This is a genomic window from Nesterenkonia sedimenti, from assembly GCF_012641515.1.
In the GTDB taxonomy this organism is placed as follows: Bacteria; Actinomycetota; Actinomycetes; order Actinomycetales; family Micrococcaceae; genus Nesterenkonia; species Nesterenkonia sedimenti.
The window spans coordinates 56,910-222,806 of the sequence record NZ_JABAHY010000004.1 but is presented as its reverse complement, the minus strand read 5'-3'; the positions used below and the strand labels follow the sequence as shown (position 1 = coordinate 222,806).

Here is a 165,897-nt window from a genome sequence, read left to right as displayed (position 1 = left end):
ACGCGGGGACTTTTACATGAGGCACGAGGGATCATTTCCCGGGGACTTGACAGTGAGGCACCACGCTTCACCGGATCCAGGTGACCCTCACCACTTCACAGCTCAGAAAAGGACTTCCGGCTCCACGGGATCCAGGAGCTCCGGGGAGTCATTCGCGACCGTGTTGACGGCATTGCTGACCTCCTGAACCTCCCAACCTCTAGCCACCTCATATGCCCCCGCATAGACCCGCTTCAGCAACTCCTGTGCGGCATCCTCGCTGAGTTTGACGGGGTTCATCCATTCACTGGCCATCTCCGACGACATCGCCAGAGGCATCCGGTGATGAATCCGCCCCAACTCACCAAGGACTCCCCCAGCGTTTTCATCGGGTGCGGCTCCAGTGAGAATCGTGAAAGTCACGATCAGCTGCTCATCTTCCGGCTGTTTCCAGGTCTCCCATAAACCCGCGAAGAGAATCATCGATCCATCCGCAGGCCGAATGGCATAAGGACGCTTGTCCTTCTCCGTGATCTTCTCCCACTCGTAATAGGCCTCCGCCGGCACTGCACAGCGACGCGAGGTCAGGGGACCTTTCCACGTACGCTTCTGCCCTGCTGTTTCAGCCTGTGCATTATGTGTGCGCCACTGAAAGGCCTCACGCTGTTCCTTATTCCAGGGCTTCAGCAGACCCCACCTGGCGGCGATGATCTGACGCTCGAGGGCGCCGTCGTCGTCGGCCTGTTCCAACAGAATGGGAACCCGAGCACCGGGCGGGATGTTCCACGAGGCACGCAGCGGGGTTTCATCGACTAACCGAGCCTCCAACTCGTCTTCGAGGAGACTGCCGATCTTCGACTGCACGAATCTGCCGCACATCGTTCATTCACTTCCCGCGTCTTGGCCTCAAGGCGGACCAGATCTGGCCCGCTCGCGTTGCTACCCTATGGCTGGGTTTTGAGCCTACAGGGGCCTGCTGGCCGCATCCAGGGCGCGCAGCATCTGAAGCATCCATATCTGACCGGCAGCGGCCACCGTGCCGGTTCCCACGACCTTCCCATAGGCGCTCCAGCTCAGAGCAGCGACCGCGCCGCTGGAGATCCCCAATCTGACCTTAGTTTTCATAAGTACCCCTCTTGTACCGGGCGGTGCTGTAGGCACCGCTGGGTGACTGGACACCTATGAGTCGCAGGTTTTCAGGTCAAAAGGTTGCGCTCGGTGATGAACTGGCTCAACCCGGCGTCGCGCCCGTCCAGTTCCGCCCATGGCTTGGCCACATCGAATACCGCCAGCCCCGCCGTCGGCCATTGGGAGGCCATATTCAGCACGGCCGTCTCGTCGGACTCGGGACTCGCCAGTTCCATACTGAGGTTCTGGACACCGGGCATATGGGCGATGACCAGCAGAGTCTGCACGGTTTCAGGGGTTTCGTTGATGACTGAGCACATAGCCCGCGACGCCGCCAGATACAGTCGCTCATCGAGGTACGGGGTGACTGCCTTCTCGCCGAGCTCGTGACTGATCCAGATGCAGGTCTGGCGGGTGCGCATGGCATCTGAGACCAGAGCCATCTCCGGCCACGGGCCGAACTCCAAGAGATACCTGCCTATCTGTCGCGCCTGGTCCTGACCGTGCTGGGTCAGGGTCCTGGAGTGGTCATCCCCGGTGAAGCTGTGCCCGGCTTCGGCATGCCGGAGTATGAGCAGTTTCTTCACCTGAGCTCCCGAACAAAATCAGATGGAGTATTCGGGTGCGGCCCAGACGGTGACCTCTGGGTGCTCGTAGAAGCGGTAGCCCTGACCGCGAACGGTCCGGACCGTGTTGGCCAAGCGGCCCAGCTTCGAGCGCAGTCGCCGCACGTGGACGTCAATAGTGCGCTCATTGGGCATCTGGCCCTGGTCCATGTTCCGCCACAGAGTCTTGAGCAGCTCCTCGCGCCCCACTGTTCGGGAGGAGTTGTCCACGAGGTAGTTCAGCAGTTCGAACTCCTTATAGGTGAGGTTCAGCCCCTCACCGTCGAGCTGAACTTCGCGCCGGGCGAGGTCGATGAGCACACCGTTGCTGGAGGGAGCAGCAGGTGCCGGCTGCTGGGCCACGGGCTCGGTGGAGAGCCGGTTGGTGACCGTGGGGTCGCCCAGTGCCTGGCGGACGACTTCGAGGTCGCTGCCCTCCGCGGCGGCGGAGGCCATGGCCATGGCGATATGCACCTGGGATTCGGGGGCGATGTGCTCCACGTAGTCGCGCAGTTCGGTGGCAATCCGGTGCAGTGAGGTTCCGGCCGCGGTGGCAGTGTCCTCGTCCAGACCCACGTAGACCACAAAGCCGCGGGCGACGATATCGGGGTGGATAACCTGGGAGCCGCCACCGTTGGGGGCGATCACCGGCACTGGAGCCGTCCGCGGCTCCCCTGCTGGAGCTGCACCTTTGCTGCTCTTGGCCGAGGAGTTTCCATTGCGCATCTTGCGGGCGATCTCAGCACGGCGGGCAGCGTTACGCACGGAAACGTGAACATAACCTGGATTTTGGGCCTGACTGAGCGGTGCGGACATAAAAATCGTGACTCTTCCTGGCAGGTGGCCGGGTCTATGGCCTTCTCAGCATCCCCGTAATATTTCCCGAATGCAAGTAACAAAACCCCGAAACTTCCACATTGTGAGATTCAGGGGCCCGGGTGTGATTTTTCCCACGTACTATTCGGCCAGCCCGTACAGGCGATCGCCAGCATCGCCGAGCCCTGGAACGATATATGCCTTCTCATTGAGCTTCTCGTCGATGGCTGCGGTGTAGAGCTCTACGTCGAGGTCACCGAGCTCCTCCTCCAGCCGCTTGATCCCCTCAGGCGCGGCCAACAGAGTGATGCAGGTGATCCGCGCAGCACCGGCCCGCTCCAGGAAACGAATGGCCTCCACCAGGGTCCCACCGGTGGCCAGCATGGGGTCCAGCACAAAGACCTGACGGCCAGTGAGGTCCTCGGGCAGCCGCTCAGCATAGGTGACGATGTTCAACGTTTCCTCATCCCGGGCCATCCCCAGGAATCCCACCTCTGCTGTGGGGATCATCGCCGTCATCCCATCGAGCATGCCCAGGCCCGCACGCAGGATCGGCACCACAAGAGGCTTAGGGCCGGCGAGCTGGGAGCCGGTCATCTCGGTGACCGGTGTCTGGATCTCTACCGGTTCCACGGGCATTGAGCTGGATGCCTCGTAGGCCAACAGGGAGACCAGTTCTCCGGTAAGGTCACGGAAAACATTCGACGGCGTCTCAACCCGGCGCAGCTGGGTGAGCTTGTGAATAATCAGGGGATGGTCAACGACATGAGTGCGCATGACATCAAACTATCAGCGCCGGCTGAAAGCCCCTAGGCTTCCCAGGCCCCATATCCTGGTGAGGTGAGCCGTTTCCCCGCCCCGTTCTCCCCGCGGGAGAAGTCCATCCAGCACCGGCTGATCGGACGGTGCTTGGAATTGGCCGCCCAGGCTCCGGCCAGTGGTGATGTGCCTGTGGGGGCTGTGGTGCTCAGTGCTGACGGTGAGACTCTCGGGGAAGGCTTCAACACCAGGGAGCGCGATGGGAGCCCCACGGGACACGCTGAGCTCAATGCCCTGGCTGCTGCGGCGGCCACGATGGGTACTTGGCGCTTGGATGGCTGCACCCTGGCGGTGACGCTGGAGCCCTGCACGATGTGCGCTGGGGCCATCAGTCAGACCAGAATCTCGACCGTGATCTTCGGCACGTGGGATGCCAAGGCTGGCGCGGCCGGCAGTGTCTTCGATGTACTGCGTGAACCCCGCCTGAATCACTGGGTGGAGGTCCAACCGGGAGTGCGCAGCACTGAATGCGCAGACCTTCTGCAGGCGTTCTTCGGCGAGGTTCGCCGTGGTTCGGACAGCTAGGATTATCGACTGTGTCTGCACCTGCCCCAGAGGCCCTGAACCGCGCGAAGTCGCTTTTCGCCGTCATCCCTGACTACCCCGAACCTGGTGTCACTTTCCAGGACATCACTCCTGTTCTTGCCGATCCGGAGGGACTCACCACCTTGGCTGAGGCCCTGCTGGCCCCTTTCGCCGGGCAGTTCGATCTCATCGCGGGCATTGAGGCCCGCGGCTTCCTGCTGGCCGGAGCGATGGCGGGGCTGACCAATGCCCGGGGCGGAAGTGCTGGAGTGCTGACTATCCGTAAGGCCGGGAAGCTGCCGTCCCCGGCCGCGAAGGTCAGCTATGAGCTGGAATACGGCTCGGCAGCCATTGAGGCTCCTGATGTTCTGCGCCCCGGTCACCGGGTATTGATCGTCGACGACGTCCTGGCCACTGGTGGGACGATCGCCGCCTGCCGAGAGCTGGTCACCGAGCTCGGCGCAGAAGTCGTGGGGGCAACGGCAGTGATGAAAGTCGAAGCCCTGGACGGCGAGAAGATCGCCGGTGAGGTGCACAGCCTCTTCTCCTGCTGAGTTCTGCCTCTGAACTGGCAGCTGGTAACATGGGCGGGCGTGTTTTGCGCAAGGTAGCGTGTCCGAGCGGCCGAAGGTGCGACACTCGAAATGTCGTGTTGGGTAACCCCCAACCGTGGGTTCAAATCCCACCGCTACCGCCGAAATGAAAAGACGAAGGGGACTCCGCGTCTTCAGCGGAGTCCCCTTCGTCGTCTGTGCCGAGATCGGCGTGCAGTCGTTTACTCGGCGGGGCGGATGTGGTGGAAGATCTCTCCGACGCCGGTGACGTATTCGTAGCCCTCCAGATCAGTGCTGAGCCCACCAGCGGTGCGACGATCACCGTATTTGATGATCGGCAGGTACTGCAGATATGCCTCCTGGAGATCCGCCATGGCCTCCAATGCCTCATCCTCATCCGCAGCGGCGATGAGGCCAGCATTAGCTCCGAGAATCTCCTCGCTGTCAGTCCAGCCCTGGGTGCCCTCATTGAGGAAGTACATCGTCGAGGGCACAACCGGCCAGTTGCTGATGGCGCTGAAGGCGATATCGAAGGCCTCGGGGTCATCCATGGAGTCCAGCACGGTCGCCCAATCCGAGGTCACCAGATTGGCGTTCATACCGGCATCCTCCAACTGCTGCTGAACCACCACGGAGGCGTTGTAGTGATCGGCGTACTCCGGAGCGGAGATAATGGTGATCTCCTCGCCGTCGTAGTCTGCCGCCTCAAGGTAGTCCGCCGCAGCATCGAGGTCCTGATTCTGGTAGAACTCATCGTCCTCACCTTCAACAGGAATATGCCACTGGGACTCCTCCTCCATCATCGCGGTGTTGAGGCTGAACCAGTCATCGGAGCCATAGGCCGAGAGCATCACTGCCTCGGGGTCGATAGCGGCCAGGGCAGCCCGGCGCATATCCTCATCGGCCATCGGCCCCTCGGCCTTGTTGAACAGTGAGAACAGCAGGCCGGATTCACCCGGGATGATCTCAATGGAGTCATCCTCTTCCATCTGGTCGATATTGTCCCAGGGAATGGGGCTGGCCATATCGTATTCACCGGTCTGAAGGCCCGCCTGCAGGGTCGAACCGTCACTGACGAAGTGGACGTACATCTCCTCGTAGTGGGCGGTCTTCTCCCCCGCCATACCGCTGGACTCACCCTCCGGAGATTGGTAGTCCTCAAACCGGTCAAAGCGCAGGTACTGATCAGCCTCCCAGACCCCGTAGGTGTAGGGACCGGTGCCGATATGCTCGGTGATCCCCTCAGCACCTGCCTCCTCAATGACCTCAGCCGGCATGATGTGCGGCATCTGCCCGGGATCAGCCAGCAGCTGAGGTGCCACATACATCGGCTCAGGCAGCTCGATGGTCACCACACCGTCTTCCGGAGAGGCGACCTCCGCCTCCGGGAAGTAGGTGGAGCCGATGATGCTCATCTCAATCCAGCGCTCAAGGGATGCGATGACATCCTCAGTCTCCACATCCGAACCATCGTGGAAGGTCAGGCCCTCTCGCAGCTCAAAGGTCAGGGTGTGCCCGTCCTCGGAGACATCGAAGGACTCAGCCAGCACCGGCTGAACCTCACCCTCGGCATCGAGGTCGATCAGCGGCTCGAAGACCAACCGAGCGAAGATACGGGTGGCATGGGCTGTGGTGTTCAGCGGATCCATAGTGGGCGGCTGAGCGTTATAGGCGATGTTCAGCTCCGGAGCGACCTCGCCATCAGCCCCGCCGTCATCTCCACCGCAGGCGGACAGCACCAGGGCGGCAGCCATCCCAGTGGCGATCATCGACTGTTTTTTCATTCGGTAATCCCTTCTCTACTCCGCCGGGCGGATGTGGTGGAAGACCTCGCCCTGCCCGGTCACATACTCGAAGCCTTCGAGCTCGGCATTGAGCCCATTAGCGGTGCGCCGGTCACCGAATTTGATGATCGGCAGATAGTCCAGATACGCCTCCTGGAGCTCCTCCATGGCAGCAGTTGCGCCCTCTTCGTCCTCAGCGGAGGTCAGGGCCTCATTGGCAGCGAAAATCTCCTCGCTCTGGGTGGTCCCCTGGGTTCCCTCGTTGAGGAAGTACATCGTTGAGGGCACCACCGGCCAGTTGTTCAGACCGCTGATGGCGATCTCGAAACCGCTGGGGTCCTCCATAGTGTCCAGCACGGTGGACCAGTCAGCGGTGATCAGCTCGGCGTTCATACCGGCCTCTTCAAGCTGCTGCTGCAGCACCACGGCGGTGTCGTAGCGGTCGGCGTGCTCGGGGCTGGAGACGATGCGGATCTCCTCGCCGTCGTATCCTGCGGCCTCGAGGTAGTCCGCTGCGGCGTCGAGATCCTGATTCTGATAGAAGTCGTCATCCTCGCCCTCGACCGGCACATACCAGTCGGAGTCCTCCGGCATCATCGCGGTATTCTGGCTGAACCACTCATCTGTTCCATAGGCGGAGAGCAGGATGGCCTCGGTGTCCAAGGCGGCGATGATCGCTCGCCGGATGTCCTCATCGGCGGTGGGACCCTCAGCCTTATTCAGCAGACCGAAGGGCAGCCCGGATTCACCGGGGATGACGTCGACATTGCCATCGCCTTCCATCTGCTCGATATTATCCCAGGGGATCGGTGTGGCCATATCGTATTCACCGGTCTGCAGGCCGGTCATGCGGGTGGTGTCATCGCCGACGAAGTGGAAGTTGATCTCCTCGTAGTAGGCGGTCTTCTCCCCTGCCATACCGCTGGGTTCGCCCTCTGGCGACTGGTACTCCTCAAACCGGTCAACGCGGAGGTACTGATCAGCCTGCCAATCCCCGTAGGTGTAGGGACCAGTGCCGATATGCTCTTCGACCTCGCCCTCGCCGGCGGCCTCGACAATCTCGGCAGGCATGATGTGCGGCATCTGCCCGGGGTCTGCCAGCAGCTGGGGTGCCACATACATCGGCTCAGGCAGCCCGATAGTCACCACACCCTCCTCTGGGGAGGCGATCTCTGCCTCGGCGAAGTAGGTGGAACCGATGACGCTGAGTTCCACCCAGCGTTCCAGGGAGGCCAGTACGTCCTCTGCGGTGACATCGGAGCCGTCGTGGAAGGTGAGTCCTTCGCGCAGTTGGAAGGTCAGGGTGTGACCGTCCTCAGAGACATCAAATGACTCTGCCAACACCGGCTGAACCTCGCCTTCAGCGTCGAGGTCGATCAGCGGCTCGAAGATGACACGGGCGAAAATTCGGGTGGCATGCGCTGTCGTGGTCAGGGGATCCATAGTGGGAGGCTGGGCATTGAAGGCCACATTCAGCTCGGGTGAAACTCCGACGTCGCCGGCCTCACCTCCACCGGTTTCCTCACCAGAACCACCGCAGGCAGCCAAGACCAGGCTGGCAGCCATTCCCGTGGCAATCATCGACCGTTTTTTCATTATGAATCCCCTAGCTTATTTTATGCACTCTCATCAAGGTTCATTCTGAACGGAATGTAACACTAATCACATTTGCGAATGAATGTGCCATGTACATTAGCTGTATACAACCCGGAGGTCAATATTTCGACCGTTCTCGGGTGTGGCGTGAAACGCACCCAGACGCCCGCCCACAAGAGGCGATAAGCTCGGCGGATATGAGCATCACCGTGCTGGCCATCGGCAAAAAACACGAACCCTGGGTGACCGAGGGGATCGACCGCTACCAGAAACGGCTGCGCAAGCCCTTCGATATCGACTTCAAACTGCTCCCCCATTCCTCCCGCGAGCAGGATGCGGCCCGCAATGAGGAATCGGCAAAAATCCTCAGCGCGCTCAAACCCTCCGATCACGTCATTCTCTGCGATGAGCGCGGCAGCAATATCTCCTCCACCCAATTGGCCAAGAAGCTGCAGAATCAGTTCACCGCCGGGCGTCAGGTCACCGTGGTCATCGGCGGAGCCTATGGTGTCAACCAGGAACTGACCTCCCGGGCCGATTTCGTCTGGTCCCTGTCCAAACTTGTCTTCCCCCACCAATTGGTGCGGCTGATCCTGACCGAACAGATCTACCGCGCCCAGGAGATCAATGCAGGAAGGCCCTATCACCATGAGTGAGCGCAGCCGAGATGAGCCAGCCCCCACTATCGGCATCCTCGGGGCCGGCCGGGCCGGAACTGCCTTTGCCCGGGCATTACTGCGGGCCGAGGTCGCCGTCGATATCTGCTCCACCCGCCCACCGAAGGCCCTGCGCCATCACCTGAAGATCTACGCCCCCGGGGCGAATCCGGTCTGGCCCGAGGAGGTTGCTGAGGGTACCCGCCGCAACGGCCCCGGCATCGTCATCCTGGCTGTTCCGCAGGAGGAGCTCGATGAGATCGAGCCTGAGTGGGTGGCCGGCACCATCCTGGTGGATGCCACCAATACCTGGGATGACGAGCTCCTGCCCGGCTGGCTGCAGGGGGCGGTGGATGAGCAGCTGCCAACCTCGATGGCGATCGCCGGTCGCTTCGGCCGGGCCCGGGTGGTCAAAGCGCTGAACCATATCGGCCACCACGATTTCGATGAGTCCGCCGATCCCCAGATGCCGGTGGGGCAACGCCGCGCGGTGGCCTTGGCAGCAGATGACGACGACGCCCGCGCACGGGTGATGGCCCTGCTGGTGCGGATCGGTTTCGACCCCGTCTCCGTGGGCGCCCTGCCGGCGGGCAAGATCATGGAACCCGATGGTCCCCTGTTCAACCGGCCGCTGCGGCGGGAGGACATTCTGAAGTACGCCCGGTGACACCCAGCCGACAGATCTGGTCGTTTCAGGCGGGTGCCGAGGCTGACCAGCAACACAATCTGACGGCTCGGCGTGGGGAATCCAGGGGCTCCCGGCACCGGGATGTCCGGTGGTGGTTCTAGAGTGGAACGGTGAGCTCACTCGACCGGTTCTCCGAGGCCACGCGAACCTGGTTCGCGGCCTCCTTCGGCGCGCCCACCCCCGCCCAGGATGGCGCCTGGGAGGCGGTATCGGCGGGGAAGAACGCCCTGGTGGTGGCACCGACCGGTTCGGGCAAGACCCTCTCGGCCTTCCTGTGGTCCATCGACCGGCTGATGAGTCAGCCCGCTGAGGCCAGCTCATCCACGCGCGTGCTCTATATCTCCCCGCTGAAAGCCCTCGGGGTGGATATCGAGCGGAACCTGCGCAGCCCCCTGGTAGGCATCGGGCATACCGCCCGGCGCCAGGGTCTGGACCCTCAGGAGGTCAGTGTGGGGGTCCGCACCGGAGACTCCACAGCCAAAGAACGGCGAGACCTGCTGCGGAACCCACCAGAAATTCTGATCACCACCCCGGAATCCCTCTACCTCATGCTGACCTCGCAGGCCCGGGAGACCCTGACCGGTGTCTCCACGGTCATCATCGATGAGATCCACGCCCTGGCCGGCACTAAGCGTGGGGCTCACCTCGCGGTCTCCCTGGAGAGATTGGACTCCCTGCTCACCGAGCCTGCCCAGCGGATCGGGCTCTCCGCCACCGTGGAACCTAAGGATGAGGTGGCCCGGTTCCTCGGCGGCAGCCAGCCGGTGGAGGTCATTGCGCCCGCTGCCCAGAAGTCCTGGGAGATCACCGTCTCAGTCCCGGTGCCGGATATGGCTCAGCCCACTGCCGAGCCCGGGCTCCTGGGCGAGGGTGAGTCCCTTGCTGACCAGCCGCTGGAGCCCTCCATCTGGCCGCATGTGGAGCATAAGGTGGTGGATCTCATCACCGCCAACCGCTCCACTATCGTCTTCGTGAACTCCCGGCGCCTGGCGGAGAAACTCACCGGCCGGGTCAACGAAATCCACGCCGAGCGTCACCACTCAGATGAGGAGCAGCCTGCGCCCCTGGCCAAGGCTCACCACGGCTCGGTCTCCAAGGAGCACCGCAAACAAATCGAGGAAGATCTCAAATCCGGTCGGCTGCGCTGCGTGGTGGCCACCAGCTCCCTGGAACTGGGGATCGATATGGGCGCAGTCGACCTCGTGGTCCAGGTGGAGGCCCCGCATGCGGTCTCCGCCGGTCTGCAGCGGGTCGGCCGCGCCGGACACCAGGTCGGAGAGGTCTCGGTGGGCTGGTTCTTCCCCAAGCACCGCGGTGACCTGGTCAGCTCCGCCGTCGTCGTCGAACGGATGCTCTCCGGTGCGATCGAGGCACTCTCCATCCCCCGCAACCCCCTGGATGTCCTGGCCCAGCAGACCATTGCCGCCGCGGCAGTGGACACCCTGGATGTCGAGACCTGGTTCGAGACCCTGCGCCGCAGCGCGCCCTTTGCGACCCTTCCCCGTTCGGCCTATGAGGCCGTACTGGACCTGCTGGCCGGAAAGTACCCCTCGGACCGGTTCGCCGATCTGCGCCCGCGGATCATCTGGGACCGCGACGCCGGGACCCTGACCGGGCGCCCCGGTGCCCAGCGTTTGGCGGTCACCTCAGGCGGAACCATCCCCGACCGCGGCCTCTTCGGGGTCTATCTGGTGGGTGCCGAGGATTCCCGCACCGGCGGACGTCGGGTCGGTGAGCTCGATGAGGAGATGGTATACGAGTCCCGGCCCGGGGATGTCTTCGCCCTGGGGGCCACCAGCTGGCGGATCGAGGAAATCACCTTTGACCGGGTGCTGGTCTCCCCCGCCTTCGGACAGCCGGCCTCACTTCCCTTCTGGCACGGTGACGGGCTGGGCCGGCCCGCCGAGCTGGGTGCCGCCCAGGGCAGGTTCATCCGGGAGATCTCAACAGCCGACGACGCCGCGGCTCGACTCACTGCGGCCGGACTGGACACCTGGGCTCAGGAGAATCTGCTGCGGTATCTCACCGAGCAGCAGGAGGCCACCGGGGCGCTGCCCACCGACCGGAACCTCGTGGTGGAGCAGACCCGGGATGAGCTCGGTGATTGGCGGATCATCCTGCACTCCCCCTACGGCCTGCAGGTTCATGCCCCCTGGGCCCTGGCCGTCGGCGAGCGCCTGCATGAGCGCTATGGCCTCGACGGTGCCGCCTATGCCAGCGATGACGGGATCGTGCTGCGGGTGCCGATGATGGATGAGAATCCGCCCGGGGCCGAGCTGTTCACCTTTGAGCCTGAGGAATTGGAAGAGCTGGTTATCCAGCGGGTCTCCTCCTCAGCGCTGTTCGCAGGCCGGTTCCGGGAGGCCGCAGCCAGGTCCCTGCTATTGCCGCGTCAGCATCCTGGGCAGCGCACTCCGCTGTGGCAGCAGCGGCAACGTTCCTCCCAATTATTGGAGATCGCCCAGGGGTATCCCGATTTCCCGGTGATTATGGAGACGATGCGGGAAGTCCTCCAGGATGTCTACGATCTGCCTGCCCTGGACGAGTTGACCCGCATTATTGCCCAGCGGAAGGTGCGGCTGATCGAGTCCCAGACTCAGCGTCCCTCCCCCTTCGCCCAGTCGGTGCTCTTCGGCTATATCGCCCAGTATCTCTACGAGGGCGACTCCCCGCTGGCTGAGCGGCGGGCGGCGGCGCTGAGCCTGGATCCGCAGCTGCTCAACGAGCTGTTGGGACGAGTTGAGCTCCGGGAGTTCCTGGACCCGGTGGTCATTGCCGAGACGGAGGCCTCCGCCCAGCGGCTCTCCCCGGCATCCCGACTGCCCGGGGGTAACCAGCGGGGCGCTGAATCGGTGGCCGAACTGCTGCGGCTGCTGGGGCCGCTGAGCGCCGAAGATATCGCCCAGCGGCTGAGCCTCCCTGAGTCTCCAAACCCCCAGGCATCACTGCCCGAAGGCGAAGAGACCGTGGCCGATCAGCATGCCAGTGTGGCCGATGCTGAGCGATGGGCCGGGGAGCTGGTCTCCGCCCAGCGGGCCTTCCGGCTGCACTGGCAGGGCCGTGAACACTTTGCGGCAGTCGAGGATGCTGCCCGGTTGCGCGATGGGCTGGGGAGCAATATTCCTCCGGGTATCCCGCAGACCTTCCTGGACCCGGTGGCCGATCCCCTCGGCGATCTCATCGGCCGCTATGCCCGCACTCACGCCCCCTTCACCCCGGAGCAGGCCGCAGCAGCGCTGGGACTGCCCAGCGGCGTCGTCGTCGATGTTCTGCACCGGCTGGTGGAGGAGAACCGGGTGGTCGAGGGGCTGTTCACCCCCGAGGGTGAGGCCCGGGCCGAATACGTCGACACTGAAATGCTGCGCCGGATCCGACGCCGCTCCCTGGCTGCACTGCGGGCTGCGGTGGAGCCGGTGCCGCCCCGGGCCTATGCCCACCTGCTGGGCGAATGGCAGCACATCACCGCCGCGGCTCAGCTCAGCGGCTCCACCGGTGTGGCCGAAGTGCTGACGCAGCTGTCGGGATATCCGGCACCGGCCAGCGCCTGGGAGGCCTTCATTCTGCCGGCTAGGGTTTCCGACTACTCCCCGGGAATGTTGGATGCGCTGCTGAACTCCGGGCAGTTCCTGGCCACCGGTCACGGCGCCCTGAGCGGTCATGACGGGTGGGTGGCCTTCTACCCGGCTGAGGATGCCGAGCTGATCGGCCCCCGCGGTGGAAGTCCTGATGCCGAAAATCCAACTGCCCAGCAGATCATCGAGGTGCTCTCCCGGGGCGGGGCCTGGTTCCCGGAGGCTGTGGCAGCTGCCACCGAGGATCTGCCCGCCACCGCAATACGGCAGCAACTCTGGGAGCTCTTCTGGTCGGGTGTGGTCTACCCAGACAGTTTCGCTGCCCTGCGTGAGTTCATGAACTCCGGGTCCACCGCGCATAAGAGCTCCAAACAGGGCCAGGCCCGCAGCCGCCGCACCAGCCGACGGATGGCTCTGCGCCAGGCCGCGGCAGCAGCGCGTGGGACCACCAGTGCATCCAATGACGGCCGCTGGCAGTTGGTTCCCACCGGCACTCAGCCCCCGGCAGAGGCCACGGAGGCCGCCTATGCCCGGGCGGAGATCCTGTTGGACCGCTACGGGGTGCTGACCAGGGGCTCGGTCACTGCGGAGCAGACCCCCGGTGGTTTCGCCGGGGTGTACAAAGTGCTCTCGGCGGCTGAGGAGGCCGGTCAGATCCGGCGGGGGTACTTCATCGAGAAGCTCGGAGCCGCCCAGTTCACCACCTCGGCGACTATCGACCGGCTGCGTGAGGTCGAGGAGCAGTTGGAACGCGCGGCCGAGACCGCCCAGGCCGATCCGCATCATCAGCAGGTTCCCCGGGAGGCTGTGGCGCTGGCTGCCACTGATCCGGCCAATCCCTATGGGGCGGCACTGGACTGGCCGCAGGTTCCGGTGGCTGAGGGTGAGCAGGCACCTTCGGCACGCCCGGGCAGGAAGGCCGGGGCCGTCGTCGTGCTCTGTGCCGGTGAGCTGCTGCTCTATATGGAACGCGGTGGGCGCACCATGCTGCTCTATACCGAGGATGAACGCCTCATGGAGGCTGCGGCCACGGCGCTGGTGGCCGCTCTTCGCCGGGCACGCACGCCTCGGCTGGCCACTGAGACGATCAACGGCGCCCCGGTTCTGGGACACCGGTTCGGCCAGGCACTTCGCAATGCCGGATTCCACTCCTCGCCCTCGGGACTGCGTTTCGCACCGTGAGAGGATCAGCCACCTTCGCGGCAGCACCGCGGGATACCCGCTAGGCTAGCCCCATGATTCTGTGTCTGCCGTTTCTGATGTTCCAGGGCCGCGCCCAGGAGGCCATCGACCATTACTTGGAGACTTTCCCCGACGCGGAGCTGCTGGAGATCCTGCACCATCCGGAGGGCACCGAGGTCTTCGACCCTGACCAGAACGACGACGGCGGCGCCCCGGCACAGCCGGCCAGCTACCCCACCGGCCCCATCACCGCCCCCGACACTGCCGCCATGGAGGCTGTGGTGGACTGGGAGCAGACCCTGGTGGCCACCGCCCAGCTGCGGATCGGCGGCCAGGTGCTAATGATCCAGGACTCCCTGGTGAAGCAGGATTTCGACTTCACGCCCTCAGTATCGGTGGCAGTTGTGGTCGAGACTGAGAATGAGTTCGACCAGATCGTCCATGGGCTCTTTCAGGGCGGCGGGTATCTCATGGAGCCCGGCGACTATGAGTTCGCCAAGAACTTCGCCTGGGTGCAGGATAAATTCGGCATGACCTGGCAGATCAATCAGCCGCTGAATGCCCCCGGGGCAGCTTCGGAGCCGAAGCCCACCGAGGCCAAAGCACCTGACTGGAGTTAATGGCCGAGCAGACCTCCCCGTTGCCGGTGCGCAACGGTGTCAACGCCACCCGGCTGCGGGTGCCGACCACTGGCCCCTGGGCGACAGTGCATGAATATGTCCAGCAGCGCTTCGGGCATCTGGATCCTGCTGGAATCACTCGCCGGTTCACCGCCGGTGAGGTCGTCGACGGCGCCGGCCGCCCGCTGAGCCCCGAGGATCCCCTCGGCAGCTGCTCGGTCATCTGGTATTACCGGACCCTGCCTGATGAGCCCCAACTGCCGGTCCAGGAGGAGATCCTCTACGAGGATGAGCATCTCGTCGTCGCCGATAAGCCGCATTTTCTGCCCACCACCCCCGCCGGACGGTATGTCCAGCAGACTCTGCTGGTGCGGCTGCGCAACCGGCTGAACAACCCCGATCTAGTGCCCATTCACCGGCTGGACCGCGGAACTGCCGGGCTGGTGCTGCTGGCTAAGAACCCGCAGACCCGGGGTAAATATCAGCTGCTGTTCGAGAACCGACAGGTGGAGAAGAGCTATGAATGCATCAGCCGGCTCAGCCCCGCAGCCTCCGATCTCGATCCCGACGCAGCGGCCCATGCCCGGTTCCCGCTGGTGGTCAGGAACAGACTGGAGAAGACCAAGGGGATTGTGATCACCCAGTCAGTTCCCTATGACGTTGAGGATTCCGGACGCCGCCCACATGAGCGCAGGCGTGCCGCACGGGGCAAGCGGCGTACCCAAGCCGTGCCGGGCGCCAACTCATCCTCCCGGGTGGAGCTGCTGGAGACCGGGAAGAACCACCATGGGCAGCTCACCGGTCTCTTCCGGCTGACCCCACACACCGGCAAGACTCACCAACTGCGGGTGCATATGGCCCTTTTAGGGCTCGGGATAATGCATGACCGTTTCTACCCCGTGCTGGAAAGTGACGGACCCGATGACTTCGGCGAACCCCTGCAACTGCTGGCAAAGTCACTGAGTTTCATCGACCCCCTCACCGGTGAGGAACGCCAGTTCACCTCAGCGCGTAAACTGGTCGAAGCTCCGAATCCGCACTAATCGGGGCCGGCAGAGCTCAAGAGCACGAGGGGATACATGGTTGAGCTGTTGGATGAGTGGGGCGTGTGGTTCCTGCCGCTGCAGGCGATATTCGTTGCGCTGACCGCACTGATTCCGCCATTCCCCTCCGAGGTGATGGTGATCGCCTCAGGTGCCTTCGCCTCCGCCGGTGATCTCTCCCTGACCTGGGTGATGATCGCAACGATCGGCGGCTGCCTCGCCGGTGACCTCCTGCTCTACGCCCTTTTCCGGTACCAGCTGATCCGCGTGCTCTACCGCTGGCGCTGGGGCCGGAGACTGCACCGATCCATGCTGCGCGCCTCCATTCGGGCCGGCGGGAAGACCACCTGGGTGGGCCTTCTGCTGATCCGGTGGATCCCCGGCGGTCGGGCCGCGTCAATGGCCACAGCGGGGCTTATGCGCCTGGCCTGGCCCCAACTGAGCACCCTGGCGATCCTCGGAGCTGTGATCTGGAGCGCCTGGTTGGTCGGATTAGGTTACATTACGGGAACAACTACCGGCTTACCCCCGTGGGCAAGCACCCTGATGGGCATAGGTGTCGGTACGCTAGTGGGGTTGATTATTGCGGTGCTGGTGGCAAGGCGGCGTGGTGCTCGCATTCAGGAACGGGTGCAAACATCATCTGCTGATTAGAGGCTTTGTCCCCACCGCGGGAAAACCTACAGCATAAAGGGAGGCCCAGGTGTCTGAGCAGTCACGCCATGATGCCGACGCGCCTGCCGAATCCCCTGTATTGGCGGAAGAGGACGGCGAACCACCACGTGAACCGGAAACTGAACCGGAGATCGAGGAGACCTCAGGGGATGATGTCTCAGCACTGGATGAGACCACCGAGCTAGAGGACACCGCCCTCCATTCGGAACCGGCGGATCCCGATGCGGAACCCGTCGAGGTTGCAGCCCAGGCCCCCGAAGCTGAGGCTGGCCCCGATGCGGAGCCCGATACCCCGGCAGCTGAGGCGGCCCCGGAGTCCGAATCTGCTGATGCGGATACCCCGGATGGCGACGCCGACGACGAGGCCGAGGGCCAGCTCACCACTGGGGACTCCCCTGCCGAGAACACCGACGACGACGCGCAGGACAGCGAGGCGCAGCCCGTCGAGGAGAACAGCGAGGAGGCCGATCAGGAGACTCCGGTTGTTCTGGCCGAACCTCCTGCCAGCACCGGCGTGGCGCCGATCATCACCACATCCTCCGGACCTGAGCGTGGGCTCAGCGGTTTCTTCGACACTCTGGATGAACGTGCCAAGAAATGGTGGTCGGGACGCAAGGAGCGCAAAACCGGTAAGCTCGCCCAGGCCGCAGCCGAAGCTGAGGGCACTGAGCCTCCAGCACCTGTCGATTCCACAGAACTCCCCGCCCCAGAGGTTCCACCGGCTTCACCGGTGAGTTTCCCGGAGCCTCCACCTGCGGAGCAGCGTCCCTTCGCCCAGTTATTCACCGGCATGGTCCCTGTGGTTCCGCCACCTCCGGGCACGCAGTCCGCGGAGGCTGCCGCTGAACCGCAGCTCACCGAACCACCGCTGCCGGAGGATGGTGAGGCCCAGGCGCCGTCGTCGGCCCTTGGCGCTGATCCTGAGTCCACCACAGTGCTGCCTGCCTATCGGGATCAGGATGAGGCACCGAAGCTGCCCCGGCCCGGTCGCCGCGAGCCCGAGGACGCTGAGCGCAAACGGAACCTCATCGCTCAGAAGGCCGCTGCCATCGAGGCGGCCACCACCGACAATCCCACAGTGAACCACCGGACCCGTGGCTATATTCGGACCCCGGAGGCAGGCTATGAGTTCGCTGACGATGAGGAAGATCTCTACACCTATATCCCGCCCTACAACATGCCCTCCCGGGACCCCGATCCGGAGCCCAATAAATGGGACCTCTACCGTCGGATAGCGGTCACCGTGGGTGCGGTGATGGCGCTGATCTCCACGATGTGGATGCTGGGCTGGTTCGGCTCCAGCGAGGAGAACCCGGCCATCCTCTCCGGCAGCGGGCTGAAGGAGATCCAGTCCGATGGCTGGTTCTCCGGGGATTACGCTCTGCTGACCCCCGACCACAACTGGTACTGGATCTGGCCTGCCATCACCCTGGCCCTGGGCGCCCACTGCGCCTTCCAATGGCGAGCGCCTCAGGAGTCCACTCCGCGTCAGCGGCGCACCGGTTGGTTCGTGGCCGGCTCCAGTGCACTGATGCTGGTGGTCACCGCCTCGCTCTACCTGGGCTACTTCACACTGGGCCTGTTGGCTTCCCTGGCAATCGCCGGTCTGCTGACCGAGGCGATCCGACAGTTCAATCTCTACACCGCCCGCAATACCACCGAACGACGGCTCACCGATGCGATCGTCGGGCTGTTCTACGGCTTTGCCCTGGTGCAGGCGATGAGCTCGATCTCCGCCTGGCTGACCTCCCGCGGCTGGGATATCCCGGGGATCCCGGCCCTGCTCTGGGCGCTTATCGGTCTGTTGGGCTGTGTGTGGACCGCAGCGTTCTACTCGATGACCGAACGCGGCCGGATCACCATCGCCCTGGGTCTGGCCTGGGGTCTGTTCTGGCTGATCTTCCCGCGGATCCTCGGTGAGGCCACCAGCGTATGGGTCGCCATCGGTGCTGCAATGGGTGCCTTCATCGTTATCCTGGCCACTCAGTCCCGACGCCACCGGATCAACCACGCCGAACGTCGTGCCGCCATGGGCCGGCCCCTGGAAGACATCATCTGAGTTGTCCCGGCGGCGCGCACATGTCGCGCCGCGTCTCGTTCCGCTGACGCGGAACATCACGCCTTGAAGTCGCTGCTCGCTTCGCTGGCAGCTCACGGCGAGAACAGAGGGGTGCTGGTCATGAGATGATTGGGATATGTCTGTGCGTACCCCTGACCCCAATCCTGGGTGGCTGAATGAGGACGATCTGTACGAGGCCCGCCGGCGGCTGCCCATGGTGTACGTGGAGGCGATTCCGGTCCGCGTTGACGCCCTGGGATATGTCACCGAAGTAGGCATGCTCTACACCGCCGACGACGACGGCCGCTTCTACCGCACCGTCGTCTCCGGACGGGTTATGTACCGCGAGACCATCCGGGCCGCCCTGATCCGTCATATCGAGAAGGATCTGGGGTCCCTTGCCCTGCCACAGCTGCCGCCGTCACCGGCGCCGTTCACTGTGGCCGAGTACTTCCCCTATCCCTCTGAAACCGGATTGGTCGATGACCGCCAGCATGCGGTCTCCCTGGCCTATATCGTGCCGGTCAACGGGGAATGCTCCCCCCGCCAGGACGCCCTCGAGCTCTCCTGGCTGACTCCCGCTGAGGCCCTGGCCCCCGAGGTGGAGGCCGAGTTCGTCGGCGGCCGCGAACAGCTGATCCGTCAAGCAATGGCCCATGTAGGACATACCCGATGACCACACCCGCACCAGAGAAAACCACCGGACGACGCCGCCGCTCAGCCGCTGCTGCCGCGGCCCCCAAGCCACAGCTGAAACTGGGGCTGGTCGGCTGGACTGTCTCCTGGCTGATCCCCACTGCCGTGATGGGCGCCATCCTCTTGGGCCTGTCCTTTGTCCCCGGGCTGGATGGAGAGGGCTATCTCACCCCGCTGATCCCCCTGCTGGGCGGTGCGGCAGTGGCCATCGGCATCCCCGGCACGCTGCTGGTGAGCTGGCTGCTGCGCCACCACCTCAACCCAGTAACCCATGTTCTGGGCTATGTGCTGGTCGGGCTGCTCTACGGACCGGTGGTCCTGATCGCCGGAGCCGGAGGGCTGATGCCTATGCTGATTCCCATCATCGGCTTCCCCGCCGGAATTCTGCTCGGTGCCGGACGCTGGGTCGCCCAACCCCTGGCAAGCATCTTGGATCCCACCTCTGAGGACGATCAGCCGGCAGAAGGCGATTCCCAGGAGTAGAAGAAGTGGGCTCGGGCGGCGCCGTTCTCACCACCCGAGCCCCCAGGACGGAGGAGCCGTTCTGGAGCCGTTGCACCAGAGCTCCAGATGCTCCAATCCATCCTGTTTTCAGAGTGCACCGTACTGCACTGCACCAATAGATTCTGGGGTCTCAACGCGCCCCTGCATAGTCAACTTTTGTCTAAAGTGTCCACTTTTTGTTCAAGACTTTTTCACTCCGTGGATCTTGACCTGCCAGTGGCCCTCCCGGGTATACCCATAAGTAGCGTTTCCGCCGAATGCCTGGGCCCGGTCCCGGACACCGATGAGACCCGCACCAGAGGATCCGCTCCAGGGCCCAGCACCGCGGCGTCGGGCCCTGCGCACTGTATTGGTGACCTCCACGCTGACCTGGTCGATGCCGATGTCAATGGTGATCCAGCAGGTATCGCCCTCATCGGCATATTTGGCCACATTCGTGGTGCACTCCTGCAGCATGCGGTACAGGGCGGCACTGGTGGACCGGGACAGTGAGCTGAGGTCTCCGGTGATCTGTTTCTCCACGATGATCCCCAGACTCTCGAGTCGGGCGGCGAATGCCTCGCAACCGCGGAAAACCTCCAGTTCGCTGGCCGAGGAGGTATCGGCGTCGTCGTCGACGATGTCCTCATCCTTCAGCAGCGCCAGCATTCGGCGGAGGTCGTTGAGCGCAGCCCGTGAGGAGTCTCCGATGACGCTGACTGCCTCCCGGTAGGAATCCTCTGTGTCACGCATACGGGCAGCACGGGACTGCATGGCGATGATGGTGATGTCATGGGCAACGATGTCATGCAGGTCCCGGGCGATGGATTTGCGCTCTGCCGCCACCGATTTCCGGTGATTGGCCTCCGCCTGTTCGAGGTCCTGTTTGGACTGCAGGCGGGCCGTGGTGGCCTGACGGAAGGATGAGCCGATCCCGTAGGCCGCCAGGAGACTGACCCCGATACTGAGGAACAGCAGAGTCCCGGTGGCCGGATCCGGCATGGTCGCCCCCAGGGCAGCACCCCAGACGACCATCATCGCCAGGGCCCCGCGGCGGAAGCGCTTGGTGGAGCTCAGCGCGGTCAGAGCGGTCAGCAGCAGGGCCAGAATGATGGAATAGGCGATGCCGTCGACGAACAGGGACAATGCCAAAATGGCCAGTCCCGCTGGGACGGCATAGGTGACACAGACCCAGAGCAGGATCACGCAGCCGACTGACAATGCACCGGCGAGCACCAGCCCCCAGGGGAAGGCTGCACTGGTCAGCGACTCATAGATGACATCGGCGCCCAATGCGATTCCCACGGCGAGAGTCACGATGATCAGCAGCCATTTGTTTAGCTGGCGGCAGGACCAGAATCCGCCGGATTCAAAGGTCTCGACGACAGGGCTGACCTGTTGTTGGTCTGCAGAGGACATGCAGACGAGTCTATGCGGGATGCTCAATACTCCCTGGAAGCAGACAGGGTCCATTCAGGAAATGCCGGGTAGGGGGCCTAGGATTACTCCATGACCATTGAGGACCCGCGCGCTGACATTGAGGGCGCAGAGGACGGTACGGTACAGGTGCTCATTGTCGATGACCACCCAGTGATGTCAACCGCCCTGCGCACCTATGTCGACTCATCCCCGGGGTTGAGCTGCGTGGGCGAGGCCCGCAATGGTGAGTCTGCGGTGCAGATGTGCGAACAGCTGCGCCCCAATGTGGTCATTATGGATCTGCATATGCCGGCGATGGACGGGATTGAGGCCACCCGCAGTATTCGCGAGAAGTTCTCCGGTACGGCGGTTCTGGCAGTGACCACCTTCTCCACTGAGGGTTTTGTGATTCCGGCCCTGCGCGCCGGCGCCGGCGGATATATCGTCAAGGATGCCGAGCCCGAGCAGATCATCGATGCCGTCCGCAAAGTCAACGAGGGCCTGGCACCCTTCTCCCCCGCTGTGGCCCACCAGCTGATGGTTTCGGTCAAGAATGACCCGGCCCAGGTGGCATCAGCCCTGAAGCGCTTCCCCGAAGCTCCACATGTTCCGGCCCGGGAGGCGGAGGGACTGCGCCTGCTGGCAAAGGGCTGTTCCAATGCGGAGATCGCCGATCAGATGTCGGTCTCGGAGGCCACAGTGAAGGTCTATATGGGCCGGCTGATGCAGCGACTGGAGGTCCGCGACCGGGTCCAGCTGCTGATCCGTGCCACCGAGCTGGGGATTGTGCATCCTTCACTGAATTCCTGAGTTAGTGACTATCGGGTAACATGTGTCGCATGACACAAGCGCCTGATCCTGTGACTGACCCGCAGTACGACGTCGCCACTCCCCTCGATCTGGATTACTACGGGGTTTTCGCTGACCTCCCCGAGGAGGATCAGAAGTGGTGGAAGCGGGCCCGGGAGTTCGGCTCCGGGCTCGAGGACCGCATGGTCGAGGCCTGGGAGAAGGCGGAGTACCCGGTAGATCTCATCCGTGAGGCCGGGAAACTGGGACTGTTCACTGACGGCGTGGATGTCTCCTCCGCCGGACTGGAGAACCTCTCCCCGATGGCCGCCGGCCTGGTGAATATGGAAACCTCTCGCATCGACGGCTCCCTGGGTACAGCACTGGCCGTCCAGGGTGGGCTGGCGCTGCGGACTCTGGCGCTCTTCGGATCGAATGAGCAGAAGGCCGAGCACCTCAATGATGTCGCCTCCGGAAAAACCCTGGGCTCCTTCGCCCTGACTGAGCCCACACATGGTTCTGATTCCGTGTCTCTGGAGACCACCGCGGAGCTCACCGGTGATGAGCAGACCGGCAGTTATGTGCTCAACGGCGCGAAGAAATGGATCGGCAATGGGGCCTCCGGTGGACTGACCTTCACCTGGGCCCGGGTGGTCGGCGGAGAGTTCGACGGCAAGGTCCGCTGTTTCCTGGTTCCGCAGGAGACCCCGGGCTATAAGGCTGAGGTGATCGAACATAAGGGCTCCCTGCGCGCGATCCACCAGGCGTTGATCCAGTACGACAATGTAGAGCTTCCCGCCGATGCCGTGCTGCCCGGCTCCCGCTCCTTCAAGGACGCATCCACCGTGCTGTTCGCCACCCGCCTGGGTGTGGCCTGGTCCGCAGTGGGCCATGCCGCCGCCTGTGTGGAGGCTGCTCTGAGCTATGCAAAGCAGCGCAAACAGTTCTCCAAGCAGATCGGCGCCCACCAGCTGGTCCAGGAGCGGCTGACCTGGATGGTCTCAGAGCTGACGAGCATGCAGCTGCATGTCCGGCATGTCACCGAGCTCGACGCCGCCGGCAGGCTCTCCGGTCCGCAGGCTTCGATGGCGAAGTATCACAACACCCGGAAGGCTCGGCAGATCGCCCATGTAGCCCGAGACATGCTCGGCGGTAACGGGATCCTGCTGAATAATAAGGTCTCCCGCCATATGGCCGATATCGAGGCCATCCATACCTATGAGGGCACCGAATCGGTGCAGTCGCTGATCATCGGACGCGACCTCACCGGCTTCTCCGCCTTCGCCTGAGCACTCTGCGGCTGGGGGCCAGCTGGCTAACTGCCGACCCGGTCGAGCCGGATCAGGGATTCGGTCAGAGCGGCGATTCCCTTCTGGATATCGCCGAGGTCTGTCCATTCCTCCGGGCAGTGGCTGCGCCCCTTATGTGAGGGCACAAAGAGCATGGCGGTGGGCACGTGGTCGGCGATAACTGCGGCATCGTGCTCGGCCCCGCTGAAAAGCTCGGCGCGGCTGAGCCCCAGCTGGTCCACGGCATCACGGCAGTGGGCGACTACCTGGTCATTCATCGGCCGCGGATCCTGGGTTGGCAGCCAGGCGACTTCGACGTCGACGCCCCTGCGGGCGGCCTCCTGAGCCGCGGCTGAGCTCAGCTGCTCCTCGGCCTCGCGCAGCCAGCTGCCCTGGGGACTGCGGAACTCTCCGCGAATCTCGGCCAGCTCGGTGACCACATTGATCGCCTCAGGCGTGAACCGCACTCCCCCGGAGGTCCCTTTGCTGCCGGGCAGCTCGGAGTTGCCCTGCTCAGCGATGCGTTCGACTGCGAGCACGGTGCCGGCAGCTGCGCAGCCGGCGTCCACCCGTGCCTCCATTCCGGTGGTTCCGGCGTGGTCACGCCGCCCGGTGAACAGTGCCCTGAATCGGGAGACTCCGGTGATACTGGTGACCATTCCGATCTCGGTGCCCATCTCCTCCAAGCGGGGCCCCTGTTCGATGTGCAGCTCCACGAAGGCATCTGTGCGGGAGAAGTCCCACCGGCTGCGGTGCATGGCTTCTGCCTCGATCCCAGCGATCTGCAGGCTCTGGGCAAAGCTGGTCCCGGTCTCGTCGGTGACACCGAAAGCCTGCGGGTTCAGTGTTCCGGTCATCGCCCGGGAGCCTACGCAGCTGAGCCCGAATCGATTGGGCTCCTCATTGAAAAAGTCCACCACAACCAGGTCATGGTCCAGCTGCTGGCCGGTCTCCTTCAGCAGCCGCACTGCCTCCAAAGCACCGACGACGCCGATCATTCCGTCGAAACGCCCACCGGCTTCGACCGTATCGGTATGGGACCCGGTCATCAGCTGACGGCCCCCGCGGCGGCCCTTGAGCACACCAATGACATTGCCTGCCTCATCGATATGGGCATCGAGGCCGACCTCGCGCATTCTCTTCAGCGCCCACTGACGCCCAGCGAGATCGGTCTCGGTCATCGCCTGCCGCGTCCAGCCCGGCTGGTCAGCATCGACCATGTCAGCCAGTTCCTTGAGCTCGGATTCCACGCGGTCCAGGTATGGGGTAACAGTCATGGTGGCCTTTCTTCTGGTCGGGGCTGTTCCGATTATGCCGCAGGACCCGTAACATTCATTTAACGCCCGGCTTGTAGATTGATCTCGTTAACTGCCCAGGGACAAATCGATAACTTTGCCACATCGCGGAAGGTTGACCGTATATGGATGCTCAGTCCACTGATATCTGGGCTTTGGCTCAAAACCCTTTCTTATGGGCTTGCGCCTTGGCTGTTTATCTCATTATCACGATTCAGTCAGTGATCTATATGCGGGCGGCAAAGACTGCCGGTCGCGATATCGGGATGGATAAGAAGACTCTTACCACAGCGTTCCGATCAGGCGCGATTGCCTCCATCGGCCCCTCCCTGGCGGTCCTGCTGGTGGCGGTTGCCCTGCTGACGGTCTTCGCAACCCCTGCCGTTCTGATGCGCATCGGCCTGGTCGGCTCCGCAGCAACTGAGACCACCTCCGCAACTGTTGCGGCTGAAACGATGGATGCCAGCCTGGGCGGTTCGGCATGGACCCAGGAAGTCTTTGTGGTGGCCTTCGCCGCAATGTGTATTTCTGGCGGAATGTGGCTGATTTCCACCCTCATTATGACGCCAATTCTCAAAAGAGGCGGCAGCAAAATGGAACGGGTGAATCCGGAGGTGATGCGGCTGGTACCAGGTGCTGCACTCCTGGGTGTCTTTGCCGTTCTCTCCATCGATCAGCTGCCGGAGTCCTCGATCCACGCCATAACAGTCCTCATCTCGGGGCTGTCCCTCGCGGTGATGCTCTATCTCTCCCGGTTCAAGGGAATGTCCTGGCTCAAGGAGTGGGCCCTGGGACTGGCGATCTTCCTCTCCCTGACCGTTGCCTATTTCCTTCACCACCACTCAGCGTTGGCCTGATCTCGACTCGATTGATAATCCGTTCGGAGAGTTTTCTATGACGACACAGACTGCCGATACCGCAATGAACGGTTTCGAGAAGACCACTGCCCGGTGGGGCCGCATCACCATGGCGGCGACCCTGCTGGTCTCTTGGATCGCCCCACTGGGCCTGATCTGGATGACCGATTTCGATATCAGCTTCACAATGGTGCTCACCGCCTATCTCGCCGTGGCTGCGGTCTATCTCATCCTCGCGGTGGTGGAACCGGTCAGCTTCTTCCCGGTCCTGGGGCAGGCGGCTATGTACCAGGCCTTCATGATCGGCAATATCGCCAATAAGCTGGTTCCCGCCGCAGTGGTGGCGCAGAGCCGGGTGGGGGTCAAGCCAGGCAGCCGCCAGGGTGATCTGGTCTCAGTGATGGCCATCTGCGGTGCCGCCATCGTCCATGTGACCTCACTGCTGCTCTTTGTCGGAATCCTGGGCACTTGGGTGCTGCGGCAGGTTCCCGAGGAGATCACTGAGGTGGCCCAGACCTATATCCTGCCGGCCATTCTGGGGGCCGTCTTCGTTCAGGCCGCGGCCACAGTGAAGCAGATCCGGCCCACGATCTTCGCGATCCTCTCCTCGCTGCTGGTGCTGTTCGTCATCCTGCCGATCTTCCCTGCCTTGGGAGCATTCAACATCGCCCTGGCCGTGCTGGTGACGATCCTGGCCTCCTGGTTCCTCCGCGGAACCAACGGTGAGGCCAGGAAGCCGACTGCCGGGGCATAACCTGGAGCTATACCTGGTGAACTATCCGAATCGAGTCATCGAAAGGTGCCATGACCTTGACCACTGAACTGACAGCCGAACGGCAGCTGACCGAGCAGGAGCGCCAGCATCTGCACACCCTCTACAAGGAGTTCCATCAGAACCCGGAACTCTCCATGCAGGAACACCGCACTGCCGAGCGGATTGAGCGCGAGCTGACCGCCCTGGGGATCTCCAGCTTCCGCTGTGGCGGCACCGGAGTGGTCGGGATTGTCGAAAACGGCGATGGCCCCGTCGTCGCCTTCCGGGCCGATACCGATGCCCTTCCCATCGAGGAAGCCACCGGCTTGGAGTATTCCTCCGAAGCCACCGGGACGCTGCCTGATGGCACCGATGTCCCGGTGATGCACGGCTGCGGTCACGACAGCCATATCACCGGTCTGCTCGGGGCTGCCCAGGTGCTGCTGCGCAATCGTGAGACATGGTCTGGAACCCTGGTGCTGATCTTCCAGCCCGGTGAGGAGACTGCCGCAGGTGCTGCCGCCATGATCGAGGACGGCATCTGGGATAAGGCACCGCGGCCGGAGGTGGTCCTGGGTCAGCATGTCTCCCCCGGCAAGGCCGGCACTGTGGATATCTCGGCCGGCCCAGCTATGGCGATGGCTGATTCCTTCAGGGTCACCGTCACTGGTCGGCAGACCCACGGCTCCCAGCCGCAGAACGGCAAAGACCCCATTGTGGCTGCTGCGGCCATGGTGACCCGGCTGCAGTCTGTGGTCTCCCGGGAGCTCTCCCCCTTGGATTCGGCAGTGGTGACCGTTGGGACTTTCCACGCCGGGCTGAAGGAGAACATCATCCCCGAGACTGCCGAGTTCAGTCTCAACATCCGGTCCCTGGATGAAGACGTCCGCAGCACCGTGCTCAACGCAGTGGAGCGGATCATCAATGCGGAGGCAGCTGCTGCCGGGCTGGAACAGCCCCAGATGGAGCGGCTCTACCATTTCCCGCTCAACTACAACGATGAGACCGCCGTGGACCGGGTGCTTCCCGCACTGCAGAAGGCTGTGGGCGCGCAGAATGTTGCCGAGTCCAAGCCTCGGATGGGCTCAGAAGATTTCGGGCTCCTGGGCTCAGCCATCGGCGTGCCCAGTGTGTTCTGGTTCTTCGGCGGAACCCCCGACGGCGACCCCGAGGGCCCGGTGAACCACTCGCCCTATTTCGCCCCAGTGATCGAACCGACCCTGACCGCCGCCACTGATGCGGCAGTCAGCACCCTTCTGGCCTGGCTCGGGCGCAGTTGAGCTGAGATGTTCAGCCGGCCATCCTCGCTGATGCTGAGAAGTACTCAGCGAGGTGGCCGGCCAGAGCCTCAAGATAAGCCTTGCCAAGTTCTCCAGTCACCGGAAGGGCCCGCCGATGGTGTGCTGTTGCCCGTTATCCGGCATCAGCGTCCTCTCTGTTCTCGGTCGCCTGGTGTGTCTTGGTACCTTTCTGCGCTTCGGTAGACGCTTCGCCGAGGAAGCCGCGCAGCAGGCTTTCAGTGCCTGCAATATGCTCGGCGGCGATCTCCTTTGCCCTCTGGACATCGCCGTCGATGATTGCTGAGACCAGCACCCTGTGCTGATCCTCGCTGTGGTCCAGATTCACCTGCAGCAGTGGAATCATGTCCAGCAGATCATTGATCCGGGTGCGTACATCGGCCACCGCGCGCAGCAGACTGGGCACCCCGGAGAACTCCGCGATGAGCAGATGCAGTCGCGAATCCAGGCGGCGATAGGAATAGTGATCAGCCTCCGCGCTCTGGGCCACAGTCTCCTGCAGAGCGTGGATCTGACGCTGGGTGAGCTCTGCAGCCGCGGCACGTTCGGCTGCAGCAATTTCGACAACGGCCCGGAACTCCAGTGCGTCCTCGAGGTCTTCCGGATCAGGCCGTGGTGCGGGCTCCCGGCTCTGTTCCTGGACTGGATTGGGTTCTGGATTGCGGACGAAGGTGCCGCCATAGCGTCCCCGCCGAACTTCCAGATAGCCGGCACTCTGCAGTTCTGCGATGGCCTGGCGCAGGGTGCTGCGAGAGACCCCGAGCTGCTCGGCCAACTCCCGCTCGCTGGGCAGCCGCTCACCCACCGGTATGGACCCCAGCCGAATCAGCTGCAGCATCCGCGCCATCGTCTCTTCGAATGCATTGCCCGAACGCACCGGGCCCAGGAGGGGGCCTACCGATACCGGGGGGCCTGCTGAGGTTGCCATGCCCTCAACATAGCGCGAAGACCAGATTTCTCCCACCAAAACTCTTGACCCCCGGTGAGGCGCAGATTACATTTGAGCCAGCCATTGGACCAGAAATACACCTTTGAAGTGGCTCCTGTGGTTCGAACCAGGCCCCGCACCTCCTGGCCGCCTGTACAGTGCAGCGACCAGCGCTGGGACCGTGATGCAACGGCGGTAATCTCATGGCTTTGCGGAAAGCCCTCAGTCAGAAACAGGCCACCAGCACGAACATCGAATACACCGATGTCGGCTCCAATTACCTCGCAGCCCGCCAGCTCAAGAAAGGTGCCGCAGGCTGGGTACTGCTCGCCGGACTCGGAGTGGCATATGTGATCTCCGGGGACTTCTCCGGATGGAACCTCGGATTGGCCGAGGGCGGATGGGGCGGACTGCTCATCGCCTTCCTCCTGATGGGCCTGATGTACACCTGCATGGTCCTGGGCCTGGCCGAGCTCTCCTCCACCCTGCCCACGGCCGGTGCAGGATACGGATTCGCCCGCCGAGCGCTGGGACCACTGGGCGGTTTTGCCACCGGTATGGCCATCCTCATCGAGTATGCGGTGGCCCCGGCAGCCATTGTGACCTTCATCGGAGGCTATGTTCGCGCCCTGGGACTGCCAGAGGATATCCCGATCTGGGTGGTCTACCTGGTCTGCTATGCCATCTTCGTCGGCCTGCACTTATGGGGTGTCGGCGAGGCATTGAAGGTGATGTTCGTGATCACTGCAGTAGCCGTCATCGCCCTTTTAGCCTTTGTAGTGGGCACAGTGCCACATTTCGACGCCGCCAACCTCTTCGATATCGCCCCCATTGAGGCCCTGGGCTCCTCGGAGTTCCTCCCTCTGGGCATCTCGGGAGCATTGGCCGCGCTGGTCTTCGGCATCTGGTTCTTCCTGGCCGTCGAAGGCGTGCCGCTGGCCGCTGAGGAATCAGCCAACCCCAAACGGGATATGCCACGGGGAATCATCACCGCCATCGTGATCCTGCTTTTCTTCGGCGCCTGCGTACTCGTCCTGGTCCCAGGCACCGCAGGGGCAGAAGCGATGGGAACCTCGGATAATCCGCTGCCTGAGGCACTGCGGCATATCTATGGTCAGAATTCGGGCCTGGCCACCTTCGTCAACTGGGCGGGCCTCTTCGGTCTGGTGGCCAGCTTCTTCTCCATCGTCTTCGCCTACTCCCGGCAGCTCTTCGCGCTCTCCCGGGCCGGCTATCTCCCCACCGCCCTGTCACTGACCAGTCGGCGCAAGACCCCATATCTGGCCCTGCTGATCCCTGGCACCATCGGCTTCGGACTGGCAGCCTGGCTGAAGGATGGCGGGCTGCTGATCAATATCGCGGTCTTCGGGGCCACGGTCTCCTATGTCCTGCTGAATCTCTCCCACATTATGCTCAGGATTCGGGAACCTGAACTGGAGCGCGGCTACCGTACCCCTGGTGGTCGGGTCACCACCGGCATTGCCCTGGTGCTTGCCACGGTCGCCGTGATCGCGACATTCTTCGTCGACGTCCTGGCCGCCGGTATCACCGCGATCATCTTCCTGCTGGCCATCGCCTATTTCTGGTTCTACTCCCGGCATCGGCTGGTGGCTCAGGCCCCAGAGGAGGAGTTCGATGCCCTGACCAAAGCGGAGTCTGAACTCAACTGAGGCTGGGGCCACCACGAGGTTGCCTTGACCGGGCCCTGAGAGCTGAATTACATTGACAGTGCATTTGGCCTAAAAAAATACCTTTAGCCGAGGATTACACCTATGACCTCTCCCACTGATCCGACCACCCGGGGCATGCTGAGTCTCGACGAGCTGCGCAGACTGACCACAGAGGGAGAGATCGACACTGTCATCGTGGCCATCACCGATGTTCAGGGCCGGCTCCAGGGCAAGCTGCTGGGCGCGGAGTTCTTCGTCAATGAGGCGCTGAGCCACGGCGCTGAAGGCTGCAACTACCTCCTGGCCGTAGATGTGGAGATGAACACCGTGGAGGGCTACTCCATGAGCTCCTGGGAGACCGGCTACGGGGATATGGTCTTCAGCCCCGATATCTCCACCCTGCGCCGGATCCCCTGGCTTCCGGCCACTGCCCTAGTGGTCTGCGATGTGCTCTGGACCGATGGTTCGCCAGTGGTTCAGTCTCCGCGGCAGATCCTCAAGCGACAGATGAACCGGCTCTCCGATCAGGGGCTGGAGGCATTCATCGGCACTGAGCTGGAGTTCATCACCTTCAACACCAGCTATGAGGAGGCCTTCGACCTCGGCTACCAGAACCTGGAGCCCAGCAACCGGTACAACGTGGACTATTCACTGCTGGGCTCGACCCGGGTGGAACCGCTGATGCGCAAGATCCGCAATTCAATGGCCGGGGCGGGCTTCTACGTGGAGGGCATCAAAGGTGAGTGCAACCCCGGCCAGCATGAGCTGACCTTCCGCTACCGGGAGGCTCTGGCAACCTGCGATAACCACTCGATCTTCAAATACGGAGCCAAGGCAATCGCCGCCCAGGAGGACCAGGCGATCACCTTTATGGCCAAGTACAACCAGCTGGAGGGCAACTCCTGCCATATCCACCTCAGCCTCAATGACGCCGAGGGCAAACCCGCTATGGTCGGCGATGGCGAGCACGGCTTCTCCGAGATCATGGAGCAGTTCATCGCCGGGCTCTTGGCCACGATGCCTGATCTGACCTATTTCCTGGCACCGAATATCAACTCCTATAAACGTTTCGCCAAGGGCAGCTTCGCCCCCACCGCCATCGCCTGGGGTTTCGACAACCGTTCCTGTGCCGTCCGCGTGGTCGGGCATGGTTCCAGTCTGCGCACTGAGATCAGGGTCGGGGGCGCTGACCTCAACCCCTATCTGGCCACCGCCGCACTGATCGCCGGAGGCCTGCACGGGATTGAGAACAAACTGGAATGCCCACCACCGGTGTCCGGAAGTGCATACGATGCTGAGGTCCAGCAGCTGCCCACCACCCTCGCTGAGGCCAGCGAACTGCTGGATGGCTCAGAGTTCGCCCGGACAGCCTTCGGTGATGAGGTGGTCGACCACTACGTCAACGCCGCGTGGATCGAGTTGGAGGCCTTCAACCAGACGGTGACCGACTGGGAGAGGAAGCGCGGATTTGAACGGCTCTGATCTCATCGGCATCGGCCCCACTGAGAAAGCGGCCCGCCCCCGGATCGGTATTACCACCTACCTCCAGCCGGCCCAATGGGGAGTCTGGCAGGAATCAGCGGCCCTGCTCTCGGACACCTATATCAACTGCATCATCGCCGCCGGCGGCACTCCGCTGATGCTGCCCCCGGCCGGCACCGATGTCTCGATCGTCGAGGACCTCGATGGGCTGATCATCGCAGGCGGCTCCGATGTCGACGCTCAGCGGTATGGGGCCGAAGCACATCCGCTCACCCAGCCACAGTCACACCGCGATGACCATGATTTCGCCCTGACCCAGGCGGCTCTGCATCACGGTCTGCCACTGTTTGCGATCTGCCGGGGCTTGCAGGTGCTCAATGTGCTGCGCGGAGGAAGCCTCATCCAGCATCTTCCCGAGGTGGTCGACTCCAAGACCTACCAGCCGGCACCCGGTGAGTTCGGCCGGATCCCAGTGACCACCGACCCCGGCAGCCGGGTGGCCTCCCTCTTGGGTCAGCGCCCCGAGGTTTCGGTCTATCACCACCAGGCCGTTGACCGTATCGGTGCGGGCCTCAAGGTCACTGCCCGCAGTGACGACGGTGTCATCCAGGCCCTGGAGCTCACCGATGAGGCTCAGTCCCAGTTCCCGGGCTGGATGCTGGCAGTGCAGTGGCACCCCGAGCGCAGAATCGAAGATCTCAGGCTGTTTCGCGGCTTTACCGAGGCAGCCCATCAGCACCGAGAAAGGAGCGGCCGAGCATGAGCGAGTTTCACGAGGTCATCAATCCCGCAACTGAAGAAGTCATCCAGAGGGTCGAGCTGGCCGATGAGGCTGCAGCTGATGCCGCCATCGCCAAAGCGCAGCAGGCCTTCGAGACCTGGCGTGAGGTAAGCCCCGCTGACCGCGCCCGGCTGCTGCACCGCTTCGCCGATGCAGTGGACGCGGATTTGGAGAATCTGGCCCAGCTGGAGGTCAAGAACGCCGGTCACACTATCGGCAGTGCCCGCGGCGAGGCCGGCAATGTTCGGGATGTGCTGCGCTACTACGCGGCAGCTCCCGAGCGGCTCTTCGGTCGGCAGATCCCGGTCGAGGGCGGGATCAACATCACCTATCAGGAGCCGGTGGGCGTCGTCGGAATCATTGTCCCCTGGAACTTCCCCATGCCGATCACCGGCTGGGGTATGGCCCCGGCCCTGGCCGCTGGGAACACGGTAGTGATCAAACCCGCCGAGGTCACCCCGCTGACCGCAATCCGCCTGGGTGAACTGGCCCTGGAGGCCGGTCTGCCCGAGGGTGTGGTGACCGTGCTGCCCGGTAAGGGTTCGGTGGTGGGCAACCGGTTCGTGACTCACCCGGGGGTACGCAAAGTGGTCTTCACCGGATCCACCGAGGTGGGCAAGCAGATCATGGCCGGCTGCGCTGATCAGGTCAAGCAGGTCACCTTGGAACTGGGCGGGAAGAACTCCAACATCATCTTCGACGACGCCGACCTCGCCGAGGCGGCAGCTGCTGCCCCAGGCGGTGTCTTCGACAACTCCGGTCAGGACTGCTGCTCCCGGTCGCGTCTGCTGGTTCAGCAAAACGTCTACGAGGAGTTCATGGGCCACTTCGAGCAGGCGGTCAAGGCCTTCCGGGTCGGTGACCCCGCCCAGTCGCAGAACGAGATGGGCCCGCTGATCACCGCCGAGCACCGCGATTCGGTGGCCCGGTATGTCGAGGGCGGGCAGCTTGCCTTCCGCGGCACCACCCCTGAGGGCCCCGGCTTCTGGTTCCCGCCGACCGTGCTGACTCCCGGTGCCACCACAACTCCGGATTTCACCGAGGAGATCTTCGGACCGGTGGTCTCGGTGGTGCCCTTCAGCACCGAGGAGGAGGCCATCAGGATTGCCAATGACACCGAATACGGGCTCTCAGGGTCCATCTGGACCGACAATATGGACCGCGCGCTGCGGGTCTCCCGGAAGGTTCAGGCAGGCAATCTCGCGGTGAACTCGCATTCCTCAGTGCGTTACTCCGCTCCCTTCGGCGGGTTCAAACAGTCCGGCCTGGGCCGGGAACTGGGTCCCGATGCCGCCGAGGCATTCACCGAGACCAAGACCGTTTTCTACGCAACCCGGGGCTGATCCGGGTCCCACGAAAGGACACTCATGTCGGAAAAACCGCAGAACATCGCCCCGGCCCGGCTGGAATCCAATCGCCTGGCCGGCAAAGTCGCCGTGATCACCGGTGGCAGCTCAGGCATCGGCAAGGCCACCGCCATCCGAATGGCCTCCGAGGGCGCGAAGATCGTCATCGGAGATCTCAACGCCGAGGCCGGTGAGCAGGTGGCCGAGGAGGTCGGCGGCAGCTTCGTCTCCGTGGATGTTGCCGATGAGCAGCAGGTCAAGAACCTCTTCGATACTGCCGCGCAGACCTACGGCGGGGTGGATATCGCCTTCAACAACGCCGGGGTCTCCCCGGAGGCCGATGCCTCAATCACCGAGACCGATCTCGAGACCTGGCGAAAGGTCCAGGAGATCAACCTCACCTCGGTCTACCTCTGCTCTAAATACGCCCTGGAGCATATGCGTCCGGCGAAGTCCGGCTCCATCATCAACACCGCCTCATTTGTGGCACTGATGGGCGCTGCGACCTCGCAGATCTCCTACTCAGCCTCCAAGGGCGGGGTGCTGTCGATGACCCGGGAACTGGGTGTGGAATTCGCCCGGGAGGGCATCCGGGTCAACGCGCTCTGCCCCGGGCCGGTGAACACTCCCCTGCTGCAGGAACTCTTCGCGAAGGAGCCGGAGAAGGCCCAGCGGCGTCTGGTGCATGTGCCCAAGGGACGCTTCGCCGAACCGGAGGAACTGGCTGCAGCAGTGGCCTTCCTGGCCAGTGACGATTCCTCATTCATGACCGCCAATGCCTTTGTGGTCGACGGCGGTATCACCGGGGCCTACGTCACTCCCCTGTGATCCGGTCCGGGCCGGTTGGCGGCTTCAGCATTCGACGACGTTGACCGCCAGCCCGCCCAGGGCAGTTTCCTTGTATTTGGTGGACATATCTTTGCCGGTCTCCCGCATGGTGGTGATGACCTCATCCAGGGAGACCCGGTGTTCGCCATCGCCCATCAGCGCCATCCGGGCGGCATTGACCGCTTTGGTCGCAGCGATCGCATTGCGTTCGATGCAGGGGACCTGAACCAGGCCGCTGATGGGGTCGCAGGTCAGCCCCAGGTTGTGTTCCATGGCGATCTCGGCAGCGTTCTCCACCTGTGCCGGTGTCCCGCCGAGGACCTCGCAGAGTCCGGCGGCGGCCATTGATGAGGCCGAACCCACCTCACCTTGACAGCCGACCTCAGCCCCGGAGATCGAGGCCTGTTCCTTATAGAGCACGCCCACCGCTGCAGCGGTGAGCAGGAAGGTCGTCACGATCTGGCGGATGTTCTCCTTATCCGCGAAGCTGGCCCCAGGCCCGTAGTGGGTGGCATAGAACCCGACGGCGGGGATGATCCCGGCTGCCCCATTGGTGGGGGCGGTGACCACTCGACCACCGGAGGCGTTCTCCTCATTGACCGCCAAGGCCACGAGGTTGACCCATTCCTGCCAGTAGGCATGGGAGCGTTCGGGGTCATCACGCCACATTTTGGCATGCCAGTCCGGGGCACGACGGCGCACCTTGAGTCCTCCGGGCAGCGGCCCCTCCCGCTTCAAGGCGGAGTCCTTACAGGCTTCCATAACCTCCCAGAGGTGCCAGATGCCGTCCATAACTTCTTCCTCAGGCCGACGGGCGAGTTCATTGGCCAGCATCACCTCGGAGACCGAGAGTCCGGTCTCCCGGCAGTGGCCCATCAGCTCGGCTGAGGTGGTGAAGGGATAGGGAACCTCCACTTCACCGGTGGCGATCGCCTCGGGGTCCTCGGAGTCGGCCAGAACGAAGCCCCCGCCCACGGAGTAGTAGGTCTCCTCGGCCAGCAGCTCATCCTCGGCGCCTACGGCACGCAGGGTCATAGCATTGGAGTGCCGCTCCAGGTGGGTCAGGGGCCGTTGGATGAAGTCCGAGACTCGCAGGGTGATATCCCTGCGCTGACCCAGCTGCGCGGCCACCTGGACCACTCCGGTGGCCTCAAGATCGGCTTTACGCTCGTCGACCTCCTCGGGCAGGATCTCCTCGGCCGCCCAGCCTTCCAGCCCCAGCAGGATCGCATCGAAGGTTCCGTGTCCTGCTCCGGTGGCTGAGAGGGAGCCGAAGAGTTCCACCTGGATTCCGGCGACCTCATCGATGACCGGAACCTTGGCCAGGGCGGCCTCCTCGGCCTTGCCCTGGTGCTCCCGCGGGGCTGGCTCCTCTCCCGGATTCAGGCCCAGCAGGTGTTCGGCGACGAACCGTCGGGCCGCCCGCATTGGTCCTACTGTGTGGGAGGATGACGGGCCCACTCCCACACTGAACAGGTCGAAGACTCCGAGGGCCATGGCCGGGTCCTTTCTCCTACCGCCGGTAGAACGGCAGCTTCACTACCTCAAAAGGTATCGGTTTGCCGCGGACATCCACCTGAAGCTGGGTGCCGGGCTCTGAATGGGCCACCTCCACGTATCCCATGGCGATGGCGTGCCCCAGAGTGGGGCTGGGAGCACCCGAGGTGATCTCACCAACGGGTGTTCCGGCGTCGTCGGTGATGGTGTAGCCGGAACGGGCTGCCCGCTTGCCTGCGGCTTTGAGTCCGACCAGTCGCTGACCGGTGGTCTTGCCCAGACCATCGGCCTTGGCCTCTTCCAGGGCTGCGCGGCCCACGAAGTCCTCCTCCTTGGAGAAGGCCACCACCGGCAGGCCGGCTTCCTGAGGCTTGCGCCCGGTGCTGAGCTCATTGCCGTAGAGGGGCATTCCGGCCTCCAGGCGCAGGGAGTCCCGGGAGGCCAGTCCGCAGGGGGTCAGGCCGAAATCGACACCGGCCTCCAGCAGGGCACGCCAGAGGGCACCGGCCTTCTCATTGGGCAGGTAGAGCTCGAATCCGTCCTCCCCGGTGTAGCCGGTGCGGGCCAACAGGATCTCCTGGCCGCCGATGGTCACCGTGGTGTGGGCGTAATAGCCGACCTCCTCGACCAGTTCCACCTCGGTGGCCCGGACCACTGAGGAGATGATGGCCTGACTGGCCGGACCCTGCACGGCGATGAGGCTGATCCCCTCAGTTTCGTCCCAGATTTCGACGTCGAAACCTTCGGTCCGCTGCTGCAGGGCCTCCACCACAGTGTGCCGGTTGGCGGCATTGGGGATGACCAGGTACTCCTGCTCACCGATTCGGTAGGTGATCAGATCATCCAGGATGCCGCCGGCCTCGTTGACGATCAGCGAGTACTTCGCCTTACCGGGCACGATCTTGGCGAGGTTTCCCACCAGGGCAGTGTTGAGGAAGACGGCGGCATCCTCACCGACCACCCGGACCTCCCCCATATGGGAGAGGTCGAAGATACCGGCCTTGCTGCGCACCGCTTTATGCTCCTCCAGTTCGGAGGTGTACTTCAGGGGCATCTTCCAGCCGCCGAAGTCGGTGAAGGATGCGCCTAGGGCCTCATGTTCGGCCGCCAGTGCTGTCTGCTTCAGTTCAGTCATCGGGGTCTCCGTTCTGCATAGAGCTATTGAGTCTGCAGATGGCTATAGCTCTATGCACTTCGAATAGGTCTATGCAGAATTGATCAGTTGATTTCGAAGGCTTCCGGGGGAGGACAGGAGCAAACGAGGTTGCGGTCGCCGTGAGCGCCGTCGATCCGGCTCACCGGCGGGAAGTACTTATCCTGCTGCAGTCCCGAGACGGGGAAAGCACCCTGCTGGCGGGAGTAGGCCCGGTCCCAGTCATCAGAGGCGACGACGGCGGCCGGATGCGGTGCCTGGCGCAGCGGGGAGGCCTCGGCCTCGAACTCACCGTCGATGACCTGCTGGATCTCGGCACGGATGGCGATCATCGCCTCGATGAACCGCTCAATCTCAGCGATGTCCTCGGATTCGGTGGGTTCGACCATCAGGGTTCCGGCCACCGGGAAGGCCAGGGTCGGGGCGTGGAACCCGTAGTCGATGAGGCGTTTGCAGACATCCTCGGCGGTGATTCCGGAGGTCTTGGTCAGCTCGCGGAGGTCGATGATGCACTCATGGGCCACCAGCCCGGTCTCCCCGGTGTAGAGGGTCGGGAAGTGCTCGGCCAGGCGGCTGGAGATGTAGTTGGCGCTCAGCAGCGCATGGGCGGTGGCACTGGTCAGCCCCTCCGCTCCCATCATGGCCAGATAGGCCCAGCTGATCGGCAGCACACCGGCTGATCCGTACTGGGTGGCGGTCACCGGGGCGTTGCCGGCGGTGGTGGAGATACCGCCGGGGAGATACTCGCGCAGGTGCTCGGCCACTGCCACCGGGCCGACTCCGGGGCCGCCTCCGCCATGGGGGATGCAGAAGGTCTTGTGCAGGTTCAGGTGGGAGACGTCTCCGCCGAATTCACCCGGCTGGGCCAGTCCGACCAGGGCGTTGAGGTTGGCGCCGTCGATGTAGACCTGACCACCGGCGGCGTGGACCTTTCCGCAGACCTCGCGGACATCGGATTCGTAGACACCGTGGGTGGAGGGGTAGGTGATCATAATGGCGGCAATCCGGCCCTGGTACTGCTCGATCTTGGCCTCGAGGTCGGCCATATCGATTGTGCCGTCCTCGGCTGTGGCCACTACCGCCACCTGAAGTCCGGCCAGCACTGCCGAGGAGGCGTTGGTGCCGTGGGCGGAGGCGGGGATCAGGCAGATATCGCGATCGGTGTCGCCATTGGCCAGGTGGTACTGGCGGATGGCCAGCAGTCCGGCGTATTCGCCCTGAGATCCGGCATTGGGCTGGATGGAGACTGCCGAGTAGCCGGTGATGGTGGCCAGCCGGGATTCGAGGTCCTCGACCAGGGCTCGCCAGCCGGCGGTCTGCTCGGCTGGGGCGTAGGGGTGGATCCCGGCGAATTCGGGCCAGGAGATGGCCTCCATCTCCACGGCGGCGTTGAGCTTCATCGTGCAGGAGCCCAGCGGGATCATGGTCCGGTCCAGGGCGAGGTCCCGGTCGGCCAGGCGGCGTAGGTAGCGCATCATCTGGGTCTCGGAGCGGACCTCGTGGAAGATCGGGTGGCTCATGTACTCGCTGCTGCGGATCAGGGAGTCGCTGAAGGCGTAGTCTCCCTCGACCTCCACGGCATCGTAGAGTTCGGCAGCACCGCTGGGCTTCTCCACCAGGCCGAAGGCGTGGGCCAGCAGGTACATCTCGCGGGAGGTGGTGGTCTCATCGGTGCTCACGCCCACGGTGGTGGCGTTGACCCGGCGCAGATTGATCCCGGCGGCCTCTGCGGCGGCGATCACCCGGTCGGCGTCCTCCGCCCACTGGTAGCGGACCTGGACGGTGTCGAAGAAGGAGTCGGTGACCAGCTGGTGGCCTGCCTCGCGCAGCACCTGGGCGAGGCCGCGGGCCTGGTTATGGGCCTTCTCGGCGATCTGCTTCAGTCCCTGGGGGCCGTGGTAGACCCCGTACATGGAGGCGGCCACTGCCAGCAGAGCCTGGGCGGTGCAGATATTGGAGGTGGCCTTCTCACGGCGGATGTGCTGTTCACGGGTCTGCAGGGCCAGGCGGTAGGCGGGCCGGCCCTCGGCGTCCTTGGAGACGCCCACCAGTCGTCCGGGCAGCTGGCGCTGCAGGCCGGAGCGCACGGCCATGAAGGCGGCGTGGGGTCCACCGAAGAACAGCGGAACACCGAAGCGCTGGGAGTTGCCCACCGCGATATCGGCGCCCTGCTCCCCCGGTGGGGTGATCAGGGTCAGGGCCAGCAGATCGGCGGCCACGGCCACCAGGGCGCCGCGGTCCTTGGCCTCGGCGATGACCTCGCTGTGGTCGACCAGGGCCCCGGAGTTGCCCGGCTGCTGGAGCACGATGCCGCAGATCTCGCCCTCGGGAAGCCCCTGGGTGAGGTCGGCGAATTCCAGCTGGATGCCCACTGCCTCGGCCCGGCCGGTGATCACCGCGCGGGTCTGGGGGAAGATGTCGTTGTCGACGACGACTTTGGCATCGGCGAGTTTCTTATTGGCCCGGCGCATCAGCAGGATGGCCTCGGCCACCGCGGAGGCCTCATCCAGCAGGGATGCGTTGGCGATATCCAGTCCGGTGAGGTCGGAGACCATGGTCTGGAAGTTCAGCAGGGCCTCCAGCCGGCCCTGGGAGATCTCCGGCTGGTAGGGGGTGTATGCGGTGTACCAGGCGGGGTTCTCCAGTACGTTGCGCAGGATCACCTGCGGGGTGTGGGTTCCGTAGAAACCCTGACCGATCATCTGGGTCTTCAGCTGGTTCTGACTGGCGTATTTGCGCAGTGCGGCCAGAGTCTCGGCCTCACTGAGCGGGGCGGGCAGTTCCAGGGCCTCGGCCTGCCGGATACCGGTGGGGACTGCGGCATCCACGAGCTCAGCCAGGGTGTCGTAGCCGAGGGTGTCCAGCATGGTGGCTGCCGAATCCTGGGTGGGGCCGATATGCCGGGTGGGGAATCCGGCGGGGATGGAATAGTCAGTGGAACCGGCGTGGGGCGAAGATCCGATGTCAGTCATACAGCCAACCTTACGGGCAGGGGTGATTCACGGTCATATACCCCTTGCTCTGTAATCTGACCTGAGAGATTCACCGGGATTTCCCGGCTTGCACCTTGGGTGAGACCGGCGCACCGGTCTGCTTTCCAGAGTCGCCACCCGGATGCGGTACCTGGGCCTGAGAGATTCGAAGGGGAATCTTGCTCCTTCGGCGCCGGGCTGCGGAGGTCTGCCGCTGCCGGACTCTCCCGCATCTGGGTTCTGGCCTGTATTCGTTTAGTTGTGGTGCATCTTATCAAGCTGGTGCTTGCGGGCCATCCGGGCATCGACCAGAACCAAAAGACCGACGACGACGGCCCCTGCAGCTGCCAGCCCCAGCGCACCGGGCAGCAGCTCATCGGGGGCCTGCAGCCCGCGGTCCTCGTCCTGCCAGGGCCAGAGGGTGCGCAGGGCTCCGAGCATCACTCCGGCCAGGATGATCATCGTGGCGGTGTGGTGGTGATCCAGCAGCCATTGCAGACCCTTGACGATAGTAACCAGACCGATCAGTAGTCCCAGGAAGAAGATCCCGAGGTAGCCGAGGTCGAAGTCGCTGGCGGCCTCGATTGTGGGCTCATAGAGCCCGAAGGTCAGCAGCAGGAAGGAACCAGAGAGCCCAGGCAGCAGCAGGGCGGAGACCGCGATGGCGGCCGCCGGGATCAGGATCCACCAATGCGGTTCCACATGCCCAGGCGGCAGCGAGACCAGCACATAGGTCACCACTGCTGCAGCCAGTCCGCTGATCCAGTGTTTGGTCCGCAACCTGCCACCGGCGGATTCGGTGGCCATCCGTAGCGGCACGGCGATGGACACGGCCACCATGCCAAAGAAGGCTGCGCGGGTCAGCTCGGGATGGTTCTCCACCCAGTCGCCGATGAACTGCACTGCGGTGAACAGTCCGATGGGCATACCGATCATCACTGGGATGACCACAGCCCATTGGACTGCCCGCAGATGCTCACGGAAGCTGGCTGCCCGGTCGGGGCCGGTGACCAGTGCCCGTACCGCTGAGACCAGATGGGAGGCTGAGTCGATCAGCTGCCGGTAGATCCCGGTGACCAGGGCGACGGTGCCTCCGGAGACCCCGGGGACAGTTTCGACTACGCCGATGAGTCCGCCGCGGACCACATTTCCGCCTAGCGAGGTGCTGCGGTATTCGGCGGTGATCTCCGCCTGGTCTGCGGTGCTGTTCTCGCCGGGGCGGTCGGCGTCGTCGTGGGTCTGTCCCTGGTCACTCATAGCGACCTAAGCATACTCGGTGAAGATGTGCACAGTCCCGTCAGTCCCGTGCTGCGAAGGTCCCGTCATCCTCGCCCTTGAAGAAGTGGCGGCCGTAGATGATCAGGGTCAGCAGCACGCCGACGCCGAGGCCCCAGGCCGCACCCATCAGGGCCAGGGTTCCGGCGGTGATACCGGCGATGCCGAGATCGCGCTGGCTGCGGGTCTCCATAATGCCGATGCGGACACTGACGAATGCCTGGATGAGCAGAGTCAGTGCCATGGCCACCCCGAGGATGGGTTCGACAAGAGTCACAATCGGCAGCAGGAGCAGTCCGGTGTTGGTTCCCCAGCGGAAGGAGCCCATCCCGCCGAAGAGGGACTTCATCGCCTTCTTGCCCTCTTTATAACGCTCGACGACGACGGCCTGCATGGCGGCCCAGACCGGTCCTGCCATGGCCACATCAGGTCCGATGACGCCCATGAGGGTGTTACGTCCGCCGAAGATGATGTGGGCCCGGTTGGGGTCGTATTCGATGTGCTCATCGGGGCGGGCCTTATTGCCCTCCTTGATGAGGCTGTCGGCCTGCAGGGAGTCGCCGAAGACCACGATATAGGTGGCCAGCACGGTGGGGATGGCGGCCAGGAACATCTCCAGCGGAGGCAGGCCGAGGCCGAAGATGGTGTACTCCTGCCAGAGGGTGATGAAGTCGGGCTGGATGATGCCCCATTCCACCTCGGACCATTCGGCTTCCCCGGCCAGGGGCGCGACGATGACGGCCAGGAGGATGCAGGGCAGCACGCCGAGTTTGGCGATCTGCATGGCGAAGCGGTTGCGGCTGCGCCATGAGGAGAATGCCCTGGAGTACATCAGGAAGAAGGCTAGGCCCACCGCGATGGTGATGGTGATCGGGAACTCGTGGAATTCCCCGCCCTCGTCGAAGATCCGCTGCACTGCGGCAATACCGGCACCGATGAGCACACCGGCTTTGATGGCTGCCGGGATGGCTTTGACCACGCGTCTGGCTAGTCCGGTGACCCCGAGCATGATGGAGAAGAGTCCCAGCAGGATCTGGAAGGAGATCAGCGCGTGTATTCGTTCCTCTCCTTCGGGGAAGGTCTCACAGTAGGCCATCACTAGGGGGATGGCCGGGGTGATCCAACCGGGGACCACGGGGTCGCCCAGCATGTGGTGGGTCAGATAGAGCAGACCGTTGATCAGGATCACGGCCAGGGCCACCTCGAAGGGCATGCCCAGCAGGCTGACCATCAGGGGGATGGCGGCGAGGTCCACCGCACACATGAATAGGCCCTGGGTGTAGTCGGCCCATTCGAAGCGGTAGTGCACAAAGGGCAGGCGGACCTGGAAGGGGCCGAGTTTCCAATGCGGAGAGGTTTGGGGGCCCTTCGGCTCCTCTTCTCCCCCGGTGCCGGCGCTGTCGGTGGTCTGTGCCATGCTCAGCTCTCCTGGTGGTCGAATTCGATAATCTGGCGCACGGCACGGCCGGCGGCGAGGTCATCCATGGCCTGGTTGATCTCGGAGAGTCCGATCCGCGAGGTGATCAGTTTGTCCACCGGCAGCCGGCCTTCGCGCCAGAGCTGCTCGTAGCGGGGGATATCGCGTTTGGGAACGGATGAGCCCAGGTAGGAGCCGATGATGGAGCGGGCCTCACCGGTGATGATGGCCGGTGGGATCGCGGAGGTGGACTCGGGGTGGGGGAAGCCGATGGTCACCGTGCGTCCGCCCACAGCGGTGGCTTTGAATGCGGTCTCGAAAGCTTTGGGGTGTCCGGCGCATTCGACGACCCGGTGGGCTTTGATGCCCTCGGCCTCGAGCTGTTCGGGGGTGTAGACCTCATCGGCGCCGAATTCACGGGCCATGGTGAGTTTGTCCTCGGCCATATCCACACCGATGACACGGTGGTAGCCCTGGGCGACTGCGGTCAGCAGGGCGGCCATACCGACTCCGCCGAGACCGATGACCATGACGGTGTCCTTAGGGCGGGGTTCGGCGGCATTGAGCAGAGCACCTCCGCCGGTCAGGACGGCGCAGCCCAGAACTGCGGCAACCTCAGGTGGGACATCGGAGCCCACCGGCACCACGCTGGCCTGGTCGACCACCGCGTAGTCGGCGAAACCGGAGACTCCGAGGTGGTGGTGGACTTCCTCACCGTCTCGGGTCAGCCGTCGGCCGCCGGCGAGCATGCGGCCTTCAGTATTGGCCACACTGCCGGCGCTGCAGGGCAGCCGGCCGTCCTCGGCGCAGTGATCGCAGTTCTCGCAGCGGGGCAGGAAGGTCATCACCACGCGCTGTCCGGGTTCGATCCCGGTGACCTCGGGGCCTACAGATTCGACGACGCCGGCGGCCTCATGGCCCAGCAGCATCGGCACTGGGCGTGCGCGGTCTCCGTTGACCACGGAGAGATCGGAGTGGCATACCCCTGCTGCCTCCATCCGGACCAGCAGCTCGGTGCCGCCGGGGGCGGCCAGCTCCAGTTCGCTGATGCTGATTGGTTCGGACTGGGCATAGGGTGCTTCGCGGCCGATTTCCTCCAGCACGGCACCGGTGATCTTCATTCTTGGGTTGCCCTCCATGAGCGTAGGTGGTTCTTCGGTGACAGGTGTCACAGGACAGACCTAGCGATTGAATCAGCCCTGTGCCCGTGGAGGCCAGCGGAGGACATGTTTATGGACACCATAGTTATCTTTATGATGTGTGTATGACTGACAGATCGGACATGACTGATTGGACAGCGCCGAACCGGGAGGCGCTGCTACGGGCGCTTTTAGACTCTGCGACAGAGCTTTCCAGCCTGCATGATGTGGAGGCTGTGCTGCTCTCGATTGTGCGACGGACCCGGCAGCTGTTGCGTTCGGATATGGCCTATATCAGCCTCAATGACCATCAGGAGGGCATCACCTATATCCGTCAGTCCGATGGGGTGCTGACCAATGCCTACCGGACTATTCGGATGCCGATCGGCACCGGGATTCTGGGCCTGGTGGCCTCCGGTGAGGCTGCCTATCAGACCACTGATTATCTGCGGGATGAGTCGGTGACCCATATCCCGAAGATCGACCGGACGGTGGCCCAGGAGGGGGTGCGCACCATTATGGGTGTGCCCCTGGTGATGACCGGGCAGGTGATCGGTGCTCTGATGGTGGCTGAGCGCAGTCACCGGGTCTTCAGCCCGGAGGAGGTTGAGACTGTCGACTCCCTGGGCAAACATGCCGCGGTGGCCCTGGATAATGCGGAGAAGTATGCCCAGGCCCTGCGCGATGCGGAGCAGCTGAGTGTGAAGAATGCCCGCAGTCAGCAGGAACTGCTCTCGGTCACTGAGGTCGCGCAGTTCGATGAGGATCTGATGCAGGCCATTCTGGAGAACCCCTCCCCTGAGGGGGTCCTGGAGGTCACTGCCGGGCGGTTGGGGGCTGCGGTGACCCTGCTCAATGAGCGAGGTGAGGTCATTGCTGCCACTCCGGGGGCGTCGTCGTCGGTTTTCAACGACCAGGCAGTGCAGCAGGCGATGAGCGCCGCCGATGACCTAGGCACCCCTCAGCCTGTGGAGCTGAGCCGAACCCAGGCTGGGGCAGTTGAGACGGGCCTCTTGGCCCCGGTGCGCTCAGGGCGTTCGGCCCTGGGTTATCTGGTGGTCGGCGGTCTGGCGCAGGTGAACGGTCTGCCCCAGGTCATTCCCGCCCAGCAGACGCTGCTGAGTCGTGCGGCTGCCCATTGTGCATTGGCCCTGCTGTTCCTGCAGGCCGATGAGGACGCGCAGTACCGCACCCAGTTGGATGTGCTCGATGAGCTGCTCTCCGGGGAGGTGGTCCCGCGGTCCCGGTTGGACCGGCGACTGCGGCATTGGGGTATGACTTCCAGTGACCGGGCTTGGGTTGCGCTGATCGATCATCCGGCCGGCCATGACCGTGACGTTCAGCGGCAGTTCCGCAGCCTGCCCGGGACCTCTCTGCTGGCTGAGGTGGAGGGCCACCTCTGTGTGATGTTCACCGAGGAGGCGTGGATCGATCAGTTCCAGGCGATGGACTCGGCCAGCGCGGGGGTGCGGGCTGCCTTCTGTGGGCCGATGGAATCAATCACCCAGCTGCCAGGGTTCCACCGGCGAGCGCTGACGGCGCTATCGGCACTGCGGTATTCAGCTCGGACCGGTCTGGTGGATGCTGCTTCGATCGGTGTGGTCGGAACGGTGGTTCACCTTATGGCCGACTCCGATGCCGCGGAGCTGACCCGGGAGATTCAGCCGCTGCTGGATTACGACGCCGAGCGTGGCACCTCACTGACTGCCACGGCCCTGCGGTATTTCGACACTGATCGGCGGATCGACCGCACCGCTGAGGCGCTTTTCGTGCATCGCAATACGGTCAAGCAGCGGCTAGGCAGTATCACTCGTCTGCTCGGTGAGGGCTGGGACTGCGCCCCGCGTGCCTTGGATGTGCATCTGAGCCTGCGGGCCTGGGGGTTATCCGGAGATCGGCTCTAGGGTGTCGGGGTCGACTGCTTGGAAGCGGATGCCGGTTCCTGGGGGCAGTTGGGCGGCGAGGCCGAGGTCTTCGCGCACCACCACACCCAGGACGGGGTAGCCGCCGGTGACCGGGTGGTCGGTCAGAAACAGCAGGGGTCCTGCCTCAGGCTGGATCTGGATGGCTCCGCGCACCAGTGGTTCAGCCTGTTGGGGGATCTCCGCCGGTGGGCTCAGCCGCGGGGAGGACTCGGTTTCGGGGCGGTTGAGTCTCAGTCCCACCCGGTTGGAGTCGGTGTCGACTTCCCAGCAGCCGGTCTGCAGGGTCGCGATACCGGTGGGGGTGTTCTTGGCGGCGAAGAGGTGATCATGGGGTCCGGGTATGAACCGCAGGGTCGTGGGTCCCTGCGCGGCAGGCAGTGAGGTGGGGGCGACGTCGGCGATTCCTACGAAGCCTGAGGGTGCGCCCAGCAGTCCGAACCTGTCCCCTGCCGCAACTGGGGCTGGGCCCATTCCGGAGCGGATATCGGTGGCTGAGCTGCCCAAGGCGGTCGGTGCTGCCAGTCCCCCGGAGATGGCGAGATAGTTGCGGATCCCGGTGGCGGGGGTGCCCAGCCGCAGCCGTTCCCCGGGGAACATCCAGAAGGGGGCGCGCAGGGGGACCTCGCGGGTGTCTTCGGCTGCGGGTATACCGGTCTCTTCTTCGCTGGGTCCGCCGCCGGTGCCGTTGAGGGCCATATTGGAGCGGTGTTCGTTCGGCTGCCGGCTGTGGACGGTCAGCGGTGCCTCGGCCCCGGTGACGGCCAGTACTGAGGTTTGGTGGACGGTGAGTTCGAGTCCGCCGTAGAGGACTTCGAAGCCTGCGGCGGCGTCGTCATTGCCGACCAGTTGGTTGGCCTGCCGCAGTGCGGGGGTGTCTGCGGCTCCGGATCGGCTCAGTCCCTGGTGGCGGCGTCCTGGTCGGCCGAGGTCCTGGATGAGGGTTTGGGCTCCGGTGTTGAGGACTTCGATGACGGCGTCAGTATCGGCCAGCTTAGGGGGTGCGGGGCAGCTGGGTGGGGACACTGTGATGGTCTCGGTCACCGCCCGGTAGCGGATGCGGTCTCCTGGGTACAGGAGTGCCGGTTGGCTGCGGTGGGGGTCCCAGAGCGCGGCGTTGGTGTGGCCGATGATCTGCCAGTCGGCGGTGTGCTCCATGGGGCAGCTGGTGGACAGCTGATCGGCTAAGGCCACCGAACCTGCCGGCAGGGCTGCGGCCTCGGTCTTTCGCGGCACCATCGGGGGGATTTCGGCTTTGCGGAGGCGTTTGCGCCCGATGAGCTGTTCCGGTGTTGCTGCGACCAGGCCGGGGCGGGTTCCGGCGTAGGCGGCGATCCAGGTGGTGCTGCTGTGCCAGTTGATGAGGGCTTCGACGCTCATTCCGACTGCTTCGGCCACCGCGTGGAGGTCCGCACCGGTGTAGTTGACCTCTAGGTCGATGGGTTCGGCCGGGGCGGGGGTGAAGGGTTTAGGTTTGATCCGGCGCAGTCGGCGTGGGGCCGCCGCGGCATCGCGCCGGGAGCGGAAGTCGATCAGCAGGTTGCTGGCTGCGGGGGTGGCTTCGACCTGTCCGGGCAGCGGTTCGCTGTTGAGCTGCTGGTGGTAGGCCAGGACCTCGGCGAGACTCTCGAGATCCAGCATGAGGGCCCGTTGGCCCATCCAGCGAATGCTCTCACTCATTCGGGAAAGCCTACGGTGTCTTTATCGCCTGTGCTGGGCTGGAATCGATGTGTCTGTGATGGGCTCAGCCGCTGCGATTCAGGCACCGCGCTCCCTTCGTTCCCAGGTCGTGAAAGAATCAAGTCTGTGAGTCAGGATACTTCCCCGGAGAGCGACAGCGCAGATCAGTCCGCGCCTGGTCCGGAGAGGTCGGCCGAGGCGCAGGCGGAGACCCCTTCGACCAAGCCTCGGCTGTTTACGCCCAGTTTCCTGCTTGCTGTGGTGGTCAACCTGCTGATCACCACGGTTTTCTTCACGTTGGTCACCGGTATGGCGGTCTATGCCGCTGATGAGTTCGGCGCCGGAGAGACCGCCGCTGGTTTCGCCGCCAGCGCATTCGTGGTCGGGGCGCTTTTCGCCCGCTTCTTCGCCGGGAAGTACGTCAATGTCTTCGGCCGGAAACGGATTCTGGTGATCTGCCTGGGGGCCTATGCCGCAGCGGGGATCGCCTATCCGATGGTGGGCAGTTTTGAGGGCCTGCTGGTGCTGCGTGCCCTCCATGGTGTGGCCCTGGGCTTCGGTCAGACAGCGCTGACTGCTGCTGTTTTCGACATCATTCCCCGCACCCGTCGCGGTGAGGGTTCGGGGTATTACATGCTGGCCAATTCGCTGCCTCCTGCCCTGGGGCCTTTGGCCGCGATTCAGCTCTCGGAGCATTACGGCTATGAGGGCATGTTCCATATGGTCACCATCATTTCGGCCCTGGCCTTTTTGGCGGCCTGTCTGATGCAGACCCCGGAGGTCAAGCCGATTGGGGTGCGGCTTCGGGACAGGTTGATACTGCGGCCGAAGGATGTCATTGAGCCGGGGGCTTTTTCGATCGCGTTTGTCGCGATGCTGTTGGGCATCTCCTTCGCCTCGGTGATGACCTTCCTCAATGGTTATGCCCACTCCAAAGGGATGGTGGAGGCCGCCAGCCTCTATTTCGTGGTGTATTCGGCCACCATGCTTCTGGCTCGCCTGGTGATGGGCAAGATCCAGGACCGCTTCGGCGATAATGCGGTGATCTACCCGGCGCTGACGGCGTTCACCGTGTCGATGACATTGTTGGCATGGGCGCCGAATGCCGCAGTTCTGGTCACCTCCGGGGTCTTGGCCGGTTTCGGGTTTGGGTCCCTGCTGCCGGCGATGCAGGCGATTATCGCCTCGAAGCTGCGCACTCACCGGATCAGCATCGGAATCTCAACGTTCTTCATCATGATGGATATCGGCTTCGGCTTCGCCCCACTGTTCTTGGGGCCATTGGTGGAGGCCTTCGGGTATCAGATCATGTACGCCGGCTGTGTGGGCCTGGTGGTCTTCACCCTGGTCAGTTACTGGTGGATGCACGGTAAGTACAGCGTCCGCCAGGGGGTTGCCCGCAAACGCGCTCATCGCTGGGTCAATGACGCCACCGGGGTGATGCCGATGGTTCCGCCACGGGAGAAGAAGAACGACGACGACGCCCCCAGCGCTAAGACTCCGAGTCTCTGAGAGCCCTGGCTGAGTTGTGGATCATCCTTCGCCGAATGGCTGCGGCTTGAGGCCATGGAGGCCGGCGGCTCCCTGATAGGCAGCCACCGGTGGTGAGGACCAGCCCTCCAGGGCTGTCTCGTCGACCCTGTAGACCTTTACGGACAAGGGATGACAGTGCTTCAGCTGCTCTTCCGTAGACGCCGCCTCCTGCCCCCACATATGCACCGAGAGGTCACCACCGGGGCAGGTGGACAGTGCCGCCAGGAGGTCGATCTCTGCGAAGAACTCCAGGTGGTCTGCTTCCCGGTCGCCCTGTGCCGGGCGTGCTGGGCAGGTGTCCATGAAGTATTCACCGTTGGCATTGAGCCCGGCGAATTGGAAGACGTTGAGAACATCGTGGACATCAAACTCTGTGAGTCCGAACGGTTGGACTGCTCGGGTGAGGTTGGAGTGGCAGTGGTAGTCAAAGTCGTATCCGGCCAGCATGCGATTGACGTAGGGGTCGCACCGGGTACCCAGCAGGTCATGAATCACCATCGCATCCGGGTGGTCAGCCAATGAGTCAGCGATGATGGTCGCCAGTGGTCGCAGGGCCGGCAGTGTTGACCAGAACCGATCGTAGGTAGTCATTGAAGACCTTTGGAGCTGCCTTGTCCGGGCAGCCCAGAACCGTTCCCTGGGGTTGTGCCGGTTCCATAGATTCAGATCCCCCACCTGGGGGCCTTCTACCGATTCGATTCTTGCGATGTGCCCGGCTGGGATTTCCCAGGCTCGGCCAGAGCGGATCGGGATCTCAAACTCTTCAACCAACTCTCGCTCGGCTGCGGCTACACGGTCATAGATGGCACGGTCTGGGTCCAGTGGCCCGCCGGGGAGTGATTGGTATGCAGCTGGCTGGGAGTAGGTCTTCTGTCTCACAGGAAAGTTTGCCTTTCGTCAGACGTTAGATGGGTGCGCGGTGAGGATCTGTTCGAGGTCTTTCAGTGCTGCAGCAGCTGTGGCATCGGGATTGGAGGCCCCACCCAGGAGAGTGAATTCCCCGAGCACATCGGTGGCCGCATAGAGGGCTTTGGTGCTGCCCTGGGTCAGGGAGAATGCGTGGCTGCTGGGGTAGGTCCGCAGCTCCACACCGGCTGCCAGTTTCCCCTCCCGCTGTTCGATATATCCCACCAGTCGTGGGGTCAGTCCCTGATCTGCCCACTGGGCGCGGGCGGTCTCGGTGACTTCGCTCAGGGAGGTTTTGGGCAGGCTGTGCAGGTCCATGTGTTGGCCGAAGACGGCATTGACTATCACCACGACTTTGGCTGCGGTGTCCCAGCCGTCGATATCAAAACTGGGATCGGGTTCGGCGATACCGCGTTCCCGGGCCTGGCCCAGGGCCTCCTGCAGGGACAGCCCTTGGGTGGTCATTGCATCCAGAACGAAGGTGGTGGTTCCGGTGAGGATCGCTTCGATCTTCTGCACCTGGGCACCGGCCAGGTTATGGGTCAGGAAGTCGATAGTGGGCAGGGCTGAGGCTGCCGCGCCGCTCATCTTCAGTTCAACGCCCTCTTCGGCGGCCCGTTTCAGCAGCTCAGGGGCATGGGTGACCAGGGCTCCTTTGGAGACGGCAATCAGATGCATGCCCGCATCCAGTCCGGCGCGGAAATAGCCCAGTGCCGGCCCACCGCTGTCATAGTCGCTGGGGCCGGCGTCGATGAGCACATCTGCCTCAAGCTGCTCCATAAAGGCTGCGCCGGTGAGCCCTGGGGTGAAGTCAGCGCGCTGCTGGGCCCGTTCGGCGGTGATGCCCGCGGGGTCGATCAGACCAGCCTGACTGCCGCAGATCCCGGTGACGCGCACCCCGGTGCCGAAGCGCCTGCGATAGTGGTCCTGGCGCTGGTGCAGCATCCCGATGATGCGTTGGCCGACGTTTCCGGCACCGGTGATGGCCACTCGGGTCATGCGCTCTCCCCCAGTATCAGTAGCTGCAACGAGGTCAGTGGGTTCAGCCTCTCATGATCCTTCAGGGAACCTGCAGCTGGTCATTGGGGAGATCGGTGACCAACATATGGCCGGGGGCATGGCTGATCGCCAGTTCCGGTGCGGACTGCATCACCGCCGCCTGAGGGGTCACCCCACAGGCCCAGAAGACCGGAATCCAGCCCTCCGGTATCTCCACGGGGTCCCCGAAGTCTGGGCTGTTGATATCCCGGATGCCCAGTTCCTCGGGGTTGCCGATATGAATCGGTGCCCCGTGGACTCCGGGATAGCGGGAGGTGATCCGTACGGCATCGGCAATCCGATCCGGCGGCAGTGGCCGCATCGAGACCACCAATGGCCCCGAGATGGATCCTGCCGGTGCACAGTCAGTGCCTGTGACATACATCGGCACATTCACACGCTGGTCGATATGGGCCACCGGCAGCCCGGCCTCCAGCATGGGCGCCTCGAAGGTGAAGCTGCAGCCGATGAGGAAGGCTACGAGGTCCGCACGCCAGTAGTCGGTGACCTCATCGGGTTCGGCCACCAGCTCCCCGTCCCGGTAGACCCGGTAGGCGGGGATATCGGTGCGGATATCTCCGCCGGAGAGCAGCTCAGAGCTGTACTGGCCGGCCTCCAGGACCCCGAGGACAGGGCAGGATTTGGGGTTTCGCTGGGCGAAGAGCAGCATGTCGAAGGCCTGGGCCTGGGGCACAGCGATGAGATTGACCTGGGCATAGCCGGGGCTGTACCCGGAGGTCGGTCGGCGCAGTCCGGCCCGGAACTGCTCCCGGGCCTGGGCCGGAGGTGTCTCAGCCGGAGGTGTGTGCGCCGTCGTCGTCATTTCTTAGCCTTCCTGCCAGAGTTCAGCGATACCGGTCAGCGAGTTGATTCCCATGTAGATGGTTAGCAGCCAGACCAGGGTTCCGGCCACCAGCAGCCATTTGGGGTAGTTGTATCCGCCCAGGAGGCTTCCGCGTTTGAACCAGGCGGCGATCAGGATCACCGCGAAGCCCAGAGGCAGCACTGCTCCGTTGAAGGCACCGGCCATGATCAGCAGGGTCGCCGGCGCCTGGCCGAGGACCAGGAAGACAGTGCAGGTCAGCACCAGGAATCCGACGAAGAGCCAGGCCCTGACCCGTGGGGAGGTCTTCTGGGTGGTGATGAAGGAGACCGAGGTGTAGGTAGCTCCGAGGATGGAGGTGATTGCCGCGACCCAGAAGGCGATGCCGAAGACCCGCAGTCCCCATTCGCCCAGGACCAGCAGGAAGGCTGAGGCTGCCACGTTCTCCTGGCCGGTCTCCTGGATCTGGGTGACCGAGTAGGTGGTGACCACACCGAGGATGGCCAGGAACAGCAGGTAGCGGATGACGCTGGCGACGATGATGCCCATCACCGAGGTCCGGGCGATGGTCTTGGCGTTCTCCGGACCGGTGTGCCCTGAGGCGATGACGCGGTGTGCTCCGGCGTAGGTGATGTAGCCGCCGACAGTGCCGCCGATCAGGGTGGTGGTCACGAAGAAGAAGGTCCCCAGATCCTCGCCCTGGGGCAGGGTGGGCACGAAGGTCTGCACGGCCGCCTCCCCCACTGGCGGGGAGGTGGCAATGGCCATATAGGTCATCAGCAGGATGAGCACTGCACCGCAGCCGACCACAATGCGGTCCAGGGCGACCCCGGCCTTCTTGGACAGGAAGATCGCGATGGCGATGGCCACTGAGATGACCCCACCCCACTGTGGGTCGATATCGAGCATGGCGTTCATGCCCATACCGGCGCCGGCGATATTTCCGACGTTGAAGACGATGCCGCCGAAGAAGATCAGTGCCGCCAGGGCCCAGCCGAGCCCGGGGAGGATCTTATTGCCCAGCTCCTGGGCGTAGAGGCCGGAGACTCCGAGGGTGCGCCAGACATTCATCTGGATGGCGATATCGACGATGACCGAGATCAGGATGGCTGCGGCGAAGGCTGCCCCCAGCTGCATGGTGAACTCGGAGGTCTGGGTGATGAACCCGGGACCGACGGCGGAGACCGCCATGAGGAACATGGCTCCGAGCATCGCGGTCCGGCGGGTGGCGATGAAGGTGGGCCCTGAGGGCTTGGCATCCGCCTGGGTCTCTGTGCTGCCGGCGGTATGTTCTTCTGTCACAGTGCGCTCCTGGTTCTCAGGGTCTCGTAGCGAGTGATGATGTGACGTAGCCTACGGGTTGTTGAACAATCGACTCAAGAGATTGTGCAACAAACGGCGACTGTTACAGAGAATTCACAAACCGCAGGGCTCAGAGAGTCAGATGTCGCAGGAGGTCCTGCTCGGCCTCCAGGAGGTAATTGATGAGGTGATCCTCCGCCTCCTGCCGCTTCTGCTGGGCCAGCAGTTCGGCCAGCTGCACATTGCCGGTGACATAGCCGGAGTGGAAGTCCGGGTAGCTGCGCATACCCGCGAAGACCAAGCGCATCCGGGCCAGGACTTTGGACATCAGCTCATCGAGCATGCTGCTGCGGGCCTGGGCGACAATGCACTGGTGGAACTCCTGGTTGGCCTGAGCCATCGCAGCGATATCCTCAGCAGCCCGGGAGCGCTCGGCCCGGGCGGTGATCCCCCGGAGTTCCTCAATGGCCTCTGAGCTGAAGACCGCGGCCCTGACCGCACCGGTTTCGAGGATGCGCCGGATGCGGTAGATCTCCCGGATATCCTCCTCAGTGGGCTCATGCACGAAGACCCCTCGATTGGGCCGGCGTTCGACCAGCCCATCGGCTGCCAGCAGTTGGAAGGCACTGCGCAGAGTATGCCGGGAGACCCCGAGCCTGTCGGTGATCTTGACCTCGGGGAGTTTTGTTCCGGGCAGGACCTGACCGGCCGAGATGGCATTGCGCAGCACGGTGGCCACCCGGTCGGGCACAGAGGCGTGGTCAGCGGCCTCCAAGGGGGTCAGCAGCTGATCCCAGATATCCGCCGGGGAGGCGGTCTCGTCATGTTGTGGTTCCCGGAGGCGTTGGAGTGGGCGGCTGACCATAGCAACCCAATCTAGTCGATGACCGGGGTGTTGATCTGCCCGTTCAGCTGATCCGGCCCAGTTGCTGGCCGGCTGAGATCCCCTCCCCCGGTTCCAGGGCGGAACGGCTGAAGGTTCCGCCGGCCGGGGCGCTGATAGTGGATTCCATCTTCATCGCCTCGACTACCACCAGGGGGTCGCCCGCTGAGACCTCGGCTCCGTCCTCGGCTTCCCAGCGGACCAGAGTTCCGGCGAACTCGGCGGTCACCGCGCCCTCCTCCTGTGTCCGGGTTTCGGGCAGTCCGGCTTCACCGGGGGATCCTAGGACTGCTGCCAGGGCAGCGGGGATCCCGAGGGCCACGGGTTTACCGTCCACTTCAAGGGTGAGCCTATGCATGGACTGCTCCCGGTGGCGGACTGCAGAGGCGAGGTATTCGGATTCCTCGAGGTCGGCGGCGAAGTCGGTCTCGATCCACCGGGTGTACACAGCGAAGTTTTCTGCCGCCTGTGCCCCGGTCTCGTTCTCGGCCCGGAAATCGGCAGCCTTCAGGACCTCGCGGTGGAAGGGCAGCACAGTCGGAAGCCCTTGGATCCGGGTTTCGGCCAATGCGAGCTCAGCCCGCCTGAGGGCGGTGGCCCGATCCGGGGCGCTGATGATGATCTTGGCGAACATGGAGTCAAAGGCACCGGAGACCTCTCCGCCGCTGTGGACTCCGGTGTCCACCCGCACTCCGGGGCCTGTGGGTGGCGTGAAAATCTCCACCGGGCCGGGGGTGGGGATGAAGCCCAGTGCGGGGTCCTCTGCGTTGATGCGGAATTCGATTGCGTGACCTCGCGGCTGGGGATCTTCGGTGATGCTCAGCGGCTGACCTTCGGCGATGCGCAGCTGTTCTGCCACGAGGTCCACCCCAGTGGTCTCTTCGGTGACGGGGTGTTCGACCTGCAGCCGGGTGTTGACCTCGAGGAAGCTGAGCACACCATCGGGGCTGAGCAGGTATTCCACGGTCCCGGCGCCGATATAGCCGGCCTCAGCACAGATGGCGCGGGCCGAATCGTGGACCCTGCGTCGCTGCTCATCGGTGAGGAAGGGCGCCGGGGCTTCTTCGACCAGCTTCTGGTTGCGCCGCTGCAGGGAGCAGTCTCGAGTACCCACGACGACGACATTGCCGTGGGTGTCTGCGATGACCTGCGCCTCAATATGCCGGGGCCTGTCCAGGAAGCGTTCCACGAAGCATTCACCGGCTCCGAAGGCCGCCTCGGCCTCCCGGACGGCGGCTTGGAATCCTGATTCGATCTGATCGAGTTCGCGGATGACACGCATGCCGCGGCCGCCTCCGCCATGGGCGGCTTTGACCGCAACGGGCAGGCCATGCTCTTCGGCGAAGCTGCGGACCTCCTCGGCGTTGGCCACCGGGGCGTCGGTGCCGGGGACCAGAGGCGCACCGACGGCCACGGCGATCTCACGGGCTGTGACTTTATTGCCGAGGCGGCGGATCGTCTCGGGCTTCGGGCCGATCCAGGTCAGCCCGGCGTCTTTGACCTCCTGGGCGAAACCGGCGTTCTCGGAGAGGAATCCGTAGCCAGGGTGGATCGCATCGGCTTGGGTCTGCTCGGCGGCCTTCAGCAGGGCCTGACTGTTGAGGTAGGTATCCGCGGCGCTGCTGCCGGTCAGGCCCACTGCTTCATCGGCCAGCTGGACATGCAGGGCATCTGCGTCCTGATCGGCATAGGCGGCTACCGTGCTGTATCCGGCCTCACGGGCACTGCGGATCACACGGACGGCGATCTCCCCGCGGTTGGCGATGAGGATCTTCTTCATGGGTCAGTCTCCGAGGGTCAGTGGGGTGAGCGTATCGGGGTCCACCGGGCGCAGCCGGAGGGTCTCACCGGGGCGCAGTTGGGCCGCGGCGGGGAGGTCTTGGGGGATGATGACCCCGATGACGGGGTATCCGCCGGTTACGGGGTGATCGTTGAGGAAGAGGACGGGGTTGCCTTGCGGGGGCATCTGCAGCGAGCCCCGTGCTACTCCTTCGCTGGGCAGTTCCTCGTTGCGGGCCCGCTGCAGGGGGCGTGGCTGGTCCCCTTCTTCTGCGGTGACCGCTGGTTCCAGCCGTATTCCGATGCGATTGGCCTGCTGGGTGACCTTCCAGGCCTGGGTGGCCAGCCTCTGCTGCTCGGCGGCTTCGAACCAGTCCTCGCGGGGGCCATAGGTGAACCGTAGGGTCAGAGCACCGGTCTCATCCGGTGATGCCAGAGTGCTGGGCTCGGGTTCCCCCACCGGGTTTCGGCCGGCAGCGTTACCGGCGGTGATGGTGTTCCCTGGGCTCAGTGCCGCCGGTCCCAGTCCGGACATGGTGTCGCTGCTGAGACTGCCCAGTTCACTCTGGCCGGTGATTCCGCCGCGGATGGCGAGGACAGTGCGCAGCCCACGGTCCGCCTGGCCCAGCTGCAGGAGGTCCCCTGCTGTCAGCACGAAGGGTGTGCGCATCTGCAGGTTTCGGGTGCTGCCCTCCTCGGCTGTGACACTCAGTGGAAGCTCCGCACCCGTTGCCGCCATGACCAGGGTCCCTGTTGCCCGCAGTGCGGCTCCGCCCTGGAGGGCTTCGAGCACGGCGGCATCTTCGGGATTGCCGACCAGTCGGTTGGCCTGCCGAGCCGCAGCCTCATCGGCGACTCCTGCCCGGGAGACTCCGAGGTCGCTGTAGCCGGGGCGTCCTAGGTCCTGGATGAGCAGTTGCATCCCCGGCTGCTCAACACTGAGTCCGGGGCTGCTGCCTGGCTGGGGCTGCTGTGCTTCTGCGGCGTCGTCGGGCTCTGGTCCCCCACTGTGTTCGGTGGCCGAACTGAGGGTCAGTCTCTCGGCGGGGACCGGAACGTATTCCACCGTGTCGCCGGGTGCTACCAGACCGGGGTGTTCGCGGCTGAGGTCCCACATCTGAGCCGAGGTCCGGCCGATCAGCTGCCAGCCTCCCGGGGAGACGCGGGGGTAGACGGCAGAGAACTCACCGGCCACTGCCACGGATTTCTCCGGTACTTGGGTCCGTGGGGAGCTGCGCCGGGGAATCGCCTGTGCGCTCTCCAAGGGGGTGCAGTAGGTGAATCCGGGGGCGAATCCGCCGAAGGCCCCGCGCCATTTCTGACCGGAGTGCCAGGCGATAAGCGCCTCGGTGCTCATCTGCAGGGTCTCTGCCAGGGAGGCGAGGTCCTCGCCGTCGTAGACCACTTCAATGGTCTTCGAGGAGCTGTCGCCGGTGGTGAACTCGAGGTCGGTCAGTGCGGTGACTTCCTGGCGGGCGCTGCGCACATGGTCACGGTGGCTGAAGGTGACCATGATGGTGCGGGCTGCGGCCACTGCATCGATCTGCCCAGCCAATGGGTTGGCCTTGAGGTACTGGTGAAGGGCGAGGACGTCGTCGAGGCTGGCCAGTTCCAGCAGCAGACCGAGGCGCCCGGCGGGCCGGATGCCGGTGATCATGCTGCGAAGCTGCGAATCTCGATACCGGCCTGGGTCAGGGCCTCACGGACTGCCTGGGCCATCTGGAAGGATCCTTGGGTGTCGCCGTGGGTGCAGATGCTCTCGGCTTCGGTCTCGATGCGGGTGCCGTCGCGGGCGATGAGTACACCGTCCTGGGCCAGCCGGAGCATGTTTTCAACGACTTGGTCGGTGTCATGCAGGACTGCGCCCTCCTCCCGGCGGGAGACCAGGGAGCCGTCGGGGTTATAGGCGCGGTCGGCGAATGCCTCGGCCACCCCGCGTAGGCCCTGGCTGCGGGCGTATTCCAGCGCGTAGCCCCCGGGCAGCAGCAGTACCGGCAGTTTGGGGTTGTACTCGGCGATCGTGTCGATAACCGTCTTGGCCTGGTCCTGGTGGGTCACGATGGTGTTGTAGAGGGCGCCATGGGGTTTGACGTAACTGATCTTTGAACCAGCTGCCTGGGCCATGGCTTCGAGTGCCCCGAGCTGGTAGAGGATGTCGGCGGAGAGTTCATTGAGGTCGTAGTCGATGAACCGGCGGCCGAATCCGGCCAGATCCCGGTAGCCGATATGAGCCCCGATGGCCACACCGTTTGCGGCAGCAGTGGCCGCTGTGGAGCGGATGGTGATGGGGTCTCCGGCGTGGAAGCCGCAGGCGATATTGGCACTGGAGACGACCTCGAGCATCTGTGCATCGGGCAGTGTCCAATTGCCGAAAGACTCTCCGACATCGCTGTTGAGATCAATGGCTGCGGCCACGTTGGGGATCCTTCCTGCCGGGATGGATGAACTTTTCTCCAGCATGCCGCAGTTCACAGGATTGTTCAACAAACCTGCCTGACCGGGAGTTCCCTACTCGCTGTGCTGCTGCAGGAACCGGTAGACCTCGGTGGTGTCGACACCGGGGAAAGCGCCATCGGGCATTGCTGCCAGAAGGTGGGTATTGGCTCGGGCTGCCGGCCAGGCGTGCCCTTCCCAAGTCTGGGCCAGTTCCTCCGGTGGTGTCCGGCAGCAGGTGAGGTCATCGGGGCAGCGTGAGACCGAACGTGAGGTGGTGTCCTTGCCGCGGAACCATTTTGCGTGTTCAAAGGGCACTCCGATGGACAGCGAGTACATCCCCGAGGAATGCCCCTCTGTCCGGGCGGTGCACCAATAGGTTCCGGCCGGAGTGTCGGTGTACTGGTTGAAGGATCGGAATTTGTCCTCGACGTCGAAGACCTCCCGGGAGGTCCAGCGTCGGCAGACAGTCTGGCCCTCAATGGCTCCGGAGTGGTCGGCCGGGAAGCTCACGCCGTCGTTCTCATAGGCCTTGTGGATGATCCCGGTTTCGTGGACCTTCTGAAAATGACAGGTGATGCCCAGATGCTCTGTGGCCAGATTTGTGAACCGGTGGGCGGCAGATTCATAGGAGACGGCGAAGGCATCGCGGAGATCCTCAATTGCCAGCTCTTTGGCACCCTTGGCACGGCTGAGAAAATCCACTGCTGCCTGTTCCGGCATCAGCAGTGCGGCGGCAAAATAATTGGTGTCCACCCGCTGTTTGAGGAACTCCGAATAATCGGCCGGTTCCTGGTGTCCCAGCACGTGATGCCCCAGGGCTTGTAACAGCACACTGCGGGCATCCCAGTCCCGGGACCTCCCCTGGGTGAGGTAGATGATCCGGTTGCGCTGATCGGTCACTGACCTCGTGGAATTGGGCAGATTCGGCACGAACCGGATGGCGAAGCCGAGATGCTCGGCCACCTGGGCGGCGATGTGATGCCCCAGCGGACCTCCGGTATAACCGACTGCCTCCAGCAGTGCGGCGGCCTCGGATTCTATCTCCGGGTAGTAGTTATTGCGGGACTTCATCTCCTCGCGCAGCTCAGTATTTGCCCGCCGAGCCTCCTCCGGGGTGGCAGCCTGTTCCTCGAGTCGGCGTTTGAGTTCACGCTGCAAGGCCACCAATGATTCCAGGACATCCATCGGCAGCCGGTTGGAGATTCGCACCGTGGGCAGTCCCAGGGCGGCATAGAGCGGACCCCGCTGAGTCTTCTCCAGCTCGATCTCTAAGGCAGCCCGCTTGGATGGGGGCTCTGCGCCGAAGAGGTCATCAAGGCTCACCCCGAAGATGCTGCCCAACTGCTGGAGCTGGGAGAGTTTGGGCTCACGTTTGCCGTTTTCCAGCAGGGAAAGCTGTGAGGGGGCAGTGCCCAGCTCGGCAGCCAGATCATCGAGGGTCTTCCCCTGTTTCTTCCGCAGATGCCGGACCCGCCGGCCTAGGGCGATGAGATCCAGGGGGTCCTCTGCGGCCTGCTCCATTGCACGCATTGCCCCAGTCTAAAGCCAAAAATGTGGCATAGGTCGCACCTGCTACCACAGGCCCCAAGTGATGTCACTCAAGTTTGATAGTTTTGGAGCTCAATCACGCGCATGAGGAGTTCAGAGGGTTGCCTGACAATTCGAATAATTCACAATCCGCGGTCAGTGTGCGCAATGTCTATAAGGCATTCGGCAAACGGCCCGAGACCGTAGTTCGTAAACTCAAAGCAGGGGCCACCCGAGATGAGGTGAAATCCCTAGGAACTGCGGCTGTTATTGATGCCAGTTTTGAAGTCGCCCGCGGTGAAATCTTCGTGGTCATGGGCCTCTCCGGCTCCGGCAAATCCACGCTGATCCGTACGCTGAACGGAATTCAGCCGCCCACTGAGGGGACAGTGGAGATCTTCGGCCAGGACATCACCACGGTCAACGCCAAACGACTGCGCCAGATCCGGCGGGAGAAGATTTCGATGGTCTTCCAGCATTTCGCCCTGCTGCCGCACCGCACAGTGGGCCAGAACGCCGCCTATGCCCTGGAGACTCGTGGGGTCAATCGCAGTGACCGGGAGAAGAAGGCCAAGGAGTCCCTGGAGCTGGTGGGCCTGAAGGGCTATGAGTACTACTATCCCCATGAGCTCTCCGGCGGTATGCGCCAGCGTGTGGGCTTGGCCCGCGCCCTGGCAGCCGAGACTGAGCTGATGCTCATGGATGAGGCCTTCTCCGCCCTGGATCCGCTGATCCGTAAGGAGATGCAGGACCAGTTGCTGGAGCTGCAGCAGGAGTTGGGCAAGACGATTGTTTTCATCACCCACGACCTCAATGAGGCGATGCGTCTGGGCAACCGGATCGCGGTGATGCGCGATGGCCGCATCGTGCAGAACGGAACCACCGAGCAGATCCTCAATGATCCCGCCAATGACTATGTCGCGCAGTTCATCCAGGATGTGGACCGCACCCGGGTGCTGACTGCCGGGGATGTCAAAGAGCCGCCGGTGGCACTGCTGGGCGCCGAGCAGGGCCCCCGCGCTGCCCACCGACTGATGCGTGAGAACCAGACCACTGCCCTCTGTGTAGTCGATCAGGCAAAGCACCTTCTGGGTGTGGTCTATGAGACCGACGCCGCTGAGGGTGTGGCCTCAGGTCAGGACACTTTGGAGGGGCTCATCCGTCCGATGCCGACCACCAGCTCCACCACCGTGCTGGCAGAGCTGCTCAATGCAGCCGCTGAACATGCCGCCGGTTTGGCCGTGGTCGACGACGACGGCCGGCTGCTGGGGGTTATCCCCCGGGTCACGCTGCTGAGCTCCCTGGCGGACCCCAGCTCCGCCGCCCTCAAGACCATCCCCCAGGAGGCCACCTCATGAACTCCCCCGGTATGTTGCTGGCAGACGAAGAGACCGACGGCGCCTTCATCCCCCGCCTGCCTGTGGGCGAAAAGCTTGAGGAAGGCTTCGACTGGTTCCAGGACCAGTTCAGTGGACTCATCCGAGGCGTGGAGATCGCCTTCGAGACCACGTCCGAGGGACTCGCCGAGATCCTGGCGGCCCCAGATGCACTGGTGCTCACCGCCATCTTCGCCCTGATCGCCTTCCTGATGCGCGATTGGAAACTGGCCCTGCTGACAGTGCCGCTGATGCTCTTCATCGTCTCTGTCGACCTCTGGGAAGAGGCCTTGGAAACTCTGGCCCTGGTCGCCGTGGCCACTGTGGTGGCTTTGGTGATAGCCATTCCACTGGGCGTCCTAGCCGCCAAGAGCCAGTTCGTCTCACGGGCAGTCAGACCAGTACTGGACCTCATGCAGACTATGCCCGCGCTGGTCTGGCTGATCCCCACCCTGGCGATGTTCGGCCTGGGTATGCCCGCCGGCATTCTGGCCACCATCATCTTCGCCCTGCCCCCGGGTGTGCGGTTCACCGAACTGGCCATCCGACAGGTGGATTCCGAGGTGGTGGAAGCCGGCCATGCCTTCGGCTCCACCGGCTGGCAGATCCTCTTCGGGATCCAGCTGCCGCTGGCCACCAAGACCATCATGGCCGGTGTCAACCAGGTGATCATGCTGGCCCTGTCCATGGCCGTCTTCGGCGGTTTCGTCGGCGCAGGCGGTCTGGGCAACGAGGTCAGCGGTGCGATCAACACCATCGACCTCGAACGGGGACTGGAGGCCGGCCTCTGTGTGGTCATGTTCGCCATCTACCTCGACCGAGTCACCGCTGCCCTGGGGGCCACCGAGGAAAGCACCCTGTACAAGCTGCTGCGGCGCCGCAAGCCCCAGCAGCAACAGACCGAACCCGATGAAGCTGAGGCCGCTGAGGCCAGCACTAAGACTGGGTAAAGACCTCCCCGCCCCTGGCGGGCGGGAGTTGTAACTGAATTATTCGCACCTAACTGAAGTGAAAGGAACTGGAACCTCATGAGTACCTCATCGAAATTCCTGAAATCCACCGCCCTACTGTCTGTGCTGGGTCTGACCCTGACCGCCTGCGGCGATGACGAGGGTGGCAATGGCAACGGAAACGGCAATGGTGAAAATGGTGAAGAGGGCGGCACCATCACCCTCGGCTACATCGAGGGCTGGACTGACGGTTCCTCCACCACCTTCCTGTGGCAACACATCCTCGAGGAGCAGGGCTACGACGTAGAGATCGAGGCCCTCGGCGACGCAGCCCCGGTCTACCAGGGCCTGGCCGATGGCGATATCGATGTCTACACCTCCGCCTGGCTGCCGGTGACCCACGAGAGTTACCTCGAACAGTTCGGTGACGACCTCGAGGACCTCGGCTCCTACTACGAGGGCGCAGTGCTGACCTTCGCCGTGCCGGAGTACACCGATATCGATTCCATCCCCGAGTTGCTGGATGACCCCGCGGCCTTCGACAACCGGGTGGTCGGCATTGAGGCTGGCTCCGGCCATATGGATGTCACCTCCAACACCGTCTTCCCTGAGTACGGCCTGGATGAGGAATTCGACCTGGTCGAGTCCTCCACCGCCGCGATGCTCTCCGAACTGGATAATGCCATCGACGCCGAAGAGGACATTGTCGTCACCCTGTGGCGCCCCTTCTGGGCCTACGGAAACTGGGACCTGAAGGACCTCGAGGATCCTGATGGACTGCTCGGCGCTGAGGAGACCCTGAACATCGTCACTCATGACGGTTTCTCCGAGGAGTTCCCGGAGGTAGCTGAGTGGATGGCCGACTTCGATCTCACCGACGAGCAGTACGCCGAACTCGAGGACCTCGTGGTCAACGAGTACGACGACGGCCCCGAGGGTGCTGTCGAGTGGGCTGAGAACAACCAGGACGTCATCGACGACCTGATCGGCTGATACATCAGCACCACATATAACTGAACACAAAACTGTGCCCCCGAGAGGACCTCGAAAACTCCCGGGGGCACAGTTGTCTGTGATTGCCCTACTGACTATTTGCGGCGGATCGCCACCTTCTCCTGCTCTGCGGCGCCCTCGTCGTCGTTCTCAATTTTGCTGACCACATTGAGACTGGATGTCTGAGTGGTCACCGGCTGGCCGTTGATCTCGATGGCGTTGGTCATAGCAAACTCCTCAGTGGGGCAGATGGCCCCTTTTTAGTGGAACTGTCCCTCTTCAGTGGAACCGCGCAGGGCCACTGTGGAGGACTCGGGGTTCAGGGTGGTGGAAACGGCGTCGAAGTAGCCTGTGCCGACTTCGCGCTGGTGCTTAGTGGCGGTGTACCCAGCGGCCTCTGCGGCGAACTCCTTCTCCTGCAGTTCGACATAGGCCTTCATCTGGTTGGTGTTGTAACCCTTGGCCAGCTCGAACATGGAGTAGTTCAGGGCATGGAATCCGGCCAGGGTGATGAACTGGAAGGTGAAGCCCATCTTGCCCAGTTCGCGCTGGAACTTCTCGATGGTGGCGTCATCGAGGTGCTTCCTCCAGTTGAAGGAGGGGCTGCAGTTATAGGCCAGCATCTGGTCGGGGTACTCGGACTTCACGGCCTCGGCGAACTGCTTGGCCACCTCCAGATCCGGGGTTCCGGTCTCCATCCAGATCAGATCGGAGTAGGGAGCGTAGGCCTTGGCCCGGGCGATGCAGGGCTCGATGCCGTTGCGCACCTTGTAGAAGCCCTCGGCGGTGCGCTCGCCGGTGATGAACTCGGCGTCACGCTCATCGACATCGGAGGTGATCAGAGTGGCTGCCTCGGCATCGGTGCGGGCGATGACAACACTGGGGGTGTTGGAGACATCTGCTGCCAGCCGGGCTGACTGCAGGGTCCGGATGTGCTGGCCGGTGGGGATCAGCACCTTGCCGCCGAGGTGGCCGCACTTCTTCTCCGAGGCCAGCTGGTCCTCCCAGTGCACACCCGCTGCACCGGCGGCGATCATCGACTTCATCAGCTCATAGGCATTCAGCGGACCGCCGAATCCGGCCTCGGCATCGGCGACGATCGGCACCAGCCAGTCCTCTACGGTGCGCTTGCCCTCAAGGTACTCGATCTGGTCGGCACGCAGCAAAGCATTATTGATCCGCCGGACCACATTCGGCACGGAGTTGGCCGGGTAGAGGGACTGATCGGGGTAGGTCTGACCGGCCATATTTGCGTCACCGGCAACCTGCCAGCCGGAGAGGTAGATGGCCCGCAGTCCGGCCTTGACCTGCTGGACTGCCATGTTCCCGGTCAGCGCACCCAGAGAGTTGGTGAACTTCCCGGCTGCATGCTCCTCAGTCAGCTGTGCCCAAAGCTTCTCGGAGCCGCGCTTGGCGAGGGTGTTCTCCTCCTGCACCGTGCCCTGGAGCTTGATGACCTCTTCGGCGCTGTAGTCACGGGTGGTCTGAGCCCAGCGGGGGTTGGTGTCCCAGTCCTTCTGCAGTGCCTGGACCTTCTCTTCGAACACGTCCCGGGTCTCCGGCTGGAAGCCCGTAGTGCCGTTCTGGGTCTCCTGGGCGTTGGCGAGTGTCTCGGTCATCTGAATCTCCTTTGATTCCCTTACCGCCCCGGCGGGATCGGTCTGGCGTTTTCTTGGGGACATTCCCAGTTTTGGGCACTCTGCAACCCCTAATCCACCTCAACTCGACAAAAGATTTGCAAATCTTCGCGGATTCGAAGAAATCTCAGAACTGGACCCAGATCACATCCACAGGGGTGGCTCAGCATGTCCTCCCCTGCTGGGAAGATGGAATGGATAACGCAGAGACCGGACCGGGGCGAGAAGAACGCAGATGAGCAGAAATAGGTATGTCCAACGAGCAGTCCGCCGTGGGGCCAGGCGCCATATCCGGCGGGCCACTGGCCGTAGACCCGGATGGAGGGGCTCTGTGCCTCGCCGTGGTCGCCGTCGATCCTTAGCCGGCGGCCTCGGCGGCTGGCTGGGCATGATCGCGGTGGTGATTGTGTTGGCTGCGGTGTTCAGTTGGTGGCAGGACCGTGAACCTTCGGTGCCAGATGGTTTCTCAGAGGATGCCGCTGCCGCTGAACTGGTCCGCATCATCGACGGCGATACGATCGTCGTCGAGCTCTCCGGTCAGGAGGAGCGGGTACGCCTGTTAAATATCGACACCCCGGAGACAGTTCACCCGGAAGAGCCCGTTGAATGCGGCGGACCGGAGGCCTCGGAGGCGATCAGCGAGATGATCAGCCCTGGTGATGAGCTTGTCCTGGAATTCGACCAGGAGCGCCGGGACCAGTATGACCGCCTCTTGGCCGGTGTCTTCGCCGATGAAGTCTTCGTCAATGAGGAGCTGGCCCGTCAGGGCTGGGCAGAGCCGGCATACTATGCGCCTAATGACAGGTTTCTCGACCAAATAGAAGACGCCTGGGCCCAGGCGGAATCCGAGGGCGCAGGCGTCTTTACGCTGTGTTGAACGGGGCGGGGCTTCAGCCCTTCTTCCAGCGGCGGGCAGCCAGGAAGCTGCGCACACCAAGGATGATGTAGACCACCAGCACGATCAGGGAGATCAGCGCGGAGATGATCGCTGCCGGGCGCTCGGCCTCACCTGCGAAGAGTTCACCCAGGTTCATCAGCGGCATGAACATGCCCAAGGCTCCGACCAGGGCGATCAGCAGTGCGATGTGGATACCCGCCATGAGGTTCTTCAGGGCGATCGCGCCGCTGATCAGCAGCAGCACGCCGATGATCGCAGGGATCAGGGCAGTCCAGTGATCGGTGTTATTGGTCAGGGAGAAAACGTACCCTCCGCCCCCGACGACCACGAGGATCGCACCGAAGATGAAAGTCAGCTTAGGCATCGGAGAGGTCGAGTATTCGGCAGTCATGGTGCTCCTTTGAGAGTGAGGTATGGTGCTCGCACTGCCCAGTCTACCGATGAGTTCTACATTGTGTAGAAAATGAGGGAATTAGAAACCCCACGCGCACCTGCCAGAGCCCACCTACCCTTGCTACCTTCCGGTCCTGGGGGAGTTCAGCAGGATGACACCACGCGTGGGGCCAGACTCCAGCATATCGCGGAGCTGCCTCCTCACGCGAACTGAGCACCCCCTCGCAGAGGTGTCGATTCAGGAGCAGCGACCCTCTTCGGCGATGGCCTGGGCGATCTCATCTGTTTCGTCACTGGTGAGGTACTCCGGTGGCGCGTGGAGCTCAAGCAGATCCCGGTCTGCACCGAGGTAGAGCACCGCATAGGAGTTGGTCACCCCTTCGACGAGATCCCCGGCGATACTGGGGGCCACCGCACCGCAGATCTCACCGATCTGATGGTGGGCAATCTCGTGACGGATCGTCTCGATGAAATCGAGGTCCTCAAGGTAGTCGGGGTAGAGAGCAAACTCATTATTGACATAGATGAGCTCTGGGGTGGCGATGCAGTAAGCAGCTATCACCTGAGTGGTGTCTTGATCGGGGTGCATTGTGCACCCCTCATAGATCGACTCGAAGTCATAAGTGACATAGAGACCGAATGCCTCGGCCAGTTCCTGTGCGGAGTCTCGGTAGGTGCCGTCTTCTCCGATCGCCGGCTCAAAAGTCTCGGCGAACTCCTCGGGGTTCTCCTGCTGGGTCGCCTCGCTTTCCTCATATTCGAACACCTCCCCGTCGGACTGCACCACGGTCACAGTGACTCCGAGGTCCTCCCCGTTGAGGAACCGCTCCTCGTAGTCATCGACTGCATCCATCCTCGACTGGATGATCGCGTCGAGCTCCCCGGGGTTGGTGGAGGTTTGGAATGAGCCGAAGAGCAGCGCATTGCGGTGGTCGGTGATGATGTACATGAAGGCCTGGGCGTAGTCCAGGTTCTCTTCGGTCTCCTCCAGCCCGGCTTCCTCCAGAAGAGTGCCGTTCTGCCAGTGGTCCTGCCAGAACTCATATTTTTCGATGATGTGCTCCTCCATCACCGGATAGAGCTCACGCTCTTCGATGTGGTAGGAACCCTCGGGCTGCTCGCCGGGCCAGTGCAACTCCCGGCCCTCATCATCGGTGGGGACTCCGAGGGAGTCGGAGTCAGTATCGGAGAGTTCCTCGTAGTCGAAGTCCTCCAGAAGATCGTCGTCGAAGCCTTCTTCCTCGAGCAGATCCTCCGGCTCGTCCTCCGATTCGGATTCCTCCTGCTCCTCGGTATCCTCGCCTGCTTCGACGGGATCCCCCGCAGTACTGGAGGCATCTCCTGCCCGGCCGCTGAAAATCCAGTAGGTCAGGGCGAAGAAGATGGCAAAGAGCAGGACCAGCACACCGATTCCGCCGATCACGGCACCGGGACCGAATCCCTTCTTCTCCTTCTGCTGCTCCCCTGGTTGATGCGGCACCGGGGCACCGTAGCCCCCAGGTGCCTGCGGGTAGGGCTGGTGGGGTGGCGCAGAGTAGTTCGGATAGTTCGGCGCATTCACCGGTGGACCGTATGGCGGCTGCTGTTGTTGATAGGGGGCTGCCCCAGCTGAGGGATATTCCGGCTGCTGCCCCGGAAGGTTCTGACCAGATTGGTGCTGCCAGAGGTCCTGGGCGCTTGGCAGCGGGCCCTGATCCATCTGACCAGAGTGCTGTTGGTCAGGGTTCGGCTGGGCAGGGTTCGGCTGCGGATTTTGCGTTTCAGCCCTGTATCCGTCTGGTTCGTATCCCTGGGCGTCGGGATCCCCGTGCGATGTCACGGTCAAGAGACTATCTGAACCTGTTTGCCTCTTTGCTGACTGTTTTCCGAGAACTACCTGAATGCCTCAATGTGCATCTTGGCGGGGACTTAGGATGGGTGAGATGACGTCACAGGCCTCCTCTTCGGCAGAAGCCCTAGAGCTTACTGCCAGCCCTCTGCCCGCTCACCCCTTGGTCAATATTCGCGATCTCGGCGACATTGCCGTAGAAGGGGGGCGGGTCAAACCGGAGCTACTGTGGCGCTCCGATGACCCCACCATTTCCCCACGCGAGGAGATCCAGAGCCTATTCGACCGCGGCCTGAGCGCGGTATTGGACCTGCGATCGACGCCCGAGGTGAATGCCTCCCCGCACCACAGCGCTGCCGAGCTGGGAGTGAGGCACCATCACCTGCCGCTGGCCGAGGCAGCGGTCAACCCTCTGGCATTGGTGGAAGCCGCACCCAGCATGCGTTCCCCTGCGGATGTGGGCCGCTGGTACGCGGGCCTGGTGCGCAGCCATGTCCACGAGGTCTCCCAGGGACTGGAGGTCATCGGCACTACCGAGGGCGGGGTGCTGTTCCACTGTGCCGCAGGTAAGGACCGGACTGGGATTCTGGCCGCTGTGGTGCTGAGCCTGCTGGGCGCGGACCGCAATGACATTGTGGCCGATTACGCCCGCACCCAGGAGAACCTTGAACAGATCTTCCTGCGCCTGAGGGCTGCGGCCTATACCCAGTCGAAGAAGAACGACGACGGCGCCCAACGTGCCGCAGCCTTCTTCGCCTCCAACCATCCGCTACTGTCAGCCACTGCGGATTCCATGGATTCGATGCTGACCGAGCTGGGGGGAGCCCCTGGACTGCGGGATATTTTGAAGACTGAGACTGACCCCGGGATCCTCAGTGAGCACCTGCACACCAAGCTAGTTGGCTGACTGCGGATTTTTCAGCTACGATGGATCGGTCCTCCTCCCCGGAGGGGACACCTTCAGGAGACGTGACCGAGCGGCCGAAGGAGCCACCCTGGAATGGTGGTGCAGGGTTAATTCTCTGCCGAGGGTTCAAATCCCTCCGTCTCCGCAATATAATGAATAGCGAATGGCCCCGTTGGGAGATCAGGCCCTAACCTTCATTCCCAACGGGGCCGCCGCTACTCTTATTGTTTTCGCCGCCGATAAACGAACTGGTCCATTCCGGCGACTATGGTCACAAGAGCGGCGGCGATAAATATGATCTCAACCATATTTACCTCCTAACCATGTCGGCCGGGCTATCCGGCCGGCGCTTCTACCCTATGGCGCTGAGCCGACATTCCGTCCGGCCCTGTGGATAACCTCTCTCCCGCCGTTCTGAACTCATCCCTGACTGCAGCCATGGTCTTGTAAAGCGGTGTTTGCACCCCGTTTACCTGGACCTGGCTAAGGTGGTGATCGTGTGCTGTGCCACTTCGGCCAGCATGCTGAGGAATCACTGTACGCAGCTTCAGATGAGGACCGGAACGCCCCATGACTCGTGACGACCACGTCCCTGTGCCCGACCAGCTCAGGGCACCGAAACTCGCCAAAGCCATCACTGCCGGAGGTCTCGCTCTGGCCCTGATCGGCATCTCCCCCGCCGCCTGGGCCGATACCGAGGCTGAGCCCACAGAGGAAGCAGACCCCACCGAAATCGCCGAGGACGAAGCCGGCGACGACGAGGACGAGCTCACCTCAGAGGAGGACGAAACCTCCGAAGAGGAAACCGGTGAGGAGGACACCTCCGAGGACGAAGGCGACACCGACGAAGCTGAAGAGGACGAGGCTCCCACTGAAGAGGACTCGGAGGTCACCGAAGAGACTGAGGCTGACGGCGAGGTCGTCGATCTGCAGATCCTCAACACCAACGACTTCCACGGACGGCTAGAGGAATCCGCCTCCGCCATCGCCTGCACTGTCGATGCCTACCGCGAGCAGAACCCCAACACCCTGTTCACCGGTTCCGGCGACCATATCGGCGCGTCGACCTTCACCAGCTTCATCCAGCAGGACGAGCCCTCCATCGAGGCGCTCAACGCCATGGGCCTGGATGTCACCAGCCTGGGCAACCACGAATTCGATCAGGGCGCCGATGACTTCGACGACCGGGTCATCCCACTCTCAGACTTCACCTGGCTGGGCGCTAACGCCCGCCATGTGGACACCGGCGAGCACCTCTACGAGCCCTATGAGATCCATGAGGTCGACGGCGTCGCAGTCGGTTTCATCGGGCTGAACACAATGGATATGCCGCGGCTGGTCAGCCCTGACGGCATCGACCATATTGAGTGGACCGCCCTATCCGAGGAGGCCAATTACTACGCCGAACACCTTGTGGAAGAGGAGGGCGCCGACGTCGTCGCCGTTCTGGTCCATGAGGGCTACGGGGGAACCGGCTTCGCTGACCTCGTAGAGAACGCGCATCCGGCCATCGATGTAGTCTTCTCCGGGCACACCCACCAGGCCTATGTGGAGCAGGAAGGTGCCCTCTGGGTCGCCCAGGGTGGTGAATACGGGGAGTACCTCTCTCACCTGGAGCTCTCCTTCGACACCGGCTCCGGTGAGCTCGTGGACTCCTCTGCCCGGCTGGTGGATCTCAGCAGCGAGGAGCTGGCCTGCGATTCCCACCCCGAGGTGGACGCCATCGTGGCCGATGCAGTTGAGGTCGCCGAGGAACTCGGTGCCGAGGTAGTCGCCAGCGTGGCGGGTGAAGTCCCCTTCGCCCGGGCCTATGTGGAATCCGGGGAGAGCGATAACCGCGCTGCAGCCTCCACCCTCGGTGAACTGGTTGCCGACGCCCAGCTCTGGGCAGTCCACCGTACCAACCCCGAGGCTGATTTCGCGCTGACCAACTCCGGTGGCCTGCGCGCCGATCTCCCACTGGGTGATATCAGCATCCGCGACCTCGGCGATGCCCAGCCCTTCGCCAACACCCTGATGGTCGGCAGCTTCACCGGCGAGCAGGTCTACACCATCTTCGAGCAGCAGTGGCGCGAGGATGAGGACCGGTTCTCCCGGCACGGGCAGTCCAGCAATGTCTTCTACACCTATGACCCAGAAGCCGGTGCCGGTGAGCGGATCACCGGAATCTGGATCGACGGTGAACCAGTTGACCCCGAGGAGACCTACGAGGTCGCGCTGAACAGCCATATGGCAGGCGGCGGTGGCGGACTGGATATCGCCCCCGAAGCTCTGGAGATGCACGACACCGGCCAGAACGACCTCGAGGCCATCGTCGACTACGCCGAGGAGCAGCAGACCCTGCAGCCGGAGCTGGAGCGCGGCGGAATCGGTGTCCACTGGGTCACCGATGAGGACACCACCTACTCCCCCGGCGATGAACTCGCCATCGATGTCTCCTCCCTGGCCTGGGCCCATGAGGATGTGCCGGTCGGTGACACCCTTGAGGTGGAACTGGGCGAGACGGTCAGCGAAGAGTTCAGCATCGACACCGCCTGGACCGATGAGTCCGATGAGCGTGGCCAGGCCGAGATCCGCCTGGAGATCCCTGAGGAGACCGGCGAGGACGGCGAGCTTCCCCTGGTGCTCAGTGAGCCGGTCACCGGTACCGAGGTCACCCTCTCCGTTCCGATCGAGGATGAGGCGGACGAGGCCGATGAGTATGAGATCAGCGAGCTCAACGCTCTGCTGGAGGACCACGAGGACGAGGGTGAGATCCGTGTGACCACCCGCGGTGTGGTCACCGCGGTCTACCCCACCGAACGCAGCTTCGGCGGTTTCTACATCCAGACCGAAGGCACCGGCGGGGAGCTGGACCTCGATGAGCATGATGTCTCCGATGCGATCTTCGTCTACGCCCCCGAGTTCGTCGGTGAAGAGCCCGGCGAGGCTGAGGTGGAGATCGGCGACTACGTCGAGATCACCGGTGATGCCACCCACTTCGAGGGATCCAAACAGCTGAACCTCTTCGCCGATGAGGAGGGCGAGGACCCCGCAGAGCACCACGAGCTCACCCTGCTCGAGGATGAGGATTTCGCCCCGGTTGAGCCGGCCGAGATCGAGTTCCCGGAGAACCCCGAGGATCGCGACTCCCTGATGGGCATGCTGATCGCCCCCCAGGGCGACTACACCGTCACCGACCACTACGATCTGCTCAGCTACGGCGAGATCGGCATCGTGGCCGGTGAGGACCCGCTGTTCAATCCCACCTCCGTGGTGGACCCCGGTGAGCCCGCCAATGAGCTGGAGGCCGAGAACCGCGAGCGCCTCTTCTACCTCGACGACGGCGCCAGCGATGATCTCGACGGCAGCGACCTCGAACTGCCCTACATCACCGCAGATGACCCCGTGCGCGTCGGCGCTGCTGTGGAGTTCGAACAGCCGGTGATCGTCGACTATGACTTCGGCGAGTACCGTCTGCAGCCCACCAGCCGGCTCGACGGCCCCGAGGACGAGGCCACACCGGCCAGCTTCGAGAACACCCGGATCGGCAACGAAACACCCGCTGATCGCGCCGGGGACCTCCGGATCGCCGGGTTCAACGTTCTGAACTACTTCGTCCACCTCGGTGAGGACGAGGAAGGTTGCGAGTACTACCCCGACCGTGAGGGCAACCCCACAACCGCTGACTGGTGCGATGTGCGCGGGGCATGGAGTGAGGAAGCCTTCGAGCGTCAGCAGGCCAAGATCGTCGAGGCGATCAACAATATGGACGCCGATATGGTGGCCCTGCAGGAGGTGGAGAACTCCGGTCACTTCCACCCTGAGGGCGACCGCGACTACGCTCACGCCCGCCTGGTCGAGGCCCTGAACGAGGACCTCGGCTACGAGGCCTGGGACTATGTCTCCGAACCGGCGGCCGTGCCTGATCTGGAGAATGAGGATGTCATCCGCAACGGTTACATCTACAAGCCTGAGGCCCTCGAAGTGGTCGACAGCTGGATCCTCTTCGATGAGGGTGTCTCTGAGCTGAACCCCGAGCACTTCGAGTCCCTTGACCGCGAGCTGGCGGATATCTACTCCAATGCCCGCGAACCCTTCGCTGTGGAGTTTCAGCCGGTAGACGGTACAGAGGAGGACCGGTTCATCGCCATCGTGAACCACTTCAAGTCCAAGGGCGCCTCCGGTGTTGAGGACGATGACCCCAATGCCGACCAGGGCGATGGCCAGTCACCCTGGAACTATGACCGGGTCTACCAGGCCCAGGGTCTGCAGGCATTCGCCGATGCCCTGGTCGAGGAGACCGGCACCGAGAACGTCCACCTCATGGGCGACTTCAACTCCTATGAGAATGAGGACCCCCTGCAGGTCTTCTTCGATCAGGACTACACCAACCTCTCGGCTGCCACCGGGGACTTCAGCTACATGTTCCAGGCCGAGGTCGGCTCCCTGGACCACCTGATCTCCTCCCCGGCCGCAACTGAAACGGTGGCCCAGACCGAGATCTGGCAGATCAACGCAGTGGAGCCGATTGCCCTGGAGTACTCCCGCCACAACTACACCGCCAGCGATATCTTCCGCCTGGACCAGTGGCGTTCCTCTGACCACGATCCCATCGTGGCCGATATCGTCTTCGCCGACAGTGAGTTCCCTCCCCCGGGCGACGACGATGACGAGGATCCCACCGGCATCTCAGTGAGCGTGGACCCCCAGGAAGTCGAAGCCGGTGAGGATGTCACCGTCACAGCCTCCGGGTTCGGCGCTGAAGAAGACGTCGTCGTCGAGCTCAATCCCACCCTGGGCGAGTTCACCACCGACGACGACGGGGCGCTGACTGCAGAGGTCACCATCCCGGCTGAAACTGAACCCGGCGAGTATGAGCTCACGGTCACCGGCACCTCCGGTGAGGGCTCCGCGGAGCTGACGGTGCTGCCGGCTGATGCCGGTTCACCCGGTGCTGACGATGACGATGAGGATGACACCGATCCCGCAGGAACCTCGGGAACTGACGAGGACGGCCTGGCCGCCACCGGTGCCACCATCGGCTGGATCCTGCTGGCTGCCCTAGTCCTGGTCGGCCTCGGCGCCCTGGTGCTGCGGGCCTCTCGCCAGCGTGCAGAGAACATCGGCTGAGGCACAGGTGATGACCATGCATCGTGACCTGGTGACCCCACGCGGACTGCTCTCCACGGGTCTGGCCGCCGCACTGGGGGTGGCCGGCCCCTCGGCTGCCCTGGCCACCGAGACTGAGGAACCGGATCAGCCGGAGTGTGGTTTCGAGGTCCCGGCCTACGATGTCACCCCGGTGGGCCTGCAGGGACATTCGACCTGCAGGCCCACCGGGGTGGGTTGGCGCTGATCTCGGAGAGCACTCCGGAGGCCTTTGCCAATGCCCTGGAGATGGGCGTGACAACCCTGGAGCTGGACACCCATGTCACAGCCGATGGCGCCGTTCTGGTCTGGCACGACCGGCAGATCTTCGACCACCTCTGCCGTGACACCGAGCCGGCATTCGAAGGGGACCCAGACTTCCCCTATGTCGATCAATACATTGCCGACCTCACCCTGGAACAGGTCCAGACTCTGGAGTGCAATTACCAAGCACACCAGAATTGGCCCGATCAGGAGGTCCACCCGCAGCCCATCATCGAACTGCATGAGGTCTTTGAACTCATCCATGAGCATGAGGCCTACGATGTGACGCTGAATATCGAGACCAAGGTAGAGGCCGGAGCTCCCTAGGAGACCCAGCCCCGGGATGTCTTCGTGCCGGCTGTTGTCTCGGAGATCGAGAAACATGGCATGGTCGAGCAGTCCACGATTCAGAGTTTCGACTGGGGCGCCCTGCAGGTGGTGGCCGAGCTGAATCCGGATCTGCCGTGGGTTGCCCTGACCAATCACGACTTCCTGCAGATCGGCGAGCCCGGGGCATCCCCCTGGCTCGGCGGCCTGGTTCTCTACCGTTCCCACCGCAAGAGGGACGCAGCGAGCGAATAGCTGATACGCACGGAGCGTTCACGCACGCAAAGTTCCCCTGTTCCGCATCATGCCGCCGAACGGGGAAACTTCTGCACTTCAGGGGCTTAATGGGAGCTAGTTGCCAATGGGGAGGAGGGAACTGCCATCGCTATCCTCTGTGAAGACCCCACCTATGGTTACGTCTGTGAGGACCAGGAGCCGGGCTCCACTGTGTCCTAGGGAACTCTCAGCCAGCATCACCAGTGCGCTCACTGTTTGTCCAGATGAGTGTAGATAGTCTCTGAAGAACTGACATTTCAAAGGAGCTGTTTCACCATGACTAGCACCGTGAGGTTACTCCGTACGGTCACGTCCCTGGGCGCAGTGAGTGCACTGGTGCTGGCAACCGGCCCCGCGGCCTATGCCGCACCCCAACAGGATGAACTGTCAGAGGACACCTACGGTGGCCTCTCCCTGGGTGAGGGTGAAGGCATCTTCCCGGTAGATACCGAGTTTGACCTGATGCTGGCCTCGGAGAACTTCGATATCCCCGAGACCGTGGAGATCTGGGCGCTCTCCGCTGAGGGGGACGATATCCTCATCGGCTCCGGAGAGACGGAGTCCGATACTTATCAGAATCCCGGTTCCCCGACCTATCCCGAGCAGGAAGTCGAACTGATCGAGGTCCTGCTCTCCAGCGATGACTTCGAAGGCTCCGACTGGTATGCCTTCACCGCCGTGGACGGCACCAGCGGGGAGATCATCACCTGGACCCCCTACCCCGTGATGGTAGAAGGCGATGACCGTGAATTCGATGGCAGCGAGGCCGAGGAGCTCTGGCCGGTTCCCTCCAATGGGGAGAACTCTGATCCCTCCAGCCAGGCCCCGACCCTGGAGTCCCTAACCGAGGAGACCTACGGCCTGATCAGCATCTTCGAGGATGAGCCCACTATCCCGCTGGACCAGGAGTTCACCGTGGAACTGCAGGCCGAGGCAGCTGAGGCTGATCTCTGGCTGCTGCCTCCCGGAGGCGAGGAGGCAGTCTTCCTGCCGGCCGAGCTGCTGACTGACGGTACGGGCGCCAGTGCTGAGAGCCCACGCTGGAACACTCTGGTGGCCAGCGAAGATGTGGACTACAGCGGCATTTACGGTCTGGTGGCCACCGATGAGGAGGACAATGTCCTCGGTTGGACGCCCTTCGCGCTGAGCCTGAACGGTGAGTCCCTGGAACCTGGAGATCCCGGGGTCCATGAGAGTGAGGCCGGGTATTCGGACCGAAACATCTGGCCCATCCCCGATGATGTCCCGGGTCCCGAGGAAGGCCAGACCTCTGAAGAGGACTCAGAGGAAGACAACGACGACGACGCCACCGAAGAGGCCACCTCAGAGCCTGAGGGTTCCGAGGGTGAAGACCCCGCAGAGACCGATGCCACCGCAGAGGGTGAAGGTGACGGCAATGGGCTCAACGGCTGGGTGGTCGTTCTGGCAATTGTCGGCGGTGCCCTGATCGCTGCCGGTATCGCCTATCTCGTCGGCCTCCGCCGCGCCACCGAGGACTGAGCCCTCGGCGGCAGGCTCAGCTGATCCTCAACGCTCCTCGTTCATAATCGACAGGGGCAGATAGGCGCTGACCACCCAGTTGGGGGCGTCGACGACCTCACTGATCTTCAGATCCACTGCCACACTGGAGAGAACATAGGCATCCAGGGGATCCAGACCGTAGCGCCTGCTCATATGGTCGATCATGTAGCGCACGGCATCTTTCGCCGCGCCCATCAAATCAGGCCCCACACCCATGGTGGCGTAGTAACCCTTATCCTCGATCCCGCTACGCAGCGGACCGGGGGTCTGGAACTGCGGGGCAGGGATAGACCAACCCTTATGCAGGGTCACCTTCATCCGCCCGCCCAGCGGAGCCTCAATGGCAGAGACACAGACTTCACCATCACCCTGGGCCGCATGTGGATCAGAGAGCATCAGCCGAGCACCCGGGGTCTGGACCGGAAGGAAGACTTTGGTTCCGGCGATGAGGTCCCGGCAGTCGATATTGCCGCCGAAATGCCCCGGCGGGATCACACCCTGGGGCTCATCGGTGTCGGGAGTGCTGGCCAGGACCCCGAGGAAGGGACGCACCGGCACTGAAGCCACACCTTTGAAGTCCGCAGCGGAGCTGCCCTTGAAGTCCCAGATATGCAGGTGGGGATCGGCGAACTCCTCAGCCAGAAGTCCCATTCCGGGCAGGGTCGCGGTCCAGCCCCAGCCATGGGATTCATACTCCAGCAGCTCCAGTTCCAGCACATCACCGGGCTCGGCCCCTTCGACCATGATGGGGCCCAGCATGGGGTAGAGCCTCTCGAAGTCCAGCTCCGGAATGGGATCCCCCGCCCGGTAATCATCGAATTGGCCGCCCGCGGCCTCCGGGACCTGGTCAAAGCTGATGGTGTCCCCGCTGCCGATCTCCAAAGTGGGCTTATGGCGGGTGGTCCAGAGGTAGTTGTATTCGGCGGGAACTTCGAAGCTGGCCATCAGTCATCCTCAGGGTCGGGAGTTCTACGGGTCTCTGAGCATTAAACCACCCAGGGTGTTACATCCGTTGTTACCGAATAACCCCAGGTAGAGCCCATCAGCGCTCAGAGGACGCCCACCACTGAAACGTTCCAGTAGGAGTTGTGGAGTAAGCCGGCGTCGTCGTCGGTCTTTCTGAGTAATCTTCAACCCCGCGTCATCTGATGTTCACACAGCCCTGATTACCTTATAAAGGTTCGCGCCAGGCACAGACGCCGATCCAGCAGCGCTCGGGATGGCTTCCCCACATCCCCGCCGCGAGAGGGAGTCCTAAGTTTTTTGGGCCTGCGCGCGGGGCGGATCACTTGCATGACTGACTGAGGACGCTGACTCTTGACTGATGGCGAAGAGGTCAGCATCTCCGAGGTCCGCGGGGAGAACTGGACTGAATCCTTCCAGAGCCCGTTGGAAGGTGAGGATGTCACCGTCTCCGGTTTCGTCACCGCAAAATACGACGACGCCGAGAACGACTCCCGCGCCCATGACGGCTTCTACATCCAGGAGGAGGCCGCCTGCGGCGAGGAGGACTACACCGATCACGAGATCTCCTGCGCAATCTTCGTCCACCAGGGCACCAGCTGGGACGGCGAAGGGGTCGAAACCGGCGACTACGTGGAGATCACCGGAACAGTCGGCACCTGGAATGAGACTGGAGCCGAAGAATCAGCCCAGCTGCAGATCCTCAACGGGGCCGTCATCGACGTCCTCGAGGATCATGAGGCCGCCGAGCCCCTCCCCTATACCTACGAGGGATTCATCAGCCCCGCAGAGCGCGAGGCCTTCATCGGGATGCTGATCGCACCCGAGGGAGACTGGACCGTGGCCGATAACGTCGGCGGGGTCCTCGGAGTCGTCGACGGATCAGAACCACTGTGGACCCCCACCGCAGTCCACGCCCCCGGCCCGGAGGCCGAAGATCTGGCCGCCGAGAATGCCGAACAGTTCATCACCCTCGGCCACGGTGGACGCAACCGGTGGAACAGTTGGGCCTTCGACCGGCATATGCCCCTGCCCTACCTCCGCGAGGACCAGCCTGTCCGCGTCGGTGCGGGCCTGGACTTCGACGACAACGTCATCCTGGAATACCGCTACGATGGCTGGCGGTTCGAGCCCACCAGCTTCCTGCCCGGCAACCCAGATGCCGAACCGGTGAACATCGAGAACACCCGCGAGGACGCCGTTCTGCCCGAACGCGCCGGCGATATCCGACTGGCCGGGTTCAATGTGCTCAACTACTTCCCCCATGTGGGTGAGCAGTTCGAGGACTGCGGCTACCACGAGGACCGCCACGGCAACCCCACCACCGCAAATAACTGCACCCCACGTGGGGCCTATACCGAAGAGCACTTCGCCGTTCAGCAGTCCCGCATCGTCAACACCATCATCGAGATGGACTCCGACGTCGTCGCCCTGCAGGAGATGGAAAACTCCATCCACTTCGGCGAAGACCGCGACTACGCCCACCAGCAGCTGGTGGATGCCCTCAACGCCGTCGAAGGTGAGGACACCTGGGACTTCGTGCCGGTGGACACCGTGCCCGAGAACGAGGACGTCATCCGCAACGGGTACATCTACCGACCCGAAAATGTGGAGCTGGTGGACTCCCTGATCCTCTTCGAGGAGGGGGTCGAGCACCTCGACTCCGGTGCCCTCGACGGCTACGATCTGGCCGATATCTACTCCAACGCCCGTGAGCCCATGGCTGCGATCTTCCAGCCGGTGGACGGCGATGAGGAGGTCGCCATCTACGGCTGGACCGGAGACACCGAGGATGCGCCCGTGGCCTCGGTCAACCCTCTTGAGCTGGACGACTGGACAGGCTCCTATGAGTCACTGCCGCTGGTGCCCAACCTCGAGGACGGCACCACGATCCGGGTGATCCAGGATGTGGGAACTGTGGATCTCTATGAGACCGGTGAGGAAGCCCAGGACCTCATTGCCGAACATATGAAGTTCTTCAGCCATGACTACGTGCTGGACTTCGAGGGCGCATTCGAAGAGGACGCGGACCCCACACCGACGGAGGAGCCAACCCCCACAGAGGAGCCTGGACCTACAGAGGAACCCACTGAGGAGCCGACTGAGACTCCCAGCGAGCGGTCCAAGACCGCCTGAGGGACGCAACAGCAGATACGAGAAGGGCGGGAACTCCAGGCCGAAAGGCCCGAGTTCCCGCCCTTCTCCTACGTTGAGTTGGTTACGGTCCTCAGTGTCAGTGCTTGGCTGAGGGAGCCACTGTGGCATCGACCCGCTGGAAGGACTTCAGGTCCACATAGCCGCAGGCAGCCATCGCATGGCGCAGTCCGCCCATGAGGTTGGAGGAGCCGTCGGTGTGGTGCCCCGGCCCCAGCAGAACCTCTTCCAGGGAGGCAACCGTGCCCACCCGGGTGCGGTGACCACGCGGGAAGTTCGGGTGTACAGCCTCCAGGCCCCAGTGCCAGCCCTGGCCGGGGGCTTCCTCGGCCCGGGCAAGGGTCGCCCCCAGCATGACGGCATCTGCGCCCATGGCCAGTGCCTTCACAATGTCGCCGCTGGTGCCGAGGCCGCCATCGGCGATCACATGCACATACCGGCCACCGGACTCATCGAGGTAATCGCGGCGGGCTGCAGCGATGTCACTGATCGCAGTGGCCATCGGCACCCGGATGCCCAGAGCTCGGTGGGTCGTCGTCGCGCTGCCGCCGCCGAAACCGACCAGCACACCCGCTGCACCGGTGCGCATCAGGTGAAGTGCGGGGGTATAACCGGCGGCACCTCCGACGATCACCGGCACATCGAGCTCATAGATGAACTCTTTGAGGTTCAGCGGGTTCTGCGTCTCGGAGACATGCTCAGCGGAGACGGTGGTGCCGCGGATGACGAACATATCCACCCCGGCATCGACCACGGTGCGGTAGAACTCCTGGGTGTTCTGCGGGGTCAGCGAACCGGAGACCACCACCCCAGCCTGCCGGATCTCGGCCAGGCGCTGAGTGATCAGCTCAGCCTTGATCGGCTCGGCATAGAGCTCCTGCAGCCGACGGGTATTGGCCGGGGAGATCTCCTGGGCCTCCAGGTGAGCGATCTCCTCCAGAACCGGCTCAGGGTTCTCATACCGGGTCCACAGACCCTCGAGGTTCAGCACCCCGAGCCCGCCCAGCTTGCCCAGGGCGATGGCAGTGGCAGGGCTCATCACCGAATCCATCGGCGCGCCAATCACCGGCATCGAGAAGGTATAGGCATCAATCTGCCAGTCCAGGGAGACATCCTGCGGCGAGCGGGTGCGGCGCGAAGGCGTGATGTTGACGTCGTCGAGCGCCCAGGCCCGCCGTCCGGATTTGGCCAGGCCGATCTGGGTTTCATTCACTGTGCGGATACTCCCTACTTGCCCCGGTAGTTGGGGGCTTCAACGGTCATCATCACATCATGCGGGTGGGATTCCTTCAGTCCCGCGGAGGTGATGCGGACGAATTGGCCCTTGGCCTTCAGCTCATCGATGGTGTGCGCGCCGACGTAGAACATGGTCTGGCGCAGGCCACCGGTGAGCTGGTGCAGCACCGCAGAGAGCGGTCCGCGGTAGGGAACCTGGCCCTCAATGCCCTCGGGGATGAGCTTCTCGTCATCGGGCACATCGGCCTGGAAGTAGCGGTCCTTGGAGTAGGAGGTGTTCTTCCCGCGGGTCTGCATAGCACCCAGCGAGCCCATACCGCGGTAGACCTTGAACTGTTTGCCGTTGAAGAAGACCAGGTCACCGGGAGATTCGGCGGCACCGGCCAGTAGGGAGCCGAGCATCACGGAGCTGGCACCGGCCACCAGGGCCTTGCCGATATCCCCGGGATGCTGCAGTCCACCATCGGCGATCACCGGAACATCGGCCGGGACCGCAGCCTTGGCGGATTCATAGATGGCAGTCACCTGGGGCACGCCCACACCTGCCACCACTCGGGTGGTGCAGATGGAACCAGGTCCGACGCCGACCTTGATGGCATCTGCCCCGGCCTCCACAAGTGCCTTGGCACCCTGTTTGGTGGCCGCCTGGCCGCCGATGACGTCCACACCGGCTGCTGCCGGATCTGCCTTGAGTTTGGCGATCATCTCCAGAACACCGCGGGTGTGCCCATTGGCGGTGTCGACCACCAGGACATCGACCCCGGCCTCGATCAGGCGCATGGCCCGCTCAAAGCCGTCTCCGAAGAACCCGACGGCGGCACCGACCCGAAGCCGGCCCTCATCGTCCTTGGTGGCCTGGGGGTATTTATCGGCCTTATCGAAGTCTTTGATAGTGATCAGCCCGGTGAGCCGGCCGTCGTCGTCGACCAGCGGGAGCTTCTCCACCCGGTGCTCGGAGAAGATCTTGAGCACCTCAGCATTGCGGATACCGTCCTTGGCGGTGATCAGCGGCTGCGGGGTCATCTTGTCGGCGACCTTGGTGGTCGCATACTCCGCATCGGGGATGAACCGGATATCCCGGTTGGTGATGATGCCCAGGAGCTTGCCACTCTCATCGACCACCGGCAGACCGGAGATCCGGTAGTGGCCGCAGATTTCGTCCAGTTCGGCGATGGTGGCATCGGGGCGGATGGTCACCGGATCGGTGATCATCCCGGATTCGCTGCGCTTGACCTGATCCACCTGCTTAGCCTGCTCCTCGATGGAGAGGTTGCGGTGGATGATCCCGATTCCGCCCAGGCGGGCCATCCCGATGGCCATCGGAGCCTCGGTGACCGTATCCATGGCCGCAGAGACCACAGGGACGTTGAGCCGGATGTTCTTGGTCAGCCGGGTGGAGGTATCAGCGTCGGAGGGAATGACATCGGTCTCCCCCGGCAGCAGCAGGACGTCGTCGTAGGTCAATCCGACCAAGGCAAAGGGGTCGTGGCCCTCGGCATGGGTGTGGCTCAAAGTGGCGCCTCTCGCACTCGCAGGTGGTTCCTCAGACAAGCATCAACAAGTCTACTTGCCAACTAATTCCAGTGATCCACCAACCACCTCATCAGGCAATGTGACCTTATGTGAACCCTGCTCTGCAGACGCTGTAAGGATTCGCGCATAGTGGGTTGTGCACTGCACCACTTTGTTGAAAGGCACACCATGAGCACTGAAGAGAAGACTGCTGAGGGTTCCAGCACCCCGCAGAAGAGCTCAGGCGGCAAACTCGCGATCGCTGTGATTGCCACTGCTGCCCTGGCCGGAACTGGCGGCTTTGTGGTCGCCAATTCAACTGGTGGGGATGAGGGAACCACCACCGCAGCAAGCTCCGGCGAGGCCGGCGGAGAATCGGCCACCACCATCAACGAGGTGGACATCCCCGGTGAGAACCGCGGCTATGAGGACGTCCACACCGATGAGCCTCTGGTCACCACCGACTGGCTGGCCGAGCGTCTGGATGAGGGCGATCTCTACGAGCAGGGCATCGTCCTGCTGGATGTCTCCGAGGATCTGCCCACCTCCGAACTGACCCCTTACGCTGAGGCGCATATTCCGCAGGCCCAGTACGTGGAGTGGTCCAGCGAGTTCACCCAGCCCAATACCCGCGAGTTCATCGACGCCGATGAGTTCACCGAACTGGCCCAGTCCCTGGGCATCAACGATGACACCACTGTGGTGCTCTACGGCGATAACAACAACTGGTTCGCCGCCTACGCCGCATGGGTGTTCAACCTCTACGGCGTCGAAGACGTCAAGCTGCTCGACGGCGGCCTGCACAAATGGGAGGCCTACGACGAGCGTGAGCTGGTCGAAGAGGTGCCCTCCGTGCCCGAGGGCGACTTCGAGGCGAAGCCGCAGAACCACGATATCCGCGCCTTCCAGCCGGAGGTCCTGGAGATCGCAGAGGAGAACGCAGCAGCCGATGGCGAGAATGTCGGCGAGTTCAACCTGGTCGATATCCGCTCCGCTGAGGAGCACAACGGTGAGGTCGGCGTCGATCCTGAGATCTTCGAGGGTGAAGGTGCCTCCATCTGGGGTCACATCCCCGGTTCGGTCAACGTCACCTGGACTGAGATCGTCGACGAGGAGACCGGTGAGTTCCTGCCCGAGGAAGAGATCCGCGCCATCTATGAAGAGGCTGGTGTCGACTTCGACAAGCCGATCATCGCCTACTGCCGGATCGGCGAGCGCGCTTCCCACACCTGGTACGCGCTGAGCCAGATCCTGGGCGAAGAGGTCAAGGTCTACGACGGCTCCTGGTCCGAATGGGGCAACAGCGTCGGCGTTCCGGTGGCCAACAACTCCGGAGAGCGCGCCGGACTCTGGGGCCAGCAGTAACCCCTGATGACAACATCAACACAGGTCGAAGCTGAGGAGGACCTCGGCTGGACTCGAGGCGACACCGTCCGCACAGCAATTGCGGGCGGTGTCGCCGTGTTGCTGCTGGGACTGGCGTGGTACCTGGCAGCCACCGACGGTGAGGGTCTGGGCGGCTCCAATGCTGCCCTGATGCTGCTGGTCGGCGCGGGGCTGGGCATCCTGTTCGAACGCGGACGGTACTGCTTCTTCTGCATCTTCCGGGATATGTTCGAGTTCAAGAACTCCCGGGGCGTCTACGCCGTTCTGATCTCGATCGTGGTGGGCATGATCGGCTACGCGATGATCTTCTCCACCCGCCTGCCCACCCCCTCTGCGGATAACACTCCCACCGACGCGCATATCGCCCCGGTCTCGATCGCCCTGGTGATCGCTGGACTGGCCTTCGGACTGGGCATGGTGATCTCCGGTGGCTGCATCGCCGGCCACCTCTACCGACTCCCCCAGGGCCATCTGCGCTCCATTCCTGCCCTGGCAGGGGTGGTCATCGGCTTCGGGCTGGGCTTTTTGTCCTGGGACTTCATGTACTCCAGCTTCATCCTCGGGGCTCCGGTGCCCTGGCTGCCCGCCGGCAATGGCTACACCCTGGCCGTGCTGCTGCAGTTGGGTGTTCTGATCGGCATCGGTGTCTGGTTGATGAAGTGGAACCCACCGATGGAGGGCCGTGGGGCTCGGGCTGTCACTCCCACCGAGATTCGCCGGCAGGTGTTCTTCACCCGCTGGCCCACTCTGATGACCGGCACCGGTGTGGGTCTGCTGGCAATCCTTGCCTATTACAAGGATGCGCCTTTGGGTGTGACCCAGCAGATCTCCTCGCTGAGCCGTACCGGGATGACCGAACTGGGCTGGCTGGATTCCTTTATGCCCGGTCTGGACGAGCGTCTGGCCGGCTGTGTGGCGGTGGTGGTGGAGACCATCACCACCAATGGGTGGCTGATCCTCGGGATTGTTCTGGCCTCATTCATCGCCGCCCTCTGCGGTCGGCGGGTCAAGGTTGAGAAGACCACGGCACTGAACTCCTCCACCGCCCTGCTGGGCGGTCTCCTGCTGGGCTGGGGCGCGATGATCGGGCTGGGCTGCACGATTGGTGTGCTGCTCTCGGGCACCCATGCCATGGCGCTGTCAGGATGGGTCTTCGGTGCCGCCGTGTTGGCATCAGCCGGGCTGGGCTTCAAACTCGGCCTGCACCGCAAAGCCGCCCCAGAAGTATATTGAGCCTCAGCGGCGGCCGATGCGGAGGGCTGCGTAGACGGCCAGACCAGCTAACAGGGCCCAGAAGGCGGCTCCGATGTCGAAGACTGTCACGCCGCTGACGGCAACGACGAAGGTCACCACTGCTGCCTCGCGGAGTCCTGGTTCGCTGGCCTTCATACTCGCACTCAGCGATGAGGCCAGCGAGGGCAGCAGCGCCAGTCCTGCCACCGCGGCCAGCACCGCCGGGGCCACCGCAACCAGAGTTGTCAGGGCAGTCGCTGATGCGGCCAGACCAACCTGGACCAACCCTGCGGCACGCACTGCCCGCCACCGTTGCCCAGGATCCGAATGCGCATCGGCGGAGGCACCCATCGCCTGGGTCACTGCCGCAAAATTGATGGCATGACCGCCGAATGGCGCTGCGATCACTGTGCCCAGCCCGGTCACCGACATCGTGTGCCGCCAGGGGGCGGTGTATCCATAGGAGGAGAGAATCGCGACCCCGGGTACGTTCTGTGAGGCCATGGTGACGATATACAGCGGCACGGTGATTCCGATCAGCGCACTCCAGCTGAAGGCAGGCATCACCGGCTCCAGGGTCGGCAACAGTGGTCCGGCCTGTTCCCCACTGCGCAGCACGAGGACAATTAACAGCACGATGCCGACTAAGAACGCTGCCGGGGCTGCCCAGCGCGGGGCCAGGCGCATCAGTAGAAGCCAGATCACAAGGATTGGGACTACCAGTAGCGGCTCTTCGATGACACCGCTCACCGGCGCCAGGCACAGCGGAACCAGCACTCCGGCCAGCATCGCCTGAGCGATCGGTGCTGGAATCGAACTGACCAGCCTGCCCAGTGTGGGCCAGAGGCCTGTGAGAATGATCAGCACCCCGGTGACCAGGAAGGCCCCCACTGCTGCCGGCCATCCGCCATCGGGGACACTTCCGGCGGCCAGCAGGGCCACACCGGGCAGCGACCAGGCCAGGGCCACCGGCATCCGGGTCCGCTGGGCCATCCACCACATGGCCAGTCCGTGGACCAGGCACAGCGCGGCCAATCCGGAGGCCGCCTGGCCCGGGGTTGCACCAGCGCTCTGCAGCCCAGCCAGTACAACTGAGGAAGTGCCGCAGAAGCCGACTAGGGAAATCGTCAGCCCCGTGGCGAATACTCTTCCTCTTTCCATGTCCAATGAGCCTACCGCTGCCAGTCACACTATGACCCGCTTAGCACTCTGCTTGCCTGAGTGCTAAGCGGGTCATATGATTTCTATTAGCACTCGCCGTCAACGAGTGCCAAGCCTTAAACGGGGCGGACCGGCACCCGCGACGACGGTCACTCCGGCAAAGGCGCGCAACAGTCAAGAGAAGTTTTTCGACTCCAAAGCAAAGGAGAGAACTGACGTGTCAGTCTCCATCAAGCCCCTCGAGGATCGTATTGTTGTCCGCCCCCTGGAGGCCGAGCAGACCACCGCTTCTGGCCTGGTCATCCCGGACACCGCCAAGGAGAAGCCCCAGGAGGGCGAGGTCGTGGCTGTAGGCCCCGGCAAGGTCTCCGACTCCGGCGACCGCCTGCCTGTCGACGTGGCAGAGGGCGACGTCGTCATCTACTCCAAGTTCGGCGGCACTGAGGTCAAGGTCGGTGGCGAGGAGTACCTGGTGCTCAACGCCCGCGACGTCCTCGCCAAGGTCGAGAAGTAAACACTCACACGCTCGACTTTCCTAAGGAGTAACAACTATGGCAAAAGAGCTGCTGTATGACGATGCCGCCCGCAAGGCGCTTGAGGACGGCATCAATAAGCTCGCCGACACCGTGAAGGTCACCCTGGGCCCCAAGGGCCGCAATGTGGTCCTGGACAAGTCCTGGGGCGCACCGACCATCACCAACGACGGTGTGACCATCGCCCGCGAGGTCGAGATCGAGGATCCCTACGAGAACCTCGGCGCCCAGCTGGCCAAAGAGGTCGCCACCAAGACCAACGATGTCGCCGGTGACGGCACCACCACTGCCACCGTGCTGGCTCAGGCCCTGGTCAAAGAGGGTCTGCGCAATGTGGCCGCAGGTGCTGCCCCCAGCGAGATCAAGCGCGGTATTGAGGTCGCCGTCGATGCGGTGACCCGTCGGCTGCGTGAGAACGCCCGCGAGATCAGCGACCAGAAAGAGGTCGCCTACGTCGGCGCCATCTCGGCTCAGAATGACGAGGTCGGCGAGCTGCTGGCCCGCGCATTCGACGCTGTGGGCACCGAGGGTGTCATCACCATCGAAGAGGGTTCCACCACCTCCACCGAGCTGGATATCACCGAGGGTATGCAGTTCGACAAGGGTTACCTCTCCCCGCACTTCGTCACTGACGCTGAGCGTCAGGAGGCTGTGCTGGAGGACCCGCTGATCCTGATCCACCAGGGCAAGATCTCCAATATGCAGGAGTTCCTCCCGGTGCTGGAGAAGGTTCTGCAGGCCAAGAAGCCCCTGTTCATCATCGCTGAGGACGTTGAGGGCGAGGCCCTGTCCACTCTGGTGGTGAACAAGCTGCGCGGCACCCTGAACGTGGTGGCTGTGAAGGCTCCCGGCTTCGGTGACCGCCGCAAGGCCATGCTGGAGGACATCGCGATCCTCACCGGTGGCCAGGTCATCACCCAGGACCTCGGCCTGAAGCTGGACCAGGTTGACCTGGATCAGCTGGGCACCGCCCGCCGCGTGACCGTCACCAAGGACGAGACCACTATCGTCGACGGTGCCGGCTCCAAGGAGGATGTTGAAGCCCGGGCTGCACTGATCAAGTCCCAGGCTGATGCATCCGACTCCGAGTGGGACCGCGAGAAGCTGCAGGAGCGACTGGCCAAGCTGGCCGGCGGCATCGGTGTCATCAAGGTCGGCGCTGCCACCGAGGTGGAGCTCAAGGAGCGTAAGCACCGCATTGAGGACGCTGTCTCCTCCACTCGTGCAGCCCTGGAGGAGGGCATTGTGGCCGGTGGTGGCACCGCGCTGATCAACGCCCTCTCCGTGCTGGACGAGGACTCCGAGGTCAAGGCGCTCTCCGGTGACGCAGCTGCCGCTGTGGGCATCGTCAAGCGCGCCCTGGTCCAGCCGCTGCGTTGGATCGCCTCCAACGCCGGCGAGGACGGCTTCGTGGTCGCATCCAAGGTCGCTGAGCTGGAGCCCAACCACGGCTTCAACGCCAAGACCGGCAGCTACGGCGATCTCATCAACGACGGTGTGATCGACCCGGTGAAGGTGACCCGCTCTGCCCTGCAGAACGCGGCCTCCATCGCTGCCCTGGTCCTGACCACTGAGACCCTGGTGGTCGAGAAGAAGGACAACGAGGACGACGACTGAGCAATTTAGTCTCCTCTGACTGACTGTGGCCCCGGCTCCTGCACTGGACCGGGGCCACAGCTGTATCCAGCCCCGGATAACCTGCAACCCATGGGGTTTGCAGGAGCCTATTCACTCCGCAGCAGCGAATTAGCCCCTGCAAACTGAACAAGGTCATGCAGAATAGGCAGGTGAGCACGACGACGCCGGAACTGAAGCCCCAGCAGCCCTCCCGCAGGTTCTACGGCTGGGAGATGGTCATTGTGCTGGCCCTATCCTTAGGCCGCAGCGCAATCTACGCGGTCCTGCAGCTGGCCGAACGGCTCACTGAGGCCCCGCTGGCCGATCAGACCGCCACGGTACAGACCTCCCAGTCCCGGGCTGAGTTCTTCGACTTCACCTATCAGGTGCTGAACTCTCTGTTTGCGCTGGCCCCGGTGGCCCTGGTGATCTATCTGGTCTTCCTGCACGGAGGAAACCCCTTCCGCCGCTGGGGTCTGGATTTCCGGCGGCCGGGTCGGGATTGGCTGATTGGTGCCGGTCTCTTCGCCCTGATTGGGCTGGGCACCATGGGGGTCTACTTCATCGGCCGCAGCCTGGGGGTGACCGCTCAGATTGTGCCGGCAGATGTCACCGAGTATTGGTGGACCTCCCCCGTACTGCTGCTGGCGGCCCTGCGGCACTCCCTGTTGGAGGAGGTCATCATGGTGGCCTATCTCTTCGACCGTGCCCGGCGGATCTGGCCACATGCCTCAATCTGGCTGATCATCATCGCCTCATCGGTGCTGCGCGGGCTCTACCACCTGTACCAGGGCTTCGGCCCGGCAGTGGGTAACTTCCTGATGGGGATTATCTTCGGCTGGCTCTACGCCCGCTATGGCAGGGTGATGCCCTTGGTCATCGCCCATTTCCTGCTCGATGCCGTGGCGTTCCTGGCCTTCCCGCTGGTGCTGGGTGCCTTCGGGCTGGACAGAATCTAAGCTCTGGCCCCCGGTGTTTCAGCCGCGCAGTTCCAGACGCTCGCCCAGGGTCTCGATAGGCTCGCGGATCTGCCGGAAGGACTCATCGAAGACGCTGTCGGGCAGCATATAGGGATCGACGACGTCGTCGTCGCGGGTTGCTTGCCCGGCCCGGTCGCGCTCCTGCTGCAGCAGCGGGATCAGTGCTGTCAGCTGCTCGGTGACCGAGGCGTTCTCCCCTGCAGCCTCCTGCAGGTCCTCGGCACTGATGGATTCCAGCAGCCGGCCGAACTCCGGATGGGTAAACATCCGGTCCTCGGCCTCGGGAACCTCAGCGAGCATATCGGCGACATGCACCCGGGTGGCAGCCAGGATGAGGTCGCTGCGGCGGATCATCGCGGCGGTGACCTGTTCGGCCACGAAGTTCTCCGCATCAGCGCCGTAGTCGGCCACCCGCTTCTTCATCGGGCCCTGCATATCCTCGCCGTCGTGGGCGTAGGTCCCCCCGGAGATCACCTGTACGTCACTCTCATGGCGCAGCAGGTGGGCAAGCAGACGCTCCATGGCTGGGGAGCGGCAGATATTGCCGGTGCAGACGGTCAGGATTGTGAACGGCGAGCTCACTGGGGGATCACACCTCTCGGAGGAAGAACGGGAAACTGGCGGATTTGCCGGGCAGGTTCAGCACGAAATCGCGGTCGGGATGGCGGATGAACCCCTCGGATTCATACAGGGCATGGGCGCTTGTCATACTGCGCAGGCTGCACAGTGCCACCCCGCTGATCTCCGGGCGCGCTGATGCTTCAGCCACGATATGCCGCACCAGGGCTCGGGCGATCCCGAGGCCCTGGAATTCAGGGGCTACGGCGAGCATCCGGAACTCCATCTCACCGGGGCAAGAGACCTCGGCGTAGAGCCCGTCGTGGTCGGTGACGGTCACCGATCCGGCCACCTGATCGTCCACCTCAGCCACCAGAAGCCGGGCGCGCTGGGCACGCTCGGCGACCTCGGTGAGGTGCTGAACATAGGAGTCATCGGGCTGCATATGCCCGCCCTCCACGTAGGCGGAGACGGTCAGCTCACCGATGCGTTGATAGTCCTCAGGGTGCGCCTGACGGATCAGCAGGGCACCCGCCGTCGTCGTACTCATGAAGCTGGCGCCTCAGGAGGACTCGTCCGGCTTGGTGACTTTTTTCCGACGACGGCGCCGGCGCCGCTGGGAGTTGCTCTTCTCCTGGCTCTCGCCCTTCTCTCCTGAGTTCTGGGAGTTCTCGGGCTTATCGCCCTCACTGGAGCCTCCGGAGCGCCGCCGGTTTCGGCTGCGGTTGCGGCCCGAACCATTGCGTCCGGATCCGGAGCGGCCACCATTGCGGTCGCCGCGGCCTTCGGATTTGCGGGAGCCAGGTCCGCCGAGGTCTTCAAGCTCCTCACCCTCGAGCCCGGCCTTGGAGCGCTTATGACGCGGCAGCCGGCCCTTGGTTCCCTTGGGGATGTCGAGGTCCTCGAACAGATGCGGGCTGGAGGAGTAGGTCTCCACCGGCTCGGGCACATCCAGGCCGATGGCCTTATTGATCAACGACCAGCGGGGCACATCCTCCCAGTCCACGAAGGTCACCGCAGTGCCCTTCTGACCGGCGCGGCCGGTACGGCCGATCCGGTGCAGGTAGGTGGACTCGTCCTCGGGGCAGACGAAGTTGATCACATGGGTGACATCGGTGACATCAATTCCGCGGGCTGCCACATCGGTGGCGACCAGGACATCAACCTTGTCATTGCGGAAGGCGCGCAGGGCCTGTTCCCGGGCGCCCTGGCCCAGGTCGCCGTGGATGGCGCCGGCGGCGAATCCGCGGGATTTCAGCTCATCGGCCAGTTTGTCGGCCTGCCGCTTGGTGCGGGTGAAGATGATGGTCCGGCCCCGGCCCTCGGCCTGCAGGATGCGGGCGATCATCTCGTCCTTATCCAGCTGGTGGGCCCGGTAGACCACCTGGCGGATGTCCTTCTTGGTCACACCCTCATCTAAGGGGTCAGCCGCACTGATATGTGTGGGCTTGGACATGAACCGGCGGGCCATGGAGACCACGGGGCCGGGCATAGTCGCCGAGAACAGCATGGTCTGCCGCACTTCGGGGACATAGGAGAGAAGTTTCTCCACATCGGGCAGGAACCCGAGGTCGAGCATCTCATCGGCCTCATCGAGCACCACGATTTTCACGTTCTTGAGGTTCAGGTGCTTCTGCCGGTGCAGGTCGATGAGTCGCCCGGGGGTGCCGACGACGATTTCGACCCCGGCGTTGAGGGTCTTGATCTGGGGTTCGTAGTCGCGGCCGCCGTAGATGGTGGCGATCCGCACGCCCAGTTTGGAGCCGGCGGTAGTGAGGTCACCGGCGACCTGGACGGCCAGTTCGCGGGTGGGGGCCACAATCAGGGCCTGGGGTGCGCCGGGTTCGGCCAGCTGGTCATAACCGTCCTCCCCCGGGGCGGTCACCCGCTGCAGAGCAGGGATGCCGAAGCCGAGGGTTTTACCGGTGCCGGTCTTGGCCTGGCCGATGATGTCATTGCCGCCCAGGGCGATGGGCAGGGTTTCGGCCTGAATGGGGAAAGGTGTGGTGATGCCCTTCTCGCTCAGGGCTTCCACAATCTCGCTGCGGACATCGAAGTCCGCAAACGTGAGGGTCTTTTCTTCAGTATCTGTCTCTGTCATTCGTTCTTTCAGTCGGCGACGGCGGCGAAGCCGACCGTCTGTTTGGTGTCGGATCCGATTTCCACGTATCCGATGGCGCTCACCGGAACGACAACCTGCTTATCGCGGCGGTCGGTGAGGCTCAGCAGCGGCTTGGACTTCTCAACGGCTTCGGCGACGGCTTTCTCCACGTCCTGGGCCGACTCGTCGGTTTCGATGACGATCTCGCGGGCGACGTTCTGGACTCCGATGCGTACTTCCATGCCACTCCTAGGTCTGCGTGTGGTGGCGGCGTCGTCGTTGATTCATTCACGGCGCCGCAAACTACTTCCTGCCCTATCCTAACTGTGCTCAGCTCTCGCCTTCTTTAGGGAAGCCGCTGATTCCTCTCCAGGCCAAACGTGAAGTCAGCTGAGCGGAGGCGTCCAGGTCGGGCCGTTCCGAGAGTCGGGACCAGTGCCTGGCGGCCGAGGTGGCCATTCCGATCAGTCCGTGGCCGAGCATTGTGGCCTCTGCCATGGGCTGGCCGGTGTCATCGGCGATGACTTCGGCAACGGCTGCGGCCATGGAGTCATGGAAGTGGTCCAACCTGGTGGCGACTTCGGGGTCATTGTCCATCCCGGCGGCGAAGATCAGCCGGTATGCCTCGTCTTTGCGGGCGATGAACTCGTAGAAGGCGGTGACCGTGCCGGTGACCCGTTCCTTATTGGTCTCAGCTCGGCTCAGTGCGGCGGTGAGTTCGTCCTGCAGGTGGTTCAGATGGGTTTCGAGGAGGTCGATGAACAGTTCATGCTTACCCGGGAAATGCTGGTAGAGCACGGGTTTGGAGACCTCGGCTGCCCAGGCGATGTCATCCATGGAGGCTGCGTGGTAGCCCTTAGCGACAAAGACTTTCAGCGCGCAGTCCAGCAGCTGGGCGCGCCGTTGGTCCCGCGGCAGGCGTTTGGCCCGGCCGTTGCTGGGGGCTGGGGTGCTCTCACTGCCGCTCATGGGTGGATATTGTACGCATCGGTGCCGCTGGCTGCTTCCAGCAACCGGGCCACATGCTCGGGATCGGTGGTGTTCTCACCCAGTGTGTTCGGCTTTCCGGATACCCCGTGGTAGTCGGAGGATCCGGTGATGATGAGGTCATGCCGACGGGCAAGGTCCAGCAGGATCTGCTTGCCCTCCTCGGTGTTGTCCCGGTGCCAGATCTCCACGCCCAGCATGCCGGCCTCAACGAGTTCCTCGAGTTCGTCCACGTCCAGGGTGTTGCCGCGTTTACCGGCCATAGCGTGGGCGATCACGGGCACTCCCCCGGCCTCCCGGACCCTTCGGACCACTTCAGTGGGGTGGGGGCTGTCCTGGCCGACATAGTATTTGGAGCTGCGGTGGATGTATTTGTCGAAGGCTTCACTGCGTTCGCGGACCACTCCTGCGGCCACCAGAGCATCGGCGATATGCGGCCGGCCGATGGAGGCTCCGTCCTCAACCTGTTCGAGGACCAGTTCCCAGCTGATCGGGAAGTCCTCGGCCAGTCGTTCGGCGATGTGTTTGGCGCGTTCGACCCGGCCGCCGCGGGTGGCGGCGTTGAGTTCCAGCAGCCCGGGGTGTTCGGGGTCGTGGAGGTAGCTGAGCATATGCACGCTGGCCGCGGCAGTTTTGGAGGTGATCTCCATTCCGGGGATCAGCCCGATGCCGTGCTCTTCGGCGGCGGCGAGGGCTTCGGCCCAGCCTGCGGTTGAGTCGTGATCGGTCAGCGCGATGCCCCTGAGACCGGCTCGGGCGGCTTCGGCGACGACATGAGCCGGCGGCTCGGTGCCGTCGGACGCGGTGGAGTGGGTGTGCAGGTCGAAGCTCATCTCAACATGAAAGACTATCCGTTATGAGTCAGAACCACAGTGAGCAGCAGTCCGAACAGGAATTGAAGGACCGGGTGGACAACCGGTCGCAACGCCCCCAGTCGAAAGCTTTCAAGGAATTCATGGCCTCGCATTGGGCTCCTGCGCAGGAGTCCGGTCACCCCCGGGATACGGTGGCTGACTACGCTGTCCAGCGTCGTCGTGCTGTATCTGAACAGTTCCCCGGTGAGCGCGTGGTGGTTCCTGCCGGCCCGTTGAAGGTCCGTTCCAATGACACTGACTACCGGTTCCGTCCGCATTCGGCCTTTGCACACCTAACCGGACTGGGTGTGGATCACGAGCCCAATGCTGTGCTGGTCTTCGAACCTGTTGGGGAGGGAGAAACCGGCGACGACGACTCCGGCCACGAGGTCACCCTGTACTTCAAACCGATGGCGGGGCGGGATACTGAGGAGTTCTACGCCGATGCTCGGTATGGCGAGTTCTGGATCGGCAAGCGTCCGGGTCTGGAGGAGTTCCGGCAGCGGCTGGGGATTCGGACGAAGAACCTCGATGAGCTGGAACCGGCAGTTGCGAAGGATGTCGGCGATCCGCAGACCGGAGGCACCCAGGTTCGGCTGCTGCGGGAGTCGGATCAGAATATCGATGCCCTGGTGGATACTGCCCGGGTGAATGCGGCCATGGATCTGGAGGCCTCCGATGCCCTGGATGCGAAGCTGACCGAGTTCTGCTCGGAGCTGCGCCTGGTCAAGGATGACTGGGAGGTCGACCAGCTGCGGGAGTCGGTGGCTGCGACTATCGCCGGTTTTGAAGATGTCGTACGTGCCCTGCCCCGGGCAGTGGGTCATAACCGGGGTGAGCGTATTGTTGAGGGCGCGTTCTTCGCCCGGGCACGCCTGGAGGGCAATGATCTGGGCTATGACACGATTGCCGCCTCGGGCAATAACGCCACCGTTCTGCACTGGATCCGTAACCACGACCGGATCGAACCCGGGGAGCTGCTGCTCTTGGACGCCGGTGTTGAGGCCGATTCCCTCTACACCGCGGATATCACTCGTACGATTCCGGTCTCAGGGACATACTCCCCTGTTCAGCGGAAAGTGTATGAGGCTGTGCTGGCCTCCGCCGACGCCGCCTTTGATGTGGTGCGCCCGGGTATCAAGTTCCGGGATATCCACACCACCGCGGTGACCGTGCTGGCCGAACATCTGGATGACTGGGGGCTGCTGCCGGTATCCCTGGATGAGGCGCTGTCCACTGAGGGTCAACATCACCGGCGCTGGATGCCTCATGGCACCAGTCATCACCTGGGGCTGGATGTCCATGACTGCGCTCAGGCCAAGCGGGATCTCTACCTGGACGGGGTCCTGGAGCCGGGCATGGTGTTCACCATTGAGCCGGGTCTGTACTTCAAGAATGAGGATCTCGCCGTTCCGGAGGAGTACCGGGGTATCGGTATCCGGATCGAGGACGACATCCTGGTCACCGATGACGGCGCTGAGAATCTTTCGGCGGCCCTGCCGCGCAAACCCGATGACGTCGAGGCCTGGATCGCAAAACTTCAGGCCTGATCTGCGGCCTCATCGATAGGCTTTGATCTCCTCCGAGAGTGACAGGTAGAGGTCGGCAATCACTTCAGGATTATTGAGCTGGTCACCGATGATCGCCTCCACTTTGGAGAGCCGGTACCTCATCGTGTTCGGGTGAATCATGAGGCAGCGAGCTGACGCAGCGATATCCATATTGCTGACGAGATACGTGATGGCGGTGTGCAGCATCTCTGGGTGTGCCCTGAGCTCTGCTGCGTACCCCTTCAGCTGAAGCCGATCGCGTGTGGATGAGATTCGCGCAAGCAGCCACTCATGCGGGCGAAGAGATTCGACCTTCACCGCTTGTCGAGGATCAGATGGCTTAGCTGAATACTCTGCAACGGCGATGCTGTGGGCCAATTCCGTAGCACGTAGGACCTCCGGCATGGAGGACAGCTGCACGAATTCCTCTGAAACCCCCAACAGGAAGTTCTCCTCCAACTCCTGCAGCCAGGACTCGAACCCCCGATCAGCAGCGGTTAATAAGAAGAAGGCCGGATAATCCCGCACGTAGGTATCTGCCTCCTGCACCAAAACTGCCCGGCGGCGCCCGCTGACACTCGCCAATTGCCGGAGGTCGGCCTTCGTCAGGCGTTCTCCGTTATAGGGGGATCCTGCCAAGACCCTGACTTCACTGAATGGGGTGAACCCAAACTCACTCATCCGTCGCCATGAGTGTGGTTCCCGGGATGCGGGGATCCCCAGTTCGAGTTCTTTCAGCAATAGTCCTGAGCGGTGAGCGAGTTGGATTGCTGCGAAACTGTCCACTGCATCCAAGGAACCCAGGAGACGGTGGACGACGTCGAGTGCGAAATCGTGCTCCGGGTTCTGCAGGTCAGTATCGATAGCGGCAAGAACAACGGTATACGTATGCGCCCTTACCGTGACCCGACTTCCTCGTACCGACCATCGTCCCACTTCGGTTGTGTTCTCACCGTTGCCGTGGAGTTGATCCAGCGAGGCTCGGATCAGGTGAAAAGGCGCAGCTCCTGCGCAGGAGAGCATCTCCGCATCCGAGCTGAATATTGCGGTGGATCCTGAACATAATTTTCCCAGCTCAAGCACCAGACCGCGCATTGGGTCTTCTTGGTTCATGGAATCCAAAAGGGACTCCATGATCTGAGCTCGTCGCTCAGCGGTCAAAGATGTAACTTCTGTGTTACGAGAAGCTGTGAATACTCCCGTGAGGTCCATAATGCTCCGCCTCTGACTTGGGCGTTTGTAATATTCACAAAATTCTAGTGGCGATCTCTCATCTCGTCCATTGACCTGCCAACTTGGCGAAGAGAAGGATCGGAATCACCAGTCCCACATGAGGAGGATTAATGCCAGATCTACGAGTAGCCGTGGATGTCGGTGGCACATTTACCGATGTCTGCGTCTTCGATGATTCCGATAAGACGATGCACGTAACTAAGGTGCCATCGACTCCCGAGGATCCGATGCAGGCGGTAATCAGCGGCATCGAAAGGGCGGCCGTCTCCTTGGAGGATGTTCAGCTACTCTCCCATGGAACCACTGTTGCGACCAACGCATTAATCACACGACGGTTTCCCAAGGCTGCCATGGTCACCACAGAGGGGTTCCGCGATGTCATCGAAATCCGTGACGGCACCAAGGATGATCTCTGGGATGCCTATAACGATGTCAGTGGCCCTTATCTGCGTCGTCGTGATCGCTTCGAGGTTCCGGAGCGCATCGACTTCTCCGGGAATATCACTCAACCGTTAGATGAGGATGCAGTCAGGCGCCTGGGCCAGAAACTGAAGCGGCGTGAGGTCACCACTGTGGCCGTCTGCTTCCTGAACTCCTATGCCAATCCGTCTCACGAGGTACGGGCTAAGGAACTGCTCCAGGAAGAACTTCCCGAGGCCGATATTTCGACCTCCGCGGAGATCCTTCCCGAAATCTTCGAATATGACCGGTTCAACACTGCCGTCGCCAACGCGCTGTTGGGACCGCTGGTCTCCGGCTACGTCGAGAGGCTCGACGAGAAGCTCAAAGGGGACGGATATGGCGGTGATCTGCTCTTACTGCACTCCGGCGGCGGGTCCATGACACCGGCTATGGTCAAGAAGTACCCCGTCCGGCTGGCTGCCTCCGGTATTGCAGCAGGGGCTATTGCGGCCCAACATGTGGCGACTCAGGCCGGCTATCCCAATGCGATCGGCCTCGATATGGGCGGTACCTCCACGGATATCTCCCTGGTCCACGATGGGGAGGTCCGAATTACCAAGAATTGGGAGGTCGAATATGGCCATCCCATTGTCTTTCCTAGTATCGAAGTCCTGACCATCGGCGCCGGCGGGGGTTCTCTGGCCCATATCGATATTGCCGGTTCGCTCCGTAATGGCCCGCAGTCTGCCGGTGCGACGCCCGGTCCGGCCTGCTACAACCAGGGTGGCGATCAGCCGACAAATACTGATGCGAACCTCCTGTTGAATCGTCTGGGAACCTCCTTGGCTGGTGGTGCGATGACCCTGAAGCGAGACCTTTCCGAACAGGCGGTCAAACAGGTCATCAGTGAGCCTCTGGAGATGGGTTCGAGTGAACAAGCAGCCCAGGCGATCCTCCAGGTGGCCAATGCCAATATGGCTGATGCCGTACGACTGGTCTCCATCCGTCGCGGCTATGACCCCCGGGATTTCGCCCTAGTCGCTTTCGGCGGTGCAGGGGCTCTGCACGGTGCCGATGTGGCCAAGGAGCTGGGGATACCGACCGTCTTAGTGCCGCCGAACCCTGGTGTCACCTCAGCCCTCGGATGCCTGTTGGTGGATGTCCAGCATGACCTGTCGATGATGTATCCCACACTCGCAAGCGAAGCCGATCGCAGTGACTTGGAGCGCCAGTTCCGAATTATGCAGGGCGATGCCACCGAACGGCTGCGACAGGAAGGTGTGGATGAACCTGACCAGCGGCTGGAACGCGCTATTTCCATGCGCTATGCCGGACAGTGGCGTTCCCTGCAGGTCATCATCAACTCGGCGACTGACCTCGAACAGGCAATTGCCACTTTCCATGAGGAACATGAACGTCAGTTCGCATTCCGCCAGGACAGCCAGCCGGTAGAGATCTACCAACTCCATCTCAAAGCAGTTGGCAAGACCCCCAAGCCCGCTTTCGTTCCCGCTGAACCGGCAGAGGGGAAGCCTGAGGTGATTGCCCGCCGCGATGTGTATTTCGAAGGTTCTTGGATTGATACCGCCGTCTACGACCGAGACGCCCTGGGTGCCGGTATGACGATTCAAGGACCAGCCATCATCGAGCAGCTCGATGCAACCACTGTGGTGCCACCTGAGGCGACCGCTGAGATCGACGAATGGCTCAATATCCGTATCCACCTCCCGAAAGGAAAGGCATGACAGCGAATACAGTAGGCGAGGCCACTGAGACTGCCTCCCCACAACTAGACCCCGTCACGTTTGAGGTATTGAAGAACGCCTTCGCCACCAGTGTTGATCTTATGAGCGAACAGATCCTCCGGACCTGCTACTCCTTCGTCATCTACTCCCGGGACTTCTCCTCTGCTCTATGCGACCGGGATGGCAACACTGTCATGCAGGGCAGTGGCGATATCGCTGTGCATGTGGGCACCCTGCATTTTCAGTGCAAGGCGATCTTGGAGTTCTTCGAAGACGACATCAATCCCGGCGATGTCTTCGCCATCAACGACCCCTATCGGGGTGGAACTCACGTCAATGATGTGAGCTTCATCCGCCCGATCTTCGTTGAGGATGAGATTATCGGCTTCGCCCAGAACAAGGGTCACTGGGCCGATATCGGCGGCAATGTCCCTGGTTCCTTTGACGTCCACGCCAAGGAGCATTTCAGCGAGGGCCTGAGGATCACCCCACTGCGTGTTTGGCATCGGAGGAATTTCAATAAGGATGTTGCAGAGCTGTTGGTATCGAATACACGGGCTCCAGCTGTTTCTCTCGGCGATTTGCACGCACAATCCGAGGCCACCGCTGTCTGTGAGCGCGAAGTGCTCCGACTAGTAGAACGCTATTCAAAGGACACTGTCCTAGAAGCCATGCAGGAGACCCAGGACTATGTTGAGCGCCGCGTTCTCAACAGTCTCAAGGACCTCCCTCAGGGCGAATGGGAAACAGTCGATTACATCGACATGGACCCGGCCAAAGAGGAAGGCCTCGTTCCTATCAAAATCCGGCTGAAACTGGACGGAGAGGGAATCCATTACGACCTCAGAGGCTCGGCCCCTACGGTAGCCAGCTTCCTCAACTCAGGGCTTGGCACAACCCACTCCGCTGTCTATGCAGGGACGAAGACCTTCTTCCCCGATGTTCCGCTTAACTCTGGGTTCTACCGGGCGGTGACAGTCGAAGCTGGCGAAGAGGGAACTGTGGTCAACGCGGGCTGGCCCACTGCTGTCAGTGGGTTCTGTTCGGGGCCCTACGAAAAGTTGATGAATGGGATCTTCGAACTGTGGAGCACAATCCGTCCCGAGCGGGCGATGGGATGTGCCTTCAACCTCGAATACCTGCTGGTGGGTGGTCATGACGGACGAGTGGCCGAGTCGCCGTATTTCATGTGGTACGACTGGATGGCTGGCGGCTGGGGCGGCCGCTCATCCAAGGACGGGTCCTCAGCAACTTCTCCAGTTTTCGGCACGGGCCTGGCTGTTCAGCCGGTGGAGGGTCAGGAGCGGCTAAACCCGGTCATCACCACCCGGCATGAGATCACCGTCGATTCCGGTGGACCTGGTCGATTCCGAGGTGGCTGTGGCGTTGAGAAAGGCGGAATCCTCACCGATGCCACCAATGCAGTGATGAGCTACTGCTGTGACCGTGGTCGATCCGTCACTTGGGGCATCGAGGGCGGCCTGCCCTCCATCCCACATGGCGTATGGCTCAATAAGGGCACCGATAAGGAACGGTACCTCGGCGCGACGTTCTCCAATGTGGATGTGCAGTCAGGAGACCAGTTCACTCGGCCCTCTGCCGGTGGTGGTGGCTATGGCGACCCCCTGGACCGCACTCCCGAAGAAGTGCTAGAGGACGTTATCGACGAGTACGTCTCCGTCGAACGAGCAGCGATCGATTACGGGGTGGTCATCAAGGCGATTGACCCCGAAGTCGACCAGTTCGAGATTGACTACCCCGCCACGAAGTCAGCGCGACAGGATGTCCGTAGCAACCGTGAAGCCTGGTTAAAGGAGGACCCCGAGAAGGTCGCCGAACTCTATCGCCAGGGTGAGCTCAACGAGATGGATGCTATCCGCCGGTATGGGGTCATCCTTGAGTGGGGTACTGGGGAGCTATTGCCAGAGACGACCCGTCAGAATCGCGAGAATATGGCGCGACGCTCCCAGCAATACTGGGCCCTGAACACGGACTCAGCCTGACCTCAGTCCTCGCCAGCGGACTCCGGTGGCGTCACGCTGATGGGGCGGCCTTCGTAGAACGTCTGCAGCACTACGGTGGTGCGGGTGTTGACGAAGGCCGCTTTGCGTATCTCCCGAATCAACGCCTCGATATCCCGAGGCGTCGGCACACGGACGAAGAGCATATAGCTGGAATCCCCGGCCACGGAGTAGCAGGCTTCAATGGCCGGCAGATGTTCCAGCAGCTGTGGGACGTCGTCGGCCTGCTCGGGGTCCAGCGGGGTGATCTCGATGAAGGCCGAAAGCGGTTTACCCAGAGCCTCCGGGGACAGCTCGGCCTTATACCCGCGGATGACTCCTCGGGTCTCCAGGCGGCGCACACGGGTCTGCACCGCAGAGACGGAGAGTCCTGTGCGCTCGGAGAGCTGAGCCAGCGTCATCCGGGCGTCCCGGGAAAGCTCCCTGAGGATCGCCTCGTCAATGGCGTCGTGAGTACCAGCGGCAGCCATTTGCTCAGGGTACCTCACACACCCTGATCAGGAAGAGTGCGGGAAATTCGCGGTCATCTCCGCGCCACGAGGGGCCACTTGGAACAGCCGGTCGCGCAGATACGGATTCTCAGCCCGTGATGCCTCCAGGCTCTGCCGGTCCAGCTCCGCTATGAGCAGCTGTTCCCCACGGCCGGCAAGGGTCTGCTGGCCGCCGGGTGCTGCAAGTTGGCTCAGGCCCCCGTACTCGAAGACTGAGTCGGCACCGCAGTAGTTGGCATAGGCAACATAGAGCTGGTTCTCCACCGCCCGGGCTGGCAGCAGCAGCTCCTGCACGTGGTCGCAGTCGACCATATTGGCAGTGGGCACACAGATGAGATCCGCCCCGCTGACAGCCAGCTGCCGGGCCAGTTCCGGGAACTCGATGTCGTAACAGATTCCTACGCCCAGCTGCCAGCCTCGCCAGGGGATCACTGGGCAGCAGGAAGCCGTGATCTCCCCGGGTATGGGATCGAACTGGTCCCGGTCGAGGTCCCCGAAGTAGTGCAGCTTCCGGTAGTCCAGGAGCCGATCTCCGGTGGAGTCGACGAAACCGGCGGTATTGAAGACCTCGGTGCCGCCTGTTGCGGCCTCCGGGTATCCGTACATGATTGCCACTGAGTGTTTGGCAGCGATGGCGGCGATCTCCTGGGCGGATGGTCCATCGGCCGGTTCAGCCAGTGCCAGGGTCTGCTCACGACCTAAGGCATAACCGGTCAGATACATCTCCGGCAGGATCAGCAGATCAGCGCCGGCCTCAGCGGCCTGTCCGGCCAGGGCTTCAGCTCGTTGCAGGTTTCCGGCCTTATCCCCCACCAGGGGCTCGACCTGGCCCAGGGCCAGCCGCAGACTCGCACTCATGCCGGAAGCTCCACAGGTCCAAGCTCGGGGTAGAGCTCACCGGGTCCGGGGTTCTTCGGATGAGATGTACCCCCGAAGTGGTTCAGGATGCCCCAGACGGAGTTCAAGGCGGTCTGCACTGCTCCCTCCGCCCAGGCGGGTGTGAAGGAGATGCTGTCACCGGCTAGGAAGATGCCGCGTTCCTCCGCTGGCATGTCCTGCTGCATGAAATGCCCGTACATACGGTGATTGTAGCGATAGTGCCCCGGCAGGGCGCCTTTGAAGGCACCTAGGAAATAGGGATCGGACTCCCATGAGACGGTGACCGGTTCGGCGATGATGTGGGATCGGATATCCACTTCGGGGTAGATCTTCTCCAGGGCGTTGATGGCCAGCTCGGCGCGTTTATCCGCGGGGTAGGGCAGCATCTTCAGCGCATCTGACATCCAGGAGTAGGTCAGGCAGATCACCCCGGGCTTATCCGGCCCGTTGTCGAAGAGGTAGGTTCCGCGGGTCAGCCGGTCGGTCAGGGTCATGCTCATCGTCTCCTGACCGGTCTTGGGGTCGCGGTCTTTCCAGAAGGGACGGTCGACCATGACGAATGTTTTGGAGGACTGCATATACCGGGTGCGGTCCAGGGCCATCCACATGTCCTGGGAGAACAGGGATTCTGCGCAGTCGATCTCCGTGGTCAGCAGCCAGGACTGGCAGGTGGCCAGCACTGCGTCATAGGTCCTGACATCACCGGTGGATTCGGTGACTGCGATCCGCCCATCCTCACCGCGGTGCAGGGCAGCCACAGCTCCTCGTGGTGTCCCCCGGCGGGACTGCCCCGGTTCACCGTCGTGGTCCACCGGTGAGAGTGTTCCGGGACTGGGGTCGTGAAGGGAGGCTAGGGAGGTGCCTTTGGGCCAGTAGGCGCTGTCATCGACCTCCCGGTGCCAGAGCCCCTGGGGCAGCTGTTCGACGCCGCCGACCACCAGTTCTTGGTCGGAGTCGCATTCGGTGACCACCACTCGGAGGATCTCAAGCATGGAGTTGGCGAAGTCGGAGTCCCAGCCGCCGGTGCCGAAGCCGACCTGGCCGAAGACCTCGCGGTGACGGTAGGACAGGCCGTTGAACTCGTCTGCCTGGGCGACGAACTCATAGAAGCTCCGCTCATCCCAGTCGGCCACGATCTGGTTCCACAGGGATTTCAGTCGGTGGGCGTCGCGCTCCCGGATGGCATCCTGCAGACCGCTGAGCCCGAATTCCCTCTCCAATGCGGCATCCCATGCCTCGGCGACCTCAGCGAAGAGCGCCGGTAGATCCGCCAGGCTTTCGGCGTACCAGGTCTCTCCCCCGAGATCGATGACTGTGCTTCCAGCAGCCGGAGTCAAGGGGTTGGGGAATGGTTCGGTGCGCAGTCCCAGCAGCCGGAGGTAGTGGTAGAAGCTGGTGGATGAGACGGGAAAACGCATCCCGCCCAGCTCGGCGATTACCTCGCTGTATGCGGCGTCGTCGTTGTCTGTGGTGTCCGTGGTGAGCCGGAACTTCTCTGAGCGCAGCCGACCACCCAGCCGCTCAGCCTCGTAGACCACAGGCCGCAGGCCCAGGCGCATCAGTTCATAGGCGGCCACGAGCCCTGCGATACCACCGCCGATGACGGCCACCTCCTTCCCCAGGGCTTCCTCCGGGAGGGTGCCGATACCTGCGGGGTGGTTGAGCCATTCGTCATAGGAGAACGGAAAATCCGGACCGAAGATCGTCACCGGAGGCCGTTCCCCACTATGAACAGATCCAACACTTGACTCCGCCTCAGAAGAATAAAATGTGGTCATATAGTCAGAGTACAGAAATTTTTCCTGGGTGACCGACTGGGCCAGCCCACCTCTCCCCCACGCCTGCAGTTTCAGCTGGGGCAGAGTGAGAGGATGGCCACATGAGTGACGAAACTACGGCGATTGCCACTGTTCAGCTGGACAACGAGAAGGTTCGAGTCACCGAGTGGCGGTTCCCACCGGGCACACAGACGGGAACCCATACTCACGAGATGGACTACGTCGTCGTCCCCACCACTACCGGGACACTGCAGGTGCACACCCCCGAGGGGGTCAGCGATAACGTGCTGACTGCGGGGCAGAGCTATACCCGATCAGCAGGTACGACCCATAACGTGGTCAACACCTCAGACACCGAGTGCGCCTTCGTGGAAATCGAGCTGAAATAGTCTCTAGCGGGGGGCCGCAACCCCTCTATGTTTCGTGCATGTAAATTCTCCGGCGCGATCTGGAAACATTCACGAAATATGAATCTTTTCGCGCATCAATCTCATGCGCACGGAACGATACTGCAGCTCAGAAACCCCTTCAGTGCTATTGTACTGGGCGAACTAAGGCAGTCCGCAGCTCGCCGACTGCTTTATCACCGCCACTGATAGCACTTTGAGGATGAGACATTGACGAATCGAGCCGGCGAAAGAGTGATGGTCAAGAATGCCAGGATCTTTAGCGGATCCGGCTTCAGCCAACCGACAACTCTCAATGTGTTCAACGGGCTCATCAGCACTGATGAGGCGGCCACTGAGGCCACCGTCGACACAGTCGTAGACCTCGAGGGCCGATACCTCATGCCTGGCTTCGTCGAGTCCCATGCCCACCCTGGCCAGCTGGGGATGTCACTACGGCAGCTGGACCTCAGGCCCAGCAATGTCTCATCCATTGAGGACATCGTTCAGCTCGTCGCCGAGGAGGCTCAGCGTCTGGGCCCCGGTGAATGGATCCGCGGGGTCGGTTGGGACGAGACCTATCTCGCCGAGGGCCGAGGCCCCACCAAGGAGGACCTCGACGCCGCCGCAGCCGGCCGTCCGGTGATGCTCACCCGCACCTGCCACCACATGCGGGTGGTCAACTCCGCAGCACTGGAGCTCTCCGGTATCAGCGCTGAGACTCCCGACCCCGAGGGCGGGCGCTTTGTCCGCGATGCCCAGGACGAGCCGACCGGCCTGGTCCAAGAGGCCGCAATGGATCTCATCGCAGCGCCGGCCTACACCGGGGAGGATTTCGACGAGGCCTTCGCCCTGGCCCAGGAGGCCTTCGTCTCCTGGGGCGTGACCACCACCCATGATCTCTCCACCACCGCTGACCACCTGCGCTGCTACACCCGGGCCAATTCTCGTGGAGATCTGAAGATCCGCATGCGCCCTTGGCTCTGGGCTCTGGACCAGTCCGCGATGAGCGGGGTTCTCACTCATGCGCTGAACACCGGGATCAGCAGTGGCTTCGGCGATGACCGGCTCCGCATCCAGGGTGCGAAGTTCACCCTGGACGGCAGCGTGGGCGGCCGTACCGCTGCAGTCTGCTGCGCCTTCGAGGGCACCGATGACACCGGCCTGCTCTATCTCGAGGATGAGGAGTTCCTCGGTCACCTCAAACGAGCCGTCGAAGGCGGTTTCCGACTGGCGATTCACGGCATCGGCGAGCGCGCCATCGACCAGGCGTTGAAAGCCCTCAGCAAACTCGACCCGGAGTTCGTGGCCAATAACCGCAACCGGATCGAACACTGCGCGCTGCCCACCGAGAAGCATCTGAAACAGATGAAGGAGCAGAACATCATCGCTGCCTCCTCCATCGCCTTCATCTATCACCTGGGCGATTCCTATCTGAAGGCTCTGGGGCCCGAGCGGGTCAAACGCGCCTACCCCCAACGGACCTTCGCCGACTACGGCATCATCGCCCCGGGCAACTCGGACACCCCGGTGACCAACGGCAATCCCTGGGAAGGGATCTACGCGGCCGTCACCCGCACCACCGTCTCCGGGACCGTACTCGACACCGAGCAGAACATCACGCTCGAAGAAGCCATTCGCGCCTACACCACTGACGCGGCCTACACCTCCTATGAGGAGCAGACTCTCGGCACTCTCACTCCCGGTGCCCACGCTGACTTCCAGGTTCTGGAACAGAACCCCTTCGAATGTCAGCCCGAACAATGGCTGAAGCTCCGCCCGACCGCTGTCTACTCAGCCGGTCAGCGGATCGACAGCCAGTCCTGACAGACCTCCAAATCCCCAACCCCTTAATTCAAGGAGCACAACTTGTTCACCAGTGCGCAGGGAGATTTTCTCCTGTATATGACCATTGGGTACTTCCTCTTCCTAGTAGGTGTATCCGTTTGGATCGGTGTGAAGCAGATCCGCACCTATGAGGACTACAATGTCGCCTCCCGCGGGGTCAGCCTTTTCCCGCTGATCCTGACCTATGTGGGCACTGCAATCGGTGGCTCCATCCTGCTGGGCTTCATGACCGATGGGTACAACATGGGTCAGGGCCAGCAGTGGTACAACGTCGCGATCTTCGTCGCCGGCATCATCATGGCGACCCTGCTGATCAAGAAGATCCGCACCCTCGGTGACCGGAATAACTACGTCACCATCGGTGACTTCACCGCCCACCGTTTCGGCAACCAGGCCCGTATCCCCACCACAATCTCGGTGCTGACTGCCTATGCGGCCATTACCGGCATGCAGTTCGTGGCCGTGGGCCTGGTGCTCAACCTCGTCGCCGGTGTGCCGATGAACCTGGCGATCATCATCTCCGCGATCATGCTGACCATCAAGACTGTATTCGGCGGTCTGAAAGCTGTGGTGTGGCAGGACGCCTTCCACGGCACTATCCAGACCCTGGCCGTCTTCGGTCTGTTCGTGCTGATTCTGGTCACCGTCGGTGACTTCGACCAGGTGCGTGCCAATGCTGCTGCCCTGGGCGAGTCCGCTCACCTCAGCGTCTTCCACATCAGCTTCGCTGAAGTTGCCGTCTACGCCCTGACCATCGGTGCCTACCAGCTGGTGCGTCAGGACCTCTGGCAGCGTGCCTGGGCCGGCCGCGATCTCAACACCGTGATCCGCGGTTACTGGGTGGCCATCATCATCGCCGCGATCACCGGTGTGCTGGTCATCTGGATGGGTGTTATGGCCCGCTACGGCCTGGAGATCGACTCCGAGGAACCCAGCCAGATCTACTACGAGATCATCACTGAGCTGCTGCCCTTCGAGCTTGTGGTGGTGCTCATCGTGGCACTGCTGGCAACGATCATCTCCTGCGCTGACTCCTTCTTCATGTGTGGCGCTTCCTCGATCGTCAATGACGTCATCAAGCCTGCGCTGAAGGGCAAGCCCAGCCAGAAGTCCCTGCTGTTCTGGAGCCGCATCGCTGTGGTGATCACCGGCGTCATCGCCCTGGTGCTGGCCCTGCTGGTGCCGCGTCTGGTCGAGCTCTGGGTCACCGGCACAGCGATGCTGGTCTCGGGTCTGCTGTTCCCGGCCCTGGTTGCCCTCTTCGCCAAGAAGGTCTCCGGCCGCGGGGCGATTATCGCCATGTGGGTCGGCCTGGCCGTCTCCGTGGGCTGGACCCTGGCCGGTTCGCCCTTCGGTCACCCGGTCTTCCTGGGTCTGCCCGCCTCGATCATCACCTATGTGATCTTCCACGTGGTGGATCGCGACCGCCTGGCTGAGTACGCCGGTCTGCCCCCGCAGAACACCGAGAACCTCGCTGAGAAGCCCGCTGAGGAGGCACGCGTTTAATGCTGACGATCGACGCCGTCGTCGAGAATGCTCGGATCCGCACGCTGGATCCTGAGCGCCCCACCGCCCAGCGGATGGGAATCTGGCAGGGCCGGATCATCGGTTTCGATGAGGAACTGGATGGGATTGCAGCCCGGCAGTGCTTTGACCTTCAGGGCGCGCCGGTGCTGCCGGGGTTCCATGATGCCCATAACCACCTCTCCAAGACCGGTGAGCGGTTGGCGGCGGTCAATCTCCGCCCCACTGCGGTGAAGACCCTGGATGAGCTGTACCAGGCCATCGCTGAGCATGCCGCGACTTTGGCCCCGGATGCGTGGATCCGGGCTGCAGGCTATGACCAGAACGCCCTGGGGGATCATCCCTCGGCGGAGGAACTGGATAAGGTCTGCGGTGGTCGCCCGGCCATCCTGGAGCATGTCTCTGGGCATATGATCGTGGCCAATACCGCGGCCTTCGAACGCGCCGGCTGGGCTGATCGGCTCAATGTCCCCGACGTCGACGGCGGACGAGTCGTCCGCGACGACCAGCAGCGGGCCCATGGTCTCCTGGAGGAGAAGGCGATGGGACTGATCATGTCCCTGGTCCGCCCCTCCCCCGAGGAGGAAGTGATCCACTGGCTGGATCTGGGCAGCCGGCAGGCACTGAGCTACGGGCTGACCACTATCACCGAGCCTGGAGCCGGTGATCCCCATGCGATCGGCAACTCCCCGCTGGACTTCCACTACTACCAGCGGGCCCTGGAACAGGGGCTGTTGGGCACTCGCATGGTGCTGATGCCCTACTGCGGGACCCTGCATGAGCTTCCCGAGATCAAGGACAGCTTCGGCCTGGATCTGGGTATCCGCACCGGTCTCGGAGATGACCGGCTGCGGGTGGGCCCGGTGAAGATCTGGTCCGATGGCAGTTATATCGGTCGGTCTGCTGCCATGCACCGCTGCTATGTGGGTGAACCGGAGAACACCGGCTACCTGCAGTATGCGGAGTCTGATCTGCGCAGGATGATCATCCAGGGACATCTCACCGGGTGGACTGTGGCGACCCACGCTATCGGTGATGCGGCCATTGACCACGTCCTGGACGCCTTCGCCGAGGCCCAGCGTCTGCTGCCCCGCCCGGAGGTCCGCCACCGGATTGAGCATTTCGCTCTGACCTCACCGGAGCAGGTCGAACGTGCCGCTCAGCTGGGTGTAGTGCCGGTGCCTCAGGGTGTTTTCATCTCTGATTTCGGAGACGGGATGGCAGCCTCCACTGACGAGGAGCTCCACGGTGGGATCTACCGGTTGAAGTCACTGCTGAAGGCTGGGCATGTGCTGCCCGGTTCCACTGATTCACCGGTTTCCGATGCCAATCCGCTGCGCTGTATCCATGACATGGTCAACCGGCGCACTGCCTCCGGGGCCCTGCTGGGTCCCGAGGAGCGGCTGACTGTTCAGGAGGCGGTACAGGCCTATACCTACGGATCGGCCTATGCCGCCGGGGCGGAGAAGGATATGGGCAGCCTCAGCACCGGGAAACTGGCTGACTTCATTGTCCTCTCCGATGATCTCTTCTCAGTTGCCGAGGAGAAGATCTCCCAGGTGGATGTCGGTGCCACCTTTGTTGGTGGTGAACTGGTCTATAACGAGGCCGGCATCAACGCCTGATTCTCGACGACGACGCACTGGGGCCCTCCGCCGATTCTCGGCGGAGGGCCCCAGTGTTATCGCAGTACTTAGTTTCTAGGCTTCAGCCTCAGCCATGGCCGCGGCGAATTCCTCCTCGGCCTGCTGCAGGGTCTCCGGGGAGGAGATGAGGTCCCAGCCGGTCATGGCCAGGCCCTTCGCCCCCTGGATAACAGCCTCCATACCCGCTGGTGACCCAGCGGCTGCGGCGAAATCCGTGGTGTGGGCGATGACGTCCCCGATCTTGATGTAGGGGTGAATCGTCGGCAGCACCCGGCTGATATTGCCGACATCTGAGGAGCCGCCGAGTTCGGTGACATCCTCTGCCACCGGCACATCAATGCTGCGCAGGTTATCGCCGAAGAGATCGGCCATCTTACGGTTGGCCTTCAGTTCAGCGTAGGTCAGCCCGTATTCGATGGTGGTGCTGGCTCCCACCGACTCCGCCGAGCGCTCCACGGCATTCTCCACCCGTTGGCGGATCGATTCCAGGGCCTCGACGGACTCCGCCCGCAGCAGGAAGTTCGCCTCACAGTGATCGGGGATGACGTTATTGGCCTCCCCTCCCTTGGTGATGATCCCGTGCACATTGGCTGAGCGGTGGAGATAGGGCATCAGCTGGCGGATGGTGACAAAACTGTTGATCACCGCATCCAGGGCATTGATCCCCTCATGGGGACGGGATGCGGCATGCGCACCTTTGCCGTGGAACTGGATGAACATATCCACACAGGCCCGATTGCCACGGACGGTCATGGTCTTATCGGCGGGGTGGATCATCAGCGCGGCATCGAACTCATCGAAGGCCCCGGCCTCGGCCAGCAGGATCTTCCCTCCGCCTTCCTCCTCCGCCGGGGTCCCCACCAGGGAGACACTGCCGGGAGTTCCGGTGGTCTCCAGGGCGTGTTTCAGCGCTGCAGCTGCACCTGCACCGGCACCGGCGATGACATTGTGTCCGCAGCCGTGCCCGATCTTCGGCAGCGCATCATATTCGGCCATGAACACGATATGCGGCCCGCCTGTGCCTGAGCTCCAGGTGGCTTTGAAGGCGGTCGGGGTCTCCGGGGTGAGCCCCTGGGTGATCTCGAAACCCTGGGCAGACAGCGTCTCGGTGATCCAGCCTGCGGCTTGGTGCTCCTGGAAGCTCAGCTCGGGGTTGGCGTGGATCTTCAGGGACAGCTCGGTCCATGGGGTGGTTTCGGCGAGGAAATCGACGATGGCGGTCTTAGCGGCCTCGGGCAATTGGGTTCCTTACGTGATCGGTGATCTTCGGTCTCTTATTCGGCGATGTAGAGGCTGTGGTAGATCGGCCCCTGACCGGAGACATGCTCAAAGCCCTGAACGTAGTCGGCGACCCCGTAGAGGGTCGTGCGGTCACCGATCTTATTCACCGGCAGGTAGTCGATGAAGGCCTGCTGGAAGTCCTCCATGGCTTCCATGGCGGCGTCGTCGTCCTCGGCGTAGATCATGGCATCACCGGCGTCGAAGAGCGGATCGTAATCGGCCCAGCCCTCACCCTCAGGCGTCAGGAAGAGCATGGTCGGGGGCAGCATGGGGTAGTTGGCGTAGGCGTCGACGGCGATGTCGAAGGCCTCGGGGTCAGTGTAGGCATCGAGCATGGTCGGCCAGTCCAGGGTCTGCAGGGTCACATTGAACCCGGCTTCCTCCAACTGCTGCTGCAGCATGATCCCGGTGTCGTAGTGATCGTCCTGGTCCGAGCTGGCCAGGATGGTCAGCTCCTCACCGTCGTAGCCTGCCTCCTCGAGCTTCTCATCGACGAGGTCCTGGTCCACCTCCTGGTGGAATTCGCGGAACTCCTCATCGGGTTCGATATGCCATGGGGAGTCCTCATCCATCAGGGAGCTGGTGGCTCCGTAGAACTCCTCATCGGCATAGGCGGTGAGCAGGATCTGCTCGGGCTCGATGGCGGCCACTGCGGCCTCACGCAGGGCCTGGTTGTTGAACAGTGACTCATCGGATTTATTGAACATCGCGGTCAGGATGCCGGCCGGGGCGACCTCGTAGTCGGCATCAGCGAAGCCCTCGACCTGCTCGACGTTATCGAAGCTCAGCCCGTGGATGAGGTCGTACTCCTGGGACTGCAGTCCGTTGACCCGGGTGGAGGAGTCGGTGACGAAGTCGAAGTAGATGTTCTCGAAATTGGCCTGCCGGGCGCCGGCGTGACCACTGGGCTCCTCATCTCGGGAGGCGTAGTCCTCGAAGGCCTCGAACTGGATGTACTGGTCCCGCTGCCATTCGCCGAAGGAATAGGGGCCGGTTCCGATGTACTCCTCAGCACCGGTATCCGGGGCGTCCTGGACGACTTCGGCGGGCATGATGAAGGTGGGCATCTGGGAGTTATCGGCCATCATCATCGGGGCAAGTGCCATGGGCTGTTCGAATTCTATGACCACAGTGTGATCGTCGGTGGCCTCATAGCTGGCATCGGAGAAGAAGGTGGAGCCGGGGTTGCTCAGCCGGGTCCAGTGTTCCAGAGAGGCGACGACGTCCTCGGCATCGAGGATCTCACCGTTGTGGAAGGGGACGTCTTCCCGGATGGTGATGGTCAGCTCGGTGCTGTCCTCGTTGAACTCATAGTCCTCGGCCAGCATGGGCTGGACCTCGAGGTCGGCGTCGAGCACGAACAGCGGCTCGAAGACCAGATGCCCCATATTGCGGGCCACCGCTGCGGTGGTGGCGATGGGGTCCATCGTCTGGGGCTGATCGGAGTGGGCCAGTCGGATCTCTTCCCGGACTTCGATCTGCTCGAGGTCCAGATCCTCGGCCTCCTCGCCGTTCTCGCCACCGCCGCAGGCAGTCAGGGCGAGGGCCAGGGTCAGGCTGGAGGCAAATGCTGTACGTGTTCTCATCAGGTATTTCCTCAGGTGCGCGTAATCAGTGCAAGTAGAGGAAGTGTAACGTGGGCAACATTACCTGGATGTTGCAGGCCCCTGTGGACGTGAGCTCAGCTGCCTGGGAGGATCAGTACCCGCGGCCGGGGTTCATGATCCCGTGGGGGTCGAAGATCTCCTTGATGGAGTGCTGGATGCGCAGGGACTCCTCCCCCAGCATCATCGGCAGCCATTCCTTCTTCAGGACTCCGACACCGTGTTCGCCGGTGACTGAGCCGCCCAGGGACAGTGCGATGCGAACCAGCCGGTCGGCTGTTTGATTGAGCATCTCGGAGGCGGTCTGCTCGGAGCTGACCTCTTCCTTCGGGATGGTCAGTGCCGGGTGGAGGTTGCCGTCGCCGACATGGGCGACCATGGAGATCCGGACCCCGGCCTCGGCGGCGATAGTCTCGGCCTCGCGGAGGAACCGGGCCAGATAGGGTGCCGGAACAGTCATATCCTCCCCCAGCCACCAGAGACGGGAGGTGTCGAGGATCTGAGCGTCACCTTTGCCTTCGGCGGCCTTACCGCGGCGCAGCCGCAGTGCTGCCTCGCGCTCCTGGTCACTGAGCAGCCTGAGATCGCTGAGTCCGGCGGCAGTGAGTTCGCGGCGGTATTCTGCGACGTCCTGCTCGGCATACGGGCTGTCGGATTCGATCAGGGCCACCGCCCGGCCGGTGTCTTCCAGTCCCAGGGGTGCTTTGAGCTCCTCGGACCGGTTCTGGAGACCGCCGTGGTCGATGAGCTCGACCATTGAGGGGGTCTGAGGCATGGCGGAGGCGGTCACGGCCAGGGCCTCGACCTCTTCCCAGGTACGGCAGACAGCCAGCAGCATCCTGCGCTGGGCGGGTCGGGGAACCAGTCGCACCGTGGCCTCGGTGATCACACCGAGGGTTCCCTCAGAGCCGACGAAGAGGCTCATCAGATCCAGTCCGGCGACATCCTTCTTGGTCTTACTGCCCAGGGTCAGCTTCTCGCCGGTGGCCAGCACGACTTTCAGGCTCAGCACGGAGTCCCGGGTGTTGCCGTATTTCACGCACCGCAGTCCGCCGGCATTGGCGGCGATATTGCCGCCGATGGTGGAGAGTTCGGTGCTGGCCGGATCCGGGGCGAACATCAGTCCGTGTTCGGCGGCCTGCCGGTCGAGGTCTGCGGTGATCACCCCGGGTTGGACTGTGGCCCATTTGCCGCGGGGGTCGAGTTCGATCACTGATGCCATCTCGGTGACATCGAGCACGATGGCCTCATTGAGGCCCACAGTCCCGCCGGAGAGCCCGCTTCCGGCTCCGCGCGGGATGACCGGCAGACGATAGTGATGGGCCACCTTCAGAGTGGTGACCACATCACTTTCGTCTGCGGGTTTGACCACCACGGCGGCCAGCTCCGGTTGCACCCATTGGCTGCGGTCCCTGCTCAGGCCGTGACGTACGGCCTCATCGGTGAGGACTTTTGCGGGGTCCAGCTGCCTGCGCAGCTCGGCGACGGCGTCGTCGGTAGTCACTGTGTGGATTTGCTCCTAGAGCATCACTTCGATCAGATGCGGGCCGTCTTCTTCCAGGGCTGCGGTGAACGCGGCCTGCAGCTCCTCGATAGTGGTTGCCCGGCGGGCGGGAACCCCCATGGATTCGGAGAGCTGCACCCAGTCGATGCCTGGGTTGTTCAGATCCAGCAGCGCCTCGGCCTTGGGTCCGAACTTGGGAACGCCCACATTGGTCATCTCATTGCGCAGGATCTGGTACTTGCGGTTGGAGAAGATCAGGGTGGTGATGTTCAGCGCCTCACGGGCCTGGGTCCACAGGGCCTGGGGCATATACATCCCGGAGCCGTCGGCCTCCAGGGTGATCACCGGCTGGTCCGGGCGGGCGATGGCCGCACCCACGGAGGCGGCCATACCGTATCCGATGGAGCCGCCGGTCCCGGTCAACCACTCATGGGGCCTGGCGGCGTCGGTGGCCTCTCCGAAGCTGCGGCCGGTGGTGATGGACTCATCGACCACCACAGCATGTTCGGGCAGGCTGTGGCCCAGGAAGACACCGAGCTTCTCGGGGGTGATCTCACCAGTGGGCAGTCCGGGCAGCTGCAGTTCCAGTGCGGGGGTGTCCACCGTGTTGCCCAGTTCCGAGCGCAGCGATTCCAGGGACTCCACAGTGCGCTGGAAGCCGTCGGTGAGGTCGATGAACCGGGTGCCGGGCTGGTAGAGCCGGCTGGGCTTATCGGGGTAGGCGAAGAAGGCCACCGGGGGCTTGGCCCCGACCAGCAGGATGTTGTCGAATTTGCTCAGCAGCTCCTGGGACTGAGGCACCGGATAGGGAATGCGCTGGGCACCATGGCGGCCAGCGCCCCGGGAGATCACCGACATGAAGGTGTTCAGCAGCACCTGAGAACCGGTGGCCGCGGCAATCGCGTCGGCTGCGGCCAGGGCATCGGGGGTCGCGCTGCGCGGGCCCAGCAGGATGGCGGTCCGGCTGCCCTCTTCACGCAGTACCCGAGCGGCTGCCTCCAGGGCACCGTCTGGGACATGTGGATCCGGGGCGGGCTCCCCTGCCTTCACCGCGATGGGGTTGGCTGCATCCACCTCGGTCCAGGCGGCGTCGGCGGGCAGGATTAGCGAGGCGATCTTGCCCTCCCGGGAGACTCGGACTGCCTCAGCGGTGTCCTGGCCCAGGGAGTCGGCCGTGGGAGTTGTACGCACCCAGTGGCTGAACGGCCGGGCGGCACCTTCGATATCCGAGGTCAGCGGAGCGTCGAGGTCCCGGTGGTAGGTGGCGTGATCGCCAATGACGTTGACGATCGGTGACTGCGAGCGCAGCGCGTTATGCATATTGGACAGGCCATTGGCCAGTCCGGGGCCCAGATGCAGCAGGGTCGCAGCGGGGTTGCCGGTCATCCGGCCGTAGCCGTCGGCAGCTCCGGTGACCACACCTTCGAAGAGGGCCAGGACCCCGCGGATCCGGTCGGCCCGGTCCAGGGCGGAGACGAAGTGCATCTCCGAGGTGCCGGGATTGGCGAAGCAGACATCGACGTCATTGGCCTCGAGAGTGGCCAGCAGGCTTTCTGCACCGGTGGTCATGCCTACACCTCCGCAATAGCGTCGACGACGACGCCGATTCCTTCGCTGAGCAGTTCATCGCTGATGGTCAGTGGGGGCAGGAAGCGGATGACGTTTCCGTAGGTGCCGCAGGTCAGGGTGATCACCCCGGCGCTGCGGGCTGCCTCGGCGGCAGTGTTGGTCAGCTGCGCATCCGGTGCCCCGGTGGCGGGGTCGACCAGTTCGATGGCCAGCATGGCGCCGCGGCCGCGGATCTCACCGATCCGGGGGTTCTTCTCCTGGGCTGTCTTCAGCTGGGCGACCACCTGCTGTTCGATCTGGCGGGCCCGGTCACTGAGGTCCTGGCTCTCCATAGTGGAGATGGCCGCCAGGGCTGCTGCACAGGAGACGGGACTGCCGGCGTAGGTACCGCCAAGGCCGCCGGAGTGGACCGAATCCATGATCTCGGCCCGGCCGGTGACACCGGAGAGCGGCATACCGCCGGCGATTCCCTTCGCCGTGGTGATGATGTCTGGTTCCACGCCCTCGTGTTCGCAGGCGAACCAAGCGCCGGTGCGGGCGAAGCCGGTCTGGATCTCATCGGCGATGAAGACCACTCCGTTTTCCTTACACCAGTCGGCGATCCGCTTGATGTAGCCCTCGGCGGGGACAATGAATCCGCCTTCGCCCTGGATGGGTTCCAGGATCAGGGCTGCGAGGTTTCCGGCCCCGATGCTCTTCTCCAGGGTGGTGATGGAGCGCTCTGCTGCTGCCGCGCCGTCGAGCTGGTCCCGGTAGGGGTAGGAGCCGGGGATCCGGTAGACCTCGGGGGCGAAGGGTCCGAAGCCGTGCTTATAGGGCATCGACTTCGCGGTCAGCGCCATGGTCAGCGTGGTGCGGCCGTGGTAGGCGTGATCCAGGGCGGCCACGGCCTGGCGGCCGGTGTGGGTGCGGGCGATCTTGACCGCGTTCTCCACTGCCTCGGCACCGGAGTTGAACAGTGCGGTGCGCAGCTCGCCGCGGATCGGGGCCAGCTCGGCCAGCTTCTCGGCCACGGCGATGTATCCCTCATAGGGGGTGGCCATAAAGCAGGTGTGGGTCAGCTCTGCCACCTGGGTCTGCACCGCATCGACCACGGCCGGGGCACTGGCGCCCACGCTGGTCACCGCGATACCGGAGCCGAGGTCGATCAGCCGGTTGCCGTCAACATCCTCCACGATTCCGTCCTGGGAGCGCACGGCGTAGGTGCCCATCAGGGAGGAGACGCCGGCGGCCACTGAGGAGGCGCGGCGTTTGGCCAGCTCCTGGGCTTTAGGGCCAGGTATTTCGGTGGCCAGGTGGCGGGATTGCGGCAACTCTGCCATGGAGGACTCCTTAGGTGTCGAAGGCGTGGTGGTCAACGTGGGGCGAGCTTCACCGGAATGCGGGGATTCCGGTGAGCTTATTGCCCAGGATCAGGGTGTGGACCTCATCGGTGCCCTCATAAGTGCGCACCGACTCCAGGTTATTGGCATGCCGCAGCGGCGAGTAGTCCCCGGTGATGCCGTTGCCGCCGAGCACAGCGCGGGCTTCGCGGCAGATTTCGATGGCGGTGCGGCAGTTGTTGAGTTTGCCCACTGAGATCATATGCGGCTCCAGCTCCCCGGCGTCCTTCAGCCGGCCCAGGTGCAAGGCCAGCAGCTGGCCCTTATTGAGCTCCAGTGCCATATCGGCGAGTTTCTTCTGGGTCAGCTGGTAGCCGGCCAGGGGTTTGCCGAACTGCAGGCGCTCCGCGGAGTATTCCAGGATGGTCTCGATGGAGTCCCGAGCAGCACCCATCGCACCCCAGGCGATGCCGTAGCGGGCCTCGGAGAGGCAGGAGAAGGGTCCACGCAGACCGGGGTTCTCCGGCAGGATGGCATCGGCGGGCAGCCGGACCTCTTCCATATCGATATCGCACTGCTGGGAGGCACGCATGGAGAGCTTCGCGTCGATGACTGTGGCTTTGAAGCCGGGAGTGTCAGTGGGGACGATGAAGCCGCGGACCTTCTCGGTGGTGTTGCCGTCTTTGTCCTCGGTGGGGGCTTTGGCCCAGATGATGGCGATATCGGCGATGGCGGCCAGGCCGATCCAGCGCTTCTGACCGTTGAGCACCCACTCATCACCCTCGCGGCGTGCGGTGGTGGTCATCGAGGAGGGGTCAGATCCGGCAGTGGGTTCGGTCAGGCCGAAGCAGCCGATGACTTCACCGGCGGCCATCTTCGGCAGCCATTTCTGCTTCTGCTCCTCGGAGCCGTTCTTATAGATGGCCGACATGGCCAGGGATCCCTGCACAGAGATCACGGTGCGCAGTCCGGAGTCGCCGGCTTCCATCTCCTGCATGGCCAGACCGTATTCGGTGGCGGAGCGGCCGGCGCAGCCGTAGCCCTGCAGGTGCATGCCAAAGAGACCCAGTTCGGCCATCTCGGGCAGCAGCTCGGTGGGCAGGACGGCGTCCTCGTACCATTTGGCGATATTGGGCCGGACCCTACGGTCGACGAAGTCTGCGACCTTATCCCTTACCTGCAGCTCCTCGGCGGTGAGCTGGTCTTCGATGTTCAGCAGATCTGTGGCAGGGCGGTCTGGCACGGCGACTCCTTCGGCGGATACGAGAACTTAGGTCCTTTGAGTTGTATCAAAGTGTCTCTGACGGCTTTGCCGATCAACACGATTGATGCACAACGCTCATCGCATCTGCATCTTATCCGCCATAGACCGCAAAGATTTCTTCAAACAGGCTACCTTGGTTCCTCAGAGGAATGCACCGGATGAAGGTGCTTCGAGACATCAATCACTTCATGCAGAGCGGGGCTTTCATCATCACGGCGCCAAATCAGCTTCACCTTCAGCGGCGGCGGCTGCTCTGCGATCGGCCTGAACTCCACACCTTTGGCGTGAATATGGTCCCGGACCGTCGACTGGGTCAGTGCGACCCCATAGCCGGCGGCCACCAGCACCAGGGAGGTGGCCGAGTCCGGGGCAATCTGGGTGATCTTCGGAACGAAACCGACCTGAGCAGCCAAGGAGTGCAGCCGCTGCGGCAGGGCTGCGGCCGGTCCACTGGGCAGCACTACCCAGCTGTCCCTCTCAAGGTCCTTGATCGAGACTGCCGAACGGCGGGCCAAGGGATGCCCCACCGGCAAAGCGATCATCAGCCGTTCCTGGGCGATCACCGTGGAGGCGACATCGGCCGGCAGCAGATCCCAACGCCCCAGAGCCATATCCAGCTCACCGGCCAGGACCCGGTCCAGTCCGATATGCGAAAGCATCGAGGAGACCAGTTCCAGACGCAGACCGGGCAGCCGGTCGCGGATCTGCCGGGCCATGGGTCCCACCACATGATTGGTCGAGGGGCTGGCGAAACCCAACCGCACCCGGCCGGTGCGTCCCTTAGTGGCCTCTTCGACGATCTCAGCCGAGCGGTCCACCAGAGTGACGATCTCCTGGGCATGGGGCAGCAGCGCCTCCCCCGCCGCAGTCAGCGAGACCCATCGTGTGGTGCGTTCGACCAGCCGGCTGCTCAGCGAACGTTCCAGCTGGGCCACCGAGCGGCTCAGCGCCGATTGGGTCATCCGCAGCCGTTCGGCCGCTCGGCCGAAGTGCCGCTCCTCAGCCACTGCCACAAAACACCGGGCCTGCTGGATCTCCATAGCCACATCGTAAGCGAAGCACACCGCCTTGAGCGTCAACGGATAAGAAGGACAGTGAATCTATGACCACTACACCGCCCACCGGTTCCGAGCAGGGACTCTCCGGCCCCCTGGCCGGCGTCGTCGTTCTGGATCTCTCCCGAGTCCTTGCCGGGCCTTATGCCACGATGCTGCTTTCTGATCTGGGGGCCACGGTGATCAAAGTGGAATCACCTCAGGGTGATGAGACCCGCACCTGGCGGCCGCCGGAGCGCGATGGGGAGTCCACCTATTTCCAGAGCGTGAACCGCAATAAGCAGTCCATCGCCCTGGATCTCGGCGATGAGCAGGACCGTGAGACCCTCGAGGCTCTGCTGGTGCGAGCTGACGTGCTGGTGGAGAACTTCAAACCAGGCGGTCTGGCCCGGTTCGGCCTGGACTACCCCACACTGTCAGAGAAGTACCCGGGGCTGATCTACGCCTCACTGTCCGGCTTCGGCCATGAGGGCCCCGGGGCGAAGCTGCCCGGCTATGACGTCCTGGCCCAGGGCGCCTCCGGGCTGATGCATGTCACCGGCAGCCCGGATGGTGAGCCCACTAAGGCGGGTGTGGCCGTGGTGGATGTCATCTCCGGGCTGCATCTCTACGGTGCGGTGCTTGCTGCCCTCTATGAGCGCGCCAGCTCCGGGAAAGGTCAGCATCTGACCGCCAACCTCATGCTCTCGATGCTCTCGGGACTGGTGAACCAGACCTCCGCGGCTGCCAATACCGGGAACTCCCCGCGCCGGATGGGCAATGAGCATCCCAGCCTCTTCCCCTATGGTCCCTTCCGCACTGCCGATGGTGAGATCATCATCGCCTGCGGGAACAACGGCCAGTTCGCTCGGCTGTGCACGGCACTGGGCTGCCCCGAGGCGGCCGAGGACAGCCGCTGGCAAACCATGGCCGGACGCAATGAGCACCGCGATCCGCTGCGTGATCTCTTGGAGGAAAAGCTGGGCCAGCAGAGCTCGGAGCACTGGTCAGCCGCCCTGCGTGAGGTCGGGGTGCCCTCGGCACCGATCAACGACGTCGTCGGTGGTCTGGACTTCGCCCGGCAGCTGGGTATGGAGCCCACCGTGGAGCTCACCCGCGAGGACGGGACCTCGGCTGCCTCGGTTGCGCATCCGGTGAAGTGGTCACGCTCCGAGGTTTCCTACCGCTCGGCCCCGCCCCGGTTGGATGAGAACCGGGAACAGATCCTGCGCTGGCTGCAGGTCTGAGCGACCCGGGACTTTACTCCTTGCCGGCCAGTGGGCCGCGGCCCATAGTGGCCAGCTTCTTCTGCAGGTCATGCTCGGCATTGGGCCCGGCTGCGATGCCGCCGGGCAGCCGCAGCAGGAAGAAGATGCCCAGCAGCCACCAGGCACCGAACATGATCCAGGGCTCCGGTGCCAGGAAGGCCGGCATACCGGGCATGTAGAGGATGAACATGCCGATACTGCATGCCAGGGCCAGCACACCGATGGCGAAGCCGGGGCCGTTGCCAGCACCACCGACCCGCATGGGCCGGTCCATCTCGGGTTCGCGTTTGCGCAGCACCAGGAAGGTGATGCAGACCATGATGTAGGTCAGCACGATCGAGGGCGAGCCGGAGTCGACCAGCCAGTCCAGCATGGCCGAGCCGAAGAACGGGGCGATGACCGAGAGCCCGCCGACGAACAGCAGGGCGTTGACCGGGGTTTTGTTCTTATGGTGCAGCTTGGCAAACCAGGCCGGCAGCATTCCGGCATTGGCCATGGCCCACATCAGGCGGGAGGAGCCGACCAGGAAGGCGTTCCAGGAGGTGACCAGACCGGCGATAGCACCGGCGACGACGAAATTGCTGCCGAATTCGGAGCCGACCAGGGCACCGAAGGCATCAGCGGTGGCCAGTTCGAAGTCCACCAGTTCGCTGGCCGGCAGGGCCACTGAAGTGGTCAGCACGATGGCGATGTAGAAGGCCGCTGCGGCCAGTACGGAGATGACCACCAGTCGGCCGATCTTCTTCGGCGGGAGTTTGACCTCCTCGGCCGACTGCGGGATCACGTCGAAGCCGACGAAGAAGAAGGGTACGACCACCAGCACGGCGACGATTCCGGCCGAGCCGCCGGTGAACATCGGTTCCATATGGCCGGGCTCGCCGCCGAAGATGGAGGCGACGATCATCACCAGGATCATCACGAACAGGAACAGCACCACCGAGGTCTGCAGGAGGCTGGCGGGTTTGATGCCGCGGATGTTCAGCCAGGTCAGGGCGATGGCGGCGCCGATGCCGATAAGCGCCCAGACGAGGTAGACCTGGGATCCGGCCACCTCCCACAGCGGCACGGAGTAAACCTGGGGGATGATGTAGCCGATGGTGTTGGGGATGGCCACCGCCTCGAAGGCGACCACGGTGACATAGCCGCCGAGGATGCCCCAGGAGCCGATCAGGGCCAGCCGTGGGCCGAGTCCGCGCATGAGGTAGTTATGCTCACCGCCGGCCCAGGGCATTGCCGAGGTCAGCTCAGAGTAGAGCAGACCCACCAGGGCCATGATCACACCGCCGATGGCGAAGGCCAGGGCTGCGCCCATGGCTCCGGCCTCGTTGAGCCAGTTGCTGGTCTGGACGATCCAGCCGAAGCCGATCATCGCGCCGAAGCCGAGGAAGAACACCTCGAACCGGCCCAGCGTCCGTTTGAATCTGGTCTCTGTTCCCTCTGTCATGACCAGGTCACCAATCCTTATTTCTCGTTGTTCTGTGACTCATCGGAGTCGCTGTGTTCCGCGGCCAGCTCATCCTGTGAAGGTGCGAGTTCTTCTTCAGTGGATTCAGGCTCGGCCACAGTTGTTTCTGGGGCTGTTTCTTCAGGGCTGGATTCTACCGTCTGGGACTGATCCAGTTTCACCCCGTACCGGGGACGCCCATCGGGCAGGGTTTCATACCCGGTGGGTGCGGTGGAGGGTTTCTTCGACGTCGTCGTCGACTCTTCTGCCTGCAGCTGGGTGGACTTACCGGTGGGGTCATTGGCCGCGTTGAGGCTGCTCACCCCTGCCCCGGGGACCAGGGCCCGGGCCCTGGCTGCGACTTTGAAATCGCAGACGACGTCGAAGGTGGTGGCCACCAACTGGGATGAGGAGGAGAAGTCCCGCTTGCCGCGGCGCACCGCGTAGCTGATGACCCCAATGATCATCCAGATGGCCATACCCGCGGCCACTGACAGCAGCAGATTGGCCATCGGCGCCTCGGGGGCGAAGAGCCAGATCAGCAGACCGATGAAGAAGCCGAACATCGCGCCCTGGGCGGCGCCGGCCCCGGCGACCTTGGGATAGGAGAGCCGGGAGCGGATGTGTTCGACACTGCGCAGGTCATTGCCGACGATGCTGAGCGCTTTGATGTCGAAGTCCTCGGCGGCCGCGAGGTGATCGACCACTTTCTGAGCATCCTCATAGCTGCGGTATCGCCCCAGAAGTTCGCCCCGGGGTAGTCCTGAAGTGTTCAGCTGCATGGTCATCGTCACCATTCTGCCAGGTAGGACGGCTCAGCGACCCAGTTGGACTTCGGACCTAAACTGGGGAGGTGACTGATACCCCTGACGCCGCTGCCGTACACCGCCAGCTTCAGACTGTCCTGGACCCGGAGCTGCGGGTGCCGGTGACTGACCTCGGAATGGTCGGCGGAGTGAATGTTGACGCCGAGGGCACCGCCTCGGTGACCATCAAGCTGACCACTGAGGCCTGCCCCATGCGCAGCCGGATCGTCGATGAGGTCACTGCCGCCGCGGTCCGCGCCCCCGGGATCCGCACTGCTGAAGTGCAGTTGGATGTGATGAGCCCCGAGGAGCGGGCCGAGCTGAAGGAGCAGCTGCGCGGAGGCCCGGCCGGGGCGAAGATCAACCCCTTCGCCAACCCGGATTCACTCACCAAGGTCTATGCGGTGGCCTCCGGTAAGGGTGGGGTCGGCAAATCCAGTGTGACGGTGAATCTGGCCTGCGCAATGGCCGCTGAGGGCCTGAAGGTCGGGATTATCGACGCTGATGTGCACGGGTTCTCCGTACCGGGGCTGATGGGGATCACCGATAAGCCGACCCGTTTGGACGAGATGATCCTGCCGCCGGTGGCCCATGAGGTCAAGACCATCTCGATCGGGATGTTCGTCGACCCCGGACAGGCGGTGGCCTGGCGTGGGCCGATGCTGCACCGGGCTGTGGAGCAGTTCCTCACCGATGTGCATTTCGGGGATCTCGATGTGCTGCTGCTGGATCTGCCCCCGGGCACCGGTGATATCGCCATCTCGGTGGCCCAGCTGCTGCCCGGCTCCGAGCTGCTGGTGGTCACCACTCCCCAGGCCGCGGCGGCCGATGTCGCCGAGCGGGCCGGGGCACTGAGCACCCAGACCGAGCAGAAGGTCGCCGGGGTGATCGAGAATATGGGCCCGATGACGATGCCCGATGGTTCAGTACTGGACCTCTTCGGCTCAGGCGGTGGTCAGCTGGTGGCAGACCGGCTCTCTGAGTCTCTGCAGACCCAGGTGCCGCTGCTGGGTTCGGTTCCTCTGGATCCGGGATTGCGCCAAGCCGGCGACGACGGCGCCCCGATCGTTCTGAGCGACTCCCCCTCCCCTGCCGGGCAGGCTTTGCGTGGGATCGCTCAGCGGCTGGCTCAGATTCCGCGTGGGATCAGCGGTCGGTCTCTGCCGATTCACCCGGGCTGAGGCTCAGTCTCTGCTGCACCAGTTGCGGTGGTGAAGGAGGTCAGCTCGAAGGAGAGCAGTTTGGCCTCCAACTCCTGGGCACCGGGGAACTGATGTGCAGCTGGGTCCCCACTGCGCTGACGCTCGGCTGCCTCGCGCCGAATCAGCAGCACTGCAGTGTTGTGCACATGCCGGCGCATCGCTGCCGCGGCTGCCTGGGGGTCCCCGGATTGGACGGCCTCGAGAATATCCCGGTGGTCCTCCACCAGTTCCTGGCAGGTTCTTGAGGCCGGCACGGTGGCGATACCGGTGGTCAGCACCAGATTGCGGAGATCCTCAAGGACTTTGACCAGGCGCTGGTTCTCCGCAACGGCCACCAGGGCCGAATGGAAGTCCCTATCGGCCCGCAGCAGAGTTTCGATGTCCTCGGCATCAGCGGCCTCCTGCATGGCCTGGAATTTCGCCTCGACCTCGGCGACCGCGTCTTCGTCAGCATTGGCTGCCGCTCGGGCTGCCGCTGGGGCCTCCAGCACCAGGCGCAGCTGGTAGCAGTTGACAATCTCCTCCAAGGAGCTGGGCACCACGGTGACCCCGCGGTTCTTATCGATCCGGGCCATTCCGCTGCGTTCCAGCTCCAGCAGGGCCTCGCGCACCGGGGTCCGGGAGACCCCGAAGCGTTCGGCCAGGCCGGTGGCACTGTAGCGGCGGCCGGGTTCCAGTTCACCGCTGAGCACCGCGGCCCGCAGCTGGGCCAGCACCTGCTCAGTCAGGGTGGGCGGACGGGTCATCGCGAGAGCGCCTCGGAGACGATGTGTTCGGCGATGGCCAGGGCGCTGGTGGCCGCCGGGGAAGGCGCATTGCGCACATGGACAAGGCGGGAGCTGCCGGTGATGACGAAGTCATCGACCAGGCTGCCATCGGCATACATTGCCTGGGCGCGCACACCGCGGGGCCCGCGGGTGACCTCGGAGGGGTCGATTCCGGGCATGTACTGATTGGCCTCATCGACGAAGACCTTCTTGCTCAGGGCAGTGCGGGTTTCGCGAACTGCTGCTGGCACGTTCTTCGCCGCGAACTTCCAGAACCCGGGGGTGCGCACGACGTCGAAGACGTCCTTGGGGCTCAGCCCGGCACGGCGGTAGAGCTCACGGCCCAGGGAGAGGAAGGCGTTGGGACCGAGCATGACCTCGCCGTCGTAGCGGCGGGTGATGTGGACTCCCAGGAAGGGGAACCGGGGATCGGGCACGGGGTAGATCAGTCCGCGCACCTGGGCGGCTTTCTCTGGGGAGAGCATGAAGTAGTCCCCGTAGAAGGGAACGATCTTGGGGAAGGCACTGTCCCCGGAGGTCCGGGCCAGCCGGTCGGACTGCAGGCCCGCGCAGGTGATGACCTGGTCGAAGATGTCGATCTGCTCAGGTGAACCGCCGGCAGCACTGCGGGAGCGGATGATGACCGCCTCCCGGCCGGCTCCGGTGCGGGCCTCCTCGATGGAGGTCACCTCAGTGCCCAGGCGCAGGTGACCATCACCCGCGGTGACATCCTCTGCCAAGGCCTTGGCAATGCCCTTGAAATCCACGATGGCGGTATGGGGTGAATGCAGGGCAGCCACACCCACTGCATGGGGTTCGATCTCGGTGATCTCATCGGGACCGATCAGGCGCACATCGGGGACTCCATTGGCCACTGCGCGCTCAAAGATGTTCTGCAGGCGTTCGCGCTCGAGCTGATCCTTGGCGACCACAATCTTGCCGCATTCGTCATAGGTGACGCCCTTGTCCTGAGCGAACTCATGCAGCAGTCCCACACCGCGGCGGCAGAGGGTGGCCTTGAGCCCACCGGGCTCGTAGTAGAGGCCGGCGTGGACGACACCACTGTTGCGGCCGGTCTGATGGGCGGCGACCTCGTCCTCTTTCTCGTAGACGACCACTTCAGCACCGGGCCGGCGCTGGAGCAGCTCCCTGGCCACGGAGAGTCCGACGATTCCGCCACCGATTACTGCCACACGCATCTGAGTCATACGCCTCTCCTTTGAAGTCCCCTCAGGCCCATCTCATGTGGCCTGGCGCACAGTGTTTATTCTTCGCCGATCAACCTACTGGGCTTTGCAGGTTGCATGCAACTCTGTACGATGTAGTGCAGATCACGTGACAGGCGACACTTTTGACGCGGAGGAGCGGAGCAAAATCCCTCATCAGGTAACAGGTTCGCAACACTTCGCGCAGGTGGTAGCGTGATTCCGCTCATGTGATCGGGGCCTCATACACTAGAGCCTGACCATGAGCGAGACCACAACTCGCACCCCCATCGAGAATCAAAGCAAAGAAATGAGGAGCACCATGTTTGTTAAGCGTGGACGTTTCACACCCGCCGGGGCGGCCCTGGCAGCAACGGCGCTGAGGGTGCCGAAGAGGTCGGCGATATGGATGCCGAATTCCTGACCATCGCCACCGGCGGCTCCTCCGGCGTGTACTACCAGATCGGTGCCACCATGGCGGACCTGCTCGCTGACGAGCTGGGCTCCGACACCTCCGTTCAGGCCACCGGCGCCTCCGCTGAGAACATCAACCTGCTCACCGATGACAACGCCGAACTGGCCATGACCATGGGTGATGCCACCGTGCAGGCTCTCGAGGGCACCGGCCCCTTCGAGGATGACGAGCGTGAGGGGCTGATGGCGATTATGACCATGTACCCCAATACCGTGCAGCTGATCGCCCGGGCTGATTCCGGCATTGAGTCCGTTGAGGACCTCGAGGGTGCCAATGTCGCCGTCGGTGACCTGGGCTCCGGTGTTGAGCTCAATGCTCAGATGGTACTGGGCGCCTATGACATGAGCTACGACGACATCAATGAGGACTTCCTCTCCTACGCTGAGGCCACCGATCAGATGGCCAATGGTCACATTGATGCTCTCTTCGCCACCTCCGGTCTGCCCAATCCCTCGCTGACCGAGCTGGCAACTAATACTGACTTCCACACTGTTCCGATCGACGGTGAGGGTCGGGACAACCTCCTGTCTGAGTACGAGTTCTTCGCCGAGGCCACTATCCCGGCCGACACCTACGACGACGACGCCGATGTGGAGTCCGTCAGCGTGACCAACCACCTGCTGGTCAGCCAGGAGCTGAGCGAGGAAGCGGTCTACGACATCACCGCTGCTCTCTTCGACAACCTCGACCGGATCCACGCCTCGCACTCCGAGGCCACCAACATCACCCTGGAGTCCGCTACCGAGGGCCTGGTCGTGCCGCTGCACCCCGGTGCTGAGCAGTACTACGAGGAGAACGACATTCCTCTCGACGGCGGTGAGCCGGGCGACTCCGATGACGAGGATGCCGATGCTGATGCCGAGGACGCTGAGGCTGATGAAGACGACGCGGACGAGGACGCATAACCACCGGGTTACCTAGTTGACCCCTGATTCACTGTCACGGCGGCAGCTGCTGACCCTTACGGGTTCGGCGGCTGCCGCTGCGGCGCTGGCCTCCCTGAGCCTGACTGGCTGTTCGGACAGATATAAGCTCCGCTGCCAGCATCAGCGCACCGGGGAGGTCTACAGAGAACTGAATATCGAAATCGGCTCGGTGATCACACATTCTTGGATACACTCCATTGAGCTGTCCCGCTGGACGGACATCTACCGTTTCGACGGAGAGACCCTGATGCTGACCAGCACCGAGTTCGAAGCCTATGGCGCCGGCATGCCCCTGGACGAAGGAGATGTCTCCGTCCAAGACGGCCAGGTCGTCATCGAAAACATTGATCGAGAATTCGAGGCGATTCGGTGGATCCATTCACACCGGGTGGACTACCGAATCGGCGTCGATGGCGACGAGAGTCTCATCGACACTGATGCACTGCCAGACCTTGAACCCCTAGAACTGAGGCCCAAATGACCAGGGATAAGAAGATCTCCGAGGATGTTGAGACCTCGTTGGAGAAACGCGCGGCCGGCACCGCCACAGATGCTGAGACTGAGCAGGCCGATGGCCAGTCCGCACCCTTAGAGATGATCCCGGAGTCCGATGAGGAACGCCGCGCACGGGAGAAGGAAGCCGCCGAGGCGGCATCGAAATTCGATGCCGAATCCCGGGTACGCGAGACCCATTGGAAGCCCCTGGCGATCCTGATCAGCGTTGTGGCCATCTTTACCGCGGTCTACCACATGTACACCGCCTACTTCGGTGCGCCACCGACCCTGATCCACCGGTCTCTGCACGTCAGCCTCATTCTGTTCCTGGTCTTCATGCTCTACCCGCCGGTGCGTAAGGCGAAGTCGAACCTATGGCGAATTCCGGATGGAATTTTGGCCCTGCTGGCCCTGGTCCCGGCCTACTACGTCTGGGCCAACTACGAGCAGCTGGTCATACAGGCCGGCCGGTTCACTGATAACGACGTCATCGTCGCCACCCTGCTGGTGGTCCTGGTCCTGGAGGCAGCCCGCCGTGTCACCGGTTGGGCCCTGCCGATCCTGGCGCTGCTGTTCGTGGTCTTCGGTCTCTACGGCCGGGATATGCCGGGACTTCTGCGCCACCGCGGGTTCGACTGGGAGACTCAGGCCTACCAGTTCTTGGCCACCACAGAGGGCATTTTCGGCACCGCCATCGGCGTCTCAGCCACCTATATTTTCCTGTTCATCCTCTTCGGGGCCTTCCTGGCGAAGTCGGGGATGAGCCAGATGTTCAATGATCTCGCTCTGGCCATCGCCGGCCAGTCCCGCGGTGGCCCCGCCAAGGTGGCCACCCTGGCCTCCGGCTTCATGGGCTCGATCAACGGTTCGGCCATTGCCAATGTAGTCTCTACCGGTGCTTTCACCATCCCGCTGATGAAGAAGATCGGCTACACCCGCAACTTCTCGGGTGCAGTGGAATCCTCTGCATCGGTCGGTGGTCAGATCCTGCCGCCGATTATGGGTGCTGCTGCCTTCATCATGGCTGAGACCATCGGTGTTCCCTATACGACCATCGCCCTGGCGGCGATTGTTCCGGCGCTGCTGTACTACATCAGCCTCATCGCCCAGATTCACCTTCGGGCGACCCGGATGGGACTGAAGGGCATCTCTAAGGACAATCTGCCCGATGTCATGGATGTCCTGAAGGAACGCGGTCATATGATGATCCCGCTGCTGTTCCTGCTCTACATGCTCTTCTTCTCCGGGCGCACGATCCTCTACTCCGCGTTCCTGACCATCCTGGTCACCATCGCTGTGGCAATGCTGCGGAAGTCCTCCCGGATGAGTCTGCGGGAGATCCTCGAGGCTCTGGAGAACGGTACTCGTTCTGCTCTGGGTGTGGCCGTTGCCTGTGCGACAGTCGGCATCATCGTCGGTGTGGTCAGCCTCTCCGGCTTCGGTGTGACCCTGGCTTCTGCCATCGTCACCGTGTCCCAGGGCAACCTCTTCTGGACCCTGTTCCTGACCATGATCGCCTGCCTGGTGTTGGGTATGGGCCTGCCCTCCATCCCGGCCTATATCGTGACGGCGACGATGGCTGCTCCGGCTCTGACTGAGCTGGGTGTTGAGCCGCTGGTTGCCCACCTCTTCGTGTTCTACTTCGGCCTCTTCGCCAACATCACTCCCCCGGTGGCGCTTGCAGCCTTCGCAGCCTCCGGTATCAGTGGCGGTAAGCCCATGGCCACCGGTGGTGCGGCGTTCAAGCTCGCCTCGGCCGGCTTCGTGATTCCCTATATCTTCGTCTACAGCCCGGATCTGCTGCTGCGTGATGTTGGGTTCCTCGACGGTGTCCTGGTGGTCGGTTCGGCTGTTGTGGCGATCCTGCTGCTCTCCACCGCTCTGGAGGGTCACTTCATGGAGCCGATGGCCTGGTACCTGCGCCCGGTCATCGCCGTGGGTGCGATTATGATGCTCTCCCCGGAGCTTCTCTTCGATCTCATCGGTCTTGCCATGGTCGCCCTGGTGCTGGCTGTGCAGATGATCAAGGCCAAGCAGAACAACAATCTGCGCATCAAGGCCATCTGAGCCCGCGCACAGAAAAAGCCCGGCTGGTGGAGTCTTTCGGGACTCCGGCCAGCCGGGCTTTTTCGTATCTGTGGCCTACGGGAGGTTCGCCCGCTCCCCTGCGGTCTTCAGCCACCGGGTGAACCGGTGGGTGATGCTGACCGGGTCAATGAGCAGCTTGGGGATATCGGCTGCATTGCCGGCCTCAATGGGCACATGCAGGAAGGCCGGTTTATCGGTGACCTCCAGCAGTCGCTTGTACTGGCTGGTCAGTGTTTCGGCGTCCTCGGCCCGGCCGGCCTCCCAACCTGCTGCAGCGGCCAGCTTCTCGAGGTTGACCTCGGAGGAGTAGGTCGGCAGTCCGGCGGTGGAGCCGTAGACCTCGTTGTCCAGCACGATCAGCAGGGTATCGGGTTTGATGTATCCGCCGGTGGGCAGCACATTGGGGTTCATCAGCAGGGAGCCGTCACCTTCGATCCCGATGACCTTAGGCGTGCCCTCAGGCAGGTCCAGGGCCAGCCCGGTTGCCACCGATCCCACCAGGCCCATGGAGTCCAGGAGGTAGAGGTGGTTATCGGTGTCTTTGACCGAGGCCAGCTCACGGCTGGTGGCTGCGCAGGTGACCACCACGGGGTGCTCATCGGTCAGCTCGGCGAGGATGCGGAGAGCTTCAAAACGCTTCATTGCTCAGGCCACCTTCCCATCGGTGTTCCAGAAGGATCCCAGTACGACGACGGGGCGGAAGGTCATCTGGGCGTGGTTGGCTGCCTCTTTGACCACATCACCCCAGTCCTCGGCATCGCTGCGCCGGTCCAGTTCCAGGTAGTGGATCCCGGTGGCCTCCAGCAGGCGGGGCACCGGGGTGCTGATGCTGTGGATCATGGAGTTGTACTCCCCCAGGCTGCCTCGGGTGTTGGCGAAGATCAGCAGCGGCAGGTGGTAGGACAGGGTCCAGGTGGTCAGGGCGGTCAGCGCATTGCCGAAGCCGTTGTCCTGCATCACGATCGCGCCCAGTCCCCCGTTGAGGGCTACTGAGCTCATCACCCCGACTGCTTCCTCTTCACGGGAGAGTGGGGTGACGCGGGTGGAGACACCGTCGTCGCCGCCGTCGATCTCTACAAGTTCATTGATCACCGGCGCTACGGTGACCGAGGGGATGTATCCGACGCGGGTGACGTCGGAGGCCCAGATCGCTTCCGCGACTGAGCGGGCATAGGCACTCGCCACAGCGATACCTCACTTTCCTAAACAGAACCCACTATTGGTATAAGGACCATACCATGGTCCATAGGTCTGAAAATAGGGCTAAGGTAAGGGGCATGGTCTCTGAGAGTTCACCCTCGCGCCTATCTGCGGATGTGGCCCAACACCTTCGGTCGATGATCCATGCCGGGGAGATCCTGCCCGGCGATCGGTTCCCTGCCGAGCGTGAGCTTGCCGAGGAGCTGACCGTCTCCCGGATGACCCTGCGGGAGGCGATCCGTGACCTTCAGAACCAGGGGTATGTGGAGGTCCGCAGGGGCCCACGCGGAGGGACGTTTGTGACCGGAATGCAGATCCCGGCTGAGGCCTGGCGGGAGCGGATGCGTCAGGACGACTCGGCCATTGATGAGATGTTCGACTACCGGGTGGCAGTGGAGATGGCGGCGGCACATTTCGCGGCCCTGCGGCACACCCCGGAGGATCTCAAGCAGATGGAAGCCTCGATCCAGCAGTTGCAGACGGCCACCACCCACCCGGAGTTCCGCCAGCATGATTCACGGTTCCATGAGGCGGTGGCCGCCGCTGCCCGTAGTCCCCGTCTGCTGAAGGCGGTGCGCCAGGTCCGCGGTGAGGTCTTCAGCCCCATGGATCTGCTGGGGATCCCGCCCTCACCGCAGGACGATGCCGAGAAGCACCGAGGAATCCTGGCCGCTATTCGCGATGCAGACCCGTCGCTGGCCGCCGAACGGATGGCCGCCCATATCGAGCACACCCGGGACTATCTCAGCAGCATCCTGCAACAGGGCTGAGCACCCTGCCTCCAACGACGATCGGCACCAGGATCAACACAACCCCCAGCCCGGTCAGCCCCACCAGGGTCTTCATAGTGGTCCAGACCTTCAGGGTGTCGGCCACCGACATGCCCAGGTAGCGGTTTGCCATCCAGAAGCCGGAGTCATTGACACGGGACCAGGCTGTTCCGCCGCAGGCCACGGCGATAACCGTCAGGGCCGCCAGCGAGGGGCTGGCATCCATGGTCTCCAGGATGGGGGCGGTCAGAGTCGCACCGGTGACCATGGCGACGGTGCCTGATCCCTGGGAGATTCGGATCACCGAGGAGGCCAGGAACCCGAAGATCACCACGGGCATACCGATGTCTTTCATTCCTTCGGCGAGGCCTGGAATTTGAATTTGATGATGATCAGAAGCAGCACCACTACGGAGAGCACAGCTGCCGTAATGATCCATGTTGTCTCGTCCACTGGTGGGTGCCCTTTCAGAGTCTCATCCGCGCCGTTGCGGAACAGATCCACGTAATGTTTCGGACTGCAGGAAGCTGAAGTCCACGCCCTCTTCTGCCTGAGTGACGTTTTCGATGAAGAGCTTGTGGTAGCCCCGTTTGGGGATCTCCACCTGGTTCTTTCCCGCGCTGGCCTCGGTCCGGGATTGGAGTTCCTCCTCCGGCACGAGCAGTTCGATGCTGCGTTCCTGCACGCTGAGCCAGACTTGGTCTCCGTTCTGCACCAGGCCCAGTGGCCCACCGGCGACTGATTCCGGTGAGACATGCAGAATGATGGTGCCGGAGGCTGTGCCGGACATACGCCCATCGGAGATGCGGACCATGTCTTTGACACCTTGGCGGGCGAGCTTCTTGGGGATGGGGATGTAGCCGGCTTCGGGCATACCGGGGGCGCCCAGGGGGCCGATGTTACGCAGGATGAGCACATCATCTGCGGTGACGTCGAGGTCCTCGTCATCGATCCGGTTCGAGAGATCTTCCAGACCTTCGAAGACCACGGCGCGGCCCTGGTGTTCCATGAGGTCAGGGTGGGCTGCGACCTGTTTGATGATCGCCCCATTGGGGGCGAGGTTGCCCTTGAGCACGGCGATCCCGCCGGCGGGATAGATAGGGGCACTGCGTTCGCGGATCACGTCCTGCTCGAAGGGGGCTGGGGCTTCGGCCATCTCCTCCCCGAGAGTCCGACCGGTGACCGTGAGGACCTCTTTATTCATCAGGGAGTCCAGTTCCTGGAGCAGACGCGGTACTCCCCCGGCCCGGTGGAGGTCTTCCATGTAGTGCTCTCCGACGGGTTTGAGGTTGATCAGCACCGGGGTCTGCCGGCTCATCTCATCGAATTCGGCCAGGTCGAGGCTGTAGCCCAGACGCCCGGCGATGGCGGCCAGGTGCACCAGGCCATTGGTGGATCCGCCCAGGGCCAGCAGGACGCGGAAGGCGTTCTCCAGGGCCTCGGGGGTGACGATCTTGTCGATGGTCAGGCCTTCACGGGCCAGTTCCACCGCACGCTGACCGGTCAGTTCTGCAAACCGCATCCGGTCCGCGGTCACCGCCGGCGGGGTGGCGCTGCCGGGCAGGGACATGCCCATGACTTCGGCGACACAGGCCATAGTGCTGGCGGTTCCGGCCACTGAGCAGGTGCCCACACTGCCCACCAGGCGGGAATTGACCTCGTCGATCTCCTGATCATCGATTTCCTCGCCGCGGTACATACCCCAGAACGCCCGGCAGTCGGTGCAGGCCCCGACGGTTCGGCCGCGATGGGAACCGGTGAGCATGGAGCCGGTCACCAGCTGGATGGCGGGTTTCCGGGCGGAGGCCGCGCCCATCAGCTGGGCCGGAACGGTCTTATCGCAGCCGCCGATGAGCACCACGGCGTCCACCGGCAGTGCCCGGATCATCTCCTCGGTGTCCATCGACATGAGGTTGCGCAGGTACATGCTGGTGGGCCAGGAGAAGGATTCATGCAGGGAGATCGTCGGGAACTCAACCGGCAGTGCCCCCTGGAGCATGACCCCGCGCTTCACGGCTTCGATGAGCTGGGGCATATTGCCGTGGCAGGGGTTGAATCCGCTGCCGGTGTTGACGATGCCGACGATTGTGCGGTCCAGGGCGTCGTCGGTGTATCCGCTGCCCTTAATGAATGCTTTCCGCAGGAACAGGGCGAAACCGGGGTCCCCGTAGTTGGTGAGGTTGCAGCGGAGCCCTTCAGTGTTGCTGGCCTCAGTCATTATCCACCTTATTATTGATAATCCTAGTGGCAAGGATCATAGGCGCTTTTCGTGACCTGGACAACATGGTTCATGCGGCCCTGTCCGCCCTGGCCCGCACCGCTGATCCGATTAGTGTTGAGGGTATGGCTGCGCGCAATCACTCCACCGCCTCAGCAACGAGCCGAACGCTCGATGGCCCGGGGGTTGCAGCTGCGTTGGAGGACGAGATCATCACCGGGGGCAGGTTTCCCGGTGAGCGCCTGGTGGAGGACCAGCTCATCGAGAAGTTCGGCGCTAAGCGCTACGCGGTGCGGCAGGCTCTGACGCTTTTGGAGAAGCAGGGGCTGGTCGATCGCCGCCCCAATGCCGGAGCTTTTGTGCGTAGTTACACCGAGAAGGAGGTCCGGGATCTCTATGATCTGCGGATCCTGCTGGAGGGTGAATGCGCACAGAGTATTGAGCTGCCGGTGAGCACTTCAGCATTGGCCCAACTGCGCAGTGTTCAGCAGAACCACGACGACGCCGTGGCTGCCATGGATCTCCCGCAGGTCTTGGCTGCCAATACGGCGTTTCACCGTACGCTCTTTGACCTGTGCCCGAACCGCGTTTTGGTGGAGGCGGTCAACCGGTATGCGGGGATGTCGCATGCCATGCGCTCAATCGCCTTCACCTCCCCGGAGTCGCTGGAGCGAAGCCGCAGGGAGCATCACCAGATGATTGAGTCCCTGGAGAGTGGCAACACCTATGCACTGACCTCGCTGTGCCGTGACCACCTGCTGCCATCCCGTGATACCTATCTGCGCTCTGCCGCCCGCCGAGCCTGATCTGACCCCGTCCCTGATCGATCCCACTGTTTAGGAGTGATGAATGGCCAACCCCCTCGGAAACCGCATTTACCAGGTGGATATCCCGCGACCCAGCCAGGAGCTCCTCCAGAAGCTTTCGGAGGCTCCTGCGGCGAACCTCGATGATGCGATGAATCGGCTCTTCGCCATGGACACCGGTATCCGCGCGCTGAATTCCCACCCTCTGTGCGGCCCAGCGGTGACCGTGCGGGTTCCCGATGGGGACAATCTGTTCATCCATGTCGCCATGGATATGGTCTCCCCCGGTGACATTCTGGTGGTCAAGGGCGGAGCCGGGGCAGACCGGGCACTGCTGGGTGAACTGATGCTGCGTTACCTGGTGCCGCGCAAGGTCGGCGGTGTGGTCATCGATGGTCTGATCCGGGACCTGGACTACATCCAGGAGGAGTGCCCCTTCCCGGTCTATGCCCGGGGTTCCTCCCCCAATGGGCCCTATAAGAACGGCCCGGGTGAGATCAATGTGCCCGTGGCCGCCGGTGGCATGGTGGTCAATCCCGGCGATGTGTTGGTGGGAGATCCCGACGGCGTCGTCGTCGTGCCACGTGATGATGTCGAAGCTGCGGCCGAGGCCGTGCAGGCGGTTCAGGAGATGGAGCATTCCGTCATTGACCGCATCGGCCAGGACGGTGTCTTCATCCGCCCCTGGATGGATAAGAAGATGCAGGAGTGGGACACCCCCACACTATCGCTGTAGGCCACGGGGCTGATGCAGGAACAGGTGACAACTGATCGGGCTCGGTTACCCCGAGCCTGGAAGGATTGTCATCATGCCTAAGCCCTACCCCAAAGAGTTCCGCGACGATGTGGTCGGCGTTGCCCAGAACCGGGGTTGAGAACACCACCTTGGCCGAGGTCGCCGCTGATTTCGGTCTGCATGAGGGGACCATCCGTAAATGGGTCCGCCAATCCGAACTGGATGCTGGGAACCCTAACGACCGTAAGCCAGGTCTGAGCACCGATGAGAAGGATGAGCTGGGCACGCTGCGCCGACGGAATCGTGCTCTGGAGCAGGAGCTGGAGGTGATGCGGCGGGCTGCTGCCTACTTCGGCCAAGCTCAGATCCGGTCAAAATGACGCTTCTATGCCCTCTGTCAAGCCATGCGAGTCTTCAGCTCTCGATAGAGGGACCGGCAGATGTAGCGTTTCAGGCATCGTCGGATTTCACGTTTGCTCAGCCCTTCGCTTTGTCTTCTGAGCACGTAATCTCGTGTGGTGGGGTCGCAGCTCATCCGGGTGCCGGTGATGACATCAATAGCGCGGTTGAGCTGTCGATCACCGGATCGTGAGAGTCGGTGCCTGGTGGTGTTTGCTGATGAGGCCGGTAGTGGTGCGATGCCTCCAAGTGCTGGGAAGGCAGCTTCTGAACGGATCCGCCCGTGGTGGGAGTAAGCGGTGATGAGAATCGCTGCGGTGATCGATGACCGCGCCGGTGCGAGTCTGGATGAGACAGTAGGTGTGGGTCCGTGCATGGGTGTCGACACCGACGACGTAGTCGAAAGCTTCAACGACGGAAACCATAATCATCCTCCAAGGACATAGAGCGGATAAGGTCAGCCCGGCTGGTGGGGTCGCTCAGAGTCCATATCTGTAATGAGTCACAACCACTGTTTCCTCGGGGGTCGGACAGGCTTCTAATCAAGGCATCTGTGCGCAGAAGCCGAGCCCAGCCCAGTGCGGACACGTCATTTTCAAGACACCCCTTGAACGCCTCATGAGGGTCGGAAATACCCGGGGTCACGCACTGAGACTGAACTCAGCATCTCAGCCGGCCACAGGCTGGCCAATACCCATTACAGACCTACCCGCTCGTAGGTGATCTCGCCGAAGACGGTGTTCCTGTGGCGGTGAGGTGCCGGGTGCTGAAGATCGCCCGCCAGCCCTACTACCGATGGCTGGCCAACCCCGTGAGGGACCAGGAATGGGACCAGGCCCATCGACTCAACGCTCTGAGCGATGCTCACCGCGATGACCCCGAGTTCGGCTACCGCTACCTGACCGATGAGGCCCACGATGCTGGCTATCCGATGGCCGCTAGGACTGCTTGGCGGCTGTGTAACGCCCAGGGGGTGTTCTCGGTGATCAGCCGCCGCAAGAAGGGTAGGGGCACCCGCCCAGGTCCTCCGGTCCATGATGATCTGGTGGGCCGGCAGTTCAGCGGCATCAAGGAGATCAACACCGTGTGGCTGACTGATATTGAGCGCCACGAGGCGCTTTTGAACCTTGCGGTGGTGAAAGGACACCGTTTCTCGTCTGTCGCAGCAGGCGTGTGATAGCTGGAGGACGATCTGCCGTGCTGGCGTGAGCGCGATGGATGGAGCAGTCCTCGACAACGACGAGTCGTATCAGTACTGCCAGATGGTGCGGGCTCGGCTAGCGAGACGGAGAGGCATACGGATAGGAACCAGTGGCTGAAAGCCCCTCAATTGAAGACCACCGACTCCAACCTGGTGGATGTGGGTCGGGTTGCATCGCGCACCCTCACTACTTCGGCGGTGGGGAGAACTCCTGGGCTGGGTGATGTCGCCAGTCGGGAGGCCACGGTGAAAGCCTGCGGCGTAGCCGTGGCGAGGATGCTGGGGCATAACTGGGTGCCGATCCCGTCGAATGGTTCGAAAAGTGAACGTGGGAACCATCCCGGTCCCGCCAGAGGCGTCGCCGCCGCCAGCGACGAAGCCAACGGCTGAGCACACGGTCTGCTGATCGGGTCGGGGTGGGGCGGAGGGCCTGTAGTAGTCCGAGGCCGGGAAAGCCGGTCACACGGCGAAGAGGCCCAGTGAGATCGCAGGATCGAGAAACAGTAAGGGAGATACAGCCGTGAATGCGGATGTTTCGTGGCCAGCCGACTCAACACAGGCGTGGTCGCCAGTACTGAGGATGCAGACGAAACTGCACCAATGGGCGATGACCGATCCTGGTCGTCGTTTCGATGATGTGTTCAACCTGGTCTATGACCCCGGGTTCCTCGTTGCGGCGTGGACCCGGGTGCAGGGCAACAAGGGAGGCCGCACCGCCGGAGTCGATGGGATCGCACCGCGATCCGTGATGCCGCAGAAGGTGCACGGGATGCTCGCTGAGCTACGCGAGAGCGTGAAGGCAGGTGAGTTCGTCCCGGAGCGAGTGCGTCAGAAGTCGATCCCGAAAGCGAATGGCAAAGTCCGGTCGTTGGGGATTCCGACGATGATGGACCGGATCGTTCAAGCTTCCCTGAAGCTGGTGCTGGAACCGATTTTCGAGGCGGACTTCGTGCCGTCCTCGTATGGGTTCCGGCCGCGCAGACGGGCGCAGGACGCGATCGCGGAGGTCCACTACTACGCCTCAGGTGGTTACGTGCAGGTGTTCGAAGCGGACATCACCGCGTGCTTCGACGAGATCGATCACGGCGCGCTCATGCAGCGCGTCCGCGGTCGCATCACCGACAAGCGTGTGCTGCGACTGATCCGCGGGTTCCTGAGAGCGGGGGTCCTCAGCGAGGACGGCGTGAACAGGAACACCTACACCGGCACCCCGCAAGGCGGGATCCTCTCGCCGCTGCTGGCGAACATCGCCCTGTCCGTGGTGGACGAGCATTTCCAACACAAGTGGGACGCGCTCGGGCCGCAATGGTCGCGCACGAAGCATCAACGCGCCGGGGGCGCGACGATGAAACTGGTCCGCTACGCGGACGACTTCGTCGTCCTCGTCCGCGGGACTCGCGCCGATGCCGACACGCTCTGGGACGAAGTCGCTAATGTGCTCGCGCCGATGGGTCTGCGCCTGTCGGTCGAGAAGACGATGATTACCCACATGGACACCGGGTTCGACTTCCTCGGGTGGCGCATCCAGCGCCGCCGGATCAGAGGTCATGGCGGGAAGAGAGCGATCTATACCTATCCGTCACGGAAGTCGATAGCTTCTATCAAGGATAAGGTGCGGACGCTGACCCCTCGGGCATCCCATCGAACACTCGCTGACCTGCTACGCCGGCTCAATCCGGCGCTGCGGGGCTGGTGCACATACTTTCAGCACGGAGTCGTGAAACACCTCTTCAGCTACCTCGACCACTTCGCCTTCTGGCGGATCGTTGGCTGGCTGAAGAAACGACACCCGAAACTGCGAATGCGCACCCTGGTGCGTCGCCATCTGCCGGGTTGGCAGATCCGCGACCAAGGAGTTGAGTTCTTCCGATGCCAGCAGGTCACCGTGGCCCGCTATCGGTATCGCGGAACTCGTATCCTGACACCATGGACGAGTGCCTTGGCATGATCACATGGAGAGCCGGATGCTCAGGAATGGGCACGTCCGGTTCGGAGGGCGCCCAGCAGAAACCCACCAACCCAAAGGCTGACAGGGCGCTGCTGGCCGACCCCTACACCGAGCACCGCACCGCTGAGGGCAAGCTGTATCTGTGCGCGGTCAAGGACGTCTTCTCCAACCGGATCGTGGGCTACTCGATCAGTGACCGGATGAAGGCCCGTCTGGCTGTGGACGCAGTCAACAACGCCGTAACCCGGCGCGGTGATGTGCCCGGGTGCGTGTTCCACACCGATCGCGGATCGCAGTTTCGAGCCCGGAAACTGGTGCGTGCTCTGAACCGGCATGACCTGGTCGGATCGATGGGCAGAGTCGGCGCCGCGGGGGACAATGCGGCGATGGAGAGCTTCTTCTCGCTGCTTCAGAAAAACGTCATGGATCGACGGTCCTGGCAGACCCGGGATCAGCTGCGGATCGCGATCGTAACCTGGATCGAGCGGACCTATCACCGCCGCCGGCGGCAGAAGCGACTGTCGGGATTGACCCCAGTGGAGTACGAAGCAATCATGAAGACTGGCGTCGCTCTCGCGGCGTGACTTTAACTGTCACCTATCGGTGCGGCAGTCCCTTCTTGTCTACGTTGCGATCAGTGCCTTCATCCTGCCGGTGCTCGCGCTCGCCCTGCTCGTCATCCTCAACCGCGGATCCGTGCCGACCGGTCTGCGCAACACGTGGTGGTCGAATCTGCTGCTCACCGTGTGCCTGGCACTCTTCGGATTCTTGGCGATCCTCCAGGTCAAAGAGTCGGTGATGGGGTTCATCGGGTGAAGTGAGGCGCACCCGACAACTGTCGGGCCCACGCGGCGAAACCGCGAAGGCTTGGCGGTAGTGCGCTCGGCGACAGGTTGGCATACTTGGTGACATGACACAACGACGGTCACGATTCGACGCGGAGCTCGCCGCGAATCTGTCCGTCATCGGCGGAGTCTTTCCGCCGACCATCACTCCTTCGCTCATCGACTTCATGCGAGTCTCGTACGCCTCGGAGCCGCTCGCGGAGACTCTTAGCGGCCGTCGGGTCGAACATTCCGAATATCAGGTGCCGGGTCACCTCGGCGAGGACATCACCGTCTCCGTCTTCAGACGATCCGGGGACACCGGACGACGACCGACGATCGTCTACGCCCACTCCGGCGGATTGATGTTCGGCGATCGCTTCAGCGCGCTCGGCCTCAACCTCGACTGGGTCGAGAGAATCGGTGCGATCCTCATCTGCCCCGAATACCGCCTGGCACCCGAGTTCCAAGACCCGTATGCGCGTGAGGACATGTACGCCGCGCTCCTGTGGACGGCAGAGAACGCGGACACCCTCGGCGTCGACCCCGCCCGACTCATCGTCGCCGGAGCCAGCTCCGGAGGGGGACTGGCCGCCGGGATGGCGCTGGCGGCCCGCGACCGGCACGGACCGCAGCTCAAGGGCCAACTGCTCATCTACCCGATGCTCGACGACCGAGGCATCACACCGTCGACCCTTCAGTTCGACGGCATCGGCGTCTGGGATCGGGTGAGCAACGAAACCGGATGGCAGGCGATGCTCGGCGGTGACTACCGCACCGAGGCGGTCTCGCCCTACATCGCACCATCGCGTGCCAACGACCTCACCGATCTGCCGCCCGCCTACATCGACGTGGGCTCGGCAGAGATCTTCCGGGACGAAGCCGTCGCCTACGCCTCGGCCCTCTGGAACGACGGCAGCGAAGCGGAGCTGCACGTGTGGCCCGGAGGCTTCCACGCCTTCGACATCTTCGCCGCCCATACACACCTTGCGCAAGGAATGATCAGCACCCGAATGGCCTGGATCGAGAAGCTCCTGGCCGACTGAAAGGAACATCATGTCTGAGAACACAGCTGTCAATGACGCAGTTGTCCGCGTGGCCACGAAGACGGTCGACAGCGGCGGCGTCCCCGGCGTCGTCGCCGGAGTGACCACCGACAAGGAGACCATCAGTCTCACTGCTGCAGGAGTTCGCTCCCTCGACGATCCACAGCCGATGACCACGGACTCCGTGTTCATGATCTTCTCCACGACGAAGGCCCTGACCGGCACCGTGGCACTGCAGCTGGTGGAGTCGGGAGAGCTCGACCTCGACGCCCCGGCGAAGGACTATGCCCCAGGACTGGCCGACGTGCAGGTCATCGACGGCTTCGACGGCGGTGGAGAACCGATCCTCCGGGCACCCTCCAGCGACCCGACCACCAAACAGCTGCTGCTGCACACCGCCGGCTTCGGCTATGACTTCTTCAACGAGAAGTACGAACGGCTCGCCCGCGAACACGGCCAGCCGAGCATCGTCACCGCCACCAGGAAGGCGTTGGAGACTCCGCTGCTGTTCGATCCCGGCACCCAGTGGGAGTACGGGTCGAACATAGATTGGGTCGGCCAGGTCATCGAAGGCATCACCGGAAAGACTCTGGGTGAGGCGATGCGCACCAGAGTCCTCGAACCGCTGGGCATGGACGACAGCACCTTCCGTCCGACCGCGTCGATGCAGGAGCGGCAGGCCACGATGCACCAGCGCACCGACGGCGAACTCGCGGCGACCGACTTCATGCTGCCCGAACCGGAGGTGGAGATGGGCGGCCACGGACTCTTCTCGACCGTCGATGACTACCTGAAGTTCATCAGGATGTGGCTCAACGACGGAGCAGCCGACGACGGAACCGTCGTCCTCCGCCCCGAAACGGTGGACATGGCCACGCAGAACCACCTCGGCGATCTTCGGGTGAAACTGCTGCCCGGAGTCATCCCGAGCTTGTCCAACGATGCTGAGTTCTTCCCCGGCATGCCGAAGACCTGGGGATACACGTTCATGATCAACGAGGAGGACGCCCCGACCGGACGCCCGGCCGGCGCCGCCGCATGGGCGGGTCTTGCCAACCTCTACTACTGGTTCGACCGACAGAACAAGATCGGCGGGTACTGGGCCACACAGATCTTCCCCTTCGCCGACCCCGAATCCGTCGGTGGGTACCTCGAGATGGAGACGGCAGTCTACGATGCTCTGAAAGGCTGATTCGCGACCGAGGCGAATCGCGACCGTCGGGCGACAGTCGTGGACTGCCAATCGTCGACCGACGGACGAACGAGGAGGTGGTGACGTGCAGGAGCTGCTCGGCAGGATTGCCAAGCTCGATCCCGAGGCGAGCCTGGGTCTGCGCGTCATCGCCTGCTTCGACGAACTCATGGCCGGCGAGGTCAATTCTCATGCCCTCGCCTCCGCGGCCGCGGCTCTGGCCGGTTGCCCGGCCGGCTTTCGCAGTGGGGACGGGAGCAGGCAGCTGAGGGTCGATTCAGGCGGAGTCTCGATTCCAGGAGACCGACCCGCCGAGGTGGCCGCCCTATCCCTGCATCAGCCCCCCGCAAGTGGCCGCACACTATATACCCCAGGGTGTGATGATGTTGGTTGACCAGATGGGTAAGTCCGTTGTCGAGCAAGAGAATGGTGCTGAGCGATAGCCTAGACACTGCTCAGTTCATTGCTGCTCCGACGGTACTGAAGACAACGGCTACCAAGCTAGAGGTGCGTCAGTTAGTGGTCGATGACGGTGTGGGTGCCGGCGCGGCGGGGGTCGTCTGCTCCTGTGATGGTGCCGTTTTCGTAGTCGATGGTCAGTGCTTGGACCGAGCCGAAGCTGGTTGAGGGCCAGTCTTCGATCTGCCAGCCGAGGCTGTTCAGTTCGTCCTGGATGTCGGAGAGTTGGCCTTCTTCGGCGTAGAGCAGGGTCCCGTCGGAGCGGTATCGGGTGGTGTTGACCGCTTCTTGGAGGTCAGCCTCGTGCAGTGTCCATTGTGTGATGACGGTGGCCAGGGCGTTGATCAGCTGGATGCCTCCGGGACTTCCGATAGCCATCACGGGCCGGTCTTGATCATCGAAGACCATGGTCGGGTTGGACCAGGTCACACTGCGTCGTCCTGGTTCTGGCTGGTTCGCGGCCGAGTTCACGGTGTCGAAGCGTGAAAGTGCGTTATTCATGAAATAGCCATCGACGAATTCTCCAGACCCCCAGAAATCGGTGAGCGTATTGGTCATCGAGACTGTGATCCCGTCTTCGTCGACGACGGAGATGTGTGTGGTGTTCGGATCGGCGGAATCTTCTGGCGCGGCGGGGGCGGCCTGGGGCGCTTGGTCTTCTCCGGTGGCTTGTATCTCGGCGTTGACCCCGGAATCAGTAATCTCTTCGACGGGCACATCCACGAAAGCAGGGTCACCGAGTTGGGTTTGGATGGTGTCTTCGGCGATGTTCCAGGCCCGGGAGAGCGCATCGACGTACTCCGGACTCTCGGCTGGCATCTCCGCAATGCCTTCGGCTTCAGCGATCTGCAGTAGCTGAATCAGGGCTGCCCCAGGCAGGGCTGGCGCTGCGGAAACGACTTGGTAGTCACCGAGGTCACCGCGCACTGGGACATCGGTGACGACCTCGTAGTTCTCCAGGCTCTGGGAGTCGACCCCGTCGATCTGATCCGCCAATGACTCGGCGAGGTCTCCGGTGTAGAGCTCTTGCCATCCTTGATCGGCGAGTTGTTGCAGAGTGTGGGCCAGCTCCGGCTGGACTAGGGTTTCTCCGGCGTTTAAGGGTGTTCCCCCGGGGTTAAAGGTCTCGTTGCCGGCCAGATACTCTGGACCGTTGCCGGTGGCGATACGTTCGGCCAGATAGGGGGCGACATCTACCCCATCTTCTCCTAATCCGATGGCTGGGGCGAGCAGTTCAGCCCACTCCAGCTGTCCGTAGTCAGCGTGTAGTTGCCCCATTCCGGCGACAAAACCTGGGACACCGATCTGATTGGAGGGGATGTCGCCTGAGCTGTTGACGACCTCTCGGTAGTCAATGAATACCGGTTCCTGTCCTGGTTCAGCGATGATGACCGAACCGCCACCGCCAACTCCCGAGGACAGCGGTTCAGCCACTGAGACGGCGAACGCTGCCGCAATAGCAGCGTCAACTGCGTTGCCGCCTTGAGCAAAGATTTCTTCAGCGGCGTCGACCGCCTCCTGGTTTCCCGCACTGATGCCCTGCTGGTCCAATACTGCTGCGGCTTCTTCGACCTCTTCTTGGTCCTCGTCTTCAGGGGCCGCTGCGGTCGCGGAGGGCTCTGCTGAGGTGGGTGCGGGTTCTTCCGGGGTCGGTTCCTCGGTGCTGCAGGCGGTTACCACAATTCCGGAGGTGATCAACATCGCAGCGCTTGTCGTGAATGGGTGTCGGTGTGTTTTGCTGTGCATGGCTATCTCCTAGTGAATATCGAGGGGATCCTGAGCAAAGTTTCCAAGGGGCCGCGTAGTTTGAGAGCTCCCCAGGTGAGGCTGAGGAGGATGAGTCCGATAATGATGAGCAGGCTGATCAGGATCGAAGGGTTCGGGTCTGGGCTTTCAGGGCGCACGATCACCGCGATCGCCACCAAATGTAATGCGTAGCAGGTCAGGGCCAACTGGCCGGTGATGACCAGAGGATGTGCAAATGCTCCGAGTCTGGGGGTGATGATCAGCATCAGTCCGATCACCGCTATCGCACTGCCAGTGGATGAGATGAGCCATAGCGGCATCTCAGAGTGTCCTGCCGAAAGCACAAGGTGATCAAATCCGATCTCAGTAATGTTCGGCTCGCCAAGGCCCCACATCAGCGTCCGAGAAGCCAGGATGCCGGCCCCTGCCGCGACCAGGCCCCAGGAGAGCAGCCGCCACGCTGTGCTCGGTAAGTGCAGTTTCAACCGGCCGATCCACATGCCGAACATAAACGGTGCAGCCCACACGATCAGCGGATACGGCCCGGTCAACAGCACCGAGGCAGCAGCCTCCATTGGGCTCTGTCCAAAACTCGCGGACGTAGTCGGCAGATCAGTGTTGCTTCTCAGCAGAATGTAAACCACGGGGCCCAGTAGAAGGAACATGGCCGCCCCAGTCAGCAAACTCCTGCTGGACCATCTCACCACCAATCCGCCGATCAGGAAGAGTCCGGCGTAGAGGGCGAGGATCACATTGACTGCTGTGGGCAGCAGCTGCAAAGACAGCCCCAGGGCAAGTAGCAGGGCGGATCTCCATGTCACGGTTGGCCAGATGCCCCCGCTTGTGACCTTCTTGCTGCGGGCCAGGAACGTGAATCCGATACCGGCCAGCACAATAAACAGGATTGATGCTCGGCCATGGAATAGCCGGACCACCAATTCTTCGATGCCCTGCGGGTGGGCGGTGACATCGACGTTGACGATGATCATCCCGAAGAGTGCCAGAGCTCGGGCGGCGTCTAATCCGGTCAGCCGCACGGCAGAATTCTGCTCTGCGGTGGTCTTTAGTGAAGGTGTCATTGGTTGCATCAGCTATCCGGTGGCATCTGATGAGCCGTAGCGGGAGCTTCGGCGGTCATCGAAGGGTGAGTCCTCAGCCTCGGGAAAGTCACCAGTGGGATAGTTACCGGCGGCTGCGTTCATGTAGTCATTCCACATGGGAGCAGCCAGTGTGGAGCCGAAGAACTCCTCGTAGTACTGCCCGTTGACCGTGGAACCCCAGAGGGACCCGATGTCTTCCCAGCGGCCCACATGGGCGGCAGTGGTCATGCCTTCAGTGGAACCCACAAACCAGGTGTTCGATCCAGTATTGGAGGTCCCGGTCTTGCCCACCATCGGGAAAGCCGGGTTGCCATTGGCTGCACCTTGTTCGGCGATGTTGATCATCGAGTCGTTGACTTCAGCGGCGATATCGGCGTCAATGACCTGCTCGCAGTCGGTTTCAGGGACCGGGTATTCGTTTCCCTGGGCATCGGTGATTTCCAGAAGTGCGCGTTCCTCGCAGCGCACACCCTCGTTGGCGAATGTCGCGTAAGCCGAGGCCAGGGTCATCGGTGAAAGCTCAATTCCGCCCAGTACGAATGCTGGGGTATCAGGGGTCAGCAGGTTTCCGGAACTGGCAGAGCGAATATCCAACCGCTCGGTCAGAGTGGTGATCGCGCACAGGTCCATGTCATTGGCGGTGGCCACTGTGGCAGTGTTCACCGAGTGGAAGAGGCCGTAGTCCAAGGTCATATCTTGGGTCATGCCACCGATGGAATTGGTGGTCGACCAACTGTCGGACTCGTCAGCGTCCCCATCGGGCAGCAGTTCGATCTCTCCGCCGGGCATACAACTTGCCTCCCAGGGCTCCCCGTAGTCGTAGTCGGTGGTGCTGGCATCAACCACATCATCCATCGAACCTCCCTCTTCCAACCAGGCGGCGGCCACAAATGGCTTCAAGGTCGAGCCCACCGGGAAGCCACCGGACTCCCCATAGGTGGCATCGACGTTGAAATTCATCGTGGTCAGCCCGGCAGCCTCATCATCTTCGGGGCTGTATTGGGTGGACTGGGCCATGGCCAGTATGTCGCCGGTCTCCGGGTCTAAGGACGTCAAAGTCGCCACCGCGCCCGAGGAGTCTCCGGGCTCGACGGTGTCGTTGACCTGTTGCTGAGCCTGTGACTGCGCATCAGGATCCAATGTCGTCGTGATCCGTAGGCCGCCACGGAGCAGCAGCTCTTCACGCTCCTCTAGGGTCTCTCCGAAAGTTTCATCGGCCAGGATCAGGCGCTGCACATAGTCACAAAAGTACGGGGCAGTCTCAGCGGCAATACAGCCGGACTGTACCGGTTGAGGGTCTACAGCCAGGTCAGCTTCAACGGCCTCAGCGTGTTCTTCTTCGCTGATATACCCGTTGCGCAGCATCGTCCCCAGCACGGTATTGCGCCGATCAACTGTCACTTCCGGATTACCAATCGGATCATAGTAATTAGGGGCCTGGACCACCCCCGCAAGGGTCGCCGACTGTTGAATGTTCAACTCACTAGCCGGGATTCCCCAGTAGAACTGGGCAGCAGCTTCAACCCCATAGTTCTGCCGACCTAGCAGCACAATATTGAGATACCCCGCAAGGATCTCCTCTTTAGACATCTGCTCTTCCAGATCCACGGCCAACCGCGCCTCGTTCAACCTGTCAGCCACCGTGGTAGTCCCACCCATGACCAGTTCCTCTTCCCCGGCCAGATAGTCAGCATTAAGCAGAATCAGACTCACGTACTGATGAGTAATCGTTGACCCGCCCTCAGTCGGCCCCGATCCGATATTGCTCAGCTGCTGACGGGTGCGCGAGTCCAACAATTCGAAGGGCTGGAGATCCAGCCCTGGACAGGGCTCGTCGCCGAACAGAACAGCCGTCCCTGGTTCGATCTCCATCAGGCTGAAGGCTGGGCCCGCCTCCTCGGGGCCTCGCTGGGCGGTTGATACCTCATCGCCGGACATCATGGGCCCTTCCCCTCGACCTGGTTCATCACATCGTGCCTCATGTTACGTGAATCATGAGCTCCCTCACCGAGGGCGGATTCAACTGGTCGATGCAACACCGGGTTGTTGAAGCGATTGTAGCTGCTCGGTGAATACCTCTGCCGGGGTTCTCCAGCCGAGGACCTTGCGGGGCCGGTTGTTGAGCGCGAGGGCCACCGCCTCGAGATCTTCGGCCGACCACCGCGACAGGTCAGTACCCTTCGGGAAGTACTGCCGCAGCAGACCATTGGTATTCTCGTTCGTCGGTCGCTGCCAAGGCGAGTGCGGGTCCGCGAAGAACACCTTCGTACCGGTATTGAGAGTGAACTGCGCGTGCCCGGAGAGCTCTTTCCCGCGATCCCAGGTCAGCGTTTTACGTAGCTGGATCGGCAGGGCCGTGATCGATGAAGCCAGCGCTGCGTTCATCGCGACAGCGCCATATCCTCCGAGCGCGGCCCCGTTCTTCACTGCTGGGGTCTTGCCCCATCCCTCCAGCCGGGGCAGGTGTACCAGTAGCGTGGAGCGGCTGGAGCGTTCGATGAGCGTGCCGATCGCGGACCGGCCTGTGCCGATGATCAGATCGCCCTCCCAGTGCCCCGGAACTGCGCGATCATCGGCCTCTGCCGGCCGTTCGGAGAGCACGACGTCCTCGGTAACATGACCGAGCTATCCACCAGTACGACTCATCGCTTATTGCGGGCAATGGCTGAAAACGGTCTAGTTCACCAAGATTCCGCCCATCGGTACAGTCTGGGTCCGCTGATTGTGCAACTAGCCAGAAACGGCGCTCTGCCGACGACTCTTCGCGAAGCCGCCCTTCCGGTCATGACACGCGTGAGGGACCAGGTCAATGAGACTGTGGGATTGCATGAGCTGATGCCCAACGGATACCGCGCGGTCATTGATCAAGTCGAAAGCCATCAGGACCTCCGGCGCAGCTATACCGAATTCGGCATTCCGCTTCCGCTCCCCCATGGTGCTCCAGGCCGCACCATCTTGGCTTTCCTCTCCGAGGATCGACAACGGTGGTGGTTAGATCAGGAACTACCCCCGGACACCTCTGCCACGGTGGTTACCTCAGAAGCGGTGCTCCGAGATATCGCGGCAACACGCAGTCGCGGATGGGCTCACCCATTGGGTGAACGGACGCCAGGTATCCGCAGCGTAGCGGCTCCTGTGTTTGATCATTCACATCAGCCCATCGGTGCCTTGAGCATTTCCGTGCCAGCTATTCGAATGAGCACTGAGCGAGCACATGTCCTCGGGCCGCTTATAGCTGAGGCAGCATGGGAAGTCTCGCAGATTCTGGGGGCATCGGAACGGCCTTGGCCAACTTCCGATGCGCAGTGGCAAAAACGAGGTCGGTGAAAGCCTGCCGGAGGATATCCGGGGCCTTCACCGACCTCGAAGGTATTTGGGTCAGTCGAAGATCAGATGAACTCCACGCCCTGGGCCAGGGGCAGTTCACCGGAGTAGTTCACGGTATTGGTAGCCCGGCGCATATAGGCCTTCCAGGCATCAGAGCCGGATTCGCGGCCGCCGCCGGTTTCTTTCTCCCCGCCGAAGGCACCGCCGATCTCTGCTCCGGAGGTGCCGATGTTCACATTGGCAATACCGCAGTCCGAGCCGGCAGCTGAAAGGAACAACTCGGCCTCCCGCTGATCCTCGGTGAAGATCGAGGAGGAGAGCCCCTGGGGCACACTGTTGTGCAGTTCAATGGCCTCATCCAGGGTCTTGTAGGTCAGGACATAGAGGATCGGCGCGAAAGTCTCCTGCGTGACGACCTCAGTCTGACCTGGCATCTTCACAATGGCCGGTTCCACGTAGAAGGCATCGGGGTACTCATCCTCCAATACACGAGACCCGCCGACCAGAACCTCACCGCCCTGGTCCTTAGCAGCTGCCAGTGCTTTCTGCATGCCCTCATAGGCGCCCTCGTGAATCAGCGGACCCACCAGAATGCCCTCCTCACGGGGATCCCCGATGCTCAGGGTCTTATAGGCTGCCACGAGCTTCTCGGTCAGCTGGTCGGCCACAGATTCGTGGACGATCAGCCGGCGAAGAGTCGTGCAGCGCTGACCGGCGGTGCCTGCTGCGGAGAAAGCGGCACCGCGCAGGGTGAGCTCGAGATCAGCCTTATCGCTGACGATGGCGGCGTTGTTACCCCCGAGCTCCAGCAGGCATTTGCCGAACCGCTGAGCCACCCGGGGACCGACCTCACGGCCCATCCGAGTGGAACCGGTGGCAGAGACCAGTTTGACCTTGGGGTTATCCACCAACGCCTCACCGCCTTCCCGGTCAGTGAGCACGATCTGGTGGATCCCTTCAGGAGCCCCGGTCTCCTTGACCGCCCGGGCCAGCAGGGCGTCGGTGGCCAGGGCAGAAAGCGTTGCGATCTCCGAGGGCTTCCACACCACAGTGTCGCCTGCCACCAGGGCATTGGCGGTATTCCAGGAGTAGGGGGCCACGGGGAAGTTGAACGCGGTGATGATCCCGACCACGCCCAGGGGGTGCCAGGTCTCCATCAGTCGGTGGCCGGGCCGCTCGGAGGGCATGGTCTTGCCGTAGAGCATCCGGGACTGGCCCAGGGCGAATTCGCAGATATCGATCATCTCCTGAACCTCCCCCTCAGCCTCGGAGGTGATCTTTCCGGCATCGACCTGGACCAGGAAGGCGAGGTCCTTCTTGTACTCGGCCAGCAGCTCACCCCAGCGCTTGACGGTCTGGCCACGCACCGGCGCGGGAGTATCGCGCCATGCCGGGAAAGCAGCCTCTGCCTTCTCGACGGCCTCGGCCACATCGTGTCCACTGTGCTTGGGAACGTTGAGCAGGTCCTTGCCGTCGATGGGGTTGCGTGCGGTGAGGTCTCCGCTGAGTGAGGCGAGGTCGACGCCACAGGCTTCCAATGCGGCCTTAGTCTGCTCGATGAGGTCTGACATGGTGTTCTGCTCCTTTTCTAGATGATGTTGGCTTCGTGCAGGACCGCTTCGCTGCGGCTGAACCGCTCGGCGGAGAACTGTGCGGGATCCATAAAGGACTCCCTGCCACAGTAGAGGTCTGCGACCAGTTCTCCCACGGCTGGGCCTTGGAGGAAACCGTGTCCGGAGAATCCGGTGGCGTAGAAGAATCCCGCAACCTGCGAATCCTGGCCGATCAGTGCGTTGTGGTCCGGTGTTGTCTCGTAGAACCCGGCCCATCCGGCGGCCAGTTCCGGGGTAGCAAGCCCCGGGGCGCAGATCTCGGCTGCCGCGTTGAACTCTGCCAACCACTCATTGGAGTACTCGCGGTTGGGTCCGGGTTCCTGTTGATGTGAGATCCCTAGCAGGAGGCCATTGCGGTAATTGTGGAAGTAGAAGGTGGTTCCCAGGTCCAAAGTAAACGGCACGGTGGGGTGACCAGTGGGTGTCTGCGGGGTCAACCCGATCATCCGGCGCACCGGGACCACCGGAAGCTCAACACCGGCTAGCTCACCGATTCCTCCGCTCCAGGCTCCAGCACAGCAGATGACTGCTTCGGCACGGATTCGACCACGGTTAGTGGTCACCGAACGGATGACGTTATCGGCTCGGTCAATATCAAGCACTTCGGTCCGCGGCAGGATCGTCACGCCGAGGTCTTCGGCTGCAGCGGCATAGCACTGGACGACGGCGACCGGATGGGCGTGCCCGTCCTCCGGGGAGAAGGAGGCGCCCAGCAGCGCCTCCGGGTTGATATAAGGATTCAGCTGCCCTGCCTCCTCGGGGCTGATCATCCGAGAGCTCACACCCAGGCGGTTCTGCGCGGCGGTGGCTTCTTCCATTCCGGCCAGTTGCTCGGGGGTGCGGGCTAGAAAGAGGTAGCCGACACGGGAGAGTTCGATATCGACGCTGAAGTCTTGGTCGAAACTGGCAAAGCGCTCCAGGGAGCGCTGGCCCAGTTGGATATTCCCTGGGTCGGAGAAATTCGCCCGGACTCCCCCCAGTGGTTTGGCCGAGGATCCGCTGCCGAGTTCGAACTGTTCGACCAGGACGATGTTCTGCACTCCGGCTTTGGCCAGGTGGTAGGCGATGGAGGTTCCCATAATTCCACCACCGATGATCACCACATCGGCGGCCTCGGGCTGCGTGATGGCATCGGTGGGCAGCCTCAAAGGGACGGTGCGGTCATTCACAAGCAGAATCCTCCCTTATTGGTTATCGACAACTCTGGAGGATGGCTATTCTGTTGTCAAGATCACGCAGGGATTTACAAGCCTGAGCTGAGCCCCTCTGACCGAAGGGAGAACAGTCAGGGTTTGGCGTAGTCGAGGTGGCGGATCATCAGTTCCGCAGCTTTCTCCACCTCGCCGGTGATAACCGTCTCAGCGATCTCCACATGTTCATGTGCGGTCTGTTCCAACCCGTTGTTCTCGGTCAGATACAGATAGAAGCCGTTGACCCGGGATTGATCCCGCAGAGTATTGACTACATTCAGCCATCGGGTGTTACCCACCAGCCCCACAAGGTTGGCGTGGAAGGTCTGGTCGAGCTCCAAATACTCCGAGACGTCCTCATGGGTGGAGATTTCAACTGTTTTGGCAGCCAGCTCCCGCAGGTTCTGCTGCTGGTCCACCGCCAGGTCACGCTGGGCGGCCCGGCGGACTGCCTCGACCTCGATGAGCATCCGCAGCTCATAGACCTCCAGTTTGTCCTGCTCCGTCAGCTCCACGACCCTGAAGCCACGGTTGCGCACCAATTCCAGAAGTCCCTTATCGACCAGGGACATCATGGCTTCGCGGGCGGGCGAGTTCGAGATCCCCAACTGGGTGGCCAGCGCATTGGCCGAATAGATCTCACCGGGTTTCATCTGGCCGCTGAGCAGGGCCCGGCGGATCATCGCCTCAGTGGAGTCCTTTAGAGTCTGACGGGTCACCGAACCACTGGCCCATACCTTCTCCGGGCCAGAGTTGATGGTCAACGGCTGCTGCGTCACGTCGGTCCTCTCCACGGTCCTCAGCAGTCTACTACCCGCCATCGGCCCACTGTGCGGCCACTGCCCCAGGCGTAGACTGACCGATAGTGCAATTCCACTGTTCGAAAGGCCTCAGTTGTCCAGCCTGGTTCTGATCCCGCTGATCATCCTGTTATTGGTGTTCGCCACCTCAGTTATTCAGCGGGTCTCCGGCTCCGGATTCGGCCTCGTCCTGGCGCCCTTCCTGGTCCTGCTCATCGGAGCACATGAGGGCGTGATGCTCTCGAATTTCCTTTCCATCTTCGCTCCCCTGTTCGTGATGTGGCGGACCTGGCGGCTGATCGAGTGGCGCCGGCTGATCTGGCTGGCCCTGCCCTGTCTGCTGATCATGCCGCCGGCCGCTTGGCTCTCAGTCCGGGCCCATGAGGGCTATCTCTACCTTGGGGTCGGGCTGATGGTGATCTTCGGACTGGCGGTCTCATTGGTGATCCACCGGATCAATATGCGCATCGACGGGCCGGTCACCCGCCTGGCCACCGGCGGAGCCGTCGGGGCCGGAACAGTCCTGGTGGGAGTAGGGGCTCCCCCAATCGCGATCTACACAGTGCTCTCCGGCTGGCGGATTCAGTCCATGATCGCCACTATCCAGCCGCTGTGGCTGGTGGCTGCCACCACCTCGTTCTGCACCAAACTCGCCCTCGATGACGGCCAGCTGCCGACTCTGCCCTGGTGGGCCTGGGCAGGCACGGTGGTGATGATCATCGTCGGTATGTACTTCGGCGAATGGGTCCAGCGGCATATGGATGAGAACGGGATGCGCAGGGTGGTCACCGTCATCGCGCTCTTGGGTGGTCTTCTGGCGCTGGGAATGGGGATCCGCAGCCTCTTCCTGGGCGGCTGAGTACAGCCGACGACGACGCCGGCCCATCTCTTCTAGAACCTTCGGCTTTAGGTGGCCTCGGTGTCGTAGGGAGTCGGATTGTTCTCCAGCGGATCCACATCCAGTTCAGCTGCCTCGGCCTCGGAGGTCTCAGCATCTCCCTCGGCTGCCCCATCCTCAGATGATGCGGCAGTGGTGGCTGCCGAACCGGCGACCCCAGCGGCCAGGGCCCCTGATTTCTTAGCCCCCGTTCCGGCGAAGAGCTCCCGGGGATCCACTGATTTCTGCACATCCTTGGCCGTGGAGCGCACCTCGTTGTATTCATCGGCGAGCGCCTCGCGGATGATCCGCCGGGGGTCATACTGACGGGGGTCGTATTTCTGCCAGTCGACCTCATCGAAGTCAGTGCCGGTCTCTTCTTTGAACCGGACTTTTGCATCATCTGCCCAGACGCGGGCTTTGCGTACCCAGCGGGCCAGTGCCTGGGCGTACTGCGGCAACCGTTCGGGCCCCAGCAGAACCAGGGCCAGACCAAGGAGTATGAAGAACTCGTAGAAGTTGATGCCAGGCACAGAACGATTCTAATGGTGCAGTCGGCTCAGCTGGGACCGGTTCAGTCCAGGGTGTGCCAGGATGTGCTTGACCATTGGCGGGCCAGATAGGTCTCAGGTTCCCCGGTATTGGCATTGATGACCATCTCCTCCGGGGCCCCGGGCAGTGCCAGCTTGACCTTCCACAGCGGCAGATACACGAGGTTCAGCTCCTCGATACTGTGCCGGGGTTTCTTCATCATGTAGCTGCGGTCCACTTTGTCCAAGACTGCCCGCACATAGGGTTTGGCCTTCTCCTCGGTGGTGATCTTGGGTTTGATCTGGCGAGCCGAGGCGTCGTCGTCGGTGGTCTCCCACAGTGGTGGAACAGTTTCCATCACTCCCCGGTAGCCGGAGACGGCATCTACAAAGGCCACATTTGGCCGCACTTTGGGTGGGAAGGGCGGCCGGTCGGCGAAGGTCAGGATCTTGGCCAGCCACATGGGGTGGTGGATCAGCGTCTTGGAGGTGATGGCCGAGGCCGCCTGGGCGGAGGAGACCCGGAACCGACGGATCGGTCCCAGCCCCCTCCGCACCCCGGCGATCAGGGCCTTATCGCTGAGCGGCTTCTCTTTCTCGCCGATCAGTTGTGTGGCCACAGGTTATGCCTCCACCCGGTCGGGGACATCGGTGTGCATGAGGTCCACCTGATCCTGGATGTGCTGTGGTGGCGGGGCCGTCAGGAGGCTGACAGTGATCATCAGGACCAGTGAGACCGGGGCGGCGATAATCGGTTCGGCTACCAGGGCGAAGTACTCCCCGGAGACCAGAATGACGAAGGTGATGCCACCGCCGAGCATCCCGGCCATGGCACCGGCTGCATTGGCTCGCTTCCACCAGATGCCCAGCACAATCGGGAAGCCGAAGGCCGAAAGCAGTGCGCCGCCGACCCAGCCGACCATCACTGCGATCAACCCGGGTTCGGCCAGGGTGATGACGATGCCGACGCCGACGGCTACGAACATCACCACCAGCCCCAGGCGCACCACGGTCTTCTCCCGGGCCTCGGGGTTGATGAATTCCTTATAGATGTCCTGGGAGACACCTGCGGAGATGGCCAGCAGCATCGCATCGGCTGAGGACATGATCGCTGAGATCAGTGCCGCCAGAAGAATGCCTGCAACCAGTGGGGGCAGATAGGCCTCGATGACGTGCAGGAAGACCATATCGGCGTTGTCCAAGTCCCCAATGATGCCCATCCGGGCTCCGGCTGCAGCCATCATGAATCCGAAGACGAAGACTGAGGCATACAGGATCGCTGCGACGAAGGCCGAGCGGCGTGCGACCTTGGCGGATTTCGAGGCGAAGTTACGCATCACCGCTGATGGGGAGATCACGCCGAACCAGAGGAAGGCCAGGAAGATGCCGAAGTAGGTCATCCAGTGCTGGCTGATATCACCGAGTTCGGGATCTACCGCCAGTGCCTCTTCGATGAGGTTGAAGGCGCCGTCGTGCTGGACCCAGATCACGGTGGCAACAATCGCCAAACCGGTGACCATGACCAGACCCTGGATGAGGTCGGTATAGGTGATCGCCCACATCCCGCCCAGGGCAGCGTAGAGGGTGAAGCCGATGCCGAGTACGATGACGGCGGTGTTGAACTCCCAGCCCAAGACGTATCCACCGATGAGTCCTGAGGCGGTCAGCTGCGGGACCATATAGAAGGTCATCGCGATGACGACGATAACCGCGGCAACCCCGGCCACTGCCTTGTTGTAGCGGATTTTGAAGTACTCCGGCAGTGTCCGGACTCCGGTGCGGCGGATCTGGCCGGAGACCAGGAACACCACGAAAGGCAGGATGGCGGTGGCTGCGAAGCCGTAGGTCATCAGGAAGGGCAGCCCCAGGGAGACGCCACCTCCGACTGCGCCCATCAGGGAGCTGGCAGATGCCAGAGCGGCGAAGAGTGCCACACCTCCGACGAAGCTGTTGATATTCCGTCCCGCGGTCCAGTACTGATCCTCTGAACGTTGGGCTCGTTTGGAGAAGTAGATACCGATGCCGATCATCGCCAGCAGATACACCGCGACGATGAGACTTTCGGTGAGGCGAATGTTCTCAGCCATGGCTTATGCCCTCGCCTTCTCGCGTCGTTCCATCCAGATGACATAAATGCCGGTCAGCGCGATGGAGACTGGCATGGTGGCGAACATCAGCCAGCCGACCAGGGCGATACCTCCGGGGTGGGGCTCCTTGGGCCACCAGGTGAAGATCACTGCTGACATCACCAGGAGCACAGTGAGCAGGATGATGCCGGGTTCGGTCCAGATAGGCCGACGCCGTGCAGTATGTTCTGCCGGTTCTGCTGTGGACGACATTCCTATTTCCCTCTCTTGAGTGCGTAGATCCCCGCCACTACGGATAGGTCTTGCCAGGGCATACCGGTGCCTTTGAAGAACCGGGGAGTATCTGCCGGCAGCTTCACTTTGCCGGTGACGAGGTCTTTGAGTGTGATCGCTGAGGCGAAGTCGAAGTCTCCGGCTGCGGCGGGGATGAGGAGGTCTCCGGCTTCCTTCTGCGCGCTGGTCTGGGACTCGACAATGGTCAGTGCCCGTTTCACCAAGGCGGTATCAGTCTCGCGGTGCTGGCCATCATGGGATCCGATGGCGGCTACCGCGGCATGGTCGGGCAGAAGACTGGAGTCGAAGAGTGGTTCTGGGGAGGCGGTGCAGGTGACCACGACATCGGCCTCGGCAACGGCCTCGGCCTCGGCAACTTCTGCACTGACTCCCCTGGCGCGGGCGGTCTCCACTACGGCCTGGGCTTTATCTGCACTGCGGCCGACCACATCGATATGTTCAAGGTTCATAACCGCTTGGAGGGCTTCGATATGGGCATGTGCCTGGACACCGGTGCCGAAGATGACGGCTCGGTTGGCATCAGGGGCTGCAGTGTGGCGGATGGCCAGGGCTGTGGTGGCCGGTGTGCGAAGGGTCGTCAGTGCCGCGCCGTCCAGGGTTGCTACCGGGGTGTGGTGTTCACCGTCGAAGAGCAGGTAGAGGCCCTGAATGACCGGGATTCCTGCTTTGTCGTTGCCCGGGCGAAGGGTCACCACTTTGGTGCCGACCCATTCGGTGGTGGCCGATGGCATCTGAAGCAGCTGTCCTGCGGGGGTGTCGAGCCGGGAGCGCTGTCCGTCGTCCTCGGGGTCGAATCCTGCCACTAGAGTGGCTTCTAAGGCATCGACGGCTGCGCGCATCGGCATCAGCTCGGCGACCTCCTCGGCACCGATCCACATCGGCGCACCGGATTCTGACGACATATAAACCCCTCAATCTGTCGATTATCGATGACCTGCCGGCCTGTGAAATTGCACTCTAGCAGTCAGCTGGTCTCCAGAAAAGGGTTTATGACAGAAAAAGTACCTCCAGACTTTGAGCTGGAGGTACTTTTTCTCTCGTCTGATCAGGGGTTTAGGTCAGAGCTGCGTTACGGGTTTCCAATGGCGTGATGGTGGCGCCCAATTGTTTTTCCACCAGAGCAATGGATTCATTCTGTTGGACTTCGTAGAGGGCATAGGGGTCCGCGACCTCCCGGCCTACGATTTCGGACATCACAGTGATGTCGTAGTCGGTGCCCTGCTGAGCATCATCGCGGGACCCTTTATCGGTGAGATTGGACTGGAAGATACCGGCGGCGGAGCGGGGCAGGAAGTCTTCATAGACGATCGGATGGGCGGTGACCACCTCCGCCTCGATCAGCTCAGCAAGGGTGAGCCTGCGGCCACTGTAGGTCTCGCCTGCATTGGCCAAGGCCTGCTGGTTGACGGTGTAGGTGAAGAAGCCCAACCCCGCCAGGGCCAGTTCCTTCTCTGTCCGCGGCAAGTTCTCGGCCCAGACCTGCTGGGCCACCTCTGTGCGCACACTGCCCTGTCCTGAAGAGAGCCTGTAGTCAGTTTCGACGACCATCTTGTCGTAGAGGTCCCGTCCCTTCGGCGTCAGCGCAATTCCGCGCTGTTCGACCTCTCCGAAGCGGACGCGCAGCTCACCGGGACCGACGGTGCCGTCTTCAAATCGGAAGACTCGTTTCTCATCCAGGGCCCGGAAGGAGGTCTGGCGCAGCAGCACATCGGGCCCTTCCCAGGCCGGTGGCCCCTGCACCTCATCGATCATGGTGATGCCGCGTTCTTCCATCCGGCGGTAGAGGTCATCGATGTCCAGCACCCGTGGGGTGAGGTGGTTGATATGGGTACTGGTGACCCCACCGATATCGGCAGCGACTGCGGATATCGCCTCAAGCTCCTTGTACCAGGCGTAGTCCACAGGATCATCAGAGAGTTCGAAGGAGGCAGTTGCCATCTCAAGCAGGCGGTCTGCCTCGGCATCCTCGAGCCCCTTATTGGCTGCGGCCTTATCGGCGAGCTCCAGCAGCTCCTGAGGGAAGAGTGTGCGGTTATTGATGAACTCCCGGAGCCGCTTCTGCAGATCCGCGTCGAAGAACCGGGGATCATCGGCGGCGAGCATGGAGGTGAAAACCCGGAAGGGGTTCTTCGCCAGCTCCTCCTTATCGATGGGCCGGAAGGCCGTTGAGACCACCGGGACTGAGGATTTGGCCGCATCGCGCAGGTCGTAGAAGCCCACCGGATACATGCCGAATGCTGCGAAGACTCGGGCGACCTGGGACATCTCCTCAGGTGAGCCGACTCGGATGGCACCGTGGCGTTCGGCGGTGACTCGCTCGATGCTGCCCAAGCGTTCAGCATCGGCGCCTTCGGCCTTGAGGAAATCGCGGTTCACCTCGGTGGAGACATCCACCAGGGTGTTGTAAGCGGGCACTTCGGTGCCATACATCTCGGAAAGGCTCAATGCGAACCGGGCCCTGAGTTGCCAGAGCTGTTGAAAACTCACCACTGCCTCCTTGCAGCTGCCGCCTGGACACCTCGCCCCACGGCGCTATCGGTTATCGATTACCAGATGACAGAACTGACTCTAGCAGGGAATCGGGGGCAGGCGTGGTGGCCGTGGTTCTTGGGTTCAGTCGCTGAACCAGGAGCGCATTTCGTCGAAACCGCGCTCAAGTCGGTCGGCAGGACCAGGCGAGGAGGGCATGAGCTGGACCCGGGAGCGGTCCGTGACCATCACCCATGAGGTCACCTCCGGGGCTGTTTCCACCGGTTGGCTGGAGGTGATGACGTACTGGGCATAACCGGTCTCGACGGCTGTGGTCCATACCCGGGCATCCTCGGCGGAGTATAGGACCGCCTCCTGACCGGTGCTGAGCTCAAGCTCCTCGGCGTGGACATGCTGGAGGTCGACTACGTTATGCAGTGTCTCCTCAATGGGTTCCAGTTCCGCCCCGTCCTCTTCGACCCGGGTTTCGGCGACATTGATGAAGTATTCGCCATCGGCCATATGAACCTGGATGGTGCGAATTCCCTCCAGCGAACCGGTCTCGATGTACCTGTGCTCATAACCGTTGCGGGAGAGGTAGGGTACTGCCCAGCCCAGGGATTTGAGGTCGCTGAGATTCTCCACCGGCAGTTCCTTGATCTCGGCTCCCGGCATGGCTCCAGGCAGCACTGCTGCCACTCCCCTGTCGAGATAGTCCTCTTCTTCAGACTCTGCCGAGGGCTGTACTGCCGAGAGCATGGCCGCATCTTCTGCGGTTTCGGCATCGGTGTGCTGCCTCGGCTCAGGGGGAAGCAGTTCCTGAACGCTGGCGGCATTCGGGGCAGCCCGACCGCCGAGGAACCAGGCGAGGGCCACAACTAAACAGGTGACTGCAGCTACAGATGCCACGAAAACGCCGAAAACCCAGCCGAGATGGACTCGTCCGGGTCTCCTTGCGCGACGGTGGGTACTGCTAGTCGTGCCGGGCATCCCCGCTATTCTGGACCCCTTTTCTGTGAATATCCTTAATTTTTGCTGGGAAGCCCACCGTGTGGTCTGGCATCCCGGGGAGCGGATATAGGATGAGGCGCAACTGTTTGTAGACCATCGTCTCAAGGGATCTCTTCGCCATGCCTGCTCAGAACGCCAAACACGCTAGCTGGGCGTATGCCGAGGAGCATCTTCCCGAGGATGAACTTTTCGCAGAGGCGCGGCAGGCGGCCGTAGATCTCGGAGTGCCCTCCCCTTCTGAGGGAACTTTGGCCCTGTTGACCACCCTGGCTGCTATCGGTCCGGCCCGTGGGATTGTTGAAATCGGCACCGGGGTTGGGCTCTCCGGGACGGCGCTATTGCGAGGGGCGGCCAAAGATGCTGTCCTGACCGGGATCGATGCTGACTCCGATGCGGTCTCGATTGCGCGCAGGCTGTTCCGCAGTGAACCCATTGCTGCTGCTAAGACGCGTCTGATCACCGGCAAGGCAACTGAGGTGCTCCCCCGGCTGACGACTGCCGGTTACGATCTGGTGCATATCGGCGCCGGGGTCGACGAGATGGAGTTCTACGCACAGCAGGGCCTGCGCCTGTTGAAGCCGGCGGGGATCTTGGTGATCAGCGATGCTCTGGCCGGAGATCGCGTGGTCAAGCCGGCAGTTCGGGACCCTGAAGTGCAGGCTCTGCGCGCTGTGGAGCGCAGCCTGCGTGAGGATCAGCGGACTGTCACCTCACTCCTGCCCACCGGTACCGGTGTTCTGGTGGCGGTCAAACAGTCCCGACAGTAGGCCCGGCGGCTACTCGCCGACGGCTTCGATGAGGCAGGTCTTCAGTGCCTCAGCTTCTTCATTATTGATCTCAAGAACCAGGCGTCCCCCACCGTCGATCGGCACGCGCATGATGAGGCTGCGTCCTTCCTGGGTGACTTCCATCGGGCCGTCGCCAGTACGCGGTTTCATAGCAGCCATCGGGGGTCCATCCTCTTCCATTGTCGTGCTGACATTACGGTTCTTACGTATCTATTATCTATCACTCCGCGGAGGTGACGCTACGGGTCCGGCCTGTTGACATCTGTGGAATCAGCTGATGTGCCCTGGTCAGGCTCTCGAAGCTGCTGCGCTAAGGCGTCCAGGAGCTTATCGACCTGGTCCATCCGATACCCGCGTACAGCGGGATCCAGCTCTACATTTTCGAGGTCGTCGGCACTCAGAACGCCATGGGTGCGTTCAAGCAGTTGATCGACGGAAGAGAGGTTCTCGGGCGTGTCCTCGCGCGGGGCCGGCTCGCCGTTCCATTTGCCCAGCAGCAGCACGACGACGACGGCGATGATCAGCAGTGCCAGAATGTTCAGCCACAGCATGTATCGCTCCCGTCGTCTCTCACCGCATCAGGTTATCGTGCCCTGGCGGTGATCCTCAGGACCTCGCGGAGGTTTCTGCGTCCTGATCCTCGTGGGCGGGGGTTTCGTCGACAGGCGGCGGATCACTGAGGTCGGGCTGGAAGATCAGGATGAAGGCCGCGAAGATCACCACGTAGACGGCGAAGATCCGGAATTTTGCGCGGTAGAGCAGGGTGAGGACCAACCAGAGGGCTGCTGCGCCGACCACTGCCGCCACCAGGAAGGCGACCCAGTAGGCCTCGGCGCTGATGCTGAAGCCGCCCTCGTGGCCGATCAGGCTGCGCGACTGCACCGCTGTTGCGGAAACGATTGTGGGTATGGCGACGAAGAAGCTGAACTGGGCGGCGATTTTGCGGTGCATGCCCAGGGCCAGGGCTGCTGCGATGGTGATCCCGGACCGCGAGATCCCCGGCAGCAGGGCCAGGGCTTGGGCCAGACCGATGACGACGGCGACCCAGATGGTCATCTGGGCTGCCCCGCGCCAGGTGTGGCTGACCTTATCGGTCCACCACAGGATCGCGGCAGTGACCAGCAGCAGGATGGCAACGATCCATGGGGTGGCGAAGACTTCGGTGCCGTACTCGCGGATGAACAGACCCAGCACGCCGGTGATGCCGACGACGATCACACCCAGCAGCATCAGTTTGAGGTGGATGAGATGACGCAGGGTCTTGCGCCGGGCGAACCATATCAGTTCCCGCAGCGTCCCGCGCAGCAGCCGCAGCAGTGGCCGCCACATAACCACTGCCACTGAGACCATCGTGCCCAGGTGAACCACCAGGTTGAAGAAGATCATTTCCGGGGTGTCCGGACCGGGGATGGCTGAGCCGGCATCAGCCAACCAGTGCTGGGCGATCACCAGATGGGAGGAGGAGCTGACCGGGATGAACATGAACAGCCCCTGGATTGCGCCCAGGAGAATGGCTTCCCAGATGGTCACTGAAGACCTACTTTCGTCTGCGAGGTGGCACTAACGCGGGCAGCATAACTCCGGAGGGCCCGCGCAGGCAGAAGTCCATGGCCTCACTGATCTCGGTCTCCTCGGGGTTGATCTCGATCAGTGGGGTGCCACGTTCCAATGCCAGCAGGGGCAGGGAGGCTGCCGGCTGCACAATACCGGATGTGCCTGCTACAACCACCACATCAGCTGAACGGATGGCGGCCGTGGCGGCGTCGAAGGCCTCCATGGGCAGCATTTCGCCGAACCACACCACCCCGGGCCGGATGTGCCCGCCGCAGGTTGCACACTGTGGGGGCTCTTCAGGCTCCGGGGGCGCTTCGAATCCGTCGTAGGCCGGATCGGGCAGTTCAACAGGGTCTCCGCAGTCCAGACAGCGGTGGGCGAAGATACTGCCGTGCAGGTGCCCCAGGACCTCGGCTCCGGCACGTTCGTGCAGGTCATCGACATTCTGGGTGGTGATGCTCAGTTCTCCCCCCTCCTGCCGCAGCTGCTGCTGCCATTGAGCAAGAGCGGTATGCCCCGGATTGGGCTCAACCTGTTGGATCAGAGACTGACGCCACCGGTACCAGGTCCACACCAACGCGGGGTTGGCCTCGAAGGCCTCTGGGGTGGCCAGGTCCTGGGCGGAGAATCGCTCCCACAGGCCGGTCTGGACTTCCCGGAAGGTGGGCACATTGCTTTCTGCCGAGATGCCGGCCCCGGTGAGCACTGCCACCCGCTGTGCACCGGCAGCGATCTCCGCGATGTCGTCGTTGATTTCAGTCAGTACCTGCACCGCATCTCCTCTCAGAAACCTGGGGTTCCTGAGCGTAGCAATTGCGTTCCTAGGTCAGGACTTTCGGTTGTAGAGGTACATGGAGATAGGCGCGAAGACTGCTACCAGCACAACACAGTAGATGCCGACCACCAGGAGGTTCCCTTCATTGGTGCCGAGCATGAAATCGCGGATGCTGGCCACCACTACGCTGACGGGGTTGGCATCCACCACCGGCTGCAGCCAGTCGGGCATTGTTTGGGTGGGCACGAAGATATTGGAGGCGAAGGTCAGTGGGAAGATCAGGGTCATCGAGACTCCCATAACCGCTTCCTCGGTGGGCAGCAGCAGGGAGAATGTGGTCCAGATCCAGGACAGGCAGAAGCTGAAGACCAGCAGCAGGGCGAAGGCTGCGACCACGCCCTCCAGACCTCCCTCGGGGCGGAAGCCCACGGCGAAGCCGACGCCCAGGATGATGACACCGGCCAGGGTGTAGCGGACCTGGTCGCCCAGCAGGGCACCAACCAGCTGTGCCGGACGCCAGGTGGGCAGGGACCGGAACCGGTCGAAGATCCCCTTGGAGATGTCCTTATTCAAGGTCATCCCGGTGTACATGGTGATCATAATCAGGGTCTGGACGAAGATTCCGGGGATGAAGAACTGGACGTATTCGCTAATCGCGACTCCCCCGGTCTCACCGGTGCCGGAGACCACCGCGCCCATGGCCCCACCGAAGATGAAGGTGAACATCACCGTCATCATCAACGGGAAGACCGTGACGTCGAACAGCTGGGTGGGGATGTGTTTGATCTTCAGCATCGCCCGCCAGCCGTAGGTCAGGGAGCCAGAGATCGGTCCGGCGGGGGTCGGGCGCTGTTCGGTAGGCAGCAGCACATTGCGGATGGCGTCTGCGTTTTCCGCTTCGGCTCCTGCAGTGGCAGTCGGGGCGTTATTGCGCCCGTTGTTCACGAGCCCAGTGTTGATCTCGTTGCTCATGATGCTCCTCCTGCAGCGGCTCCTCCGGCGGCGGCTGCAGATGCCCCGGCGTCGTGGTCTTCTTCTGTGGTTTCAGTATCTTCGGCTTCGACTGGCTTACCGGTCAGGGCTAGGAAGACTTCGTCCAGGCTGGGCTGGCCCATGGCGAAGGTTTCGATGGCGATGCCTGATTCCTCCAGTGCCTGCAGGGCTGGGGTTGCGCTTGCTCCTTGGCCCAGTCGGGCGGTCAGGGCTGCGGCGTCCTTCTCCCGGACGACATTGCTGCCGACAGTGGTCTCCAGGATATGGGCGGCGGTTTCCCGGTCGGCGGGGTTTTCGACCCGGACCTTCAGCGCACCGGCACCGACCTGGGCCTTCAGCTGACCAGGGGTGCCCTCGGCGATGACTTTGCCGTGGTCGATCACTGCGATGCGGTCGGCTAGCTGGTCGGCCTCTTCCAGGTACTGGGTGGTCAGCAGGATCGTTGTGCCGCCTGCGACCAGGGTTCGGATGATGTCCCAGACCTGGTTGCGGCTGCGGGGGTCGATACCTGTGGTGGGCTCATCCAGGAACATCAGTTCTGGGGTGACCATCAGGGAGCCTGCGATATCCAGGCGGCGGCGCATACCGCCGGAGTATTTCTTCACCTGGCGGTCGGCGGCATCGGCGAGGTTGAAGGCCTCCAGGAGGTCCCAGCCGCGCTCGCGTGCTGCGTTCTTGCCGAAGCCCAGCAGCCTGCCGAGCAGGATGAGGTTCTCCAGGCCGGTGAGGTCCTCGTCCAGTGAGGCGAACTGACCGGTCAGGGCGATCTTCTCGCGGATGGTCTTCGGTTCTGCGAAGACATCATGACCCAGCACCTGGGCCTCGCCGCCATCGGGGCGAAGCAGGGTGGCCAGCATCCGGATGGTTGTGGTCTTACCGGCGCCGTTGGGGCCGAGGACACCGTAGATGCCGCCGCGGGGGATGGTGAGGTCGACACCATCGACTGCGGTGTTATCGCCGAAGCGCTTGACCAGACCACGGCATTCAATGGCCAGGTCAGAAGAATAGGAACTCATGCACGAGTCTCTTCCTGGAATCAGGGGGATAAAAAGAAAGGGCCAAAGGCAAGGTCTATCCTACCCTCTCGGGAGGATTTTCGTACCCGTCAGGCTAAACCTGAGCGAGGACTTTTTCGATTTCTTCAGCACTTCGCTCAGGCCCGTCGATGGAGGCTGCAGCCTGGGCCAGTCGGAGAGCTCGTTCCTTCAGCGTGGGGTCCTCCAGAAGCCGCAGCACAATGCTGCCAAGACGTCTGCGCCCAATATCCCGACCACGAATTCTCAGGGAATTGCCATATCTGACGCAGTCTTCGATATTCCAGGTCTGCTCCAACTGCAGGCCAATACCCGCGAAGGGAACTCCATACTGGCAGGCGGTCTGAACGGTTCCTTCACCGCCGTGAATAATTGAGGCGTCGATAAGTCCGGCGAGGCGATGTGCTGGCAGTAACCTATGAAATGAACCTCGTGACCCCGGTGGCGCATCGCCCGGGCAATCTCCACCCCGCGCGATGTCTCGCCCAGGTTGAAAGTCTCGGGAGCGAAGAGGATCCGCGCCATCCCAGGTCCCGCCTCTCAGTTATCGCCCTCGGCTGACCGTTCAGATCCCGAGCTGTTGGCCTAACCACCGGTAGATCAGGGCGTTCATTGTGGCCTGCTGTTCAGGGTTGGCCGCCCCGCCGTGGCCGCCCTGGGTGTTCTCCCAGTAGGTGACATCGGCACCAATTTCCTCCAGGGCTGCTGTCATCTTTCGGGCGTGGCCGGGGTGGACCCGATCATCCTTGGTGCTGGTCGTCAGCAGAACCGGCGGATACTGCTGCTGCCGGTCCAGGAGGTGGTAGGCGGAGAAGTTCTGGATGAATTCCCAGTCGGAGGTCTCCGGATCCCCGTATTCGGCCCGCCAGGAGGCCCCGGCCAGCAGCTGCGCATAACGCTTCATATCCAGCAGCGGCACTTGGATGACTACCGCTCCGAAGAGCTCCGGGTAGCGGGTGAGCATATTGCCGGTCAGCAGCCCACCATTGGAACCGCCCTGGCAGGCCAGCTGCTCGACTGTGGTCACCCCGGTGCTGACCAGGTCGCGGGCCACAGCGGCGAAGTCCTCATAGGTCCGGGGTCGGTTCTCCTTCAGCGCTGCCTGATGCCATCGGGGCCCGTACTCCCCTCCCCCGCGAATATTGGCCATGGCGAAGACTCCGCCGGTCTCCAGCCAGGCTTTGCCCACCAGCGGCAGATAGCGCGGCTTCAGGGAGATCTCGAAGCCTCCGTACCCGTAGAGCAGGGTCGGTTTGGTCTCGGTGCCGGCAATTGATTCCCGTGGCGCGCCCTCGGTAGCAGCCTCAACCGCTTCTGCCGGTCCGATCAGGAAATACGGGACCTCAGTGCCGTCCTCGCTGGTTGCGAACCGCTGGACGGCAGCCAGCCCCTCGGAGTCGAAGCGTTCAGGGGCCTGTTTGATGACCTCATAGGTCTCGGTCCTGCCCTCCAGCACCGGGGCCAGTGTTCCCAAGTATTTGGTGGTCGGGGTCAGGAAGTCATTGGCGGTGATCCAGATATCGTCGGTCTCCCGGGAGTCATAGGCCCCCACGGATAGGGAGCCGGTGATTCCGGAGAGGACCCGCTGGGAGGTCCACTGGCCCTGTTCATCCCGCCAGTGGGCTTCGACGTGCTCGACGACGTCCTCCATGATGGTCAGGGCGAAGATGTTCCTCGTCGCGGTGATGCCCTGCAGGGAGGTGGACTCCGTGGGAATAAACAGCGGGGTGAGCTCCACCGGACGCGGTTCGCCGTCGTCGTCGTTTGTTTCGTCTGCCGCTGCCCCGCGGATGAACTCTTCGGCGTCGGCCACATAGAGGCTGCCGCCGGGGAGATCGACCCCAGCCACTCGGGCATCGGTGCGGGGTGCGAAGAAGATG

At 62.9% G+C, this 165,897-nt stretch carries 145 protein-coding genes, 2 tRNA genes, 1 other RNA gene, 2 pseudogenes and 2 riboswitches (1 of these 152 cut by a window edge); of the genes and pseudogenes, 67 read left to right on the top strand and 83 right to left on the bottom strand.

The window, feature by feature from the left end; translation table 11 throughout:
- Positions 1-102: 102 nt before the first annotated feature.
- The 5 genes from HGQ17_RS06580 to upp form a co-directional block, all read right to left on the bottom strand.
- Positions 103-858 carry an SOS response-associated peptidase gene (locus tag HGQ17_RS06580; protein ID WP_229503353.1) on the bottom strand — a complete coding sequence of 252 codons (756 nt, stop codon included), beginning with the start codon at positions 856-858 and terminating at the stop codon, positions 103-105.
- Between the two features lie 84 nt (positions 859-942).
- Positions 943-1,104 (bottom strand): hypothetical protein, encoded by a 162-nt coding sequence (locus HGQ17_RS06575; protein WP_168887158.1) that lies wholly within the window; start codon positions 1,102-1,104, stop codon positions 943-945.
- A 71-nt stretch (positions 1,105-1,175) separates the two neighbouring features.
- Entirely contained in the window at positions 1,176-1,694 is a 519-nt protein-coding gene (locus tag HGQ17_RS06570; protein WP_168887157.1) for a SixA phosphatase family protein, read from the bottom strand.
- A gap of 18 nt (positions 1,695-1,712) precedes the next feature.
- On the bottom strand, positions 1,713-2,528 hold the full coding sequence (locus HGQ17_RS06565) for a winged helix-turn-helix domain-containing protein (protein ID WP_168887156.1): 816 nt from the start codon (positions 2,526-2,528) through the stop codon (positions 1,713-1,715).
- Between the two features lie 141 nt (positions 2,529-2,669).
- Positions 2,670-3,305 (bottom strand): uracil phosphoribosyltransferase, encoded by a 636-nt coding sequence (gene upp / locus HGQ17_RS06560; protein WP_168887155.1) that lies wholly within the window; start codon positions 3,303-3,305, stop codon positions 2,670-2,672.
- 120 nt (positions 3,306-3,425) lie between these two features.
- On the opposite strand from upp, the gene HGQ17_RS06555 reads away from it, so the two are divergent.
- From HGQ17_RS06555 to HGQ17_RS06545, 3 genes are all read left to right on the top strand, one after another.
- On the top strand, positions 3,426-3,872 hold the full coding sequence (locus HGQ17_RS06555; RefSeq protein ID WP_168887182.1) for a nucleoside deaminase: 447 nt from the start codon (positions 3,426-3,428) through the stop codon (positions 3,870-3,872).
- Between the two features lie 11 nt (positions 3,873-3,883).
- The gene (locus HGQ17_RS06550) at positions 3,884-4,426 is read left to right on the top strand and encodes an adenine phosphoribosyltransferase (RefSeq protein ID WP_324615207.1); all 543 of its coding nucleotides are present in this window, start codon (positions 3,884-3,886) and stop codon (positions 4,424-4,426) included.
- Between the two features lie 52 nt (positions 4,427-4,478).
- Positions 4,479-4,566, top strand: a tRNA-Ser gene (locus tag HGQ17_RS06545).
- 81 nt (positions 4,567-4,647) lie between these two features.
- Here the strand turns inward: HGQ17_RS06545 and HGQ17_RS06540 are convergent.
- Positions 4,648-6,210, bottom strand: a complete 1,563-nt coding sequence (locus HGQ17_RS06540; protein ID WP_168887153.1) for an ABC transporter substrate-binding protein — start codon at positions 6,208-6,210, stop codon at positions 4,648-4,650.
- A gap of 15 nt (positions 6,211-6,225) precedes the next feature.
- On the bottom strand, positions 6,226-7,806 hold the full coding sequence (locus HGQ17_RS06535; protein WP_168887152.1) for an ABC transporter substrate-binding protein: 1,581 nt from the start codon (positions 7,804-7,806) through the stop codon (positions 6,226-6,228).
- 197 nt (positions 7,807-8,003) lie between these two features.
- On the opposite strand from HGQ17_RS06535, the gene rlmH reads away from it, so the two are divergent.
- The 9 genes from rlmH (at position 8,004) to HGQ17_RS06490 (ending at position 19,480) form a co-directional block, all read left to right on the top strand.
- Positions 8,004-8,462 (top strand): 23S rRNA (pseudouridine(1915)-N(3))-methyltransferase RlmH, encoded by a 459-nt coding sequence (gene rlmH, locus HGQ17_RS06530; protein ID WP_211090483.1) that lies wholly within the window; start codon positions 8,004-8,006, stop codon positions 8,460-8,462.
- Positions 8,455-9,129 carry an NADPH-dependent F420 reductase gene (locus HGQ17_RS06525; protein ID WP_168887151.1) on the top strand — a complete coding sequence of 225 codons (675 nt, stop codon included), beginning with the start codon at positions 8,455-8,457 and terminating at the stop codon, positions 9,127-9,129. Before rlmH ends, HGQ17_RS06525 begins: the two co-directional genes overlap by 8 nt.
- A gap of 131 nt (positions 9,130-9,260) precedes the next feature.
- On the top strand, positions 9,261-13,904 hold the full coding sequence (locus HGQ17_RS06520; protein WP_168887150.1) for an ATP-dependent helicase: 4,644 nt from the start codon (positions 9,261-9,263) through the stop codon (positions 13,902-13,904).
- 53 nt (positions 13,905-13,957) lie between these two features.
- Complete coding sequence (locus HGQ17_RS06515; RefSeq protein ID WP_168887149.1) at positions 13,958-14,524, top strand: VOC family protein; 567 nt, start codon at positions 13,958-13,960, stop codon at positions 14,522-14,524.
- Positions 14,524-15,567, top strand: coding sequence for a pseudouridine synthase (locus tag HGQ17_RS06510; protein WP_168887148.1), 1,044 nt, complete (start codon positions 14,524-14,526; stop codon positions 15,565-15,567). The genes HGQ17_RS06515 and HGQ17_RS06510 overlap by 1 nt, the downstream gene beginning before the upstream one ends.
- Positions 15,568-15,603: 36 nt before the next feature.
- Positions 15,604-16,221 (top strand): DedA family protein, encoded by a 618-nt coding sequence (locus HGQ17_RS06505; RefSeq protein WP_168887147.1) that lies wholly within the window; start codon positions 15,604-15,606, stop codon positions 16,219-16,221.
- Positions 16,222-16,270: 49 nt separating this feature from the next.
- Entirely contained in the window at positions 16,271-18,301 is a 2,031-nt protein-coding gene (locus tag HGQ17_RS06500; RefSeq protein WP_168887146.1) for a hypothetical protein, read from the top strand.
- 136 nt (positions 18,302-18,437) lie between these two features.
- A complete protein-coding gene (locus HGQ17_RS06495; protein ID WP_168887145.1) occupies positions 18,438-18,977 on the top strand; it encodes an NUDIX hydrolase family protein in 540 nt (179 codons plus the stop codon).
- Positions 18,974-19,480, top strand: a complete 507-nt coding sequence (locus HGQ17_RS06490; protein WP_168887144.1) for a hypothetical protein — start codon at positions 18,974-18,976, stop codon at positions 19,478-19,480. The genes HGQ17_RS06495 and HGQ17_RS06490 overlap by 4 nt, the downstream gene beginning before the upstream one ends.
- Positions 19,481-19,681: 201 nt before the next feature.
- Here HGQ17_RS06490 and HGQ17_RS06485 read toward each other — a convergent pair whose 3' ends face one another.
- Entirely contained in the window at positions 19,682-20,899 is a 1,218-nt protein-coding gene (locus HGQ17_RS06485; protein WP_168887143.1) for a sensor histidine kinase, read from the bottom strand.
- 90 nt (positions 20,900-20,989) lie between these two features.
- Between HGQ17_RS06485 and HGQ17_RS06480 the strand changes: the two genes are divergently transcribed.
- Entirely contained in the window at positions 20,990-21,709 is a 720-nt protein-coding gene (locus HGQ17_RS06480) for a response regulator (RefSeq protein WP_168887142.1), read from the top strand.
- A 29-nt stretch (positions 21,710-21,738) separates the two neighbouring features.
- Positions 21,739-22,977, top strand: a complete 1,239-nt coding sequence (locus tag HGQ17_RS06475) for an acyl-CoA dehydrogenase family protein (RefSeq protein ID WP_168887141.1) — start codon at positions 21,739-21,741, stop codon at positions 22,975-22,977.
- Positions 22,978-23,003: 26 nt separating this feature from the next.
- Here HGQ17_RS06475 and HGQ17_RS06470 read toward each other — a convergent pair whose 3' ends face one another.
- The gene (locus tag HGQ17_RS06470; protein WP_168887140.1) at positions 23,004-24,254 is read right to left on the bottom strand and encodes a M20 family metallo-hydrolase; all 1,251 of its coding nucleotides are present in this window, start codon (positions 24,252-24,254) and stop codon (positions 23,004-23,006) included.
- 143 nt (positions 24,255-24,397) lie between these two features.
- Between HGQ17_RS06470 and HGQ17_RS06465 the strand changes: the two genes are divergently transcribed.
- The 3 genes from HGQ17_RS06465 to HGQ17_RS06455 are packed head-to-tail and all read left to right on the top strand — an operon-like array spanning position 24,398 to position 27,163.
- Positions 24,398-25,129 carry a DUF5058 family protein gene (locus HGQ17_RS06465; RefSeq protein WP_168887139.1) on the top strand — a complete coding sequence of 244 codons (732 nt, stop codon included), beginning with the start codon at positions 24,398-24,400 and terminating at the stop codon, positions 25,127-25,129.
- 37 nt (positions 25,130-25,166) lie between these two features.
- Positions 25,167-25,883 (top strand): hypothetical protein, encoded by a 717-nt coding sequence (locus tag HGQ17_RS06460; protein ID WP_168887138.1) that lies wholly within the window; start codon positions 25,167-25,169, stop codon positions 25,881-25,883.
- Positions 25,884-25,939: 56 nt separating this feature from the next.
- The gene (locus HGQ17_RS06455) at positions 25,940-27,163 is read left to right on the top strand and encodes an amidohydrolase (RefSeq protein ID WP_168887180.1); all 1,224 of its coding nucleotides are present in this window, start codon (positions 25,940-25,942) and stop codon (positions 27,161-27,163) included.
- Between the two features lie 133 nt (positions 27,164-27,296).
- Here the strand turns inward: HGQ17_RS06455 and HGQ17_RS06450 are convergent, their stop codons facing one another.
- A complete protein-coding gene (locus tag HGQ17_RS06450) occupies positions 27,297-28,109 on the bottom strand; it encodes a FadR/GntR family transcriptional regulator (RefSeq protein WP_168887137.1) in 813 nt (270 codons plus the stop codon).
- Positions 28,110-28,318: 209 nt separating this feature from the next.
- Between HGQ17_RS06450 and eat the strand changes: the two genes are divergently transcribed.
- The 5 genes from eat (at position 28,319) to HGQ17_RS06425 (ending at position 34,216) form a co-directional block, all read left to right on the top strand.
- Complete coding sequence (gene eat / locus HGQ17_RS06445) at positions 28,319-29,779, top strand: ethanolamine permease (protein ID WP_229503352.1); 1,461 nt, start codon at positions 28,319-28,321, stop codon at positions 29,777-29,779.
- A gap of 102 nt (positions 29,780-29,881) precedes the next feature.
- Positions 29,882-31,261: a glutamine synthetase family protein gene (locus tag HGQ17_RS06440; RefSeq protein ID WP_324615206.1), complete on the top strand. Its 1,380-nt coding sequence runs from the start codon at positions 29,882-29,884 to the stop codon at positions 31,259-31,261.
- Complete coding sequence (locus tag HGQ17_RS06435; RefSeq protein ID WP_211090481.1) at positions 31,248-32,024, top strand: gamma-glutamyl-gamma-aminobutyrate hydrolase family protein; 777 nt, start codon at positions 31,248-31,250, stop codon at positions 32,022-32,024. The genes HGQ17_RS06440 and HGQ17_RS06435 overlap by 14 nt, the downstream gene beginning before the upstream one ends.
- A complete protein-coding gene (locus HGQ17_RS06430; RefSeq protein WP_168887135.1) occupies positions 32,021-33,385 on the top strand; it encodes an aldehyde dehydrogenase family protein in 1,365 nt (454 codons plus the stop codon). Before HGQ17_RS06435 ends, HGQ17_RS06430 begins: the two co-directional genes overlap by 4 nt.
- A gap of 24 nt (positions 33,386-33,409) precedes the next feature.
- Positions 33,410-34,216, top strand: coding sequence for a 3-oxoacyl-ACP reductase (locus HGQ17_RS06425; RefSeq protein ID WP_168887134.1), 807 nt, complete (start codon positions 33,410-33,412; stop codon positions 34,214-34,216).
- A gap of 24 nt (positions 34,217-34,240) precedes the next feature.
- Here the strand turns inward: HGQ17_RS06425 and HGQ17_RS06420 are convergent, their stop codons facing one another.
- The 6 genes from HGQ17_RS06420 to HGQ17_RS06395 all read right to left on the bottom strand — a co-directional run bounded on the left by HGQ17_RS06420 (position 34,241) and on the right by HGQ17_RS06395 (position 43,651).
- On the bottom strand, positions 34,241-35,713 hold the full coding sequence (locus HGQ17_RS06420; RefSeq protein ID WP_168887133.1) for an L-serine ammonia-lyase: 1,473 nt from the start codon (positions 35,711-35,713) through the stop codon (positions 34,241-34,243).
- Positions 35,714-35,729: 16 nt separating this feature from the next.
- Positions 35,730-36,848, bottom strand: a complete 1,119-nt coding sequence (gene gcvT / locus HGQ17_RS06415) for a glycine cleavage system aminomethyltransferase GcvT (protein WP_168887132.1) — start codon at positions 36,846-36,848, stop codon at positions 35,730-35,732.
- An 83-nt stretch (positions 36,849-36,931) separates the two neighbouring features.
- On the bottom strand, positions 36,932-39,838 hold the full coding sequence (gcvP, locus tag HGQ17_RS06410) for an aminomethyl-transferring glycine dehydrogenase (RefSeq protein WP_168887131.1): 2,907 nt from the start codon (positions 39,836-39,838) through the stop codon (positions 36,932-36,934).
- A gap of 47 nt (positions 39,839-39,885) precedes the next feature.
- Positions 39,886-39,969, bottom strand: a riboswitch (glycine riboswitch).
- 4 nt (positions 39,970-39,973) lie between these two features.
- A riboswitch (glycine riboswitch) is annotated at positions 39,974-40,078 on the bottom strand.
- A 15-nt stretch (positions 40,079-40,093) separates the two neighbouring features.
- Entirely contained in the window at positions 40,094-41,095 is a 1,002-nt protein-coding gene (locus HGQ17_RS06405) for a DUF368 domain-containing protein (protein ID WP_168887130.1), read from the bottom strand.
- A 40-nt stretch (positions 41,096-41,135) separates the two neighbouring features.
- Positions 41,136-42,530 carry a solute carrier family 23 protein gene (locus HGQ17_RS06400; protein ID WP_168887129.1) on the bottom strand — a complete coding sequence of 465 codons (1,395 nt, stop codon included), beginning with the start codon at positions 42,528-42,530 and terminating at the stop codon, positions 41,136-41,138.
- Positions 42,531-42,532: 2 nt separating this feature from the next.
- A complete protein-coding gene (locus HGQ17_RS06395; RefSeq protein ID WP_168887128.1) occupies positions 42,533-43,651 on the bottom strand; it encodes an alcohol dehydrogenase catalytic domain-containing protein in 1,119 nt (372 codons plus the stop codon).
- Between the two features lie 143 nt (positions 43,652-43,794).
- On the opposite strand from HGQ17_RS06395, the gene HGQ17_RS06390 reads away from it, so the two are divergent.
- A complete protein-coding gene (locus tag HGQ17_RS06390) occupies positions 43,795-45,573 on the top strand; it encodes a helix-turn-helix domain-containing protein (protein WP_211090480.1) in 1,779 nt (592 codons plus the stop codon).
- Here HGQ17_RS06390 and HGQ17_RS06385 read toward each other — a convergent pair.
- Complete coding sequence (locus HGQ17_RS06385) at positions 45,553-47,271, bottom strand: carboxyltransferase domain-containing protein (RefSeq protein WP_168887126.1); 1,719 nt, start codon at positions 47,269-47,271, stop codon at positions 45,553-45,555. The two genes, HGQ17_RS06390 and HGQ17_RS06385, sit on opposite strands and share 21 nt — an antisense overlap.
- Before the next feature lie 126 nt (positions 47,272-47,397).
- Here HGQ17_RS06385 and HGQ17_RS06380 point away from each other — a divergent pair, with 126 nt between their 5' ends.
- Complete coding sequence (locus HGQ17_RS06380; protein WP_168887125.1) at positions 47,398-48,783, top strand: MFS transporter; 1,386 nt, start codon at positions 47,398-47,400, stop codon at positions 48,781-48,783.
- 21 nt (positions 48,784-48,804) lie between these two features.
- On the opposite strand, the gene HGQ17_RS06375 is transcribed toward HGQ17_RS06380, so the two are convergent.
- From HGQ17_RS06375 to HGQ17_RS06335, 9 genes are all read right to left on the bottom strand, one after another.
- A complete protein-coding gene (locus HGQ17_RS06375; RefSeq protein WP_168887124.1) occupies positions 48,805-49,683 on the bottom strand; it encodes an urea carboxylase-associated family protein in 879 nt (292 codons plus the stop codon).
- An 18-nt stretch (positions 49,684-49,701) separates the two neighbouring features.
- A complete protein-coding gene (locus tag HGQ17_RS06370) occupies positions 49,702-50,709 on the bottom strand; it encodes a homoserine dehydrogenase (protein ID WP_168887123.1) in 1,008 nt (335 codons plus the stop codon).
- Positions 50,710-50,770: 61 nt separating this feature from the next.
- The gene (locus HGQ17_RS06365) at positions 50,771-51,571 is read right to left on the bottom strand and encodes a putative hydro-lyase (protein WP_168887122.1); all 801 of its coding nucleotides are present in this window, start codon (positions 51,569-51,571) and stop codon (positions 50,771-50,773) included.
- Positions 51,572-51,574: 3 nt separating this feature from the next.
- Complete coding sequence (locus HGQ17_RS06360) at positions 51,575-52,783, bottom strand: NRAMP family divalent metal transporter (protein WP_168887177.1); 1,209 nt, start codon at positions 52,781-52,783, stop codon at positions 51,575-51,577.
- 220 nt (positions 52,784-53,003) lie between these two features.
- Entirely contained in the window at positions 53,004-53,738 is a 735-nt protein-coding gene (locus HGQ17_RS06355) for a GntR family transcriptional regulator (RefSeq protein WP_168887121.1), read from the bottom strand.
- 43 nt (positions 53,739-53,781) lie between these two features.
- Entirely contained in the window at positions 53,782-55,536 is a 1,755-nt protein-coding gene (locus HGQ17_RS06350) for an acetyl/propionyl/methylcrotonyl-CoA carboxylase subunit alpha (protein WP_168887120.1), read from the bottom strand.
- Between the two features lie 3 nt (positions 55,537-55,539).
- Positions 55,540-57,192 carry a 5-oxoprolinase subunit B/C family protein gene (locus HGQ17_RS06345; protein ID WP_168887119.1) on the bottom strand — a complete coding sequence of 551 codons (1,653 nt, stop codon included), beginning with the start codon at positions 57,190-57,192 and terminating at the stop codon, positions 55,540-55,542.
- The gene (locus HGQ17_RS06340) at positions 57,189-57,950 is read right to left on the bottom strand and encodes a LamB/YcsF family protein (RefSeq protein ID WP_324615205.1); all 762 of its coding nucleotides are present in this window, start codon (positions 57,948-57,950) and stop codon (positions 57,189-57,191) included. Before HGQ17_RS06340 ends, HGQ17_RS06345 begins: the two co-directional genes overlap by 4 nt.
- A gap of 93 nt (positions 57,951-58,043) precedes the next feature.
- Positions 58,044-59,501, bottom strand: coding sequence for a helix-turn-helix transcriptional regulator (locus HGQ17_RS06335; RefSeq protein WP_168887117.1), 1,458 nt, complete (start codon positions 59,499-59,501; stop codon positions 58,044-58,046).
- Between the two features lie 119 nt (positions 59,502-59,620).
- Here HGQ17_RS06335 and HGQ17_RS06330 point away from each other — a divergent pair, with 119 nt between their 5' ends.
- The 3 genes from HGQ17_RS06330 to HGQ17_RS06320 all read left to right on the top strand — a co-directional run bounded on the left by HGQ17_RS06330 (position 59,621) and on the right by HGQ17_RS06320 (position 62,817).
- Entirely contained in the window at positions 59,621-60,856 is a 1,236-nt protein-coding gene (locus HGQ17_RS06330; RefSeq protein ID WP_211090479.1) for a quaternary amine ABC transporter ATP-binding protein, read from the top strand.
- A complete protein-coding gene (locus tag HGQ17_RS06325) occupies positions 60,853-61,824 on the top strand; it encodes an ABC transporter permease (RefSeq protein ID WP_229503351.1) in 972 nt (323 codons plus the stop codon). The genes HGQ17_RS06330 and HGQ17_RS06325 overlap by 4 nt, the downstream gene beginning before the upstream one ends.
- 78 nt (positions 61,825-61,902) lie before the next feature.
- A complete protein-coding gene (locus HGQ17_RS06320) occupies positions 61,903-62,817 on the top strand; it encodes a glycine betaine ABC transporter substrate-binding protein (RefSeq protein WP_168887116.1) in 915 nt (304 codons plus the stop codon).
- 95 nt (positions 62,818-62,912) lie between these two features.
- Here HGQ17_RS06320 and HGQ17_RS15490 read toward each other — a convergent pair whose 3' ends face one another.
- Both HGQ17_RS15490 and aceA read right to left on the bottom strand, forming a co-directional pair.
- Complete coding sequence (locus tag HGQ17_RS15490; RefSeq protein WP_267873154.1) at positions 62,913-63,044, bottom strand: hypothetical protein; 132 nt, start codon at positions 63,042-63,044, stop codon at positions 62,913-62,915.
- A 33-nt stretch (positions 63,045-63,077) separates the two neighbouring features.
- A complete protein-coding gene (gene aceA / locus HGQ17_RS06315; RefSeq protein ID WP_168887115.1) occupies positions 63,078-64,436 on the bottom strand; it encodes an isocitrate lyase in 1,359 nt (452 codons plus the stop codon).
- A 349-nt stretch (positions 64,437-64,785) separates the two neighbouring features.
- Between aceA and HGQ17_RS06310 the strand changes: the two genes are divergently transcribed.
- On the top strand, positions 64,786-65,331 hold the full coding sequence (locus HGQ17_RS06310; RefSeq protein WP_168887114.1) for a thermonuclease family protein: 546 nt from the start codon (positions 64,786-64,788) through the stop codon (positions 65,329-65,331).
- Positions 65,332-65,344: 13 nt separating this feature from the next.
- Here HGQ17_RS06310 and HGQ17_RS06305 read toward each other — a convergent pair whose 3' ends face one another.
- The 3 genes from HGQ17_RS06305 to HGQ17_RS06295 form a co-directional block, all read right to left on the bottom strand.
- Entirely contained in the window at positions 65,345-65,743 is a 399-nt protein-coding gene (locus HGQ17_RS06305) for a hypothetical protein (RefSeq protein WP_229503350.1), read from the bottom strand.
- Between the two features lie 80 nt (positions 65,744-65,823).
- An RNA gene (gene ffs / locus HGQ17_RS06300) (signal recognition particle sRNA small type) lies at positions 65,824-65,920 on the bottom strand.
- 63 nt (positions 65,921-65,983) lie between these two features.
- Positions 65,984-67,444 (bottom strand): hypothetical protein, encoded by a 1,461-nt coding sequence (locus HGQ17_RS06295; RefSeq protein WP_168887113.1) that lies wholly within the window; start codon positions 67,442-67,444, stop codon positions 65,984-65,986.
- 223 nt (positions 67,445-67,667) lie between these two features.
- Here HGQ17_RS06295 and HGQ17_RS06290 point away from each other — a divergent pair, with 223 nt between their 5' ends.
- From HGQ17_RS06290 to HGQ17_RS06265, 7 genes are all read left to right on the top strand, one after another.
- Entirely contained in the window at positions 67,668-68,480 is an 813-nt protein-coding gene (locus tag HGQ17_RS06290; RefSeq protein ID WP_168887112.1) for a tyrosine-protein phosphatase, read from the top strand.
- Between the two features lie 56 nt (positions 68,481-68,536).
- A tRNA-Ser gene (locus HGQ17_RS06285) sits at positions 68,537-68,625 on the top strand.
- 425 nt (positions 68,626-69,050) lie between these two features.
- Positions 69,051-73,592, top strand: a complete 4,542-nt coding sequence (locus HGQ17_RS06280) for an ExeM/NucH family extracellular endonuclease (RefSeq protein ID WP_168887111.1) — start codon at positions 69,051-69,053, stop codon at positions 73,590-73,592.
- A gap of 16 nt (positions 73,593-73,608) precedes the next feature.
- Positions 73,609-73,818, top strand: a complete 210-nt coding sequence (locus HGQ17_RS06275; RefSeq protein ID WP_168887110.1) for a hypothetical protein — start codon at positions 73,609-73,611, stop codon at positions 73,816-73,818.
- On the top strand, positions 73,809-74,201 hold the full coding sequence (locus HGQ17_RS15015; RefSeq protein WP_211090478.1) for a glycerophosphodiester phosphodiesterase family protein: 393 nt from the start codon (positions 73,809-73,811) through the stop codon (positions 74,199-74,201). Before HGQ17_RS06275 ends, HGQ17_RS15015 begins: the two co-directional genes overlap by 10 nt.
- Before the next feature lie 24 nt (positions 74,202-74,225).
- Positions 74,226-74,456 (top strand): hypothetical protein, encoded by a 231-nt coding sequence (locus tag HGQ17_RS15010; protein WP_211090477.1) that lies wholly within the window; start codon positions 74,226-74,228, stop codon positions 74,454-74,456.
- Positions 74,457-74,753: 297 nt separating this feature from the next.
- The gene (locus tag HGQ17_RS06265) at positions 74,754-75,977 is read left to right on the top strand and encodes a hypothetical protein (RefSeq protein WP_168887109.1); all 1,224 of its coding nucleotides are present in this window, start codon (positions 74,754-74,756) and stop codon (positions 75,975-75,977) included.
- 27 nt (positions 75,978-76,004) lie between these two features.
- On the opposite strand, the gene HGQ17_RS06260 is transcribed toward HGQ17_RS06265, so the two are convergent.
- The gene (locus HGQ17_RS06260; RefSeq protein ID WP_168887108.1) at positions 76,005-76,943 is read right to left on the bottom strand and encodes an acetamidase/formamidase family protein; all 939 of its coding nucleotides are present in this window, start codon (positions 76,941-76,943) and stop codon (positions 76,005-76,007) included.
- A gap of 372 nt (positions 76,944-77,315) precedes the next feature.
- On the opposite strand from HGQ17_RS06260, the gene HGQ17_RS06255 reads away from it, so the two are divergent.
- The gene (locus HGQ17_RS06255; protein ID WP_168886995.1) at positions 77,316-79,097 is read left to right on the top strand and encodes a hypothetical protein; all 1,782 of its coding nucleotides are present in this window, start codon (positions 77,316-77,318) and stop codon (positions 79,095-79,097) included.
- A 97-nt stretch (positions 79,098-79,194) separates the two neighbouring features.
- On the opposite strand, the gene HGQ17_RS06250 is transcribed toward HGQ17_RS06255, so the two are convergent.
- Entirely contained in the window at positions 79,195-80,328 is a 1,134-nt protein-coding gene (locus HGQ17_RS06250; RefSeq protein ID WP_168887107.1) for a GuaB3 family IMP dehydrogenase-related protein, read from the bottom strand.
- A 14-nt stretch (positions 80,329-80,342) separates the two neighbouring features.
- Entirely contained in the window at positions 80,343-81,863 is a 1,521-nt protein-coding gene (gene guaB, locus HGQ17_RS06245) for an IMP dehydrogenase (RefSeq protein ID WP_168887106.1), read from the bottom strand.
- Positions 81,864-82,052: 189 nt separating this feature from the next.
- On the opposite strand from guaB, the gene HGQ17_RS06240 reads away from it, so the two are divergent.
- Positions 82,053-83,228 (top strand): sulfurtransferase, encoded by a 1,176-nt coding sequence (locus HGQ17_RS06240; RefSeq protein ID WP_168887105.1) that lies wholly within the window; start codon positions 82,053-82,055, stop codon positions 83,226-83,228.
- Positions 83,229-83,234: 6 nt separating this feature from the next.
- Complete coding sequence (locus tag HGQ17_RS06235; protein WP_168887104.1) at positions 83,235-84,482, top strand: YeeE/YedE family protein; 1,248 nt, start codon at positions 83,235-83,237, stop codon at positions 84,480-84,482.
- 3 nt (positions 84,483-84,485) lie between these two features.
- Here the strand turns inward: HGQ17_RS06235 and HGQ17_RS06230 are convergent, their stop codons facing one another.
- The gene (locus HGQ17_RS06230; protein ID WP_168887103.1) at positions 84,486-85,643 is read right to left on the bottom strand and encodes a benzoate/H(+) symporter BenE family transporter; all 1,158 of its coding nucleotides are present in this window, start codon (positions 85,641-85,643) and stop codon (positions 84,486-84,488) included.
- 217 nt (positions 85,644-85,860) lie between these two features.
- On the opposite strand from HGQ17_RS06230, the gene groES reads away from it, so the two are divergent.
- From groES to HGQ17_RS06215, 3 genes are all read left to right on the top strand, one after another.
- Positions 85,861-86,157 (top strand): co-chaperone GroES, encoded by a 297-nt coding sequence (groES, locus tag HGQ17_RS15240; protein WP_168887102.1) that lies wholly within the window; start codon positions 85,861-85,863, stop codon positions 86,155-86,157.
- A 37-nt stretch (positions 86,158-86,194) separates the two neighbouring features.
- Positions 86,195-87,793, top strand: a complete 1,599-nt coding sequence (gene groL, locus HGQ17_RS06220) for a chaperonin GroEL (protein ID WP_168887101.1) — start codon at positions 86,195-86,197, stop codon at positions 87,791-87,793.
- A 155-nt stretch (positions 87,794-87,948) separates the two neighbouring features.
- Positions 87,949-88,752 (top strand): CPBP family intramembrane glutamic endopeptidase, encoded by an 804-nt coding sequence (locus HGQ17_RS06215; protein ID WP_168887100.1) that lies wholly within the window; start codon positions 87,949-87,951, stop codon positions 88,750-88,752.
- 18 nt (positions 88,753-88,770) lie between these two features.
- Here HGQ17_RS06215 and HGQ17_RS06210 read toward each other — a convergent pair whose 3' ends face one another.
- From HGQ17_RS06210 to HGQ17_RS06185, 6 genes are all read right to left on the bottom strand, one after another.
- The gene (locus HGQ17_RS06210) at positions 88,771-89,355 is read right to left on the bottom strand and encodes an arsenate reductase/protein-tyrosine-phosphatase family protein (protein ID WP_168887099.1); all 585 of its coding nucleotides are present in this window, start codon (positions 89,353-89,355) and stop codon (positions 88,771-88,773) included.
- Positions 89,356-89,362: 7 nt separating this feature from the next.
- On the bottom strand, positions 89,363-89,881 hold the full coding sequence (locus HGQ17_RS06205; RefSeq protein ID WP_168887098.1) for a GNAT family N-acetyltransferase: 519 nt from the start codon (positions 89,879-89,881) through the stop codon (positions 89,363-89,365).
- A gap of 12 nt (positions 89,882-89,893) precedes the next feature.
- On the bottom strand, positions 89,894-91,432 hold the full coding sequence (locus tag HGQ17_RS06200; protein WP_168887097.1) for a DEAD/DEAH box helicase: 1,539 nt from the start codon (positions 91,430-91,432) through the stop codon (positions 89,894-89,896).
- Positions 91,433-91,440: 8 nt separating this feature from the next.
- Positions 91,441-91,674: a DUF3107 domain-containing protein gene (locus HGQ17_RS06195; protein ID WP_168887096.1), complete on the bottom strand. Its 234-nt coding sequence runs from the start codon at positions 91,672-91,674 to the stop codon at positions 91,441-91,443.
- Between the two features lie 88 nt (positions 91,675-91,762).
- On the bottom strand, positions 91,763-92,401 hold the full coding sequence (locus tag HGQ17_RS06190) for a TetR/AcrR family transcriptional regulator (RefSeq protein ID WP_168887095.1): 639 nt from the start codon (positions 92,399-92,401) through the stop codon (positions 91,763-91,765).
- Positions 92,398-93,252, bottom strand: a complete 855-nt coding sequence (locus tag HGQ17_RS06185) for a PHP domain-containing protein (protein ID WP_168887094.1) — start codon at positions 93,250-93,252, stop codon at positions 92,398-92,400. Before HGQ17_RS06185 ends, HGQ17_RS06190 begins: the two co-directional genes overlap by 4 nt.
- A gap of 23 nt (positions 93,253-93,275) precedes the next feature.
- On the opposite strand from HGQ17_RS06185, the gene HGQ17_RS06180 reads away from it, so the two are divergent.
- A complete protein-coding gene (locus tag HGQ17_RS06180) occupies positions 93,276-94,823 on the top strand; it encodes an aminopeptidase P family protein (RefSeq protein WP_168887093.1) in 1,548 nt (515 codons plus the stop codon).
- 9 nt (positions 94,824-94,832) lie between these two features.
- Here HGQ17_RS06180 and HGQ17_RS06175 read toward each other — a convergent pair whose 3' ends face one another.
- Complete coding sequence (locus HGQ17_RS06175) at positions 94,833-96,035, bottom strand: helix-turn-helix domain-containing protein (RefSeq protein ID WP_168887092.1); 1,203 nt, start codon at positions 96,033-96,035, stop codon at positions 94,833-94,835.
- 131 nt (positions 96,036-96,166) lie between these two features.
- Between HGQ17_RS06175 and HGQ17_RS06170 the strand changes: the two genes are divergently transcribed.
- A complete protein-coding gene (locus HGQ17_RS06170; protein ID WP_168887091.1) occupies positions 96,167-98,203 on the top strand; it encodes a hydantoinase/oxoprolinase family protein in 2,037 nt (678 codons plus the stop codon).
- Entirely contained in the window at positions 98,200-100,206 is a 2,007-nt protein-coding gene (locus HGQ17_RS06165; RefSeq protein ID WP_168887090.1) for a hydantoinase B/oxoprolinase family protein, read from the top strand. The genes HGQ17_RS06170 and HGQ17_RS06165 overlap by 4 nt, the downstream gene beginning before the upstream one ends.
- A 2-nt stretch (positions 100,207-100,208) precedes the next feature.
- On the opposite strand, the gene HGQ17_RS06160 is transcribed toward HGQ17_RS06165, so the two are convergent.
- The 3 genes from HGQ17_RS06160 to HGQ17_RS06150 are packed head-to-tail and all read right to left on the bottom strand — an operon-like array spanning position 100,209 to position 103,303.
- Entirely contained in the window at positions 100,209-100,694 is a 486-nt protein-coding gene (locus tag HGQ17_RS06160) for an Lrp/AsnC family transcriptional regulator (protein WP_168887089.1), read from the bottom strand.
- A gap of 27 nt (positions 100,695-100,721) precedes the next feature.
- A complete protein-coding gene (locus HGQ17_RS06155; RefSeq protein ID WP_211090475.1) occupies positions 100,722-101,573 on the bottom strand; it encodes a carbon-nitrogen hydrolase family protein in 852 nt (283 codons plus the stop codon).
- Positions 101,570-103,303 (bottom strand): flavin monoamine oxidase family protein, encoded by a 1,734-nt coding sequence (locus HGQ17_RS06150; protein WP_324615203.1) that lies wholly within the window; start codon positions 103,301-103,303, stop codon positions 101,570-101,572. The genes HGQ17_RS06155 and HGQ17_RS06150 overlap by 4 nt, the downstream gene beginning before the upstream one ends.
- 170 nt (positions 103,304-103,473) lie before the next feature.
- Here HGQ17_RS06150 and HGQ17_RS06145 point away from each other — a divergent pair, with 170 nt between their 5' ends.
- The 4 genes from HGQ17_RS06145 to HGQ17_RS06130 all read left to right on the top strand — a co-directional run bounded on the left by HGQ17_RS06145 (position 103,474) and on the right by HGQ17_RS06130 (position 108,755).
- Complete coding sequence (locus HGQ17_RS06145; RefSeq protein WP_168887087.1) at positions 103,474-103,761, top strand: cupin domain-containing protein; 288 nt, start codon at positions 103,474-103,476, stop codon at positions 103,759-103,761.
- Between the two features lie 228 nt (positions 103,762-103,989).
- A complete protein-coding gene (locus tag HGQ17_RS06140) occupies positions 103,990-105,585 on the top strand; it encodes an amidohydrolase (RefSeq protein WP_168887086.1) in 1,596 nt (531 codons plus the stop codon).
- 78 nt (positions 105,586-105,663) lie between these two features.
- Positions 105,664-107,112, top strand: a complete 1,449-nt coding sequence (locus HGQ17_RS06135; RefSeq protein WP_168887085.1) for a sodium:solute symporter family protein — start codon at positions 105,664-105,666, stop codon at positions 107,110-107,112.
- Positions 107,112-108,755: an amidohydrolase gene (locus tag HGQ17_RS06130; protein WP_168887084.1), complete on the top strand. Its 1,644-nt coding sequence runs from the start codon at positions 107,112-107,114 to the stop codon at positions 108,753-108,755. The genes HGQ17_RS06135 and HGQ17_RS06130 overlap by 1 nt, the downstream gene beginning before the upstream one ends.
- Before the next feature lie 75 nt (positions 108,756-108,830).
- Here the strand turns inward: HGQ17_RS06130 and HGQ17_RS06125 are convergent, their stop codons facing one another.
- The 7 genes from HGQ17_RS06125 to HGQ17_RS06095 form a co-directional block, all read right to left on the bottom strand.
- A complete protein-coding gene (locus HGQ17_RS06125) occupies positions 108,831-110,015 on the bottom strand; it encodes a M20 family metallopeptidase (RefSeq protein ID WP_168887083.1) in 1,185 nt (394 codons plus the stop codon).
- Between the two features lie 35 nt (positions 110,016-110,050).
- Entirely contained in the window at positions 110,051-111,643 is a 1,593-nt protein-coding gene (locus HGQ17_RS06120) for an ABC transporter substrate-binding protein (RefSeq protein ID WP_168887082.1), read from the bottom strand.
- Positions 111,644-111,755: 112 nt separating this feature from the next.
- On the bottom strand, positions 111,756-113,165 hold the full coding sequence (locus HGQ17_RS06115) for an FAD-binding oxidoreductase (RefSeq protein WP_168887081.1): 1,410 nt from the start codon (positions 113,163-113,165) through the stop codon (positions 111,756-111,758).
- A 15-nt stretch (positions 113,166-113,180) separates the two neighbouring features.
- The gene (locus tag HGQ17_RS06110; RefSeq protein ID WP_168887080.1) at positions 113,181-114,734 is read right to left on the bottom strand and encodes an acetolactate synthase large subunit; all 1,554 of its coding nucleotides are present in this window, start codon (positions 114,732-114,734) and stop codon (positions 113,181-113,183) included.
- A 2-nt stretch (positions 114,735-114,736) separates the two neighbouring features.
- Positions 114,737-116,056, bottom strand: a complete 1,320-nt coding sequence (gabT, locus tag HGQ17_RS06105) for a 4-aminobutyrate--2-oxoglutarate transaminase (RefSeq protein ID WP_168887079.1) — start codon at positions 116,054-116,056, stop codon at positions 114,737-114,739.
- A 49-nt stretch (positions 116,057-116,105) separates the two neighbouring features.
- Positions 116,106-117,299 carry an acyl-CoA dehydrogenase family protein gene (locus HGQ17_RS06100; RefSeq protein ID WP_168887078.1) on the bottom strand — a complete coding sequence of 398 codons (1,194 nt, stop codon included), beginning with the start codon at positions 117,297-117,299 and terminating at the stop codon, positions 116,106-116,108.
- A gap of 149 nt (positions 117,300-117,448) precedes the next feature.
- The gene (locus tag HGQ17_RS06095; protein WP_168887077.1) at positions 117,449-118,360 is read right to left on the bottom strand and encodes a LysR family transcriptional regulator; all 912 of its coding nucleotides are present in this window, start codon (positions 118,358-118,360) and stop codon (positions 117,449-117,451) included.
- 62 nt (positions 118,361-118,422) lie between these two features.
- Between HGQ17_RS06095 and HGQ17_RS06090 the strand changes: the two genes are divergently transcribed.
- On the top strand, positions 118,423-119,601 hold the full coding sequence (locus tag HGQ17_RS06090) for a CaiB/BaiF CoA transferase family protein (RefSeq protein WP_168887076.1): 1,179 nt from the start codon (positions 118,423-118,425) through the stop codon (positions 119,599-119,601).
- A 13-nt stretch (positions 119,602-119,614) separates the two neighbouring features.
- On the opposite strand, the gene HGQ17_RS06085 is transcribed toward HGQ17_RS06090, so the two are convergent.
- Both HGQ17_RS06085 and HGQ17_RS06080 read right to left on the bottom strand, forming a co-directional pair.
- A complete protein-coding gene (locus tag HGQ17_RS06085) occupies positions 119,615-121,066 on the bottom strand; it encodes an APC family permease (RefSeq protein ID WP_168887075.1) in 1,452 nt (483 codons plus the stop codon).
- A gap of 17 nt (positions 121,067-121,083) precedes the next feature.
- Positions 121,084-121,854: a general stress protein gene (locus HGQ17_RS06080; protein ID WP_168887074.1), complete on the bottom strand. Its 771-nt coding sequence runs from the start codon at positions 121,852-121,854 to the stop codon at positions 121,084-121,086.
- A gap of 65 nt (positions 121,855-121,919) precedes the next feature.
- Here HGQ17_RS06080 and HGQ17_RS06075 point away from each other — a divergent pair, with 65 nt between their 5' ends.
- Entirely contained in the window at positions 121,920-123,053 is a 1,134-nt protein-coding gene (locus HGQ17_RS06075; protein WP_168887073.1) for an Mrp/NBP35 family ATP-binding protein, read from the top strand.
- Here the strand turns inward: HGQ17_RS06075 and HGQ17_RS06070 are convergent.
- Together HGQ17_RS06070 and lhgO are read right to left on the bottom strand one after the other, a co-directional pair.
- Positions 123,041-123,820, bottom strand: a complete 780-nt coding sequence (locus HGQ17_RS06070) for a GntR family transcriptional regulator (RefSeq protein ID WP_168887072.1) — start codon at positions 123,818-123,820, stop codon at positions 123,041-123,043. The two genes, HGQ17_RS06075 and HGQ17_RS06070, sit on opposite strands and share 13 nt — an antisense overlap.
- On the bottom strand, positions 123,817-125,049 hold the full coding sequence (gene lhgO, locus HGQ17_RS06065) for an L-2-hydroxyglutarate oxidase (RefSeq protein ID WP_168887071.1): 1,233 nt from the start codon (positions 125,047-125,049) through the stop codon (positions 123,817-123,819). The genes HGQ17_RS06070 and lhgO overlap by 4 nt, the downstream gene beginning before the upstream one ends.
- A 402-nt stretch (positions 125,050-125,451) precedes the next feature.
- Here lhgO and HGQ17_RS06060 point away from each other — a divergent pair, with 402 nt between their 5' ends.
- The 3 genes from HGQ17_RS06060 to HGQ17_RS06050 are packed head-to-tail and all read left to right on the top strand — an operon-like array spanning position 125,452 to position 129,009.
- On the top strand, positions 125,452-126,426 hold the full coding sequence (locus HGQ17_RS06060) for a TAXI family TRAP transporter solute-binding subunit (RefSeq protein WP_168887070.1): 975 nt from the start codon (positions 125,452-125,454) through the stop codon (positions 126,424-126,426).
- 16 nt (positions 126,427-126,442) lie between these two features.
- Positions 126,443-126,928, top strand: coding sequence for a DUF1850 domain-containing protein (locus HGQ17_RS06055; RefSeq protein WP_168887069.1), 486 nt, complete (start codon positions 126,443-126,445; stop codon positions 126,926-126,928).
- Positions 126,925-129,009, top strand: a complete 2,085-nt coding sequence (locus HGQ17_RS06050) for a TRAP transporter permease (RefSeq protein WP_211090474.1) — start codon at positions 126,925-126,927, stop codon at positions 129,007-129,009. The genes HGQ17_RS06055 and HGQ17_RS06050 overlap by 4 nt, the downstream gene beginning before the upstream one ends.
- Before the next feature lie 75 nt (positions 129,010-129,084).
- Here HGQ17_RS06050 and HGQ17_RS06045 read toward each other — a convergent pair whose 3' ends face one another.
- Complete coding sequence (locus HGQ17_RS06045; protein ID WP_168887068.1) at positions 129,085-129,672, bottom strand: thiamine pyrophosphate-dependent enzyme; 588 nt, start codon at positions 129,670-129,672, stop codon at positions 129,085-129,087.
- Between the two features lie 3 nt (positions 129,673-129,675).
- The gene (locus tag HGQ17_RS06040; protein WP_168887067.1) at positions 129,676-130,215 is read right to left on the bottom strand and encodes a thiamine pyrophosphate-binding protein; all 540 of its coding nucleotides are present in this window, start codon (positions 130,213-130,215) and stop codon (positions 129,676-129,678) included.
- A 131-nt stretch (positions 130,216-130,346) separates the two neighbouring features.
- Here HGQ17_RS06040 and HGQ17_RS06035 point away from each other — a divergent pair, with 131 nt between their 5' ends.
- Positions 130,347-131,000: a FadR/GntR family transcriptional regulator gene (locus HGQ17_RS06035; RefSeq protein ID WP_168887066.1), complete on the top strand. Its 654-nt coding sequence runs from the start codon at positions 130,347-130,349 to the stop codon at positions 130,998-131,000.
- Here the strand turns inward: HGQ17_RS06035 and HGQ17_RS06030 are convergent.
- Both HGQ17_RS06030 and HGQ17_RS06025 read right to left on the bottom strand, forming a co-directional pair.
- The gene (locus tag HGQ17_RS06030; RefSeq protein ID WP_211090473.1) at positions 130,975-131,355 is read right to left on the bottom strand and encodes a GntT/GntP/DsdX family permease; all 381 of its coding nucleotides are present in this window, start codon (positions 131,353-131,355) and stop codon (positions 130,975-130,977) included. The two genes, HGQ17_RS06035 and HGQ17_RS06030, sit on opposite strands and share 26 nt — an antisense overlap.
- A 120-nt stretch (positions 131,356-131,475) precedes the next feature.
- A complete protein-coding gene (locus HGQ17_RS06025; protein ID WP_168887064.1) occupies positions 131,476-133,218 on the bottom strand; it encodes an IlvD/Edd family dehydratase in 1,743 nt (580 codons plus the stop codon).
- Between the two features lie 125 nt (positions 133,219-133,343).
- Between HGQ17_RS06025 and HGQ17_RS06020 the strand changes: the two genes are divergently transcribed.
- The 3 genes from HGQ17_RS06020 (at position 133,344) to HGQ17_RS06010 (ending at position 135,140) form a co-directional block, all read left to right on the top strand.
- Positions 133,344-134,024, top strand: coding sequence for a GntR family transcriptional regulator (locus HGQ17_RS06020; RefSeq protein WP_168887171.1), 681 nt, complete (start codon positions 133,344-133,346; stop codon positions 134,022-134,024).
- A 43-nt stretch (positions 134,025-134,067) separates the two neighbouring features.
- On the top strand, positions 134,068-134,760 hold the full coding sequence (locus tag HGQ17_RS06015) for an RraA family protein (protein ID WP_168887063.1): 693 nt from the start codon (positions 134,068-134,070) through the stop codon (positions 134,758-134,760).
- A gap of 119 nt (positions 134,761-134,879) precedes the next feature.
- Positions 134,880-135,140 (top strand): transposase, encoded by a 261-nt coding sequence (locus tag HGQ17_RS06010; RefSeq protein ID WP_168886994.1) that lies wholly within the window; start codon positions 134,880-134,882, stop codon positions 135,138-135,140.
- A 17-nt stretch (positions 135,141-135,157) separates the two neighbouring features.
- Here the strand turns inward: HGQ17_RS06010 and HGQ17_RS06005 are convergent, their stop codons facing one another.
- Positions 135,158-135,535 (bottom strand): transposase, encoded by a 378-nt coding sequence (locus tag HGQ17_RS06005; protein ID WP_229503361.1) that lies wholly within the window; start codon positions 135,533-135,535, stop codon positions 135,158-135,160.
- Positions 135,536-135,922: 387 nt separating this feature from the next.
- Here HGQ17_RS06005 and HGQ17_RS15005 point away from each other — a divergent pair, with 387 nt between their 5' ends.
- The 7 genes and pseudogenes from HGQ17_RS15005 to HGQ17_RS15000 all read left to right on the top strand — a co-directional run bounded on the left by HGQ17_RS15005 (position 135,923) and on the right by HGQ17_RS15000 (position 141,764).
- On the top strand, positions 135,923-136,336 hold the full coding sequence (locus HGQ17_RS15005; RefSeq protein ID WP_211090472.1) for a hypothetical protein: 414 nt from the start codon (positions 135,923-135,925) through the stop codon (positions 136,334-136,336).
- Positions 136,337-136,940: 604 nt separating this feature from the next.
- Positions 136,941-138,308, top strand: coding sequence for a group II intron reverse transcriptase/maturase (gene ltrA / locus HGQ17_RS05995; protein ID WP_168887062.1), 1,368 nt, complete (start codon positions 136,941-136,943; stop codon positions 138,306-138,308).
- A gap of 92 nt (positions 138,309-138,400) precedes the next feature.
- Positions 138,401-138,892: pseudogene (locus tag HGQ17_RS05990) on the top strand (IS3 family transposase); the annotation flags it as partial.
- Positions 138,893-138,911: 19 nt separating this feature from the next.
- Positions 138,912-139,124 carry a hypothetical protein gene (locus tag HGQ17_RS05985; RefSeq protein ID WP_211090470.1) on the top strand — a complete coding sequence of 71 codons (213 nt, stop codon included), beginning with the start codon at positions 138,912-138,914 and terminating at the stop codon, positions 139,122-139,124.
- Between the two features lie 94 nt (positions 139,125-139,218).
- Positions 139,219-140,178, top strand: a complete 960-nt coding sequence (locus HGQ17_RS05980) for an alpha/beta hydrolase (RefSeq protein WP_211090469.1) — start codon at positions 139,219-139,221, stop codon at positions 140,176-140,178.
- Positions 140,179-140,188: 10 nt separating this feature from the next.
- Positions 140,189-141,370: a serine hydrolase domain-containing protein gene (locus HGQ17_RS05975; protein ID WP_168887061.1), complete on the top strand. Its 1,182-nt coding sequence runs from the start codon at positions 140,189-140,191 to the stop codon at positions 141,368-141,370.
- Positions 141,371-141,455: 85 nt separating this feature from the next.
- Entirely contained in the window at positions 141,456-141,764 is a 309-nt protein-coding gene (locus HGQ17_RS15000; RefSeq protein WP_211090468.1) for a hypothetical protein, read from the top strand.
- A 122-nt stretch (positions 141,765-141,886) separates the two neighbouring features.
- Here HGQ17_RS15000 and HGQ17_RS05965 read toward each other — a convergent pair whose 3' ends face one another.
- The 4 genes and pseudogenes from HGQ17_RS05965 to HGQ17_RS05950 all read right to left on the bottom strand — a co-directional run.
- On the bottom strand, positions 141,887-143,575 hold the full coding sequence (locus HGQ17_RS05965) for a gamma-glutamyltransferase (protein ID WP_168887060.1): 1,689 nt from the start codon (positions 143,573-143,575) through the stop codon (positions 141,887-141,889).
- A 2-nt stretch (positions 143,576-143,577) separates the two neighbouring features.
- Positions 143,578-144,654 (bottom strand): heparan-alpha-glucosaminide N-acetyltransferase domain-containing protein, encoded by a 1,077-nt coding sequence (locus HGQ17_RS05960; protein WP_168887059.1) that lies wholly within the window; start codon positions 144,652-144,654, stop codon positions 143,578-143,580.
- A gap of 12 nt (positions 144,655-144,666) precedes the next feature.
- Positions 144,667-146,547, bottom strand: a complete 1,881-nt coding sequence (locus HGQ17_RS05955) for a transglycosylase domain-containing protein (RefSeq protein ID WP_168887058.1) — start codon at positions 146,545-146,547, stop codon at positions 144,667-144,669.
- A gap of 147 nt (positions 146,548-146,694) precedes the next feature.
- Positions 146,695-147,294, bottom strand: a pseudogene (locus tag HGQ17_RS05950) (IS30 family transposase); the annotation flags it as partial.
- Between HGQ17_RS05950 and HGQ17_RS15850 the strand changes: the two are divergent.
- Positions 147,292-148,002: an IclR family transcriptional regulator gene (locus tag HGQ17_RS15850; protein WP_168887169.1), complete on the top strand. Its 711-nt coding sequence runs from the start codon at positions 147,292-147,294 to the stop codon at positions 148,000-148,002. The pseudogene HGQ17_RS05950 and the gene HGQ17_RS15850 sit on opposite strands and share 3 nt — an antisense overlap.
- A 62-nt stretch (positions 148,003-148,064) precedes the next feature.
- On the opposite strand, the gene amaB is transcribed toward HGQ17_RS15850, so the two are convergent.
- The 3 genes from amaB to HGQ17_RS05930 all read right to left on the bottom strand — a co-directional run bounded on the left by amaB (position 148,065) and on the right by HGQ17_RS05930 (position 151,584).
- Complete coding sequence (gene amaB / locus HGQ17_RS05940; RefSeq protein ID WP_168887057.1) at positions 148,065-149,573, bottom strand: L-piperidine-6-carboxylate dehydrogenase; 1,509 nt, start codon at positions 149,571-149,573, stop codon at positions 148,065-148,067.
- A gap of 17 nt (positions 149,574-149,590) precedes the next feature.
- Positions 149,591-150,784 (bottom strand): NAD(P)/FAD-dependent oxidoreductase, encoded by a 1,194-nt coding sequence (locus HGQ17_RS05935; RefSeq protein WP_168887056.1) that lies wholly within the window; start codon positions 150,782-150,784, stop codon positions 149,591-149,593.
- A gap of 116 nt (positions 150,785-150,900) precedes the next feature.
- On the bottom strand, positions 150,901-151,584 hold the full coding sequence (locus HGQ17_RS05930) for a GntR family transcriptional regulator (RefSeq protein ID WP_324615202.1): 684 nt from the start codon (positions 151,582-151,584) through the stop codon (positions 150,901-150,903).
- A gap of 115 nt (positions 151,585-151,699) precedes the next feature.
- Between HGQ17_RS05930 and HGQ17_RS05925 the strand changes: the two genes are divergently transcribed.
- Positions 151,700-152,464, top strand: coding sequence for a sulfite exporter TauE/SafE family protein (locus HGQ17_RS05925; protein WP_168887054.1), 765 nt, complete (start codon positions 151,700-151,702; stop codon positions 152,462-152,464).
- Between the two features lie 47 nt (positions 152,465-152,511).
- On the opposite strand, the gene HGQ17_RS05920 is transcribed toward HGQ17_RS05925, so the two are convergent.
- The 7 genes from HGQ17_RS05920 to HGQ17_RS05890 all read right to left on the bottom strand — a co-directional run bounded on the left by HGQ17_RS05920 (position 152,512) and on the right by HGQ17_RS05890 (position 158,771).
- On the bottom strand, positions 152,512-153,015 hold the full coding sequence (locus tag HGQ17_RS05920; RefSeq protein ID WP_168887053.1) for a Sec-independent protein translocase family protein: 504 nt from the start codon (positions 153,013-153,015) through the stop codon (positions 152,512-152,514).
- 41 nt (positions 153,016-153,056) lie between these two features.
- Complete coding sequence (locus tag HGQ17_RS05915; protein WP_168887052.1) at positions 153,057-153,632, bottom strand: hypothetical protein; 576 nt, start codon at positions 153,630-153,632, stop codon at positions 153,057-153,059.
- 3 nt (positions 153,633-153,635) lie between these two features.
- Positions 153,636-155,099: a sodium:solute symporter family protein gene (locus tag HGQ17_RS05910; RefSeq protein ID WP_211090467.1), complete on the bottom strand. Its 1,464-nt coding sequence runs from the start codon at positions 155,097-155,099 to the stop codon at positions 153,636-153,638.
- A gap of 3 nt (positions 155,100-155,102) precedes the next feature.
- Positions 155,103-155,351 (bottom strand): hypothetical protein, encoded by a 249-nt coding sequence (locus HGQ17_RS05905; protein ID WP_168887051.1) that lies wholly within the window; start codon positions 155,349-155,351, stop codon positions 155,103-155,105.
- Positions 155,352-155,353: 2 nt separating this feature from the next.
- Entirely contained in the window at positions 155,354-156,295 is a 942-nt protein-coding gene (locus HGQ17_RS05900) for an ornithine cyclodeaminase family protein (RefSeq protein ID WP_211090466.1), read from the bottom strand.
- Positions 156,296-156,446: 151 nt separating this feature from the next.
- On the bottom strand, positions 156,447-157,880 hold the full coding sequence (gene hglS / locus HGQ17_RS05895; protein ID WP_168887050.1) for a 2-oxoadipate dioxygenase/decarboxylase: 1,434 nt from the start codon (positions 157,878-157,880) through the stop codon (positions 156,447-156,449).
- 126 nt (positions 157,881-158,006) lie between these two features.
- The gene (locus tag HGQ17_RS05890; RefSeq protein ID WP_168887049.1) at positions 158,007-158,771 is read right to left on the bottom strand and encodes a hypothetical protein; all 765 of its coding nucleotides are present in this window, start codon (positions 158,769-158,771) and stop codon (positions 158,007-158,009) included.
- Between the two features lie 221 nt (positions 158,772-158,992).
- Between HGQ17_RS05890 and HGQ17_RS05885 the strand changes: the two genes are divergently transcribed.
- Entirely contained in the window at positions 158,993-159,640 is a 648-nt protein-coding gene (locus HGQ17_RS05885) for an O-methyltransferase (protein WP_168887048.1), read from the top strand.
- Positions 159,641-159,649: 9 nt separating this feature from the next.
- Here the strand turns inward: HGQ17_RS05885 and HGQ17_RS05880 are convergent, their stop codons facing one another.
- The 8 genes from HGQ17_RS05880 to HGQ17_RS05845 all read right to left on the bottom strand — a co-directional run.
- The gene (locus HGQ17_RS05880; RefSeq protein ID WP_168887047.1) at positions 159,650-159,820 is read right to left on the bottom strand and encodes a DUF3117 domain-containing protein; all 171 of its coding nucleotides are present in this window, start codon (positions 159,818-159,820) and stop codon (positions 159,650-159,652) included.
- Between the two features lie 80 nt (positions 159,821-159,900).
- Complete coding sequence (locus tag HGQ17_RS05875; protein ID WP_168887046.1) at positions 159,901-160,212, bottom strand: DivIVA domain-containing protein; 312 nt, start codon at positions 160,210-160,212, stop codon at positions 159,901-159,903.
- Between the two features lie 55 nt (positions 160,213-160,267).
- Positions 160,268-161,191: an undecaprenyl-diphosphate phosphatase gene (locus HGQ17_RS05870; protein ID WP_168887045.1), complete on the bottom strand. Its 924-nt coding sequence runs from the start codon at positions 161,189-161,191 to the stop codon at positions 160,268-160,270.
- 7 nt (positions 161,192-161,198) lie between these two features.
- On the bottom strand, positions 161,199-161,987 hold the full coding sequence (locus HGQ17_RS05865) for an SIR2 family NAD-dependent protein deacylase (RefSeq protein ID WP_324615201.1): 789 nt from the start codon (positions 161,985-161,987) through the stop codon (positions 161,199-161,201).
- A gap of 54 nt (positions 161,988-162,041) precedes the next feature.
- Entirely contained in the window at positions 162,042-162,962 is a 921-nt protein-coding gene (locus tag HGQ17_RS05860; protein ID WP_168887044.1) for an ABC transporter permease, read from the bottom strand.
- Positions 162,959-163,999: an ATP-binding cassette domain-containing protein gene (locus HGQ17_RS05855; RefSeq protein ID WP_168887043.1), complete on the bottom strand. Its 1,041-nt coding sequence runs from the start codon at positions 163,997-163,999 to the stop codon at positions 162,959-162,961. The genes HGQ17_RS05860 and HGQ17_RS05855 overlap by 4 nt, the downstream gene beginning before the upstream one ends.
- Positions 164,000-164,093: 94 nt before the next feature.
- Positions 164,094-164,429 carry a nucleotide disphospho-sugar-binding domain-containing protein gene (locus tag HGQ17_RS15845; protein ID WP_407670758.1) on the bottom strand — a complete coding sequence of 112 codons (336 nt, stop codon included), beginning with the start codon at positions 164,427-164,429 and terminating at the stop codon, positions 164,094-164,096.
- Between the two features lie 153 nt (positions 164,430-164,582).
- Positions 164,583-165,897 carry the 3' portion of a prolyl oligopeptidase family serine peptidase gene (locus HGQ17_RS05845; RefSeq protein ID WP_168887042.1) on the bottom strand. The gene runs 881 nt beyond the window's last position, so only the last 1,315 of its 2,196 coding nucleotides appear in the window; its start codon lies off the right edge, out of view; it ends in the stop codon at positions 164,583-164,585.

What these genes read in the sequence shown, in the direction of transcription:
- HGQ17_RS06525 (WP_168887151.1), top strand. Translation starts at nt 8,455, where the DNA reads ATGAGTGAGCGCAGCCGAGATGAGCCAGCCCCCACTATCGGCATCCTC.
- HGQ17_RS06325 (WP_229503351.1), top strand. Translation starts at nt 60,853, where the DNA reads ATGAACTCCCCCGGTATGTTGCTGGCAGACGAAGAGACCGACGGCGCC.
- HGQ17_RS06405 (WP_168887130.1), bottom strand. Translation starts at nt 41,095, where the DNA reads ATGAGTGACCAGGGACAGACCCACGACGACGCCGACCGCCCCGGCGAG.
- HGQ17_RS05855 (WP_168887043.1), bottom strand. Translation starts at nt 163,999, where the DNA reads ATGAGTTCCTATTCTTCTGACCTGGCCATTGAATGCCGTGGTCTGGTC.
- HGQ17_RS06045 (WP_168887068.1), bottom strand. Translation starts at nt 129,672, where the DNA reads ATGAAGCGTTTTGAAGCTCTCCGCATCCTCGCCGAGCTGACCGATGAG.
- HGQ17_RS06440 (WP_324615206.1), top strand. Translation starts at nt 29,882, where the DNA reads ATGACCTCTCCCACTGATCCGACCACCCGGGGCATGCTGAGTCTCGAC.
- HGQ17_RS06130 (WP_168887084.1), top strand. Translation starts at nt 107,112, where the DNA reads ATGCTGACGATCGACGCCGTCGTCGAGAATGCTCGGATCCGCACGCTG.
- HGQ17_RS06280 (WP_168887111.1), top strand. Translation starts at nt 69,051, where the DNA reads ATGACTCGTGACGACCACGTCCCTGTGCCCGACCAGCTCAGGGCACCG.
- HGQ17_RS15850 (WP_168887169.1), top strand. Translation starts at nt 147,292, where the DNA reads ATGACCGAGCTATCCACCAGTACGACTCATCGCTTATTGCGGGCAATG.
- HGQ17_RS06395 (WP_168887128.1), bottom strand. Translation starts at nt 43,651, where the DNA reads ATGAAGATCACCGGTGCCGTGCTGGAGGAAATCGGCCGCGAAGCACCC.
- HGQ17_RS06070 (WP_168887072.1), bottom strand. Translation starts at nt 123,820, where the DNA reads ATGACCCGTCCGCCCACCCTGACTGAGCAGGTGCTGGCCCAGCTGCGG.
- HGQ17_RS06515 (WP_168887149.1), top strand. Translation starts at nt 13,958, where the DNA reads ATGATTCTGTGTCTGCCGTTTCTGATGTTCCAGGGCCGCGCCCAGGAG.
- HGQ17_RS06185 (WP_168887094.1), bottom strand. Translation starts at nt 93,252, where the DNA reads ATGAGCTTCGACCTGCACACCCACTCCACCGCGTCCGACGGCACCGAG.
- HGQ17_RS05975 (WP_168887061.1), top strand. Translation starts at nt 140,189, where the DNA reads ATGTCTGAGAACACAGCTGTCAATGACGCAGTTGTCCGCGTGGCCACG.
- lhgO (WP_168887071.1), bottom strand. Translation starts at nt 125,049, where the DNA reads ATGACTCAGATGCGTGTGGCAGTAATCGGTGGCGGAATCGTCGGACTC.
- HGQ17_RS06025 (WP_168887064.1), bottom strand. Translation starts at nt 133,218, where the DNA reads ATGACTGAGGCCAGCAACACTGAAGGGCTCCGCTGCAACCTCACCAAC.
- HGQ17_RS06295 (WP_168887113.1), bottom strand. Translation starts at nt 67,444, where the DNA reads ATGGATCAGGGCCCGCTGCCAAGCGCCCAGGACCTCTGGCAGCACCAA.
- HGQ17_RS06475 (WP_168887141.1), top strand. Translation starts at nt 21,739, where the DNA reads ATGACACAAGCGCCTGATCCTGTGACTGACCCGCAGTACGACGTCGCC.
- HGQ17_RS06145 (WP_168887087.1), top strand. Translation starts at nt 103,474, where the DNA reads ATGAGTGACGAAACTACGGCGATTGCCACTGTTCAGCTGGACAACGAG.
- HGQ17_RS06160 (WP_168887089.1), bottom strand. Translation starts at nt 100,694, where the DNA reads ATGGCTGCCGCTGGTACTCACGACGCCATTGACGAGGCGATCCTCAGG.
- HGQ17_RS06350 (WP_168887120.1), bottom strand. Translation starts at nt 55,536, where the DNA reads ATGAAGAAGATCCTCATCGCCAACCGCGGGGAGATCGCCGTCCGTGTG.
- HGQ17_RS06235 (WP_168887104.1), top strand. Translation starts at nt 83,235, where the DNA reads ATGACAACATCAACACAGGTCGAAGCTGAGGAGGACCTCGGCTGGACT.
- HGQ17_RS06095 (WP_168887077.1), bottom strand. Translation starts at nt 118,360, where the DNA reads ATGGAGATCCAGCAGGCCCGGTGTTTTGTGGCAGTGGCTGAGGAGCGG.
- HGQ17_RS06470 (WP_168887140.1), bottom strand. Translation starts at nt 24,254, where the DNA reads ATGACTGTTACCCCATACCTGGACCGCGTGGAATCCGAGCTCAAGGAA.
- HGQ17_RS06020 (WP_168887171.1), top strand. Translation starts at nt 133,344, where the DNA reads ATGGCTGCGCGCAATCACTCCACCGCCTCAGCAACGAGCCGAACGCTC.
- HGQ17_RS06090 (WP_168887076.1), top strand. Translation starts at nt 118,423, where the DNA reads ATGACCACTACACCGCCCACCGGTTCCGAGCAGGGACTCTCCGGCCCC.
- HGQ17_RS05885 (WP_168887048.1), top strand. Translation starts at nt 158,993, where the DNA reads ATGCCTGCTCAGAACGCCAAACACGCTAGCTGGGCGTATGCCGAGGAG.
- HGQ17_RS06260 (WP_168887108.1), bottom strand. Translation starts at nt 76,943, where the DNA reads ATGGCCAGCTTCGAAGTTCCCGCCGAATACAACTACCTCTGGACCACC.
- HGQ17_RS06425 (WP_168887134.1), top strand. Translation starts at nt 33,410, where the DNA reads ATGTCGGAAAAACCGCAGAACATCGCCCCGGCCCGGCTGGAATCCAAT.
- HGQ17_RS06265 (WP_168887109.1), top strand. Translation starts at nt 74,754, where the DNA reads ATGACTAGCACCGTGAGGTTACTCCGTACGGTCACGTCCCTGGGCGCA.
- HGQ17_RS05980 (WP_211090469.1), top strand. Translation starts at nt 139,219, where the DNA reads ATGACACAACGACGGTCACGATTCGACGCGGAGCTCGCCGCGAATCTG.
- HGQ17_RS06460 (WP_168887138.1), top strand. Translation starts at nt 25,167, where the DNA reads ATGACGACACAGACTGCCGATACCGCAATGAACGGTTTCGAGAAGACC.
- HGQ17_RS06005 (WP_229503361.1), bottom strand. Translation starts at nt 135,535, where the DNA reads ATGCACGGACCCACACCTACTGTCTCATCCAGACTCGCACCGGCGCGG.
- HGQ17_RS06480 (WP_168887142.1), top strand. Translation starts at nt 20,990, where the DNA reads ATGACCATTGAGGACCCGCGCGCTGACATTGAGGGCGCAGAGGACGGT.
- HGQ17_RS06135 (WP_168887085.1), top strand. Translation starts at nt 105,664, where the DNA reads ATGACCATTGGGTACTTCCTCTTCCTAGTAGGTGTATCCGTTTGGATC.
- HGQ17_RS06430 (WP_168887135.1), top strand. Translation starts at nt 32,021, where the DNA reads ATGAGCGAGTTTCACGAGGTCATCAATCCCGCAACTGAAGAAGTCATC.
- HGQ17_RS06085 (WP_168887075.1), bottom strand. Translation starts at nt 121,066, where the DNA reads ATGACAGAGGGAACAGAGACCAGATTCAAACGGACGCTGGGCCGGTTC.
- HGQ17_RS06205 (WP_168887098.1), bottom strand. Translation starts at nt 89,881, where the DNA reads ATGAGTACGACGACGGCGGGTGCCCTGCTGATCCGTCAGGCGCACCCT.
- HGQ17_RS06110 (WP_168887080.1), bottom strand. Translation starts at nt 114,734, where the DNA reads ATGACCACCGGTGCAGAAAGCCTGCTGGCCACTCTCGAGGCCAATGAC.
- HGQ17_RS06345 (WP_168887119.1), bottom strand. Translation starts at nt 57,192, where the DNA reads ATGATCACCGGCATCCGGCCCGCCGGGCGCCTCGGTCTGCTGCTGGAA.
- HGQ17_RS05910 (WP_211090467.1), bottom strand. Translation starts at nt 155,099, where the DNA reads ATGGCTGAGAACATTCGCCTCACCGAAAGTCTCATCGTCGCGGTGTAT.
- HGQ17_RS06450 (WP_168887137.1), bottom strand. Translation starts at nt 28,109, where the DNA reads ATGGCAACCTCAGCAGGCCCCCCGGTATCGGTAGGCCCCCTCCTGGGC.
- HGQ17_RS06485 (WP_168887143.1), bottom strand. Translation starts at nt 20,899, where the DNA reads ATGTCCTCTGCAGACCAACAACAGGTCAGCCCTGTCGTCGAGACCTTT.
- HGQ17_RS05905 (WP_168887051.1), bottom strand. Translation starts at nt 155,351, where the DNA reads ATGTCGTCCACAGCAGAACCGGCAGAACATACTGCACGGCGTCGGCCT.
- HGQ17_RS06240 (WP_168887105.1), top strand. Translation starts at nt 82,053, where the DNA reads ATGAGCACTGAAGAGAAGACTGCTGAGGGTTCCAGCACCCCGCAGAAG.
- gcvT (WP_168887132.1), bottom strand. Translation starts at nt 36,848, where the DNA reads ATGACTGAACTGAAGCAGACAGCACTGGCGGCCGAACATGAGGCCCTA.
- upp (WP_168887155.1), bottom strand. Translation starts at nt 3,305, where the DNA reads ATGCGCACTCATGTCGTTGACCATCCCCTGATTATTCACAAGCTCACC.
- HGQ17_RS05900 (WP_211090466.1), bottom strand. Translation starts at nt 156,295, where the DNA reads ATGTCGTCAGAATCCGGTGCGCCGATGTGGATCGGTGCCGAGGAGGTC.
- HGQ17_RS06175 (WP_168887092.1), bottom strand. Translation starts at nt 96,035, where the DNA reads ATGGACCTCACGGGAGTATTCACAGCTTCTCGTAACACAGAAGTTACA.
- HGQ17_RS06580 (WP_229503353.1), bottom strand. Translation starts at nt 858, where the DNA reads ATGTGCGGCAGATTCGTGCAGTCGAAGATCGGCAGTCTCCTCGAAGAC.
- HGQ17_RS06230 (WP_168887103.1), bottom strand. Translation starts at nt 85,643, where the DNA reads ATGGAAAGAGGAAGAGTATTCGCCACGGGGCTGACGATTTCCCTAGTC.
- aceA (WP_168887115.1), bottom strand. Translation starts at nt 64,436, where the DNA reads ATGACCGAGACACTCGCCAACGCCCAGGAGACCCAGAACGGCACTACG.
- HGQ17_RS06165 (WP_168887090.1), top strand. Translation starts at nt 98,200, where the DNA reads ATGACAGCGAATACAGTAGGCGAGGCCACTGAGACTGCCTCCCCACAA.
- HGQ17_RS06490 (WP_168887144.1), top strand. Translation starts at nt 18,974, where the DNA reads ATGACCACACCCGCACCAGAGAAAACCACCGGACGACGCCGCCGCTCA.
- HGQ17_RS06335 (WP_168887117.1), bottom strand. Translation starts at nt 59,501, where the DNA reads ATGCGTGCAATGGAGCAGGCCGCAGAGGACCCCCTGGATCTCATCGCC.
- HGQ17_RS06320 (WP_168887116.1), top strand. Translation starts at nt 61,903, where the DNA reads ATGAGTACCTCATCGAAATTCCTGAAATCCACCGCCCTACTGTCTGTG.
- HGQ17_RS05955 (WP_168887058.1), bottom strand. Translation starts at nt 146,547, where the DNA reads ATGGAGATCGAACCAGGGACGGCTGTTCTGTTCGGCGACGAGCCCTGT.
- HGQ17_RS06575 (WP_168887158.1), bottom strand. Translation starts at nt 1,104, where the DNA reads ATGAAAACTAAGGTCAGATTGGGGATCTCCAGCGGCGCGGTCGCTGCT.
- HGQ17_RS06420 (WP_168887133.1), bottom strand. Translation starts at nt 35,713, where the DNA reads ATGGCCCTCGGAGTCTTCGACCTGTTCAGTGTGGGAGTGGGCCCGTCA.
- ltrA (WP_168887062.1), top strand. Translation starts at nt 136,941, where the DNA reads ATGCAGACGAAACTGCACCAATGGGCGATGACCGATCCTGGTCGTCGT.
- HGQ17_RS06495 (WP_168887145.1), top strand. Translation starts at nt 18,438, where the DNA reads ATGTCTGTGCGTACCCCTGACCCCAATCCTGGGTGGCTGAATGAGGAC.
- HGQ17_RS06360 (WP_168887177.1), bottom strand. Translation starts at nt 52,783, where the DNA reads ATGCTCGGAGCCATGTTCCTCATGGCGGTCTCCGCCGTCGGTCCCGGG.
- HGQ17_RS06190 (WP_168887095.1), bottom strand. Translation starts at nt 92,401, where the DNA reads ATGAGCGGCAGTGAGAGCACCCCAGCCCCCAGCAACGGCCGGGCCAAA.
- HGQ17_RS06030 (WP_211090473.1), bottom strand. Translation starts at nt 131,355, where the DNA reads ATGAAAGACATCGGTATGCCCGTGGTGATCTTCGGGTTCCTGGCCTCC.
- HGQ17_RS06155 (WP_211090475.1), bottom strand. Translation starts at nt 101,573, where the DNA reads ATGAGTGCGAGTCTGCGGCTGGCCCTGGGCCAGGTCGAGCCCCTGGTG.
- HGQ17_RS06365 (WP_168887122.1), bottom strand. Translation starts at nt 51,571, where the DNA reads ATGACGACGACGGCGCACACACCTCCGGCTGAGACACCTCCGGCCCAG.
- HGQ17_RS15490 (WP_267873154.1), bottom strand. Translation starts at nt 63,044, where the DNA reads ATGACCAACGCCATCGAGATCAACGGCCAGCCGGTGACCACTCAGACA.
- HGQ17_RS05880 (WP_168887047.1), bottom strand. Translation starts at nt 159,820, where the DNA reads ATGGCTGCTATGAAACCGCGTACTGGCGACGGCCCGATGGAAGTCACC.
- HGQ17_RS05960 (WP_168887059.1), bottom strand. Translation starts at nt 144,654, where the DNA reads ATGACACCTTCACTAAAGACCACCGCAGAGCAGAATTCTGCCGTGCGG.
- HGQ17_RS06050 (WP_211090474.1), top strand. Translation starts at nt 126,925, where the DNA reads ATGACCAGGGATAAGAAGATCTCCGAGGATGTTGAGACCTCGTTGGAG.
- HGQ17_RS06195 (WP_168887096.1), bottom strand. Translation starts at nt 91,674, where the DNA reads ATGGAAGTACGCATCGGAGTCCAGAACGTCGCCCGCGAGATCGTCATC.
- HGQ17_RS06180 (WP_168887093.1), top strand. Translation starts at nt 93,276, where the DNA reads ATGAGTCAGAACCACAGTGAGCAGCAGTCCGAACAGGAATTGAAGGAC.
- HGQ17_RS05965 (WP_168887060.1), bottom strand. Translation starts at nt 143,575, where the DNA reads ATGCACAGCAAAACACACCGACACCCATTCACGACAAGCGCTGCGATG.
- HGQ17_RS06400 (WP_168887129.1), bottom strand. Translation starts at nt 42,530, where the DNA reads ATGGCACAGACCACCGACAGCGCCGGCACCGGGGGAGAAGAGGAGCCG.
- gcvP (WP_168887131.1), bottom strand. Translation starts at nt 39,838, where the DNA reads ATGACTGACATCGGATCTTCGCCCCACGCCGGTTCCACTGACTATTCC.
- HGQ17_RS06355 (WP_168887121.1), bottom strand. Translation starts at nt 53,738, where the DNA reads ATGGTCAGCCGCCCACTCCAACGCCTCCGGGAACCACAACATGACGAG.
- HGQ17_RS06080 (WP_168887074.1), bottom strand. Translation starts at nt 121,854, where the DNA reads ATGACCATGCAGCTGAACACTTCAGGACTACCCCGGGGCGAACTTCTG.
- HGQ17_RS06200 (WP_168887097.1), bottom strand. Translation starts at nt 91,432, where the DNA reads ATGACAGAGACAGATACTGAAGAAAAGACCCTCACGTTTGCGGACTTC.
- HGQ17_RS06060 (WP_168887070.1), top strand. Translation starts at nt 125,452, where the DNA reads ATGGATGCCGAATTCCTGACCATCGCCACCGGCGGCTCCTCCGGCGTG.
- HGQ17_RS06290 (WP_168887112.1), top strand. Translation starts at nt 67,668, where the DNA reads ATGACGTCACAGGCCTCCTCTTCGGCAGAAGCCCTAGAGCTTACTGCC.
- HGQ17_RS06540 (WP_168887153.1), bottom strand. Translation starts at nt 6,210, where the DNA reads ATGAAAAAACAGTCGATGATCGCCACTGGGATGGCTGCCGCCCTGGTG.
- amaB (WP_168887057.1), bottom strand. Translation starts at nt 149,573, where the DNA reads ATGTCAGACCTCATCGAGCAGACTAAGGCCGCATTGGAAGCCTGTGGC.
- groL (WP_168887101.1), top strand. Translation starts at nt 86,195, where the DNA reads ATGGCAAAAGAGCTGCTGTATGACGATGCCGCCCGCAAGGCGCTTGAG.
- HGQ17_RS06505 (WP_168887147.1), top strand. Translation starts at nt 15,604, where the DNA reads ATGGTTGAGCTGTTGGATGAGTGGGGCGTGTGGTTCCTGCCGCTGCAG.
- HGQ17_RS06275 (WP_168887110.1), top strand. Translation starts at nt 73,609, where the DNA reads ATGCATCGTGACCTGGTGACCCCACGCGGACTGCTCTCCACGGGTCTG.
- gabT (WP_168887079.1), bottom strand. Translation starts at nt 116,056, where the DNA reads ATGGCAGAGTTGCCGCAATCCCGCCACCTGGCCACCGAAATACCTGGC.
- HGQ17_RS05860 (WP_168887044.1), bottom strand. Translation starts at nt 162,962, where the DNA reads ATGAGCAACGAGATCAACACTGGGCTCGTGAACAACGGGCGCAATAAC.
- rlmH (WP_211090483.1), top strand. Translation starts at nt 8,004, where the DNA reads ATGAGCATCACCGTGCTGGCCATCGGCAAAAAACACGAACCCTGGGTG.
- HGQ17_RS06535 (WP_168887152.1), bottom strand. Translation starts at nt 7,806, where the DNA reads ATGAAAAAACGGTCGATGATTGCCACGGGAATGGCTGCCAGCCTGGTC.
- HGQ17_RS06565 (WP_168887156.1), bottom strand. Translation starts at nt 2,528, where the DNA reads ATGTCCGCACCGCTCAGTCAGGCCCAAAATCCAGGTTATGTTCACGTT.
- HGQ17_RS06170 (WP_168887091.1), top strand. Translation starts at nt 96,167, where the DNA reads ATGCCAGATCTACGAGTAGCCGTGGATGTCGGTGGCACATTTACCGAT.
- HGQ17_RS06120 (WP_168887082.1), bottom strand. Translation starts at nt 111,643, where the DNA reads ATGAGAACACGTACAGCATTTGCCTCCAGCCTGACCCTGGCCCTCGCC.
- HGQ17_RS06305 (WP_229503350.1), bottom strand. Translation starts at nt 65,743, where the DNA reads ATGACTGCCGAATACTCGACCTCTCCGATGCCTAAGCTGACTTTCATC.
- HGQ17_RS06390 (WP_211090480.1), top strand. Translation starts at nt 43,795, where the DNA reads ATGACTGACAGATCGGACATGACTGATTGGACAGCGCCGAACCGGGAG.
- HGQ17_RS05875 (WP_168887046.1), bottom strand. Translation starts at nt 160,212, where the DNA reads ATGCTGTGGCTGAACATTCTGGCACTGCTGATCATCGCCGTCGTCGTC.
- HGQ17_RS06215 (WP_168887100.1), top strand. Translation starts at nt 87,949, where the DNA reads ATGCAGAATAGGCAGGTGAGCACGACGACGCCGGAACTGAAGCCCCAG.
- HGQ17_RS06015 (WP_168887063.1), top strand. Translation starts at nt 134,068, where the DNA reads ATGGCCAACCCCCTCGGAAACCGCATTTACCAGGTGGATATCCCGCGA.
- HGQ17_RS06385 (WP_168887126.1), bottom strand. Translation starts at nt 47,271, where the DNA reads ATGAGTGAGAGCATTCGCTGGATGGGCCAACGGGCCCTCATGCTGGAT.
- HGQ17_RS06370 (WP_168887123.1), bottom strand. Translation starts at nt 50,709, where the DNA reads ATGACCCGAGTGGCCATCACCGGTGCCGGAAACGTCGGCCAACGCATC.
- HGQ17_RS06510 (WP_168887148.1), top strand. Translation starts at nt 14,524, where the DNA reads ATGGCCGAGCAGACCTCCCCGTTGCCGGTGCGCAACGGTGTCAACGCC.
- HGQ17_RS06465 (WP_168887139.1), top strand. Translation starts at nt 24,398, where the DNA reads ATGGATGCTCAGTCCACTGATATCTGGGCTTTGGCTCAAAACCCTTTC.